This is a genomic window from Bradyrhizobium sp. USDA 4516 (assembly GCF_054055915.1).
In genome coordinates this window covers 7790085-8011607 of sequence record NZ_JBSRXT010000001.1, presented here as the reverse complement: position 1 = coordinate 8011607, position 221523 = coordinate 7790085, and the positions used below count along the sequence as shown (strand labels likewise).

214 protein-coding genes, 5 tRNA genes and 4 pseudogenes (2 of these 223 running past the window's edge) are annotated in these 221523 nt (G+C 64.6%); 135 read left to right on the top strand and 88 right to left on the bottom strand.

From position 1 onward, the window contains the following. Window positions 1–224 carry the final stretch of a GNAT family N-acetyltransferase gene (locus tag ACVI1L_RS37020; protein ID WP_456785105.1) on the top strand. Its footprint begins 571 nt before the window's first position, so 224 of the gene's 795 nt are visible here — the last part of the coding sequence; its start codon lies off the left edge, out of view; the stop codon is at window positions 222–224. 44 nt (window positions 225–268) lie between these two features. On the opposite strand, the gene ACVI1L_RS37015 is transcribed toward ACVI1L_RS37020, so the two are convergent. The 3 genes from ACVI1L_RS37015 to ACVI1L_RS37005 form a co-directional block, all read right to left on the bottom strand. After that, the gene (locus ACVI1L_RS37015) at window positions 269–1195 is read right to left on the bottom strand and encodes an AEC family transporter (protein ID WP_168858155.1); all 927 of its coding nucleotides are present in this window, start codon (window positions 1193–1195) and stop codon (window positions 269–271) included. Window positions 1196–1197: 2 nt separating this feature from the next. Further along, complete coding sequence (ruvX, locus tag ACVI1L_RS37010; protein WP_456785104.1) at window positions 1198–1680, bottom strand: Holliday junction resolvase RuvX; 483 nt, start codon at window positions 1678–1680, stop codon at window positions 1198–1200. Between the two features lie 76 nt (window positions 1681–1756). Continuing rightward, entirely contained in the window at window positions 1757–2647 is an 891-nt protein-coding gene (locus ACVI1L_RS37005; protein WP_456785103.1) for a LysR substrate-binding domain-containing protein, read from the bottom strand. On the opposite strand from ACVI1L_RS37005, the gene ACVI1L_RS37000 reads away from it, so the two are divergent. The 9 genes from ACVI1L_RS37000 (at window position 2616) to ACVI1L_RS36960 (ending at window position 12636) form a co-directional block, all read left to right on the top strand. After that, complete coding sequence (locus ACVI1L_RS37000; protein ID WP_456785102.1) at window positions 2616–3752, top strand: NAD(P)H-dependent flavin oxidoreductase; 1137 nt, start codon at window positions 2616–2618, stop codon at window positions 3750–3752. The genes ACVI1L_RS37005 and ACVI1L_RS37000 overlap by 32 nt on opposite strands. Window positions 3753–3904: 152 nt before the next feature. After that, entirely contained in the window at window positions 3905–4984 is a 1080-nt protein-coding gene (locus tag ACVI1L_RS36995) for an NAD(P)H-dependent flavin oxidoreductase (protein WP_456785101.1), read from the top strand. A 360-nt stretch (window positions 4985–5344) separates the two neighbouring features. Next, the gene (gatC, locus tag ACVI1L_RS36990) at window positions 5345–5632 is read left to right on the top strand and encodes an Asp-tRNA(Asn)/Glu-tRNA(Gln) amidotransferase subunit GatC (protein ID WP_168858153.1); all 288 of its coding nucleotides are present in this window, start codon (window positions 5345–5347) and stop codon (window positions 5630–5632) included. Between the two features lie 78 nt (window positions 5633–5710). After that, a complete protein-coding gene (locus ACVI1L_RS36985) occupies window positions 5711–5941 on the top strand; it encodes a hypothetical protein (RefSeq protein ID WP_456785100.1) in 231 nt (76 codons plus the stop codon). Next, window positions 5938–7413, top strand: a complete 1476-nt coding sequence (gene gatA, locus ACVI1L_RS36980) for an Asp-tRNA(Asn)/Glu-tRNA(Gln) amidotransferase subunit GatA (RefSeq protein ID WP_253623789.1) — start codon at window positions 5938–5940, stop codon at window positions 7411–7413. The genes ACVI1L_RS36985 and gatA overlap by 4 nt, the downstream gene beginning before the upstream one ends. Window positions 7414–7416: 3 nt before the next feature. After that, window positions 7417–7707, top strand: a complete 291-nt coding sequence (locus tag ACVI1L_RS36975) for a hypothetical protein (protein ID WP_456785099.1) — start codon at window positions 7417–7419, stop codon at window positions 7705–7707. Window positions 7708–7863: 156 nt separating this feature from the next. After that, window positions 7864–9225: a patatin-like phospholipase family protein gene (locus ACVI1L_RS36970; protein WP_168858152.1), complete on the top strand. Its 1362-nt coding sequence runs from the start codon at window positions 7864–7866 to the stop codon at window positions 9223–9225. 117 nt (window positions 9226–9342) lie between these two features. After that, on the top strand, window positions 9343–10830 hold the full coding sequence (gene gatB / locus ACVI1L_RS36965; protein ID WP_456785098.1) for an Asp-tRNA(Asn)/Glu-tRNA(Gln) amidotransferase subunit GatB: 1488 nt from the start codon (window positions 9343–9345) through the stop codon (window positions 10828–10830). Window positions 10831–12369: 1539 nt separating this feature from the next. Further along, entirely contained in the window at window positions 12370–12636 is a 267-nt protein-coding gene (locus tag ACVI1L_RS36960) for a hypothetical protein (protein ID WP_057020768.1), read from the top strand. Window positions 12637–12676: 40 nt separating this feature from the next. Here ACVI1L_RS36960 and ACVI1L_RS36955 read toward each other — a convergent pair whose 3' ends face one another. The 4 genes from ACVI1L_RS36955 to ACVI1L_RS36940 form a co-directional block, all read right to left on the bottom strand. Beyond that, window positions 12677–13441, bottom strand: coding sequence for a sulfite exporter TauE/SafE family protein (locus ACVI1L_RS36955; protein WP_456785097.1), 765 nt, complete (start codon window positions 13439–13441; stop codon window positions 12677–12679). Between the two features lie 72 nt (window positions 13442–13513). Beyond that, a complete protein-coding gene (locus ACVI1L_RS36950) occupies window positions 13514–14236 on the bottom strand; it encodes a helix-turn-helix domain-containing protein (RefSeq protein ID WP_456785096.1) in 723 nt (240 codons plus the stop codon). A gap of 69 nt (window positions 14237–14305) precedes the next feature. Continuing rightward, window positions 14306–15568 (bottom strand): MFS transporter, encoded by a 1263-nt coding sequence (locus tag ACVI1L_RS36945; protein WP_456785095.1) that lies wholly within the window; start codon window positions 15566–15568, stop codon window positions 14306–14308. Beyond that, on the bottom strand, window positions 15565–16023 hold the full coding sequence (locus ACVI1L_RS36940) for a PaaI family thioesterase (protein ID WP_456785094.1): 459 nt from the start codon (window positions 16021–16023) through the stop codon (window positions 15565–15567). Before ACVI1L_RS36940 ends, ACVI1L_RS36945 begins: the two co-directional genes overlap by 4 nt. A gap of 186 nt (window positions 16024–16209) precedes the next feature. Here ACVI1L_RS36940 and gcvA point away from each other — a divergent pair, with 186 nt between their 5' ends. Further along, window positions 16210–17109 carry a transcriptional regulator GcvA gene (gene gcvA / locus ACVI1L_RS36935; RefSeq protein WP_057020764.1) on the top strand — a complete coding sequence of 300 codons (900 nt, stop codon included), beginning with the start codon at window positions 16210–16212 and terminating at the stop codon, window positions 17107–17109. A 213-nt stretch (window positions 17110–17322) separates the two neighbouring features. Here gcvA and ACVI1L_RS36930 read toward each other — a convergent pair whose 3' ends face one another. Next, on the bottom strand, window positions 17323–18111 hold the full coding sequence (locus ACVI1L_RS36930; protein ID WP_456785093.1) for an AraC family transcriptional regulator: 789 nt from the start codon (window positions 18109–18111) through the stop codon (window positions 17323–17325). Between the two features lie 96 nt (window positions 18112–18207). Here ACVI1L_RS36930 and ACVI1L_RS36925 point away from each other — a divergent pair, with 96 nt between their 5' ends. Continuing rightward, window positions 18208–19116, top strand: a complete 909-nt coding sequence (locus ACVI1L_RS36925) for a DMT family transporter (protein WP_456785092.1) — start codon at window positions 18208–18210, stop codon at window positions 19114–19116. A 423-nt stretch (window positions 19117–19539) separates the two neighbouring features. Here ACVI1L_RS36925 and ACVI1L_RS36920 read toward each other — a convergent pair whose 3' ends face one another. Together ACVI1L_RS36920 and ACVI1L_RS36915 are read right to left on the bottom strand one after the other, a co-directional pair. Next, on the bottom strand, window positions 19540–19821 hold the full coding sequence (locus ACVI1L_RS36920) for a hypothetical protein (protein WP_057020761.1): 282 nt from the start codon (window positions 19819–19821) through the stop codon (window positions 19540–19542). Window positions 19822–19984: 163 nt separating this feature from the next. Further along, window positions 19985–20551: a hypothetical protein gene (locus ACVI1L_RS36915; RefSeq protein ID WP_245311818.1), complete on the bottom strand. Its 567-nt coding sequence runs from the start codon at window positions 20549–20551 to the stop codon at window positions 19985–19987. An 857-nt stretch (window positions 20552–21408) separates the two neighbouring features. On the opposite strand from ACVI1L_RS36915, the gene ACVI1L_RS36910 reads away from it, so the two are divergent. Together ACVI1L_RS36910 and ACVI1L_RS36905 are read left to right on the top strand one after the other, a co-directional pair. Further along, window positions 21409–21669, top strand: coding sequence for a hypothetical protein (locus ACVI1L_RS36910; RefSeq protein ID WP_141341846.1), 261 nt, complete (start codon window positions 21409–21411; stop codon window positions 21667–21669). 239 nt (window positions 21670–21908) lie between these two features. Next, window positions 21909–22217 (top strand): hypothetical protein, encoded by a 309-nt coding sequence (locus ACVI1L_RS36905; RefSeq protein WP_210262909.1) that lies wholly within the window; start codon window positions 21909–21911, stop codon window positions 22215–22217. A 241-nt stretch (window positions 22218–22458) separates the two neighbouring features. Here the strand turns inward: ACVI1L_RS36905 and ACVI1L_RS36900 are convergent. Both ACVI1L_RS36900 and ACVI1L_RS36895 read right to left on the bottom strand, forming a co-directional pair. After that, window positions 22459–22552 (bottom strand) — tRNA-Ser (locus ACVI1L_RS36900). A gap of 239 nt (window positions 22553–22791) precedes the next feature. Then, window positions 22792–25257, bottom strand: a complete 2466-nt coding sequence (locus ACVI1L_RS36895) for a transglycosylase SLT domain-containing protein (protein WP_456785655.1) — start codon at window positions 25255–25257, stop codon at window positions 22792–22794. Between the two features lie 331 nt (window positions 25258–25588). Between ACVI1L_RS36895 and dapA the strand changes: the two genes are divergently transcribed. From dapA to ACVI1L_RS36875, 4 genes are all read left to right on the top strand, one after another. Beyond that, window positions 25589–26479 (top strand): 4-hydroxy-tetrahydrodipicolinate synthase, encoded by an 891-nt coding sequence (dapA, locus tag ACVI1L_RS36890; RefSeq protein ID WP_076834417.1) that lies wholly within the window; start codon window positions 25589–25591, stop codon window positions 26477–26479. Between the two features lie 59 nt (window positions 26480–26538). Next, window positions 26539–26955, top strand: coding sequence for a large conductance mechanosensitive channel protein MscL (mscL, locus tag ACVI1L_RS36885; RefSeq protein ID WP_057020874.1), 417 nt, complete (start codon window positions 26539–26541; stop codon window positions 26953–26955). Between the two features lies 1 nt (window position 26956). Beyond that, a complete protein-coding gene (smpB, locus tag ACVI1L_RS36880; protein ID WP_076834415.1) occupies window positions 26957–27430 on the top strand; it encodes an SsrA-binding protein SmpB in 474 nt (157 codons plus the stop codon). Window positions 27431–27543: 113 nt separating this feature from the next. Next, the gene (locus ACVI1L_RS36875) at window positions 27544–28125 is read left to right on the top strand and encodes a peroxiredoxin (protein ID WP_229192535.1); all 582 of its coding nucleotides are present in this window, start codon (window positions 27544–27546) and stop codon (window positions 28123–28125) included. A 214-nt stretch (window positions 28126–28339) separates the two neighbouring features. Here ACVI1L_RS36875 and ACVI1L_RS36870 read toward each other — a convergent pair whose 3' ends face one another. Then, a complete protein-coding gene (locus ACVI1L_RS36870; protein ID WP_057020755.1) occupies window positions 28340–28999 on the bottom strand; it encodes a uracil-DNA glycosylase in 660 nt (219 codons plus the stop codon). Next, complete coding sequence (locus tag ACVI1L_RS36865) at window positions 28980–29612, bottom strand: LabA-like NYN domain-containing protein (protein WP_016844002.1); 633 nt, start codon at window positions 29610–29612, stop codon at window positions 28980–28982. The genes ACVI1L_RS36870 and ACVI1L_RS36865 overlap by 20 nt, the downstream gene beginning before the upstream one ends. 361 nt (window positions 29613–29973) lie before the next feature. Here ACVI1L_RS36865 and rpoZ point away from each other — a divergent pair, with 361 nt between their 5' ends. The 12 genes and pseudogenes from rpoZ (at window position 29974) to ACVI1L_RS36805 (ending at window position 42550) form a co-directional block, all read left to right on the top strand. After that, window positions 29974–30366, top strand: a complete 393-nt coding sequence (rpoZ, locus tag ACVI1L_RS36860) for a DNA-directed RNA polymerase subunit omega (RefSeq protein ID WP_016844003.1) — start codon at window positions 29974–29976, stop codon at window positions 30364–30366. Window positions 30367–30576: 210 nt separating this feature from the next. Continuing rightward, window positions 30577–32868 (top strand): RelA/SpoT family protein, encoded by a 2292-nt coding sequence (locus tag ACVI1L_RS36855; protein WP_057020754.1) that lies wholly within the window; start codon window positions 30577–30579, stop codon window positions 32866–32868. Window positions 32869–32969: 101 nt separating this feature from the next. Further along, window positions 32970–33743, top strand: a complete 774-nt coding sequence (locus ACVI1L_RS36850) for a pyridoxine 5'-phosphate synthase (protein ID WP_456785091.1) — start codon at window positions 32970–32972, stop codon at window positions 33741–33743. Continuing rightward, on the top strand, window positions 33740–34156 hold the full coding sequence (acpS, locus tag ACVI1L_RS36845) for a holo-ACP synthase (protein WP_021078359.1): 417 nt from the start codon (window positions 33740–33742) through the stop codon (window positions 34154–34156). Before ACVI1L_RS36850 ends, acpS begins: the two co-directional genes overlap by 4 nt. 283 nt (window positions 34157–34439) lie before the next feature. Continuing rightward, window positions 34440–35201 (top strand): signal peptidase I, encoded by a 762-nt coding sequence (lepB, locus tag ACVI1L_RS36840; protein WP_028333840.1) that lies wholly within the window; start codon window positions 34440–34442, stop codon window positions 35199–35201. Then, window positions 35198–36019: a ribonuclease III gene (rnc, locus tag ACVI1L_RS36835; protein ID WP_456785090.1), complete on the top strand. Its 822-nt coding sequence runs from the start codon at window positions 35198–35200 to the stop codon at window positions 36017–36019. Before lepB ends, rnc begins: the two co-directional genes overlap by 4 nt. Then, window positions 36012–36935, top strand: coding sequence for a GTPase Era (gene era / locus ACVI1L_RS36830; protein WP_057020751.1), 924 nt, complete (start codon window positions 36012–36014; stop codon window positions 36933–36935). Before rnc ends, era begins: the two co-directional genes overlap by 8 nt. A gap of 14 nt (window positions 36936–36949) precedes the next feature. After that, window positions 36950–37330 (top strand): hypothetical protein, encoded by a 381-nt coding sequence (locus tag ACVI1L_RS36825; protein ID WP_057020750.1) that lies wholly within the window; start codon window positions 36950–36952, stop codon window positions 37328–37330. A 56-nt stretch (window positions 37331–37386) separates the two neighbouring features. Beyond that, window positions 37387–38136, top strand: a complete 750-nt coding sequence (gene recO, locus ACVI1L_RS36820; RefSeq protein WP_057020749.1) for a DNA repair protein RecO — start codon at window positions 37387–37389, stop codon at window positions 38134–38136. Between the two features lie 72 nt (window positions 38137–38208). Then, window positions 38209–40466, top strand: a pseudogene (gene parC, locus ACVI1L_RS36815) (DNA topoisomerase IV subunit A). 173 nt (window positions 40467–40639) lie between these two features. Beyond that, complete coding sequence (locus tag ACVI1L_RS36810) at window positions 40640–41590, top strand: cation diffusion facilitator family transporter (protein ID WP_456785089.1); 951 nt, start codon at window positions 40640–40642, stop codon at window positions 41588–41590. A gap of 132 nt (window positions 41591–41722) precedes the next feature. Continuing rightward, a complete protein-coding gene (locus ACVI1L_RS36805) occupies window positions 41723–42550 on the top strand; it encodes an N-acyl homoserine lactonase family protein (RefSeq protein WP_456785088.1) in 828 nt (275 codons plus the stop codon). Here ACVI1L_RS36805 and ACVI1L_RS36800 read toward each other — a convergent pair. Further along, window positions 42541–43359 (bottom strand): helix-turn-helix domain-containing protein, encoded by an 819-nt coding sequence (locus tag ACVI1L_RS36800; protein ID WP_456785087.1) that lies wholly within the window; start codon window positions 43357–43359, stop codon window positions 42541–42543. The two genes, ACVI1L_RS36805 and ACVI1L_RS36800, sit on opposite strands and share 10 nt — an antisense overlap. 79 nt (window positions 43360–43438) lie before the next feature. Here ACVI1L_RS36800 and ACVI1L_RS36795 point away from each other — a divergent pair, with 79 nt between their 5' ends. Further along, window positions 43439–44317, top strand: coding sequence for a DMT family transporter (locus ACVI1L_RS36795; RefSeq protein ID WP_456785086.1), 879 nt, complete (start codon window positions 43439–43441; stop codon window positions 44315–44317). Here ACVI1L_RS36795 and ACVI1L_RS36790 read toward each other — a convergent pair whose 3' ends face one another. Further along, the gene (locus ACVI1L_RS36790; protein ID WP_168855952.1) at window positions 44318–44509 is read right to left on the bottom strand and encodes a hypothetical protein; all 192 of its coding nucleotides are present in this window, start codon (window positions 44507–44509) and stop codon (window positions 44318–44320) included. It abuts the gene before it with no gap. A gap of 174 nt (window positions 44510–44683) precedes the next feature. Between ACVI1L_RS36790 and ACVI1L_RS36785 the strand changes: the two genes are divergently transcribed. After that, complete coding sequence (locus tag ACVI1L_RS36785) at window positions 44684–45940, top strand: adenylate/guanylate cyclase domain-containing protein (protein WP_050384941.1); 1257 nt, start codon at window positions 44684–44686, stop codon at window positions 45938–45940. 136 nt (window positions 45941–46076) lie between these two features. On the opposite strand, the gene ACVI1L_RS36780 is transcribed toward ACVI1L_RS36785, so the two are convergent. From ACVI1L_RS36780 to ACVI1L_RS36765, 4 genes are all read right to left on the bottom strand, one after another. Then, window positions 46077–47318 (bottom strand): MFS transporter, encoded by a 1242-nt coding sequence (locus tag ACVI1L_RS36780; RefSeq protein ID WP_456785085.1) that lies wholly within the window; start codon window positions 47316–47318, stop codon window positions 46077–46079. A gap of 143 nt (window positions 47319–47461) precedes the next feature. Continuing rightward, on the bottom strand, window positions 47462–49216 hold the full coding sequence (locus tag ACVI1L_RS36775) for a flotillin family protein (protein WP_168855951.1): 1755 nt from the start codon (window positions 49214–49216) through the stop codon (window positions 47462–47464). Between the two features lie 3 nt (window positions 49217–49219). Then, a complete protein-coding gene (locus ACVI1L_RS36770; protein WP_092078044.1) occupies window positions 49220–49882 on the bottom strand; it encodes an OB-fold-containig protein in 663 nt (220 codons plus the stop codon). Next, a complete protein-coding gene (locus ACVI1L_RS36765) occupies window positions 49879–51009 on the bottom strand; it encodes a PspA/IM30 family protein (RefSeq protein WP_253590074.1) in 1131 nt (376 codons plus the stop codon). Before ACVI1L_RS36765 ends, ACVI1L_RS36770 begins: the two co-directional genes overlap by 4 nt. Window positions 51010–51129: 120 nt before the next feature. On the opposite strand from ACVI1L_RS36765, the gene ACVI1L_RS36760 reads away from it, so the two are divergent. Next, a complete protein-coding gene (locus ACVI1L_RS36760) occupies window positions 51130–52503 on the top strand; it encodes an Nramp family divalent metal transporter (protein WP_057020740.1) in 1374 nt (457 codons plus the stop codon). 10 nt (window positions 52504–52513) lie between these two features. Here the strand turns inward: ACVI1L_RS36760 and ACVI1L_RS36755 are convergent, their stop codons facing one another. The 3 genes from ACVI1L_RS36755 to hemB all read right to left on the bottom strand — a co-directional run bounded on the left by ACVI1L_RS36755 (window position 52514) and on the right by hemB (window position 55185). Then, complete coding sequence (locus ACVI1L_RS36755) at window positions 52514–53290, bottom strand: arginyltransferase (RefSeq protein ID WP_026192842.1); 777 nt, start codon at window positions 53288–53290, stop codon at window positions 52514–52516. Between the two features lie 86 nt (window positions 53291–53376). Next, the gene (locus ACVI1L_RS36750) at window positions 53377–53934 is read right to left on the bottom strand and encodes an RDD family protein (protein WP_229192345.1); all 558 of its coding nucleotides are present in this window, start codon (window positions 53932–53934) and stop codon (window positions 53377–53379) included. A gap of 186 nt (window positions 53935–54120) precedes the next feature. After that, the gene (gene hemB, locus ACVI1L_RS36745) at window positions 54121–55185 is read right to left on the bottom strand and encodes a porphobilinogen synthase (RefSeq protein ID WP_456785084.1); all 1065 of its coding nucleotides are present in this window, start codon (window positions 55183–55185) and stop codon (window positions 54121–54123) included. Window positions 55186–55398: 213 nt separating this feature from the next. Here hemB and ACVI1L_RS36740 point away from each other — a divergent pair, with 213 nt between their 5' ends. From ACVI1L_RS36740 to ACVI1L_RS36725, 4 genes are all read left to right on the top strand, one after another. Beyond that, the gene (locus ACVI1L_RS36740; RefSeq protein ID WP_057020737.1) at window positions 55399–55860 is read left to right on the top strand and encodes a DUF6163 family protein; all 462 of its coding nucleotides are present in this window, start codon (window positions 55399–55401) and stop codon (window positions 55858–55860) included. Between the two features lie 663 nt (window positions 55861–56523). Continuing rightward, a complete protein-coding gene (ldtR, locus tag ACVI1L_RS36735) occupies window positions 56524–57042 on the top strand; it encodes a transcriptional regulator LdtR (RefSeq protein ID WP_018271925.1) in 519 nt (172 codons plus the stop codon). Window positions 57043–57261: 219 nt separating this feature from the next. Next, the gene (locus tag ACVI1L_RS36730) at window positions 57262–57492 is read left to right on the top strand and encodes a hypothetical protein (protein WP_016845011.1); all 231 of its coding nucleotides are present in this window, start codon (window positions 57262–57264) and stop codon (window positions 57490–57492) included. Between the two features lie 20 nt (window positions 57493–57512). Further along, on the top strand, window positions 57513–57734 hold the full coding sequence (locus ACVI1L_RS36725) for a hypothetical protein (protein ID WP_050384934.1): 222 nt from the start codon (window positions 57513–57515) through the stop codon (window positions 57732–57734). A 245-nt stretch (window positions 57735–57979) separates the two neighbouring features. Here ACVI1L_RS36725 and ACVI1L_RS36720 read toward each other — a convergent pair whose 3' ends face one another. After that, a complete protein-coding gene (locus ACVI1L_RS36720) occupies window positions 57980–58360 on the bottom strand; it encodes a hypothetical protein (RefSeq protein ID WP_141341081.1) in 381 nt (126 codons plus the stop codon). 185 nt (window positions 58361–58545) lie between these two features. On the opposite strand from ACVI1L_RS36720, the gene ACVI1L_RS36715 reads away from it, so the two are divergent. Further along, window positions 58546–58803: a DUF3551 domain-containing protein gene (locus ACVI1L_RS36715; protein ID WP_456785083.1), complete on the top strand. Its 258-nt coding sequence runs from the start codon at window positions 58546–58548 to the stop codon at window positions 58801–58803. Window positions 58804–59133: 330 nt separating this feature from the next. On the opposite strand, the gene ACVI1L_RS36710 is transcribed toward ACVI1L_RS36715, so the two are convergent. From ACVI1L_RS36710 to ACVI1L_RS36680, 7 genes are all read right to left on the bottom strand, one after another. Then, window positions 59134–59307, bottom strand: coding sequence for a hypothetical protein (locus ACVI1L_RS36710; protein WP_225158918.1), 174 nt, complete (start codon window positions 59305–59307; stop codon window positions 59134–59136). Window positions 59308–60074: 767 nt separating this feature from the next. After that, entirely contained in the window at window positions 60075–60257 is a 183-nt protein-coding gene (locus tag ACVI1L_RS36705) for a hypothetical protein (RefSeq protein WP_057020734.1), read from the bottom strand. Then, window positions 60254–60559 carry a hypothetical protein gene (locus tag ACVI1L_RS36700; RefSeq protein ID WP_456785082.1) on the bottom strand — a complete coding sequence of 102 codons (306 nt, stop codon included), beginning with the start codon at window positions 60557–60559 and terminating at the stop codon, window positions 60254–60256. Before ACVI1L_RS36700 ends, ACVI1L_RS36705 begins: the two co-directional genes overlap by 4 nt. Window positions 60560–60568: 9 nt before the next feature. Beyond that, window positions 60569–60892, bottom strand: a complete 324-nt coding sequence (locus tag ACVI1L_RS36695; protein WP_092078022.1) for a hypothetical protein — start codon at window positions 60890–60892, stop codon at window positions 60569–60571. A gap of 88 nt (window positions 60893–60980) precedes the next feature. Then, window positions 60981–61436 (bottom strand): Hsp20 family protein, encoded by a 456-nt coding sequence (locus ACVI1L_RS36690; protein WP_057020733.1) that lies wholly within the window; start codon window positions 61434–61436, stop codon window positions 60981–60983. Between the two features lie 510 nt (window positions 61437–61946). Further along, window positions 61947–62336 carry a PRC-barrel domain-containing protein gene (locus ACVI1L_RS36685; protein ID WP_057020732.1) on the bottom strand — a complete coding sequence of 130 codons (390 nt, stop codon included), beginning with the start codon at window positions 62334–62336 and terminating at the stop codon, window positions 61947–61949. A gap of 110 nt (window positions 62337–62446) precedes the next feature. Then, window positions 62447–62680 carry a hypothetical protein gene (locus ACVI1L_RS36680; protein ID WP_057020731.1) on the bottom strand — a complete coding sequence of 78 codons (234 nt, stop codon included), beginning with the start codon at window positions 62678–62680 and terminating at the stop codon, window positions 62447–62449. A gap of 331 nt (window positions 62681–63011) precedes the next feature. Between ACVI1L_RS36680 and ACVI1L_RS36675 the strand changes: the two genes are divergently transcribed. The 3 genes from ACVI1L_RS36675 to ACVI1L_RS36665 are packed head-to-tail and all read left to right on the top strand — an operon-like array spanning window position 63012 to window position 65976. Beyond that, window positions 63012–63980, top strand: coding sequence for a Bug family tripartite tricarboxylate transporter substrate binding protein (locus ACVI1L_RS36675; protein ID WP_253590078.1), 969 nt, complete (start codon window positions 63012–63014; stop codon window positions 63978–63980). After that, on the top strand, window positions 63977–64477 hold the full coding sequence (locus ACVI1L_RS36670; RefSeq protein ID WP_141341078.1) for a tripartite tricarboxylate transporter TctB family protein: 501 nt from the start codon (window positions 63977–63979) through the stop codon (window positions 64475–64477). Before ACVI1L_RS36675 ends, ACVI1L_RS36670 begins: the two co-directional genes overlap by 4 nt. Beyond that, the gene (locus ACVI1L_RS36665) at window positions 64477–65976 is read left to right on the top strand and encodes a tripartite tricarboxylate transporter permease (RefSeq protein WP_057020728.1); all 1500 of its coding nucleotides are present in this window, start codon (window positions 64477–64479) and stop codon (window positions 65974–65976) included. Before ACVI1L_RS36670 ends, ACVI1L_RS36665 begins: the two co-directional genes overlap by 1 nt. 191 nt (window positions 65977–66167) lie before the next feature. On the opposite strand, the gene ACVI1L_RS36660 is transcribed toward ACVI1L_RS36665, so the two are convergent. Next, window positions 66168–68444 (bottom strand): TonB-dependent siderophore receptor, encoded by a 2277-nt coding sequence (locus ACVI1L_RS36660; protein ID WP_456785081.1) that lies wholly within the window; start codon window positions 68442–68444, stop codon window positions 66168–66170. A gap of 607 nt (window positions 68445–69051) precedes the next feature. Here ACVI1L_RS36660 and glyA point away from each other — a divergent pair. From glyA to ACVI1L_RS36615, 9 genes are all read left to right on the top strand, one after another. Further along, complete coding sequence (gene glyA / locus ACVI1L_RS36655; RefSeq protein ID WP_456785080.1) at window positions 69052–70353, top strand: serine hydroxymethyltransferase; 1302 nt, start codon at window positions 69052–69054, stop codon at window positions 70351–70353. Between the two features lie 26 nt (window positions 70354–70379). Beyond that, window positions 70380–70862, top strand: a complete 483-nt coding sequence (gene nrdR / locus ACVI1L_RS36650) for a transcriptional regulator NrdR (RefSeq protein ID WP_016844999.1) — start codon at window positions 70380–70382, stop codon at window positions 70860–70862. Continuing rightward, on the top strand, window positions 70859–72019 hold the full coding sequence (gene ribD / locus ACVI1L_RS36645) for a bifunctional diaminohydroxyphosphoribosylaminopyrimidine deaminase/5-amino-6-(5-phosphoribosylamino)uracil reductase RibD (RefSeq protein ID WP_456785079.1): 1161 nt from the start codon (window positions 70859–70861) through the stop codon (window positions 72017–72019). The genes nrdR and ribD overlap by 4 nt, the downstream gene beginning before the upstream one ends. 110 nt (window positions 72020–72129) lie before the next feature. Continuing rightward, window positions 72130–72738, top strand: a complete 609-nt coding sequence (locus ACVI1L_RS36640) for a riboflavin synthase (protein ID WP_168855964.1) — start codon at window positions 72130–72132, stop codon at window positions 72736–72738. 234 nt (window positions 72739–72972) lie between these two features. Then, window positions 72973–73464: a 6,7-dimethyl-8-ribityllumazine synthase gene (gene ribH, locus ACVI1L_RS36635; protein WP_076834363.1), complete on the top strand. Its 492-nt coding sequence runs from the start codon at window positions 72973–72975 to the stop codon at window positions 73462–73464. A 2-nt stretch (window positions 73465–73466) separates the two neighbouring features. Then, the gene (gene nusB, locus ACVI1L_RS36630) at window positions 73467–73961 is read left to right on the top strand and encodes a transcription antitermination factor NusB (RefSeq protein ID WP_016844994.1); all 495 of its coding nucleotides are present in this window, start codon (window positions 73467–73469) and stop codon (window positions 73959–73961) included. Between the two features lie 150 nt (window positions 73962–74111). Then, entirely contained in the window at window positions 74112–75113 is a 1002-nt protein-coding gene (gene thiL / locus ACVI1L_RS36625; protein WP_456785078.1) for a thiamine-phosphate kinase, read from the top strand. 285 nt (window positions 75114–75398) lie between these two features. Then, on the top strand, window positions 75399–77519 hold the full coding sequence (locus ACVI1L_RS36620) for a sodium-translocating pyrophosphatase (RefSeq protein WP_028333872.1): 2121 nt from the start codon (window positions 75399–75401) through the stop codon (window positions 77517–77519). A gap of 88 nt (window positions 77520–77607) precedes the next feature. Next, window positions 77608–77763, top strand: a complete 156-nt coding sequence (locus ACVI1L_RS36615) for a hypothetical protein (protein WP_167350400.1) — start codon at window positions 77608–77610, stop codon at window positions 77761–77763. Between the two features lie 42 nt (window positions 77764–77805). Here ACVI1L_RS36615 and ACVI1L_RS36610 read toward each other — a convergent pair whose 3' ends face one another. Continuing rightward, on the bottom strand, window positions 77806–78813 hold the full coding sequence (locus ACVI1L_RS36610) for a Bug family tripartite tricarboxylate transporter substrate binding protein (RefSeq protein WP_456785077.1): 1008 nt from the start codon (window positions 78811–78813) through the stop codon (window positions 77806–77808). 154 nt (window positions 78814–78967) lie between these two features. After that, a complete protein-coding gene (locus ACVI1L_RS36605) occupies window positions 78968–79444 on the bottom strand; it encodes an outer membrane protein assembly factor BamE (RefSeq protein ID WP_076834359.1) in 477 nt (158 codons plus the stop codon). 137 nt (window positions 79445–79581) lie between these two features. Between ACVI1L_RS36605 and ACVI1L_RS36600 the strand changes: the two genes are divergently transcribed. The 7 genes from ACVI1L_RS36600 to ACVI1L_RS36570 all read left to right on the top strand — a co-directional run bounded on the left by ACVI1L_RS36600 (window position 79582) and on the right by ACVI1L_RS36570 (window position 84444). Beyond that, window positions 79582–80133, top strand: coding sequence for a ubiquinol-cytochrome C chaperone family protein (locus ACVI1L_RS36600; RefSeq protein WP_456785076.1), 552 nt, complete (start codon window positions 79582–79584; stop codon window positions 80131–80133). Then, window positions 80130–80723, top strand: a complete 594-nt coding sequence (locus ACVI1L_RS36595) for a YceD family protein (protein ID WP_456785075.1) — start codon at window positions 80130–80132, stop codon at window positions 80721–80723. Before ACVI1L_RS36600 ends, ACVI1L_RS36595 begins: the two co-directional genes overlap by 4 nt. A 309-nt stretch (window positions 80724–81032) precedes the next feature. Next, window positions 81033–82094, top strand: coding sequence for a phosphate acyltransferase PlsX (plsX, locus tag ACVI1L_RS36590; RefSeq protein ID WP_076834353.1), 1062 nt, complete (start codon window positions 81033–81035; stop codon window positions 82092–82094). Beyond that, window positions 82091–83068, top strand: coding sequence for a beta-ketoacyl-ACP synthase III (locus ACVI1L_RS36585; RefSeq protein WP_057020717.1), 978 nt, complete (start codon window positions 82091–82093; stop codon window positions 83066–83068). The genes plsX and ACVI1L_RS36585 overlap by 4 nt, the downstream gene beginning before the upstream one ends. 130 nt (window positions 83069–83198) lie before the next feature. Next, on the top strand, window positions 83199–83534 hold the full coding sequence (locus ACVI1L_RS36580; RefSeq protein ID WP_035631661.1) for an integration host factor subunit alpha: 336 nt from the start codon (window positions 83199–83201) through the stop codon (window positions 83532–83534). 127 nt (window positions 83535–83661) lie between these two features. After that, on the top strand, window positions 83662–84255 hold the full coding sequence (locus tag ACVI1L_RS36575; protein ID WP_018271909.1) for a MerR family transcriptional regulator: 594 nt from the start codon (window positions 83662–83664) through the stop codon (window positions 84253–84255). 111 nt (window positions 84256–84366) lie between these two features. Further along, window positions 84367–84444: transfer RNA gene (locus ACVI1L_RS36570), tRNA-Pro, on the top strand. Window positions 84445–85281: 837 nt separating this feature from the next. Here ACVI1L_RS36570 and ACVI1L_RS36565 read toward each other — a convergent pair. Beyond that, window positions 85282–85794, bottom strand: a complete 513-nt coding sequence (locus ACVI1L_RS36565) for a MarR family winged helix-turn-helix transcriptional regulator (protein ID WP_050384924.1) — start codon at window positions 85792–85794, stop codon at window positions 85282–85284. A 454-nt stretch (window positions 85795–86248) separates the two neighbouring features. Here ACVI1L_RS36565 and ACVI1L_RS36560 point away from each other — a divergent pair, with 454 nt between their 5' ends. Together ACVI1L_RS36560 and ACVI1L_RS36555 are read left to right on the top strand one after the other, a co-directional pair. Next, window positions 86249–87781 (top strand): porin, encoded by a 1533-nt coding sequence (locus ACVI1L_RS36560; protein ID WP_057020678.1) that lies wholly within the window; start codon window positions 86249–86251, stop codon window positions 87779–87781. Window positions 87782–88071: 290 nt separating this feature from the next. Next, window positions 88072–88368 carry a hypothetical protein gene (locus ACVI1L_RS36555; RefSeq protein WP_141341069.1) on the top strand — a complete coding sequence of 99 codons (297 nt, stop codon included), beginning with the start codon at window positions 88072–88074 and terminating at the stop codon, window positions 88366–88368. A gap of 180 nt (window positions 88369–88548) precedes the next feature. On the opposite strand, the gene ACVI1L_RS36550 is transcribed toward ACVI1L_RS36555, so the two are convergent. After that, the gene (locus ACVI1L_RS36550; protein WP_456785074.1) at window positions 88549–88686 is read right to left on the bottom strand and encodes a hypothetical protein; all 138 of its coding nucleotides are present in this window, start codon (window positions 88684–88686) and stop codon (window positions 88549–88551) included. Window positions 88687–88914: 228 nt separating this feature from the next. On the opposite strand from ACVI1L_RS36550, the gene ACVI1L_RS36545 reads away from it, so the two are divergent. Further along, window positions 88915–89877: an SDR family oxidoreductase gene (locus tag ACVI1L_RS36545; RefSeq protein WP_456785073.1), complete on the top strand. Its 963-nt coding sequence runs from the start codon at window positions 88915–88917 to the stop codon at window positions 89875–89877. Between the two features lie 42 nt (window positions 89878–89919). Here ACVI1L_RS36545 and ACVI1L_RS36540 read toward each other — a convergent pair whose 3' ends face one another. The 4 genes from ACVI1L_RS36540 to ACVI1L_RS36525 all read right to left on the bottom strand — a co-directional run bounded on the left by ACVI1L_RS36540 (window position 89920) and on the right by ACVI1L_RS36525 (window position 93833). Further along, entirely contained in the window at window positions 89920–90387 is a 468-nt protein-coding gene (locus ACVI1L_RS36540) for a GcrA family cell cycle regulator (RefSeq protein WP_456785654.1), read from the bottom strand. Between the two features lie 107 nt (window positions 90388–90494). Continuing rightward, window positions 90495–90695: a hypothetical protein gene (locus ACVI1L_RS36535; protein WP_016844973.1), complete on the bottom strand. Its 201-nt coding sequence runs from the start codon at window positions 90693–90695 to the stop codon at window positions 90495–90497. A gap of 174 nt (window positions 90696–90869) precedes the next feature. Then, window positions 90870–92696: an AMP-binding protein gene (locus tag ACVI1L_RS36530; protein WP_168855930.1), complete on the bottom strand. Its 1827-nt coding sequence runs from the start codon at window positions 92694–92696 to the stop codon at window positions 90870–90872. Between the two features lie 195 nt (window positions 92697–92891). Then, window positions 92892–93833, bottom strand: a complete 942-nt coding sequence (locus tag ACVI1L_RS36525; protein ID WP_057020673.1) for an acetamidase/formamidase family protein — start codon at window positions 93831–93833, stop codon at window positions 92892–92894. Between the two features lie 66 nt (window positions 93834–93899). Here ACVI1L_RS36525 and ACVI1L_RS36520 point away from each other — a divergent pair, with 66 nt between their 5' ends. The 3 genes from ACVI1L_RS36520 to ACVI1L_RS36510 all read left to right on the top strand — a co-directional run bounded on the left by ACVI1L_RS36520 (window position 93900) and on the right by ACVI1L_RS36510 (window position 96896). Continuing rightward, window positions 93900–94694, top strand: coding sequence for a YdcF family protein (locus ACVI1L_RS36520; protein ID WP_456785072.1), 795 nt, complete (start codon window positions 93900–93902; stop codon window positions 94692–94694). A gap of 178 nt (window positions 94695–94872) precedes the next feature. Further along, the gene (locus tag ACVI1L_RS36515; RefSeq protein WP_146985629.1) at window positions 94873–95655 is read left to right on the top strand and encodes a DUF169 domain-containing protein; all 783 of its coding nucleotides are present in this window, start codon (window positions 94873–94875) and stop codon (window positions 95653–95655) included. A gap of 65 nt (window positions 95656–95720) precedes the next feature. Continuing rightward, the gene (locus ACVI1L_RS36510) at window positions 95721–96896 is read left to right on the top strand and encodes a saccharopine dehydrogenase family protein (RefSeq protein WP_229190292.1); all 1176 of its coding nucleotides are present in this window, start codon (window positions 95721–95723) and stop codon (window positions 96894–96896) included. Window positions 96897–97075: 179 nt separating this feature from the next. Here ACVI1L_RS36510 and ACVI1L_RS36505 read toward each other — a convergent pair whose 3' ends face one another. Then, entirely contained in the window at window positions 97076–98275 is a 1200-nt protein-coding gene (locus ACVI1L_RS36505) for an FAD-dependent oxidoreductase (protein WP_456785071.1), read from the bottom strand. A 123-nt stretch (window positions 98276–98398) separates the two neighbouring features. Here ACVI1L_RS36505 and ACVI1L_RS36500 point away from each other — a divergent pair, with 123 nt between their 5' ends. Further along, on the top strand, window positions 98399–98893 hold the full coding sequence (locus ACVI1L_RS36500; protein ID WP_141341084.1) for a MarR family transcriptional regulator: 495 nt from the start codon (window positions 98399–98401) through the stop codon (window positions 98891–98893). On the opposite strand, the gene ACVI1L_RS36495 is transcribed toward ACVI1L_RS36500, so the two are convergent. The 4 genes from ACVI1L_RS36495 to ACVI1L_RS36480 all read right to left on the bottom strand — a co-directional run bounded on the left by ACVI1L_RS36495 (window position 98865) and on the right by ACVI1L_RS36480 (window position 103682). Further along, window positions 98865–100133 carry an O-antigen ligase family protein gene (locus ACVI1L_RS36495; RefSeq protein ID WP_253608418.1) on the bottom strand — a complete coding sequence of 423 codons (1269 nt, stop codon included), beginning with the start codon at window positions 100131–100133 and terminating at the stop codon, window positions 98865–98867. The two genes, ACVI1L_RS36500 and ACVI1L_RS36495, sit on opposite strands and share 29 nt — an antisense overlap. 146 nt (window positions 100134–100279) lie before the next feature. Continuing rightward, window positions 100280–101824, bottom strand: a complete 1545-nt coding sequence (locus tag ACVI1L_RS36490; protein WP_456785070.1) for an undecaprenyl-phosphate glucose phosphotransferase — start codon at window positions 101822–101824, stop codon at window positions 100280–100282. Between the two features lie 115 nt (window positions 101825–101939). Further along, window positions 101940–103079 carry a glycosyltransferase family 4 protein gene (locus ACVI1L_RS36485; RefSeq protein ID WP_229190295.1) on the bottom strand — a complete coding sequence of 380 codons (1140 nt, stop codon included), beginning with the start codon at window positions 103077–103079 and terminating at the stop codon, window positions 101940–101942. A gap of 3 nt (window positions 103080–103082) precedes the next feature. Then, on the bottom strand, window positions 103083–103682 hold the full coding sequence (locus ACVI1L_RS36480) for a polysaccharide biosynthesis/export family protein (RefSeq protein ID WP_456785069.1): 600 nt from the start codon (window positions 103680–103682) through the stop codon (window positions 103083–103085). Window positions 103683–103857: 175 nt separating this feature from the next. Here ACVI1L_RS36480 and ACVI1L_RS36475 point away from each other — a divergent pair, with 175 nt between their 5' ends. Further along, on the top strand, window positions 103858–106215 hold the full coding sequence (locus ACVI1L_RS36475) for a GumC family protein (protein WP_456785068.1): 2358 nt from the start codon (window positions 103858–103860) through the stop codon (window positions 106213–106215). Window positions 106216–106224: 9 nt separating this feature from the next. Here ACVI1L_RS36475 and ACVI1L_RS36470 read toward each other — a convergent pair whose 3' ends face one another. Further along, window positions 106225–107205, bottom strand: a complete 981-nt coding sequence (locus tag ACVI1L_RS36470; RefSeq protein ID WP_456785067.1) for a Bug family tripartite tricarboxylate transporter substrate binding protein — start codon at window positions 107203–107205, stop codon at window positions 106225–106227. 139 nt (window positions 107206–107344) lie between these two features. Between ACVI1L_RS36470 and ACVI1L_RS36465 the strand changes: the two genes are divergently transcribed. Continuing rightward, entirely contained in the window at window positions 107345–108304 is a 960-nt protein-coding gene (locus ACVI1L_RS36465) for a LysR family transcriptional regulator (protein ID WP_456785066.1), read from the top strand. A gap of 50 nt (window positions 108305–108354) precedes the next feature. Here the strand turns inward: ACVI1L_RS36465 and ACVI1L_RS36460 are convergent, their stop codons facing one another. Next, a complete protein-coding gene (locus tag ACVI1L_RS36460; protein ID WP_425249171.1) occupies window positions 108355–109692 on the bottom strand; it encodes an MFS transporter in 1338 nt (445 codons plus the stop codon). Window positions 109693–110014: 322 nt separating this feature from the next. Between ACVI1L_RS36460 and ACVI1L_RS36455 the strand changes: the two genes are divergently transcribed. Continuing rightward, window positions 110015–110953 carry a LysR family transcriptional regulator gene (locus tag ACVI1L_RS36455; RefSeq protein ID WP_229190299.1) on the top strand — a complete coding sequence of 313 codons (939 nt, stop codon included), beginning with the start codon at window positions 110015–110017 and terminating at the stop codon, window positions 110951–110953. Between the two features lie 4 nt (window positions 110954–110957). Here ACVI1L_RS36455 and ACVI1L_RS36450 read toward each other — a convergent pair whose 3' ends face one another. Beyond that, on the bottom strand, window positions 110958–112151 hold the full coding sequence (locus tag ACVI1L_RS36450; RefSeq protein WP_456785065.1) for a GNAT family N-acetyltransferase: 1194 nt from the start codon (window positions 112149–112151) through the stop codon (window positions 110958–110960). A gap of 167 nt (window positions 112152–112318) precedes the next feature. Between ACVI1L_RS36450 and ACVI1L_RS36445 the strand changes: the two genes are divergently transcribed. Beyond that, window positions 112319–113347 carry a polysaccharide deacetylase family protein gene (locus tag ACVI1L_RS36445; RefSeq protein WP_456785064.1) on the top strand — a complete coding sequence of 343 codons (1029 nt, stop codon included), beginning with the start codon at window positions 112319–112321 and terminating at the stop codon, window positions 113345–113347. Here the strand turns inward: ACVI1L_RS36445 and ACVI1L_RS36440 are convergent. Continuing rightward, entirely contained in the window at window positions 113344–113553 is a 210-nt protein-coding gene (locus ACVI1L_RS36440; RefSeq protein WP_016844954.1) for a DUF2842 domain-containing protein, read from the bottom strand. The two genes, ACVI1L_RS36445 and ACVI1L_RS36440, sit on opposite strands and share 4 nt — an antisense overlap. Window positions 113554–113744: 191 nt before the next feature. Between ACVI1L_RS36440 and ACVI1L_RS36435 the strand changes: the two genes are divergently transcribed. After that, entirely contained in the window at window positions 113745–114830 is a 1086-nt protein-coding gene (locus tag ACVI1L_RS36435) for a COX15/CtaA family protein (RefSeq protein WP_076825297.1), read from the top strand. Between the two features lie 21 nt (window positions 114831–114851). Here ACVI1L_RS36435 and nadC read toward each other — a convergent pair whose 3' ends face one another. From nadC to ACVI1L_RS36395, 8 genes are all read right to left on the bottom strand, one after another. Further along, window positions 114852–115703, bottom strand: coding sequence for a carboxylating nicotinate-nucleotide diphosphorylase (gene nadC / locus ACVI1L_RS36430; protein ID WP_456785063.1), 852 nt, complete (start codon window positions 115701–115703; stop codon window positions 114852–114854). Beyond that, window positions 115700–117250 carry an L-aspartate oxidase gene (locus tag ACVI1L_RS36425; RefSeq protein WP_456785062.1) on the bottom strand — a complete coding sequence of 517 codons (1551 nt, stop codon included), beginning with the start codon at window positions 117248–117250 and terminating at the stop codon, window positions 115700–115702. The genes nadC and ACVI1L_RS36425 overlap by 4 nt, the downstream gene beginning before the upstream one ends. Further along, window positions 117247–118233 carry a quinolinate synthase NadA gene (nadA, locus tag ACVI1L_RS36420; RefSeq protein WP_057020659.1) on the bottom strand — a complete coding sequence of 329 codons (987 nt, stop codon included), beginning with the start codon at window positions 118231–118233 and terminating at the stop codon, window positions 117247–117249. The genes ACVI1L_RS36425 and nadA overlap by 4 nt, the downstream gene beginning before the upstream one ends. A 54-nt stretch (window positions 118234–118287) precedes the next feature. After that, the gene (locus ACVI1L_RS36415; protein WP_425249198.1) at window positions 118288–119139 is read right to left on the bottom strand and encodes an NUDIX hydrolase; all 852 of its coding nucleotides are present in this window, start codon (window positions 119137–119139) and stop codon (window positions 118288–118290) included. Between the two features lie 119 nt (window positions 119140–119258). Further along, window positions 119259–119666, bottom strand: a complete 408-nt coding sequence (locus ACVI1L_RS36410) for a hypothetical protein (RefSeq protein ID WP_141342883.1) — start codon at window positions 119664–119666, stop codon at window positions 119259–119261. Between the two features lie 157 nt (window positions 119667–119823). Next, window positions 119824–121104: an O-acetylhomoserine aminocarboxypropyltransferase gene (locus tag ACVI1L_RS36405; protein WP_141342882.1), complete on the bottom strand. Its 1281-nt coding sequence runs from the start codon at window positions 121102–121104 to the stop codon at window positions 119824–119826. 148 nt (window positions 121105–121252) lie between these two features. Beyond that, window positions 121253–121837, bottom strand: coding sequence for a CoA-binding protein (locus tag ACVI1L_RS36400; RefSeq protein ID WP_057020656.1), 585 nt, complete (start codon window positions 121835–121837; stop codon window positions 121253–121255). A 107-nt stretch (window positions 121838–121944) separates the two neighbouring features. Next, on the bottom strand, window positions 121945–122772 hold the full coding sequence (locus tag ACVI1L_RS36395) for an enoyl-CoA hydratase (RefSeq protein WP_456785061.1): 828 nt from the start codon (window positions 122770–122772) through the stop codon (window positions 121945–121947). 70 nt (window positions 122773–122842) lie between these two features. Between ACVI1L_RS36395 and ACVI1L_RS36390 the strand changes: the two genes are divergently transcribed. From ACVI1L_RS36390 to ACVI1L_RS36370, 5 genes are all read left to right on the top strand, one after another. Next, window positions 122843–123271, top strand: a complete 429-nt coding sequence (locus ACVI1L_RS36390) for a PaaI family thioesterase (protein WP_057020654.1) — start codon at window positions 122843–122845, stop codon at window positions 123269–123271. 152 nt (window positions 123272–123423) lie between these two features. Beyond that, window positions 123424–123888, top strand: a complete 465-nt coding sequence (gene rplM / locus ACVI1L_RS36385) for a 50S ribosomal protein L13 (protein ID WP_016840522.1) — start codon at window positions 123424–123426, stop codon at window positions 123886–123888. Next, entirely contained in the window at window positions 123888–124364 is a 477-nt protein-coding gene (rpsI, locus tag ACVI1L_RS36380; protein WP_028333930.1) for a 30S ribosomal protein S9, read from the top strand. Before rplM ends, rpsI begins: the two co-directional genes overlap by 1 nt. Window positions 124365–124613: 249 nt before the next feature. Continuing rightward, a complete protein-coding gene (locus ACVI1L_RS36375; protein WP_057020653.1) occupies window positions 124614–125831 on the top strand; it encodes a GGDEF domain-containing protein in 1218 nt (405 codons plus the stop codon). A 44-nt stretch (window positions 125832–125875) separates the two neighbouring features. Continuing rightward, window positions 125876–126112, top strand: coding sequence for a hypothetical protein (locus tag ACVI1L_RS36370; RefSeq protein ID WP_028333932.1), 237 nt, complete (start codon window positions 125876–125878; stop codon window positions 126110–126112). A 7-nt stretch (window positions 126113–126119) separates the two neighbouring features. On the opposite strand, the gene ACVI1L_RS36365 is transcribed toward ACVI1L_RS36370, so the two are convergent. Next, a complete protein-coding gene (locus ACVI1L_RS36365; protein WP_076825310.1) occupies window positions 126120–127256 on the bottom strand; it encodes an AI-2E family transporter in 1137 nt (378 codons plus the stop codon). 278 nt (window positions 127257–127534) lie between these two features. On the opposite strand from ACVI1L_RS36365, the gene ACVI1L_RS36360 reads away from it, so the two are divergent. After that, on the top strand, window positions 127535–128305 hold the full coding sequence (locus ACVI1L_RS36360) for a gamma-glutamyl-gamma-aminobutyrate hydrolase family protein (protein WP_057020651.1): 771 nt from the start codon (window positions 127535–127537) through the stop codon (window positions 128303–128305). A gap of 285 nt (window positions 128306–128590) precedes the next feature. Here ACVI1L_RS36360 and ACVI1L_RS36355 read toward each other — a convergent pair. Both ACVI1L_RS36355 and ACVI1L_RS36350 read right to left on the bottom strand, forming a co-directional pair. Next, window positions 128591–129351 (bottom strand): annotated as a pseudogene (locus ACVI1L_RS36355) (IS5 family transposase). A 591-nt stretch (window positions 129352–129942) separates the two neighbouring features. Then, window positions 129943–130752 (bottom strand): hypothetical protein, encoded by an 810-nt coding sequence (locus ACVI1L_RS36350; protein ID WP_229192711.1) that lies wholly within the window; start codon window positions 130750–130752, stop codon window positions 129943–129945. Window positions 130753–131511: 759 nt separating this feature from the next. Between ACVI1L_RS36350 and ACVI1L_RS36345 the strand changes: the two genes are divergently transcribed. Together ACVI1L_RS36345 and ACVI1L_RS36340 are read left to right on the top strand one after the other, a co-directional pair. Beyond that, window positions 131512–133785: a PAS domain S-box protein gene (locus ACVI1L_RS36345; RefSeq protein ID WP_456785060.1), complete on the top strand. Its 2274-nt coding sequence runs from the start codon at window positions 131512–131514 to the stop codon at window positions 133783–133785. Window positions 133786–133968: 183 nt separating this feature from the next. Beyond that, window positions 133969–135036: an ABC transporter substrate-binding protein gene (locus ACVI1L_RS36340; protein WP_076825313.1), complete on the top strand. Its 1068-nt coding sequence runs from the start codon at window positions 133969–133971 to the stop codon at window positions 135034–135036. A gap of 274 nt (window positions 135037–135310) precedes the next feature. Here ACVI1L_RS36340 and ACVI1L_RS36335 read toward each other — a convergent pair whose 3' ends face one another. Then, window positions 135311–136540, bottom strand: coding sequence for an ABC transporter substrate-binding protein (locus tag ACVI1L_RS36335; RefSeq protein ID WP_168855917.1), 1230 nt, complete (start codon window positions 136538–136540; stop codon window positions 135311–135313). Between the two features lie 185 nt (window positions 136541–136725). Then, entirely contained in the window at window positions 136726–137703 is a 978-nt protein-coding gene (locus ACVI1L_RS36330) for a GlxA family transcriptional regulator (RefSeq protein ID WP_168855916.1), read from the bottom strand. A 152-nt stretch (window positions 137704–137855) separates the two neighbouring features. Between ACVI1L_RS36330 and ACVI1L_RS36325 the strand changes: the two genes are divergently transcribed. After that, window positions 137856–138119, top strand: coding sequence for a tautomerase family protein (locus ACVI1L_RS36325; protein ID WP_076825319.1), 264 nt, complete (start codon window positions 137856–137858; stop codon window positions 138117–138119). A 166-nt stretch (window positions 138120–138285) separates the two neighbouring features. Here ACVI1L_RS36325 and glnA read toward each other — a convergent pair whose 3' ends face one another. Both glnA and ACVI1L_RS36315 read right to left on the bottom strand, forming a co-directional pair. After that, complete coding sequence (gene glnA, locus ACVI1L_RS36320; protein WP_028333940.1) at window positions 138286–139695, bottom strand: type I glutamate--ammonia ligase; 1410 nt, start codon at window positions 139693–139695, stop codon at window positions 138286–138288. Window positions 139696–139846: 151 nt separating this feature from the next. After that, a complete protein-coding gene (locus ACVI1L_RS36315) occupies window positions 139847–140185 on the bottom strand; it encodes a P-II family nitrogen regulator (protein WP_011441447.1) in 339 nt (112 codons plus the stop codon). A gap of 354 nt (window positions 140186–140539) precedes the next feature. Here ACVI1L_RS36315 and ACVI1L_RS36310 point away from each other — a divergent pair, with 354 nt between their 5' ends. The 3 genes from ACVI1L_RS36310 to ACVI1L_RS36300 all read left to right on the top strand — a co-directional run bounded on the left by ACVI1L_RS36310 (window position 140540) and on the right by ACVI1L_RS36300 (window position 142798). Then, on the top strand, window positions 140540–142039 hold the full coding sequence (locus ACVI1L_RS36310) for an NAD(P)H-hydrate dehydratase (protein ID WP_456785059.1): 1500 nt from the start codon (window positions 140540–140542) through the stop codon (window positions 142037–142039). Then, window positions 142029–142154 (top strand): hypothetical protein, encoded by a 126-nt coding sequence (locus ACVI1L_RS36305; RefSeq protein WP_309145028.1) that lies wholly within the window; start codon window positions 142029–142031, stop codon window positions 142152–142154. The genes ACVI1L_RS36310 and ACVI1L_RS36305 overlap by 11 nt, the downstream gene beginning before the upstream one ends. Before the next feature lie 86 nt (window positions 142155–142240). Continuing rightward, a complete protein-coding gene (locus ACVI1L_RS36300) occupies window positions 142241–142798 on the top strand; it encodes a flavin reductase family protein (RefSeq protein WP_456785058.1) in 558 nt (185 codons plus the stop codon). Here the strand turns inward: ACVI1L_RS36300 and ACVI1L_RS36295 are convergent. Next, on the bottom strand, window positions 142795–143694 hold the full coding sequence (locus ACVI1L_RS36295; RefSeq protein WP_057016444.1) for a LysR family transcriptional regulator: 900 nt from the start codon (window positions 143692–143694) through the stop codon (window positions 142795–142797). The genes ACVI1L_RS36300 and ACVI1L_RS36295 overlap by 4 nt on opposite strands. 157 nt (window positions 143695–143851) lie before the next feature. On the opposite strand from ACVI1L_RS36295, the gene ACVI1L_RS36290 reads away from it, so the two are divergent. From ACVI1L_RS36290 to ACVI1L_RS36275, 4 genes are all read left to right on the top strand, one after another. After that, window positions 143852–144853 carry an HpcH/HpaI aldolase/citrate lyase family protein gene (locus tag ACVI1L_RS36290; RefSeq protein WP_076825325.1) on the top strand — a complete coding sequence of 334 codons (1002 nt, stop codon included), beginning with the start codon at window positions 143852–143854 and terminating at the stop codon, window positions 144851–144853. Continuing rightward, complete coding sequence (locus tag ACVI1L_RS36285) at window positions 144843–146042, top strand: CaiB/BaiF CoA transferase family protein (RefSeq protein WP_456785057.1); 1200 nt, start codon at window positions 144843–144845, stop codon at window positions 146040–146042. The genes ACVI1L_RS36290 and ACVI1L_RS36285 overlap by 11 nt, the downstream gene beginning before the upstream one ends. 39 nt (window positions 146043–146081) lie before the next feature. Beyond that, window positions 146082–147452 carry an LLM class flavin-dependent oxidoreductase gene (locus ACVI1L_RS36280; RefSeq protein ID WP_456785056.1) on the top strand — a complete coding sequence of 457 codons (1371 nt, stop codon included), beginning with the start codon at window positions 146082–146084 and terminating at the stop codon, window positions 147450–147452. A gap of 61 nt (window positions 147453–147513) precedes the next feature. Continuing rightward, complete coding sequence (locus ACVI1L_RS36275) at window positions 147514–148932, top strand: MFS transporter (RefSeq protein WP_456785055.1); 1419 nt, start codon at window positions 147514–147516, stop codon at window positions 148930–148932. Between the two features lie 93 nt (window positions 148933–149025). Here ACVI1L_RS36275 and ACVI1L_RS36270 read toward each other — a convergent pair whose 3' ends face one another. Continuing rightward, window positions 149026–149367, bottom strand: a complete 342-nt coding sequence (locus ACVI1L_RS36270) for a hypothetical protein (RefSeq protein ID WP_063790074.1) — start codon at window positions 149365–149367, stop codon at window positions 149026–149028. Between the two features lie 349 nt (window positions 149368–149716). Here ACVI1L_RS36270 and ACVI1L_RS36265 point away from each other — a divergent pair, with 349 nt between their 5' ends. Further along, a complete protein-coding gene (locus ACVI1L_RS36265) occupies window positions 149717–150493 on the top strand; it encodes a tetratricopeptide repeat protein (RefSeq protein ID WP_456785054.1) in 777 nt (258 codons plus the stop codon). Window positions 150494–150526: 33 nt separating this feature from the next. On the opposite strand, the gene ACVI1L_RS36260 is transcribed toward ACVI1L_RS36265, so the two are convergent. From ACVI1L_RS36260 to ACVI1L_RS36250, 3 genes are all read right to left on the bottom strand, one after another. After that, on the bottom strand, window positions 150527–151237 hold the full coding sequence (locus ACVI1L_RS36260) for a hypothetical protein (RefSeq protein WP_438071815.1): 711 nt from the start codon (window positions 151235–151237) through the stop codon (window positions 150527–150529). A 77-nt stretch (window positions 151238–151314) separates the two neighbouring features. Next, on the bottom strand, window positions 151315–152400 hold the full coding sequence (locus ACVI1L_RS36255) for an enolase C-terminal domain-like protein (RefSeq protein WP_456785053.1): 1086 nt from the start codon (window positions 152398–152400) through the stop codon (window positions 151315–151317). Window positions 152401–152418: 18 nt separating this feature from the next. Continuing rightward, the gene (locus ACVI1L_RS36250) at window positions 152419–153768 is read right to left on the bottom strand and encodes a multicopper oxidase domain-containing protein (RefSeq protein ID WP_456785653.1); all 1350 of its coding nucleotides are present in this window, start codon (window positions 153766–153768) and stop codon (window positions 152419–152421) included. Between the two features lie 136 nt (window positions 153769–153904). On the opposite strand from ACVI1L_RS36250, the gene ACVI1L_RS36245 reads away from it, so the two are divergent. From ACVI1L_RS36245 to lon, 5 genes are all read left to right on the top strand, one after another. Then, window positions 153905–153989: transfer RNA gene (locus tag ACVI1L_RS36245), tRNA-Leu, on the top strand. A 164-nt stretch (window positions 153990–154153) separates the two neighbouring features. Next, the gene (gene tig, locus ACVI1L_RS36240) at window positions 154154–155512 is read left to right on the top strand and encodes a trigger factor (RefSeq protein WP_057016451.1); all 1359 of its coding nucleotides are present in this window, start codon (window positions 154154–154156) and stop codon (window positions 155510–155512) included. A gap of 240 nt (window positions 155513–155752) precedes the next feature. Then, complete coding sequence (locus ACVI1L_RS36235; protein WP_016847729.1) at window positions 155753–156388, top strand: ATP-dependent Clp protease proteolytic subunit; 636 nt, start codon at window positions 155753–155755, stop codon at window positions 156386–156388. A gap of 442 nt (window positions 156389–156830) precedes the next feature. Continuing rightward, on the top strand, window positions 156831–158105 hold the full coding sequence (gene clpX / locus ACVI1L_RS36230; protein ID WP_018271869.1) for an ATP-dependent Clp protease ATP-binding subunit ClpX: 1275 nt from the start codon (window positions 156831–156833) through the stop codon (window positions 158103–158105). A gap of 322 nt (window positions 158106–158427) precedes the next feature. Further along, on the top strand, window positions 158428–160857 hold the full coding sequence (gene lon, locus ACVI1L_RS36225) for an endopeptidase La (RefSeq protein WP_028333951.1): 2430 nt from the start codon (window positions 158428–158430) through the stop codon (window positions 160855–160857). A 65-nt stretch (window positions 160858–160922) separates the two neighbouring features. Here the strand turns inward: lon and ACVI1L_RS36220 are convergent, their stop codons facing one another. The 3 genes from ACVI1L_RS36220 to ACVI1L_RS36210 all read right to left on the bottom strand — a co-directional run bounded on the left by ACVI1L_RS36220 (window position 160923) and on the right by ACVI1L_RS36210 (window position 163597). Then, window positions 160923–161582: a glutathione S-transferase family protein gene (locus ACVI1L_RS36220; RefSeq protein ID WP_456785052.1), complete on the bottom strand. Its 660-nt coding sequence runs from the start codon at window positions 161580–161582 to the stop codon at window positions 160923–160925. A gap of 133 nt (window positions 161583–161715) precedes the next feature. Beyond that, complete coding sequence (locus tag ACVI1L_RS36215) at window positions 161716–162927, bottom strand: MFS transporter (protein ID WP_168855909.1); 1212 nt, start codon at window positions 162925–162927, stop codon at window positions 161716–161718. 1 nt (window position 162928) lies between these two features. Next, the gene (locus ACVI1L_RS36210) at window positions 162929–163597 is read right to left on the bottom strand and encodes a GntR family transcriptional regulator (RefSeq protein WP_168855908.1); all 669 of its coding nucleotides are present in this window, start codon (window positions 163595–163597) and stop codon (window positions 162929–162931) included. A 199-nt stretch (window positions 163598–163796) separates the two neighbouring features. Between ACVI1L_RS36210 and ACVI1L_RS36205 the strand changes: the two genes are divergently transcribed. After that, a complete protein-coding gene (locus ACVI1L_RS36205) occupies window positions 163797–164216 on the top strand; it encodes a GFA family protein (RefSeq protein ID WP_168855907.1) in 420 nt (139 codons plus the stop codon). Between the two features lie 55 nt (window positions 164217–164271). After that, window positions 164272–164348, top strand: a tRNA-Val gene (locus tag ACVI1L_RS36200). Between the two features lie 163 nt (window positions 164349–164511). Here the strand turns inward: ACVI1L_RS36200 and ACVI1L_RS36195 are convergent. Then, entirely contained in the window at window positions 164512–164721 is a 210-nt protein-coding gene (locus tag ACVI1L_RS36195; RefSeq protein WP_168855906.1) for a PRC-barrel domain containing protein, read from the bottom strand. 248 nt (window positions 164722–164969) lie between these two features. Between ACVI1L_RS36195 and ACVI1L_RS36190 the strand changes: the two genes are divergently transcribed. From ACVI1L_RS36190 to ACVI1L_RS36180, 3 genes are all read left to right on the top strand, one after another. Then, the gene (locus ACVI1L_RS36190; protein ID WP_057016456.1) at window positions 164970–165251 is read left to right on the top strand and encodes a hypothetical protein; all 282 of its coding nucleotides are present in this window, start codon (window positions 164970–164972) and stop codon (window positions 165249–165251) included. A gap of 23 nt (window positions 165252–165274) precedes the next feature. Then, a complete protein-coding gene (locus ACVI1L_RS36185) occupies window positions 165275–165574 on the top strand; it encodes a YciI family protein (protein WP_168855905.1) in 300 nt (99 codons plus the stop codon). A 92-nt stretch (window positions 165575–165666) separates the two neighbouring features. After that, complete coding sequence (locus ACVI1L_RS36180) at window positions 165667–166518, top strand: class I SAM-dependent methyltransferase (RefSeq protein ID WP_168855904.1); 852 nt, start codon at window positions 165667–165669, stop codon at window positions 166516–166518. On the opposite strand, the gene pepT is transcribed toward ACVI1L_RS36180, so the two are convergent. After that, window positions 166519–167775: a peptidase T gene (pepT, locus tag ACVI1L_RS36175; RefSeq protein WP_456785051.1), complete on the bottom strand. Its 1257-nt coding sequence runs from the start codon at window positions 167773–167775 to the stop codon at window positions 166519–166521. 172 nt (window positions 167776–167947) lie between these two features. Further along, window positions 167948–168271 (bottom strand): HU family DNA-binding protein, encoded by a 324-nt coding sequence (locus ACVI1L_RS36170; RefSeq protein ID WP_259171327.1) that lies wholly within the window; start codon window positions 168269–168271, stop codon window positions 167948–167950. Between the two features lie 308 nt (window positions 168272–168579). On the opposite strand from ACVI1L_RS36170, the gene ACVI1L_RS36165 reads away from it, so the two are divergent. After that, window positions 168580–168656, top strand: a tRNA-Asp gene (locus ACVI1L_RS36165). 116 nt (window positions 168657–168772) lie between these two features. Here the strand turns inward: ACVI1L_RS36165 and ACVI1L_RS36160 are convergent. The 5 genes from ACVI1L_RS36160 to ACVI1L_RS36140 form a co-directional block, all read right to left on the bottom strand. Further along, window positions 168773–170077, bottom strand: coding sequence for a hypothetical protein (locus ACVI1L_RS36160; RefSeq protein WP_456785050.1), 1305 nt, complete (start codon window positions 170075–170077; stop codon window positions 168773–168775). A gap of 156 nt (window positions 170078–170233) precedes the next feature. Further along, complete coding sequence (locus ACVI1L_RS36155; RefSeq protein ID WP_076825345.1) at window positions 170234–170425, bottom strand: hypothetical protein; 192 nt, start codon at window positions 170423–170425, stop codon at window positions 170234–170236. Window positions 170426–170439: 14 nt separating this feature from the next. Next, window positions 170440–170640 (bottom strand): hypothetical protein, encoded by a 201-nt coding sequence (locus ACVI1L_RS36150; RefSeq protein WP_028333962.1) that lies wholly within the window; start codon window positions 170638–170640, stop codon window positions 170440–170442. 98 nt (window positions 170641–170738) lie between these two features. Continuing rightward, window positions 170739–171383: a haloacid dehalogenase-like hydrolase gene (locus ACVI1L_RS36145; protein WP_076825346.1), complete on the bottom strand. Its 645-nt coding sequence runs from the start codon at window positions 171381–171383 to the stop codon at window positions 170739–170741. Between the two features lie 191 nt (window positions 171384–171574). Continuing rightward, window positions 171575–171778: a hypothetical protein gene (locus tag ACVI1L_RS36140; RefSeq protein WP_057016463.1), complete on the bottom strand. Its 204-nt coding sequence runs from the start codon at window positions 171776–171778 to the stop codon at window positions 171575–171577. Between the two features lie 199 nt (window positions 171779–171977). On the opposite strand from ACVI1L_RS36140, the gene ACVI1L_RS36135 reads away from it, so the two are divergent. Continuing rightward, entirely contained in the window at window positions 171978–172991 is a 1014-nt protein-coding gene (locus tag ACVI1L_RS36135) for a TRAP transporter substrate-binding protein (RefSeq protein WP_456785652.1), read from the top strand. Window positions 172992–173032: 41 nt separating this feature from the next. Here the strand turns inward: ACVI1L_RS36135 and ACVI1L_RS36130 are convergent, their stop codons facing one another. Beyond that, complete coding sequence (locus ACVI1L_RS36130; protein ID WP_456785049.1) at window positions 173033–174325, bottom strand: spinster family MFS transporter; 1293 nt, start codon at window positions 174323–174325, stop codon at window positions 173033–173035. A gap of 47 nt (window positions 174326–174372) precedes the next feature. After that, window positions 174373–175556, bottom strand: a pseudogene (locus ACVI1L_RS36125) (Rieske 2Fe-2S domain-containing protein). Window positions 175557–175686: 130 nt separating this feature from the next. Here ACVI1L_RS36125 and ACVI1L_RS36120 point away from each other — a divergent pair. From ACVI1L_RS36120 to mtnK, 22 genes are all read left to right on the top strand, one after another. Then, window positions 175687–176202 (top strand): MarR family winged helix-turn-helix transcriptional regulator, encoded by a 516-nt coding sequence (locus ACVI1L_RS36120; protein ID WP_057016467.1) that lies wholly within the window; start codon window positions 175687–175689, stop codon window positions 176200–176202. Window positions 176203–176416: 214 nt separating this feature from the next. After that, window positions 176417–176782: an NADH-quinone oxidoreductase subunit A gene (locus ACVI1L_RS36115; protein ID WP_018271860.1), complete on the top strand. Its 366-nt coding sequence runs from the start codon at window positions 176417–176419 to the stop codon at window positions 176780–176782. Between the two features lie 50 nt (window positions 176783–176832). Beyond that, window positions 176833–177378, top strand: coding sequence for a NuoB/complex I 20 kDa subunit family protein (locus ACVI1L_RS36110; protein ID WP_176936700.1), 546 nt, complete (start codon window positions 176833–176835; stop codon window positions 177376–177378). Window positions 177379–177388: 10 nt separating this feature from the next. Further along, window positions 177389–178006 carry an NADH-quinone oxidoreductase subunit C gene (locus tag ACVI1L_RS36105; protein ID WP_253639752.1) on the top strand — a complete coding sequence of 206 codons (618 nt, stop codon included), beginning with the start codon at window positions 177389–177391 and terminating at the stop codon, window positions 178004–178006. Continuing rightward, window positions 178003–179199: an NADH-quinone oxidoreductase subunit D gene (locus ACVI1L_RS36100; RefSeq protein WP_076825356.1), complete on the top strand. Its 1197-nt coding sequence runs from the start codon at window positions 178003–178005 to the stop codon at window positions 179197–179199. The genes ACVI1L_RS36105 and ACVI1L_RS36100 overlap by 4 nt, the downstream gene beginning before the upstream one ends. 41 nt (window positions 179200–179240) lie before the next feature. Next, the gene (nuoE, locus tag ACVI1L_RS36095) at window positions 179241–179852 is read left to right on the top strand and encodes an NADH-quinone oxidoreductase subunit NuoE (protein WP_029080758.1); all 612 of its coding nucleotides are present in this window, start codon (window positions 179241–179243) and stop codon (window positions 179850–179852) included. After that, the gene (locus ACVI1L_RS36090) at window positions 179852–180064 is read left to right on the top strand and encodes a hypothetical protein (RefSeq protein ID WP_035631350.1); all 213 of its coding nucleotides are present in this window, start codon (window positions 179852–179854) and stop codon (window positions 180062–180064) included. The genes nuoE and ACVI1L_RS36090 overlap by 1 nt, the downstream gene beginning before the upstream one ends. Before the next feature lie 19 nt (window positions 180065–180083). Next, the gene (gene nuoF, locus ACVI1L_RS36085) at window positions 180084–181409 is read left to right on the top strand and encodes an NADH-quinone oxidoreductase subunit NuoF (protein WP_057016471.1); all 1326 of its coding nucleotides are present in this window, start codon (window positions 180084–180086) and stop codon (window positions 181407–181409) included. Window positions 181410–181417: 8 nt separating this feature from the next. Next, window positions 181418–181906, top strand: a complete 489-nt coding sequence (locus tag ACVI1L_RS36080) for a hypothetical protein (RefSeq protein ID WP_158074164.1) — start codon at window positions 181418–181420, stop codon at window positions 181904–181906. Window positions 181907–181913: 7 nt separating this feature from the next. Then, window positions 181914–183989 (top strand): NADH-quinone oxidoreductase subunit NuoG, encoded by a 2076-nt coding sequence (gene nuoG, locus ACVI1L_RS36075; protein ID WP_456785048.1) that lies wholly within the window; start codon window positions 181914–181916, stop codon window positions 183987–183989. 10 nt (window positions 183990–183999) lie between these two features. Further along, window positions 184000–185070, top strand: coding sequence for an NADH-quinone oxidoreductase subunit NuoH (gene nuoH / locus ACVI1L_RS36070; RefSeq protein WP_018271855.1), 1071 nt, complete (start codon window positions 184000–184002; stop codon window positions 185068–185070). Window positions 185071–185077: 7 nt separating this feature from the next. After that, window positions 185078–185572, top strand: a complete 495-nt coding sequence (gene nuoI / locus ACVI1L_RS36065; protein ID WP_018271854.1) for an NADH-quinone oxidoreductase subunit NuoI — start codon at window positions 185078–185080, stop codon at window positions 185570–185572. A gap of 9 nt (window positions 185573–185581) precedes the next feature. Then, entirely contained in the window at window positions 185582–186220 is a 639-nt protein-coding gene (locus ACVI1L_RS36060; RefSeq protein ID WP_028333975.1) for an NADH-quinone oxidoreductase subunit J, read from the top strand. Next, window positions 186217–186525 (top strand): NADH-quinone oxidoreductase subunit NuoK, encoded by a 309-nt coding sequence (gene nuoK / locus ACVI1L_RS36055; protein ID WP_016841823.1) that lies wholly within the window; start codon window positions 186217–186219, stop codon window positions 186523–186525. Before ACVI1L_RS36060 ends, nuoK begins: the two co-directional genes overlap by 4 nt. Window positions 186526–186533: 8 nt before the next feature. Next, entirely contained in the window at window positions 186534–188606 is a 2073-nt protein-coding gene (nuoL, locus tag ACVI1L_RS36050; RefSeq protein WP_456785047.1) for an NADH-quinone oxidoreductase subunit L, read from the top strand. Beyond that, a complete protein-coding gene (locus ACVI1L_RS36045; protein ID WP_456785046.1) occupies window positions 188607–190121 on the top strand; it encodes an NADH-quinone oxidoreductase subunit M in 1515 nt (504 codons plus the stop codon). Between the two features lie 10 nt (window positions 190122–190131). Beyond that, window positions 190132–191568 carry an NADH-quinone oxidoreductase subunit NuoN gene (nuoN, locus tag ACVI1L_RS36040; protein WP_057016475.1) on the top strand — a complete coding sequence of 479 codons (1437 nt, stop codon included), beginning with the start codon at window positions 190132–190134 and terminating at the stop codon, window positions 191566–191568. Between the two features lie 61 nt (window positions 191569–191629). After that, window positions 191630–192436 (top strand): biotin--[acetyl-CoA-carboxylase] ligase, encoded by an 807-nt coding sequence (locus ACVI1L_RS36035; RefSeq protein ID WP_456785651.1) that lies wholly within the window; start codon window positions 191630–191632, stop codon window positions 192434–192436. Next, window positions 192436–194106 (top strand): ribonuclease J, encoded by a 1671-nt coding sequence (locus ACVI1L_RS36030; protein ID WP_141340991.1) that lies wholly within the window; start codon window positions 192436–192438, stop codon window positions 194104–194106. Before ACVI1L_RS36035 ends, ACVI1L_RS36030 begins: the two co-directional genes overlap by 1 nt. 71 nt (window positions 194107–194177) lie before the next feature. Continuing rightward, window positions 194178–194582, top strand: a complete 405-nt coding sequence (mce, locus tag ACVI1L_RS36025; RefSeq protein ID WP_057016476.1) for a methylmalonyl-CoA epimerase — start codon at window positions 194178–194180, stop codon at window positions 194580–194582. Window positions 194583–194588: 6 nt separating this feature from the next. Continuing rightward, window positions 194589–194864, top strand: coding sequence for a DUF1467 family protein (locus ACVI1L_RS36020; protein ID WP_057016477.1), 276 nt, complete (start codon window positions 194589–194591; stop codon window positions 194862–194864). 212 nt (window positions 194865–195076) lie between these two features. After that, the gene (mtnK, locus tag ACVI1L_RS36015) at window positions 195077–196381 is read left to right on the top strand and encodes an S-methyl-5-thioribose kinase (protein WP_141340990.1); all 1305 of its coding nucleotides are present in this window, start codon (window positions 195077–195079) and stop codon (window positions 196379–196381) included. A gap of 365 nt (window positions 196382–196746) precedes the next feature. Here mtnK and ACVI1L_RS36010 read toward each other — a convergent pair whose 3' ends face one another. The 4 genes from ACVI1L_RS36010 to ACVI1L_RS35995 all read right to left on the bottom strand — a co-directional run bounded on the left by ACVI1L_RS36010 (window position 196747) and on the right by ACVI1L_RS35995 (window position 200939). Next, window positions 196747–197781, bottom strand: coding sequence for an ABC transporter permease (locus ACVI1L_RS36010; protein WP_057016587.1), 1035 nt, complete (start codon window positions 197779–197781; stop codon window positions 196747–196749). 94 nt (window positions 197782–197875) lie between these two features. Next, window positions 197876–199378 carry a sugar ABC transporter ATP-binding protein gene (locus tag ACVI1L_RS36005; RefSeq protein ID WP_057016479.1) on the bottom strand — a complete coding sequence of 501 codons (1503 nt, stop codon included), beginning with the start codon at window positions 199376–199378 and terminating at the stop codon, window positions 197876–197878. A gap of 9 nt (window positions 199379–199387) precedes the next feature. Beyond that, complete coding sequence (locus tag ACVI1L_RS36000; protein WP_057016480.1) at window positions 199388–200425, bottom strand: sugar ABC transporter substrate-binding protein; 1038 nt, start codon at window positions 200423–200425, stop codon at window positions 199388–199390. A gap of 88 nt (window positions 200426–200513) precedes the next feature. Then, window positions 200514–200939 carry a globin gene (locus tag ACVI1L_RS35995; RefSeq protein ID WP_057016481.1) on the bottom strand — a complete coding sequence of 142 codons (426 nt, stop codon included), beginning with the start codon at window positions 200937–200939 and terminating at the stop codon, window positions 200514–200516. A gap of 457 nt (window positions 200940–201396) precedes the next feature. On the opposite strand from ACVI1L_RS35995, the gene ACVI1L_RS35990 reads away from it, so the two are divergent. From ACVI1L_RS35990 to ACVI1L_RS35945, 10 genes are all read left to right on the top strand, one after another. Continuing rightward, on the top strand, window positions 201397–201768 hold the full coding sequence (locus ACVI1L_RS35990) for a DUF2946 domain-containing protein (RefSeq protein WP_076825366.1): 372 nt from the start codon (window positions 201397–201399) through the stop codon (window positions 201766–201768). A gap of 82 nt (window positions 201769–201850) precedes the next feature. Then, a complete protein-coding gene (locus ACVI1L_RS35985) occupies window positions 201851–204259 on the top strand; it encodes a TonB-dependent receptor family protein (protein WP_456785045.1) in 2409 nt (802 codons plus the stop codon). Between the two features lie 11 nt (window positions 204260–204270). Then, entirely contained in the window at window positions 204271–205497 is a 1227-nt protein-coding gene (locus ACVI1L_RS35980) for a sialidase family protein (RefSeq protein WP_057016484.1), read from the top strand. Further along, window positions 205494–205991, top strand: a complete 498-nt coding sequence (locus ACVI1L_RS35975) for a TlpA family protein disulfide reductase (protein ID WP_057016485.1) — start codon at window positions 205494–205496, stop codon at window positions 205989–205991. The genes ACVI1L_RS35980 and ACVI1L_RS35975 overlap by 4 nt, the downstream gene beginning before the upstream one ends. A 35-nt stretch (window positions 205992–206026) precedes the next feature. Then, entirely contained in the window at window positions 206027–206551 is a 525-nt protein-coding gene (locus ACVI1L_RS35970; RefSeq protein ID WP_057016486.1) for a copper chaperone PCu(A)C, read from the top strand. Between the two features lie 7 nt (window positions 206552–206558). After that, window positions 206559–207086, top strand: coding sequence for a YcnI family copper-binding membrane protein (locus tag ACVI1L_RS35965; protein ID WP_057016487.1), 528 nt, complete (start codon window positions 206559–206561; stop codon window positions 207084–207086). 3 nt (window positions 207087–207089) lie between these two features. Next, on the top strand, window positions 207090–208652 hold the full coding sequence (locus ACVI1L_RS35960; RefSeq protein ID WP_456785044.1) for a copper resistance CopC/CopD family protein: 1563 nt from the start codon (window positions 207090–207092) through the stop codon (window positions 208650–208652). Window positions 208653–208816: 164 nt separating this feature from the next. Beyond that, window positions 208817–210136 (top strand): proline--tRNA ligase, encoded by a 1320-nt coding sequence (gene proS, locus ACVI1L_RS35955; protein ID WP_038380332.1) that lies wholly within the window; start codon window positions 208817–208819, stop codon window positions 210134–210136. Between the two features lie 72 nt (window positions 210137–210208). Continuing rightward, on the top strand, window positions 210209–211489 hold the full coding sequence (locus ACVI1L_RS35950) for a lipoprotein-releasing ABC transporter permease subunit (RefSeq protein WP_028339647.1): 1281 nt from the start codon (window positions 210209–210211) through the stop codon (window positions 211487–211489). 9 nt (window positions 211490–211498) lie between these two features. Beyond that, window positions 211499–212197: an ABC transporter ATP-binding protein gene (locus tag ACVI1L_RS35945; protein ID WP_016840545.1), complete on the top strand. Its 699-nt coding sequence runs from the start codon at window positions 211499–211501 to the stop codon at window positions 212195–212197. A gap of 111 nt (window positions 212198–212308) precedes the next feature. Here ACVI1L_RS35945 and ACVI1L_RS35940 read toward each other — a convergent pair whose 3' ends face one another. Together ACVI1L_RS35940 and ACVI1L_RS35935 are read right to left on the bottom strand one after the other, a co-directional pair. Further along, window positions 212309–212596, bottom strand: a complete 288-nt coding sequence (locus ACVI1L_RS35940) for a DUF3551 domain-containing protein (RefSeq protein WP_456785043.1) — start codon at window positions 212594–212596, stop codon at window positions 212309–212311. A 100-nt stretch (window positions 212597–212696) separates the two neighbouring features. Then, window positions 212697–212993 (bottom strand): DUF3551 domain-containing protein, encoded by a 297-nt coding sequence (locus ACVI1L_RS35935; RefSeq protein WP_246786911.1) that lies wholly within the window; start codon window positions 212991–212993, stop codon window positions 212697–212699. 291 nt (window positions 212994–213284) lie between these two features. Here ACVI1L_RS35935 and ACVI1L_RS35930 point away from each other — a divergent pair, with 291 nt between their 5' ends. The 5 genes and pseudogenes from ACVI1L_RS35930 to ACVI1L_RS35910 form a co-directional block, all read left to right on the top strand. Beyond that, entirely contained in the window at window positions 213285–214019 is a 735-nt protein-coding gene (locus tag ACVI1L_RS35930) for an outer membrane protein (protein ID WP_028333998.1), read from the top strand. Between the two features lie 192 nt (window positions 214020–214211). Then, window positions 214212–214415, top strand: coding sequence for a GDCCVxC domain-containing (seleno)protein (locus ACVI1L_RS35925; RefSeq protein WP_253625991.1), 204 nt, complete (start codon window positions 214212–214214; stop codon window positions 214413–214415). 1127 nt (window positions 214416–215542) lie between these two features. Then, window positions 215543–216148, top strand: a pseudogene (locus ACVI1L_RS35920) (IS1 family transposase); the annotation flags it as partial. A gap of 924 nt (window positions 216149–217072) precedes the next feature. Continuing rightward, window positions 217073–220597 carry a DNA polymerase III subunit alpha gene (gene dnaE / locus ACVI1L_RS35915; RefSeq protein ID WP_456785042.1) on the top strand — a complete coding sequence of 1175 codons (3525 nt, stop codon included), beginning with the start codon at window positions 217073–217075 and terminating at the stop codon, window positions 220595–220597. 218 nt (window positions 220598–220815) lie between these two features. Further along, window positions 220816–221523 carry the 5' portion of a 30S ribosomal protein S2 gene (locus ACVI1L_RS35910; RefSeq protein WP_057016493.1) on the top strand. Its footprint extends 285 nt past the window's final position, so only the first 708 of its 993 coding nucleotides appear in the window; its start codon is at window positions 220816–220818; the stop codon falls past the right edge of the window.

Genomic DNA, 221523 nt, shown 5'->3' with positions numbered 1-221523 from the left:
TGATGAATTGGGCGATCGCCAACGGTTACAGGTGGCTTCGAAGCACGGGTCTCAGCTACGAACCGAAATTCCGGATGCGGCATGACCTCGATCCGCTCGACCTCTATGTGCGGCTTCGCTCTCCGCTTCCGAACGCGATCTTCAGGCTCCTGTTGCCCTGGATCGTACCGGCCCGCTATGACAAGACCCTGCGCAAGTTCGCGAACTATCGCGAAGTCTGGTAGCGACCGATCGCGCGGCGCTATTCAAGGCCGATTGGGTACGCCCTCTAAAGCCCCACTGCGGCGATCACGACCGGCATCGTGATCGCGGCCAAAATCGTCTGCAGCGTGATGATCTGGGCGAGCAGCGGCGCGTCGCCGCCCATCTGGCGCGCCAGCACATAGGCTGACGGCGAGGTCGGCACCGCGGCGCAGGCCGCGACGATGGCGAGATTGGAGCCGGTGACGCCGAACCACACCGCGAGCGCGACGGTCAGCGCCGGCATCAGCACGAGTTTCAGCACCAATGCCGCGCTGGCGGCGAGGCTGGGCCGGAAGATGCCTTCCAGATGCAGCCCGGCCCCGGTGACGAGCAGGCCGATCGCCAGCGACGAGCCGCCGAGCGCGTCGGCGACGTCATACCAGATCTGTGGCAGCGGGATGTGCGCGACATTGATGACGAGCCCGATGACGCAGGCCCAGATCAGCGGGTTCTGCACGACAGTCATCACGATGGCGCCGGTCGAACGCTTCTCGGACGAGGCATATTTCGCCAGCACGGCGACGCTGAAGACATTGACCAGCGGGATGATCGCGACCATCGCGACCGAAGCCAGGGCAAGGCCTGTGCTGCCATAGAGGTTGCGCGACACCGAAAGCGCGACATAGGTCTGCCAACGGGTCGCGCCCTGGAAGATCGAGGTGAAGGCGGGGCCGTCGACGCCAGCGCGCGCCAGCGGGCCGCGCAGCGCGAGGCAGAACAGCGACATCACCAGCGCCGCGAGCAGCAGCGCGCCGCCGACGCCCGCGACCGGCACCGTGGTCAGGTCGGCCTTCACCAGGGTCTGCACCAGGAGCACCGGGAACAGCACGTAATAGGTCAGCCGCTCCAGCCCGTGCCATTGCGTATCGAGCGGCATCAGCGTGCGCTTGAGGACGAAGCCGAGCACGATCAAGAGGAACACCGGCAGCAGCGCCGCGATCACCACGGCCATGGTCAGCGCTCCCCGCGCAGCTTCGCGAGCCGGTCCAGCGCACCCTGCAGGATGAAGATCGCGGCGTGCTCGTCGATCACCTCGGCGCGCCGGGCGCGGCTGACGTCCATCCCGATCAGCTCGCGCTCGACCGCCGCGGTCGAGAGCCGCTCGTCCCACAGCCCGATCGCAAGGGGGGTGAGGCCGGCGAAGTTGCGGGCGAATGCCCGGGTCGACTGCGCGCGCGGCCCCTCGCTGCCGTCCATGTTGATCGGCAGCCCGAGCACGAAGCCTACGGCGTTGCGCTCGGCCGCGATCGCGAGCAGCCGTGCCGCGTCGAGCTTGAACTGCTTGCGCTGGATGGTCTCGACGCCGGTCGCCAGCCGCCGGTCCGGATCGGAGACGGCAACGCCGATGGTCTTGGTCCCGAGGTCGAGGCCGACAAGCGCGCCGCGCTCGGGCCAGTGCGGCGCAGCTTCGATCAGGGGAAGGATGGGGGCGGGCATGGCGCTAGCGCTTAGCACGCGCCCGCGCGCCGAGGCAAAGCCCGGCACTGCCGTGGCGTCCATGCGAAAAAGCCGGTCAGGCGGCGATCACCCGCTCGTCGCCACCGAGGCACGCGGCCAACCTCTGCAACGCGCTGTACTGATGCGCGGTGCGGCGCTGGATGAACAGCGTCTCGACATGCGCATGCTGCGGATTGAGCTTGTGGATGTTGATGTCGCGCTGGACATGGTCGCGCTCGACGACGGCGCGCGGCAGCAGGGTGACGCCCATGTCGGCGGCGACGCAGCCGACCATGCCGTCGAGCGTGCCGAACTCGAACCGGACGGCCGACGGCCAGCCGAACTCGGTAAACACCTGTTCGAGACGCTGCCGGTAAGTGCAGCCGGTGCGGAACACCAGCGCGGTCGGGCCCGACTCCGGCGTGCCGGCGCGCAAGGCGGCCAGCGATTTCCAGCGCTGCGCGGTGACGAGCACCAGTTCCTCGGTGAAGGCTGATGTTGCTGACAGTTCGGCATGCTCGATCGGGCCGGCAACAAAGGCGCCGTCGAGCGAGCCATCGAGCACGGCGGCAACGAGGTCGGCGGTCGGCGCGGTGCGCAAGGTCAGGCGCACCGCCGGATAGCGGCGATGAAACTCGGCGAGTAGCGTCGGCAGCCGCACCGCGGCGGTGGTTTCCATCGAGCCGATCGACAGCGGACCCTTCGGCTCGCCATCGTCGCGCGCGGCGAGCACGGCTTCGCGCGACAGCGCCGCCATGCGCTGCGCATAGGGCAACAGGCGGCGGCCGGCGCCGGTCAGCGACATGCCGCGGCTGTGGCGCTCGAACAGCGCGGTGCCGATCTCGGCCTCCAGCGCCTTGATGCGCTGGGTGACGTTCGACTGCACCGTGTTCAGCTCGTCGGCGGCCCGGGTGATGCCGCCGAGCCGCGCGACCGTGGAAAAGGTGAGGAGGTCGGTCAATTCCATCTGGGATCACCGTTCTGATTTAGAGATGGTAGCGTTCTCTAGTATTCATTTTCACAGAATGTTAGCCCGACCTAGTCTGGTTGTCCACAAACCCCGGAGGAACGCCATGTCGATCGACACGCCGCTGACAGCGCTTTTGGGAATCCGACAACCGATCTTGCTCGCACCGATGGATGTGGTCGCGGGCGCGAGGCTCGTGACTGCGGTCAGCGCCGCCGGCGGCCTTGGCATTCTCGGCGGGGGCTATGGCGACCGGCCTTGGCTCGAGCAGGAGACGGCGAAGCTCCGGAAATCGACGACCCCGTTCGGCATCGGCTTCATCACCTGGTGCATGGCGAAGCAGCCGGAGGTGTTGGACGTCGCGCTTGCAGCACAACCGCGCGCGATCATGCTGTCGTTCGGTGATCCGAAGCCGTTCGGACCGCGGATCAAGCAAGCCGGTGCGCGCCTCATTTGCCAGGTGCAGGACGAAGAGATGGCGCAGGACGCACTGGATGCCGGCGCCGACGTCCTCGTCGCGCAGGGGACCGAGGCCGGCGGTCATGGCGCGTCGCGAACCACTCTTGATGTCGTGCCGGCGATCGTTGATCTCGCCGCGGGGCGTGTCCCGGTGGTTGCCGCCGGCGGCATCGCGGACGGCCGCGGTCTTGCCGCCATGCTGATGCTCGGCGCCTCCGGTGTGCTGCTCGGCACACGATTCTACGCGAGCCAGGAAGCCGAGATCGCTGACGAAGCGAAGCGGCGGGTCTGTGCCGCCAAGAGCGGTGAGACGGTGCGTGGCATCGTCTTCGATCTGTCACGCAACAATGTCTGGCCGGCTCCGTTCAACGGGCGCTGTCTCGTCAACGATCATGTCCAGCGCTGGACGGGACGTGAGGTCGAATTGCTCCAGAATGTGAAGAAGGTTGCCGCCGACTATGCGGAGGCCAAGGCGCGCGGCGATTTCGACGTCGCCGCCGTCATCGCGGGCGAAGCGGTTGGGCTGATCCACGACGTTCCGCCGGCGGCCGAGATTGTCGACAGGATCACGTTGGAGGCCGAACAGATTCTGCGTGGACGTCGCAACTCCGTGCTCAACCCTGCGCAGGCGCCGGCTCCTGCCTGAAAAGGCGTGAATCGGAACGCGCATCGCATAAGAGACTTGAATCCGTAGCGATCGGTGATAGTTCCGCTCGCTGGCTTTCGTATCGAACCGACCCTCTCCCTTTTTGCGGAGAGGGTTCAAAACCAACAACAACCAGTTCAAGAGCAAGAAGAATGTGGCCTGATCGACGTCTAACTGATCTCTTCAAAACCGAATTCCCGATCGTACTGGCGCCGATGGCGGGCGTGATGGATGCGGAGCTTGTCATCGCAGCCGCAGAGGGTGGCGCACTCGGCTCATTGCCATGCGCGATGCTATCGGCCGAGAAGACACGCGAGCAGGTCAATATCATCCGTCAGCGCATTTCGGCGCCCGTCAACATGAACTTCTTCTGCCACACGCCGGTCGAGACCGATCGCGCGCATGAAGCGACATGGCGGCAGCTGCTCGCGCCTTACTATCACGAGCTCGGCCTCGATCCGGATGCGCCGATCAACGCGGCGAACCGCGCGCCGTTCGACGCGGCGTTTTGCGCCGTGGTCGAGGAGCTGAAGCCCGAGGTGGTCAGCTTCCATTTCGGCCTGCCGGAGCCGAAGCTGTTGCAGCGGGTGAAGGCGGCCGGCGCGATCGTGATGTCGTCGGCGACCACGGTGAAGGAGGCGATCTGGCTGGAAGAGAACGGCGCCGATGTCGTCATCGCGCAGGGCGCCGACGCCGGCGGCCATCGCGCCATGTTCCTGACCGAGAATATTTCCGAGCAGCCCGGGACGTTCTCGCTGTTGCCGCAGGTGGTCGATGCGGTGAAGGTGCCGGTGGTCGCGGCCGGCGGTATCGCTGACGGGCGCGGGATCGCGGCGGCATTCGCGCTCGGCGCCGCGGCCGTTCAGATCGGCTCGGCCTATCTGCGCTGCCCGGAATCCAAGGTAACCCCGCAGGGCCGTGTCGCGCTGGCGCAAGCGAGCGACGAATCGACCGTCATCACCAATGTGATGACCGGACGCCCGGCGCGCGGCGTCGCCAACCGCGTGATGCGCGAGGTCGGGCCGATCTCGCCGGATGCGCCGGCGTTTCCACACGCCGCGACCGCGCTCGGACCACTGAAGGCGGCTGCCGAGAAACAGGGCAAGGTCGATTTCACCAATCTATGGGCCGGGCAGGCAGTGCGGATGGGCAAGGAGGTGCCGGCGGCCGAATTGACCCGCGCGCTCGCCGGCGCCGCGCTGGCGCGGATGGCGGCTCTGTCTCAGGCCTGACGCGCGGCCTCGTTCAGACCAGGCAGGCCACGTAGAGGATCGCGACCCCCAGCGCCGTGCCGATCGACCAGAGGGCGGGGTCCCAGCCCTCCGGGCGGGGGCTGCCGTTGAGCATTGACATGACGCGCTCCGAACTTTTCTGTTTGGTGGAGTAGGCGCCGTGAATGTTTCGGGACGACGTCGCGGTGGCCGCGAACTGGTTTCGTCGTGCGTTTCGCAGCCGGAATGCGTGGCAGGGTGTCTTGCCCGGTCGCCGGATGGGCGCAAAGCCCCGTTGGGCGGGCAAATTCGCGCGGTTGCGGCGCAAAACCGGCCTCTGCTATACGGCAGGCTGACCTTTCAGCCCCGAGGCCCTATATAATGTCCGTAGACGCCACGACCGTCCGCCGCATCGCGCATCTGGCGCGGATCGCGGTCAGCGACGCCGAAGTTCCCCATCTCCAGGGCGAGCTGAACGCGATGCTGGCCTTTGTGGAGCAGCTGTCGGAAGTGAATATCGACGGCGTCGAGCCGATGACCTCGGTGACGCCGATGGAGATGAAGAAGCGCGCCGACGTGGTCAATGACGGCGAGATCGCCGACGTCATTGTCCGCAACGCGCCCGACAGCGTGAACGACTTCTTCCTGGTGCCGAAGGTGGTCGAGTAACGCAAACATCGCGTTTTCGAGCGAAGTGGATACCGGTTCGCGTGAAGAAAACGCGTCAAACAAAAGCGACAAAGTTCAATGTGTCTGCTGTGCGACGATGAGAAGGCCTACAAGGCCTATATGGACTTCCTCGATGCCATGGAGCGCAAGGGGAAGGTCGCCGATCCCAACGCGGCGATGGACGCCGTGCTCGACCATCTCGAGGCGCTTGACGCCGCCCGCGCCAACGAAAATGCCAAAGCCCGGCATGACGACCCCGCCAACGACAAGACCCTGTCTCCGTTCTTCTGCAGCCCGATCAATAAATGACTGATTTGACATCGCTGACGATCGCCGAGGCCCGTGAGGGCCTGGCGAGCAAGTCTTTCACCGCCCGCGAACTGACCGATGCGCATCTCGCCGCGATCGAAGCCGCGCGCGTGCTCAACGCCTATGTGCTCGAGACGCCCGACCGTGCCCGCGAGATGGCCAAGGCCGCCGACGCGAAAATTGCAAAAGGCGAGGGCGGACCGCTCGCCGGCATCCCGCTCGGCATCAAGGACCTGTTCGCGACCCGCGACATCAGGACCACTGCGTGCTCGAATATCCTCGGCAATTTCATTCCGCCCTACGAGTCGACGGTGACCTCGCAGTTGTGGCGCGACGGTGCAGTGCTGCTCGGCAAACTCAACAATGACGAATTCGCGATGGGCTCGTCGAACGAGACCTCGTGCTTCGGCCCGGTCACCAACCCGTGGCGGCGCGAGGGCTCCAACACCACGCTGGTGCCGGGCGGCTCGTCCGGCGGCTCGGCTTCGGCGGTGGCGGCTGCTCTCTGCATGGGCGCGACCGCGACCGACACCGGCGGCTCGATCCGCCAGCCCGCCGCGTTCACCGCAACCGTCGGCATCAAGCCGACCTATGGCCGCTGCTCGCGCTGGGGCATCGTCGCGTTTGCATCCTCGCTCGACCAGGCCGGCCCGATCGCGCGCTCGACGCGCGATGCCGCGATCCTGATGCGCTCGATGGCGGGACACGATCCCAAGGACACCACGTCGGTCGACATCGCCGTGCCGGACTACGAGGCCGCGATCGGCAAGTCCGTGAAGGGCATGAAGATCGGCATCCCCAGGGAATATCGGCTCGACGGCATGCCGGCCGAGATCGAAAAGCTCTGGAGCGAGGGCGCGCAGTGGCTGAAGGCCGCCGGCGCCGAACTCGTCGAGGTGTCGCTGCCGCACACCAAATATGCGCTGCCGGCCTATTACATCGTGGCGCCGGCGGAGGCCTCGTCGAACCTTGCGCGCTACGACGGCGTGCGCTACGGGCTGCGCGAACCGGGCAGGAACATCATCGAGATGTACGAGAACACCCGCGCCGATGGTTTTGGCGACGAGGTGCGCCGCCGCGTGCTGATCGGCACCTATGTGCTGTCGGCCGGTTACTACGATGCCTATTATCTGCGTGCGCAAAAGGTGCGGACGCTGATCAAGAAGGATTTCGAGGACTGCTTCGCCAAGGGTGTCAACGCGATCCTGACGCCGGCGACGCCGTCGGCAGCGTTCGGCATCGGCGAGAAGGGCGGCGCCGATCCGGTCGAAATGTATCTCAACGACATCTTCACGGTGACCGTGAACATGGCGGGCCTGCCGGGCATCGCCGTGCCCGCGGGCAAGGACACGCAAGGTCTGCCGCTCGGCCTGCAGTTGATCGGCCGTCCGTTCGACGAAGAGACGCTGTTCTCGCTCGGCGAGGTGATCGAGCAGGCGGCCGGCCGGTTCACGGCGCCTAGATGGTGGTGAGCGATGGCGGATTTCCGCGCCAGTCTCGCTAACACCGCGCCCGATGCGGCGCTGTCGCCGCCGCTCGCCGCGTTGTGGTGGGCAAAGAAGGGCGATTGGGACCAGGCGCACCGCATCGTGCAGGATGAGGGCGACGCCAATTCGGCCTGGGTGCATGCCTATCTGCATCGCGTCGAAGGCGATCTCGGCAATGCCGGCTATTGGTATCGCCGAGCCGGCCAGCCGGTCGCAAAGGACACGCTCGAGGCCGAGTGGGAGCGGATCGTAGCCACGCTGCTGGCGCAGCGCGGCTAAAGGGCGCCGGTGCGGAGGCACCGCGAGCATTAACCTTGTTTCGGCCGCCATGCCGCCGCCCAGATTGGCCGTGATAGGCTAATGGAACCGGGCGGGGGCCAGCGGCAAAAGAGAGTATTCGTGCGTGGGTCGGGCATAGGGGGATGGCTGTCAGCAATGCTGGTGGCCGTGGTTGCGGCGGGCCTTGCCGGCTGCGCCTCCGTCTACAATCTGCCCGGCAATGTGCCGCTCGGCGCCGCGCTCGCCGACAACAGCAGCGCTCGCGACATTCCGGCCTACGAAGATGATCTGCTGCTCGCGCTGTCGTTCTCCGGCGGCGGCACCCGCGCGGCGGCGTTTTCCTTCGGCGTGCTGGAGGAGCTTGACCACACGCGTTCGAGTGCGGCGGGCACCAAGACGCTGCTCGACCGCGTCGACTTCGTCTCCGGCGTCTCCGGCGGATCGGTCACCGCCGCCTATTTCGGATTGAAGCGCCGCGCGGCGCTCGACGATTTTCGCCAGCGCTTCCTGCTGCGCAACGCCGAGGAGGGACTGAAGACCCGGATCTCGCTCGGCAATATCGGGCGCGCGCTCGGCGGCGGCGTCAACGACAGCCAGTTCACCGACTGGCTCGATCAGAATTTGTTCGACGGCGCGCGGTTCGACGCACTGGCCGACGATCGCCGGCCGCGGGTCTGGATCAACGCGTCTGATATCTATAACCGCACGCCGTTCGTGTTCGGCAAGACGTCGTTCGATGCCTTGTGCAGCGACATCAGATCGTATCGTGTCGCCGAAGCGGTGGCGGCATCCGCCGCGGTGCCGCTGGCATTCGCCCCGATCGTGCTGCAAACCTATCCCGGTGGATGCGCCGCGCCGCTGCCGGCCTGGCTCGAGCGGGTGCGCAACGATCCGAACGCACAGCCGTTGCTGCGCGCCTACGCCGAGGCCCAGGCGCATTACCGCGACGGCTCGATGCGCTACGTCAAGCTGCTCGATGGCGGCCTTGTCGACAATTACGGCCTGTCGGGGCTGAGCATCGGCTTGCTCGCCGCGCAGCGTCCCTACGAGCCGCTGAACGAGCGGCAGGCAGCCAAGCTGAAGCGCATCCTGTTCCTGGTGGTCGACGCCGGCCGCGGCATCTCAGGCGACTTCGTGCAGACGCTCGAAGGGCCGAGCGGCGTCGAACTGGTGTCCGCGGCCGCCGACACCGCGATCGATGCCAGCGTGCGCTCCAGCTACGCCGCCTTCACGGCGCTCGCCGAGGACTGGTCCGGCAAGCTGAAGCGCTGGCGCTGCGGGCTGTCGGCGGCGGAGCGCAGCCGGCTCGGCGTCGGCGCCGGCTGGAAATGCGGCGACGTCGCGATCTATGTCGAGCGGCTCGGCTTCGACCGGCTTGGACCGGACCGCGCCGGCATCCTGAACGCCATCCCCACGCGGCTGTCGCTGCCGCCCGAGCAGGTCGACCAGCTGATCGCGGGCGGCGCCGACGCGTTGCGCTCGAGCAAGGCCTACCAGCAGTTCCGGCGCGGGCTCTGACCCCGCCTCAGGCGACGGCAGCGGGCTGCAAGGGGACTGTAAGGCGGCTTGACTGGCGCGATTGGTTGCGCGAAGCCCAATCCATCCCAGATATCCTTTATCCGGAAACCGAGATCCATGACCGCATCTGCCGCCCCGCACAAACTGATCAAGAGCGCCACCGGCGATTGGGAGGTCGTGATCGGCATGGAGATCCATGCCCAGGTCACCTCGAACGCGAAGCTGTTCTCCGGCGCATCGACCGCGTTCGGCGGCGAGCCCAATTCACATGTCTCGCTCGTCGATGCCGCGATGCCGGGCATGTTGCCCGTGATCAATGAGGAATGCGTCCGCCAGGCGGTGCGCACCGGTCTCGGGCTGAATGCGAAGATCAACCTGCGTTCGGTGTTCGACCGCAAGAACTATTTCTATCCGGACTCGCCGCAGGGCTACCAGATCAGCCAGTACAAGTCGCCGATCGTGGGCGAGGGCGAGGTGTCGCTCGAGCTCGACGGCGGCCGCAGCGTCACGATCGGGATCGAGCGGCTGCACCTGGAGCAGGACGCCGGCAAGTTGCTGCACGATCAGTCGCCGACGATGTCCTATGTCGACCTCAACCGTTGCGGCGTTGCGCTGATGGAGATCGTCTCCAAGCCCGACATCCGCGACGCCGAGCAGGCCAAGGCCTACGTCACCAAGCTGCGCTCGATCCTGCGCTACCTCGGCACCTGCGACGGCGACATGGAGAAGGGCAATCTGCGCGCCGACGTCAACGTCTCGGTGCGCCGTTACGGCGAGACCGCGTTCGGCACCCGCTGCGAAATCAAGAACATGAACTCGGTCAACTTCATCGGCCAGGCGATCGAGTACGAGGCGCGGCGTCAGATCGAGATCATCGAGGACGGCGGCTCGATCGACCAGGAAACCCGGCTGTTCGACCCGAACAAGGGCGAGACCCGCTCGATGCGCTCCAAGGAAGAGGCGCACGACTACCGGTACTTCCCCGATCCCGATCTGTTGCCGCTCGAGTTCAGCCAGGCCATCGTCGACGATCTCAAGGCGCAGCTGCCGGAACTGCCGGACGAGAAGAAGTCCCGTTTTATTACGGGCTTCGGCCTGTCGCCCTATGATGCGAGCGTGCTGGTCGCCGAGCGCGAGAGCGCGGAGTTCTACGAGACGGTGCTGTCGGGTCTTGCCGACAAGGCACGCGACGGCAAGCTCGCCGCCAACTGGGTGATCAACGAATTGTTCGGTCGTCTCAACAAGGAAGGCGTCGAGATCGCAGCCTCGCCGGTGTCGGCGGAGCAGCTCGCCGCGATCGTCGACCTGATCGGCGAGGGAACGATTTCCGGCAAGATCGCCAAGGACTTGTTCGAGATCGTCTGGCAGGAAGGCGGCGATCCGCGCGCGCTTGTCGAGGCGCGCGGCATGAAGCAGGTCACCGACCTCGGCGCGATCGAGAAGGTGGTCGACGACATCATCGCGGCCAATCCCGACAAGGTCGAGCAAGCGAAGGCGAAGCCGCAATTGGTCGGCTGGTTCGTCGGTCAGGTGATGAAGTCGTCGGGCGGCAAGGCGAACCCGCAGGCGGTCAACGACCTCTTGAAGTCGAAGCTCGGCATCTGAACAACAGGACAATGATGTTGTCCTTGGAGCATGATCCAGCCGGATCATGCTCCCTTGCATGCTCCTTTGCCGTCACCTTCGGTGTCGTCGCGCGCGCGTGAACGTGGCGTGATCCTGCCTCACACCCTCCGTTCGTGGCGCCGGCGCCACCGGCGCCGAATCGCAGAAGCCGCGATTCGTTCGCAAATCCGGTTCGGATGACCTCAAACGAGGCAAAAGCCGTCTTTCCCACGAAAATTTTTTCGTTGCCAAAAATTACGACTCGGCGTCGGCGACGTGCCGCTTTTCGTCTTCGCTCGCGACTCAGCGCAACGACGATCTCGCGTCGATCGCTTCAATGCGAATTCAAGAAAAGCCTACAACAGAAGGCATTTCCTGCAACGTTGACAAATGCCGATGTCGGCGGCTGTTGCACTTCTTGCATCGTCGCGTGAATGAAGTGTCGATTTGAACGGCGGCGCGCGCGGTGCGCGTTGCCACCGCTGCGTCAACACTTCCTTAAGCGGGACACTGTTTTTTTCGGTCTGTTGGTGTATTCGGGAAGTAGTGCATATCGATTCCCGAGTGCACGCAGCGAAGTAGAGCCATCTCACATACTGGAGGGCAACATGGCTAAGAAGGCAAAGAAGGCGAAGAAGGCGAAGAAGGCGAAGAGCGCAGTGAAGAAGACTGCGAAGAAGACCCGCAAGGTCGCCAAGAAGAAGTAAGCCTCTCGCCTCGAGAGGATTGCCGGCGGCTTGACGCCGGCACGTCGCGAGAGCCAGCGGACGGACTGCTGAGAGGCACATCCCACCCCCAAGGCTCTGGCTGACGAAAGAGGGTGTCGGCGAGACATCAGGTCAAACGGCTGGATCGAATTTCGGAGAGGGCAACCTTCCCAAAACCGGTCCGGCAGAAGAAACAGAGATTTCTTCGTTCGGTGCGGAGCCCGCTTGGTTCCGCAATTTCACCGGCGAGAATGCCGAGCTGAAATCTGGTCCTGACGTGTTCGCCGACCCCCTCGTTCCGGCGGCCCGCGCAGTCCGCGCCCGGCAGCCACTTTCCCCATCCATCCCCGTTTCGGATCGACGCTGGGCCTGACGGCCTCGCGTTGCTTTTGTCTGTGCACCCGACCGCACGCCGCTCCGCGGCTCGTCCATGGTCGCGCCGCCCCTCCGTCAATTTCGAAACTGATTGCCTGGTGGGACCCGCCGGCGCCGCGGCCAATGTCCGCCATGGTTATCGTTGTCCCAAACACCAGGGTAAACCGGCGTTCACGAATGCAAGGAAGTGCCTGCGGCACAGGCACTTCTGCGATTCCTCGATGCGCCCTCGGCGACGCCGATTTACATCCCGTTCATCGCGATACTTAAACCGCTCTTCAAATTTGATGGGCCATGATCATCCCAACAAGCCGGCAAACGGCACGCGGTGATCCCGAGGATCAAGAGATCAGCCCGGGCATGATCAAAGATCAGCCAGGGAATGACAGGGTAGTTTCAACAGTGGACGGGGGCCGCGCTCGGGGGAGGGCGGCCAGCAACAAAAAGGGGAATGAGAATGTTTCAGGGGGTCATCGATCAGGAAAGCGCTGTCCCGGTTGCCGCAACGGCGATCCAGGACGTGCTGTTCGAACGTGGTATGTATTGGGCGAGCGGCCGCTCCGGTGTGGTCAACCTCGTCGCGGCGCACAAATGGTTCAACCTGGCGGCGCTCAAGGGACGTACTGACGCGATCGCGCACCGCCGCGAAGTCGCCGAGCAGATGTCCGATGTCGAGATCGCGGTCGCCCAGCGTGAAGCCCGCGCCTGGATGACGACGCACTAAGCCAACCGATATCGATGGAGCCTCGGCTCCCTCGCTCCACCTAGAACCAGTATCGCGCCGCGTAGACCACCGTCATCAGCGCTCCGGCCACGATGACGAACTGCCGGACGATGTGGCCGGGAAGGATCCGGATCAGGAAACCGCCGGCATAGCCGCCGACCATGGCGCCGAGCAGCATCGCCAGGGTCTCCGGCCATCGCACTGCTCCCTGCAAGACAAAGATCAATGTGGCAGCGAGCGACACGCAGGTCGCGAGCAGGTTCTTCAACGCCTTGATCGCCCTGATGTCGCCGGGCTCGGTGATCGACAGCACCGCGGTCAGGATGACGCCGAGACCGGCGCCGAAGAAGCCTCCATAGATGCACGACAATCCCAGGACAGCACCGCTCGCGCTGGTCGAGGGCAAGGCCGCGGCCTTGTGGCGCTCGACGGTCCATCCCTGGATCTGCGGCGCGAAGCCGAACAACAGCGTTGCAAATGCGATCAAGGCCGGCACCGGCAGCAGGAACAGCCGCTCGGAAAGCAGCGACAGCACGCCGGCGCCGACCGCGCCGCCCACCGTGGCGATCACGACGAAGCTGATCGTGCGCCGCGTCGGCGGCGGCAGCTTGCCGCGATCGGCGAGCGCCGCGATCAAATGCCCCGGCGAGATCGCCACCGCATTCGACGCGTTGGCGATGACGGCCGGCAGGCCCGCAGCGAGCATCGCCGGAAAGGTGATGAGTGTGGCGCCGCCCGCCAGTGCATTGATGATCCCTCCGGCGACCCCGGCCGCCAGCAGCAGAAGACTTGTCTGGGTATCCATCCTTCACCCTCTTCAGGGTGAGCAGGCTAGCGGGCGATGCGGCAATCGGTCTGGAACGTCTGTGACGTCACTTCAGCCGCGCCAGTAGACGCCCGGCGTCGTGCCAAAGGTGCGGCGAAACAGCCGGGTGAGGTGGCTCTGGTCGGAAAAGCCCGCATCGGCCGCGACTGCCGCAATCGGCGCGCCGGCGCGCAGCAATTGCCGGGCAAGATTGAGCCGGGCCAGCAGACGGAAGGTATGCGGCGGGATGCCGAGCTCGCGGCTGACCATGCGGCTGAAGCCTTCGCGGCTTCGCCCGAAGCCGGCGGCAATCGCTCCGATCGGCGCGACGCTCTCGGTCAGCGTGATGCCGATCTTCGTCTTGTCGGTGCACCCGGCGGGGTGGGACGGCGCGCACGACAGGATGTCGTCGGCGATCTCGCTGACGTGCCCAGGCGAGATCTCGTCGACGTTCCGCCAACGCTGCCCGAAACGGATGATCCGCACCGATGAGCAGACGCGGCCGGCAGGAACGTAGGCGTTCAGGCAGACCGTTTCCTCGTCCGACATCGTCATCGGCGCATGCAGCATTCCGGCCGGAATCAGCGCGGCATGGCCGGCGGGCACGGTGACGGTCGCGCCGCCGATGCGAAAGGCGCGCGACCCTGACAGCACCAGCACGATCTGGTTCTCGTCATGGAAGTGCGGCTTGAGGCCAAGCGAGCCGGCGCCGCGCCACGATGCCAGCTCAACGATGTCTTCCCTGTCGGCTCGCCGATAAGTCCAGGCATTGGTCATGGCGAGGCGAGCGATCACGGAGGTCTCGAAACGATGGGGCGGTGATCTCCGAGCGTAGCACGGGGGTCACCGACCGTCATGAGGGCCTCACGCCTGCTCAACCGAGGCGATCGGCGAGGCCGTTCGCATGGTCGCCATTGCAATGAGGGCGGCGACGAGGTTGGCGGCCGCGCTGATCGCCACCGGAATGAAGTAGCTGTGGCTGATGTCGTAGGCGAAGCCGGCGGCGCTCGGGCCCAGCAGCGTGCCAACCGCGACGCTGGTGTAGAGGATGCCGATGATGCCGCCGACATTGCGGCCGCCGAAATGGTCGGTGACGACAGCGGGCAGGATCGCGACCCAGCCGCCATAGAACAGGCCGAACAGCAGCGCGAAGGCCGTGAGCGACCAGAAGGTGCCGGCGATCGCCCAGATTGCCAGCGAGACGGCCATGCCGAGATACATCGCGACCAGGAATGCATCGCGGCCGACCCGGTCGGCGATGCCGCCGAGGAGGAACCGGCCGGCCGTGCTTCCGACCCCGATCATCCCGAGCAGCAGCACGGCAAGCGTCGGCGCCACCCGATGATCGACTGCAAAGGGCACGAGGTGAACGAAGGGCACGAATACGCCGAACGCGCTGATCAGGCAGGCGGCATAGAGCCCAGCGAAGCGCGCGGTCCTCACCGCGCCGCGGATCGAGACGCCCTGGCGGAGCGGCGCGCCCGAAACCGCCTCAAGCGGATCGCCGTCCGGTCCGGTGCCGTAGCGGCGCGGATCGTCCGCGATCAGCAGCGATGCACCGATCCCGGCGACGGCGGCGACAACGCCCAGCACGACATAGGCATCGCGCCAGCCGAGGCTCGTGATCAGCCAGGTCGCGAGCGGCGGCATCACCAGTGTGCCGACGCCGATCCCGCTGACGGCGAGGCCCGACGCAAAACCGCGCCGCCTGACGAACCAGCGTTGCACCGCGCCCAAGGTCGGGACGTAAGCGCAACCGACGCCGGCGCCGATCCCGATGCTATAGGCGGCATAGACTTGGAGGATGGTCTGGGCCTGTCCCGCCAGCACCATGCCGAGACCGACCAGCGCCATTCCGAGGCCAGCGAGCCTGCGTGCGCCCCAGCGATCGGCAAGCGGACCGGAGATCATCCCCAGGCCGAAATACAGGAAGCCAGCGAAGGAGAACACCAGCGACACCGAGCCGCGCGAGGCGCCGAACTCCCGCTGCAGGGACTCGACGAAGGACGAGAATGTGTAGGCGCTGCCGAAGCCGATCAGCGTCACGACGAAGGCTGCTGCGACGACGTACCAGCCGTAGAACGGCTTGGCGCGTTGATAACCGGCGTGCATGACGGCATTCCTCATGATCGTTCTCCCTGTGCCGCATGACCACCGGCCTTGCTCGGCGGGTAGAGCAGCATCTGTGTGCAGCGAAACAGCGCGATGGTCTTGCCCGTCGCCTCGGTGCGGATCTCGGCGTCCCACACCTGGGTGGAGCGCCCGGCGTGAAGGAGGCGCGCCTCGCAGCTCATGCCGCCTTCGCGCGCGGCGCCGATGAAGTTGGTCTTCAACTCTCCGGTGGCGAAGCCGATGGCGCCGTCCGGCAACGACGCGAGGCAGCCGAACCCGCATGCGGTATCGGCCAATGCGACGATGCTTGCGCCGTGCAGCAGCCCGTGCGGCGAGAAGTGTTTTGCGGCAATCTCGAAGCGGCCGCGGATGTGGCCGCGTCCGGCTTCGAGCCACTGAAAGTCCAGCAGGCCGGTCTGGCCGCCGGCAGCGATCTCGCGGAGGCCGAGCTTGCTTGCGACCTCAGTCATGGCTTGGCTCCATCAAGAAAACGGAGCCGTCGGGAGCGGCAAAGAAGGTTAGAAAATCTAAGTTCCATGATTTCGACTTTCTCTGCATTGACGCGGCTTTCAGCATCGGATTAAGCTGATAAGGCGCCCGGGACGCCGAGTTGGCAAACCAGATTTGCTGGGCAATTCAGATTAGAAAATCTAAATATGGAAAGCCGGCTTCCACCCCTGAACGCGCTCAAGGCGTTTGAATCCGCTGCTCGCCATCTCTCGGTGAAGCTCGCGGCCGAGGAGCTATGCGTGACGCCGGGCGCGGTCAGTCAGATGCTCAAGACGCTCGAAGCCGATCTCGGCGTGAAGCTGTTCGAGCGGGTTCCGCGCGGCATCTATCTCACCGACGCCGGCCGCGACTATCTGCCGTCGATCCGCAACGCGTTTCGCCAGATCGCGGATGCCTCGCGCCGCGTCGCGGCATCGGTCGATGTCGGTACGCTCACGGTGAGCGTCACGCCGTTCTTTGCGTCGGCCTGGCTGGTGCCCCGCATGGCCTCGTTCCAGGATGCGCATCCCGAGATCGATCTGCAGATCGTCACCAGCAACACAGTGGTCGATTTCTCGCGCAGCGGCGTGGACGTCGCGGTGCGCCACGGCCTTGGCCGCTATCCGGGGCTGCGCAGCGACCGCGTCGTCACCGTGGAGATGGTGGCGGTGGCATCGCCGTCGCTGGTTGAGCGACTTGGCCGGCCGGCATCTCCGGGCGAACTCGCGGGCTGGCCGCAGGTGCATGACGCCGATCGCAAGGGCTGGAGCCTGTGGTTTCAGGCCAACGGCATCGCGGAGGTTCGCACGCCGCGCGGACCCTCGTTCGATGACAGCGGCCTTCTGCTGAAGGCCGTGCTGACAGGGCAAGGCGCGGGCCTGCTGCCGGCCGCGATGGTGGCAAATGAGATCGCGAGCGGTGAACTGGTCCAGCTGCTCGAGACTGCGCATCTGGAGGAGTTCGCCTACTATCTCGTCTGTCCCGACAACCGGCAGTCGCTTCCGAAGATCGCGGCGTTCAGGGAATGGATCCTGGGACCGGAGGCTCAGTCGGCGGCGGAGCACTAAACGCGACGAGATTATGCCAGGTCGAGCAACGGACTCTGCTTCACCTCGCCCCGTGTGCGGGGAGAGGCCGGATCGCATGGAGCGAAGCGCAATGTGATCCGGGTGAGGGGGAATCTCCGCGAGTCTAACTCGAAGTTATTTTGCGGATGCAGCCCTCACCCCAACCCTCTTCCCGTAAGAACGGGCAGAGGGAGCACAGCGGCAGTGGACGGCTTACCGATAGAACGCGTTGGGCGGCAGGCCAAAATGCTTGCGGAACATCGCGCTGAAGGCGCTCTGGCTGGCATAGCCGGCATCGAGCGCGACATCGATCACGCGGGCGCCGCGCGCGAGGCGTTCGAGCGCGAACAGCAGGCGGGCCTGCTGACGCCATTCGCCGAACGTCATGCCGGTTTCCCTGGCGAACAGACGATGGATGGTCTTCGACGTCAGCTTCAGCCGGCGCGCCCATTGCTCCGCCGTGGAGCCATCGTCCGGGTGGGCCACCAGCGCGGCGCAGATCCGCGCGAGCCTTTCGTCGCGCGGCATCGGCAAGTGCAGCGGCAGCACATCGACTTCGCGCAGCTGGTCGAGCAGCACGCGCATCAGGCGCTCATCGGAGGTCGCGGGCGCATAGTCCAGCGGGACGCGCATCGCGGCGACGAACAATTCGCGCAGCAGCGGCGAGACCGCGAACACGCAGCTGGCCCCCGGCAGATCGGGAGCCGCGTCGGCGTCCACGAACACGGTGCGGATCTTGACCGCGCCGCACATCCGGACCTCGTGCGCGAGATCGGCCACCAACCACACCGCCCGGTTGGGCGGCACCACCCAGGTGCCTTCAGCGCAGCGCACGACCATCACGCCTTCGATCGCATAGAGCAGCTGGCCGCGCGGATGCGCGTGCAGGCCGGTCGACGCGCCGCTCGGATAGTCGATCTCCATCGCCGCCATCGGCCGCGCCGTGGCGTGATAGTCGAGGTGCCGTGTGGTCAGCTCGTCCAACACGTCTTCATCTCGCATGTCCCAATCTCACTAGGTGAGGTCATTCTAGCGTGAGACGGACGTTAGCGCGACAGGTAGTTGCCGGAGCGTCCTTCACCAACGCGCTGCCGGGTCATGTTCAAGCAGAAAGTCGCACTTCTCTATCCCTTCGTTGCCATCGTGCTGTGGGCGGGCAACGTCATCGTCTCTCGCCTCTCGGCGCACACGATCGGTCCGCAGGCGATCACCTTCTATCGCCTGCTGGTCGCGATGCTCTTGATGTCTCCGTTTGTGGCGCGCGGCGCCTGGCGCAATCGGCATGCGTTCTGGCCGCATCTTGGTCCGCTCGCGATCCTCGGCTTTCTTGCGATGTGCCTGTTCCAGAGCCTGTCGTATCTGGCGGCCGAGACCACCACCGCGACCAACATGGCGGTTTTCACCGCGCTGACGCCGCTGTTGACGGTCGCCCTCAGTGCCGCGCTGCTCGGCGAACCGCCGACGCTTGGCATGATCTGGGGCGCACCGCTGTCATTTGCGGGCCTCGTCTACCTCGTCAGCGGCGGCGACTTGTCGTCGCTGTTGCAGAACGGCGTGCATGCGGGCGACGCGCTGATGCTGCTGGCCGCGATCGCCTATGCGCTGTACGGCGTGCTGCTGAAACGCTGGAATCTGCCGATCACTGGATGGCAATCCACCTACATGCAGGCGCTGTGCGCGCTGGCCGTGATGTTTCCCGCGTTCCTCGCGACGCCGGCGCCGCTGCGTCAGGTCAACGCCGAGACTTTGCCGCTGATCGTGTATGCCGGTGCGCTCGCGTCGGTGGTGCTGCCGTTCCTCTGGATCCGCGGCGTCGCGCAGCTCGGCCCGAACCGCTGCGCGATCTTCATGAATCTCTTGCCGGTGCTGACCGCTGTGGCCGCGATCGTGATGCTCGGCGAGCCGGTCAGGCCATTCCACGTCATCGGCGGCGGCCTCGCGCTGCTCGGTGTCGCCTGCGCGCAGGCCTTGCCGCGGCCGCTAAAGACCGCGATCGGTGCGCGATAACGAAGTGACGGATCGCCGATCTCGCTGTTTTGATCGCATGTGAGAAGCCAGGGCAGAATACAGCGCTACGCTCGGCGATCACCTATTCGGTGAAACGGAGTGATCGTGATGCGTGTTGCCTTGCGTGTTTGCTTGCCTGTTGCCTTAGCCCTGACGTTGCCCCTTGTGGTCCTGTGGAGTGCGGATGCTGACGCCGCAAAGGCGCATCATCGTCGCGGGCGACAGCACCTCATCATCCGTCCAAGTGAACAGGTCGTGTCTCCGGACCGGTACGTATATCCGGGCTTTGGCCCGATCCCGCCCGGCGAGAACCGAAACCTCGATCCATCCACCCGCGGCAGCGGCTGACGTCGTCGCCGCCGCACTGATGCTTCATCGCATCGATCGCTCTGCCCGCGTGCAAGGAGCTGGTCAAAGACCGAGCTATGCTGCGTCGGTCACCAGCTTGTGCTGAGATCTCTCGGCGACGCGCTTTTCGAGCGTGGCAATCGTTCCCTTGAGATTGGCGTGCCGCTCATTGAGCGACCTTGCCAAAATCGGATACCTCGCGTCCGATCGGTCATAAATTCCCACGCGCGCTTCTTCGGTCGCGATGTCGGCTTCGATCTGCCGGCAGGCCAGGACGAGATCGGACAGCATCTTGCTGACCGTCGACTCGCGTCCGCCACGTCCGCCAGCTGTCTCAAAACGATGATGCATGTTCATTTGCGTGCTCCGAATGTCTGAGTTCGGCACACCGAGAACAGCTGGCGCCGAACTATTCACGGATACATCGCAAGTTCCCTGCCAGTTGGGGGTCCGTAAGAATACTGTCGGGGCGGTGCGGCGCGGCGTGTGCCGCCGGCTGGCGACAGTCTGATGGCTCGGACTATTCTCGCCGCCACGCCGGAACGCAAGCACCTAGCGTGACGCGCTTGTAGTCTCGCGCGGCGTCCTGATCTCCTGCCTGTTCGGCAAACCTGACCGCTGCTTCCATGTCTTGAGCGGCGGACGCGCTGTCGCAGAATTGGCTGCGAATTTCAGCCCGGTATCGATATGCCCTGTAGTTCATCGGGTTGTACTGAAGCGCAAGGTTGTAGCTGTTTTGCTCCTCAGTGGCGCCTCGGCGTGCTTCATCCGACTGACTGCCGAAATTGGTTTGGCGATTGAGCGCCTGGAGTGTCCCGAGCTCCGTGTAACGCAGAGACATCGCACCGAGACTGGCAGGAAGTGCGTCACCCGACGAAGAAGGTTGCCTCGCCGAGGTACGTTCAATTTCGATCTTCTTGTACTTGATTGCGTTGCCGTAGTCCCGCAAGCCTTGGAAGGTGCTCGATATTTCGCCGGTGATCGACGCAAGATAAGCGGTCGAGAGGCGTCGATCGCTCAGCAGGTTGAGACACGCCCGTATCTTTGCCTGCGCAGGCAAGACGTCGCGGCATTCCTTGTCAACCACACGCCACTCGTCCCGCGAATGCAGCGTCGGCGGCGTCTGCGCAGCAGGCAGAAGGAGAACCAGCGCGAAACAGATCGCTGACCTGAGACCGCGACTTGGGCCATCCATCTATTTCTTCGCCTTCAGCTCGAGCTCGACCGGCCGACGGATTCTTCGCGCGGGCGCCTTGATCATTTGATGCCAAATAATCAAGCCGAGGGAAAGCTGACGCGGTTCATGGATGGGCCTAAAAGTGGGGCCGTTCGTGACTGGGAAAGACCGAACGGCCCCAGCCGGCCCGTAGTGCCAAAATGGAAGAAATAGGCCGGCGCTCCAGTTACGGAGTCGCCGGACAAATGGTTTCACCAGAGCCAATTGACGTCGCTACCGTACGTCCCCAATGCGGCTGCTTGCTATGAACGGGCGGGGTCGGCTTGACGGCAGGTCGTCAGGACAAACGCTGCCTTGCTACATTGCCACTCGCTGCCAAGCGCAGCGCTCGAGACCGGCCGCGGGGCAGCAGCGATCGCCAGCACAACAACCATGCAAGCCAGCGAAGTTGCGACCACGAGCCTGCCTGCCTTGGATGAGAAGCGCTGCCGTAACCAGGGACCCAAGTCGGCGGATCGGCGAAGCTGGGCGTTACGCAGAACCTGGTCGGTATCCTGGAAGTGGATGCCACTGTCTTGCTGCATGGCTTTACCCCGGAAATGTTCAGGTGAAATAAACAATGCGGGGATGGTGGGCGCGGTTTGTTGCGTGCTCGCTTCGCGGAGCCGGGAATGATGTTTCATTCACGCGGAGGTGACAACCGGTCCAGGCCAGGGGCCGATGCCGGCATTCCTCCAGGACGACCCTCTTAGGACCGCCGCTCAAGAGTGAGTAAAGGGCTGCTTTTTCTGCGGCTTATGGACAATACCGGGCGAACAAGAGAACTGGAAAATACTTTCGAAGTCACAGTCAGCGGTCGCACGCCAATACCGTTTTGGATGTGGGCGATTGCCTCGGCGGTCCCCCATTTCGGATGGAGCAACGGCGAAGGCGCCATCAAAGGTGCGGCGCTCGCCGTGTTGTTCGCTGGCCTGCTCGATAGGCCGCTTCCGGATCGTCTGCCCGGCTGGGCAACCGACTGGATCTGATCGAATCCCCAAAAAGTACGCCGCCGGTCTCAAAAATACACGCCCGGCGGCGTTTCCTTCCTGAACTGGGACACTGAAATCCCCAGCACGGTCCAGAGTGCAGGCACTATGCCATCGCGGTTCGCGCCGGGGCAGCTAAGTACCCATGTCGCGTCGCTGGATTGCTTGACCTAGATCAAACCCCACGACCGAAAAACAGCCTCGCATGCGCTCCTCCTGTAATTTCAATGGAGGGTAGCATGGCAGTAGTCGTGCAGTACGTGGTCAAGCCGAATCCAGGCGGTGACCTCGCAGGAATACTCGAATTGGCAAAGGAGAGTGCCGCGCTTTGGCGCAAGCATGGTGGCAAACCAAGGTTCTGGTCTGTCGCCGTCGGTGAAGCCGGCAATTTCGTTTTCTCAGTAAATTTTGAGACGTTTTCGGCTTATGGCGCGGCGGTTGACAAGCTGAACGCCGATCCAGCTTTCCAGACCTGGCAAGCGAAGAGATTGAAAGCGGGCTTGACCACTCTTGTGCGCGCGAACATGGCAATCGAGATTGAACTTTAAGGGAGCGCCGTGCAGCACGCCAAAAGTACGCCGCCGGGCTCGAAATGGCATTGTCCCGGCGGCGTTTCTTTATCCAGCCTTGGTCATATTTGCAGTAACGGTCGAACTGATCGCCGTCTCAAGTTTCGGAAAATCGGCGCGATTCTGAGAGATGAATTTGACCATGCTGTCGCACGAGGTTGTCACCCATGTCTTAGGTACGACCTGTTACCCATGTCTCCGGGCTGGACAAATAGTTGGCTGGCGGAGACGGAGGGATTCGAACCCTCGATAGGCCTTTACAAGCCTATAACGGTTTAGCAAACCGCCGCCTTCAGCCACTCGGCCACGTCTCCAATGGCGCCGATATGCCCGAGAGGGCGCTGAGCCGCAAGCGGCAGATTCAGATTGCGCCAAGGTGATTTGAGGGCAGCTCGGCCGCCGGCCGTCCCCAAGCCTTTATAAACCGCGCCGATCGGCTCGTATCGGAGCGCGCGGTTGCTTAAAATGCAAGATATAACAATAGATTAGCTGGATCTTTGGTCGAGGCTGGAAGCTGCGGTCGCCCAGCCTGTTGAAAACCCGTTGCGCCGGCTCATTCCACGCTGGCGCCGCGTCGCAAATCGGCCTCGATCTGCAATTTGGTGCCGCCGCCGAACCGGGCGCGATAGACCTGCAGGTTTTCCATGATCCGCTGGACGTAGTTCCGCGTCTCCGAGAACGGAATCAGCTCGACCCAGTCGACCGCGTCGACCTTGGGATCGCGCGGATCGCCATAGCGCTCGATCCACTTCCGCACGCTGCCGCGGCCGGCATTGTAGGCGGCGAAGGTCAGGATGTAGGAGCCGCGATAGTCCTCGAGCAGGCCGCCGAGCTCGGCGGCGCCGAGCATCGCGTTGTAGACCGGATCGGTCTTCATCCGGTTGAGGTCGAAGCCGATGCCGGCGCGCTTGCAGACGTAACGTCCGGCGTCCGGCGTCACCTGCATCAGGCCGTAGGCCTGGGCCGGCGACACCACCGCAGGATTGAACGCGCTCTCCTGGCGCGCGATCGCGTAGACGACGCTTTGCTCGACCTCCGGCCCGACCTGGCGGAACGAGGGGATGCCGTTGACCGGATAGGCGTAATGGTCGAACGGCAGTCCGCGGTTGAGCGCGGCCTTGCCCATCAGCAGCATGCCGCGGGCATCGCCGTGGCGCGCGGTGAGCTCGCCGAGGCCGGCAAGGGCTTCCGGATCGCCATTGTCGCCCATGTCGCCGAAGATCGGGATCGCGAGCTCGCGCGCGTCGATTTCGTAGAGCAGCGCCACCGCGCGCACGATCTCCAGCCGCTCGGCGCCGCGGCCGCGCGGCGCGCTGTTCAGCTCGATCTGCGGCAGGCCGAGCTTGGCACGCGCGAGCTGGCCGTAATAGCTGGTGGACTGCTCGGCCGCGCGTCCGTAGGCGGCGCGCGCCTCCTGGCCGCGGCCGGCGGCCTCGGCGGCGCGGCCCTGCCAATAGCCGGCACGCGCCAGCGCGGTCGGATTGGCGCTGCCGACGCCGATCCGCGCGAAATGCTGGGCGGCGAGGGCGGGATCGTTGAGGAAGCGCAGCGCGATCCAGCCCGAGGTGAATTCCTGCTCGGTCTTGTAGATGTCGCGGGCCGGCAGCGCCGCGTCGCGCGCGATCAGATAGGCGGTACGAAACTCGTTGGTGTCGATCATCTTGCGCGCCAGCAGCCGGCGCTCGATCCACCATTCGTCGACATTGTAGAGGCGGGAAGCTTCCTTCGGTGCGCTCAGCATCAGCCGCGCGGCCTCGGAGAATTTCTCCTCGCGGCGGAGCAACTGGATCCTGGCGAACAAGTAGCCGGTGTCGCCGGAGAGTTCGCTCGGCACGGCTTCCAGCAGCGCGCGCAGGTTCGAACCCTTGCGGGTGGCGGCGATGCGTGCTTTCGCGAGCGCCACGTAGCCGGAGCCAAGGCGCTTGGCTTCGCGCATGCCGGCGGCCTCGTTGTCGGTGCCGTACAGCATGGTGTCCATGCGTGCCTTGTGGTCGCCGGCAGTCAGGAAGGAGCCGAACAGCTCAAGCGCGGTGTTTTCGGTGTCCTCGCTCATCCCGTCGTTGCGCCAGGCCTCGCGGACCAGGCGCTCGGCATTGCCGCGGTCGCCGCGTCCGATCATCACCTTGGCGAGCGCGAGCCGGCCCTTGGCCGAGACCGGCGATTCATTCTGGAACCAGGCCCAGACCGCGGAGTCGTCGCGGTGGTCGTCCCACAGCGAAGCCTCGATGCGGCGACGCAGGAAGGTCTGCGACGGCCAGCTCGGATTGGCATCGAGGAAGGCGCGGTAGCGCTCGACCGAGGCGCCGTTGTCCTCGCTGCGCAGGATCAGCCATTCGGCAAGCTTGCGCGCGACCGGATCTGAGATCGAGGCCTCGGCCTCGGTGGCGTCCGCCGGCTTGCGCTTGCGCAGCAGCTCGACGACGCTTGCAAGCGCTTCCTTGTCCGACTGCGACGTCGAGGATGTCGCGGCCACGGCCGCAGGCAGCACCGGCTTGCGCGCGATCGGCGCGGCATGCTGGCGGGTTGCCGGAACCAGTGCGGGCGCGGGCACCGACCTGTTCGATACAGTTCCCGTTGCAGCCGGAGCGGCGGGCTTGGCCGCGGTGGTCTTGGATGTGTTGGTCTTGGACGTGGTGCCCTTGGATTCCGTGGGCTTCGGAGCCGTTGCCTTGTGAGCTTCGGTCTTGGCAGGAGCGGCCTTGGCTCCGTCCGTCTTGACCGCGCCGGACATGGACGACGTTGCCTTGTGAGTGTCAGTCTTTCCAGCGCTGGTCTTGGCAGCGTCAGTCTTGGCCGCGTCAGTCTTGGCGGCGCCGGGTTTGGTTGCCGCTGGCTTTGACGCCGCCGCCTTCGGAGCCGTGGACTTCGGCGCGGTCTTGGAAGCTTGGGCAGCGGGCTTTGCGGTTGGAGCATCCTCGGCGGCCCAGGCATCTGCCGTGATGGCGGCAAGGCCGACAACGAGCGCCAGGCTCGTCGCCAGCGCCGTCGACCGCAATGTGCCTGCACGAACGGAACGGATCACAGAAGTCCTCTGCGGCCCCGAATCATCTGGTCGTTTGGGCCATGGGTTCTTATTTGATTGAAAACGTACACAAAATACTAAGAAGCCTGCCGGTGCGGCTGTTTGCGCCAGCACAACGGCAAAATCGCGGCTGGAAACGATTTCGCGCGCCGCAGATTACCGCTGGGAATAGGTACGGTACGGCCCTTTCGCCTGTCCGCCAGACCCGATATGAATTGCCTTTCATGGCGTTTCGCAACAACCGGGTGCCGGTCGCACGGACGTGAAGCGCGCCAACAACAAAGGTCCGTCGACCTAGCCTTTAGCCTGAAGCGTTTGGAGGAAGTCCATGGCAGCCAAGACAAAATTCCGGGGATCATTCACTGCCTTGGTGACGCCCTTCAAAAACGGCTCGGTGGACGAAGCCGCCTTCCGCGGCCTTGTGAACTGGCAGATCGCCGAGGGCACCCACGGCCTGGTGCCGGTCGGCACCACCGGCGAGAGCCCGACGCTGAGCCACGACGAGCACAAGCGGGTGGTCGAGTGGTGCATCGAGGAGGCCAAGGGCCGGGTGCCCGTGATCGCCGGCGCCGGCTCGAATTCGACCAAGGAGGCGATCGAGCTCGCCGAGCACGCCGAGAAGGCCGGCGCCACCGCGGTGCTGGTCGTGACGCCGTACTATAACAAGCCGACGCAGGAAGGCATGTATCAGCACTTCAAGGCGATCAACGATGCGATCGGCATTCCGATTATCATCTACAACATCCCGCCGCGCTCGGTGATCGACATGTCGGTCGACACCATGAAGCGGCTGTTCGAGCTGAAGAACATCGCCGGCGTCAAGGACGCCACCGCGAGCATGGTGCGGGTCTCGCAACAGCGCGCGGCGATGGGCGAGGATTTCAACCAGCTCTCCGGCGAGGACGCCACCATCATCGGCTACATGGCCCATGGCGGCCATGGCTGCATCTCCGTGACCTCGAACGTCGCGCCGCGGCTGTGCTCGGAGTTCCAGACCGCCTGGCAGAAGGGCGACGTCACCACGGCACTGAAGATCCATGACAAGCTGATGCCGTTGCACACCAACCTGTTCATCGAGAGCAATCCGGCGCCGGTGAAGTACGCGATGTCCCTGCTCGGCAAGCTCGACGAGAAGCTGCGCCTGCCGATGGTGCCGGTCACCGAAGCGACCCGCCAGGCGGTCCGCAGCGCCATGGTCCATGCCGGCCTGATCAACTGAGCCGGACCGCGACCGCCGTGAACAGTGCCGTGCGCAATGTCGAGCAGAAGGGGATGGGCATGCTGAAGGAATTCCGCGAATTCGCCATGAAGGGCAATGTCGTCGACCTCGCCGTCGCCGTCATCATCGGTGCAGCCTTCGGCGCGATCGTCACCTCGCTGGTCGGCGACATCATCATGCCGATCATCGGCGCGATCACGGGCGGACTCGACTTCTCCAACTATTTCACCGGGCTTTCCAAGGCCGTGAACGCGACCAACCTCGCCGACGCCAAGAAGCAGGGCGCGGTGCTGGCCTGGGGCAGCTTCCTGACGCTGACGCTCAATTTCCTGATCGTCGCTTTCGTGCTGTTCATGGTCGTCCGCTTCATGAATCAGTTCAAACGCAAGGATGAGGCCAAGCCCGCCGAACCGCCGAAGCCGTCCGACGAAGTCGTGCTGCTGACGGAAATCCGCGACCTCCTCAAGAAGAGCTAAAGTGGCCGAGAAGAACGAACGCCCGATCAAGGTTGTTGCCGAAAACCGAAAGGCCCGCTTCAACTACGCAATCGAGGACACGATCGAGGCCGGCATTTCGCTGACCGGCACCGAGGTGAAATCAATCCGCAACGGCAAGAGCACGATCGCGGAATCCTATGCGGATTCCAAGAACGGCGAGATCTGGCTGATCAACGCCAATATTCCTGAATATCTGCAGGCCAACCGCTTCAACCACGAGCCGAAGCGGCCGCGGAAGCTGCTGCTGCATCGCAAGCAGATCAACAAGCTGCTCGGCGCGGTCGACCGCGAGGGCATGACGCTCATTCCGCTGAAGCTGTATTTCAACGAGCGCGGCCGTGCCAAACTGCTGCTTGCGGTCGCCAAGGGCAAGAAGCTGCACGACAAGCGCGAGACCGAGAAGAAGCGCGACTGGAGCCGCGAGAAGGGCCGCCTGATGCGGGCGCGGGGATAGCGTTCAAGTCGTCATTGCGAGGAGCGAAGCGACGAAGCAATCCATCTGTCCAGTGCGCGTCTCTATGGATTGCTTCGCTTCGCTCGCAATGACGACCGAGGGAGATTTGGGTCATGAGCCAATCGAGCCTTACTGACGTCGACTGGAGCAAGATTCCGGCGCCGACGGATGACGGCGGCGCGGGGCATCTGACCGGCATGACGATCCCGCCGGTCAGGCTGCGCGCCACCGACGACACCGCGGTGGCGCTGTCGGCGCTCAAGGGCCGCACCGTGGTGTTCGCCTATCCGCGAACCGGCGAGCCCGGCAAGATCGGGCTGGTCGACGAATGGGACTTGATCCCCGGCGCCCGCGGCTGCACGCCGCAGACCTGCGCATTCCGCGACCTGTTCGCCGAGCTGAAGGCGGCCGGCGCCGCCCAGGTGTTCGGGCTGTCGACGCAAAGCAATGCGTACCAGGCCGAGATGGCGTCGCGCCTGCATCTGCCGTTCCCGGTGCTGTCCGACGAAGCGCTGGAACTGACGCACACGCTGAAGTTGCCGACGATGTCGGTGGCGGGGCTGATCTTGATCAAGCGGCTCGCCCTTGTGATCGACGATGCGCGCATCAGCCACGTGTTCTATCCGGTGTTCCCGCCCGACCGGAACGCCGGAGACGTGCTGGAATGGCTGAAGGCCAATCCGCGGACGGACTAGAGCAATATGAAGTCATGGGGTCGTTGCAGGGGGCGCTGCCAAAATATCGAGAACAACCCCATGCAAAGTAGCCGGCGGCGGCCGGCGTTCACCCAGGCAACTTGACACGTCGGGCAATTCAGGGGTATTTTCTATTATTCCGAAGTCGCGCGAGCGTCCTGCAGCATTTGCATGCTTTGGATAGCGGTTCGCAAAGCGGATACCGGAAGGGGCGCTAGCCGAGTTCCTTGCGCACGGTCGCGAACACCTTTCGGAACATATCGGTCGTCAACACGCCGGTGTTCGTGTTGTAGCGCGAGCAGTGGTAGCTGTCGTAGAGCTTGAATTTGCCCGCGCTATGCACGGCACCGTGCACAAAGGGCGCGGCCGCCAAGCGAACATCCAGTGCCTTGAGAGTCGATTCGTGGGCGATTCGTCCGAGCATCACGATCGCGCGCAGCTTCGGCATCGTGGCGATGGTGGCGCGGAGGAATTGCCGGCAGGTGTTGATCTCGGCCGGCAGCGGCTTGTTCTGCGGCGGCACGCAGCGCACCGCATTGCTGATCCGGGCGTCGACCAGCTTCAGGCCGTCGTCCGGCCGCGCCTGATAGACGCCGCTGGCAAAACCATATTCGAGCAAGGTCGCGTAGAGCAGATCACCGGCGTAGTCGCCGGTGAAGGGACGGCCGGTGCGGTTGGCGCCCTGCATGCCCGGCGCGAGGCCCACGATCAACAACCGCGCATTCGGATCGCCGAACGATTCCACCGGCGAGTTGAACCAGTCCGGATGCAGTGCGCGCGCCTGCGCGCGGAAGTCGGCCAGCCTGACACAAAGCTGACAGTTGCTGTCGGGGCGCGTAGCAGCAGCGACGAGATTACTCGTCGAAATCGTCATCGGCTCCCCGTGGGGCCATGGTGGTCGCGCGCTGCAGGAATTGCGGGGAGTGGTGACGCGGTTCGCGCGGGGCCGGGCGTTCGGACGGATCACGGCCAAGCTTGGATTGCAGCTCGACAAGGTCGGTGAAGACGTCGGCCTGGCGGCGCAGCTCGTCAGCGATCATCGGCGGCTGGCTGGCGATGGTGGAGATGACCGTGACGCGAACGCCGCGGCGCTGCACTGCTTCCACCAGCGAACGGAAGTCGCCATCGCCGGAAAACAGAATCATCTGGTCGATGTGCTCGGCGAGTTCCATGGCATCGACGGCGAGCTCGATGTCCATGTTGCCCTTCACCTTGCGGCGGCCGCTGGCGTCGATGAATTCCTTGGTCGCCTTGGTGACGACGGTGTAGCCGTTGTAATCGAGCCAGTCGATCAACGGGCGGATCGACGAATACTCCTGATCCTCGATGATCGCCGTGTAGTAGAACGCACGGAGCAGGGTGCCGCGACTCTGGAACTCCTTGAGGAGGCGCTTGTAGTCGATGTCGAAGCCCAGCGTCTTTGCGGTGGCGTAAAGATTCGCTCCGTCGATGAAGAGCGCGATCTTGTTGGAAACAGGTGACGACATCAAAGTGTTCTCGCGTGGTTGTTAGTGTTCTTAGCGCGGCGGTGATCAACCGCGCGCAATTTCCGGCGTTGCTGCCTAAAGTTCTGTGAATCTTTCCCCGCGACAGTCACCACCGCAATTATGGTGAGGCGAGGGCAAAAAGCCTAGACCCTTGACATTGCAATGAAGAGATTTACTCGCCTGGGACAGCAACCTGGCCATGTCGTCAGACGCTCCGGCCCTTCTGGCCCCCGTCAGACCGGGTTATCAGAGCCTGTTCGGAAGGCAAATCACAAATTTTACCTTGCGAAACCGGGGCTAGGCCTATAACTAACCCTCATAACCTACATGTTCGGTCCCTTTTACCACGGAGCGCCTCGAGATGGCTCGCGTCACCGTCGAAGATTGCATTGACAAGGTCGACAATCGTTTCGACCTCGTCCTGTTGGCCGCGCATCGCGCCCGGATGATCTCCTCGGGGTCGCAACTCACGGTTGATCGCGACAACGACAAGAATCCGGTCGTCTCGCTGCGCGAGATTGCCGATTCGACGATCTCGCCGGAAGACCTGAAAGAGGAACTCGTTCACTCCCTGCAGAAGTTCGTCGAGGTCGACGAGCCCGAGCCCGACACCGTGCCGCTGATCGGTTCCGCCGGTGCCAGCGTCGACGCCGACGACACCGAGGTGGCGGTCGAGCGGATGACCGAGGAAGAGCTGCTGAAGGGCCTCGAGGGTCTGGCGCCCCCGGAGGAGCAGCCCGAGGAAGACGAGTAAGCTCGCCGTCGTTTCGAACAGATTTGCCGAAGGCCCGGACATTGCTCCGGGCCTTTGCTTTTGTTGACAATTTTGCTGTTACGGTGCGTCCTACGCGGACGCGGGAAATTGAATGGTTCCAGGGCCCGCGCGGGGTGCTGCTTCATTGGAAAGCGCACTAGATTGAGGAAAGGTGGGACGTTCCGGTCCCGCGCGAGAGGCAGCGAGTTCATGGCGTATCGACGCCGCAGTTCCATCCAGATGCAGGCTGCAACCGAAACGGTCGCGGTGGCGCCGACGTCGTCCACGGCGGAGAGGCCGGCCAAGCCGCGGACGCGAATGATGCGACAATATGACCTTGTCGAGCGCGTCCGCTCCTACAACCCCGACACCAACGAAGACCTGCTCAACCGCGCCTATGTCTACGCCATGAAGGCGCACGGCACGCAGACCCGTGCTTCCGGCGATCCCTATTTCTCGCATCCGCTCGAGGTCGCCGCGATCCTCACCAACCTCAAGCTCGACGACGCCACGATCGTGGCGGCGTTGCTGCACGACACGATCGAGGACACCGAGGCGACGCGGGCCGAGATCGACAATGTGTTCGGCCACGAGATTGGCGCGCTGGTCGAAGGCCTGACCAAGCTGAAGCGGCTGGAACTGGTGTCGCGCGAGGCCAAGCAGGCCGAGAATTTGCGCAAGCTGCTGCTTGCGATCGCCGACGACGTCCGCGTGCTGCTGATCAAGCTCGCCGACCGGCTGCACAACATGCGCACGCTGGAATTCGTGCCGCCGGCCTCGCGCCGCCGCATCGCCGAGGAGACGCTGGATATCTATGCGCCGCTGGCCGGTCGCATGGGTATGCACGAGATGCGCGAGGAACTCGAGGACCTTTCGTTCTTCGTGCTCGATCCAGAGGCCTATGCGGTGGTCAAGCAGCGGCTCGACTCGCTGGCCGAGCGCAACCGCAATTTGATCGGCGAGATCGAAACCCAGCTCTCCAAGAACCTGCAGAAGAACGGCATCACCGCGCGGGTATTCGGCCGCCGCAAGCAGCCGTTTTCGATCTGGACCAAGATGGAGCGCAAGTCGGTCGGCTTCGAGCAGCTGTCCGATATCTACGGCTTCCGCATCATCCTCGACGATGTCGGCGCCTGCTACCGCGCGCTCGGCATCGTCCACACCACCTGGCCGGTGGTGCCGGGCCGCTTCAAGGACTACATCTCGACCCCGAAGCAGAACGACTACCGCTCGATCCACACCACGGTGATCGGGCCGGGCAAGCAGCGCGTCGAGCTGCAGATCCGCACCGAGGACATGAACCAGATCGCCGAGTTCGGTATCGCCGCGCATGCCTTCTACAAGGAGGGCGCGGGCTCGCCGCACGAGCGGCTGAAGCACGAGTCCAACGCCTTCGCCTGGCTGCGCCACACCATCGGCATCCTCTCGGAAAGCGCCAATCCGGAAGAATTCCTCGAGCACACCAAGCTCGAGCTGTTCCACGACCAGGTGTTCTGCTTCACGCCGAAGGGCAAGCTGATCGCGCTGCCGCGCAACGCCAACGTGATCGATTTCGCCTATGCCGTTCACACCGGTGTCGGCAACAGCGCGGTCGGCTGCAAGATCAACGGCAAGTTCGCGCCGCTGTCCTCCGAGCTGCAGAACGGCGACGAGGTCGAGGTGCTGACCTCGAAGGCACAGTCGGCGCCGCCGTCGGCCTGGGAGGCGCTCGCCCGCACCGGCAAGGCGCGGGCTGCGATCCGCCGTGCCACCCGCGACGCGGTGCGCGACCAGTATGCCGGCCTCGGCCGCCGCATCGTCGACCGCCTGTTTGCCCGCGCCAAGATCGAATACGCCGACGACAAGCTGAAGGGCGCGTTGCCGCGGCTCGCGCGCGGCTCGATCGAGGACGTGATGGCCTCGGTCGGGCGCGGCGAGATCAAGGCCTCCGACGTCGCGCGCGCGATGTATCCCGACTACAAGGAAGAGCGGCTGGTGCGCTACGGCGCCAAGAAGGGTCTCGCCGCCAAGCTGAAGACGCAGAACCCGCCGCATCCGGCGCGCGCCACCTCGGTGATCCCGGTGCGCGGCATCAATTCCGACCTGCCGGTGAAGTTCGCGCCGAACGGCGGTGCCGTGCCGGGCGATCGGATTGTCGGCATCGTCACGCCGGGCGAGGGGATCACGATCTATCCGATCCAGTCGCCGGCGCTGAAAGATTTCGAGGAGGAGCCGGAGCGCTGGCTCGACGTGCGCTGGGATATCGACGAGACCATGCCGCAGCGCTTCCCGGCCCGTATCCTGGTCCACAATGTCAACGAGCCCGGCAGCCTCGCCCAGATCGCGACCGTGATCGCCGAGCACGACGGCAATATCGACAACATCCACATGTCGCGCCAATCGCCCGATTTCACGGAGCTGACCATCGATCTTGAGGTCTATGACCTCAAGCATCTCAGCGCTATCATCGCCCAGTTGCGCGCCAAGGCCGTCGTCGCTCGGGTCGAGCGCGTCAATGGGTAACGTCTCGTCGTTGCCGGGCTTGACCCGGCAACCCATCTTTCCAAAAGGATGGATGCGCGGGTCAAGCCCGCGCATGACGGGCTAGATTGCAGGTCAAAGAGATGTCCAAAACTCCGCCGCTGCGTCTCGGTATCAATGTTGATCACGTCGCCACCCTTCGCAACGCCCGGGGCGGAGCGCGGCCCGATCCGGTGCGGCTGGCGCTTGCCGCGATCGCGGCCGGCGCCGACGGCATCACCGCGCATTTGCGCGAGGATCGCCGCCACATCCGCGATGAGGACATGGCGCGGCTCAAGGCCGAGATCTCCAAGCCGCTGAATTTCGAGATGGCGGCGACCGACGACATGCTGCGGATCTCGCTCGCCACCAAGCCGCACGCGGTTTGCCTGGTGCCGGAACGGCGCCAGGAGCTCACTACCGAAGGCGGCCTCGACGTCGTCCGCCAGCACAACGCGCTGGCGCCGTTCATCGCGCGGCTGGGTGACGCCGGCATCCGCGTCTCGCTGTTCATTGCCGCCGATCCCAGGCAGATCGAGATGGCCGCGAAGCTGAAGGCGCCCGTGATCGAGATCCACACCGGCGGCTGGTGCGACGCCGTCGTCGACGGCCACAAGGACAAGGCGGAGGCCGAGTGGAAGCGCATCGTCGCCGGTGCCAGGCTGGCGCAGGCGGCCGGGCTCGAGGTCCATGCCGGCCACGGGCTCGACTATGAGACCGCGGAGATGATCTCCGCGCTGCCCGAAATCCGCGAGCTCAACATCGGCTATTTCATGATAGGCGAGGCGCTGTTCGTCGGCATCGCCGAGACGGTGCGCGAGATGCGTGCGGCGATGGACCGCGGCCGCGCCAGGGCGCAGGGTGGCGTCAGCGCATGATCATCGGCATCGGCTCCGACCTGATCGACATCACCCGGGTGGCCAAGGTGATCGAGCGCCATGGCGAGCGCTTTCTCGACCGCATCTTCACCGACGCCGAGCGCGCCAAGGCGATGCGCCGCGCCAACAACGAGAAGATGGTGGTCGCAACCTACGCCAAGCGCTTTGCCGCCAAGGAAGCTTGCTCCAAGGCGCTCGGCACCGGTATCCGGCGCGGGGTGTGGTGGAAGGACATGGGCGTCGTGAACCTGCCGGGCGGGCGGCCGTCGATGCGGCTGACCGGCGGGGCCCTGGCCCGGCTGCAGGAACTGACGCCCGAGGGCATGCAGGCGCAGATCGACCTTTCGATCACCGACGATTGGCCGTTGGCCCAGGCCTTCGTCATAATTTCGGCGGTTGCCCCCGCCAGATGATCCCGCGGTGCCGGATTCTGCCGGAAAACTTCAGCAAACTAAAAAATCATTGATATTTCAATGAATTGCGAAGTTTTGAGGCGGCGATTGATTGCGCCCCTGCGAACAACCGTCTAAAACGCCGCAGGGTTATATCGAGCGAGACGCTGATTCCGGGTTTAGGCCGGAATTTGCCCTCAAGATCAGAATCAAGGCCATTTTCCTCACGCGAAGGCCGAACGCTTCGCGCGAAGAGAACGTTCTGCCACCGCGTGGACATCAGTCCACGGGAATTGAGAAAGCAATGAGCGTGACCACCGGGACCAAATCTGAAAGCGGCTTGGGCGAGACCATCCGCGTCGTCATCCATGCTCTTCTGATCGCGCTCGTCATCCGCACCTTCCTGTTCCAGCCGTTCAACATCCCCTCCGGGTCGATGAAGGCGACGCTCCTGGTCGGCGACTACCTGTTCGTCTCGAAATATTCCTATGGCTACAGCCACTATTCGATCCCGTTCTCGCCGAACATTTTCTCGGGCCGCATCTTCGGCTCGGAGCCGAACCGCGGCGACATCGTGGTGTTTCGCCTGCCGCGGGATGACTCCACCGACTACATCAAGCGCGTCATCGGGCTGCCCGGCGACCGCATCGAGGTGAAGAGCGGGCTGCTCTACATCAACGATGAGCCGATCAAGCGGGAGCGGCTGAGCGATTTCGTCGGCGAGGATCCCTGCGGCTCGGCGGATGCGACCGCCCGCGTCAAGCGCTGGAAGGAGACGCTGCCGAACGGCGTCAGCTATGAGACGCTGGACTGCACCGACAACAGCTACATGGACAACACCATCGTCTACACCGTTCCGCCCGGGCATTTCTTCATGATGGGCGACAACCGCGACAACTCCACCGACAGCCGCTTCCTGTCGCAGGTCGGCTACGTGCCGTTCGAGAACATCATCGGGCGAGCCCAGATGATCTTCTTCTCGATCGCCGAGGGCGAGCAGGCCTGGATGATCTGGCGCTGGCCGCTTGCCGTGCGGTGGAATCGCCTATTCTCTATCGTGCGATGAACGACGATACCGCATCCATCAACGATCCAGCGCCGACCGGCGAGCCGAGCCAGACGCCTGCCGCCGACGGCACAGCCGCGCCGAAGAAGCGGCGCAGCAAGGCGGTCAAGGCCGCTGAGGAGAAGGCCGCGATCGCCGGCACCGAGGCGCGGATCGGGTACACGTTCCAGGATCCCGCGCTGCTGACCACCGCGTTCACCCACGTCTCCGCGCTGAAGCCCGCCACCCGCAACCGCGCCGACAGCTACCAGCGGCTGGAGTTCCTCGGCGACCACGTGCTCGGGCTGATCGTGTCGGACATGCTGTTCCGGTCGTTCCCCAAGGCCGACGAGGGCGAATTGTCGAAGCGGCTCGCCGACCTCGTGCGCAAGGAGAGTTGCGCCGACGTCGCCAAGGCGCTCGGGCTGCTCGAGGACATCAAGCTCGGCATGGTGAAGGCGGTCGAGGGCGCCCGGCTGCGCAAGTCCGTGCTCGGCGATATCTGCGAAGCGGTGATCGGGGCGATCTTTCTCGACGGCGGCTACGAGGCCGCGCGCCAGTTCGTCGAGCGCAACTGGACCGAACGGATGCACAAGCTGCGCCGGCCGCTGCGCGATCCCAAGACCGTGTTGCAGGAATGGGCACAGGGCAAGGGGCTGCCGACGCCGGTCTATCGCGAGGTCGAACGCACCGGCCCGCATCACGATCCACAATTCCGCGTTGCGGTCGACCTGCCGGGCCTGGCCTCCGCCGAGGGCCTCGGTGGCAACAAGCGCGCGGCCGAGAAGGCGGCGGCATCCGCGATGATCGAGCGCGAAGGCGTCGGCACCAATGACTGACGAGGCCAAAGGGCAAGGGGACGCGACGCGCTGTGGCTTCGTCGCGCTGATCGGTGCGCCCAATGTCGGCAAGTCGACGCTGGTCAACGCGCTGGTGGGCTCCAAGGTCACGATCGTCTCGCGCAAGGTGCAGACCACGCGCGCGCTGATCCGCGGCATCGTGATCGAGGGCAACGCGCAGATCATTCTGGTCGACACGCCCGGCATCTTCGCGCCGCGGCGTCGGCTTGACCGCGCCATGGTGTCGACCGCCTGGAGCGGCGCGCACGACGCCGATCTCGTCTGCGTGCTGCTCGATGCGAAGTCGGGCCTCGACGAAGAGGCCAACGCGATCCTGACCAAGCTCGAAACCGTCGCGCATCCGAAGATCCTGGTGCTGAACAAGGTCGATCTCGTGCAGCGCGAGAAGCTGCTGGCGCTGGCGCAGGCCGCCAACGAGCGGATGCGCTTCGAGCACACCTTCATGATTTCGGCGCTATCCGGCGACGGCGTTGCCGATTTGCGCCAGACGCTCGCCAAGCTGGTGCCGGCGGGGCCGTTCCTCTATCCCGAGGACCAGATGTCGGATGCGCCGATGCGGCATCTGGCGGCCGAGATCACGCGCGAGAAGATCTACAGCCATCTGCATCAGGAACTGCCGTACCAGTCGACGGTCGAGACCGACAGCTGGACCGACCGCAAGGACAAGTCGATCCGCATCGAGCAGACGATTTTTGTCGAGCGCGAGAGCCAGCGCAAGATCGTGCTCGGCAAGGGCGGCGCCACCATCAAGTCGATCGGCGCGCAGGCGCGTGCCGAGATCGCCGAGATCATGGGCGTCCCCGTGCATCTGTTCCTGTTCGTCAAGGTGCGCGAGAACTGGGGTGACGATCCCGACCGCTACAAGGAAATGGGACTGGAATTCCCCAAGGAATAAGAGTCGACGCTTGCATGAACGTGCCCAGAAATGTGCTGTGGTTTGAGGTTCTGCTCTATCTGTCGCTGACGCTGGATGCGCTGTCGGTGGCGTTTCAGGACCGCACGCCGACTGTCCTGAAGACCGAGCAGGTGATCATGGGTGAGACCCTGACGGCCGGCTGCATGATCCTGCTCCTGATGTATTTCGTCCGGCTTGCCGCGCAGCACCGCAAGAACTGGCCGCGCTGGGCGCTGCTCGCGGTGCTCGTCTTGTCGTTGATGTCCCTGGTGCAGGTCATCGGCGCAAGGGGCATGGAGATCGACAGCGCCATCGAGGTGGTGTCATGCATTCTGACCACGGCCGGGCTGTATTATTCCTTCACCGGCGACGCGCGGGGCTGGTTCAACGCGTAGCGAATGACGCGTGCGGAAAGCTGCGTTCATCCGCGGAATCCTGCTAGACTCCGCACATGGAATGGACCGACGAAGGCATCGTGCTGGGCGTGCGGCGGCATGGCGAATCCTCCGCCATCGTCGAGCTGTTGACGCGCGAGCACGGCCGCCATCTCGGCCTGGTGCGCGGCGGCGCCAGCTCGCGGATGCGGCCGCTGCTGCAGCCCGGCAACAGCGTCACCGCGGTGTGGCGGGCGCGGCTCGACGAGCATCTCGGCATGTATGCGCTGGAAGGCACGCGACTGCGCGCTGCGACGCTGCTCGGCTCGTCGCATGCGGTCTATGGTGTCACGCATCTGGCGGCGCTGGCCCGGCTGCTGCCCGAGCGCGATCCGCATGAGGACATCTACGAGATGCTGGAGGGGACGCTCGACGATTTCGAGGACGCAGGCGTTGCCGCCGTGCACCTGATCCGGTTCGAGCTCGCGATGCTGACCGAGCTCGGCTTCGGGCTCGACCTGGAAAACTGCGCAGCCACCGGGGAGACCACCGACCTGATCTACGTGTCGCCGAAATCCGGCGGCGCGGTGTCGCGCGCCGCCGGCGAGCCATGGCGCGACCGGCTGTTGCCGCTGCCGGCGTTCCTGCGCGAAGGCGAGGGCGGCGCCAACAGCTGGTCGGACCAGGACCTGCTCGACGGCTTCCAGATCACCGGCCTGTTCCTGCTCCGCCACGTGCTGGAGCCCCGCGGCCAGGGCCATTCCGACGCCCGCGACGGATTTATCAACGCCGTGACGCGGCGGCGGGGCCGGAGCGCGGTTCCGTAAGGCCGATTCGGGCCTTAAATTCCCGCTGATTCGCGGCTTGCCCGATTCAGCGCCAAGGTTTAACGCCTCCCCATGGGAAAACGACAGATACCGCCGGAAGAGCCGGCCGAAATTCACGAGGTGCCGCTGCGTGATGCGCTCGAGGAGCGCTATCTCGCCTATGCGCTCTCGACCATCATGCATCGCGCGCTGCCGGACGCCCGCGACGGGTTGAAGCCGGTGCATCGGCGCATCCTCTACGGCATGGACCTGCTCGGGCTCGACCCGCGCGCCGCGTTCAAGAAGTCGGCCAAGATCGTCGGCGACGTGATGGGCTCGTTCCATCCTCACGGCGACCAGGCGATCTACGACGCCATGGTGCGCCTGGCGCAGGATTTCTCCTCGCGCTACCCGCTGGTCGACGGCCAGGGCAATTTCGGCAATATCGACGGCGACAACCCGGCCGCCTACCGCTACACCGAAGCGCGCATGACCGAGGTCGCGCGCCTCTTGCTCGAAGGCATCGACGAGGACGGCGTCGAGTTTCGTCTCAACTATGACGGCCAGTCGAAAGAGCCGGTGGTGCTGCCGGGCGGCTTCCCGAACCTGCTCGCCAACGGCGCGCAGGGCATCGCGGTCGGCATGGCGACCTCGATTCCGCCGCACAACGCCGCCGAGCTCTGCGACGCCGCGCTGCATCTGATCGAGAAGCCCGACGCCAAGTCGAAGGCGCTGCTGAAATGGGTCAAGGGCCCGGACTTCCCGACCGGCGGCATCGTGGTCGATTCCAAGGAAGCGATCGTCGAGGCCTACACCACGGGGCGCGGCTCGTTCCGCACCCGTTCGCGCTGGACCCAGGAGGAAGGCGCCCGCGGCACCTGGGTGGTCGTCGTCACCGAGATCCCGTGGCTGGTGCAGAAGTCGCGGATCGTCGAGAAGATCGCCGAGCTCATCAACGAGAGAAGAAGCTGCCACTGGTCGCCGACGTCCGCGACGAGTCGGCCGAGGACGTCCGGCTCGTGATCGAGCCGAAATCGCGCACCGTCGATCCGGCGCTGATGATGGAGTCGCTGTTCCGGCTGACCGAGCTGGAAAGCAAGATCTCGCTGAACCTCAACGTGCTGATCAAGGGCCGCATCCCCAAGGTGGTCGGCCTTGCCGAGTGCCTGCGTGAATGGCTCGACCACCTGCGCGACGTGCTGGTCCGGCGGACCAAATTCCGCAAGACCCAGATCGAGCACCGCCTGGAAGTGCTGGGCGGCCACCTCGTCGCCTATCTGAACCTCGACAAGGTGATCAAGATCATCCGGACCGAGGACGAGCCGAAGCCGGTCTTGATGAAGACCTTCAAGCTCACGGAGATCCAGGCCGATGCCATCCTCAACATGCGCCTGCGCAATCTGCGCCGCCTGGAGGAGATGGAGATCCGCACCGAGGACAAAGATCTTCGCAAGGAGCTGAAGGGCATCGAGGGCCTGCTCGGTTCCGAGACGGAGCAATGGGCCAAGGTCAGCGATCAGGTGCGCAAGGTCCGCGATATCTTCGGGCCGAAGACGCCGCTCGGCAAGCGCCGCACCACCTTCGCCGATGCGCCCGAGCATGACCTCGCCGCGATCGAGGAAGCGCTGGTCGAGCGCGAGCCGTGCACCGTCGTGATCTCAGAGAAGGGCTGGGTACGGACGCTGAAGGGCCATGTCGAGGATCTCTCCGGCCTTGCCTTCAAGACCGACGACAAGCTCGAGCACTCGTTCTTCGCCGAGACCACCTCGAAGCTGTTGCTGTTTGCGACCAACGGCAAGTTCTATTCGCTCGACGTGGCAAAACTGCCGGGCGGCCGCGGCCATGGCGAGCCGATCCGCATGTTCATCGACCTCGAGCAGGACGCCGCGATCATCTCGCTGTTCGTCAACAAGGGCGAGCGCAAGTTCCTGATCGCGAGCAGCGAGGGGCAGGGTTTTGTCGTCAAGGAAGAGGACTGCGTCGGCAACACCCGCAAGGGCAAGCAGGTGCTCAATGTCGAGATGCCGAACGAGGCCCGCGCGATCACGACCGTGAACGGCGACACCGTTGCGGTGATCGGCACCAACCACAAGATGGTGCTCTTCGGCCTCGACCAGGTGCCGGAGATGGCGCGCGGCCGCGGCGTGCGCCTGCAGAAATACACCAGCGCGTCGCTGTCTGACGTTGCGGTGTTCGACGCCAAGGCCGGCTTGAGCTGGAAGGATTCCGCCGGCCGCGAGCACAGCATGACCATGAAGGAACTGGCCGACTGGCGCGGCAACCGCGCCGACGCCGGCCGGCTCGCCCACGGCCTGCCGAAGTCGAACAAGTTCAATCGCGGCGTGGAGTAACGGTGTTGTAGCCCGGATGAAGCGAAGCGAAATCCGGGAGCTCGCGCCGGATCACCAGTGATCCCGGATTGCGCTGCGCTCCATCCGAGCTACGGGGGCTCAGTGCGCGGTGTGATAGTATCCACATTTCACCGCGCTATAACCGTCGCCGACGACATCGGGCGACGGTTGCCATGGCGCACAATCACGACCACGACCACAGCGGTCATTCTCACGGACATGCCGGGCATTCCCATGCCGGGCACAGCCACGCGCCCGACAGTTTCGGCACGGCCTTTGCGGTCGGCGCGTCGCTGAACACCGCTTTCGTCGTCGCGGAGCTGATCTTCGGCTATTCCGCCAACTCGTTGGCGCTGGTCTCCGACGCGGTTCACAATCTCTCCGACGTCATCGCGCTGCTGTTGGCCTGGGGCGGGGCATGGCTCGCCGGCAGGCGGCCGACCGATACTCACACCTATGGCTACCGTCGCGCCTCGATCCTGGCGGCGCTGTTCAATGCCGGGTTGCTCCTGATCGCGGTCGGCGGCATCGCGGTCGAGGCGATCAACCGCTTGCGCGAGCCGGCCGAGGTCGCAAGCTGGACCGTGGTCTGGGTCGCGGCGCTCGGCATCCTGATCAATGGCGGCACCGCGCTGCTGTTCATGCGCGGCCGCGACAGCGACCTCAATGTCCGCGGCGCCTATCTGCACATGGCGGCGGATGCCGGCGTCTCGCTCGGCGTCGTGATCGCCGCGCTCTTGATCATGGCGACCGGCTGGCAGTGGCTGGATCCGGCGATCAGCCTGGTGATCGCCGTGATGGTGCTGCTGAGCGGCTGGGAGCTCGCCCGCGACAGCGTCAACCTCGCGCTCGACGCGGTGCCGAGGGGGATCGACCTCAAGCAGGTGAGGGATTATCTCGCAGCGCTCGAAGGCGTCACCGAGGTGCACGACCTGCACATCTGGGCGATGAGCACGAGCGAGACCGCGCTGACCGCGCATCTGGTGCGGCCCGGCGGACACGACGACGTCTTCCTGCATCATGTCTGCGCCGAGCTCTCGGAGCGCTTCAGCATCCACCACGCGACGCTGCAGGTCGAGATCAGCAGCGAGACCTGCCGGCTGGCGCCGGCGGAAATGGTCTAGCCGACGCAGCCGCGATCCACTCGCATTCAATTGATCGATCGATCCATGTCCACGTCTTCCACGGGCGGCGACGACACGGCACATTGCGAGCGGGCGCGTTCAAATCACCGGCGCGATCAAACGGGGGGCGACATGAAGAAGGCAATCGGTCTTGCGATGCTGCTCTGGACTGTGGGCGCGCTGCCGCATGCGGACGCCGAGCCAGCGAAACCAGGCGTCGAGAAGCTCTACATCCTCAACTGCGGTGAAGGCGTTGCAGGTGACATTTCACGCTGGTCGCCCGGCGTCAACGAAGGCAAGTCGATGGACTTCGTCGACAATTGCTACCTGATCAAGCATGCCCAGGGCTGGTTCCTGTGGGACACCGGGATTCCCGACGCGGTGGCGGCGATGCCGAACGGCCCTGCGCCGACCGATCCCAAGGCGGTCACCTGGCGGCGGCCGAAGACGCTCGCCGCGCAGCTCGACCAGCTCGGCGTCAAGCCGTCGGACATCAAGGCGATCGCCGTGTCGCACACCCATCCCGATCACATCGGCAATGTCGAGCTGTTCCCGGCCGCGATGCTGTATGTGCAGAAGGCGGAATATGAATGGCCCGGCACCAACAACGCGCCGCGCTTCAAGCCCGAGCATCCCGTGACCAAGCTGGAAGGCGACCGCGACGTATTCGGCGACGGCAGCATCACCATCCTGTCGACGCCGGGCCATACGCCCGGCCACCAGTCGCTGCTGGTGAAGCTGCCGAAGACCGGTGCGATCATGCTGACCGGCGATGCCGTTCACTTCAGGGATAATTGGGACAATCGGCGCACGCCGAGCATGAACGCCAGCAAGGAGCAGACGCTGGCGTCGATGCAGAAGATCGCCGATACGCTGACGAAAGAGAAGGCGCAGCTCTGGATCAACCACGACAAGGCGCAGCGCGACAGGCTGAAAATGTCGCCGGAGTTCTACGACTGAGCCGCCTTGGCGGTATTCGCTTTCGACCAGTTTCGAAGAATCTGCGCGGTCTTCTCGTCCATCGGAAAGAAGCTTTCGATGCGCAGCTCCTGCAGGGTGACGTCCTGCGGCGTCCCCAGCGTCGCGATCGTGGTGAACAGCTGCAGGCTGACGTCGCCCTTGCGGAACAGCATCGGCAGCACCGGTCCGGATGCGGGACTTGCCGGCGCGGCCAACGCGGCCTCGACACCGTCATAGGCCAGCAGGCGCTTGAGCAATTCCGCCGTCGCGGTGGTGCCGTCGGCGGCGGCATCGGCCTCGACGCTGCGGACGAAGTAGCCGGCCACCTCGGTCCAGTTGGTGAGATAGGGGCGCAACACACCGGGCGCGACCAGCGCATCGGCGAGGTTGACCGCCGTGCCTGGCGCCAGCGGCCCGACCAGGAATTCCACCAGTTGGCTTGCGCCTGCATTGGCGAGCAGCAGATTCCAGTGCCGGTCGACCACGACCGCCGGGAAGGGCTCCTGCTGTGCCAGGATGAAATCGAGCGCGTAGCGGATCTGGGCGAGCTCCGGCGCGGCGAGGTCGGTTTGCCGCCAGACCGGCGCGAAGCCGGCCGCGACCAAGAGCGCGTTCTGCTGGCGCAACGGCACGTCGAGCGCCGCGGCAAGCCGGATCACCATGTCGCGGCTCGGCGCGGCGCGGCCGAGCTCGAGAAAGCTGAGATGGCGCTGGGAGATATCCGCGCGCCCGGCGAGCTCGAGTTGCGAGTGCCCCTTGCGCTGCCGCCACCAGCGCAGGCTGGCCGAAAAATCGCGCTGCTGCGACATGAATACCTGTGAAGTAGTTGCCGGAATGATCTCGCTGGGCAAGATGCCACAAGCGAACCGAAAACGCATGGGGATCGGGATGGGCGAGTGGATCGGCGTTGCGATTGCACTGGTCTCGAGCTGCCTCGGCGGCACCGCCGCGGCGATCACCCGTTACCTGGCGGGCAATGCCGACCCGATCACGCTGGCGATCCTGCGCTGGGTGATCGGCTTTCTCTGTGTGCTGCCCGCCGCGGTCCTGCTCGGGGCGAAGTGGCCGCGGCGTGACGACTTGCCGGCGGTCGCGGCGCTCGGCGTCGCCTTCTTCGGCGTGTTCTTCGTGCTCTATAATCTCGCGATGTCCTACACGACGGCGGCGCGCGCCAGCCTGGCGCTGGCGACCTTGCCGCTCTCCACCATGGTGGTCGGCGCCATGCTCGGCATCGAGCCCCTGACGATGCGCAAATCGATCGGGGTCTCGATCGCGGTGCTCGGCGTGGCGGCGGCGCTGGCATCCGGGCTGGCGGCGGCGCCAGTGGGCGCATGGCGCGGCGAACTGATCATGGCCGCCGCAGTGCTCTGCATGGCCTTCTACAACGTGCTGTCGCGGCCGTTCATCCGCCGCTCCAGCGCGCTCGGCTTCCTTGCCGTCGGCATGGGCGCCGGCGCGGCCGCGCTGGTGGCGGTGGGATCGTTCACCGGCAGCCTGGCGACGCTGCGCGAGTTCGGCACGTCGCAATGGATCGCGGGGCTCTATCTCGGCATAGCCGGCGGCGCGCTGGCTTTCATCCTGTGGGTGCTGGCGCTCGAGCGGGCCTCGCCGACCCGCGTCGCCAACACCATGACGGTCAATCCGATCGCCGCCGCGCTGCTTGCGAAGCAATTGGTCGGCGAGCCGATCACGGCTAATCTGGTCGTCGGCCTGATCGCGGTCTTCGCAGGGATCTGGATCGCGACGTCGGAAATCAAATCGGTCTGATCAGCCGCGCGGCGCGGCAGGCGCGGCCGCCGGCGGGGCAGGCGAGTGCGTCGGCTTCAGCGTGCCGGCGTAGAACGACAGCACGAACACCAGGATGAGGCCGACAAGATAGACCCCATAGGATTGCGGCGGGGTGATCGCCCATTGCATGAGGCGTCGGATCGGGTTTGGCAGGCCAGCGTCGTTGTCCATGCGCTGTTGTGCGCGAGCGGCCGAACAAAAGGAAGCGGAATCGGCGCCATTCGGCGGCCGTGTTCCGCGCGAAATGGTGAGGCGGGCGGCCTTGCAATGCCGCATTGGCGTTCGCATCTGTCACGCGACGACCAGCCCTTCCTCCCGCACCAATTGCCCGGCATAATCCAGCTTATGGAACTGACGCCCCGTTTGCGCCTCATGAATTGGCTGGTCCGTCAGGGTCTGACGGGCCTGCCGGAAAACGACCTGCTGCGCGGTTTCTGCGAGCGCTGCCGGGCGGCCGGCATGCCGCTGTCGCGGGCGATCGTCTTCATCGATACACTGCATCCGATCTTCGAAGGACGCGGTTTCCGCTGGAACGACGGCGAGAGCAACGAGGCCGACATCTTCGAATATGGCTCGACCAGCACCGGCGAGGCCAGCCAGACCTGGCGGCGGTCGGCCTTCTATCACATGCTCGAAAACGGCCATGACGAGATAGTGATCGATCTCGCCGACACCTCGCACGATTTCTCCATGATCGGCGAGTTGGCCGAGAAGGGCCACAAGCATTTCGCCGCCTTCGTGCATCGCTTCGGCGAGGCCGGCACGATCGGCGAGATGGACTGCTTCTACTCCTACTACACCACCCGCCATTCGGATGGGTTCGACGAGAACCACATGGCGGCGCTGCGCGACCTGGTGCCGGTGCTCGGGCTCGCGATCAAGTCGGCCGCGCAGGTCGAGATCGCCCGCACGCTCGGACGGGTCTATCTCGGCCGTGACACCGCGGAGCAGGTGCTGCGCGGACGCATGCAGCGCGGCATCACCGAGAAGATCAAGGCCGTGCTGTGGTACTCCGACGTGCGCGGCTCCACCGCGATCAGCGAGCGGATCGGCCCGGACGAGATCATTCCGTTCCTCAACGACTATGCGCAGGCATCGATCGACGCGATCCATGACGCCGGCGGCGAGGTGCTGAAGCTGATCGGCGACGGCGTGCTGGCGATGTTCACCGGAGAGAACGTGGCAGGCGCCAAGCGAGCGGCGCTGCGGGCCGAGCACAGGTTCCGGCATAACATCCGCGTGCTGAACGATCGCCGCGAGAACGAGGGCCGGCCGACCACCACGGCCTATGTCGGGCTCCATGTCGGCCAGGTGTTCTACGGCAATATCGGCAGCGAGGACCGGCTGGATTTCACGGTGGTCGGGCCCGCCGTCAACGAGGTCAGCCGGATCGCATCGATGTGCGCCTCGGTCGACCGCGAACTATTGACCTCGACCGATTTCCGCACCGGGCTCGACGCCGCCGGCCGCAACTATCTGGTCTCCACCGGCCGTTTCGTGCTGCGCGGCATCGGCCATGCACAGGATCTATACACGCTGGATCCGGCGATTGCCGCCGACGAGGTCGTCGGCGGCAAATACGAGCGGTACCTGGCGAGCTAGACCTTCCCGTCATTGCGAGGAGCTCGCGACAAAATTGCAGAGCAATTTTGCGCTGAAGCGACGAAGCAATCCATCCCTCCGCAAGTGGAGACATGGATTGCTTCGCTTCGCTCGCAATGATGGGTGGAGAGTCCGTTCAGCACCGCGCGGGTTCGCCGACCATGTCGGGCTGCCGCGTCAGCGACACCGCGGGCGACATCAGGATCACCAGCGCCTGGGCGGCGAAGATCGCGGCCGCGAGATAGAGGCAGGCTTCGGCGCCGTAGAGGCCGCCGACGACCGCGCCGAGCGCGGAGCCGAGCGGGCGCGCGCCGTAGCTCATGATGTTGATCGCCGAGACGCGCCCGAGCAGCGAGGGCGGCGTCACCGACTGCCGCAGCGTGGTGGTCGAGATCACCCACAGGATTGGGCCGACGCCGAGCAGGAAGAAGCTGAGGCCCGCGAGCAGCGGCGTCGCAATCCAGGTCGTCAGCGCCATCACGGCCGCGGCGACGAAGCCGGTGACCGGGCCGAGCCCGATCACGGTGCCGAACGCCAGCCGCTTCATCACGCGGGTCGCGAACAGCGCACCGACCACCATGCCGACGCCGTACATCGCAAGCGTGGTGCCGACGCCGGTGGCGCTGAGCCCGAGATGGCGCACCGCATAGGGCACGAACACGGCGAGCAGCAGGAACGACGCGGTGTTGAAGATGAACTGGGTGATGAACACCGGCCGCAGCAAGGCGTGGTGCATCACGAAGGCCGCGCCTTCCTTTATGTCCTGCAACGGATGGCGCCGCGGGGCAGGCTGGCGCGCTGGCTCGTAGATGCCGGCGAGCAGCACGACCGCGATCGCCGACAATGCCGCGGCGAAGCCGAATGCGGGCGCGGCCCCGACCCAGCCGACCAGCACGCCGCCGAGCGCGGGGCCGCTGGCGAACGCGACGGTACGCGCGAGCTCGATGCGGGCGTTCGCCGCCGGCAATTGCTGTGACGTCACCAGCGAGGGGACCAGCGCCGGCGCAGCGACGCTATAGGCGACCGTGCCGCAGACCGCGATGAAGCCGAGCAAAGCGAGCAGCGGCAGCGTCATCGCGCCGAGCCACAGCAACAGCAGGATCGCGGCAAGCGCGGCCGCGCGCAGCGCTTCGGAGCCCGCCATCACCCAGCGCCGCGACACGCGGTCGGCGAGCAGGCCGGCGGGAATCGCAAACAGGATGAAGGGCAGCGTCAGTGCGGTCTGCAACAGGCCGGTCTGGCCTTCGCCGACGCCGAGCAGCAGCACGGCGACGATGGGCGCAGCCGCAAGCGCAATCTGTTCGGCGGATTGCGCGGCGAGATTGGACCAGGCCAGGCGGTTGAAGGTGGCCGGCAGGCGAGGCGTATCGGCGGACATGACGGAATCCTTGATCATTCGACTGCCCGGTAGTGTGTGGTTGGAAGAGGCCCGATCCCACCCGTTTCCCGATAACGCCAAAAGCAGAAGCCCGCCGAAGGGGATCGGCGGGCTCTTCCAGAGTCAGACTTGGCTGAAAGCTGTCACTGCGGTTTGGGAGCAGGCGCCAGTTGGCCCGTAATGGTGCCGACCAGCGCGGTTGGCGCGCTTTCGATGCCCACCGTCGGTGTTTCGGCGACCTCGGCCTTGCGCTGCGCCAGCGCGCTGGTCAGGCTGGTGAGTGCGTCGGAGCCGGCGGGGAAGCCGGCCTCCGAGAGGATCTTGTCGATCATCGGCTTGAATGCGGAGACCGACAGCAGCTGCGCGGCGAGCCCGTCGCCGAGCCCGAGGCCGCCATTGCCGTTGGCGTGGCCGTTGGCGCCGCCGCGACCGAGCATGCTGCCGGTGTCGAAGATCCGGATGTCGGAAATCTTCTCGATCGGCTTCACCGCCTCGGCGAGCGCGCTCGGGATCACGTTGATCCGCGCGAGGTTGAGATCGTAGGCGATCATGTCGGCGCTCAGTCTGTTGCGCGCCTCCGCCTTCATCGTCGCGACCTCGGCTTCGGCCTGGCCGAGCGCCTTGACGCCGGCAGCGCGGGTGGTGGCAGCCGCCGCATCGGCCTTGGCGAGCACGTTGGTGGCTTCCGCCTTGTTGGCGGCGGCCTGGCGTTCCGCCTCGGCCATCACCGTGATCGGCATCGCGTCGGTCTCGGCCGCCTTGCGCGCCGCGATCACGTTGATGATCTTGTCGCGCTCGGCGATCTCGGTGGCGCGGGCGGTGGTGACCTTTTCCTCGGCGGCGATCGCGACGGCACGCGCGGTCTCGGCGATGGTCTGGGCTTCCGACTGCTCCTTGCTCTTGGCCGCGACCGCGATCGCGCTTTCCTGCGCCACGATCTGAAGGTCGCGCTCCATCTCGGTGTTGCGGCGCTTGACCGCGAGATCGGCCTCGATCTTGCGGGTGTCGCGGGCCTGGTTGGCCTCGGTCTGCTTGTTGGCGACCGCGAGCTCCTGCTGGATGCGGTATTCGGCCTCGTTCTGCAGCGCGGTCTGTTCGACCTGCGCCGTCTGCGCGCGCATCGCGGCGGTCTTGTTGGCGATGTCGCGCTGCTGGGCGAGCTCGGCCTCGCGCTTGGTGCTTTCGATCGTCAGCGTGGTCTGCCGCGCCACCAGATCCTGCTGGGCGATGTTGACCTCGGTGGTGCGGACGATCTGGTTGCGCTCCTGCTCACGCTCCTTGGTGATCTTGGTCAGCGTGGTGAGACCATGCGCATCGAAGAAATTGCTCGGGTTGAAGTGCTTGATGTCGCTCTGGTCGAGCTTCGTCAGCGACACCGATTCAAGCTCGAGACCGTTGTTCTGGATGTCGGCGCCGACCGCGTCCTGCACCGCCTTGACGAAGGTGGCGCGCTGCTCCTGCAATTCCTCGAGGTTCATGGTCGCGGCGACCGAGCGCAGGCCGTCGACGAACTTGGCCTCGACCAGCTCGCGCAGCTCGGCCGCGTCATTGGTGCGGTTGCCGAGGGTCTGCGCCGCGAGCGCGATCGACGACGCGTCGGGTTTGACGCGCAGATAGAACTCGGCGCCGATGTCGACGCGCATGCGGTCCTTGGTGATCAGCGAGTCCGGGCCGCCGCGCGCGACCTCGAGCCGTAGCGTTTTCAGGTTCACCGCGGCGGTGGAGTGGAAGATCGGCAGCACGAGCGAGCCGCCGTCGAGCACCACCTTCTGGCCGCCGAGGCCGGTGCGGACGTAGGCCTCATCGCGCGTCGAGCGCTTGTAGAGCTTTGCGAACAGGAGACCGATAACGAGGATGACGATGACGCCAATAACGACGGGTACAGCAAGTTCCCACATGTGTTATGCCCTGTTAGAAGATCGTTGTTGTTCGACGAGGTCGGCTGGAGCGGCAATCGCGATGAAGCCCTTGGCATCGCGATCGACCAGCAGCACGCTGGCGCCGACCGGCAATGCCTCGGACTCCGCGCTGGCACGCGCCGACACGGTGTGCCAGTTGCCGAAGACATCCTTGAGACGGACCCGGCCGGGCAGGCCCTGATCGAGCGGGCCGACCGACACGGTTGCGACCTTGCCGACAAAGTCGCTGTCGTTGACCGCATAGCTCTCGTCGCGCGGAATGATGCGGGCGAGGCCGCGGCTGGTATTTCTGATCACGGGGATGCTGCCTGCGGCAGCAACCACCGCGGCAAGCGAGACCGGGATGGCGGTGCCTGCGGCATGCGCCAGTCCCTGAAGCAGGAAGCCTCCGATCGAGAAAATGCCGAGGATCAGGATGATCAGGATCAGGAGGGGAAGCCGTCCGGCGTTGATCCAGAGAAACAGGCCACTGAGAGCATTGTGGCTCTCGGCCTCGACCGCGAAATCCTTGCCGATCAATTCGCTGATCGAAAGTCCGACCATGGTGCTGAGCAGTTCGATACCGCCAAGTGCAACCATGATCGCAGCCGCGACCGCGAAGGGCCGCACGTCGGGGGCGAGCAGAATGTCGCCAACTGCACTCATTTTTCTGACTTGATCCTTTCAAGCCGCGCCGCGATTTCCTTTTCGCGATGCAGGCGATCGAGTTCGTCAAGCTCCTTGTCGCCGAGCACGCTGGAGGCGGGAACGCCGGTGACCCGGGCGATCGCCGCCATGGCGCGCTCAGCACTCAATGTATTGGTCGTCGATGGGCCCCGGCTGGTTTCGTCCTGGGCCTCGCGGATCAGGCTTTGTTCGAGATCGGCCAAGCGCGTCTCCGCCTCGCGGCGCGCGCCGAGCATGGCCTGCAGCGCCTTGGTCTGCTCGTCGATTTCGAGCTCGATGAAATCCATCGCGCGCTCCAGCGCGATCACCTGCGACTCCAGATCAATTTGCCGTGCGACGCCGGCGCGCGCGAGATCCTCGCGATTTTCCGCAAGTGCGAGACGAATCTTCTCGTTCAGATTGGTCGTTTCGGTATCCAGTTCTTCGCGCCGCTTCTTCAGGCGGAATTCTTCGGCGCGCGACTTGCCGAGCGCGTAGCGCGCTTCGTCGGCGCCGGCGTCGATCTCGCGGATCGCCTGTTTGACCAGCGCGACCTTGTTGTTGTTCTCGACATTGTCGATGGTCTGGCTCGCGATGGCGGCAAGAAGCCGGCCCATGCGCGCAAGGATGCCTTCGTGAAGCATGGTCTTCTCCTCCGGTTGTGCTGATTTCGATTTGACGGCGATGTGGATTTCGTAGCCGCGTCCATCCGAGATCAAATGCGCCGGGAAGGGGCTTTCCCAGCCCGAGACATATCCCGGCACATCGAACGGCACCAAGACGCGTCCGCTGACAGTGCTAATGGTCAGTGAAGTTGGGCCCTTGATCGCAAACAACTTGTCGTCGAGCGGTATCCGGCGGACGGCGGCGCCTGCGATGTAATTGGCACGGTCGCGCAGGCCGAGCGTCACCAGCCGTGCGGGGAGGCCGGTCTCCTTGCGGATCTTCTCGTAGGCCTGGGCGTGCAGCGAGACGAGGTTGGCGCCGACGGGGGCGACCTCGGCGAGGATCGCCATCATCCGGTCATAGGCCGCAAAGGTCGCCTCGATCGCCTCGATGCCTGAAGGGTCAGGGGCGAGGGCGTAACGCAGGGTTGCGGTGGGCGTCTCGACGGGCAGCTTGATCATGCATCTAACGTAAAGCACTTCCTCAGTGCTTTACAAGGAGGGGGTTGGTATCATTTTCGTGAGCCTAGATGCAGTTGCAAATGAGTTGCAATAACGGGAGAGATCGGCCATCCTTGTCGGATGGATGCTCGGACCCCTGAACTGTCTTCCGTTTCGGTTCCCAATGCCGTGCCAGGTGGCTGGCGGGGCGATGCCGGACATGTGCGCAGCCTGCCTGAGGTGAACGCGACCGTCGCGGTGCCGTCAGGCGGCCTGTGGTGGCGGCGGCTGCTGGCCTTCGCCGGGCCGGGCTATCTGGTTTCGGTCGGCTATATGGACCCCGGCAACTGGGCCACCGACCTCGCGGGCGGATCGAAGTTTGGCTACACGTTGCTGTCGGTCATCCTGCTCTCCAACCTGATGGCGATCCTGCTGCAGGCGCTCGCCGCGCGGCTTGGCATCGCCACCGACCGCGACCTGGCGCAGGCCTGCCGCGCGACCTACTCGCGCCCGGTGAATTTGCTGCTGTGGCTCGCCTGCGAGGCCGCGATCATCGCCTGCGACCTCGCCGAGGTGATCGGCACCGCGATCGCGCTCAAGCTGCTGTTCGGCATTCCCCTGATCGGCGGCGCGCTGCTGGCGGCGCTGGATGCGTTCCTGCTGCTGCTCCTGATGAATCGCGGCTTCCGCTTCCTCGAGGCCTTCGTCATCGCGCTCTTGATCGTCATCGCGGTCTGCTTCGTCGTCCAGATCGCGGCCGCCGCGCCGCCGGTGGCCGCCGTGCTCGGCGGCTTCATCCCGTCGCGCGAGATCGTCACCAATCCGGAGATGCTGTACATCGCGATCGGCATCATCGGCGCCACCGTGATGCCGCATAATCTCTATCTGCACTCCTCGATCGTGCAGACCCGTGCCTATCCGCGCACCGAGGAGGGACGGCGCGACGCGATCAAATGGGCGACCACCGATTCCACCATCGCGCTGATGCTGGCGCTGTTCGTCAATGCCGCGATCCTGGTGCTGGCGGCCGCGACCTTCCACAAGAGCGGCCATTCCGATGTCGCCGAGATCGACCAGGCGTTCGAACTGCTGTCGCCGCTGCTCGGCCTCGGCATCGCCTCGACGCTGTTTGCCGTGGCGCTGCTCGCCTCCGGCCTCAACTCGACGGTGACGGCGACGCTGGCCGGCCAGATCGTGATGCAGGGCTTCCTCGACCTCAAGCTGCCCGACTGGCTGCAGCGGCTGGTGACCCGCGGCATCGCGATCGTCCCTGTCATCGTGGTCGCCGCGCTCTATGGCGAGAGCGGCACGGCGCAGCTGCTGGTGTTCAGCCAGGTCGTGCTGTCGATGCAGCTGCCGTTCGCGGTGATCCCGCTGGTGCGGTTCGTGTCCGACAAACGCAAGATGGGCGCGTTCGCGATCTCACGCCCCGTCGCGGTGGCGGCGTGGATCGTCGCCGGGTTGATCGTGGTCCTGAACGTGAAGCTGCTGATCGATACGTTCTTCGGCAGCTAGTCTTCGGCAGCTAGTCCTGCGGCTCGGCGAGCACCTCGCCTGATGCGTCGACGCGCAGCCAGCCCGACGGCGCGAGCCGCTGTTGCGGCAGGAAACGGCCCTTGTAGTCCATCTTCTTGGAGCCCTCGATCCAGTACCCGAGATAGACGTAAGGAAGGCCCTGCCGGCGGGCTCGGGCGATATGGTCGAGGATCATGAAGGTGCCGAGCGAGCGCGCCTCCAGCCCGGGCTCGAAGAACGAATAGACCATCGACAGCCCGTCGCTGAGCACGTCGGTCAGCGCCACCGCCATCAGCTCGTCGCCGCGACCGGTGATGGCGCTGTCGGCATTGCGCTTGCGGTACTCGATGATCCGGGTCTCGACATGGCTGTCCTCGACCATCATCGCGTAGTCGAGCACGGTCATGTCGGCCATCCCGCCGTTGCGGTGGCGGCGGTCGAGATAGGCCCGGAACACCGAATATTGCTCCGAGGTCGGCACCGCGGTGCGCTGCTCGCCGATGATGTCGGCGTTGCGGGCCAGCACCTTGCGGAAGTTGCGGGAGGGGCGGAATTCGTTGGCGATCACACGGACCGAGACGCAGGCCCGGCACTGGTCGCAGGCCGGGCGGTAGGCGATCGACTGGCTGCGGCGGAAGCCGCCATGGGTCAGCAAGTCGTTGAGATCGCCCGCTTTGTCGCCGACCAGGTGCGTGAAAACCTTCCGCTCATGTCGGCCCGGCAAATACGGGCAAGGCGAGGGCGCCGTCAAATAGAACTGGGGAGTATCACGCGAATGCTGGGTCACGTCAGATCGTCGGGCTCCACAAACAATACAGGCAGCCGAGTGAGCATCGCCCCCCTGAGGCTAACGGTCAATTGGTTTAGGCGGGCCTAATAGGAGGCCCGCGCGGCCGGGGCGACCGGGGTCCGGACCGAGCTGTTGATAATGACGGTTCCGAGGATGATGTCGTGCAGCAGCCGGCGGCGGCCGTTGAACAGCCCGATCAGGAGCACAAGCGGCGACAGGAACGAGATCGTCACCCAGAACAGCACCGCATGGGTGGCGCCGAGCACGAAATAGCCGCGCGCGCCGTACCAGGTCCGCAGTTCCAGATCCATCATGCGCATGCCGATGGTGGCCGAGTGCGGCCCGCCGATCGAGGCGCCGTAATAGACGATCGCCCAGACGATCGAGGCCGGCGAGACCAGCCAGAACAACGCCCAGCCGAGACCGAGCGTGACGAGGCCGAACACCGCGATGAAAATCACCGCCAGGATCACCGGCACCGACAGCACGAACAGGTCGATCAGGAACGCAAAGACACGGCGCGTCAGTACGCCGCGGAACAGGTCCGGCTGCATCATTGGGTCGAACGCATGCGGAGGAACGCCGCCGTCGTTGCGCCAGGCCTCATTGCGCCAGGTGCCGCCGTCATTGCCGTAAGACATGACCAACCTCCGATGAAAGTCCCGCGCAGGACATGGGAACAGGAGGCGCGTTCGCCAAGCCTGCGCGAACATTAACTAGCCGAAATATTCCGGCGATTCGGGGGCTGGATTGAGCGGTCCTACCTTCACGCCGTCATTGCGAGCGGAGCGAAGCGATCCACTCGTCGCAATAACGGGCGGCGGCCTTCAGCTCTCCGCCTTGATCCTTTCGGCGGCCTTCGGCGCGAAATAGGTGAGGATGCCGTCAGCGCCGGCGCGCTTGAAGCCGACCAGGCTCTCCATCATCGCGCGCTCGCCGTCGATCCAGCCATTGGCGGCGGCGCCCGCGATCATCGCGTACTCGCCGGACACCTGGTACACGAAGGTCGGCATCGCGAAATGGTCCTTCACGCGGCGGACGATGTCGAGATAGGGCATGCCCGGCTTCACCATCACCATGTCGGCGCCCTCGGCGATGTCGAGCTCGACCTCGCGCAGCGCCTCGTCGGAATTGGCGCTGTCCATCTGGTAGGTGCGCTTGTCGCCGGTCAGCGTCTTGGCCGAGCCGATCGCGTCGCGGAACGGGCCGTAGAAGGCGGAGGCGTATTTCGCCGCATAGGACATGATCTGCACGTCGCCGAAGCCGTTGTCGTCGAGCGCCTCGCGGATCGCGCCGATCCGGCCGTCCATCATGTCCGACGGCGCGATCACGTCGCAGCCGGCCTCGGCCTGGGTCAGCGCCTGCTTCACCAGCACCGCGACGGTCTCGTCGTTGAGGATCTTGCCGTCCTCGATCAGCCCGTCATGGCCGTGGCTGGTGAAGGGATCGAGCGCGACGTCGCACAGCACGCCGATGTCGGGAAACTCCTGCTTGATCGCGCGCACCGCCTGGCAGACCAGATTGTCGGGGTTGAGCGCCTCCGAGCCCTGCTCGTCGCGCAGCGACGGCTCGGTGAACGGGAACAGCGCGATGCAGGGGATGTTGAGCTTTGCCGCGCGCTCGGCGTCGCGGACGATCTGGTCGACGGTGAGCCGGTCGACGCCGGGCATCGAGGCCACCGGCGTGCGGGTGTTGTTGCCATCGACCACGAACATCGGCCAGATCAGGTCATTGGTGGTCAGCACGTTCTCCCGCACCAGGCGGCGGGCCCATTCCGACTTGCGATTGCGTCGCATCCGGATCGAGAGGTCGAGCGAGGGGGAGGCGAGGGCATCGCTCTGCCGCCGCGGCGCATCGCGCAGTTCGATCGGGCGCCCGAATTTGATCGCCATGTTGTCTTCTCCTCGACGGACGGCAGTTCTGGACCTGATAAGGTCTGGACCTGATATAAGTCCGGTTCTAGCACCTGTCAGGGCCGCCGTCATTGCGCCGCTATTGCATCCGTGGCGCCCTTGATTTGCCGCAACGGCAATTGATTTTGCGTCCCCGGCGGGCCAAGACTGCGCCCATGAACCCCATTTTGCAGCCGCTCTGCGGCGATTCGGATGTCTGACACCTCTGCACGCGATCAGGCGCGGGACAATGCCATCTCGGTGAGCGCGATCTCGTCCGACCGGATCGAGCCGGACGACAATGCGTGGACGCGGCGCCTTGTCATCTTCCTGCGCATCATGGCTGTCGTCTCGGTCGCCAAGGGCCTCTATCATTGGGCCCAGGTGACCGGCTTCGTCGGTGGCGAGGAGGAGGCCTTCGAGAACCAGTCGATGGCCTGGCAGACCGCCACGATCTATTTCGCCGTCATCGAGCTCGTCGCCGCCGTCGGGCTCTGGCTCGCGACGCCCTGGGGCGCCGTGGTGTGGCTGACCACCGTGGTGTCGATGGCGGTCATCGAGCTGATGTTTCCCGGCATCTATGGCGGCAGTCTCACCGTGGTCGGGCTCGAGGCGATGATGCTCGCCGCCTATCTCGCGCTGGCCTGGATGTCGGCGCGCGAACGCCCGCCATAGGTCGACGTGGAGCGATGGCCTGATGCACTGTTGCCCCGTGGCGACAGCGCCACGAATAGCCGGCCGCGGCCGGCAATATTTGCCAGCCGTGCGCGCAACGAGAAGACAGCTCTGCTGGTTCTGATAGGTGGGTGCCGACAGATCGCATCCGTTTGAGACACTCCCTTGCGGGACCGTCTCTACGGGACCTGCCGTCGGGGCCCATTTCACCGGACCTCGGCGCGTGTGCCGGCCGGCTTTGCGCGGGCCGACGGCGGAACCGGTCTGGCCCCCACAACAGATCGGCACCGCTTGCGCGCATCGCGTGCACGTCCCGCCGCTGCACTCCGGTAAAATTTTCAAAGAATTTTCCGGTAACCGATCGGTCACCGTAAAGGGTTCCCTCATACCCGTTACGCCACCGTTTCGAATTCAGACGATGCTGTTTCCGAATGTGACAGGGCAGGCAGACGAAGCGTGAACAAGGGTCCGCCACCGTCAATGAAAAGTTGCGAAAAGCCTTTGATCCATGGGCTTAATCCACGATTCACTGTCTTAAATTCATGATCTCTTTATTCTCTTATTTAAGCGGATATTCAAACGGCCCCCTTACGTTGGACCTATCAGGCGGGACACAAGTTTCGTCGAATAAAGTCGATAAAAACGACAAACAGGGGAAGTGTCATGATGAAAGCCGTTGCGACAACGGCGGCGGATGCCGCTGATCGCGCTACCGGTCAAGCTCCGGTGCAGCCGCTCTATCTCGAAGCCCTGACTTTGGTGGAGCGGCTGCATCGCCGGCTCCTCGACGTCATCAAGGACGAATTCGATCGTCGTGGCCGCGCCGACATCAACTCGGTGCAGGCGCTGCTCCTGTACAACATCGGCGACAAGGAGTTGACCGCCGGCGAGCTGCGCACCCGCGGCTACTATCTCGGCTCCAACGTCTCCTACAATCTGAAGAAGCTCGTCGAGCTCGGCTTCCTCGATCATCAGCGCTCGCGCGTCGATCGCCGCTCGGTTCGTATCCGTCTGACCCCGCAGGGCCAGGAAGTCCGCAAGATCGTCGATGCGCTCTATCAGAAGCACGTCAAGACGGTGGAGCAGGTCGGCGGCATCTCGAACGAGGAGTTCGCGAGCCTCAACAAGTCGCTGCATCGCCTCGAGCGTTTCTGGACCGACCAGATCCTGTATCGCCTCTGAGCCTTCCTGTTTTCGCCTGATGGCCAAGCCGGCCGCGCGAGAAGACCGGCAGCCTTCCTTCAGTCCAGCCTTGCTCCAGTCCAACCTTGCTCCAGTCAACGCATCGGTCATGCCCGGCCGATGCGTTTTTCATGCTGCACCTGCGAAAATAAATGGGCCCCGGCGAGGAACCAAGGCGTTCCCTGCGGCTTATCCGTTAGCCAACGGAGAGGCAGGGATATGTTGCTCGAACGCGGGATTGAGGTGCTGAATGTCGAGGTCGTCGGTGACGCCTACGCGATCGCCTCGAACTATCTGCGCAAATCCGGCGCCATCCCCGACAATTTCGCCACCAATGAGCGCCTGCTCGGCATCATCGTGAAGCTGTTCCAGCGTGGTGAGATGAATCGCCTCCGCCTCGCCAACAAGGCGATCGCGAAGTTCGAGGCCGAGACGCTGGTGGTCGCCTGAGCGTCAACCCGGAGACTTCAATGGAAGCCGCTATCGATCGGATCATGCAGACGTATGATCTGCTGCTCAACCGCACGCCCGCTGCGAGCGAGGAAGCGCGGGCGAAGGTGACAGAGTACGTGCAGACGCTGTTCGACGCCGGCGAGCGCGATCCGCATCGCTTGACGGTGTGCGGGCTGACCTATCTGCGCCAGCTCGACGGTAGTACCGACCACGTGAAGGCCGGCTATACCGGGCTGTAGCGGCGCGCCTGGCTTCGCGGTCTGATTCCGCGTCGTCGGCAAGGCTTCCTCGGCGGCGATTTGCTTTGCTCGCAACGACGCGATGACGGTGCAGGTTCCTCGCGCACGATCGTCGTCCTGAAAGCAGGACCTATAACCACCGCGTTTGGCGATGAGCGGGATCGCGGCCCCAGCGTCGCGCAACAATAGTGATTTGGGGTAATGGGTCCTGGCTTTCGCCAGGACGACACTGAGTTTGTCGCAACTCAAAACTGAAATGGAGCAACCGAAACCGCCAACTTTCCGTCGCTCGATTTCTGCACGGTGAATTCGACTTCCTTGGAAGCCTTGATGTCGCCCACGGAAACCGAGATGCCGCCGCTGCATTGCAATGTTCGCTTGTCCTCACTTGCCGAGGTCGTGACGATCTTTTCACCGAGGAGGTATTGTGGATTTGCGTTTTCCGCAGTGGGCTTCGCCGTCGATTCCCTGGCGGCGAAATTGACGAGCGGATTGCGGTGATCGTTGGAGATGGTCTGGAGCACGGCCTTCCGGGTTTCGATTGAATCGCACTCGAGTTGATCGCCGCAACCACCCAGAACAACCAGAACCGGAAACCCTAAAAACCAAAGCAGTCGTGACGGCATGCCGATTGACTTGTGTGGGATGGATGGTTTCCGACAACCGACCCAACGGAGCATGGTTCCTGCGCTCGCGCTCGGCGCGGCCGCTCCGGCTGCGGCTTGCGATCTTGCTAACCGGCCGGCCACTATCGAAGGGAACGCTAATCTTGCCGCTCCGTTGGTCCTCGATTGCTTGCGAGGACCCGATCATGCGCGCAACCGTCCTGTTCGCTGTCCTGGCGTTCGTCCTGGCGTTCGGCGTTGCAGGACTGGCAAGTGTGAGCCCAGCCAGCGACCGGGATTATCGCTGGTGCGTGCAGGGGCGCGGCGTCGGCTATCCCGGCGATTGCATGTACCAAACCCGCGCCCAGTGTCTCGCGTCAGCTTCCGGAAGGAACGTGACCTGCGGGATCAATCCTCGTGCCGCATATGGGCAGCAGCGGCGGGGATATCGCGACCGCTATTGATTGTCGCGCCTATGGCGCGCGCGAGGCGGTTGGGGAAGGGCGCACCCTAAGGGTGATGCGGTTAGCCGGGGCCGCTTTTTGAGCCTGCCGTTTTGAAACCTCTCCTGCCCTATGGAATCTCTCCTGCCCTATGGATAGGTGTGGCCTTTCTGAGCAACGCGCACAGCCAGTGGCGTGCGGGGAAGATCCCCAAACTCGGACGAGTCGTAGTCTCGGCCTTCAGGTGTCACGATGTGGATGTCGTAACACTGCGACCGTGAAAGCTCTTTTGCCTTGCGTAGAGCTGCTTCGGCCGTGCCACGACGGTGCACGATCTCTCCAAACTTGCACCTAGCTTTTACGGTGAAGCTCATCTTTCTTCTTTTTCTTGTTTCGTTTGACGACCTCGGCCTGAGCCCGGAACGCTTGGGCGAGGCTCTTCATTTGCTCGGCCGCGAATTCGTCAGCCGTCCGCACCGCCGCCTGCTCGGCGGTCTTGGCCTGTTTCTTCAGGTCCTTGGCCATGCCCATGCCCTGTAACGTCCATGCCGTTTCGCCAGTTCCATCCGTCTGATCTCATTGACGCGAAGCTGGCAGGAACTTTTTAGGCTTCCCGGGCTTTTTGATTTTGCTTTTGGGGCAGCCAAACGTCAGCGTTGGAGAGAGGAGCCATGAAGCGACGACGCCGGGTTAGGCAGATTTTCCCTCTTGAAAAACGCCTCGCCCAAGAAGCCGAACGGCTACGTCAACGGGCCAAGAACCTTCCTCCCTGTCGAGAGCGAGAGACCCTGTTGAGGCAGGCGCGGCATGACGAAACCACCGCCAATTTGGCGGCGTGGCTACTGTCTCAAGGTCCGCGGGCACCCATCTAGGAGGACGCTCAATGCATACAAACCACCACCATATCGACGGTGTGGAGATTGCCTTTGTCAGCGCTGCGACCGTGTCGCTTGTGGCTCTCATCGCCTCCATGGCCTGGCTTTTGCTAGGGTGAAATTCCGAACCAGGGCTCCGATCCGAGACCTTCGATCGGGATCGTTAGGCGGAGCCCATGGAATGAAAGATCTTCTCCAGCGTGACCAATGAGCCAAAGACTGCGCCGGTCACAGCGAGGAAGACAGCGAAATAATAGATCAGATACATAAGGCAACGTCTCCCGGATGCGTACCAAGCCTCCGGATAACGGACGCGTCCTTTGATGGTTCGAAGGCACGCGGGTGGCTTTGCGGCCTTCGCGCGAGGCGAGCGGCGGGCATCACGAGCGGATTTGCTCTCCCGCCGCCATGAATCGCTCACGCCGCGCGTGACGACCGATCGGAATCGTCGAGCAACCGGCCTAGTATCCGGCGTTCTTCCTCGATCCTCCGTCGATAGCGTTCGCGCTCTTGTTCCGAGGTCGCGCTATCCAGCAGGAATTGATAGTGACCGATGACTTTTTCGCTGCCTCTTATGAGCAGTTGTTGCAGCCCATTCATGGCGTGATCTCCTCGCAAGCTGCGCGATCGAACGAGGAGGGAAGGGATGGAATGTCGGCCGCGAGGCCTTGCATTGCCGTGGTTTCTTCGGACAGCCGTCTTTCGATGAATTCGCGCTCGAGGTCGGAGAGCTGGGTCTGCAGCAATCGCCGATACCAATGAATATTGTTGCGATGAGCGCGCAACTGTTCAAGCCGGTGGTCGAACAGTTCTGAGCTCCGGCGCCTTGCCTGTCCAAATCTTGACCGCCAGCGTCCCTCGAGGCGGTCGATGACCTGCTTCGGTAGCCTGATGTCTGTCATCTCGCGCTCCTATGCAGCCAGGCAGCGGTCGACGGAGCGCAGGCGGGCAGGCCGGCCGCCTGGCGGATGGTGCGGATCGCTGTCGAGCGCGCGAAGCGCTTCGAGGATGTCGCTGACAGGAACGGGCGCTTTGAGCCCCTTGGGTGCGCGCAAAGCGGGATTGGACGCTACAGCGCTGGCGTCCGAGGCCCAGGATGCCAGGAGAGCGCGTTTCTCGGCCAGGCTCAGGCGAGAATCCCGCACCACATCGTGCGGGACCTCATATTGGTGGTGATCGCCAATCGGCAGATGAAAGCCAATAACGTTATGAGCAGGCGCGGTCGTCGGCCGCATGGATACCTCCGTTCGAAAGACGAGTTGCTGAGAAGAGTGAGAAGACGAAGCCGCGACCTGTTCGTCGGACGCGGCTTCGCCGGTTCAATCAGGCGGCGACGTTTTCGAGCTGTCGGGGCGCCGTGTTCGATGCCGCGTTGATCGCGATGCGTCGCGGCTTCATCGCCTCCGGCACTTCGCGCGCCAGCTCGATCCTGAGAAGCCCGTTGTCGAACGCCGCGCTCTTGACCTCGACGTAGTCGGCCAGGCTGAACTGGCGCTTGAATCTGCGCGTCGAGATGCCCTGATAGATGTATTCGCGCTCGGCCTTCTCGACCTTGACGCCTTCGACAGTCAGAACGTTCTGCTCTGCCGTGACGGAAATCTCATCCGGCGCAAAACCGGCGATCGCGAGCACGATCTGATAGCTGTCTTCGGACAGCCGTTCGATGTTGTAGGGCGGGTAGTGATCTTCGCCGGCCCGGTGGGCTGCTTCGGCAAGATCAAAGAGCCGGTCGAATCCGATGGTCGACCGGAACAGGGGAGAGAAGTCGTATGTGCGCATAGCCAAATCCTCCATAGAGCAAGATGGATATGAACGGCACCGGACACGACCGGTGCCCGTCTCGCCTGGCCCCGAGGGGCGACCAGGCCCCAGCCTCCGCGTTGGGGGCTGGCGCGAAAGAAAATAAAAACCGGAGATATCGTGTCAAGAACCCGGCCGAAAAATTTTTGCGGTTGATTCTCCGCGTCAGAACCGCGGCTGAAGCGGCGGCGGATCAGCGCCGCTCGAGGGAGGCCTGTTGCAGACAAGACATGCCGGTGGAAAATTAGGTCGCCGATTTACATAGGCTAATGCCGGAACCGCGGGGGCGTTGATCGATTGGACTGCCTGGCTCCAACAGCTCGGCCCCGGATCAGGCAACCGGCCCCAGCACCGGCCTCCAGGCCCCCAAAGGTGCTGGGGCCGTTTCGTTGCGCGACCCTGGTCCGTTCCGGCGAGCTTGGATGGGGCCGCCATCACTTGCGTGAATAGCGCCCCGTCTGCTCTGAGCGAGCAGACGGGGCGTCGATGCTACTTATTCTCCGGCTTCCAAGTCGTGCTGGCGCGATCGTATTTGAAACCAGGTGCGGCCTTCAGGCTGTCCTTGGTCTCGTCGAGCGTAAGCCACCACTTGTCGTCTTTCTTTTGAGACTTGACGGCGGTGAACGGCACGATCACGTCCTTTTCGCCGGCGCCGAGGAAGCCGCCGACACCGACGACGAGACCGGTCACCTTGCCGGACTTGTCGACAAGCACGTCGTCGATCGTCCCGATCTTGGATTCCTTCGGGTCGTAGACATTCTGCTTGTAGTAATTGGTGATGGTCGAACTGTCCGCCGGAGCGGCGGGCATGGTGGTTGCGGCATGCGCGGCGGTAGCGAACGCTGCGGCCATGATGCAGCCGATAGCTAAGTACTTCATAAGTGAAACTCCTCGCCTTCAGTGAAGATGGCCGAACAGGTAGATACCGCCGCCGATGACGATGATCGCCGGCACGGCCCAAAGAATGATGACTGGCATGCGATCGCCTCCTAGTCCGAGGTACAGACCTTGACGCTCTTCATGCCGGTCTCGGCCTCGGAGCGCGTCTTGTAGACAGTGCCTGACGGGCTGACGACGGTGGTCGTCGTGTCGACGGGCTTCTTGTCGACGATCGTGCACTTCTTCGTCTTCACATCCTGGACGACGTAGAATTCATCCGCTGCGAATGCCGGCGAGACGAAAGCGGCAAGCAAAGATGCCGCGACAATGGTCTTAAACTTCATGTTCTCTCCTCCAATAGCCGTACCAATCGGCGGAGGTGGAACGGGAGAAAATGGCGAAGGTTCCTAGAACCGAACTTGCGTTGGCGAGCCGTGCCGAATCAAAGCAAGCGAAAAATGACCGGAGATGGTGCGGCGATTTGCAGCACTGGCTAGCTGCGCCCTCCGGCTTGCCGAAGGCTGTGGCGAATGGTCGCTAGGGACACGCAGACGCGAGATCGGCGAGCGATTCCTGACCCGAAGGGACCGCGCTGTCCGAGTGGCGATGCGATCACGTGACCGGATGCAGCCGGCGATCCGCAGGCTGCTTTCCGAAAATTCAGGAGGAAGCCCCATGATCTCGTCCCACATGCGCCTGTTCGGCGCGGTCGTCGCGCTGTTGCTCGGGGCGAGCGGTCCGGCGCCCGCGCAGCAGCTCGAGCTCAAGCTGATGGCGCCGGCGGCGCCGGGCGGCGGCTGGGATCAGACCGCGCGTTCGATGCAGCAGGCGCTGGTCGCGGCCGGCATCGCGCGCAGCGTCCAGGTCACCAACGTTCCTGGCGCCGGCGGCAGCGTCGGCATCGCGCAGTTCGTCAACGGCGCCAAGGGCGACGGCAACCAGATGATGGTGAACGGCTTCGTCATGGTGGGCGCACTCGCCATGAACAAGTCGCCGGTGACGCTGGATCAGGTGACGCCGATTGCGCGCCTCACCGAGGAGACCCAGGTCATCGTGGTGCCGGCGAACTCGCCGATCAAGACGGCGCAGGATCTTGCCGCCGCGGTGAAGGCCGATATCGCCAAGGTGACCTTTGCCGGCGGCTCGGCCGGCGGTGTCGACCATGTGATGGCGGCGCTGTTCGCGGGCACGGTCGGCGCCGACGCCAAGAAGATCAACTACATTCCGTTCTCGGGCGGCGGCGAGTCGCTTGCAGCCATTCTCGGCGGCAAGGTCACGGCCGGCATTTCCGGCCTCAGCGAATATGAAGGCCAGATCAAGGCCGGCAAGTTGCGCGCGCTCGGCGTGACGTCGGCGCAGCGTCTGCCCGGCGTCGACATCCCGACCTTCAAAGAGCAGGGCATCGATCTCGTGCTGGCCAATTGGCGCTCGGTGGTCGCTCCGCCCGGCATCACGCCGGAGCAGCGCAAGGTGCTGAGCGATGCGGTCGAGAAGATGGTGAAGTCCGATTCCTGGAAGGAGATCCTGAAGCAGAAGGGCTGGGATGACGCCTATCTCGGCGGCGACGCCTTCGCGGATTTCCTGAAGAAGGAGATCACGCGCGTGACCGAGGTGCTGAAGTCCGTCGGCCTCGTGAAGTCATGACGCCGGACGCGGCGTCTGAAAACCTCCGGCCGGCGCCGGCGCGCCGCGTCGATCGCGCCGGCGTGGTCATCGCGGCCGCGCTTGCCGGGCTTGCTGCGGTGCTGGTGTGGGACGCCAGCAAGCTGCCGTCGACAACGATGTACGGCATGGGGCCGGAGGCGATGCCGGTCGTCATCGCGATCGGCCTTGTCATCCTCGCGGTCGGCAATCTGATCGACGCGCTGCGCGGCAAGCTGCCGCCGCGCGAGAGCATGGATCCGAAACCGGTGTGGCTGATCATCGGGGGCCTGGCGCTCCTGATCGCCATCATCGGCTTTGGCGGCGGCTTCATCCTCGCCACCTCGGCGCTGTTCGTCACCACGTCGGCGGCGTTCGGCCGCCGCGCCGTCCTGGCCGACACCGCCATCGCGCTCGTGATCACGACGCTGATTTATCTCGCGTTCGACAAGCTGTTGACGCTGAGCCTTCCCGCCGGCCCGCTGGAGCGACTGCTGTGATGGACACTTTCGCCGCGCTGGCGCACGGCATGGCGGTCGCCATGCAGCCGATGAACCTGCTCTACGCCCTGATCGGCGTGTTCCTGGGCACCGCGGTCGGCGTGTTGCCGGGCATCGGACCGGCGCTGACGGTCGCGCTGCTGCTGCCGGTGACCTACAAGCTCGATCCCGGCGGCTCGCTGATCATGTTCGCCGGCATCTATTATGGCGGCATGTATGGCGGATCGACCACCGCGATCCTGATCAATACGCCGGGCGAGAGCGCGTCGATGGCGACCGCGCTCGAGGGCAACAAGATGGCCAAGGCCGGCCGCGGCGGCCCGGCGCTGGCGACCTCGGCGATCGGCTCGTTCGTGGCCGGCACCATCGCCACCATCGGCCTCGCATTCCTCGCGCCATGGCTGGTCGATTTCGCCGTGCGCTTCGGGCCGGAGGATTACTTCGCGCTGATGTGCGTCGCCTTCGTCACGGTGTCGGCGACCTTCGGCGACTCGCCGGTCCGCGGCCTCACGAGCCTGTTCATCGGCCTCACGCTCGGGCTGGTCGGCATCGACAAGCTGACCGGTCAGGCGCGGCTTGCCTTCGGCATCCCCGAACTGCTCGACGGCGTCGAGGTGACGACGCTCGCGGTCGGCCTGTTCGCGGTCGGCGAGGCGCTCTATGTCGCCTCGCGCCGGCATCACGCCGAGGAGAAGCTCGAGCCGGTGCGCGGCTCGCTGTGGATGACGCGGGAGGACTGGCGGCGGTCGTGGAAGCCGTGGCTGCGTGGCACGCTGTTCGGTTTTCCGATCGGGGCGCTGCCGGCCGGCGGGGCGGAGATCCCGACATTCCTGTCCTATTCCACCGAGCGGCGGCTGACCAAACATCCGGAGGAGTTCGGCAAGGGCGCGATCGAAGGCGTCGCAGGGCCGGAAGCGGCGAACAACGCGTCCGCCGCCGGCACGCTGGTGCCACTTTTGACGCTCGGGCTGCCGACCTCGGCAACGGCTGCAATGATGCTGGCGGGCTTCCAGCAATACGGCCTCAACCCGGGGCCGCTGTTGTTCGCGGAGCGGCCCGACCTGGTGTGGGGCCTGATCGCGAGCCTGTTCATCGCCAACGGCATGCTGCTGGTGCTCAATCTGCCGCTGGTCGGCCTTTGGGTGCGGCTGCTGGCGATCCCGCAGCCCTGGCTCTATGCCGGCATCCTGGTGTTCGCCACCATGGGCACGATCGCGGCGAAGCCGTCGGTCGTCGAGCTGTCGATGCTGGCGGCGTTCGGCGTCATGGGCTTTCTGATGCGCCGGTTCGACTTCCCGATCGCGCCCGTCGTGATCGGGCTGATCCTCGGGCCGATCGCCGAAAGCCAGTTGCGCCGCGCGCTGGCGATCAGCCTCGGCGATCCCATGGTGCTGCTGCAAAGCCCGATGTCGGCGACGCTGCTCGGCATCGCGCTGATCGCGCTGCTGGCGCCGTTCGTGCTCAAGGGATTGGGGCGATTCAAGGCGAACGAGGATTAGGACGCGACCAGACCGTAAAAGGCCCGCTCCGGGGCTCGCATTTCGGAGCGGGCCAGTCTGGGCACGGCAAATATCGCCGCGACGCAAAACCTAGCGTGACAAGCTGACACCACCCTGACGACAGCGAAAAAAGAGAGGCGGCCGAATGCCGCCTCTCGGTCACATGATTTTCCGTGAACTGAAAGTTCAGCTCACCATTTGTAGGCGAGGCTCGCCGTGATGCGGCGGCGATCGCCGTAGTAGCAGGAGCTGATGGTCGCGCAGCTCGCGACATAAATCTTGTCAGTGACGTTCACGACGTTGAGCGCCGCGCGCCAGTTGTTGTCCCATTCGTAATGCAAGGCGAGATCGCCCAGCACGACCCCCGGGACGCGTGCGGTGTTCGCGGTGTCGGCAAAGGACGAGCCGACATAGCGCACGCCGCCGCCGAAGCCGAAGCCCGTGAGCGGCCCGTCGCGGAAGGTGTAGTCGGTCCACGCCGATGCGAGCTGACGCGGCGCGTTGGTCGGCACGGTGCCGATCAGCGCGGGATTGAGGTCCTTGCTGACGAACAGCTCGTAATTGGTGTAGCTCGCCACCAGCTTGAAATCGCGCGTGATGTTCGCGACCGCCTCGAGCTCGACGCCGCGCGAGGTGACTTCGCCGTTCTGGGTCTGGAACAGCGGGTTGTTCGGATCTGTTGTCAGCGCGTTCTTGCGCTTGAGGTCGAAATACGCGACGCCGAACCGTGCGTTGAGCCCGACCGGCTCGTACTTGACGCCGACCTCGGTCTGCTCGGAGGTTTCCGGCAGCAGCAATTGGCCGGACGCGGTGGTGCCGATGACCGGATTGTAGCCCGTCATGTAGGAGACGTAGGGCGCAACGCCGCTGTCGAAATTGTAGATCGCGCCGACACGGCCGGAGAACTTGCTGTCGTCGCGGCCCTGGGAGGCGCCGATCCGGTTGTTGTTGGTGAGATCGACCCAGTCCTGGCGGCCGGACAGCACCACAGTCAGGCGGTCGAGCTTGATCTGATCCTGCAGGTAGAGCCCGGCCATGCCCTGGGCGAGATAGCCGTTCTGATAGAGCGGGCCGCTATACGGCAGGTTGGTGCCATAAACCGGATTGAGCACGTTGAGATTGGTGCCCATGCCAAAACCCTGGCGATCGTCGATGCCGTAATATTTCAGATCGACGCCGACCAGTGCGGTGTGCTGCAGCGCGCCGGTGGTGAAGCGGTATTCGAGCTGATTGTCGAGGTTGAGCTGGGTGGCGATGCCGCGGGTGTAGAAATTGCCGCGGGTGATGTCGGCGGCGGCCGGCGTCGTCGCATAGCCGAGCCCGTAGAGGCCGGCATAATAGACGTCGACATGCGCCATGCGCGCGTTCTGGCGGAAATCGACGCTGTCGGTCACGCTCTTCTGGAACTGGTAGCCGACCATCTGCTGGTCGCGGCGGAACTGGTCGGCGCTGGGATCGCCGACAAACAGGCTGGTCGGAATCCGGCCGAACGGCGCGTTGGTGACGGTGCCGACATAGGGCAGGAAGTTCAGCGCGCGGGTGTTGCTGTGCGAGGCCATGCCGAACACGGTGAGGCTGGTGTCGGCATCGGGCCGCCAGGTCACCGACGGGGCGAAGAAGAAATTGTTGTCGTAGACATAGTCGGTCTGGGTGCCGCCGCCCTGGGCCTGGCCGACGAGGCGGTACTGCACCTGGCCGTTGCCGGGCTGCGCCGTCGCGCCGCCGATGTCGAACTGGGTATAGGCGTTGCCGAAATTGTTGACGCCGGTCTCGATGTAGCGAATGGGCTCGGCCTGCGGCAGCTTGCTCACCGCGTTGACGAGGCCGCCCGGCGCCGAGCCGCCATACAGGATGCCGGACGGACCGCGCAGCACCTCGACGCGCTCGAGATTGAAGGGCTGCAGCTTCCAGCTCGCATAGGAAGTGTAGAACAGCTGCAGGCCGTCGAGGAACAGCGACTCGTTCTGCGCGGGGAAGCCGCGGATCATGAACCAGTCGTTGCGGAAATCGGCGCCATAAGTGCCGCCGATGACGCCCGGCGTGTAGCGCAGCACCTCGTCGAACTTGCTGACGATCTTCTGGTCGCGGATCTGCTCGGCGCTGATGACCGACACCGATTGCGGCGTCTGGATGATCGGCGTGCTGGTCTTGGTGCCGCTGGCGCTCAGCCGCGCCAGATAGCCGGTGACCGGGCCGTTGGCGCGTTCGTGCCCGCCGCTGGCGCCCGCGGGCTGCTGAGCGGTCTGTGGCTGCGCGCCCACCGGGGCGGCCGTCGCGCGGCGTGAGGCGCTGCGTGCGCGCGTGGTCCGTTGCGAAGGCTGCTGCGATCGCGCCGCTTGCCGCTGCGGCGCCTCGACTGTCACGGACGGCAATTGCGTCTGGGCGAAGACATCGTCCGCACCAACAACCGAAAACACAACGACAGCCGAAGCAGCAAACCGCTGCGGCCGAATCCACCTGCACGACATTTATTCCACGCTCCGTAAAAAAATCTTGAGCGAGTCGTTATCACGGTGATTTTCGCGAGCAGCCTGCACGGGGTTAGAAGCTGTCGAAGTTGCACGCAAAGCTTGGCTTAGTGACCGGGAGACAACGGCGTATGACGCGCAATTGCACGCATCGCGTGAGAGCCTTGAATCGATCCAGTGTTGAACGATTCAAAAATCGAACGATTCAAAAATTGTCTCGTCATCTCGTGAGTCGATACATCGCGATCGCGCGCGACATGATCAAGCCAGTCCGATGTCGCGCGGTTGCGCGAGCAACGCGTTGAAACCTCGAGGCGATAGTTGTCTCGTCCGCGGTCCCGCGCGGTCGGGAAGGGGGAGTCACGTTCCACTCGGCGGCTGCCACAGCCGTGCTGGCCGCGCGGCGGGAACCGGGCGGCGGGGGCGGCCGTCCGGCCGGCTGGCAATCCCCGCCATCCCCACCATATCTGGCATAATTGACCGGCAGGGACCGCAACCGCTTGGCCATTTTGGGGCGATGTGATAACGCTCTGAAACCAGCTTCGACCGCCACTCGTGACCGTCCGCATCCTGCCTAAAGGCTTGCGGCGGTGGAGATATTTCGCCGATGACCTCGTCCAGCAAGACCGCTTCCGCGCCCGATTCCTTCTTCACCGCGACCCTCGCCGAGGCCGATCCCGAAATCGCCGCCGCGATCAGGGGCGAACTCGGCCGGCAGCGTCACGAGATCGAGCTCATCGCCTCGGAAAACATCGTCAGCCGCGCCGTGCTGGAGGCGCAGGGCTCGGTGATGACCAACAAATACGCGGAAGGTTATCCGGGCGCGCGCTACTACGGCGGTTGCGAGTGGGTCGATGTCGCCGAGACGCTGGCGATCGAACGCGCCAAGAAGCTGTTCGGCGCCGGCTTCGCCAACGTCCAGCCGAACTCCGGCAGCCAGATGAACCAGGCGGCGTTTCTGGCGCTGCTGCAACCCGGCGACACCTTCATGGGCCTCGACCTCGCGGCCGGCGGCCATCTCACCCATGGTTCGCCGGTCAACATGTCCGGCAAGTGGTTCAAGGCCGCGCACTACACCGTGCGCCGCGAGGACCAGATCATCGACATGGACGCGGTGCAGAAGCAGGCCGAGCAGGTCAAGCCGAAGCTGATCATCGCCGGCGGCTCGGCCTATTCGCGCGCCTGGGACTTCAAGCGCTTCCGCGAGATCGCGGATTCCGTCGGCGCGTATCTGCTGGTCGACATGGCGCATTTCGCGGGCCTCGTCGCCGGCGGCGTGCATGCCTCGCCGGTGCCGCACGCCCACGTCACCACCACCACGACGCACAAGTCGCTGCGCGGCCCGCGCGGCGGCCTGATCCTCACCAATGACGAGACGCTGGCCAAGAAGCTGAACTCGGCGATCTTCCCGGGCCTGCAGGGCGGTCCGCTGATGCACGTCATCGCCGCCAAGGCGGTGGCGTTCGCAGAAGCGCTGCGGCCGGACTTCAAGGTCTACGCCAAGAACGTGGTCGAGAACGCCAAGGCGCTGGCGGAGACGCTGCGCGGCCATGGCCTCGACATCGTCTCGGGCGGCACCGACAACCATCTGATGCTGGTCGACCTCAGGCCGAAGGGCCTGAAGGGCAACATCTCCGAGAAGGCGCTGGTGCGCGCCGCCATCACCTGCAACAAGAACGGTATCCCGTTCGATCCCGAAAAGCCGTTCGTCACCTCCGGCCTGCGGCTCGGTACGCCGGCGGCGACCACGCGCGGCTTCGGCGTCGCCGAGTTCAAGCAGGTCGGCGGCATGATCGCGGAAGTGCTGAACGCGCTGGCGCAGTCGCCGGATGGCAAGGCGCCGCTGGTCGAGGCCGCGATCAAGGAGCGCGTCAAGGCGCTGACCGATCGCTTCCCGATCTATCAGTAAAAGGTCGTTGCTAGAGGTCCCGTCGGATGCGCTGCCCGAGCTGCAATTCTCTCGACACGCAGGTCAAGGACTCGCGTCCGACCGAGGACTCCGCGGTCATTCGCAGGCGTCGCGTCTGCATGGCCTGCAACTTCCGTTTCACGACCTTCGAGCGGGTGCAGCTGCGCGAACTGACCGTCATCAAGCGCAACGGCCGCCGCGTGCCGTTCGACCGCGACAAGCTGGTGCGCTCGCTGCAGATCTCCTTGCGCAAGCGCCCGGTGGAATCCGAGCGGGTGGAGAAGATGGTGTCCACCATCGTGCGCGAGCTCGAAAGCGGCGGCGAGGCCGAGGTCTCCTCTGAGGCGATCGGCGAGATCGTGATGGAGCATCTGCGCCAGCTCGACGACGTCGCCTATGTGCGCTTCGCCTCGGTCTACCGCAATTTCCGCGAGGCCAAGGACTTCGAGGCCGTGCTCGACGAATTGACCGGCGAAGAGGACCCGCGGCTCGCGACGCTACGCAAATGATCTTCCGCATTCTGGAAGACCAGTTCGCGCAGAAGGCCAGAGAGGCCAAGGAAGCGGCAAAGGCGGCCGATCTGCGCTTCATGCAGCTGGCGCTGGCGCTTGGCCGGCGCGGGCTCGGGTGCACCTGGCCCAATCCGGCGGTCGGCGCCGTCATCGTCAAGGACGGCGTGATCGTCGGCCGCGGCTGGACGCAAGCAGGCGGCCGGCCGCATGCCGAGGTCGAGGCACTCAGGCGCGCCGGCGATGCCGCGCGCGGCGCCACGCTCTACGTGACGCTCGAACCCTGCTCGCATTTCGGCCGCTCGCCGCCCTGTGCGGACGCCGTTGTGGCGGCCGGGCTCGCCCGCGTCGTCTCGGCGATCGAGGATCCCAATCCGGAAGTCGCGGGGCAGGGGCACGCCAGGCTGCGTGCCGCAGGCATCGCGGTCGATGTCGGGCTGTGCGCGGAAGAGGCCGCGCGCGACCATGCCGGGCACTTCCGCCGTATCCGCGACAAGCGCCCGCATGTGATCCTCAAGCTCGCGGTGTCCGCCGACGACAAGATCGCTGCCAGCGGCCATAAGCCGGTTACGATCACCGGAGAGGCCGCGCGGACCCGGGTGCATCTGCTGCGCGCGCAGAGCGATGCAATCCTGGTCGGCATCGGCACGGTCAAGGCCGACGATCCGCTCTTGACCTGCCGGCTGCCCGGCATGGCGGCGCGCTCGCCAGTGCGCCTGGTGCTGGACCGCGCGCTGCGGATTTCTGGCGACAGCCGCCTGGTGCATTCGGCGCGCGAGACGCCGCTCTGGGTGATGACCTCCGACATGGCGGAGGCGCCTGCCGCGGTGAAGCTCGGCGCCGCCGGCGCGCAGGTGATCCGCATCGCCGCCAGCGCGCCTGATGGTCTCGATCTGCCGTCCGTCCTGCATGCGCTGGCGGAGAGGGGGATTTCGCGGCTGCTGGTCGAGGGCGGATCGCGCGTGGCAAATTCTTTCGTGGCAGCCGGCCTTGTCGACGAGATCTGGCTGTTGCGCGGACCCGATGCGATCGGTGCCGGTGGTGTTCCCGCGCTGGACGCAATGCCGCTCGACGCAATCACGCAGTCGCCCGCCTTCCGGCTTCGTGCTAGCGAAGCCTTGGCCAAAGATGTTTTGACTATCTACGATCGATCCTAAGTCGTCATGCCCGGGCTTGACCCGGGCATCCACGTCTTGGTCGCCAGCAGTGAAGTAAGTCGTGGATGGCCGGGTGAAGCCCGGCCATGACGAAGAGTAAGAGGTTTGTTGTGTTCACGGGAATTGTCACCGATATCGGTGAGATCACCAGCCTGAAGCAGGTGGCGCAGGGGCAACTGCATCGCATGCGGATTGCCTGCGACTACGACCAGACCACGATCGCCAACGGCGCCTCGATCGCCTGCAACGGCGTCTGCCTCACCGTCGTCGCCTCCGGCACCGCCGATGGCAAGACCTGGTTCGATGTCGATGCGGCGGCCGAGACGCTCGGCATGACCACCGCCAAGCATTGGGCGCAGGGCGGCCGGCTCAATCTCGAGCGCGCGCTCAAGATCGGCGACGAACTCGGCGGTCACATCGTGGCCGGGCATGCCGATGGCATCGCCACCATCGTCAAGCGCGACGACCTGCCCGACATGGCGCGCTTCGAGCTGCGAACCAGCCGCGAACTGGCGCGTTTCATCGCGGCGAAGGGATCGGTCACGCTGGACGGCGTGTCGCTGACCGTGAATACGGTCGGCGACGTCAGCTTTTCGGTGCTGATCATCCCGCACACGCTTTCCGTGACGACCCTGAGCGCCTGGAAGGCCGGCAGCGAGGTCAATATCGAGGTCGATCTGATGGCCCGCTACGCGGCGCGGCTGTCGGAGATGAAATGACGGCATAGCCGTCAAGCGGCAGTCATTCCGGGGCGATGCGAAGCATCGAACCCGGAATCTCGAGATTCCCCGGTGCACTATTGTGCACCTGCGGTCTGGTCCTTCGGACCATCCCGGAATGACAGTGCCTGAGGCATTCGTGCTTGGCTTCAGTCGTCGGGGCGACTACAAACTCGCGAAACGTTGACATCCAACGTTATCGGTAAATGTCAACAATATGAAATGGATACGTAGATGGCTGACGCGCGGCGCGCACCCCTGAAGGACCAGACCGACATTACCGGCGCACGCGTGCTGATCGTCGAGGCGCGGTTCTATGACGACATCCAGGACGCGCTGCTGGAAGGCGCGTTGGCCGAGATCAAGGCCGCGGGTGCGACGCACGACGTGATCACGGTGCCGGGCGCGCTGGAGATCCCGGCGGCGATTGCGATCGCGATCGATGCGGCTGAAGCGAACGGCAAGCCGTATGACGCGGCGATCGCGCTCGGCTGCGTGGTGCGCGGCGACACCATCCATTTCGAGATCGTCTCGCAGGAGTCCTCGCGCGGATTGATGGATTTGGCCATCAGCCGGAAATTCCCGCTCGGCAACGGCATCCTCACCGTCAACACCGAGGCGCAGGCCTGGGCGCGGGCGCGCGCCAGCGAACTCAACAAGGGCGGCGACGCGGCGCGTGCGGCGCTGGCGATGCTGCGGATCAAACGCCGCCTGGCAAAGGCCTGACCATGGCAGACAACAAGAAGCCCGCGAAAGCCCCCGACAGAAAAGCCAACCGCCGCGGCGCGGCACGGCTCGCGGCGGTGCAGGCGCTCTATCAGATGGACATCGGCGGCGCCGGCATCAACGACATCTTCGCCGAGTTCGAGAGTCACTGGCTCGGCAACGAGGTCGAGGGCGAGAAATATTTGCCGGCGGAAGCCGCGTTCTTCCGCGACGTGGTCTCCGGCGTGGTGCGCGACCAGGCCAGGCTCGATCCTTTGATCGACGAGGCGCTGTCGAAGGGCTGGCCGCTGAAGCGGATCGACGCCATCCTGCGCGCGGTGCTGCGGGCAGGCTCCTACGAGCTCGAGCACCGCAAGGACGTGCCGGGCCGCGTGGTGGTCTCCGAATATGTCGACGTCGCGCATGCCTTCGTCGAGAAGGACGAAACCGGCATGGTCAACGCCGTGCTCGACCAGATCGCGCGCCAGTTCCGCGGCGACGAGTTTGTGCGGAGCTAGGTGCCGCGATGCCGCCCCCCTCCGTAGCCGTCACCCTGAGGTGCCGTAGCGAAGCGGAGGCCTCGAAGGGCGACGGCGTGGCGCTACGGTCGCATCGGGGCCGTGCATCCTTCGAGGCTCGCTTCGCTCGCACCTCAGGATGACGGGTTGATGACCCAAGCAAGCAAACATACCTCCGGCGAAGACTCCCTGATCGCGCGCTATTTCAAGCCGCTCGCGACCGAACCGGGGGCGTTCGGGCTCGACGATGACGCCGCCGCGCTGAGGGCGGCCGGCGAGGACATCGTGGTCACCACGGACGCCATCGTCGAGGGCGTGCATTTCCTCGGCGATGATCCGCCCGACATGCTGGCGCGCAAGGCGCTGCGGGTGAACCTCTCCGACATCGCCGCCAAGGGCGCGGTGCCGGCGGGCTTCGTGCTGACGCTGGCGCTGCGCAGCGCCGAGGAGGCCTGGCTGCAGCCGTTTGCCCGGGCGCTCGGCGAGGACGCCGCACATTTCGGCTGCCCGCTGCTCGGCGGCGACACGGTCTCGACGCCGGGGCCGCTGATGATTTCGATCACTGCGTTCGGCCGGGTGCCGCAGGGCACGATGGTGCATCGCGCGGGAGCACAGGCGGGCGACCGTGTGTTCGTCACCGGCACGATCGGAGACGCCGCGCTCGGCCTCGATGTGCTCCGGGGTGGCCCGGTCGCCGCGGCTCTGGCGGACGATGTCGTCGGGCGGGATTTTCTTGCCGCCCGTTACCGTGTTCCGCAGCCGCGCAACGCCTTAGCCACGGCCGTCCGCACCCACGCCAGCGCCGCGATGGATGTGTCCGACGGTCTTGCCGGCGATCTGACCAAGCTTTGCGCAGCCAGTGGTGTGGCGGGCGTGATCAACGTGCCGAGCATCCCGTTGTCGTCTGCAGCCGCAGGGCTGCTCGCGCGCAAGGCGATCGGTATCGAGACCTTGGTGGCCGGCGGTGATGATTACGAGCTCTTGTGCGCGGTCCCGAGCGATCATGTCGACGCGTTTCTGCGCGACGCACGGCAGGCCAAGGTCGCGGTGACCGCAATCGGCGGCCTGATCGCAGGCTTGTCGCCACCAAGCTTCCTTGACGGGCAGGGGCGGGAACTGAAGTTGAAGCGGCTGTCCTACAGCCATTTCTAGAGCGTTTTCGAGCGAAGCGGGCACCGGTTCGCGTTAAGAAAACGCGTCGGAACGGAAGCAGCTCTGGACTTCCCGCGCCTGATCGCGCCGATTTTCCTTCTAAATAGCTGCCGATATCGGCGTTTTCGGCCACGGGTGGCGTTGCACAGCGGTAACGATTTTGGCAAGGTCGCGCCCGATTTGAGGCAATCCGTTTTTGGGGAGGATTGTTCTCGCAAAATAAGCGCCTGCCGCCCCCTAGCGGCACAAGAAGGCGCGGGGGTTACATCAAGGATCTGAGGCAACATGACAGCTTTATGGTTGATTGTGCTCTGCGGGGCGCTTTCCATCGTCTACGCGATCTGGGCGACGCAGTCGGTCTTGAACGCGGATGCGGGTAATCCGCGCATGCAGGAAATCGCGGCCGCGGTGCGCGAGGGCGCACAGGCCTATCTGCGGCGGCAGTACACCACGATCGGCATGGTCGGTATCGTGATCTTCGTGGTGCTGGCCTACTTCCTGGGCCTGCCGGTGGCGATCGGCTTTGCGATCGGCGCCATCCTGTCGGGGGCTGCCGGCTTCATCGGCATGAACGTCTCGGTGCGCGCCAACGTCCGCACCGCGCAGGCGGCAACCACCTCGCTCGCCGGCGGCCTCGAGCTCGCCTTCAAAGCGGGCGCGATCACCGGCATGCTGGTTGCCGGTCTCGCGCTGCTCGGCGTCACCATCTACTTCATGGTGCTGGTCAAGTTCATGGGTCTGGAAGCGGGCAGCCGCACCGTGGTCGACGCCATGGTGGCGCTCGGCTTCGGCGCCTCGCTGATCTCGATCTTCGCCCGTCTCGGCGGCGGCATCTTCACCAAGGGTGCGGACGTCGGCGGCGACCTTGTCGGCAAGGTCGAGGCCGGCATCCCCGAGGACGATCCGCGTAACCCGGCCACCATCGCCGACAACGTCGGCGACAATGTCGGCGACTGCGCCGGCATGGCGGCGGACCTGTTCGAGACCTACGCGGTGACCGCGGTCGCCACCATGGTGCTCGCGGCGATCTTCTTCGCCAAAACGCCGATCCTGGTGAACATGATGACGCTGCCGCTCGCGATCGGCGGCATCTGCATCATCACCTCGATCATCGGCACCTTCTTCGTCAAGCTCGGTGCCAGCCAGTCCATCATGGGCGCCCTCTACAAGGGCCTGATCGCCACCGGCATCCTGTCGCTGGTCGGCGTCGCGCTCGTGATCAATTGGCTGGTCGGCTTCGGCAAGCTCGACGGCGTCGACTACACCGGCATGGCGCTGTTCTGGTGCGGCGTGGTCGGTCTCGTCGTCACCGGCCTGATCATCTGGATCACCGAATACTACACCGGCACCGACTATCGGCCGGTGAAGTCGATCGCCTCGGCCTCGGTTACCGGTCACGGCACCAACGTGATCCAGGGCCTCGCGGTCTCGATGGAAGCGACCGCGCTGCCCGCGATCGTGATCATCGCCGGCATCCTCGTCACCTACAGCCTTGCCGGCCTGTTCGGCATCGCGATCGCGACCGCCACCATGCTGGCGCTGGCCGGCATGATCGTCGCGCTCGACGCCTTCGGCCCGGTCACTGACAACGCCGGCGGCATCGCCGAGATGGCGGGGCTGCCCAAGGAGGTGCGCAAGTCGACCGACGCGCTCGACGCGGTCGGCAACACCACCAAGGCGGTGACCAAGGGCTACGCGATCGGCTCGGCCGGTCTCGGTGCGCTGGTGCTGTTTGCGGCCTATAATCAGGACCTCAAATTCTTCATCAGCGACGCCAACGCCCATGCCTACTTCAAGGGCGTCAACCCGGACTTCTCCCTGAACAATCCTTACGTCGTGGTCGGCCTGCTGTTCGGCGGCCTGCTGCCATATCTGTTCGGTGCGATGGGCATGACCGCGGTCGGTCGCGCCGCCGGTGCGATCGTCGAGGAAGTGCGTCGTCAGTTCCGCGAGAAGCCCGGCATCATGCAGGGCACCGACAAGCCGGACTACGGCAAGGCGGTCGACCTGCTGACCCGGGCGGCGATCAAGGAGATGATCATCCCGTCGCTGCTGCCGGTGCTGTCGCCGATCGTGGTCTACTTCCTGATCTACGCGATCGCGGGCGGCGGCGCAGCCGGTAAGTCGGCGGCTTTCTCCGCGGTCGGCGCCATGTTGCTCGGCGTCATCGTCACCGGCCTGTTCGTCGCGATCTCGATGACCTCGGGCGGCGGCGCGTGGGACAACGCAAAGAAGTACATCGAGGACGGCCACTACGGCGGCAAGGGCTCTGACGCCCACAAGTCCGCGGTGACCGGCGATACCGTCGGCGATCCCTACAAGGATACGGCGGGCCCGGCGGTGAACCCGATGATCAAGATCACCAACATCGTGGCGCTGCTGCTGCTGGCGATCCTGGCGCACTGAGCGGCGGACACGACTGAAACGAGGCCCCGCGGTGAAAGCCGCGGGGTTTTATTTTTGAACCAGACGCGAACAACACGGAGATCAATCGATGTCGCTCTCATCCGCACGGAACTACGCGCTCCGCGCCTCCAAATCGCAGGATCAGAAGGAGGCCATCGAGCTGCTCTCGAAGGCGATCATGGAACTGGCGATGTCGATTGAAGCGACCGACGCCAAGGTCAAGAAGATCAACAAGTCTTCGTAGCGTTGGCCGCAACGTGGTCAGGAAACGTCGTGACGGCGGCTGCTACTTGACCTCCATCTGCAACCCTTCCTTCTCGATGATCGCCGCGAACTTCTTCGTCTCGGCATCGACGAAATCGGAGAATTGCTGGGGCGTGCCGTAGTCGGCGCGCGCGCCCATGCCGGCGATGTTCTTCTTGACGTCGTCGCGCTCCAGCATCGCCTTGACCTGGCGGTTCAACTCGTCGAGCACCGGGGCAGGCGCGGTCTTCGGCAGGAACACGCCGAACCAGGACGAGACGTCGAACTTTGCCAGTTCCGGCGCACCCTCGCGCATCGTCGGCAGGTTCGGTGCGGAATCGCTACGCTCCGGCGTGGTGACACAGAGGCCGTTGAGCTTGCCGTCCTGCACCTGCGGCAGCGACGGATAGAGATTGTCGAACAGGATCTGGATGTCGCCGGCGAGCCCGGCCTGCAATGCGGGACCGGCGCCGCGGAACGGCACGTGCGTCATCTTCAACCCGGTGAGCTGCAGGAACCAGGCACCGGTGAGGTGAGGGCTTTGTCCGGTGCCGGACGAGCCGAAGGTGAGCTTGTCCGGATTCTTCTTCAGGAAGGCGATCAATTCGGGGATCGACTTGAGACCGGTCGACGGATGCGCCGACACGATGTTCGGAATCCGGATCATGTTGGAGACCGGCTGCAACTGGTCGGCCTTGTAGGTCAGGTTGCGGAAGATGCTGTAGGCGATCGCGTTGGGGCCGGGATTGCCTATCAGGATGGTGTGGCCGTCGCCCTTGGCGCGTGTGACCTCGGATGTGCCGATGGTGCCGCCGGCGCCGGAGCGATTCTCCACCACCACCGACTGGCCCCACAGCGGCTGCAAATGCGCCGCGAGCAGCCGCCCCATCACGTCGGTCGAGCCGCCGGCCGCCGCCGGCACGATGATGCGGACGGTCTCGGTCGGCCGCCAGTCACCGGCGCCGAGGCTCGCGCGCGGCAGGATCGCCGCGGCCGTCAATGCGGCCGTGCCCGACAATACCGTACGACGGGAAAATCTCTTGGCTGTCATGCGTTTACCCCCTGCTCAGGCTCTTGTTTGCGAGCAAACTAGGGGACCGCTTGCCCCTCGGGCAAGCGACAACTTGGCGCAGCGGCTTATGCTCTGGACTCCGGTTTGACGCGTTGTCTCACGCGAACCGGAGCCCACTTCGCTCGAAAACGCTCTAGTTGAAGCTCAGCAGCTTGAAGAGCGGTGTCAGGTAGGACATTTCCTGGCCCGACGTCGGCGTGGACCGGCTGACGAAGTCGAAGATCTTGCCGTCCTTCAGGCCGTAATTGGCCAGTCGGCGCACCTGCCGGTTCTTGTCGAAATAGACCGCGATCACGCGCTGGTCGATCACCCGCTGATTCATGAAGGCGACCGGGCGGGAGGTCCGTTGCGAGATGTAATAAAACACCTCGCCGTCCAGCGTTGCGACCGTCGAGGGCGTGCCGAGCACGATGAGCACCTGGTCCTGGCTCGCGCCGATCGGGATCTGCTCGAGCGCCCCCTCGGGCAGGATGTAGCCCTTCTGGAATTGTTCCCCGGCGCAGCCGCCGAGTGCGGCGCAGACGAGGCCAATCGCCGCGACGGCGCGGAGACGCGAAAAGAACCCGCGCGCGGAAGCGGCGCGAGACTGTCGTGAAAGAATGTGGTTCATCGGCGGAACTGATCCGTCCCCTTGCATCGGCCGAGGCATTGACGTACCGGGCAGCTCAATGGATTGCAATCATGCCGAGCTCCAATGGGCGACCTCTCAACAGGCGACCCTTTGGGGACCGGCAGCCGGAACCCGTCATGCTTTGGCCGTTCAATCACTTCAGAAGACCCCGGGTGCCCGCGCGCAGCACCATTGAGACCATCTATGGCATGATCGTGACGCAGGCGCGAGAACCGTTGTTTTACCGTGACTTGGGCGTTCCGGACACGGTTAATGGCCGTTTTGACCTGCTTCTGATGCATCTGTGGCTGGTGCTGCGGCGACTGAAATCCGTCGAGGGCGGCGTCGCGCTGTCCCAGGCCCTGTTCGATCATTTCTGCATCGATATGGACGACAATCTGCGCGAAATGGGCGTCGGCGACCTCACGGTGCCGAAGCGCATGCAGGCGTTCGGTGAAGCCTTCTACGGCCGCACCGCGGCCTATGATCTGGCGCTGACCGACAGCGAGGCAGCCTTGGCCGAGTCGTTCTGCAAGAACATCCTCAACGGTCAGAACATCGACAAGGCCCGCGAGCTCGCTGCCTACGCCAGGGAGGCGATCAAAGAGCTGGCGAGCGCCGACCTCGCGGCGCTGGCCAAGGGTACTTGGCGCTTTCCGGCACCACAGCCTGCGGGGACGGCGGCATGAGCGGCGGCGGCACAGGGCAGCCCGATGCACGGCGCGACCGCGACCCCTGGCGGGTCCTGGTCAACATCGCGCAGATTCCGGAGACCGGCCTGCATCGCGAGATCGCGGCCGACGAGGCGGCGCGCAAGGCGATGGCCGAAGTTGCCGAGTTGCGGGAAGTCGTCTCCGCGCGTGCAGAGTTCGACCTGCAGCCCAAGCGCGACGGCAGCTACCACGTCACCGGCAGAGTTAAGGCCAGGATCGGGCAGACCTGCGTGGTGACGCTCGATCCGATCGAGAACGAGATCGATGAGCCGATCGATGTGGTGTTCGCGCCGCCCGAGCAGATCCCGCAAATGGCCGACCTGGTCGACGACGCCGGCGACAGCGATGAGGAAACGCCGGACCCGCCGGAGCCGATCGTCGGCGGCTTCATCGATATCGGCCGGCTTGCCACCGATGCGCTGTTTCTCGGCATAGACCCGTATCCGCGCAAGGTGGATGCGGTCTTTGAACAGAAGGCTGAAGCGCCTGACCCGGAAAATCATCCTTTCGCGGCGCTGAAGGCGCTGACCGAAAAGCCGGACGGCAAGAAGCCCAAGGGAAGTTGAGGGCGCCTGGCGCCACATTTGCGGGGATGGCTTGCCTGCAAGCTTGCGCGAGCGGTGTTCCTAGTTACTTCAAATACGTGTCACAATACATTGAAATACAATGTATTTCTGGTATGTTCCGATGTGTTGCGTGACGGTTCGGCAGCTGCCTCATTTGCGGTCAAGAGGTTGTGTCGGACCGAGGACACGCTATTGTCGCGGCCCGGCCGGGACGCGAGTTGGTGTTTCGCCGCGCGCCGTTGACGGCGGTGACTTCAAGCTCGCGGTCTTCGTCTGAAGGCTGCGGGAAAGCAGGCTTCCGGGACGTTCATGCCTCAAAAGGTTCGAATAGCGCTTGACGCCATGGGGGGCGATGTCGGCGCTTCCGTCGTCATTCCCGGCGCCGCGATCTCGTTAAGCCGTCATCCCGACAGCGAATTCCTGCTGGTCGGGGACCGGGCCCAGATCGAGCCGGAGCTCGCCAAGCATCCGGCACTGAAGGCGGTATCGAAAGTGATCCATACCGACGTCGCCGTGAAGAACGATGAGAAGCCGAGCCAGGCGCTGCGGCGGACCCGAAGGGCGTCCTCGATGTGGCTCGCGATCGACGCCGTGAAGCATGGCGAGGCCGACGTTGCGGTCTCCGCCGGCAACAGCGGCGCGCTGATGGCGATGGGCAGCCTCAATCTGCGGACGCTCCCCGGTGTCGACCGCCCGGCGCTTGCGGCGGTGTGGCCGACGCTGCGCGGCGACTCTGTCGTGCTCGACCTCGGCGCCACGATCGGCGGCGACGCCCGCCATCTGGCGACGCTGGCGGTGATGGGCAGCGCCATGGCGAGCGTGCTGTTCAACCTCGAACGGCCGACCGTCGGCCTGCTCAATATCGGGTCCGAGGAGATGAAGGGGCACGGGGAAATCCGCGAGGCGGCGGAGATGCTGCGCGCGATGAACTCGACGCAGTTCAACTATATCGGCTTCGTCGAGGGCGACGCGATCGGCAAGGGCCTCGCCGACGTCATCGTGTCGGAAGGTTTCAGCGGCAACATTGCGCTCAAGGCCGCCGAAGGAACCGCGCGCCAGATGTTCACGCTGCTGCGCGAGGCCATGTCATCTAGCTGGCTAGCGCGGATCGGCTATTTGCTGGCCCGCGGCGCGTTCCAGAAGCTGCGCGACAAGCTCGATCCCAACAAGTCGAATGGCGGCCTGCTGCTCGGCCTGAAGGGCGTCGTGGTCAAGAGCCATGGCGGCACCAACGCGGAAGGCTTTGCCTATGCGGTGGATGTTGGCTATGAGATGGCCCACTTCGATCTCCTCACCAAGATCAATCAGATGCTTAATCGCGACGGCAGTGCGCTGGTGCAGGCGCAGACCGCGCAGGAGGCTGTCTCGTGACTGCTATACGTTCGGTAGTGCTCGGCTGCGGCTCATATTTGCCGGAGCGGGTTTTGACCAATGCCGAACTGGCCACCCGGATCGACACGTCGGATGACTGGATCGTGCAGCGCACCGGCATCAGCGAGCGCCACATCGCGGCCGACGACGAATTCACCTCGCATCTGGCGATCAAGGCGGCGCAGGCCGCGCTCGCCCACGCGCAAGTCGATGCGCAGTCGATCGACCTGATCGTGCTCGCGACCTCGACGCCCGACAACACCTTTCCCGCCACCGCGGTCGCCGTCCAGCACGGGCTCGGCATCAACCATGGCGTCGCCTTCGACCTGCAAGCGGTCTGCTCCGGCTTCGTCTTCGCGCTGGCCACCGCCGATAATTTCCTGCGCGCCGGCACCCACAAGCGGGCGCTGGTGATCGGTGCCGAGACCTTCTCACGCATCCTCGACTGGAACGACCGCGGCACCTGCGTGCTGTTCGGCGACGGCGCCGGCGCGGTCGTGCTGGAGGCGCAGCAGCATTCCGGCACCACCAGCGACCCCGGCGTGTTGACGACGCATCTGCGCTCCGACGGCCGCCACAAGGCGAAGCTGTTCGTCGATGGCGGGCCCGGCTCGACCAGGACGGTCGGGTATCTCCGGATGGAGGGCCGCGAGGTGTTCAAGCACGCCGTCGGCATGATCACCGACGTGATCGTCGACGCCTTCAACGCCACCGGCTTTACCGCCGAGGACATCACCTGGTTCATCCCGCACCAGGCCAACAAGCGAATCATCGATGCGTCGGCGCACAAGCTCCATATTGCGCCGCAGAAGGTGGTCCTGACGGTCGACAAGCACGGCAACACGTCGGCGGCCTCGATCCCGCTCGCGCTGTCGGTCGCCGTGAAGGACGGGCGCGTCAAGAAGGGCGATCTGGTGCTGTTCGAGGCGATGGGCGGCGGCTTCACCTGGGGCTCGGCGCTCGTGCGCTGGTAGCGTATCGCCAAACAGTACCGACAGGTTGCCGGTATCTTTCCTGCGCCTGGGCGCTGGTCACTGTTGACCATTGCGCGCTAAGCTTTTAATTTCAGTCAAGAAATTGTTCGCCGAGAGTGCGGGGCAGGCGATGACCACGGGAACCGGAAAAACAGTTACGCGCGTCGATTTGTGTGAGGCGGTCTACCAAAAGGTAGGTCTGTCGCGCACGGAATCGTCGGCATTTGTCGAGTTGGTGCTGAAGGAGATCACCGATTGCCTGGAAAAGGGCGAGACAGTGAAGCTGTCCTCATTCGGCTCCTTCATGGTGCGCAAGAAGGGCCAGCGTATCGGCCGTAATCCGAAGACCGGCACCGAGGTGCCGATTTCGCCGCGGCGGGTGATGGTGTTCAAGCCGTCGGCGATCCTGAAGCAGCGGATCAATGGCCACGTCGTCACCAATGGCGACGGCAGCAAGGCCGACTAGAGCGTTTTCAAGCGAAGTGGATACCCGGTTCGCGTGAAGAAAGCGCGGCAAACCTAGAATCCGGAGCCCCGTTCCGATTCAATCGGAACGGAAAGGCTCCAGGCATTGAGCTCAAAGGAGCGGGCATTTGGACAAGGCGCCGGATGCGTTCCGTACCATCAGCGAGGTCGCTGATGAACTCGATATTCCCCAGCATGTGCTGAGATTCTGGGAAACGCGCTTCGCGCAGATCAAGCCGATGAAGCGCAGCGGCGGACGCCGCTATTATCGCCCCGACGACGTCGACCTGCTCAAGGGCATCCGCCGGCTGCTGTACGGCGAGGGCTACACCATCCGCGGTGTGCAGCGGATCCTGAAGGAGCACGGCATCAAATCGGTGCAGGGCATCGCCGACCAGACCGCGGCGGTCTCGTTCGGCGCGGTCGAGGAAGCCGTCGGCAACAGCATGGCCGAGCCCGACGACCTCGAGAGCAGCGACGGCCTCGATTTCGACGGCGAGGAGGGTGATGGCGACGAGAAGGGGATCGACTACCGATTCGTCGATCCCGACGAGGATCCGATCCTGTCGACCTACAAGGCGCACGCCCAGCCGGGCAAGGCGCCCGCCGCGCCGCCGGTTCGTCCCTCCGTTCCGTCAGTCGATCGGGAGCGGCTCGAACGCGTGCTGCAGGAGCTGGTCGCCTGCCGACAGATGATCGACGCGGCGATGAAGGACGGCTGAGGCAAGGAAGCCTGCCAAGGAAGCCTGCCAAGGGAACCGGCCTCGGAATACAGTCTTTGAGAGCCTGCCCCGCCTTGCGCGAACGCAGGATCGCAGCTAATGGAACGGCATCGGAGCGTGGCGCAGCCCGGTTAGCGCACTAGTCTGGGAGACTAGGGGTCGGAGGTTCAAATCCTCTCGCTCCGACCATTTTTCTCAAAATTCGTTCGGTGTGGTTTGAAGCGGGCGCGCATCGCTCGCCGTCGGCTTGCGATTGGTTGCCAATGCTGTTCGCCAGTCGCGGAAAGCTGTGCGCGGAAGCCAACACGCTGTCGTTAATATCGAGCAAACGCTCGTTGAAGAGGCAGCACCAAGCCGATCGCATCGGCGGCTGTCGTTGTCGATGAACAATCGTTCATGGAACGCCACTGATTTCAGGCGGTTAGTTGCGGGGCGCATTTTGGAGGACAAAATGAAGCACGCAATCATCGTCCTTTCCGCGGCATGCCTGATGGCTTCCACCCCGGTTGCCTTTGCACAGGGCGTTTCGAGCAAATCACCTGGACACGAGATGCAAAAGAAGGGCTCCAAGAAAGGCAGTCACGGCGCTTCGGGCTATGCACCCGGGCACGAGATGCAGGCACGAGGATCGAAAGCCGGGAGCCCAGGGGCCTCTGGCTACGCCCCTGGTCAGACGACGGGGTCGGGCAGCGGGATGACCGGAGGCAGCTCGACCAGGTCCAGATAGTTACACTGTAAGTTTTTCGGGGCCCCGGCCGTCAGCGCCGGGGCTCCTTTTCCATAGCCCGTTCACGGATCGACCGCGGCTTGGCCCGTTTCATGCTTTCCATTGAGGGGCAAATGGGGGGCCAACATGATTGCTGAACACTTTCTGGTCTGGGCTGCGCTGCTGAGCGTTCTCGCCTTCCTGGCGTTCCAGTCGCCGGGGCGCGGACACCGATAAGTCTCCGCTGCCAACGCTTCGCGAGGTGAGCGGCGCGATCGTGCCGGTTGCCAGTCGTCCCGTCCGCTGCAGAGCCGGTCGCCTCAGGCCTCGGCTTCCATCGCAACAATCAGGCAGGCCTTTTCGAGGCGGTTGGTGAGCATCGAAAGCTTGGCCGTGAACTCGGCCAGCTCAGGCTCGCTGAACTCCTCGAACACGGTTTTCTTGAACGCCTTGTGCTGTTCGGCGAGGCCCGCGAGGTGCTTTTTGGTCTTGTCGGTCAGCGACAGCCGGACCACTCGCGCATCGGCCGGGGAGGGCGCGCGCCGCAGCAGCTCCTTCTGCTCGAGCAGCTTGGACTGCGTGGTCACGAACGACGGATCGACGTGCAGCAGCTTCGACACCACGTTGATCGGTACGCCGTCATCCTTGTCGAGATCCGAGATCGCGATGAGAATCATCCATTGCGGACCGCTGACGCCAAGCGACTTGCCCCAGAACTGACGGACGCGCTCCAGATGCGAGTTGATGGCCGAAATCTCGAGCGTGAACCGCTTGATGATGTCGAGATGTTCGATGGCGCGCTGGCGCGTCGAATCCTTCCTTGTCACTGACACAGCTTCCTCTTCCCTCGGGCGCCGACTCAGCTTTGTGCTGATTTATTTCTTGTTTTCCGCGCTGCAGTAGGTTTTTTCCCGCAAGCCGCCAACGAACGCAAGTGAACGTAAAGTAATTATGATGGTCGTGTGACGGTTGGACTATTTGGGATGTGACAAGTTTTCTCAGGTAGGCAAAGGGCTTACAGGCAGCGTTGCCGGCGAGACACAGTGTGGCCGCATTCGCATTCCTGACTTTATAAACTATTTTGATTGGCGAACTCGCCAATGCATATTGAACCCGGCGGTAGGGGAATCTCGATCGTCCCGTTGCGGTGATCGTTCAAGTCCGTCGCACACCACAGATTGATCTGAGGGTGCGGGGTTTGGGGAAAACGGTCTTGGACAATGCGGGAGGATCACGGGGCGCTCGCGGCCTCGGACTCTCCGCATATGAGCAACTTGGAGGTTTAATATGAATTTGAAGAGCCTTATCCTGGGCTCGACGGCTGCGCTGGTCGCGGTCGGCGGGGCACAGGCGGCCGATCTTCCCGTCAAGGCCAAAGCGGTCGAGTACGTGAAGGTTTGCTCGCTTTACGGTCCGGGCTTCTACTACATCCCCGGCACCGACACCTGCATCAAGCTGGGCGGCTATGTGCGTGCTGACGTCGTGGTGAACGGCAACAGCGTGTACGGCGCGAACTACAACGGCGCCAGCGGTGCCAACAACCGTTTCACGAACGGCTACACCTGGCGTTCGCGTGAAGACTTCAACATCGATACGCGCACCGCGACCGAATACGGCGTGGTCCGCACCTATTTCGATGCGGTGTTCACCTGGACCTCCGACACCTATGCCGGCCAGGGCAACGGCTCGACCGTGTACTCGGCGATCGGCTCGTCTTCTGCGCCGAACAACGCAGGTTCGGGCAACGTGGCTGCCGGTACGGTCGGCGTCTACTACGCCTTCATCCAGTTCGCCGGCTTCACGATGGGTAAGGCGGTTTCGCAGTTCGCTGCCCCCTGGAACGGTTATCCGGGCAACAACTACGACGCACTCGTCGGTGGCGTGAACACCACCAACGGCATCAACCAGTTCACCTACACCGCGCAGTTCGGCAACGGCGTATCGCTGGCTCTGTCGGCGCAGGACCAGGTTGCCTACATGCAGGCTGGCGTGAACAACCTCGGCGTCGGTGGTGCTTACGGCTCCAGCGACTACGCCGGCACGATCGCTCCGGACTTCGTCGCTTCGCTCAAGGTCGACCAGGCTTGGGGTATCTTCCAGGCGTCGGTCGCCGCGCATGACAACCATGCTGCCTACTATGGCGGCACCGAGTTGACCGGTCATCCCGACGACAAGTGGGGTTGGGCTGGTGCGTTGGCCCTGTCGATCAAGAACATCCCGACCGGACCCGGTGACACCATCAACATCCAGGGCGTCTACACCGACGGTGCGACCCGTTACAACATCCAGGAACTGGCCAGCCAGGCCGGCGCGATCGCCATCTTCGGCGGTTCGAGCCTGCCGGGCGTCTATGGCAGCGTTGGCTTCGGTACGGCACCCGACACGGTGTTCGGCCCCGGCGGTCAGCAGCAGTCCATCAAGACCTGGGGTATGCGCGGTGCGTACACCCACAACTGGGATCCCTACTGGAACACCAGCTTGTACGGTGCGTTCGCCGCTGTTTCGTACAACGACGCGGCTAAGTCGCTCATCTGCGGCGTTGGTGGCGTCGGTGGTTCGTTCCGTGCCGCATTCGCTGGCGGCGCTGGCGTGACCGCCTGCAACCCCGACTACAACATCGCGCAGATCGGCGTGATCACCCGTTGGACCCCGGTCAAGAACCTGACCTTCTCGGCCGACGTGACCTACTCGCACCTCGATCAGAAGTATGCCGGTATCATCACGACGTCGTCGACTGCTATCGGCAAGCCGACCGCGACCTACGAGCTGAAGGATCAGGACACTGTCCAGATGCTCTTCCGCGCTCAGCGCAACTGGTAATTCCGGTTGATCTGATCACGATCCAACAGAACCCCGGCAGGCAACTGCCGGGGTTTTTCTTTGCGAAAGATTCTAAGGAGAGCTGCGCTGCGTCAATTCGGTCCACGCGAACGACGAAGACGAGCCATGCGATTCATTCGCCGCAGACTTATTTACTTACCTGATCTACTAAACTATATACGCCACGGCCAACACATTGAATGATGGCTCTTAGCTAGCTGCTAAGCCTCCCAAACCTCCGGCAATGCCCTGCCGGAGGTTTTTGATTCAAGGCCCAGCCGGCGGCGACGATGGTGGCGCGGGTTGCCGTCGCCTTGCCGATTCGATGCCGTCAAGATTTGACGGAATCGATCCGCAGTGCATTCTCGCCATTGATGGGACGCTTCAAGAACAGCCGCCTGGCGCGCATGAGCAGCGGCCACTATTGCCTGATCCGGGATCTCGGGCTGGTGAAGGGCGGCAAGGGATTGCGGCACCATGAGGTAATCATCGATTTCTCCTGGCGCGGCCTGCTCAAGCTGGCCCTGAGCGCGGGTGCCGGCGTCCTGCGGCGGCGCGCGTCCGTGCGCATCGAGACAGCCGAATAGCACGGGGCCGCGTCATGACGCGGCTTGGCCTGCGGCCAGGATGCGCGCGATCATCGCGTGAGTCTCACGCTTCGTGAACAAGCATTCGAATTCGAGCGACGTGATCGCAGCATTGTCAGAGCTTCGCCCATGACGATCGCACGCTGCCACGCCGCGCGCTGCGCTGTGCGCCGATTGCGATCAACGTAGTTCATCTGTGCAGGTGCTGTCGCGCTGCTTCGCTGGTTTTACCTCGGCAGCTGCGGCCGCGGTGGAAATTCCGGCCGCGATCGCCATCAGCGTTGTCGCGACCAATCTGTTCAGGATGTGCACGATCATGGTCTCCGATTGTCGATGTCGGATTGTTCGCAACGCGGAATGATTTCGTTACGCGGCCACCGTCTCAACCCGCTGCAGGCGGCTCACTTGCGCGTGAGGCGGCGCCGTTGCTGGGCGACAATTCGGTGATGTAAGGTGCCGCAGCCAAGCGGTTGGGGCTGCGATCCGCGCTCCGGCCGAAACAAAGAAGAACAGGGCAAGAAAAATAAGGGAAGGAACGGATCTCACATGAAGGATTTCGCCGGAAAGATTGCCGTCATCACCGGTGGCGGCACGGGCATGGGGCGCGAGCTGGCACGGCAGCTCGTTGCCGAGGGCTGCAATGTCGCGATGTGCGACGTCTCGGCCGAGGCGATGGCCGAGACCAAGCGGCTCTGCGAGGTCGAGAAGCTGCCGCAGGGCCTGCGCATCACGACGCACGTTGCCGACGTCTCGATCGAGGATCACTACAAGCGCTTCCGCGACGAGCTGATCGAGCAGCAGGCGACCGACAAGATCCACCTGCTGTTCAACAACGCCGGAATCGGTGGCGGCGGCAGCCTGTTCTCCAACACGCGCGAGCAGTGGGAGCGCACCTTCAACATCTGCTGGGGCGGCGTCTATCTCGGCGTCCGCACCTTCCTGCCGCTGTTGGTGAAGGCCGACGAGGCGCACATCGTCAACACCTCGAGCGTCAACGGCTTCTGGGCCTCGGTCGGCATGGGCGTGTCCCACACCGCCTACAGCGCGGCGAAATTTGCCGTGAAGGGATTCACCGAGGCGATGATCAATGATCTCCGGCTCAACGCGCCGCATGTGAAGTGCTCGGTCGTGATGCCCGGTCACATCGGCACCTCGATCGTGTCGAACTCGCGCAAGGTGCAGAACGGCTCCGACCAGCTCAACGCCGACGAGCTCAAGCAGGCCCGTCAGCGTCTGCAGGGGCAGGGGATCGACGTCGCCAAGATGTCGGACGCCGACATCCAGCAGCTCGCGCTCGACCGTGCCCGCATCTTCCTCGATGAAGCGCCGACCTCGGCGGCGGCCGCCGCCAAGGTCATCCTCGACGGTGTGAAGGCCGAACGCTGGCGCATCCTGGTCGGCGACGACGCGCATCTTCTCGACGAGCGCGTGCGCAAGGCGCCGGAACAGGCCTACTCGCCGGAGTTTTATCAGGACCTCGTGGCAGCGACCGGGTGGAAGGTCGGCTGAACGGCCGTCCCGCATCGCGTGCGGGACGGATTCACTCAAGCGCTATCCGCGCATCGCGCGTTGGCGCGATCCCGCTTGATAGGCGAGGCGGTAATGCCCTGAGCAATAGGGCATGCCGCCGAGCGGTGTGTTGCCGCAGAAGCAGAAATCATCGGCGCCTGGGGTGCTGATCGGCCAGCGGCAGCGCTGCTCGCTCAGTTCGAACAGCGAGCAGCTGTTGGCGCTGACGATCGGTGCGTCGTTGGCCTCTCGTTCGTAGACCGCCTGGAGCAACCGGAGCTGCTGTTTCGCGGTCGCCCGTTGCGCGGCGTGGGCGGCGGATTTCTTGCGCCGCGCCCGACGTTCGTCCGGCGTCGTGCGTGTGAGGTTCAGCCGCGACAGCTTGCCGATCACCGCATTGCGGCTGACGCCGATATTGACGGCGATGTCGCGGCAGGAGAGGCCGGCTTCAAAGTAGATCTTGAGTTGGTCGACGCGCTCCGGCGTCCAGGTCTCTTGGATGGCAATCATCTGACGGTTCCACGTTCTGTGTTGAACCGCCGCGCCGGCACACGCGCCCTTAGTTCTTGAGCATGATCTTTTCGGAAAACCGGTTTCCACTTTTCCGGATCATGCTCTCAGGGCGTGCGGCCGTTGTCGCGGATTGCAAGCAACCCGTCCTTGATGGCGAGCCGAATGCCTTCCTCGATCAATGTCCGTGCGACGCCCGGGACGCTCGTGCCGTGGGTGCCCTGTCTCACCAGCTTCTCGAGGTATCCGATGGTCGAGAGCGCCAGCGTGACCGGGACGCGGTCGGTTTCGGCCTTTTCCGTAGCCATGGTGAAACGCTTAACCCCGAACGCCTGTACTGAAAAGTATCTATTTAGAGTCTATTTAGGAATGAGGCGGTTCGTCAAGCCGTGGGCGGCAAGAAACAGCCAGCCGCGCCCAAGCGCGCTGGAAGCGAGTTCCAGCGCGCGGGTGTCATCGAATTATTGAGGTAGATGAAGGTGTTAGGGCCGTAACTCGACCTTGACCGGGAACTTCTTGAGAAGCCGCTCAGCCTTCTCGGCCTTGTCCGGAGGCGCGCTCACCCTCAGGTACAGTCCGCGCGACGGGTCGGTGATCGCGTCGACAGTGACCTCGCCGGACAATCCTTCCAGCGCCAGCAACTCGCGCGCGGCCTCGCCGGCGGCGATCTCGCGCAGCTTCGGCTTGAAGATCTTGCCGACCGGAGTCACCGGCATCTCCGGAATCACCGACACCACGCGCGGGCGCGCCGGCGGCTCCAGGATGTTGTCCTGCACGAAGGCGGCGAGCGCGTTCGGATCGATATGGGTGCCGGGCTGCGCCGAGACGAACAGCATCGGCACTTCGCCGGCGTAGGTGTCGGGACGTCCGACGGCCGCGGCAAGCGCCACGCCCGGAAACGCCAGCGCGGCGTCCTCGATCGCGCGCGGATCGATGTTGTGGCCGCCGCGGATGATGACGTCCTTGGCGCGGCCCATGATGTAGACGAAGCCGTCGGCATCGATCCGGCAGATGTCGCCGGTGCGCAGCCAACCGTCGCGGAACGCCTCCTCGGTCTGCTTCTTGTCGACATAGCCGGCGAACACCTGCGGGCCCCTGGTCAGCAGTTCGCCGACCGGCGAAGGCCACGGTCCCGTGTGGAGCTTGCCGCCGTCGAGGATCGCGAGTTCGACCAGCGGATTGCGGGTGCCGACGCTCTCGGCGCGCGGCTTCACACCGTGCACATCGTGAGTGATGGCACCGGCGAGCTCGGTCATGCCGTAGAGCTGCTGGATGCAGGGGCCGCCCCAGGTCGCAAGATAACGCCGCTCGATCTCCGGCGGGCAGATCGAGGCGCCGGTGGCGGTGACGCGCAGGGTCGAGATGTCGCTGTCCGCGACCGGGATATCGGCGAGGGCGCCAAGTATCGTCGGCACGTTGCCGGCGATGTTGATGCGGTACTGCTCGATGATCTGCCAGAAGTGCCGGACCAGCGCCGGATCGCGCGCGCCGGCGGGACCGGGGATGACCATCGTCGTGCCGGCCGCCAGGGAATTGGCCGTGGTGCAGAAAAGGCCGCCGACATGGAACAGCGGCATCGTGATCATCGCGCGCTCGCCGCGATGGAAATCGAGCGCCATCCGCGAGGATACGGTGGAGGCGACCATCGCGCGGTTGGTGAGCCGCGCCACCTTGGGATGGCCGGTAGTGCCGCCGGTCGGGAGCATCACGGCGACGCGGTCGGCCTCGCTCATGTCCTTGGACTTGCCGTAGTCGTCGCGCCAGGCGGGATCAGGCCGCAGCACCTCACCGTCGAAGGCGATGCTGCCGTCGAGCGGCACGATCACAATGTGCTTCAGGGAAGGTACCTCGCGCTGCAGGCCCTCGACCCTCTCATAGAGCCCGCCTGGCATGCCCGGCGGCGGCGCCAGCAACAGCTTCGCGTGGATCGCATTGAGCTGGGCGACGATCGCTTCGCGCGTGAACAGCAAATTGAGCGGCTCGGCGACGCCGCAGGCGGCTGCGCCGAAGATCGCGACGACGGTCGCGGGGCACGCCGGGAGCAGGACAGCCACCGCGTCGTCCTTGCCGATGCCGTGCTTACGGAAATAGGTTTCAGCGGCCTTGATGCAGCCCATCAAGTGATCGTTCGAGATCACGACCGGGTTGGGATCGAGCGGCGAGCGCAGATAGATCGCGGCTTCAGCGTCCGGAGCGCCCTGCGGGCCGCGGGCAATGAGGTCGAGGATGCGCGGGCATGCCGCGAGCGTCTCCTGCATTTCCCTGTCGCGCGCAGCCTCGTCGGCCGGCGAAAGCCTGTCCTTCAGCATATCCGTCCCCGTCCATTCTTGTTCGTTGGGACGGGGATTGTATCGAGCCGTGCTCGCGGAACACAAGTGCGGCCATAGCACTCAGTCATTCCGGGGCGGCTCGCCGAGCCGAACCTCAGGTGCGCGAATTGCGCACCGGGGAGTCTCGAGATTCCGGATTCGATGCTGCGCATCGCTCCGGAATGACGTGCGTGGTTACCCGTGGACCACCGATTTGGCGATCATGCAGTGGATGCCCTTGGAGCCGTTGACCGTCTGCGTCACGCGCAGGTCGGCGGCCAGGCTGCACAGCGTGTAGGCGTCCTCGCGCGACAGATTGCGCTTCTCGCCGAGCAGCACGATCATGTCGCGCAGCGCCCGCACCACGCACTGGTCGAGATCGGGATCCATCGCCATGGTCATGTAATGATCCGCGGTCTCTGCGCGCGGATAGGCGAGCTTGATATCCTTGCGCAATGTGAGGCGGAAGCGGCCGGTCAGCGCGGTCTCGATCGCGGTGACGCAGACCTCGCCGTCGCCCTGCACGCCATGGCCGTCGCCGCAGGAGAACAGCGCGCCCGGAACGAACACCGGCAGATAGAGCTTGGCGCCGGCGCCGAGCTCCTTGTTGTCGAGATTGCCGCCCATCGCGCGCGGGATCAGCGAGGAGATCCGGCCCCAGGCCGGCGGCGGCGACACGCCCATCACGCCGAAGAACGGCTTGAGCGGCAGATCGAGCCCCCAGGGCATACGGCCGACCATGCGCCCGCGATCGAGCGGGATGTTGAGGACGCGTGTTTCGTGGAAATCGTCGGGCAGGGTGCCGGACAATGGCTTGATCAGATTGTAACCCCAGTCCTGTCGCAGCTGAACGTCGAGAATATCGACCTCGAGCACGTCGCCGGGTTCGGCGCCGGCAACCGCGATCGGGCCGGTCAGAATGTGTCCGGGTACCATCCGCTCGCACTTCGCATGGATCTCGTCGAGCTCCGGCGGAACGAAGAATTTGCCGCGGTCGGGCACCACGTCCGGGCCGCCGCTGACGGTTTCGATCGTGATCTCGTCGCCGCTCGCAACGGTCAGAACCGGTTTCAGCTTGGCTTCAAAGAAGCCCCAATGGCAGGTTTCAGGGCTCGACTTCAGATGGTGATGGGTCATGTGACGGCTTTTGATTGGTTTCCCAGCAGCGTATGACGCTGTAGCAGAACTTCGCAGGGGCTTCTCTTGTTTTTTGTGCTCTCCAAGACGCTCGGCATCGTGCTGCTGCCGATCAACTTCCTGATCGGTATCGGCGTGATCGGCACCGTGCTGCTGTTGACGCGGTTTGCGCGCCTCGGCCGCAGGTTGATGGTGACCGCGCTGCTGCTGCTCGCGATCTGTGGCTTCTCGCCGCTCGGCGATGTCCTGATCTCCATTTTGGAGCAGCGCTTCCCGCCATGGGACGCCTCGCGCGGCGTGCCGGACGGCATCATCGTGCTCGGCGGCTCGATCGATGCCGATCTGTCGGTTGCGCATGGCACGCCGGTGGTGCGCAGCGCGGCCGATCGCGTCATCGCGGCGGCGGCTCTCGCGCGCAGATATCCGAACGCGCGCCTCGTGTTCACCGGCGGCAGCGCGAACCTGATCTCGAACGATGCGCGCGAAGCCGACTATGCCGCCGAGATGTTCGAGGAGCTCGGCATTGCCAGGTCGCGATTGATCATCGAGCGCCGCTCCCGCAACACGGTGGAGAACGCCGAGTTCTCCAGGGCACTGGTCGATCCCAAGCCGGGCGAGCGCTGGCTGCTCGTCACATCGGCCTACCACATGCCGCGCTCGGTCGGGCTGTTCCGCAAGGCGGGATTCAATGTCGAGGCCTATCCGGTCGACTGGCGCGTCGGCAATGTCTTCAGCTTCGCGACGCTTGCGATCGAGGGCCTGTCACGCACTGATCTCGGCGCGCGGGAGTGGATCGGGCTTTTGGCCTATCATCTGGCCGGCAAGACCGACGATTTGTTGCCGGGACCGGCTGCACGTTGAGGCTTGTCGCCTTCACCGGCCAATCCGGCCAGAGCCCCGTTCCGATTGAATCGGAACGGGGCTCTGGATTCTTGTTTGACGCATTTTCTTCGCGCGAACCGGTACCCACTTCGCTTGAAAATGCTCTAACATCAAATCAACAGGCGGCGCCAAGCCGCCGATCACGGGAGTTTTCGCCATGCAACAGCAGACACCGCCGGAACAGTTCGACCTCGGCGCAATCGTCGCCGACCTGAACAACCTGCTGCGGCTGAAGACCACGGTCATCGGCATCAAGATGTTCGCGCGGGTCGAGGAGATGGAGGCGATCCCGAAGATCCGCCGTCCATCGGCGGTCCACACCACGGACCAGATCGTCAGCATGGCCTCGCGGCTCGGCTGGACCGTCGGCATTACCGGCGACGATCTGGTCGGCGCGCAATGCCGCGCCGTGATCGGGCTCGCACCGCAGGACGAGAAGTGGCTTGCCGGCGAGAACTATGTCGGCGTCTGGCATGGCACCGCCGAAGACGCGCGCAAGCGCCAGGAGGCGCTCGACGTGGTGCCTTACGGCCAGTACCAGGCGATGGCGGTGAGCCCGCTGACCAGCGGACGGCTCAACCCGCCCGACATCTGCCTCGTCTATGCGACGCCGGGACAGATGATCATCCTGATCAACGGGCTTCAGTATACCGGCTACAAGAAGTTCGAGTGGGGCGTGGTCGGCGAAACCGCCTGCGCGGATTCGTGGGGGCGGGCGCTGAAGACGGGCGAGCCGAGCCTGTCGCTGCCATGCTTCGCCGAGCGCCGCTATGGCGGCGTGCCCGACGAGGAGATGCTGATGGCGCTGCCGCCGGCCTATCTGGTGAAGGCGATCGCCGGCATGAAGCAGCTCGCCAAGAACGGTTTGCGCTACCCGATCGCGCCCTATGGCATCCAGGCCGACGTGCGCGCCGGCATGGGCGTCTCGTACAAGAAATAGCGCATTGCGTTGCCGCGCCCGCGATGACAAAAGGGCGCCCATTCGCTGCGCAGGGAGCCTGATGCATGTCCTCGTCGAAACTCGACATCGTCGTCTATGGTGCGACCGGCTTCACCGGCCAGCTCGTCGCCGAATATCTCGCGGCGCATTATCGCAACAGTAGCCTGACATGGGCGATGGCCGGGCGCAGCAAGGACAAGCTCGCCTCGGTACGCGACGCGATCGGCGCGCCCGCCGACACGCCGCTGATCGTCGCCGATGCCGGCGATGCCGCCTCGCTGAAGGCGATGCTTGCGCAAACCAGGTCTGTCATCTCGACGGTCGGACCGTATCAGCTCTATGGCAACGAGCTGATCGCGGCCTGCGTGGAAAGCGGCACCGACTATTTCGATCTCTGCGGCGAGCCGATCTGGATGCGGCAGATGATCGACAAATACGAAGCCGCCGCGAAGGCCAGCGGCGCGCGCATCGTGTTCTCCTGCGGTTTCGACTCGGTGCCGTTCGAACTGGGCGCGTTCTTCGTGCAGGAGGAAGCGAGGCGCGTGTTCGGCGCGCCGGCACCGCGCGTCAAGGGGCGCGTGCGCGACATGCGCGGCACGCTGTCCGGCGGCACCGCGGCGAGCGCCAAGGCGACCTTCGATGCGGTCGCCAAGGACCTCAGCCTGGTTGCGATCCTCAACAACCCGTTCGCGCTGACGCCGGGCTTCGAGGGCCCGAAGCAGCCACGCGGCAGCAAGCCGGCCTATGAGGAGGATCTGCACTCCTGGACCGCGCCGTTCATGATGGCGCTGATCAACACGCGCAACGTGCACCGCTCCAACATGCTGATGGGCTTCCCCTACGGACGGGACTTCGTTTACGACGAGATGGTCCTGACCGGCCCGGGCGAGAAGGGCGAGGCCAACGCCAAGAAGGTGATGGCGTTGAATTCCGAGAAGACCGGCCCAAGCGCGCCGAAGCCGGGCGAGGGGCCGTCAAAGGAGGAGCGCGAGAACGGCCGCTACGATCTGCTTTATCTCGCGGTCGCGCCCGACGGCCGCATGGTCCGCGCCGGCATCAAGGGCGATCGCGATCCCGGCTACGGCTCGACCTCGAAGATGATCTCGGAATGCGCGATCTGCCTGCTGCGCGATACACCCGACGTCGCCGCCGGCTTCTGGACGCCGGGAGCGGCGATGCAGCACAAGCTGATCAAGCGCCTGATCGATCACGCCGGGCTGACCTTCGAGGTCGAGAAGTAGCTTCGCTTACCTCGCCCCGCTTGCGGGGAGAGGTCGGATCGCATCGTCAGATGCGATCCGGGTGAGGGGGTACAGGTCCGTCCGATCGCATTGCTCGTGGAGAGAGCCCCTCACCCCAACCCTCTAAGAGCGAGCTTCGCTCGTCTCGACCCCGTGAAGGACGGGGAGAGGGAGAGGCGCTACGCCGCCGCGCGCGGATTATAAGCGTACATGAAGTCCATGCCCTTGGACGACACCGGCAGCAGCAGCTTCAACATGTGATCGCGGAGCCAGGCGCCGGTCGGGCTGAACTCGCGCTTGCTGTTGCCGTTGCGGCGGGCGATCGCCACGATCTTCTCGGCGCGCGGGCGCCGCTCGTGCTCGAAAGCCTGGAACGTCATGCCGAGCTCCTGGCCGTCGCGCATCAGGATGCCGAGCCGCAGCGCGTCTTCCAGCGCCAGCGATGCGCCCTGGCCGGCATGCGGGCTCGTCGCGTGCGCGGCGTCGCCGATCAACAGCGTGCGCTTGCGCGACCAAGTCGGCAGCGTCGCGACGTCGAGCGTGTCGGTGACCACGATATTCTCGGCGGCTTCGATGATCTCGGGGATCGGCGCGTGCCAGCCGGCGTGGAAATCGCGCAGATGCTGCCTGATCGCGGCCTGGCTCTGCAACCGGTAGGCCGCCGCGGTCATGCCGTGCGACGGCTGCGTGCTCCACCACATCGCGCCCGTGTCCGGATCGGGGCTGCACATCCCATAGCCGAAGAAGCCGCTCTGCCCGAACGTGGTCGCCACCCTCTGGCCGATCGGCAGCTTCTCGATCACCGCGCGGGGCACGAATCCGCCGAAGCCGATCAGCCCGGTGTCGAACGGCGTTGGGCCGTCAGGGATCACGTGGCGCCGCACCGCAGAGTGCACGCCGTCGGCACCGATCACGAAATCGCCCTCGGCGGTGGTGCCGTCGTTGAAATAGGCGATCACGGGCTGGTCGCCGCGGTCTTCGATCTTCACAAGTTTCTTCTCGAAGAACACCGAGACGTTGGAGGCCCAGGCCTTGTCGATCAGCGTCTCGTTCAACGTCGCGCGGCACATGTTCACCGCGGGCTGGCCGAAGCGCTGCTGCATGTTCTGGTTGAGCGAGCCGAGCTTCTTGCCGCCCTGCGAATAGAAGTCGAAGGACTCCGCGATCGAGCCGTTGCGGATCAGTTCGTCGGCGAGGCCGAGCTCGGCCAGCACATGCATGCCGTTCGGCGCGATCTGAAGCCCGCCGCCGATCCCGGTGGAGTAGGGCCAGGCTTCATAGAGCTCGGTCTCGATGCCGGCGCGGGTCAGGAACATCGCGGTGACAGGACCTGCGATGCCGGCGCCGATGATCAGAGCTTTACGGGGACGTGAGGTCATGCCTTGCTCCATGCATCCGTGTGGGATAGGAAAGGTCAGTTGCTAATTATCTTAGTATATAAGATATTAGGCGAGTAAGATATAGGAGCCGATTTGTCAAGCACGACGTCGCGCGAAACGCTGATGCAGGAACTCGAGGAGGCGATGCGCCGGTCATCCGCGCAGGGCGTGATGTACGGCCAAGCAGTTGCAAACATGGCCGGAATCTCCAATTCCGACATGGAATGCATGGATATCCTGCATCTGGAGGGGCGGGTGACCGCGGGGCGTCTCGCCGAGGTCACCGGGCTGACCACCGGCGCGATCACCGGCGTGGTCGATCGTCTGGAGAAAGCGGGTTACGTGCGCCGCGAGCGGGACGAGAGCGACCGCCGCAAGGTCTTCATCTCGGTGGTGGAGGAAAAAGCGGCGGAGATCGGCAAGTTCTACGTGCCGATGCAGGAGGCGATGCTCAAGCTGTGGAGCAGCTACACCGACGACGAGCTGCGCTTGCTGCTGCGTTTCGCCAATGACGGCTACAAGGGCGTGCTGGAAGCGACCGGAGCATTGAAGGCGGTGATCGACATGCCGCCGGAGCAGCGCGCCAGCCTCAAGATGCCGCCGAAGACTCGTCGATGATCCGTGCCGACGTCGCGCGGTAGTGCTCGGCTGCCGCATACATGCCCCACATCGTGCCCAGCATCATCCAGAAGTGCCGCCAGTGGTCGGTATCGATGATGAAGCTCTCGCCGACGAAGCCGAGGAACGCCGAGAAGACCGCGAGATAGCCGCGCTGCCACGGCACCCGCATGTAGATGTAGCGGAAGCCGATGATCGCGGTGACGAACACCAGCGCCGGATAGCAGATCCCCGAGATCCAGCCGCCCGACATGAAGGCGTTGAGATAGGAATTGTGGGTGTCCTCGGGGAAGTAGGTGTGGAATTGCAGCGGCCCGATGCCGAACGGCAGCTCCAGCGCCATCTGGGCGCCGAGGATGTGGCGGCCGAACCGGCCGAAGCGGCCTTCGTCATAGCTCTGGTCGAAGCTCGCGCGCTGCTTGAACATGTCGGCGACCGAGCCGATCGAGAGCAGCACCGCGATCAGCGCCACGGCCAGGATCGCGGCGATCAAGGTCATCACGATGATGCGCGAGCGCTGCGCCTGCGAGCGGCTGGTGAACACCATCAGCGCCAGCATGAAGGCCGCGGTGATCACGAGGCCGCCCCAGGCGGCGCGCGAGAACGACAGCAGGATCGCGAGCGAGATGATGCCGAAGGCGATGGCGTTGCGGAGCGCCTTGCCGAAGCGGTCGGAGACCACGCTCTGCAGTGTGAACAGCGCCGGCAGGATCAGGAAGGCGCCGAGCACGTTCGGGTCCTTGAAGGTTCCGCGGGCGCGGTCATACAGCGTCAGCAGGTCGTAGCCGCCGGGCACCAGACGGAAGTAGCCGGCGATGCCGGCGAGCGAAGCGATCATCGCGCCGACGATCAGGCCGCGGCGCAGCATGTCGAGGCGGGCTTCGGTATCCTCCGACATCACCATCGCGAAGAAGATGACGGTGATGGCCATGTACCAGGAGGTCAGGATCCAGTTCACCACCTCCGGCTTGTCGAGGAACGGCACCGCACCGATGCTGTAGCCGACATTGAGCACGATCAATGTGAACAGCAGCGGCATGAACACGAGCCGCATGCGCAGGCCCGTGGCGAAGAACAGCACGCAGGCAGTCAGCGTGACGAGCTCATACGGGCTCGGCTCGATGAACACGATGGCGCCGGACGCACCGGCCAGCCACACCAGCGCCCGCTGCAGCGCCAGCACGCCCGTTGGTGCTGATGTCAGCGAATGGGACGTCCCGGCTGTCGCCGCATAGGCCATCGGATACTCACGCAACGCAACGGACACAGAACCTGACACCCGTTATTGCGAGGAGCGTCAGCGACGACGCAATCCACCTATCCCCTAGCGGCAGCGTGGATTGCTTCGCTGCGCTCGCAATGACGTGCGGTTTGAACCCGCCTCGATCAGTACGCGTTCTCGCTTTTGGTCAGCAGCGAGAACGGGGTCTTGAGCAGGATGTAGAGGTCGAACAGCACCGACCAGTTCTCGATGTAATAAAGGTCGTATTCGACGCGCTTCTGGATCTTCTCGTCGGTGTCGACCTCGCCGCGCCAGCCGTTGATCTGCGCCCAGCCGGTGATGCCCGGCTTGACGCGGTGGCGGGCGAAGTAGCCGTCGACCGCCTCGTCGAACAGGCGGTTCTCCAGCTTGCTCTGCACGGCGTGCGGCCGCGGGCCGACCAGCGACAGATTGCCCTTCAGCACGACGTTGAACAGTTGCGGCAATTCGTCGAGCGAGGTCTTGCGGATGAAGCGGCCGACGCGGGTCACGCGCGGATCGTTCTTGGTCACCACCTTGGAAGCGGTGGGGTCGGCCTGGTGGTGGTAGAGCGAGCGGAATTTGTAGACGTCGATCCGCTCGTTGTTGAAGCCGAAGCGCTTCTGGCGAAACAGCACCGGGCCGGGGCTGTCGAGTTTCACCGCGAGCGCCACCAATCCCAACACTGGCAGCGCCGCAAGCAAGGCCAGACCGCCGACCACGCGGTCGAACAGCCATTTCAGCACCAGATCCCAGTCGGTGATCGGCGCCTCGAACATATCGAGCGTCGGCACCTTGCCGATATAGGAATAGGAACGGGGGTGGAAGCGCAGCTTGTTGGTATGGGCCGACAGGCGGATGTCGACCGGCAGCACCCACAGCTTCTTCAGCATTTCCAGGATGCGGGTCTCCGCCGAGATTGGCAGCGCGAACAGCACGAGGTCGACGCGGGTGCGGCGAGCGAATTCGACGATGTCATCGATCTTGCCGAGTTTCGGTGCGCCGGCGCAGGTGTTGGTGGCGCGATCGTCATTGCGGTCGTCGAACACGCCGAGCAGATGGATGTCGGAATCATCCTCGGCGTTCAGCGCCTCGATCAGCTGCTCGCCATTGTGGTCTGCTCCGACGATGATGGTGCGGCGGTCGAGCCGGCCGTCATGCGCCCAGGCGCGCACCATCGATCGCAGCAGCAGCCGTTCGGCGATCAGCACCGCAAGGCCGACGCAGAAGAACGACGACAGCCAGACCCGCGAGACCTCGCCGCCGAGCTTGACCAGGAAGGAGATGCCGATGAACAGCAGGAACACGACGGCCCACGACGAGATCATGCGCGTCATCTGGCGAAGCTGGCCGCGGAAGATCTGCACCTGGTAGATATCGGCGGCCTGGAAGCAAACCACGGCGGCAGCCGACATGCCGAGGATCGATGCGATGTACCCCCAGTGAATACTGCCGCCGGCGAGCGGCCTGACATAGGCGAGATAAAGCCCGACGCCGACCAGGCTGAGCAGCACGAAGTCGGCGAGGCGAACCACGCCGGCGATCACAACCGGCGAGTAGGCGCCGCGAACCTTCTGGTTGGTAACGGCGAGCGCGGCCGGCGAGAGGCGCCGGCGCCGTTCGATCTGCCGCTGAGCGGCCGTCGCAGACGCAGCGGCATCCAGCATCGAGCGTGCGTTAAACGGTTCCACGAGTCCACGTCCATTCCTGCGCATGCAGATGGGCATCCGCGCGCGGCACGAAAATTCCCCCGGACGTGACTTAAGGGGACAAATCGGAAGAAACGGTTACGTGTGCAAGAAGTGGTTAACGTTTGGCAAAGGCGTCGCGATAGCCGGCCAGTACACCCTCGACCATCGCGCTTTGCGAGAAATGTTCCGAAATCCGCTCGCGCAATCGCTCGGCGCGCGCCGCGGTCGCGGCGGGATCGTCGAGCGCGGCCTTGATCGCGTCGGCCATCGCTCCAGCATTGCTCGGCGCGAACAGGGCGTCGGTGTGGGTATCGAAGATCTCCGGGATGCCGCCGACATCGGCGGCGATCATCGGAACGCCGGCCGCGCCCGCCTCGATCACTACATAGGGCATCGAATCGCCGCGCGAGGGCACCACGAGCAGGCTGCCCTTCGAAAAGCCATAGCGCGCCTTGACGTGACCGATGAAGCGGACGGCCTCGCCGAGCGACAGCCGCTTCACCTGCTCCTTGAGGCGCTCGAATTCCTCGCCGTCGCCGCCGAGCGTCAACGTCACCGGCTTGCCCTCGGCGCGCAGCTTCGCCACCGCGTCGATCAGGAGATCGGCGCCCTTGATGCGCCGGAACTCGCCGACATAGGCCACATCGGTGGCATCGTCGGCGCGGGGGACCGGTTCGAACTCCTCCGCGGTGACGCCGTTGAACACGCAGCGCACGAGGCCTGCCGGCTTGCCGACGGTGCGCTGATAGGTGTCGCGGGCAAACGCGCTCTCGAACAGGAACAGGTCGGTGCTGTTCATCAGGGTGCGCTCGAGCTGGCTGTAGAAGCGGCCCTTCCAGGTGTCGAGCGGGTAGTGCAGCGAGCCGCCATGCGGCGTGTAGACCCGGATCACCTTGCCCGACCGCCGCCGCAGCCGGACATAGGCGCCGGCCTTGGCGCCATGCCCGTGGACGACATCGGGTTTCAGCTTCCGGATCAGGCCGGCGATGTGGGCCCAGACCATGAAGTCGGCGAAGCGCGGCTCACGGCGTATCGCGACGCGGTGGACGCCGAGCTTGAGCCGCGGCTCGATCTCGGCAAGCGCCGCGTCGGCCCGCGCGCCGCCGGTCAAACTGTCGGCGACGATGCCGACATGATGGCCGCGTTCGATCTGGCCGTTGGCGACGTCGAGGATGTGACGAATGATGCCGCCGACCGGGGCACGCACCACGTGCAGGATGCGGAGGGGCGGTTGCTGATTTTGATCCTGCGCCATCGATCAGAACCAGCGCTCGCCGACGAACACGGTGTCGCCGGGGCCGATCGGCGTGCCCAGGGGAGCGACGAAGCGGCCGGCGCCGGATGCATTGGTGTGGGTGACGGTAACCTCGTCGCGCCTGGCGCGCGGCGAGAAGCCGCCGGCGATCGCGATCGCGCTTTCGACCGTCATGTTGGGCACATAGGGATATTGGCCGGGGGCCTGGACTTCGCCGAGGATGAAGAACGGCCGGTAGGCCTCGATCTCGACTGCGACCGACGGCTCGCGGATGAAGCCGTTGCGCAGCCGCGCGGTGATCTCGGCGGCAAGCCCGGCGGGCGTCCGGCCGCGCGCCGGCACCGAGCCGATCAGCGGCATGGTGATCGCGCCCGCGGCGTCGATCGCATAGGCGTTGGTCAGCCCTTCCACAACGCGGAGCTTGTCGCCGGGGCCGAGATTATAGCCCTCGCGCGTCGGTGCGGGATCGGCATAGGCCACGGGCGCAGCATACGCCATCGGTTCGAGACCGGGGTCACCGGCAAGCGGCGACGTTCGGCCCATGCAGCCCGACAGCGCGAGCGCAGCGACCAGACAAATAAGGGGAGCGCGCAGATCGCGCATGCAAGGAATCCCGCGACAATATCGGCTCCGATTAACGGCACCCATGGTTAACAAAGAATGACGGGGCGGGTGGTGGCGGCCATGCCCGTCAACCCCACCGATTAACCCAGCGGCAACCTTAATGGACTGTAATCGCCCCATTGAGAGGGAGTCGCGGTGTCCGCGGGGGTTCGTTATGCGTTTTGCATTCTGGCGTAGAGGCAAGGATAAGGCCGTCGTGCAACGGGCGTTGCCGAAGTCTGCGCCCGTTGCCGACGAAGCTGTCGTGAAGCCGGCTGCGCCCAAGCCTGATCCCGACAAGCCTGCTCCCGACAAGCCTGCTCCTGACAAGCCGGCCCGTCCGGCGGAGGCGGCCGATCTTGACCTGCACGTGCTCGGCCGCGCGCTGGCGCGCAAGCGCGGCTGGATCATCGTGCCGACGGTGCTGGTGTTCGCGTTGTCGCTTGCCGCGGTCAACGTCGTGACGCCGCGCTACAAGTCGGAAGCGCGAATCCTGATCGACAATCGCGAGAACGCCTTCCTGCGTCCGAACGGCGAGCGCGACCTGGAGCGCACCTCGCTCGACGCCGAGGCGGTGACGAGCCAGGTGCAGCTGTTGCTGTCGCGCGATCTCGCGCGCGACATCATCAAGAAGAACAAGCTGGCCGAACGTCCGGAGTTCGATCCGGTGCTGCGGGGCTTTTCGCCGCTGAAGTCGCTGCTGGCGCTGTTCGGCATCGGCCGTGACCCGTTCAGCCTGACGCCTGAAGAGCGGGTGCTTGATTCTTATTACGAGCGCTTCCAGGCTTTTGCGGTCGACAAGTCGCGCGTCATGGTGATCGAGTTCCAGTCCGAGGATCCCGAGCTTGCGGCGCGCGTCGCCAACTCGATTGCAGACGGCTATCTCGTGCTGCAGCAGGCCGCGCGGCAGGACCAGGCCAAATCCGCCAGCACATGGCTGCTCGGCGAGATCGACAAGCTGCGCACCAAGGTCGCGGACGCGGATTCGCGCGTCGAGGAATTCCGCTCGAAGTCGAGCCTGTTCGTCGGCACCAACAACATCCCGCTGTCGAACCAGCAGATGGGTGAGCTGAACACGCAGCTCAACAATGCCCGCGCGCTGAAGGCGGATGCCGAGACCAAGGCACGGCTGATCCGGGAGATGCTTCAGGGCGGCAAGCCGATCGAGGCGTCGGAGGTGCTCAATTCCGAGCTGATCCGCCGGCTGGCCGAACAGCGCGGCACGCTGCGCGCGCAGCTTGCCGAGCAGTCGTCGACGCTGCTCGACAACCATCCGCGCATCAAGGAATTGAAGGCGCAGATCGCCGATCTCGACCGGCAATTGCGCGAAGAAGCCGGCAAGGTTTCGCGCTCGCTGGACAATGACGCCCGCGTCGCCGATGGCCGAGTCATGGCGTTGCAGGCGAGCCTGGACCAGTCGAAGAGGCAGGCGTCGTCTAGCAATAGCCAGGACGTGCAACTGCGCGGGCTGGAGCGCGAAGCCAAGGCGCAGCGCGACCTGCTGGAGGCCTATCTCGCCAAGTACCGCGAGGCGACGGCGCGCGAGAACATCGAGGCCGCGCCGACCGACGGTCGCATCATCTCGCGCGCCTCGGTTTCGAATACGCCGGCCTATCCGAAGAAGCTGCCGATCGTGCTGATCGCGACGCTGGCGACGCTGCTGCTGTCGTCCGGCATCATCATCACCGGCGAGCTGCTGCGCATCTCCGCGCCCGGTGCGGTTGGCCGTGCCTTCGCGCCGGCGGCTGCCGTGATCAGGCGCCGCGAGCCGGTCATGGACGCCGCAACCGTGGACCAGCCCGCGCCGGCGCTGCCCCCTGAACCCGCGCTCGCATCGCCGGTCGCGCCGAAGCCGGCCGTGGAGCCCGAACTGCCGCTGGAGCCTGCGGCTGCCTATGAACCTCCGCCGCAGCCTGAGTCCGCCCAGACTGCCGACGAGATCGATGAGCTCGCCGAGCGCCTTGTCGCCGCCGGTCTCGCCGCCCACAAGGTCACCGTGCTCGGCCCGGCCGCGGCTGATAGCGTTACGTTGACCGCCCTGACGCTGGCGCGTCTGATGGCGCGCCAGGCCAAGGTTGTCGTCGTCGATCTCGTCGCGTCCTCGCCGGTGCTGACGTCCGCGACCGTCGATCCGGCGGCGCCCGGCCTTGCCGAGCTGATGCAGGGCGAGGCGACCTTCGCGCAGATCATCACCAAGGACCGGCAGTCGCGTGTGCAGATCGTCAGCGCCGGGCGTCCGGGCTTCGATCGCTCGCATCTGCAATCGCCGCGGCTCGCCCTTGCGATCGACGCGCTGCTCAGGGTCTACGACCACGTGCTGCTCGACGCCGGTTCGGCCGTCGACCTGCCGGCCGAACTGCTGACCGCGAAGGCGCAGGCGGTCGTCGTGCCCGACGCCGCCATGGCGCAGGATGCCCGCCACTCGATGGTCGAGCAACTCAGGGCGGTCGGCTTCGCCGAAGTGACGATGCTGAGCAAGCCCTGCGCGGCGTCGGAAGCGGCTGTGAGGAGCCCGCGGGTGGTGGCTGCCTGAGCGCCGCCGTCAGCCCGTCGGGGTAAATCCTGTCGCCCGCACGATCCCTTTCCAGCGATCGGATTCGGTGGCGAGCAGTTGCGCAAAGTCATTCATCGCGATTGCGTCGACGTCGACCGACAGTTTGGCCATGCCGGATTTGACCTCGTCGCTGCGCAATGACGCCTGGATCGCGCCGTTGAGTTGCGCGACGATTGCCGCGGGCGTCTTCGCCGGCAGGAAGATGCCGAACCAGGTCACGTCCTGAAGCCCGGGGTAGCCGGCTTCCGCCACCGTCGGCACATCGGGGAGGGATTTGAGACGGCTGGGACCGGTCGTCGCCAGAGCGCGAAGCTGTCCGGACTGGACCTGACCCAGCAGGCTGTCGATCGGCATCACCGCCGACGCGATCTCGCCCTTCAGGAGATCCTGGACCGCCCCTCTGCCTTGATAGGGCACGTGGAGATAGTCGAAGCCCGCGGTTCGGCCGAGCATCGCACCGATGAAATGCAGGGTGGTGCCAACGCCCGGCGTGCCGTAGGTCGCCTGTGTCGGGTTGGCGCGGCACCAGGCGACGAAGTCGGCGAGGCTCCTGACATCGTTCGGGACTTTCGGGCCGATCGCCAGCAGCGTCGCGAATGAGCCGACGGTCGATACCGGCGTGAAGTCCTGCAGTGCGTATGTCAGCGACTTGTAGGTGTGCGGAAACAGCGCGATGAAGCCAAGCGGCGCGAGCAGCATGACCGATCCATCGGCCTCGGCGTTCTTTACCGCCTCGATCGCAATCCGGCCGCTCGCGCCGGGCCGGGTCTCAACGACGATGGAGTCGGCATAGTCCTTCATCTGCCCGGCAACGAGCCTTGCGACGGCGTCGGGCAATCCGGGCGTGTAGCCGGTCAGGATATGGGCGGTCTTCAGGCGGGGCTGCGCGCCGACTGGCCGGACCAGGCCTGCGGCGGCGAGCGCGGCACCGGCCGCTGACGCGGTCAGGACGTCGCGACGGGTCAACATGCATGCCTCCATGGTCGTCGAGCCGCGCCGTTCGGGGCGCGACGATCTGCGTCATCGCGCGCGGAAGATGCGTGAGGCGGGGATAAACGTCCAATGCTAGTGTCTGAGGCGTCCATAACCGTTTTGGTAAGGATCGCTGATGCAGGACATCGAGCGTGCCCGACGCCGGATCAAGCTGCGCGACCTGCACATCCTGCTCGTCATCGCGCAGCGCGGCAGCATGGCGAAGGCTGCCGCGGAGCTCGCGGTGTCGCAGCCGGCGATTTCGCGGGCGGTCAGCGACATGGAGCACGCGCTCGGCCTTCGGCTATTCGATCGTTGCCGTAACGGCATCGAACTGACGGCCTATGGCCACGCTCTGGTGCGACGCGGGGTCTCGATCTTCGACGAGCTTACCCAGGGCTTGCAGGAGCTCGAGTTTATGGCCGATCCGAGCATCGGAGAGTTGCGCATCGGCAGCACGGAGAGCATCGCAGCGGGCTTGCTTCCGGTGGCGATCGACCGCTTCACGCGGCAGCATCCCGGCATCCGCATCAATGTCGCGCAGACCGTTCTCAGCGATCTGCGCTACCGCGAACTGCGCGAGCGCAACATCGATCTGTTGCTTGGATGGACGCCGACGCCGTTTGACGAGACGGACCTGGCGGTCGAGCCCTTGCTCGATGATCGGCGCGTCGTGGTCGCGGGAAGGCGAAGCAAATGGGCGCGCGCGTCCAGGCTCGAATTGGCCGACCTCGCTGACGAGCGCTGGGTGCTGCCTCCGCCGGACACCTTTCCGGGCGCCGCGGTGGCGGAGACGTTTCGCGAATTCGGAATGCAGATGCCAAGCGCGCCGATCACGACGCTGTCGCTTCATTTGTGCTGCCGGCTCGCCGCGACCGGCCGCTTCATCACCGTGCTGCCGGGCTCGGTCGCGCGGTTTGCCGGCGGCGATCTCGGGCTAAAGGAGCTTCCGGTTCAGCTTCCGCGAGCGGCCGCCGTCTCGGCCGCGATCGTCACGTTGAAAGGCCGCACCTTGGGCCCGACCGCCGAGATCTTCATCGCGTGCATCCGTGAGATCGCCAAGGCGGCCGCAAGCAAGGCGGCCGCCGGCAGGTGACAGGCATTACCGGCGCCGTTCCCATCCCATCCGGTGGAGGCGCCCGATGCCTAGTGCGCCATCATCGGCTCGCGCGCGGTTCGCTCGAGCACCGGATCGATCCGCAGCCTGATCGTGACCAGCGCGCCGATCAGTCCCATCACGGCGAGCAGCAGCAGCCCTGCCGTAAAGCTGCCCGTCAGGTCCTTCAGATAGCCGACGGCGAATGGGCCGGCGAAGCCTGACAGGTTGCCGAGCGAGTTGATCGCGGCAATGCCTGCCGCCGCCGAGGCGCCGGTCAGGATACCTGCCGGCATCGGCCAGAACATCGGCGGCACCGCCGACACGCCGATCTGCGCAAGGCAGAGCAGGGCGACGATCAGCACCGGATTCGACACCAGCCCGGCAAGGCCGATACCGACGGCGGCGAGCGTCAGCGCGCCGGCGACATGGTATCGCCGCTCGCCGGTCTTGTCGGAATGGCGGCCGAGCAGCACCATGCCGACCGCGCCGAACACGAAGGGCAGGGCCGCGATCAAGCCGGTCTGGGTGTCGGTGACGCCAAACGCCTTGATGATGGTGGGCAGGAAGAATGCGACGCCGTAGCTTGCCGCGTTGAGGCAGAAATACACGAAGGCGCAGGCAAGGACCCGCGAGTCGGTGAGCGACTGCAGGACGGAAATATGCTCCACGGCCTCGGTTTGCTGCCGCTCGCGCTCAAGCGTGGTCTGAATCCACTTGACCTCGTCGGGCTGCAGCCAGCTTGCCTGGCGCGGAAAGTCCGGTAGGAAGGTCAGGACAGCGAAACCGACCAGGACCGACGGCAGTGCCTCGCAAATGAACAGCCACTGCCATCCGGTCAGGCCGGCGCCCGACAGGTTGAGCAGCAATCCCGAGATCGGCGCCCCGATGATGCTCGAGATCGGGATCGCCAGCATGAATAGGCTGATGACGCGCGCGCGGTACACCGACGGGAACCAGAGCGTCAGGTAGAAGATGATGCCGGGGAAGAAGCCGGCTTCGCAGGCGCCGAGCAGGAGGCGCAGGAAGTAGAAGATCCATTCGCTCGACAGGCCGCTCGCCGCGGACATCTGCGGGATGAAGGCAAATGCGGCCGAGACGATGCCCCAGCTGATCATGATGCGGGCGATCCACCGCCGCGCACCGAACCGCTCCAGCAGGATGTTGGAGGGCACCTCGAAGAAGAAGTAGCCGATGAAGAACAGACCGGCGCCGAGCCCGTAGGCGGCCTCGCTGAGGCCGAGCGCCGCGTTCATATGCAGCTTGGCGAAGCCGACATTGACGCGATCGAGATAGGCCACGAAGTAACACAGGATGAGGAACGGAATCAGCCGCCGCATCATCTTTCCGATCGCGCGCTTCTCGACATCGTCGCTCATCGTTCCCATCCCTTCCTGTTGTTCGATTCGGCAGACGATCACTGCGCTGTTCGGGGCGGCACCTGGCGCACCCGCAGCGGTTCGTCGCGTTGCTCTTGCAAGTCTTCTTTATTGTTGTGTAATCGACTGCCGCGTGACTAATGGCATTTGGGAATGGAGCCACGGCGAAACTGTCATGATGCACCGCGGTATAAGCGCGGGAACCCTGGAGCGTTTTCCAGCGAAGTGGCTGCTCGTTCGCGCCAAGAAAACGCCTCAAAGCAGAATCTGGAGCCCCGTTCCGGCTTAATCGGAACGGAAGGGCCCTTGCGGGGCAGGATGGTGGCGGGCCGTGATCAGTAATCTGAAACTGCGCCAGCTGCGCCTGCTGGTCGCTCTCGACAATGAGCGCAAGTTGCAGCTCGCCGCCGAGCGGTTGAACATCACCCAATCGGCGGCATCGAAGATGCTTGCCGAAATCGAGGCGCTGGCGCGGGTTCCCTTGTTCGAGCGCACGGCGCGCGGCGTCGAACCGACGGCCTATGGATCGATCCTGATCCGTGGCGGCAAGAGCGTGCTGGCCGATCTCGACCAGGTCACCGACGAGTTCGCGGGCTACAAATCCGGTGAGCTCGGCACGGTCTCCGTTGGAACAGTAGCCAAGCCGAGCATCGACCTCGTCGTCGACGTGATCCAGTATCTCGGCGAAAAGCTGAATCGGGTGAACATCTCGCTCGATGTCAGCACCAGCCCGCCGTTGATCACGCGACTGCTGGCGCTCGAGTTCGATTTCGTCGTCGCCAGGATTCCCGCCGGCATCGACCCCCGGCAATTCGACTATTACGAGATCGGCGCGGAGGAGGCGGTGCTGCTCGTTCGCGCGGAGCATCCGTTGGCCGGCCGCGAGACGGTCGAGCTGGAGGACATGGCCGACCAGCAATGGATCTGCCAGCCGCGCGAATCCTTCATGCGCCAGGCGCTCGAGAGGCTGTTCATGAGCCGCGGCGTGACGCCGCCGCGCCGGGTCATCAACACCGAGTCGTTTTTCGCCTCGGTCGGAATTGCGGCGGGCATCGACGCGATCGTGCCGGTCCCCATGCTGGTGTTCGATCTGGTCGATCCGCAGCGGTTCAAGGTGCTGCGCCTGCGCGACAGGCTGTTGTTGGAGAATTACGGCCTGATCAAGTTGCGCAAGCGTGCGCTGTCACCCGCTGCGGCACTCTTGTTCGACGCGATGAAACGGCTCGGCGTACCGAATGGCGGCGCAGAGCAGGGCGACGCGGCGCGCTGAACACTCAGCGGAACATGCTGCGCAGGTTCTGGGCAATCTCGAACAGCGCCGGATTTTGCTTCACAGCGCGCTTGGCGCGATTGATGGCCGACAGCGCGCTGGCCGCCGGCTTGCCGCGCAAGCTGAGCGGAACGAAGCTGTCGACGACGGCTTCATCGTCCTTGCAGAACAGCCGCTTGTACTCGTCCGAGCCGATGCCGAGATCCAGAGCGCGGTAGTTCAGGCCGGCATGGCGATCGATGATATCGCGCATCAGGATCAGGCCGGGGCTGAACTTGGAATTGGCCGACATCGTGTAGGTGTTGAACATCATCGAGAAGCGATGACCGTCGGACACGCCGGCGAAGATCGCGATCACTTCCTCGTCGCACTCCAGCGCGTGGATGTCGATCGCGTAGCCGTTGCCGTCGGCGCGCGGCGCGAGGCAGGCGGCACGAATGAACTGCTCGATGCCCGGCTCGGCGAACACGTTCGGCAGCTTCTGCTCGGCCATGCGCTGCGGCTTGACGCGGAAGAACCAGTCGAGCAGGCGGCAGACATCGGCGCTCTCGCTCGCGACATAATAGCGATAGCCGGGCAGCGCCTGCAGCTTGCGCTCCTTGCCCTTGAGGCGGCGGCGGAACGAGTTGCTGACCAGCGCCGCCGGTGCCGCGCCGGGCTCGATCGCCAGCACCGGGCAGTCGTTGACCGAAGCCTGATGCGGCAGCAGCGCCAGCGGATTCGGGAGGTCCTGCCAGCGCAGCGGCTGCTGGCAGAGCACGAGCGCATCGGCGCGGGAGCGTTCGGCGATCGATCCGATCAGAGCCGCGATGTCGGCTTCCGTCGCGTTGGCGGCGAAATCCTTCGCGCACAGCGCCATGTTGAAGGTCGCATGCTTGCCGCCCATGAAGCTCGCGCAGTTCGCGCCGAGGCGGGATTCGATTGCGAGCGGCAACAGCAGCAGCGGCCGGCGTTCGCTGTCATGAGCGACGACGATGAAGGGCCGCAGGCCCTCGCGCTCGCCGACCTGGCGTTGCCAGCTGGCGAGGAAATCGAACCGCTGATAGGGCGTGTAGCTGTGCTGCGATGTCTCGAAGCCGCGCCAGGTCGCTTCGGCTGCGGTGAGATCATGAAGGATGTCGACGCCGGCAACGCGGATCGCGTTCGGCCACGCCCGCGTCTCAGCCGTCTGGCCTTCGATTGCCGCCGCCATGGTCATCTCGGAACCCGAAATTTTAGGGTATTAATTTACAGTTCTCGGCTGGGGCCGACCTTCGCAGGGAAATGTCAACAAAGAGTAAGAACAATGCCGCGGCGGTGTGCGGGAACCGCCTGACAAGGACGGGGATCTTGGCGCCGGACAGCGGGATTTTACGACGGGCCCGAATGGAGTTCGCGTATTTCAGTGGCGCCTTCAAGCTGCGGGAACGCGAGAGCGGCGGCGCCGGGGTGATCCTGCGCTTCGCCCGCGTTCGTCCCGCGCGACGCGGCCGGTTTCAGCCGCTGAAGTCCCAGGAGATCACCCCGGCTTTCCTCGATCGCACGATCCGAGCGCTGAAGCGCTGGCGGTATGACATCGTCGGGATCGACGAGGCTTGCCGCCGGGCGGTGACCTTGCCGGTGCGCCGGCGTTTTGCCTGCCTGACCATTGACGGCGCCAGCAAGGACATCGTCACCCATGCCTGGCCGGTGCTCGCCAGGCACGGCGTTCCCTTCGCGCTGTATCTGCCGACGGCCTTTCCCGATGGCGTCGGCGTGGCGTGGTGGCTGGTGCTGGAGGAAATCATCGCGCGCGAAAACCGCATCAGCATGATGATCGACGGCCGGGAGCGGCACTTCGCGATTTCAAATCTCTCGGACAAATACGAGCTGTTCGATTTCCTGTCCGGCTGGCTGCGCAAGCTGCCGCCGTCGGACCTGTCCTACGCGCTGAACGATCTCGCCAGGCGCTATTCGGCCGACGCAGCCCAATTGTCACGCAATACGTCACTCGACTGGCAGGATCTGGCGAAGCTTGCCGCCGATCCGAACGTGACGTTCGGCAGCGCGACCGTGAACTATCCGGCGCTGTCGAGCCTCAGGGATGCCGACGCGCAGCGCGAGATGGCGATGGGCAAGGCGGTGGCCGAGAGCGCGCTTGGGCGGCAGGTCAGACATTTCGCATTCCCGTTCGGGGACCGCGATGCGTTCGGCCGTCCGCATGTCGTGATGGCCGAAGAGGCCGGCTTTGCCAGCGCGGTGTCGACCATACCAGGGGTCGTCGAGGCGCAGGGGCGCACCAACCTTCACGCGCTGCCGCGCATCGCATGGGACGGCCGCGTGCGCTCGCTGCGGATGATGCGGGTGCTGTTGTCGGGCGTGATGTTCGCGCCGGTGCGGCCGACGCGTAGCGCGCGCGACCAGGACGTTACTTAGGCGCGATCGGGCCGCGACATCCAGGCGACGATCGGCATCGCCGGCAGCACCCAGCCGAGGCCAGCGACGACGTAGAAGATCGCCTGCAGCAGCCCCGAATTGGCGAGCCAAGGCGTCTGCGCGACCGTCATGCCAAGCAGCGACCACACCACCACCAGGATCAGCAGGAAGATGGTACCGAGCAGTTTGCGGGTGCGTATGGCCATGGCGGATATGTACGACTCGTGATCCAGGGCGTTTTCGCGCGAAGCGGGCACCGGTTCGCGCAAAGAAAACGCGTCAAAACAACATTCTGGAGCTTCCTTCCGACTTGATCGGAACGAGGCCCCGGGCGGCGCTTGCGCCGCGGGCGCGGCGGACTATAAGGGGCCCGAAAATCCAATCAAGTCAGGGCGAAATGGCCGGTATTTCCGCAAAGACATCGCAGCTTCGCGCCGTCAGGGTATGGCTGGTCGCGGTGGCCGCCCTGATCGCCCTGATGGTCTTGGTCGGCGGCGCCACGCGGCTGACCGAGTCCGGCCTGTCGATCGTCGAATGGAAGCCGGTGACCGGTACGCTGCCGCCGCTGACCGAGGCGCAGTGGACCCAGGCCTTCGAGGGCTACAAGAGGATCCCGCAATATCGCGAGCTCAACGCCGGGATGACGCTCGAGCAATTCAAGACGATCTTCTGGTGGGAGTGGAGCCACCGGCTGCTTGGCCGCGTGATCGGCGCGGCCTATCTGCTGCCGTTCCTGTATTTCCTGTGGCGCGGCGCGGTGAGCGGCGAACTCGGCCGGCGATTGTGGGTGATTTTCGGCCTCGGCGCGCTGCAGGGCGGCGTCGGCTGGTGGATGGTCGCGTCCGGCCTCTCTGAACGCATCGAGGTATCGCAGTATCGGCTGGCGACGCATCTGGTGCTGGCGCTCCTGATCTTCGCGGCGATCGTCTGGACGCTGCGGCGCCTGACCGACCGCCCAAGCGTGATCGCGCCGCTCAGGCTGAAGATCACGAGCGCGGTGCTGCTCGTGCTGACCTTCGTGCAGCTCTATTTCGGCGCGCTGGTCGCGGGGCTGCGCGCGGGCAGGGTTTATAATACCTGGCCCGACATCGACGGCGGCTTCATTCCGTCGGCTGACCGGCTTTGGTTCGAGACACCGTGGTGGCGCAATCTGTTCGACAACACGCTGACGGTGCAGTTCGAACATCGCATGACCGCCTATCTGCTGTTCGCGCTGGCGATCGCACATGCGATCGATGCCATGCGCGCGCGCGCCGGCGGCGCTGTGATCGCGGGGGCCTGGTGGCTGGTGGCTGCGATCACGCTGCAGGCGACGCTCGGCATTCTGACGCTGCTGCATCGGGTGCCGATCGATCTGGCGCTGACGCACCAGGCCGTCGCCATCGTCGTGCTGACACTAGCGGTGCTGCAGGCCGAGCGCTTCGCCGCGCGCCGGACCGAGCGGGATCAGCCGACCCTCGTTGCGGTCGGCCAGCCCGGTTGATCGATCAACCTCTTTGATCGATCAGGACAGATAGTCGAGCCCGATATCGAGCGCGGCCGAGCTGTGGGTCACCCAGCCGACCGAGATCAGGTCGACGCCGGTTGCGGCAATCGCTGCGACCGTCGCCGCGGTGATGCGGCCGGAGGCTTCGGTGATCGCCTTGCCGCGCGCCATGTCGACCGCCTGGCTGAGCTGCTCGGTCGTCATGTTGTCGAGCAGCACCGCGTCGACGCCGAGCGTCAGCGCCTCTTCGAGCTGCGACAGCGTGTCGACCTCGACCTCGATCTTGACGAGATGGCCGGCATTGGCCTTGGCGCGCTCGATCGCGGTGCGGATGCCGCCGGCGAGCGCGATGTGGTTGTCCTTGATGAGCACGGCATCGTCGAGGCCGAAGCGATGATTGCCGCCGCCGCCGGCGCGCACCGCATATTTCTCCAGCGCACGCAGTCCCGGCGTGGTCTTGCGAGTGCAGACGATCTGCGCGCGGGTGCCCGCCACGGCCTTGACCAGCGTAGCCGTTGCGGTGGCGACACCGCTCAGATGGCAGAGGAAGTTGAGCGCGGTCCGCTCGGCGGTGAGCAGGCTGCGGGCCGGGCCGTCGATGATCGCGATGACCTGGTCGGGTTCGACCGCGTTGCCGTCGGGCCGTTCGGCGCGCAGCGTGATGGCCGGCGACACCGTCTGGAAGGCTGACTGCGCGACATCGAGCCCGGCGATCACACCGGGCTGCCGCGCCCGCATCACCAGCCGCGCCTGCTGGCCGGCCAGCACGATGGCGTCTGCGGTGATATCGCCGGCGCGGCCGAGATCCTCGCGCAAGGCGGTCTGCACGATCGGCTCATAGATCAGCGGCAGCAGGGGGGGGAGGGTCATGACAGGGCACTCCTGGCAAATGGCGTGGATTCGACGATGTCGCGCGCGGCGGCGAGTGCATCGGCGCGGGTAAGGGACGACGGAACGGCCGACGCAGCAATGTGCGGGAAATCGCTGCGGAAGTGGCCGCCGCGGCTTTCCTCACGCCGGATGGCGGCAACCGCGACCATCAATCCGACCAATGCTGCGTCGGACGCCGCACTGTGACCGCATGCGAGTGGATAGAGGCTGCGGATCGCGCGGGCGATCCCGTCGCGGTCGCGCAGGACGCCGAGGCCCTGGGTGAGGATCGGTCGCACGGCGGAGGGATCGGAAGCCTGTGGCATCGCATCGTCGCGCAGCATGGCGCGTGGGCCCGCACTCACGCTTTCGATGCTTTCGGCGACCCAGCGCGCGCAGACGATCGCTTCCATCAGCGAGTTGCTGGCGAGGCGGTTGGCACCGTGCAACCCGGTGCGCGCGGCCTCGCCGCAGGCCCACAGGCCCTGCACCGTGCAGCGGCCAAAACCGTCAACCGTGATGCCGCCCATGTGGTAGTGAACCGCCGGCCGGATCGGGATCGGATCATGGGCGGGATCGATGCCGGCCATCTTGCAGAACGCGCTGATCACGGGATAGCGCTGAGCAAACTCCGCGCCCGGATGTTGGCGCGCGTCGAGGAAGGTGCGATGCCCCGCGGCGCGGTGGCGCCAGACGGCGCGCGCGACGATGTCGCGTGGCGCAAGCTCGGCGCCGGGCTGATCGGCCATGAAGCGCTCGCCGGTCTCGTCGATCAACACCGCGCCATCGCCACGGATCGCCTCGGTCAGCAGCGGCATCGGGCGCGACGGCCCGTCGAACGCGGTCGGATGAAACTGGACGAACTCGATGTCTGACAGTTTCGCGCCGGCCTGTGCGGCAAGTGCGAGCCCCTGGCCGAAACACCCGCCGGGATTGGTGCTGTCGGCGAACAGCCCACCGATGCCGCCGGTCGCGATCACCACGCGATTGGTCGTGATCGTCAGCGCGCCGCTTGCGTTGGCTGCAAGCACGCCCCTGACCGCATTGTCCTCGACCAGCAGCCAGCGCGCCTCGACGCCTTCCAGCAGCGTGATCGATGGTGTGCGCCGGACCGCCGCGATCAGCGCGCGCATGATCTCGCGTCCGGTACCGTCGCCGGTGGCGTGCACGATGCGGTTGCGGCGGTGTGCGGCCTCGAGCCCGAGGCGCCAGCTGCCGTCGGCGTGCCGGTCGAAGGCGACGCCGAGCCTCGCCAGCTGCTCGACGGCGGCGGGCGCGGCGTGGACGATCCGGCTCGCGGCGGCCGCGTCGCAAAGGCCGGCGCCGGCCGCGAGCGTATCGGCGAGATGCAGGGCAGGGCTGTCATCTGCGCCGACCGGCGCCGCAAGGCCGCCCTGAGCCCACATGCTGGAAGCTTCCGCGCCGAGCGGCGACTTCGACAGCAGCACGACCGGCTCGGGGGCGAGCTGAAGCGCGGTCATCAGCCCGGCGGCACCGCCGCCGATGATCACCGGGCGGCCGTTGAGATCGGAGATATCGATGCTCATATCGCCAGCATCCTTTCGACGCTCTTGCGCGCGCGATCAGCGATCGCGGAGTCGATGGTGACCTCGTGCTGGTTGGTCTCCAGCGCGTGACGGATGTTCTTCAGCGTGATCCGCTTCATGTGCGGACAGAGATTGCAGGGGCGGACGAAGTCGACACCGGGATTTAGCGCGGCGATGTTGTCGCTCATCGAGCATTCCGTCAGCAGCACGACGCGCGGCGGACGTTTGGTCTCGACGAACGACTGCATCGCAGCCGTCGACCCGGCAAAGTCCGCTTCGGCGACCACCTCGGGCGGGCATTCCGGATGCGCCAGGATGGTGACATCGGGATGATCCTCGCGCAGCTGACGCACGTCATCGGCGGTGAACAACTCGTGCACCTCGCAGTGGCCCTTCCAGGCGATGATCTTCTTGCTGGTCTGCTTGGCGATGTTCTGCGCCAGATATTCATCCGGGAGCATGATGACGCGCTCGGCGCCGAGCGATTCAACCACCTTCAGCGCATTGCCCGACGTGCAGCAGATGTCGGACTCGGCCTTCACCGCGGTCGAGGTGTTGACATAGGCGACGACCGGTGCGTCCGGGTAGCGCGCGCGCATCAGCCGCACGTCCTGCGCGGTGATGGAATCCGCCAGCGAGCAACCGGCCTTGAGGTCGGGGATCAGCACGGTCTTGGCCGGATTGAGTAGCTTCGCGGTCTCGGCCATGAAGTGCACGCCCGCGAGCACGATGACATCGGCATCGACCTTGGTTGCTTCGCGCGCGAGCAACAGGCTGTCGCCGACGATATCGGCGACGCCGTGGAAGATCTCCGGCGTCTGGTAATTATGCGCCAGTACCACCGCGTTGCGGCGGCGTTTCAGCGCGAGGATCGCATCGACGTCCTCGGCGAACGTGGCCCATTCGAACGGCGGGATGACGCGTTTGACGCGCTCATAAAGCGGCGCGGTGCGGGTGAGCAGATCGGTATCGAGCGCAACCATTTATACTCTCCGTGAGCATAAGATGGCTTATACTTATCCTGAGCATAAGGCGTGTCAAGTGCGCGAAAGCGGGAGCTTGGTGCCGGCGACGGCCCGTTCGGCCAGCACGGCATGGCGGAAGCGGAATAGCTTGGCCGGCCGGCCGACGGTATCGGCGGCCATTGCGCCAGTCTCTTCAACGAGTTCCTGCTGCTCGATCAGCCGGCGGAAGTTCTGCTTGTGGACCAGCCGGCCTGCGAGCGCCTCAACACTGCGTTGCAGTTGCAGCAGGGTGAACTCGGCCGGCATCAGCTCGAATACCACCGGACGGTATTTGATCTTGGCGCGCAGCCGCGCGATCCCGGTCGCGAGAATGCGGCGATGATCCGCCGTCATCGGCTTGCCCGGCACGACCGGCGCCTCGCGGCCATGCCCGCGTCCGGCTTCCGGGATCAGCGCGGCCTCGTAGAGCAGCTCGTAGCGTTGCAGCACCAGCTCCTCGTTCCAGTCGCGATCGTCGAGACCGAAGGTGATGGCGCAGCGCTGCCAGCGCTCGCGCTGCAGCGTCGGTGACGGCGCCGCCTTCGCCCACGTTTTCAGCTTCGGCGCGATCGTCTTCGCCAGGAAGGCCGGCGCGCCGGCGCGATGATCCTCCCAGGGGAAGTAGTCGTACCAGCCGGACCAGTGCGCCTCGAAGCCTTCGCCGACCCGATCCTCGCGGGTCAGGCCGAGATAGCTGATCGAGACGCTGTGCGGCCCCTTGGCATCGCCGGAACGGCCGCGGTCGGCAAAGGTGTAGAGCTGCTCGACATAGCCGAGCGGGTGGCCGGTCTGCGCTTCGACCCAGGCCCGCAGCGCGGTCTGCAGCGAGCGATGGGTGAACTCGAACGGGCCGCTCGGCAGCGCGGAGCCGCCGGCGATGGTCATGATCTTGGGCGTGCCCTCGGTGACGGCGACCAGCACCGCGACGAGATCGGCGGTCACCGCGTTCCCCGAAGCCGGTGCGCTGGATTTCTGCGGCGATCTGGCCACCCGATCGGTCCGCGCTAGCAGTAGCCGTAGACGCCACAGGCGTAGGGCAGGCGGTCCCAATAGGTCACATAGGCACCGCCGTAGTACGGGCCGAAATAGTTGTAGGAGTGCCAGTTGCCGTAATAGCCGGGCAGCGACGACGACCCCGGCAGCAGCGGCTCGCCGGGCACGAACGGGATATACGGCTCGGAATTGAGCGGGATCACCACGGGCTGCTCGACGATCACGAGCTGGCGTCCGCGCCGCACATAGGTCGGCGATGTGATCGTGGTGCGGTAGGCGTAATGCCGGTGCGGCAGGCCCGCCGGCAGCTGGCGCGCGGCCTTGACGGTCGCGCTCTTGGCGACGGCCGGGCCGTCGGCGGCGTCAGCAGGCGGGATCGCAAACAATGCGATCGCGAGCGGCAATGTCCAGCGCAGCATCAATGGTCTCCCGAATCATCCGGAGCCTATCACTGCCACTTTAAGCCGGATTGAACGTTAACGAGAGGCCCGTCGGTATTAAGCGTTAACGGGAGGCCCGCCGCCTTGGGCAAGCTGCCGGAGCGATGCGGCGCACCGCTCCGGAACAAGTGCGGGATCAGGCGCGCAGGGCCTGGTCGAGGTCGGCGATCAGGTCTTCCTTGTCCTCGATGCCGATCGAAAGCCGCACCACCTCGGGCGCCGCGCCCGACCTCACCTTGGCGGCGTCGTCGAGCTGGCTGTGGGTGGTGGAGGCCGGATGGATCACCAGCGAGCGGGTGTCGCCGACATTGGCGAGATGCGAGAACAGCTGCAGGTTCGACACCAGATTGACGCCGGCGTCATAGCCGCCCTTAAGGCTAAACGTGAACACCGCCCCGGCTCCCTTCGGCGCATATTTGCGCTGCAAGGCGTTGTACCTGTCACCGGGCAGGCCGGCATAGTTCACCGCCGACACGGCGGGGTGGGTGGAGAGGAATTCCGCCACCGCCTTGGCGTTGTCGCAGTGCTTCTGCATGCGCAGCGGCAGCGTCTCGATGCCGGTCAGGATCATGAAGGCGTTGAACGGCGACAGCGCGGGGCCGAGGTCGCGCAGGCCGAGCACGCGGCAGGCGATCGCGAAGGCGAAGTTGCCGAAGGTCTCCTGGATCCGGATGCCGTGATATTCCGGGCGCGGCTCGCTCAGCATCGGATATTTGTTGTCCTTCGACCAGTCGAAGGTGCCGGCATCGACGATGATGCCGCCGAGTGAGTTGCCGTGACCGCCGAGGAACTTGGTTAGGGAGTGCACGACGATGTCGGCGCCGTGGTCGATCGGCTTGATCAGATAGGGCGAGGCCAGCGTGTTGTCGACGATCAGCGGCACGCCGGCCTTGCGCGCAACGGCCGCGATCGCCTCGATATCGGTGATGCTGCCGGCCGGGTTGGCGATCGACTCGATGAAGATCGCCTTGGTGTGCGGCGTCACCGCGCGCTCGAAGCTTTCGATCTCATCTGGGTCGGCCCAGGCCACGTTCCAGCCGAACGCCTTGAAGGCGTGCGTGAACTGGTTGATCGAGCCGCCATAGAGCTTGCGTGCCGCGATGATCTCATCGCCGGGCTTCAACAGCTGCTGCAGCACGACGACCTGCGCCGCGTGACCGGAAGCGACGGCGAGCGCCGCGGTGCCGCCTTCGAGGGCTGCGACACGTTCCTCGAGCACGGCATTGGTCGGGTTGCCGATGCGGGTATAGATGTTGCCGAAAGCCTGCAGGCCGAACAGCGAGGCCGCGTGGTCGGCATCGTTGAAGACGAATGACGTGGTCTGGTAAATCGGTGTCGCCCGCGCGCCGGTGGTGGGATCAGGCTGCGCGCCGGCGTGCACGGCGAGGGTGGAAAATCCCGGAAGGCGATCGGTCATTCTTTAGTATCCTGTTGTGGCCTGGTCGAAACGCGCGGCATGCTGATGGCGACGGCGCCCGCCGTCAAGCGAGTTGGGCGCATTGCCAGTTTTTGGAGGGGCATCCCGCGCTATACCGGATGATCGCAGCGATTATTCCGCCGCGATGTCAGGTCGTCTCGGTCTTGTTCTTTGCCGCGCGGTCGGACGCCGCGGTCTGTCCGCCGCCGAAGCTCGTGCGATTGAGCGACAGCCGCATGCCCTGCGTCGGGATCGGCGCACGCTTGGAACTCAGCGTGCGCGAGTTGACGCCCATCCACGAGATCTCCGACGACAGCCGGCCATACTCGATCTTCGGGCAGCGGTTCATCACCACTTTGAGGCCCGCGGCTTCCGCCTTCTCGGCCGCGGCGTCGTCGCGTGCGCCAAGCTGCATCCAGATCACCTTCGGCGGCGTCGACAATTTCAGCGCCTCCTCGACCACGGGCATGATGTGGCTTGAATTGCGGAAGATGTCGATCATGTCGATCGGCCGATCGATGTCCGCAAGCGAGGCGACGAACGGCTTGCCCATCAGCGTCTTGCCGACATGGCCGGGGTTGACCGGGATCATGTCGTAGCCGCGTTGCGCCAGATATTTGAACGCGAAATAGCTCGGCCGCACATTGACCGGCGAGGCGCCGACCATCGCGATGGTCTTGACGTTGTTCAGAATGCTGCGGATGTAATTGTCGTCGTAGGCGTCGTGATTCATTTTTCTTCCGGGTTTGTCATTCCGGGGGCTCGCGCAGCGAGAACCCGGAATCTCGAGATTCCGGGTCTGGTGCTAATGCACCATCCCGGAATGACGACCTCAGGTCGTCACTTGTCCTGCCACTTCGGATCGCGCTTCTCGATGAAGGCACCGATGCCTTCCTCGGCGTCGCGCGCCATCATGTTTTCGGTCATCACCTCGGCGGCGAAGCGATAGGCATCGGCGAGGTTCATCTCGGCCTGGCGATAGAACGCTTCCTTGCCGAGCTTGACGGTGTAGGCCGATTTCAGCGCGACCTTCTCGGCCAGCGCGATCGCGGCGTCGCGTTCGGTGCCAGCGGATACCACGCGGTTGACGAGGCCGATGCTCTGCGCCGTTGCCGCCGAGACCGGCTCTCCGGTCAGCAGCATCTCCATGGCCTGTTTGCGCGGCACGTTGCGCGACAGCGCCACCATCGGCGTCGAGCAGAACAGCCCGATGTCGACGCCCGGCGTCGCGAACGCCGCCGCTTCGGAGGCGACCGCGAGGTCGCAACTTGCGACGAGCTGGCAGCCGGCCGCGGTGGCGATGCCCTGGACGGATGCGACCACCGGCTTCGGAAGGCGCACGATGGCCTGCATCATCGCGCTGCAGGCGTTCATGATCTGCGCGAAATAGGCGCGGCCGCGGTCGGCATCGCTACGGCGCGCGGTAAGCTCCTTGAGGTCGTGGCCGGCGCAGAACGCCGGGCCGTTGGCGGCGAGCACGACGGCGCGGATGCGCTTGTCGCCGCCGACATCGTTCAGGGCGGCGTGCAGCTCGGCGATCAGGCCCTCGGAGAGGCTGTTGCGCGCTCCGGGCCGATTGAGCGTCAGTAGCGCGATACTGCCGACGGTCTCGCGCACCAGGATCGGCTGGTGTTGCGGCGCTTCGGCGCGGGCGGCTTGGGCGGACATGCTGAAATTCCACTTTGGTCTCTGTGACAACTTAATGTAACAGGCAGGCTGAAGCGAGGGCAGGGACGGCATGGCGACTGCGAAAATGAGCGTGGCTGACGTGGAGGAGTTCCTGCGGAGGGAATTCCCGCAGGCGTTCGTCTACGACGATGTCCGGATCGAAAGCGCCGACGGCGAGACGGCCCTGCTGCGCCAGCGCTTCAGCGAGCGCATGCTGCGGCCCGGCGGTACGGTGTCCGGGCCGACCCTGATGGGCCTGGCGGATTTCGCGATGTACGTGGTGCTGCTGTCGGCGATCGGGCCGGTTGGCCTTGCCGTGACCACCAACCTCAACATCAACTTCCTGCGCAAGGGTCAGCCGGGGCAGGACGTACTTGCGGTGGCGAGGCTGCTCAAGCTCGGCAAGCGGCTCGCGGTCGGCGAGGTCAACCTGCTGTCCGGCTCGTCTCCCGATCCCATCGCCCATGTCACGGCGACCTATTCCATTCCAAATCAATAGGCTTTTCTACGGTATTATTGCACCATAATTGCAAGCCATTGTTTTTTCTGATGTAATTTGAGCGCGTGGGCGTTGACGCGCGATCGCGGCTTCTCTAGAAAGCTGCCAGTTCGGCGCATACGGCGCCGATTTCTTTTTCACGGATTTCACACATGAGCACGTTCTCGGCCAAGCCCGCCGAAGTGACGAAGAAGTGGGTCGTGATCGACGCCAAGGGTCTGGTCGTCGGTCGTCTCGCCACGCTCGTCGCGATGCGCCTGCGCGGCAAACACCTGCCCACCTACACCCCGCATGTCGATTGCGGCGACAACGTCATCATCGTCAACGCCGCGCATGTGGTGCTGACCGGTCGCAAGCGCGACCAGAAGACCTACTACAAGCACACCGGCTTCATCGGTGGCATCAAGGAGCGCACCGCGAAGCAGATCCTCGAGGGTCGCTTCCCCGAGCGCGTCGTCGAGAAGGCGATCGAGCGCATGATCCCGCGCGGTCCGCTCGGCCGTATGCAGATGGGCAATCTGCGCGTCTATCCGGGTGCCGATCATCCGCATGAAGCGCAGAGCCCCGAGAAGGTCGATATCGCTTCCCTGAATCGCAAGAACACGAGGGCCGCATAATGTCCGATACGTTGCAGTCCCTCGACCAGCTCTCGCAGGTCAAGCCGGCCGCTCCCGACGCGCCGAAATACGTCAAGAAGGTCGACAAGTACAACCGCGCTTACGCCACCGGCAAGCGCAAGGACGCGGTCGCCCGCGTCTGGGTCAAGCCGGGCTCCGGCAAGATCTCGGTCAACACCCGCGAGTTCGAAGTCTACTTCGCCCGCCCGGTGCTGCGCATGATGATCCAGCAGCCGCTGGTCGCTGCCGCCCGTAATGGCCAGTACGACGTGATCTGCACCGTCGCCGGCGGCGGTCTCTCCGGCCAGGCCGGTGCTGTCCGCCACGGCATCTCGAAGGCGCTCACCAACTTCGAGCCCGAGCTGCGCGGCGTCCTCAAGAAGGGCGGCTTCCTGACCCGCGACAGCCGCTCGGTCGAGCGCAAGAAGTACGGCAAGGCGAAGGCCCGCAAGTCCTTCCAGTTCTCGAAGCGCTAATTCGAGTTCTAAAATTCGCGGCAATTGCCGCGGGCATCGAGTTGCAGAGGGCGCCGCGAGGCGCCCTTTTTGCTGCGTCCGACCGGCGATGCTTCGGCGCGAATTAGCGCAGTTTTTCATGAAAACTTGCGTGTGCGTGCAAACGAAATTGGAACTCGCACCTTCTAGCTTTGCGGGCTCGCAATGGCGCTGCATCACCGTATTTATTTGCGCCTGCGAACGTTGCATCACACCGGCTGGGGTGAGTTTATGTCGTTCGATCCATCGACACTTTATTTGTTCGCCACCATGGTCGCGGGCATGCTCGGCGCCATGCTGTGGTTGTTCGGCAGGCAGGAGAACATTTCCGCGCTGAAATGGTGGGGCACCGCCTATCTGCTCGGCGCGGCCTCGGTCGCGGTCTGGACGGTCGGTAGTTCGACGCTCGATCCGATGGTTCTGCTGGGCCTCAATGCGATCGGCTTCGCCGCCTGCGGCCTGGTCTGGAATGCCGCGCGCATTTTCCACGGCCGCAAGGCCAATTTGCTGGGCCTCGTGCTCGGCCCGATCGCATGGATCGGGGCGGTGACGACGGTTGAGGATCCCGCGATGCGCCTGACGATCGGTGCCGGGATCGTCGCGATCTACGCCGCGCTGACCGCTTCAGAACTGTGGAGCGAGCGCCGCCGCGCGATGCAACGGCGCTGGCTTGCGATCGTCATCCCGGTCGCGCACGGTTGCGTCCTGATGCTGCCGATCCTGGTCGGCGACCTGCTGCGATTGAACGGCCAGAATTTCGTCTCCAGCTTTTGGGTCACGCTGTTTTCGATCGAACTCGTGCTGTACGCGATCGGCACGGTGTTCGTGATCTTCATGATGGTGTCGGACCGCGCGGTGGCCGTGCACAAGACGGCCGCGTCGATCGACCCCCTGAGCGGCATGCTCAACCGCCGCGGCTTCACCGAGGCCTGCGCGCGGGTGATCGAGCGCGAGTCCATTGCCGGCCGGCCGGTCACCGTGATGATCTTCGACATCGATCACTTCAAGTCAATCAACGACCGCTTCGGCCATCCCGCGGGTGACGAGATCCTGAAGCTGTTCTCCGCTGTCGTGGTCAACAGCCTCAGGATCAGCGATCTGTCGGGCCGGATCGGCGGCGAGGAATTCGCAGCGCTGCTGCCGTGCTCGCTGGAGGAGGGTGTGCTGGTCGCCGAGCGCGTGCGCGAAGCCTTCGAGAACAGCAACATCACCTGCGAGGAAGGCGCGGTCGACACCACGGTCAGCATCGGCGTCGCAGGCGGTCCCGCCGGCACCGAGCTCGAGGTGCTGTTGGCCTCGGCCGACACCGCGCTCTACCAGGCCAAGCGCGGCGGCCGCAACCGCGTCGAGGCAGCGGAGGAATTGCCGCTCTCGCTGGAGAACTGGCGGCGCAAGACCGCGGGCCTGCCGGCTTCGGCGCGGCAAAAGCCGGCGAGCGTCCGGGCATGAGTGCGGTAACGAGTGGTTAACCATTCGATCCCATGCTTTCGGGCATGGAGTCGATCCGCACCCGCAATCCGCAGTCAGCCCTGATGTCGCTCGAAGCCGACGCGGTTTCGGCGCGCAGCGGTTTCGCCTGCCTGTTCTCGGACTCGCATGAATACGAGACCGCGCTGATCGCCGAACGGCGCGCGCAGGGGCGATACCAGCCGCCGAAGAGTCGCTGGCCGATGGTGATGCTGGCCGGCGTGATGCTGATGGTCGCGGGAACGGTGCTGCTGCTCTCCTGACGTGCGGTCACGCGGCCCGCGCCGGATCCTCCGTCTTGAAGTGGTCGATCATCACCTTGGCGATCGCCATCAGCGGCAGCGCCAGCGCCAGCCCCCAGATGCCGAACACGACGCCGAGCAGGATCTGGAACGCGAACAGCGTGGCCGGCGGGATGTCGAGCGCCTGGCGCTGGATGATCGGCGTCAGCACGTAGCTTTCCAGCGCGTGGACGCCGAGGAACAGGATGAAGGCCGACAGCGCCGCGATCCATCCGGTCGCAAGGCTCGCGAGCACCACGATCAGCCCGCCGAGGATCGCGCCGACCGTCGGAATGAAGGCGAGCAGGCCGGCCTGGATGCCGAGGATGAACGAGCTCGGAATGCCGATGATGGCAAGCCCGATCCAGGTGACGAGGAATACCGCCGTCATCGTGATGATCTGCGCGATCAGCCAGCGCTCTAGTGTCTCGCCGATGTGGTCGACGATGATGGTCGCCTGCGCGCGGTACTTGACCGGCGCGATGAACAACAGCCCGGCGCGGTAGATGCTGGGCTGGGCCGCGAAGGCGAGCCCGAGAAACAGCACGATGAAGAAGTTGCCGACGACGCTGACGGTGCCGAGTAGCACCTTCAGCGTCTGGCTGATGATGGCGCCGCCGCTTGAGGCCAGCGCGCCGGCGCCGGGGATGCCATGGGACTGCGACGATGGGGGCGTCGTTGTCGTCGTCGTCACGGCGGTGCCTTCGCCCTTTGCCTCGCCCGCGGCATTGGTGAAATCGAGATAGCTGGTGTCGACCCCGTGCTGTTCGAGGAAGTCCTTGACGCTGCCGAGCTGCGATTTGATCGTGTTGCTCAGCACCGTGGCCTGCTGCGCGATCGTGGTGCCGCCGAGGAACACGATGCCGGACAGCAGCCCGGCCATCGCCAGGCAGACGATCGCAAGCCGCAACGCGTGGGGCAGCTTGGTCAGCCGGCCGAGCAGGGTGGTCATGGCATTGAGGGCGACTCCGAGCAGCATGCCGGCGAACAGCAGGAACAGGGTCGCGGCAAAATGCCAGGCGAAGGTCAGCAGGGCAGCGAACAGTACCACGCCGATGCCGCCGACGGCGATCGCCCATGCCAAGTCGTTGCGGGCCTGCAGGCGATTGTCAGCCGAGTCTGTCACGGGTAATTCCCCCTTCGCGACGGTGTTTCGAGCAGTCTTTGGCGAAAACCCCGCCGGGATCAAGCTGGCGGGGCCGTGCCGGTTCGCCGCTGACGGGGTGCGGGGCCGGGCGCGATCGGTGGGCATCTGGCCGGCTTTGGGTCCCGAGGGGCGCGAATCTGTGCAGGACTGCAAGCCCCCCTGTGCAGATATAGATAGTTGATCCGGCGGGAACTCGAAGGCATGATCGTCTCCGCAACGTCGCAAACTTAGAAGAATCATTGCGCGAGACTTCAATAATGAGACGGCCCGTGGTCGGCGTGATCGGAAACGCCCATCGCATCGAAAATCGTTTCACAGTCCAGATGGTCGGGGAGCGCAACCTTCGCGCGGTTGCCGAGGTGTCGGGCGCGGTGCCGCTGATGTTCGCCGGCAGCCCCGAAATCACCGAGGTCAGTGCCTTGCTCGACGTGGTCGACGGCGTGGTGCTGACCGGGGCCCGCGCCAATGTTCATCCGACCCGCTTCAATACCGAACCTTGCGCCGCCCACGAGCCCTACGACATCCACCGCGACGACGTTGCGCTGGCGCTGTCGGAAGCCTGCGTCGCGCGCGGTGTGCCGATCTTCGGTATCTGCCGCGGCCTGCAGGAGATGAACGTCGCCTTCGGCGGCTCGCTGCATCCGGAGATCCGCGAGATTCCGGGCCGCATGAACCACCGGATGCCGCGGCTGGAGAACGGCGAGATCCATCCTGACCCGACCGTTGTGTTCGCCGACCGTCATGACGTCGCGCTGACGCCGGGCGGCGCGTTCGCAAAAATCCTCGGCCGGGAGACCATTCGAGTCAATTCGCTGCACGGCCAGGGCATCCTCGAGCCCGGCAAGCGCGTCGTGATCGAGGGCATCGCCGAGGACGGCACCATCGAGGCGATCCGCATCGCCGATGCGCCGGGTTTTGCGCTGGGTGTGCAGTGGCACGCCGAATACGATCCGCAGCGCAATCCGATCAACCGCGCCCTGTTCGAAGCCTTCGGCGACGCGCTGCGCGAACGGCGGCGGGCGGCGTAGGACGGTTTCACCGCCACCGTCCCTGCGCGTTAATCACGACGTCGTCTCCGAAAAACGCGCTGTCGTCCCTACGAAGGCAGGGACCATGCTCCGCGGCGGTTGTTGTGGAGGGGGACTCGTCGTTGCGGCACTGCTCAACAAGGACCGTCGGTGGTTATGGGTCCCTGCTTTCGCACTAGGGCATTTACACATCTCTTCGAGGCTAGAAAACCGACTCATCATCAAGGGGTTAGCTACTAGGCGAGAGCCGAAATCGGCGGGCGCAACCCTAGGACCGATCGACATTCATTGCATCCAGATCATTGCGGCAGCGAGATGGATGAAGCCGGTAAAGTTGTCAGATCGCCTGTCATAACGGGTTGCCAAGCGTCGGAAGTGTTTGAGCTGGCAAAAGCAGCGCTCGATGCGGTTGCGCTGTTTGTATGCGTCGGCGTCGTGCGGAATGATGATCCTGCGGGTGCGGTTTGACGGGATCACCGCCGTTGCGCCGATTTCCGCGATGATCGCACGCAGGGCGTTGCTGTCATAGGCCTTGTCGGCGAGCACGGCATCGCCGCTTTGGCCGTGGAGCAGTGCCGGCGCCTGGGTGATGTCATTAACTTGCCCAGCCGTGACGATGAAGCGGAGCGGACGGCCGAGCGCATCAGCCAGCATGTGGATCTTGGTGGTCAGTCCACCTCGGGAACGCCCCAGCGCCTGATCTTTGGCCCCCCTTTTCCGCTCGTCGCCTGCTGGTGGGCGCGAACGATGGTGCTGTCGATCATCAGATACTGGTTGTCGCGATCGGCGGTCAGAGCAGCGAACACGCACTCCCAGACGCCGGCATGGCACCAGCGGCTGAAGCGCTGATGCACCGTTTTCCACTTGCCGTACCGTTCCGGCAGGTCGCTCCAGTGTGCGCCCGATCGCAAAACCCACAAACATCCGTTGACGAACAGTCGATTGTCCGCAGCCGTACGTCCCGGGTCGCCAGCTTTCCCCGGCAGCAGTGGCGCAATCCTCGCCCATTGCGCCTCCGTCAGCTCATATCGTTTCGCCGCCACCATCTGCTCCGTGTCTCGAATCACGGAACTCTATGAATCAGCGATCAAACCGCTTGGGAATCCTGAATGTCGATCGGTCCTAGGGCAGATGAGTAAGCTCTCTGCGGTTTTCGGCCAACTCTTTGAGAAGACTCCGGAAAGACTGCGGAGGACATGTATATACGCTAGTGCTTTCGCAGGGACGACACCAAAGGTGTGGCGTCGCCTGTCCGTCGGGTCGGTTTGTCGAACCTCGGTTCGGGAAGCCATGAAAGACGCGGGGCTTTCCTTGGCCAATCGATGGGAGCCGAGCGGCAGGCGAGTAGATCGTTCCTAGAACTCAGGACGTCACGAAAGCAAAGTGTGTTGTCCCCGCAACGTCACAAGAGTTCCGTTGAGCATCGCACCTGTTGGGACTTCACTGTGTGGCAAATTCCCCGTTTAATAAAGGCGGACCTGAGGCAAAGATTTTACCACCAAGACGTTCATTTAAGATCAGGTTCAAGAGGCCGCTGACCAGCGCCAGCGGCCTCTTCGTGTTGCTTCATTGATCGCAAAGTGCAGGTACCGGCCGTTGCCGCGTCGACGGCACGCAGGAAGCAGCACGTCACGGCATTAGCGCACTGACCATGGCCATGCCGGCGGTTGCGGTTTGCTGGTGGCGTGCGGCCGCGTCGGGGTTGGCGCCGGTTTGCGCGCCTGGGCAACATCGGTCGACGGCCGCGGACGCGGCAGTGGTATTTCTGGGGCTACCGTTGGCTGTTCGGGGCTTACCTTTGGCTGTTCGGGGCTCACCTTCGGCTCTGCGGCGTTCGCAATGACACCGGCCAGCTGGTCCTGGCTTGCGTTGAGCCGCTCGGTGACCGTCTCGCTCTCGCGCGCCATCTGATCCTGGGTCGCCTTGATCTGGTCGATGATATCTTTGCTGCGTGCCATTTCTGCTTGGCTCGCCTCGAGTTGGCTTGCGACATTTTTATGGTCGCGGACCAATTGTTCTTGCCTCACCTCAAGCTGTTCGACCGCCTGCCTCAAGGCCGCGAGATCGCGCGCCATCGGTTGAAGCTGCTGCGCCAAGTCGGAAGAAAGTGCGGCGGCAGTCGGCGCAACGTCTTTCGGCGCGGCGTCTTTCGGCGGGGTTTGCGCAGGAGGTGAGGAGTGGCCAGGGGAGGCCACCATCGCCGTATCGCTGGGTGACGACCACCACCAAGCAGCGCCACCTATGCATGCTGCCAGCACGGAACCGACAATGGCCAGGTGGCGCCAATCCGCCAATCGATGAACCGCTTCTAGCGGCGCGTGAAACGCTTTCTTGCCGGTCGGCGGGCCGGAAGGGCTGACTCCTGCTTCGCGCGCGAGGTTCGAAAGCTGCTCTTCCAAGCTCACGAGCCGCCCTTCCGCGACCCTGTCATTCAGCATGGAATCCATTTTGTGCTCCGTAGCAAATGCAAAGTCACCCGCCTTGAGAGCAGATCCGCTCTTCGGCGCGCTAACATTCAACGGGACCCAGATCGGTATTTGCAGCTTAAGCCTACGAGGGATGAGGATGCGGCCTGCACGTCACATCGTCTCTCTTTTGTAAGCTCATCCTTCCTGAACTGTCCCGACGATTTTGGCCGAGATATTGTTCGTCCGCAATCGGGAACACCGCTTGCCACGGGGCGCTCGAGCTCGTGGATCGAGGTCCTGTTCGGCCGCCTCACGATGCGTCTCGCAGCCGAGGCACGTTACTTCGAGGTGTCGTAAGTCGGCGTTGAGAGCGTCGCCAAGCGCCGGCGAGGGCTGGGCTGGACCCAGAAACGTGGGAGTGGTCCATGTTTGGCGAGCGACCATGTCGGCATCCCGCCTGGCGCGTTCGGCCGACGGCTGACCACGGCGCCAAACATGCACTCCGGGGCCCTCCTGCAAATTCTCGGTATGTTGAGTTGTGCTGCCGGCGAGATGTACCGCTGGTCGACAGGTCGCAGCTATTCTTCCGGTATTGCGCGTGCGCCGGAATCGGCCTTCCTCCGTACTAATACGGATACGAAAGTGGCGGATTGCGGCGCCGGACTCGGCTAAGCAACAGGGATATTTGCTCCGGCGCCGACGACCCTTTCCGAATACTGCTTTTCCTTTTCCATTTTCGGGTGCAGCCGACACGAGGGGTTGGTCGGGATGAATTTGTCGGGCCGTCTGGCGATGGGGATGTTGTTTCCCGTCGCCGCGCTCCTGCTCGCGCTGGGCTTCATCCATGGCGTAACCTGGCCGGGCGTTCTGCTCGCGGGTGGCGCGGTTGCGGTGGTATTGATGACGGCTGAGGTGATTGCGAGATCGCTGTCCAGGACGCCCGCCCAGCTGGTGCGGGCGGCGGAGGCGCTGTCGCGCGGCCAGCAGGTCTCGCTCGGCTCAAGCGATGACGGCGAGACCGCTCAGCTCGCGGCGACGCTTGCCGAATTGTCGGCGCAGCTGGGCAGCAGGCAGCACCTGCTGGAGAAGACCGTCGAGAGCATCCGCGATCCGGTGGTGGTCGCCGACGAGCACGGGATGATCGTGATCGTCAACGCCGCGGCGCGACGGCTGTACAGTGTCGAACCCGGTTTTGATACCCTGACCGGCGTTCGCACCTTCCAGAACTATTATGCCGACGGCACCACCGTGATGCCGATCCCGGACACGCCGATGGCGCGTGCGCTGCGCGGCGATGACGTCGACGATTTCGAGCTGATCGTCAAACCGCAACCGCCGCAACCGGCCGTCTTCCTTGTCGTCAACGCGCGGCCGTTGCGCGACGATACCGGCAATCTGCGGGGCGCGGTCGCCGTACTGCACGACGTCACCGCGCAGCGTCGGGCACACCAGGCGCTGGTCGAGAGCGAGCAGATGGCGCAAGCCATCGTCAGGACCGCGCTCGACGCCTTCGTCCAGACCGACCAGGACGGCGTCATTCTCGACTGGAGCCCGCAGGCCGAGGTGCTGACCGGCTGGACGCGCTCCGAGGCGGTCGGTTATCGGGTGGTCGAACTGGTGTTTCCGGAGGAGCTGCGCCTCGCGCACCGGCAGCGGATCACCCGCTTCCTGCAGGAGACCGCGGCCGGCGGCATGGGCATGCGCTATGAAACGGCGTGCCTGCACCGCGACGGTCACCGGTTCTATGTCGAGGTGTCCCTCAACGCGCTGCGCCGCGGCGACGGCTGGATCATCAATTCCTTTGTCAGGGACGTCAGCCAGCGCCGTATTGCCGAGGAGCAGTTGATCCAGGCGCAGAAGTCGGAATCGCTGGGGCGGCTGACCGGCGGCATCGCGCACGACTTCAACAACATGCTGACCGTGATCACCGGCACGATCGAGATCCTCGCCGACGGCGTCAAGGACAACCCGCAACTCGCCGCAATCGCCAAGCTGATCAGCGATGCCGCCGATCGCGGCGCGCAGCTCACCTCGAGCCTCCTGGCATTCGCGCGCAAGCAACCGCTGCAGCCCGGCGAGACCGACGTCAACGACCTGGTCGGCGAGGTGGTCCGGCTGCTGTCGCAGACGCTCGGTTCGCAGACCGAGATCAGGACGGAGCTCGGCCGCAACGCCTGGCTCGCCTTCGTCGACCGCAGCCAGCTTGGTGCTGCGCTGGTCAATCTCGCCATCAATGCGCGCGATGCCATGCCTGACGGCGGCACGCTGAGCTTTGCGACCCGCAACATCCAGCTCGGGATTCCCGACGCCGTGGCGTGCGGCGTCGAGCGCGCCGGCGATCATCTCGTGATCGAGGTGACCGATACCGGCACCGGCATTTCGCCGACGCATCTGGAGAAGATCTTCGATCCGTTCTTTTCCACCAAGGAGGTCGGGCAGGGCGCCGGGCTTGGGCTCAGCATGGTGTTCGGCTTCGTCAAGCAAAGCGGCGGCGGGATCGAGGTCAAGAGCGAGCAGGGGCGCGGCACCATCTTCAGGATCTATCTGCCGAAGGCCGACGGCACCGCACAGCGCGCGGCGGAGGAGGACGATCTGCCCGTCAGGGGCGGTGACGAGACGATCCTGTGCGTCGAGGACGATCCTACGATCCGGGACTATGTCACGGGCCAGCTCGAAAGCCTCGGCTACAACGTGCTGGTCGCTGCGAACGCGGACGCCGCGCTCGAGATCGTCAAACGCGGCACCGCGTTCGACCTTCTGTTCACCGATATCGTGATGCCCGGCAGCATGAACGGCCGGCAATTGGCGGAGACGCTGATGGCCGGGCGCCCGGCACTGCGGGTGCTGTTCACCTCGGGTTACAGCGACGGCGTGCTGCCCGCACAGCAGGGGCGTGGCGGTCACGGCATTCCGCTGCTGACCAAGCCCTATCGGCGCGGCGAGCTGGCGCGGATGCTGCGGCGCTGCCTTGATCTTCAGGTCGACTTTCAGGGCGATCCGGTTCCGCAGCCTTATTCCGTGCAGCCCGATCTCGAACGCTTCCTGCGCGAGAATCCGCCCGCGAAAACGTAGACCGTGGCGTGACCTGGATGCCAACGGGTCCGCAACGCGTGGCCCGATGATAAACTGCGCGAAACCCATCATCCCTGATGTGGCCGCTATTTGATGGGTTTCGCTTCGCTCTACCCCTCCTACGCGTTAAGCTCCCGCGACAAAGGCGCGGCCGGTCAACGGCCCGATTTCAGGGAGTATGGAATGCAGGACCGCAAATGGTCGAGGCGCGACTGGCTCAAGGTGACGGCGGCCACCGCCGCCGGCATGGTATTCGCGGAGCCGCTGCGCGCGGCGGCGCCGCCGGCGGAAGCCGTGACGCCGGAGCTGATCGCAGCCGCCAAGAAGGAAGGCAAGATCTCGTTCTACAGCGCGCTGGAGCTGAACACGGCCGAGCGTCTCGCGCGTGACTTCGAGCAGAAATATCCCGGGATCAGCGTCCGCGTCGAGCGCTCGGGCGCGGAGCGTATCTTCCAGCGCATCGCACAGGAGCAGGGCAGCGGCATCAACGCCGTCGACGTCGCCAATTCCACAGATCCCGCGCATTACCTCGACTGGAAGAAGAACGACTGGCTCGCGGCCTATGTGCCGGAGGACGTCGCCAGGCATTTTCCGGCCGACCAGATCGATCCCGACGGCACCTCGGCGACATCCTGCGCCTGGTTCGAGGTAATCGGCTACAACACCGAGCAGGTGAAGCGTGAGGAGGCGCCGAAGAGCTACGCCGACCTGCTCGATCCCAAGTGGCGCGGCAAAATCGTCAAGGGCCACCCGAGCTATTCCGGCGCGATCATGACCGCGACCTTCGTGCTGGCACGCGACCTCGGCTGGCCGTATCTGGAGAAGCTGTCGCAGCAGCGCGTGATGCAGGTGCAGTCGGCGGCCGATCCGCCGAAGAAGATTCTGCTCGGCGAGCGCGCGGTGATGGCCGACGGTAACGACTACAACCTCGTGCTGGCCAAGGATCAGGGCAAGCCGGTCGAGGTGGTCTATCCGGCCGAGGGCGCGCCGCTGATCATCGTCCCGAGCGGCATCTTCAAGAACGCGCCGAACCCGAATGCGGCGCGGCTGTTCCAGAGCTACTTCTTCAGCGCCGAGACGCAGCAGATGCTGGCCGACGAATTCGCGCACCGCTCGTTCCACGCCAAGGTGAAGGAGAAGGCCGGTCACGTGCCGCTCGACAAACTGAAAATGCTCAAGGCCGATCCGGCCCAGGTGCAGGTGCAGTCGGAGGAGATCAAGGCGAGGTACGCGAAGCTGTTCCGGGTGTAGGTCAAGCTCCGTAGGATGGGTAGAGCGAAGCGAAACCCATCGCTTGTGCAGGGGGCGAGATGATGGGTTTCGCTGCGCTCTACCCATCCTACAGATCCAAGGCTACTAGCGTCGTTGCGAGCGAAGCGAAGCAATCCATCGGTCCGGATACGCGGAGAGATGAACTGCTTCGTCGCTTCAGCGCAAAATTGCTTTGCAATTTTGTCGCGAGCACCTCGCAATGACGCGGATAGTGCTCGGACAGTCCGGCGGCGCAGTGAGGGGTCGCGGTCGGCTAACCGCCCACTTCCGCGCTGAGCATCGGCCCGAACAGCTCCCATCGCTCGCCCCTGAGTCGTCTGAGCTGCATCTGCTTGATCGGCGCGAAATCGATCGGGCTGGTGTTCATCGTGATGCCGGGCAGCAGGTTGGTGGTGCGGAAGGCCTTCAGGTTGGCAGCCTGCTTCATGACGTTGGCGCGCGTGAGATCGTCGCCGCACTGCTTAAGCACCTGAACCAGCGTCTGAGCCGCATTGTACCCTGTCATAATCAGGCTGTCGGCCCGATTGCCTTCGGGGAAATATTTGGAGAGATATTCGTCGAACGCCTTCATGCCGGGATCGTCCTTCCATTGCGGATCGAGCGGATCCATCAGGTAGGCCACCGAAATGATGCCTTGTGCGTTCTCGAAGCCGGCAGGCTGGATCACGGCGCCGAGCGAGGAACCTACCGAGTTGAGGATGTGCAGCGGTTTCCAGCCGATCTCGGCCGCCTTCTTGATGGCCTGCGCCGCGAATTTCGGTGTGGCGATGTCGACGAATACGTCGGCATTCATCGATTTCATCTTGACGATGTGCGTGTCGATCGTCGGCTCGGCCACCTCATACGCATCCTCGATCACGATCATCGACGCCGCCTTGTCGCCGAGGCCGTCCTTCAGGCCCTTGAGATAGTCCTTTCCATAATCGTCGTTCTGGTAGAGGACCGCGATCCTGCCGCCCGGCTTTTCCTTCAGGATGTGCTTGGCGTAGATCCGTCCCTCGCTCTGATAACTGGGCTGCCAGCCCATGGTCCATGGGAAGCTTTGCGGATCGTTCCACTTGGTGGCACCGGTCTGAATGAACAGCTGCGGCACCTTCTTCACGTTCATGTATTTCTGAATCGCGCCGTTGGATGCCGTGCCGAGAGAGGCGAAGATCAGCAAGACCTCGTCGCCTTCGACCAGCTTGCGCGCCTGCTCGACCGTCTTCGGCGGACTGTAGCTGTCGTCGTAGGAGATGAAGTTGATCTTGCGGCCATTGATGCCGCCCTCGGCGTTGATCTTGCGGAAATAGGCCGCCTGGGCCCGGCCGCTGGTGCCGTAGGCGGATGCCGGCCCGCTATACGGCATGATGTTGCCGATCTTGATTTCGGTATCGGTTACGCCGGTGTCGTATTTCTTCTGGGCGAATGCGCTGCCAGCACAGACAGCGAGAATGGTGATGGCGGTCGAAAGCGCCGCCATTCGTCGAGCGACGAAAGACATCTCGTTTCTCCCCATGCAGAAAAATGAATGTGTGTTTTATCGGAGGCCGCTTTCGGGTCCTTGCCGGCAGTGAACACCCGAGCCCAGGCGTTGTCGATCCCGGAAACACAACCTTGTGTGCGGTTCGCATCACGTCATCAGGTTCGTCAGCGTTGCTGACCGTAGTCTTCCGGGGCTTCCCGCGATCAGGCCGCGCGCATCGATCGTTGCGCGCGATAGGCCTGCGGCGATGTCAGCGTGAGCTTGCGGAAGGCCTTTCGAAAGCTGCTCTCGTCCTCATAGCCGGTGGCGCGGGCGATCGCCTTGATCGGCTGCGCCGTTGTTTCCAATAGCGTGCGGGCGTGCTCGACGCGGCGGCGCATAATGAAGGCCTGCGGCGGCTCGTGGGTCAGTTCGCGGAAGCGGCGGTTCAGTGTGCGTTCGCTGAGGCCGAGCGCATGCGCGAGGCCGCGCACCGTGATCGGGGTCTTGCCGGTGCGGCGCACCAGCATGTCCGCCTTGATCAGCAGCGGGTCCTGGCCGAGCATGTAGCCGAGCGGCATGAAGATCGCCTGGGTGCGCTGCGCGGTGTCGATCACCGCATAGTCGGCGCAAATTTTTGCGACCTCCGCGCCTTCGACGAGCTCGATCAGCCGCAGCAACAGATCGACCCACGACATCGGGCCAGCGGCGCAGACCAGGCGATCGGCCTGCGTGATCACGGCATCACCGGCGAGATCGACCTTGGGATGGCGGCGGCGCAGCTCGCTCTGCAGCCACCACGTGATGGTGGCGCGGCGGCCGTCGAGCAGGCCGGCATTGGCGAGCAGCAGCACGCCGCTGCAGAATGCGCCGATCAGCCGGCCGCTGGCATGCTGCCGGCGCAGCCAGGCGCCAGCACGGTCATATTGCGGTTGCAGGCGCTCGGCGGTGAGATGATCGACCAGGCTGCCCGGCACGATGATCGCGTCGCACGCCGTCCGCCTGCCCACCGCACCATCGACGGCGAGCAACTTGCCGCCGCCGGCTCGCACCGCCTTGCCGTCGAGCGAGAGCGTCTGCCAGCTGAAGCGCGCCTTGCCGCCGCGCAGCTGCATCACGTGGTTGGCGAGGGTGAGGATGTCGGCGATGCCGGCGACCGCCGATTGCATGCAGCCTTCCAGCGCGAGGATCGCAAGCTTCATGGGACCTCCGGAATTTGCCGTCATGCTAGCCGATCAGCGCGATCGGGCGGTGGCAGATATTGCCCGATCTCTGTCCGATCGGCCACTGCCTGATTGTGCCGTGCCGGTCCATCTTCGCTGCGTTGTCACACCCTCAGCAATGGAGAGAGACCATGCCTTACGTCACCATTTCCACCGTCCGCGGCATCTTCGATGTCGCGCAGAAGCAGGCGCTGCTGGAGCGCGTCACCGATCTCATAGTCGAGATCGAGGGGCAGGGTAACCCGGACTTCCGCCGCAACGTCTGGGTCAAGATCGAGGAGGGCGAGCCGGCGAGCTGGTCGCTCGGCGGCATGATTCCGACGCCGGACATGATCGCCGGCACCTTCGGCGCGCTCGACGCCGGCGGACGGCGGCTCGCCAAGGCGAAGGTGTAACTGCCCTGCGTAGGATGGGTAGAGCGAAGCGAAACCCATCATCTCAAGGCTTGCACCGGTGCGATGGGTTTCGCTTCGCTCTACCCATCCTACGCACCGTTCTCACCCAAAAACAAAAGGCGCTTCCGGTGGAAGCGCCTTTCGCTTGTCGTCGGTGCCGTAAGATTTACAGCGAGTAGTACATCTCGAATTCCACCGGGTGCGGGGTCATTTCGAAACGCGCGACCTCGGTCATCTTCAGCTCGATATAGGCGTCGATGAAGTCGTCGTCGAACACGCCGCCGTTCTTGAGGAACGCGCGGTCCTTGTCGAGGCTCTCGAGCGCCTCGCGGAGCGAGCCGCAGACGGTCGGGATCTGCTTCAGCTCTTCCTTCGGCAGATCGTAGAGGTCCTTGTCCATCGCCGGACCCGGATCGATCTTGTTCTTGATGCCGTCAAGACCGGCCATCAGCATCGCGGCGAAGCCGAGATAGGGGTTGGCCATCGGGTCGGGGAAACGCACCTCGACGCGCTTGGCCTTCGGGTTCGCGGTGTAGGGGATGCGGCAGGCCGCCGAGCGGTTGCGCGCGGAATAGGCGAGCAGCACGGGGGCTTCATAGCCCGGCACCAGACGCTTGTAGGAGTTGGTCGACGGGTTGGTGAACGCGTTGATCGCCTTGGCGTGCTTGATGACGCCGCCGATGTAGTGCAGGCAGGTCTCCGACAGGTCGGCGTATTTGTTGCCGGCGAAGGTCGGCTTGCCGTCCTTCCAGATGGACTGATGCACATGCATGCCCGAGCCGTTGTCGCCGTAGACCGGCTTTGGCATGAAGGTGGCGGTCTTGCCGTAGATGTGGGCGACCTGGTGGATGCAGTACTTGTAGATCTGCATATGGTCGGCCATCAGCGTCAGCGTGTCGAACTTCATGCCGAGCTCGTGCTGAGCCGAGGCCACCTCGTGGTGATGCTTTTCGACCTTGACGCCCATCTTGGCCATCGCGCCGAGCATCTCGGAGCGCATGTCCTGCACCGAGTCCTGCGGCGGCACCGGGAAGTAGCCGGCCTTGGTGCGGATGCGGTGGCCGAGGTTGCCGCCCTCATATTCGGTCGCCGAGTTGATCGGCAGCTCGGAGGAGTCGAGGCGGAAGCCGGTGTTGTATGGTTCGGCCGAATAGCGCACGTCGTCGAACACGAAGAACTCGGCCTCGGGGCCGACGAACACGGTGTCGCCCACGCCCATCGACTTCACCATCGCCTCGGCCTTCTTGGCGATGCCGCGGGGGTCGCGGTTGTAGGGCTCGCCGGTGGTCGGCTCGAGCACGTCGCAGGTGATGACCATGGTGGTCTCGGCGAAGAACGGGTCGATCGTCGCGGTGACCGGGTCGGGCATCAGGCACATGTCGGATTCATTGATCGCCTTCCAGCCGGCGATCGACGAGCCGTCGAACATCGTTCCCTCGGCGAAGATGTCATCGTCGATCATGCTGACGTCGAAGGTGACGTGCTGCCACTTGCCGCGCGGATCGGTGAAGCGCAGGTCGACGTATTTGACGTCGTTGTCCTTGATCGATTTCAGGACGTCTTTGGCGGTCTTCATGAATACCCCTTATGGATGTGCGGGTCGGTTTCCAGCGGAGAGCGACGTTATTCCCGCTTTTGGCGAGTTCGTGTGACTACACAAACGAAATCAGGCTGCCGAAGCAGCCTTTTTTCTCTTTTGCCGTCGGAAAATCCGGATAGCACCGCCCTTAAATAGCGTCCAGCCCGGATTCGCCGGTCCGGATGCGGATGGCTTCCTCGATGTTGGAGACGAAGATCTTGCCGTCGCCGATCCTGCCAGTCTGCGCCGCGCGGCGGATCGCGTCGATCGCCTTCTCGACCAGGTCGTCGCCGATCACGATCTCGATCTTCACCTTGGGCAGGAAGTCGACGATGTATTCCGCACCGCGATAGAGTTCGGCATGGCCCTTCTGGCGGCCAAATCCCTTGGCCTCGGTGACGGTGATGCCTTGCAGTCCGACTTCCTGGAGCGCTTCTTTCACCTCGTCGAGCTTGAAGGGCTTGATGATGGCTTCAATCTTCTTCACTGAGCGCCTCCCGGGCATTGCAGATTGCAGGGTCGAGTTCGATGCGCGTGGGGCGCAGTCTGGTTGGTCTTAAGGCTTCCGGCCGGTAGCCGGAAACACGCGCAATGGTCGCATGAAGCGGCCTTGCGCGCGGCTTCCTCAAAAGCAGGGTCTATGCCAAGTTGTTAAGGTCCCCGATTTCAGAATGTTATCAGCCTTTTAACAGGCAATCGGCTGATATCGAACCACATGGGCTATGATATCCGAGCCTAACAAATAGGCAAATAGATCGATCCGTATGCAGTCGGCCAGTAGAAACCCCGCGAACGTCACAGGAATTGCCTCTCGAAAAGGCGAAGCGATTGAGGATTCGGCATGGACGTTCTGACCACGACCGAGATGGAGCGCGCTGACCGGCTGACCATCGCAGCCGGAACGCCGGGCTTCGCGCTGATGATGAGCGCGGGCCAGGCCGTCGCGGAAGCCGCGATGGACCTGGTCGAGGAGGGGCCGATCGTGGTGGTCGCCGGCCGCGGCAACAATGGCGGCGACGGCTTTGTCGCTGCCGCCGAGCTTGCCGCGCGCGGCCGCGAGGTCTCGGTGATCCTGCTCTGCGAGCGCGACAGCCTGCAGGGCGACGCGGCGCTGGCGGCGAAGGGCTGGAAATATCCGGTGCTGCCGTTCAACCCGCAGGCGCTCGGCAAGCCGGCGCTGATCGTCGACGCGCTGTTCGGTGCCGGCCTCAACCGGCCGGTAAAGGGCGATCCGCTGGAGATGATCGCGGCGATCAATGCCAACGGTACGCCGGTGCTGGCGGTCGACCTGCCGAGCGGCATCAACGGCACATTGGGCGCGGTGATGGGAGCGGCCGTGCAGGCCACCGAGACCGTCACCTTCTTCCGCAAGAAGCCCGCGCATCTGTTGCTGCCGGGCCGGATGTATTGCGGCCGGGTGCGCGTCGCCGACATCGGTATCGCCGCGCAGGTGCTCGACGAGATCAAGCCGCTGACCGCGGAGAATGCGCCGGAGGCCTGGCGATGGTCGTTTCCGGTACCGCGGATCGACGGCCACAAATACGCGCGGGGGCACGCCGTCGTGGTGTCGGGCGATCTCGCCTCGACCGGGGCGGCACGGCTCGCCGCGCGCGCCGCGCTGCGCGCCGGCGCCGGCCTCGTGACGCTGGCCTCGCCGCGCGACGCGCTTGCCGTCAACGCTGCGGCGCTGACTGCGGTGATGGTGCGCGCGGTTGACAACCCGATCCAGTTCGCCGAGTTGCTTGGCGACAAGCGCCTCAATGCCTGCGTGATCGGTCCTGGCGCCGGGGTCAGCGCGCGGACCCGTGACTTCGTCCACACCGCGCTGTCGGCGCAGCGGCATCTGGTTCTCGACGCCGACGCGCTGACCAGCTTTGCCGGCGCGCCGGACCGGCTGTTCGAGGCGATCAAGTCGAGCGCCGGTCAGCAGGTGGTGCTGACGCCGCATGAGGGCGAGTTTCCGCGGCTGTTCAGCGATATTTCCAACAAGCATCCCGGCCGCTCCAAGCTCGAGCGCGTGCGCGCGGCGGCCGAGCGCTCCGGCGCGGTGGTGCTGCTAAAAGGCGCCGACACGGTGATCGCGTCTCCCGACGGCCGCGCCACCGTCGCCGCCAACGCGCCGCCGTGGCTCGCCACCGCCGGCGCCGGCGACGTGCTGTCGGGCATCATCGCGGGTTTCCTGGCCCAGGGCGTCGCGGCCTTCGAGGCGGCCAGCATCGGCGTCTGGATGCACGGCGAGAGCGCGAGCGAGGCGGGCCCCGGCCTGATCGCGGAAGATCTCACCGAAGTGCTGCCCGCCGTGTTCCGCCGTCTCTATGACGAGTTCGGGATTGAGTATTAGGCGGCTCGTGCTGGCCGACATGGATGTTGCCGCGCGCGTGCATCGCGCGGCATTCGATCAGGCGCTGCCGCGGCTCGCCGGCCTGCACACGCCCGGCATTGATCGGATGATCTGAACAACTGGTTAGATATTTGCGTTTCTGCGATCGATCCGGCTGGCCTATACGATTCAAAACCGTCGCCTCTCGCCCGGAACAGCCAGATGAATGCACCGACCAGCCTGCTTTCGACCGCCTCACGGATCGCCGCCGCTCCGGCTCACGGGAGCGTCGACCCCGCGTCCTATCGCGCGGCGATGCGTCACCACGCCGGCGCGGTGACGATCCTGTCGGCGGGCGGGCCGGGCGACAGAACGGGGATGACGGCGACGTCGGTCTGTTCGCTGTCGGACACGCCGCCGCGGCTGATCGCCTGCGTCAACCGCTCGGCGAGCGCGCATGGCCTGATCCGGCGCACCGCTGCGTTCGGCGTCAACATGCTGCACGCCGACCAGGCCGAGCTGGCCAATGTGTTCGCCGGCCGCCGCGGCATCGAGCGGGACGATCGCTTTTCCGACGCCGACGGCTGGCTGTCGCTGGCCACGGGCGCGCCGATCCTTAAGGATGCGCTGATCGGGCTCGACTGCGAGCTGATCGACGAGCATGCGCACGACACGCATTCGATCTTCGTCGGCGCGGTCCGCGCGATGCATCTGCGTGAGGGGGAGACGCCGCTGATCTATTTTGGTGGCGCGTTCTGCGGGTTGGCCCGGCGGACCTAAGGGCGCGGCTTGAGGAATTTGTGAATCACTGATGTCAGCGCGCCGGCAGCCGGCGAGAACGATTGTCCGCGCAACGAGACGATGCAGACGGTGCGCTCCAGCGTCGGATTGACGATCGGTAGCGCCTGCATCGTCTTCCTGACCGGCCGCGGCAAGGCGACCTTCGGCAGGATGCCGACGCCGAGACCGGCGCCGGCCAGCGCGGCCAGCGTGTAGCTGTGCTCGACCTCGAACTTGATCTTCATCTGCAGATTGCGCGTGGCGAGCGCGCGCTCCAGCATCGAGCGCAGCGCCGCCGATTTTGAGTTGAGCAGGATCGGATAGGCGGACAGTTCGGTTAGGTCGACAGCGCTGCGCTTGCGAAACGGAAACGCTCTTGTCGCCAGCGCATAGATCGGGTCGTTGAACAGCGGCGCGAACTGAAACTCGGTCGAGCCGTCCGTCTCCGGCCCGATGCCGAAATCCGCCTCGCGCCGGCGCAGGCAGTCCAGCATGTCCTCGGCCGCAAGCTCGCGCAGATTGATGTTGATGCCGGGATAGCTCGCCTGGAAGGCGTGCAGGGCCTGCGGCAGAATGGTCGCGGCAATGGTCGGGACGCAGGCCAGCGACAGTGTCCCGCGCTGGATGTCGATGACCTCACGGATCTCGCGCAGGCCGTTCTCCCATTCGCCGAGCGCGCGCCGCGCATGCGTCAGCAGTTGCAGTCCCTCCGCGGTCAGCTCGACGCGCCGCGTCGTGCGATGAAACAGCGCGGCGCCGACCTGGTCCTCCAGCAGCTTGATCTGCATGCTGACCGCGGATTGCGAGCGGTTGAGCTGCTCGGAGGCCTGGCGAAAGCTCTTGTTCTCGGCGACCGCGATGAACATGTGCAGCAGCTTGAAATTGATCTGCGACATCGTTTTTGCCCTGCAGGGATTGTCCCAAAGAACTGAACAGTTCTTAAGATAATCTCGTTAGAAAGATCAGTGTCGGACATCTAGCATGATTGTTGTTGGCCCCGGGAGACGATCCTGCGGCGCGATGCAGAAAAGATGCTCCAGAAAAGACGCTCCGATGTCCTTCACCGTCACCAAGCCGCGCACGCGCCGCGTCCAGCGTTCCGAACTCGCGGTTCCCGCGACCTCGACCCATTTCTTCGAACGCGCAGCGAGTAGCGCGGCCGATTTCATCTTCCTGGATCTGGAGGACGCGGTTGCGCCGCCGCGAAAGCCCGAGGCGCGCGAGATCGCGATCGAGGCGCTGAACCGGATCGACTGGGGCAACAAGACGCTGGCGGTGCGCATCAATGGCCTCGACACCGAATGGGCGCATCGCGACATCATCGAGATCGTCAGCCGCGCGCCGCGCCTCGACCTCGTCATGGTGCCGAAGGTCGGCACCGCATTCGACGTCCGTTTCGTCGAGGCGCTGCTGACGGGGCTCGAGCGCGAGTTCCCGCGCGCAAGGCCGCTGGGCATCGAGATCCTGATCGAGACCACGCTCGGGCTCGCCAATGTCGAGGACATCGTGCAGGCGTCGGAGCGGTTGGAAGCGGTCATCTTTGGCATCGGCGATTACTCGATTGATCTACGCACCTGCGGCGAGATCATCGGCGCCTCCGATCCGCGCTATGCCGTGCTCACCGATGCGGACGAGGGCGGTGCGCGCCGGATGCACTGGAACGACCAGTGGCACTTCGCGCTCGCCCGCATCGCCAATGCCTGCCGCGCCCACGGCCTGCGTGCGATCGACGGCCCCTTTGCCAATTTCGGCGATGCCGCAGGTTTTCGCGCCAGCGCGGCGCGAGCGGCCGCGCTCGGCTTCGAGGGCAAATGGGCGATCCATCCGTCGCAGCTCGAGACCGCCAACGAGGTGTTCTCGCCGACCGCACGTGAGATCGGCTGGGCGCGCGAGATCACGGCCAAGATCCAGTCCGCCAGCGCCGGCGGCGACGGCGCTTTCGGGCAGGACGGCGTGCTGATCGATCTTGCGGTGCTCAAGCGCGCGCAGGCGATCATCGACCGCCATGACGCAATTCTGGCGGCGGGCAGGCAGGGAGCGCGCGATGTCGCATGAGCCACCGCTGGCCGGAATTCGCGTGCTCGACATCGCGACCTTCGTGGCGGCGCCGTTCTGCGGGACAGTGCTGTCCGACTTCGGCGCCGAGGTGATCAAGATCGAGCAGCCAGGCACAGGCGATCCCTTGCGCCGGTTCGGCACGCCGAGCGAATGCGGCGACACCTATGTCTGGCTCAGCGAGGCCCGCAACAAGAAGTCGGTGACGCTCGATCTGCGCAGCGAGCGTGGCGCCGCGCTGTTTCGCGAGCTGGTCCGCCAATCCGACGTGGTGCTGGAGAACTTCCGGCCTGGCACGCTGGAGAAATGGGGGCTCGGCTTCGAGGCGCTACGCGAGATCAACCCAAAACTCGTGATGCTGCGCATCAGCGCCTATGGGCAGGACGGCCCCTTGCGTGACAAGCCGGGCTTTGCCCGGATCGCGCACGGCTTCAGCGGGCTCGCTTATCTTGCCGGCGAGGCGGGACGGGCGCCGGTGATGCCGGGATCGACCTCGCTCGCCGATTACATTTCCGGGCTATGGGGCGCCCTCGGCGTGCTGCTGGCGCTGCGCCATGCCGAAGCCACCGGACACGGGCAGGTGGTCGATATCGGGCTCTATGAATCGGTGTTTCGGCTGCTCGACGAGATGGCGACTGTGTTCGCCAAGACCGGTTTCGTCCGCGAACGCCTCGGTGCCGACACCGTCAATGTCGTGCCGCACAGCCATTACCAGACCGCCGACGGCAAATGGGTGGCGCTGGCCTGTTCGAGCGACAAGATGTTCGAGCGCCTGGCGCAGGCGATGCAGCGCCCCGAACTCGCGGCCGACCCGCGCTATGCGGCCATGGCCGGCCGCCTGGCGCGGCGCGAGGAGGTTAACGGGATGGTCGCCGACTGGATCGGCTCCAAGCCGCTGGAGACGGCGCTTGCCGAGTGCGAGCGCTACGACGTGCCCTGCGGGCCGATCTACAGCATCAGTGACATCTTCGCCGACCCGCAGTACCGCGCCCGCGGCAACATCGCCGAGGTGCCCTCGCGCGCCGGGCCGATTGCGGTGCCGAGCGCGATCCCAAAAATGTCGCGCACGCCGCCGCAGTTCAAGCATGCCGGCGTCGCGCTCGGCGCGCACACCGACGAAGTCCTGACCTCACTTGCCGGCGCAACCGCGGCGGCGCTCGCCGCGCTGCGCAGCGACGGGGTGATCTGACATGCCCCAATTCTCCCGCGGCCACGAAGGAACCACGCCATGACCAGGCAGATGAAATTGATCGGCTTCCTGCAGGCCCAGAATTGCTCGAACTATCCGGCCTCCTGGCGCCATCCCGACTCGAAGCCGAACTGGTTCTCGCGCGACTATTACCAGGAGATCGGGCGCACGCTGGAGCACGGCAAGTTCCATCTTGCCTTCTTCGACGACCGGCTCGCGATCCCCGATCGCTTCGGCGACGATTTCCGCGAGACCATCCGCCACGGCGTGCGCGCGGCGAAGCTCGATCCGGTCTCGGTTGCGCTCACGATGGGATTGGCGACCGAGCGGCTTGGCATCGGCGTGACCTATTCGACCACCTATTACGAGCCGTTCCACGTCGCGCGGGTGTTCGCGACGATGGACCTGCTGCTGAACGGCCGCGCCGCCTGGAACGTGGTGACCTCGCTGAACGACTCCGAGGCGGCGAATTTCGGCGCCTCGCAGCATCTCAGCCACGATTTGCGCTACGACCGCGCGGACGAGTTCATGGAGGTCGTGCTCGGCCACTGGAACAGCTGGGAGGACGGCGCGGTCAGCTTCGACCGCGAGAGCGGGCTGTTCGCCGACCCGGCCAAGGTGCACCGGCTCGACCATCACGGGCAGTTCTTCCGCTCGCGCGGCCCGTTCACGGTGCCGCGCTCGCCGCAGGGCCATCCGGTGATCATTCAGGCCGGCCAGAGCGGCCGCGGCAAGACCTTTGCGGCGCGCTGGGGCGAATTGATCTTCGTGATCTATCCCAATCTCGACATTGCGAAGAAGCAGTATGCGGACCTCAAGGGAACGCTGGCCAAGACGGGCAGGGACATCAGCATCGCGCCGGCGGTCTATCCTGTTGTCGCCGAGACCCAGGCCGAGGCCGAGGACAAGTTCGCGGCGATCAGCCGGCTCGCCAAGCCGATCGATGCGCTGACGCTGTTGTCGGAGGTGTTGAACTACGATTTCGCGGCCAAGCCGATGGACGAGCCGTTCACATCGGATGAGCTGGCCTCGATCAGCGGGCTGCAAGCAATCCGCGACCGCGTGATGAATCTCAGCGGCAAGCCCAATCCGACACCGCGGGACTTCGTGCAGTTCAGCGGGCGCGGGACGCTCGCTGAACTACCGACCTTCGTCGGCTCGCCCAAGGCGGTCGCCGATCAGATGGAGCGCTGGTTCTGCGAAGGCGGCTGCGACGGCTTTGTCGTCGCAGCCACCCATGTGCCCGGAACCTACCAGGACTTCGTGCGCCTCGTCGTGCCCGAGCTGCAACGGCGCGGCCTGTTCCAGCGCGAGTATCAGGGCGACACGTTGCGCGAGAACCTCGGCCTGCCGCGGCCGCAAGCCATGCATGCGAGCGCAGACGAGGAGACGCGCGTCTCGACCAGATAGCGCGGGCACAAAAATCGGCGCGGACAACGATCAAAACAAAATCAAAATCAGGGAGGCTGAAGTGACCAAGGGCGTTAACGCGGGGGGCCGGCTCGACAGATTGCCGATCTCAAGGTTTCACTACCGGATCTTCGCGCTGATCGGAGCCGGGCTGTTCGTCGACGGCTTCGAGATCTTCTTCGCCGGCAGCATTCTCGGCGCACTGGTTCAGTCCGGCTATTCGGACCTCGCGCAGAATGCGCGCTTCATCTCGGCGACCTTTGTAGGGATGCTGATCGGTGCCTGGCTGGCGGGCGTCGCCGGCGACCGCTTCGGCCGCAAGTTCGCCTATCAGGCCAACCTCCTGATCTTCGGCCTCAGCGCGCTGGCGGCAACGCTCGCGCCGTCGATGAGCTGGCTGATCGGGGCCCGCTTCGTGATGGGCCTCGGGCTCGGCGCCGAGATCGTCGTCGGCTATGTCGTGCTCAGCGAATTCATCCCGCCGCAGCAGCGCGGCCGCTGGGGCGCGGCGCTCGCGACCTGCACCAATGGTGCGCTGTTCGTCGCGACGCTGGTCGGCTGGGTCGTCATTCCGCACCTCGGCTGGCGCTGGATGTTTGCGCTGTGCGGCATTGGCGCGATGATCGTCTGGTTCCTGCGGCGCTCGCTGCCGGAATCGCCACGTTGGCTCGAGACGCAGGGCAAGAGCGCCGAGGCGGAGGCGGTGCTGGCGGCGATCGAGCAGGAGGTCGGCAAGGGTAGGACCCTGCCGACCCCGGCCTATCAGCCGGCGCCGGTACAGCCGGACGTTCGCTTTACGCGCCTGTTCTCGCGCGCACTGATCGCGCGGACCATCGTCGGCTGCCTGATCCTGATCGGGCTCAACACCGCGGTCTACGGCTTCATCGCCTGGATCCCGACCTTCTTCGTCAAGCAGGGCATCAACCTGTCGTCATCGCTCGGCTACACCATGCTGATGACGCTCGGCAGCCCGCTCGGCACGCTGTCGGGCATGTGGATCGGCGAGAAGATCGACCGCAAGCCGTCGCTGATCGTGCTGTCGCTCGCCGCGGCCGGGCTCGGGCTGATCTATCCGATGTTCATCAACCCGGTCGCCTTCGTCGTGATCGGCTTCCTGCTCGTGTTCACGGTGGCGGTGATGCTGGCGCTGGCCTGGGGGCTTTACATCCCCGAACTGTTCCCGACCGAGCTCAGGATGCGCGGATCCGGCATCTGCAACACCGCCGGTCGCCTGATGTCGATCGTGACGCCGTTCATCGTGGTCGAGCTGTTCATCAGGTTCGGCGTCACCGGCGTCGTCTCTGTGGTGGCCGGGCTCCTGGTGGTGCAGGCGATCGCGGTTGCGGTGCTCGGCATCGAGACCCGCAAGCGTCCGCTGGAGGCATTGCGGCCGGAGGCGATGGACAGCGAAGCGTCATCGGCGCAGGCGCGCGGCAAGCTGCAACCGAGCCCCGGCGGGATTGCCGGAGGCGGGGAGTAGGCGTCGGGCCAAAGGCCCCGGTCGAAAACGGCCGCGTTACAGCGCCCGCACTGTGCTCAGATGCGGGCGCTCGACGCTGACCTCAGGTCGATTTCATTCCGCTGCTGAAATCAGCGCGGTTTGGCTCACCCGCGTCTCGCCCTTGAGATTGTCGACGGTGACGTGTGTGTCGTACCAGGTCAGCCGCGGCCGGACTCCGAACCGTCCGGTGAGCTCGACGATCTTGGCCTCGGTAAACCATGCCTCGGCCGCCTCTCGGCTCTCCCAGAGATAGACGCCGCCGGTACCGGCCTCTCCATTGAGATAGTCTTTGCGGATCAGCCCCTTTGTTGCGAGCTTTCGGTAAATGGGGGCGGTGCCCATGCCACCCCTGATGGCCTGTTCTTCAGTTCGTTTCGGAAGGTCGAATTGAACGACGACGATACACTGTGCCATCCCTGTTCTCCGATCTGAGCCACATGGTGCCAGATTCGCTCGGCGGCACGCCGATCAACTCCGACACTACAGGATTTATCCGACGCTTGTCCCGAATTGACGGGTTCCGTTTCGCAATTTCGATGCGAATTGATGTGATCGCCATGGGCTCGACGACATCAGGCCGTTGGGTAGGCCAGAAGGTGGGCGGGGCGCTGCTGTTGACCTCATGTCGCGTTTTAACGAGACTGTTGCTGGGCGCCCCGCGATGGCGGGGCTAGGGCCCTCAACATTCTCTCGGATCCTCCAGAAACCTCTCGTGAGTGGCAGGCAGAACAATTTCCTCGCTCAGGCGCTGCAACAAGGCGCCTTGGCGTTGCGGGCGCAGCAGTTTGCTCAGGCCGAGCAGATTGCGACGAACCTCCTGAAATCAAACCGCACGGACAGACACGCCGCGCTTCTTCTGGCGCATGCCCTGATGGGGCAGAACCGGGGCGGCGAGGCGATCGCAACGCTCGAGCGGGTTGCGCGTCGCATCGACGATGGAGAGGTCGAGACTTTGCTCGGCGCGCTGATGTGCGGCGCGGGCCGCGTCGCCGACGGCATCGCACAGCTTCGGCGCACGGCGGCACGCCGCCCGCCATATTTTCCGTCCTTTCAGGAACTCGCCGGGCAGCTTGCCAAGGCCGGTCAACACGACGAAGCGATCAGCACGATCGAGGCCGGTCTCGCGCTGGCCCCTGAGAGCGTCGACCTGCAGCTCGCTCTCGGGCGCCTGTTGCAGGAGACCAATGACGTCGCGCGGGCTGCAAGCGTCCTGACGGCGGCACGTGATGCTGCGCCGGGACGCCCCGACATTCTCAACCAGCTCGGGCGGGTCCTGATCCTCCGTGGCGACTACGCCGCAGCCGCGGATGCGTTCCGCCGCGTGCTCGCGCAATACCCGGATGATCGCTCAACCCGCGCCCACCTCGCCACCTGCCTTTTCGAGCAGGGGGAGCGCGATGCTGCCGAGGCAGCGCTGCGCTCGGTGATGCGCGGTCAGCCCCAGCTGTTTGGACGCGCGGCATTCGTCATGGCCTCGGGATCTCATGGCCGCTTCTTCTTCTCCCAGAGCGCCGCTGCGAAGTTCCTCGGCGGGGAGTGAGATTGAGCCCGGCGGGCGGCATTCCGCCGTGCCTTACGCCCTGAAGTTTCTCCGGTAGAGGTTCGGCTGCCGTCGGAGCTCGGTGCGGAGTTCGCCGACCCGCTTGGCGTCTTCCGCGGTGAACGGCGATGCCTGCGCGGTCCAGTCGTCTCGCTTGACGGGAATACATTGCGCGATCGGAGTCCCCTTGGGGAGGACGCCTCTGAAATTCCTGTCGTGCCAGTACGCCGGAAAGTGCACCCAATTGTCGGCATAGAGGTCGGAATTGACCAGGCCGCTGAGTGTGGTGAATGGCAGGTCGAAGCGGTTGACGGGATGGGTGAAGTAGATCGCGTAGCCTTCCGGGGCTTCGACGGTCCACAAATTGTGGAATTTGAGAAAGAAGCGGCCCTCTTCAAACAGCGGAGTGCCGGTGACCTGACCCGGGTCGTGGAAGCCGATCGGTGAGCGTGGGAATTCCGGCGTGCCTCCCGGCGGCAGGTCCTGGTCCCAGGTGATTTCGCCGTCCTCGACCTTGAGATCGCAAACCAGCGGCAGCAAGAACCCGCAGGTCATCGCATCCACGAACGGCGGGCAGCGCTTGATGGTGTCCTCGTCGTGCAGGTTGATCGAGGAGAACGCCGTCGCCGGCATCGCCTTGAGCCAGTCGGGAACGCCCTGCGCCGCCGGTATCGGGGCCGGTATCAGTCCATCAAGCTCCGTCGGACAACGGAATTTGAGCGTCAGCTTGCTATTGGTTGACATTGGGCGCTCCGATTTCGGATCGACCTACATGAATGCGTCGCAAAGGTGAAGCGTGCCCTCACCGGCCAGGATCGCCGCTAGCCGACGAGATACTTTGCGACGGCCGACTCGTTCCACCCGATGCCGAGCCCGGGACCGCGAGCGGTCACGGCGCCGTCGACGATTTCGGCGGGCCTTGTGAGGATCGCGCCGGCGAAGTCGAGGAACTCGAGCCAGTGCGCGGTCGGCGTCACCGCGAGCAGATGCGCGCTGACTTCCGCGAACAGATGGCTCGACATCGGGATCGAGGCGGCGTCGGCTTGTCCCGCGACTTGCATCCAGCCGATGACGCCGCCGACCTTCATCACGTCGGGCATGATGAAGTCGGATGCGCCGGCCGCGATCGCTTCGGCAAAGCCGCGCGGAAACCACCAGTTCTCGCCGGCCTGGATCGGCGTCGGCGAGGTCTCGCGGACTTTTGCGTGGCCGGACAGGCTCTCCTGCGGCACCGGCTCCTCGATCCAGTGCAAATCGTAGGGCGCAAGGCGGGCGATGCGGCGGGTCGCCTCCGCCGGATCGAGCGACTGGTTGAAGTCGATCATCAACGCGATGTCGGGGCCGAGCAGGGCGCGCACGCCCTTCACGACGCGCTCGTCATTGGCGGCATCACCGTCGCCGCCTTTGATTTTTATGCCGCGAAAACCCTGGTCAAGCGAGCAGCGCAGCGCGCGCTCATCGGCAACGGGATCGACCACGCCGTAGCTGTCATAGGCCTTGATCGGCTTCGCCGAGCCGCCAAGCAGTTCGACCAGCGGCCGGCCGGCGAGCTGGCCGAGCACATCCCAATAGGCCATGTCGAGTCCGGATACCGCCATGCCGACCAGGCCCTGCCAGCCGAGCAGCCGAAACTTGGCGTCCATTGCCTTGATCAGGTCGAACGGCGCGACCGGCTTGCCGATGAGCTCGCGGCCGATCTCCTCGATCAGATAGGCAAGAGGTTTAAGCGTGAGCTTGCTGTAGGCGAAGATGTAGGTGCGGCCGGTAACGCCTTGGTCAGTCTCGACATCGATCAGAACCAGCGGGCCGGAATCGATCACGCCGAAGGCGTTCTTCACAGGGCGCTTGAGCGGCACCACGACGCTTCGCGCCTTGACTGCGCGGATCGCTGCAACTGTCTGGCTCATGGACGTTTCCTCTTCTTGTTATTGGACACTGTACCATCGGAAGAGCCGCGGCGCGGCCCAGTCGGTCGCGACCTGCTCGATCAGATAGCGGCCCGGATATTCGGCGAGGAAGGCGATGTGCTGGGTCTGGCCCGGCTCGATCGCGAGCGTGTCGAGCCAGAACGGCTTCCAGCCGTCGTCGAGCCGGTCGAGCAGACGGAAGTGATGGCCGTGCAGATGAAAGACGCTGGCGATCGGGCCGCGGTTGGTCAGCGCCAGCACCACCGGCCGGCCGGCTTTGGCCTGAAAGGCCGGAGCGGCCGATGGCTTGAAGTCCGCCGTGCGGAACCATTCGGTCGGCGTGCCGAGGGTTAGCTCGAACCTTGCGGCGTTCTTGAGATCGAGCTGGGCGGGCATGTCGTTGCCGGGCAGCGGCGGAGCCGGCGGGAACGGCGCCGGCCGGAGCGGCGGGTCGTTCGAGACGGCCAGCTTGCCGACCGGGCGGGCCTGCGTGCCGTCGTGCAGCAGGATCGCGAAGCTGGTTCCGGCCGGTCCGGCCGCGTCGACGAAGACATCGGTGCGGCCGCCGGGAGCCAGTACCAGCGCACCGTTCCGGGCCGGAAACGGTTCGGCCGGCTGGCCGTCGATGGCCATCACACGGACATCGAGGTTCTCCAGCTTGATCGCCAGCACGCTGCGTTGGCTGCCGTTGATGAAGCGGAGTCTGAGGCGGGCATTGGCCGGTGCCGAGATGTCGTATGAGGTTTTGCCGTTAATCGTATGAATTTGCGTCGAATCTTTTGGATCATTGCCGGCCGGGATTGCGCTTCCGTCCGGTCGCAGGCGCCACTCCTCGATCAGCAAGACCTCGTCGCGGTCGACCGCGACCGGCGAGGTGCCGGTCACGATCAGCGGCCGCGGCCGTGCCGGCGCCGTGCTGCCATCGCCGATCAGCGGCTCGCACAGAAAGGTGCCGGCATGCCGAAGCGGCAGCTGGAAGCTATCCTTTGCCCCGGCGGCAAGCAGCGCCCGGGAGGCCAGTGGCTCCGCCGCTGCGACGCCGTCGAGCCCGCGGCAATCCAGCGCGGCCGCGACCGGCAGGTCATTGCCAAAGGTGACGTCAAGGACCTCGCCGCGCTTGAAGCGGAGGTCGCCGCTGCCGAGCGACCAGACCGGTATCTCCGGTCCGCCAGGACCCGGTCCGTCCGGACGAAGCGAGATGCGGTCAGGTTTGGCCTGGAGCGCGACCGCGGTCCGGCCCTGCGCCGCGCCGGTGGCCGGCAGAGCGGGGCAAAGCGCCGCGGCGCCGAGGGCGGCGATCAGGTTGCGCCGGGTGAGTGAAAATTCGGGACTTGCGGGACGACTTGCCATCCGGCCGATGCGGACCATTTTCAAGTGTACCTGTCCAGTCGCGATCGGTCGCAGGGCGGGCTCAACAGCGGCCATTTTTTTGCTGCGAACCGGTGGGCGCATGTTATAAGCCCGGCCGCCCGCGGCATCGCGGCCGGACTGGGATGCTTTTCGCGCGGGCGTGGCGGAACTGGTAGACGCGCTGGATTTAGGTTCCAGTGACGAAAGTTGTGGGGGTTCGAGTCCCTCCGCCCGCACCAAGCGCTTACAGCGTTTGCATGACGAATTCTTGGAGAACCTTTGGTCCCGATGGGGTGAGGGTTCGCCGAACCCACAGACGTTAGGCCGCAAGGCCCATCGTCGAACAGATTGAACACTGCCACGGCCGCTCGGGCCGCGGCAAAAGCGGAAGAAGATTGATACCATGCAGGTCACCGAGACCCTCAACGAGGGATTGAAGCACGAATTCAAGATCAGCGTCCCGGCATCCGATCTCGATGCCAAGGCGGACGCCAAGCTGGTCGACCTCAAGGACAAGGTCCGTCTCAACGGCTTCCGTCCCGGCAAGGTGCCGGTGGCACATCTGAAGAAGATCTACGGCCGCTCGGTGATGGCCGAGACCATCGACCAGACCATCAGCGATACCAACCGGCAGATCTTCGAGGATCGCGGCTTCCGCCTCGCCGGCGAGCCGAAGATCACGATGCCGACCGAGAAGGACCAGGTCGAGGAATTGCTGTCGGGCAAGACCGACCTGACCTACACCGTCGCGATCGAGGTCGTGCCGCCGATCCAGCTCGCCGATTTCAAGTCGTTCTCGGTCGAGAAGCCAGTCGTCGAAGTCTCCGACGCCGATGTCGACGATGCCATCAAGCGGATCGCGGAAGGCAGCCGCCCGTACAATGCCAAGACCGAGGGCGTGGCGGAGAAGGGCGACCGCGTCACCATCAGCTTCAAGGGCACCATCAACGGTGAAGCCTTCGACGGCGGCACCGGCGAGGGCATCCAGGTCGTGATCGGCGCCGGCCAGTTCATCCCGGGCTTCGAGGAGCAGCTGATCGGCATCGGCACCAATGAGACCCGCACGCTGAAGGTCTCGTTCCCGAAGAACTATCTGAACGAGAAGCTCGCCGGCCAGCCGGCCGAGTTCGAGACCACCGCGACGCTGATCGAGGCGCCCGGTGAGACCACGATCGACGACGAGTTCGCCAAGACGCTGGGCCTGGAGTCGCTCGACAAGCTGAAGGAGGCCGCCCGCGAGCGCCTGACGGCCGAGTTCGCCGGCGCCACCCGCCAGAAGGTCAAGCGCGCGCTGCTCGACCGGCTCGACGACAGCCACAAATTCGAGGCGCCGCCGTCGCTTGTCGCCGAAGAGTTCAATCTGATGTGGAACTCGATCAAGGCGGAGATGGACTCGTCCGGCAAGACCTTCGCCGACGAGAACACCACTGAGGAAGCGGCAAAGGAGGAGTACCACAAGATCGCCGACCGCCGCGTCCGCCTCGGCCTCGTGCTGTCGGAGATCGGCGAGAAGAACAAGATCACCGTGACCGACGACGAGGTGTCGCGCGCCGTGATCGAGCGCGCGCGCCAGATGCCCGGCCGCGAAAAGGAAGTTTGGGACTACTACCGCAGCAACGCCCAGGCGTTGGCCCAGCTCCGCGCCCCGATTTACGAGGACAAGGTTGTCGACTTCGTCCTGGAGCTCGCCAATGTGACCGAGAAGAAGGTCACCAAGGAGGAGCTGTTCAAGGATGAAGACGCCGAGAAAACTGCCGCTTAATTTCGGCACCTCGCGTTAATGATGAACCGCGAAAGCGCGCCTCGCGACGGGTCCCGTCGCTAGGCGCGAAGACGCGAATCAGCTTGAACTTCTGCGACCTGCCCAGGTGGCTAGTGCGGCGAGTTGACGGCCTTGTCGGCCGGAAATTGGCCCATATCTGGGTTAAGCCTTGAGGCAGTAGTCTTGAGCCAAGTAGTCTTGAGCAAAGTTCTGCATCACCCCTAACCCTTGGGTTCTTTCATGCGCGATCCCGTTGAAACCTACATGAACCTCGTGCCGATGGTCGTCGAGCAGACCAATCGCGGCGAACGCGCCTACGACATTTTCTCGCGCCTGCTGAAAGAGCGCATCATCTTCGTCACCGGTCCGGTGGAAGACGGCATGTCGACGCTGATCGTCGCGCAGTTGCTGTTCCTCGAGGCCGAGAATCCGAAGAAGGAAATCTCGATGTACATCAACTCGCCGGGTGGCGTGGTGACGTCGGGTCTTGCGATCTACGACACGATGCAGTTCATCCGTCCGCCGGTATCGACGCTGTGCACCGGGCAGGCGGCCTCGATGGGCTCGCTGCTGCTGGCTGCGGGCGAGAAGGACATGCGCTTCACGCTGCCGAATTCCCGCATCATGGTGCACCAACCCTCCGGCGGCTTCCAGGGTCAGGCCACCGACATCATGCTGCACGCGCAGGAGATCCTGAATCTCAAGAAGCGCCTCAACGAAATCTACGTGAAGCATACCGGTCAGACCTACAAGGCGATCGAGGACGCGCTGGAGCGCGACAAGTTCCTCACCGCCGAGGACGCCAAGGCGTTCGGCCTCGTCGACAAGGTCATCGACAAGCGTCCGGACGATCCGGCCGCCGCGAAGGCGGCCTGATCTGGGCAGGCATCTCGAGGCGTCGGTGTGATCTCCACATTGACGCCTCACATAACCGGCAAAAGCAGGGTGCTGGACCCGCCGGCGGGTGCATGCGCACAGCGGAAAGTTCCGCTTTCGTGCTCATATACCGACGTGGTAATCCCGCAACGTTCCGTGGATTTCGACGCGTATTCCACGTGCGATCGTTGAAAATCACGGTATTGTCACGGTCTTGAGCCGGCCATCCGATTAGCGAATTCTTGATAGTCGGGTGCCAGCATGGTTGGCTGTGATGCATCGGCTATGATCGCGGAGATTCGAATAAACCGTGATCCACACGGTCAGTATTGCGTAAGGGTCTTTTTTGGTACGGAATTTGCTCTATCTACCCAACAGCCCGGTTGTGTGCCGGATTGGGTCGATCTGGCAAACAAGATCGAACGGCGGACGGAGATAATGAATGAGTAAGGTCGGCACGAGCGACGCCAAGAACACGCTATATTGCTCGTTCTGCGGCAAGAGCCAGCATGAAGTTCGCAAGCTGATTGCCGGACCGACTGTCTTCATTTGCGACGAGTGTGTCGAACTGTGCATGGACATCATTCGCGAGGAGAACAAGTCCTCGCTGGTGAAGTCGCGCGACGGCATCCCGACGCCGAAGGAAATCTGCAAGGTCCTGGACGACTACGTGATCGGCCAGAGCCATGCCAAGAAGGTGCTGTCGGTCGCCGTCCACAACCACTACAAGCGGCTCAACCATCAGACCAAGCACAACGACGTCGAACTGGCGAAGTCGAACATCCTGCTGATCGGTCCGACCGGTTCGGGCAAGACGCTGCTCGCGCAGACGCTGGCCCGCATCCTCGACGTGCCCTTCACCATGGCTGACGCGACGACGCTGACTGAAGCCGGCTATGTCGGCGAGGACGTCGAGAACATCATCCTGAAGCTGCTACAGGCCGCCGACTACAACGTCGAGCGTGCGCAGCGCGGCATCGTCTATATCGACGAAATCGACAAGATCAGCCGCAAATCGGACAACCCCTCGATCACCCGCGATGTGTCGGGCGAGGGCGTCCAGCAGGCGCTGCTGAAGATCATGGAAGGCACTGTGGCCTCGGTCCCGCCGCAGGGCGGCCGCAAGCATCCGCAGCAGGAGTTCCTGCAGGTAGATACCACCAATATCCTGTTCATCTGCGGCGGTGCGTTCTCGGGCCTCGAGAAGATCATCTCCGCGCGCGGCCGCTCGACCTCGATCGGCTTCGCGGCGCAGGTGCTCGCGCCGGAGGACCGCCGCACCGGCGAGATCTTCCGTCACGTCGAGCCGGAAGATCTGCTGAAGTACGGCCTGATCCCGGAATTCGTCGGCCGTCTGCCCGTCGTTGCGACGCTGGAGGACCTCGACGAGACCTCGCTGAAGAAGATCCTGACCGATCCGAAGAACGCGCTGGTGAAGCAGTACCAGCGGCTGTTCGAGATGGAGAACATCGAGCTGACCTTCGCCGACGAGGCGCTTGGCGCGGTCGCCCGCAAGGCGATCGAGCGCAAGACCGGCGCGCGCGGCCTGCGGTCGATCCTGGAGAGCATCCTGCTCGAAACCATGTTCGATCTCCCGGGCCTGGAAGGCGTCGAGGAAGTCGTGATCTCGCGCGAGGTCGTCGAGGGAACGGCGCGTCCACTCTACATCTACGCGGATCGTTCCGACCGCGCCGTCGAGAGCAGCGCGAGCGCCTAAACGGCGCTCGTCTCGACCCGCCAAAAATGCACGGCTGCCGGACGCTCCGGCGGCCGCCGTGGCGCAGCAGCGGCGCCCTTACGGCGTAGCAGCAAATGCTTGTTTAGCCTATATTTCCCGACACTTCTGAGACTTGACACCCCCCCGCCTGATAGCCACCTAATGCTATCGGTGAGGGATCTCATCCGTTGAGATTCGTCGCTTCACGATGCGGAATAAGCGGCTGCCGACGGCATTCTCATTCCGCATCACCAAGGCACCTTGTGGCGGTTGCGCAAGCAGGCGGACTGCGTGCAAGGGGGCACAACAAAAGGATTAGGCCATGACGACCTCAAAACCCCGGCCAACGATCGTCCACGGCGAAAGCCACTCCTATCCGGTGCTGCCGCTCCGCGACATCGTCGTCTTCCCGCACATGATCGTGCCGCTCTTCGTCGGCCGCGAGAAATCGATCCGCGCGCTCGAAGAGGTGATGAAGAACGACGCGCTGATCATGCTCGCGACGCAGAAGAACGCGTCCGATGACGATCCGGCACCCGATTCAATTTACGAGACCGGTACGCTCGCCAGCGTCCTGCAGCTCCTGAAACTGCCCGACGGCACCGTCAAGGTGCTGGTCGAGGGCCTCGAGCGCGCGCGCGTCGAGAAGTATTCCGACCGCAGCGAATATTATGAGGCGACCGCGGTCGCGCTCGCCGACACTGACGCCAACTCGGTCGAAGCCGAGGCGCTGGCGCGGTCGGTCGTGTCCGACTTCGAAAGCTATGTGAAGCTGAACAAGAAGATCTCCGCCGAAGTCGTCGGCGTGGTTCAGGCGATCACCGATTTCGCCAAGCTCGGCGATACTGTTGCCTCGCATCTCGCGGTCAAGATTGCCGATCGGCAAGCGATCCTGGAGACGTTGTCCGTCACGCAGCGCCTGGAGAAGGTGCTGGGCCTGATGGAGAGCGAGATCTCGGTGTTGCAGGTCGAGAAGCGCATCCGCTCGCGCGTCAAGCGCCAGATGGAGAAGACCCAGCGCGAGTATTACCTGAACGAGCAGATGAAGGCGATCCAGAAGGAACTCGGCGACGACGAAGGTCGCGACGAGCTGGCCGATCTGGAGGAGAAGATCTCCAAGACCAAGCTGTCCAAGGAAGCGCGCGAGAAGGCCCAGCACGAGCTGAAGAAGCTGCGCCAGATGTCGCCGATGTCCGCGGAAGCGACCGTCGTGCGCAACTATCTGGATTGGCTGCTGTCGATCCCGTGGGGCAAGAAGTCCAAGGTCAAGAAGGACCTCGAGGCCGCGCAGGCGGTGCTGGACTCCGATCACTACGGACTCGAGAAGGTCAAGGACCGTATCGTCGAGTATCTCGCGGTGCAGTCGCGCGCCAACAAGCTGACCGGACCGATCCTGTGCCTGGTCGGGCCTCCCGGCGTCGGCAAGACCTCGCTCGGCAAGTCGATCGCGAAGGCCACGGGGCGCGAATTCGTGCGCGTGTCGCTCGGCGGCGTGCGTGACGAGGCCGAGATCCGCGGTCACCGCCGCACCTATATCGGCTCGATGCCCGGCAAGATCATCCAGTCGATGCGCAAGGCGAAGACCTCGAACCCGCTGTTCCTGCTGGACGAGATCGACAAGATGGGCGCCGATTTCCGCGGCGATCCGTCGTCGGCGCTGCTTGAGGTTTTGGACCCCGAGCAGAATTCGACCTTCAACGACCACTACCTGGAGGTCGACTACGACCTGTCCAACGTGATGTTCATCACGACCGCGAATACGCTGAATATTCCGGGCCCGCTGATGGACCGCATGGAGATCATCCGGATCGCCGGCTACACGGAGAACGAGAAGGTCGAGATCGCGCGCAAGCATCTGATCCCGAGCGCGCTCTCCAAGCACGGTCTGGACTCCAAGGAATGGTCGATCGACGACGCGGCCTTGCTCTTGATGATCCGCCGCTACACCCGCGAAGCGGGCGTGCGTAACCTGGAGCGTGAGCTCTCCACACTCGCCCGCAAGGCGGTGAAGGAGCTGATGATCTCCAAGAAAAAGTCGGTGAAGGTCACCGAGGCGAACATCGAAGAGTTCCTCGGCGTTCCGAAGTATCGCTTCGGCGAGATCGACGACGAGGATCAGGTCGGTATCGTCACCGGTCTGGCCTGGACCGATGTCGGCGGCGAGTTGCTCACCATTGAAGGCGTCATGATGCCCGGCAAGGGCAAGATGACCGTCACGGGCAATCTGCGCGATGTGATGAAGGAGTCGATCTCGGCGGCGGCGTCCTACGTCCGCTCGCGTGCGATCGTCTACGGCATCGAACCGCCGATGTTCGACCGCCGCGACATCCACGTTCACGTGCCGGAGGGCGCGACGCCGAAGGACGGTCCGTCTGCCGGCGTTGCGATGGCCACCGCGATCATCTCGGTCATGACCGGCATTCCGGTCCGCCACGATGTCGCGATGACCGGCGAGATCACGCTGCGTGGTCGCGTGCTGCCGATCGGCGGTCTGAAGGAGAAGCTCCTGGCCGCCGCCCGCGGCGGCATCAAGACGGTGCTGATCCCGGAGGACAACGCCAAGGATCTCACGGAGATTTCCGATGCGATCAAGGGCGGCATGGACATCATTCCGGTCTCGCGGCTGGATGAGGTCGTCGCCAAGGCGCTGGTCCGCGTGCCCGCGCCGATCGTCTGGGAAGAGGAGACCAGCAAGGTCGACGTCAAGCCCGATGCTTCCGATGAAGCATCCGGCGGCCTGACGGCGCACTGAGCGAGCTCAGATCGACATAAGAAAACGGCGCCTTCGGGCGCCGTTTTTGTTTTCGCTGTTCGCGATCAGGTCGGGAAGGCTGCGGCTCTGTCCGCGGCGGCAAAGTGCGCCATCTGATCGGCATGCGCCTTCGCGAAAGCCGGCCTCGCCGTGGCACGCGCGACGTAGTCGCGACACGCGGGATATTCCGCCAGTCCGTCGAAGCGGTCGACCAGGCGCAGCACATCCGCCATGAGAACGTCGGCGACGGAGAATGGCCCGGCCAGCCATTTGCGGCCCGCGAGCACCGGCTCCATGTGCCTGAGCCGGGATTGCAGGAAGCCGTCGAAGCGTGTCCATGCCGACGTGCCGCCGCTCTCGCCCGAGAATACCAGGAGCGACCAGGGCAGGCTCGCCATCTCGACCGAGTTGAGCGCTGCGAACAGCCATTTCAAAGCCTCGTTGCGTTGGTACGGATCGGTCGGCAGCAGCGCGTCGCTGCGCTCGCCGAGATGCAGCAGGATCGCGCCGCTCTCGAAGATCGAGATGTCGCCGTCGGTCAGCCACGGCACCTGGCCGAACGGCTGGTGCGCGAAGTGCTCGGCGCTCCGATCGCGAAATGGCACGCTCGCAACGCGATACGGCAAGCGCGCCTCTTCCAGTGCCCAGCGCACCCGGAGGTCGCGCACAAATCCCCGCGGCATCTCCGGAACCCAATCGAAGGTGGTCAGGGTCAGGTCGGCCATTGGGTATCTCCATTTGCTGGCTTCACAGGCAAAAGGACGAACGAATGGCGCGCGTTCCGACACCCCGACGGGCTTTTTCGTCGTTGCGGTACGGAACGATCGAGTTGCCGACGTGGGTACGCCGGCGCCGGAACTAGTCTTTCCTCTCGACGACGAAATTGCCGATCGCGCCGAGTGCCATCAGCACGCTGGTGCCGAGGAACACTGCGGGCATGCCGATATGGCCGCCGATGAAGCCGCCGCCGAGCGGGCCGATAACCTGGCCGGCATATTGCGCCGAGATCGAATAGCCGAGCATGCTGCCGGTGACCGCATCAGGCACGTTGTGCCGGATCACGCTCGCGATGCAGGGCAGGAGGCCGCCGAGCGCGAGCCCCATCAGGAAGCGCAGCAGGATCAACTGCCAGCCGCTGACCACGAAGGCCTGCGGGATCAACAGCAGCGCGGAGACAGCAAGGCAGATGGTGATGATCCGCCAGTGGCCGACCCGATCGGCCAGCTTGCCGAGATGCGAGGACGACAAGAGGCTGCCGAAGGCCGCCGCCGACATCACGAGGCCGGCGACGAACGTCACCTGCGGTGCTTCGACCAGTTGCGCGACATAGACCGTGATGATCGGCTCGATCGACATGTTGGCGACCATCAGCAGCAGGCCGGTTCCCCACATCGCGACGACAGGGCGCTTGTCCGGGACCAGCGACCAGCCGCCACGCGCCTTGCCGCCTTTCGCGGTCTTCGGGCGTGCTTCCTCGCGGATCAAAAAGGTCGTGCCGAGGAAGGTGAAGAAGATGACGCCGCCGATCAGGAAGAAGGTCGCGCGGATGCCGATCAGCCCCGGCAGCACGCCGCCGATCAAGGGACCGACCAGGCTGCCGGCCATGATGCCGGCCGACAGCACGCCGATCGCCCAGCCGGATCGCGCTTTCGGCGTCTGCGCCGCGACCAGCACGGTCGAACCCGACGCGTAGCCGCCGAGCAGGCCAGTCAGCAGCCGCAGGCCGACCAGCTCATAGACGTTGTGCGCCATGCCGATCAGCGACATCGCGATCGCCATGCCGAGGCTGGCGCGGATCAGCATCAGCTTACGGCCGTAGCGATCGGCGAGCCGTCCCCACAGCGGCGCCGTCAGCGCCGCGCTGAAGAAGGTCGCGCCATAGGCGACGCCCGACCATTGCACGATCGCGGCATGATCGGTCACGCCGAGCTGCTCGACATAGAGCGGCAGGAACGGCAGCAGCAGCGTCATCCCCACGATTGTCGTGAAGGAGCCGAACACGCAGACGATCAAATTGCGTTTCCAGGGGCCCGCGTCGAGCAGGGCTTCGCGATCGACTTCGATGTTCATGTCAGCGCAGCCCGATCACGGCGAAGCCGCGCGCCCGCAGGCCGCGGCGATCCTCGTTCAGCGAACGCAGCAGGCGATCACGGGTATCGGTGATGTGGTCGGCGGCTTCGCGTGCGGCGGCCTCCGGATCGTTGGCCTTGATGAAGCCGAGGATGCGCCGGTGCTCGCGCCAGGCCTGCTCGCGCGACGGCTCGGTCCACACTTCCAGCCAGCGTGCCCGCGACAGCCTCGTCATGGCGCCGGCGATCGCCTTGACGATGAAGGGATTGCCGGAGAGCCGCGCGATCTCGACATGGAAATCGGTGCCGACCCGATGCCATTCCTCGCGCGGCGCGCCGGACTGGCAGGCATCCAGCATCTCCTCGACGCCGGCGATATCGGCTGCGCTGGCCCGCGCGCAGGCGAGGCGCACCGCCGTCGTCTCCAGCGGAATCCGGAACTCGGCCAGCGCCTCCAGCTCACCGAGGTCGATCGGTGCGACAATCCAGTTGCGGCCGTCGCGGCGCACCAGCTCTTCGCCTTCGAGCCGGACCAGCGCGGCACGGATCGGCGTGCGCGATCCCTCGAACCGGCTCTCCAGCCAGCGCTCGGTCAGCCGCTCGCCGGGGCCCAGGTCGAGCGACAGGATCATCTCCCGGAGCTCGTCATGGATCTGAAGCATCTGCGACATGGCGCCGTCCTTTGGCCGCCTTAGCGGGTACAGAATCTCGGTCTGGCGGGTTTCGTATCCCGATTTGGTATCCCAAACAAGGCGGGTACGGGATACCGGCGTTGCTCCGTCAAGGGAAGTGGGCCGAGAGCCAGGCCCCCTGGACGATGGAACCGCGCCCACGGCGGTTGCTTTGTTTGACGGAATTGGAGAGCGCCATATGCGTATCGACGGGCAATGCCATTGCGGGGCTATCACCTATCAGGCCGAGATCGACCCCGAATGCGTCTCGATCTGTCATTGCACGGACTGCCAGGCGCTGACCGGCTCGCCCTACCGCGTCACGGTGATCTGCGACGCCGAACAGGTGCGGCTGATCGGAGGTGCGCCGAAGGTCTACGGCAAGCGGGGCGATAACGGCCGAATCCGCTTCCAGCACTTTTGCGGCGATTGCGGTTCGCCGCTGTTTACGAGCGGCGAGGACGGCGGGCCCGACGACTGGGGCATCCGCTGGGGCAGCATTCGCCAGCGCGGCCAATTGAGCCCGCGACGCCAGGTCTGGTGCCGCTCCGCGGCGCCATGGATCAATGATCTCGAGGAATTGCCAGCGCACCCCAAGGACTGGGAGCTGACGGATTGAGGTTTTGCGGCCTTGCGCCTCGGGGGCAGGCGAGGCTAAAGAGGCGCGCAGGTAAGGGCGGCTAGCTCAGCTGGTTAGAGCATCTCGTTTACACCGAGAGGGTCGGGAGTTCGAATCTCTCGCCGCCTACCAGCCTTCGCACCTCACGGGCTACGGCTGGGCAAGCCAGCCTGTGAGCACGAATTCATCCGCTTGTTCGGTTCGCAGGGCGAAGGCTGTCGCACCGAAGCTCGAAGAGCGCAGCCGAACCGGCTGCCTGAATGTGCGGGCGTGCTTCCCCGTTTTGGATCCAGCCCTATGGCTGAAGTATCCTGATGGTCGCGATCGGCCACTTCCCGATGTGGCCCTTGATCGAGATGCGCAACCCGTGAGATTCGTCGAGAAACACGCCCTCGACGGTCCCTGCGGTTCCATCGGTGAGAACCGCGGCTCGTCCGACCAGCTCGGCCTCCGCTTGCACATGCTCGCGCAGGATGACGGTGGCGCGGTGTTTCACGAGCTGCAAAGCGGCCTCTGGTTGATGAGCCCTACGGAGTAAGGCCATTGCATCGCTCTCGGTGAACGCGCGGAGAGGGCGCGATCCCGGCCGTGGAGTAGTCTCATGGGGATGGCCGGGACCGCGCTTGCTCCGCGCTGGCGTGCCGAATGTCATTCGATCCCCGATGGTGCGAAAGGTGCCGAAAGTCACGCGCTCCGATTTGATGCCGACGCTGCAGCGATGCTATTCTGTCCGCCTAACCGGGAACTTGATGCATGCGCAAACTCGCCGCGATTTTTCTTCTCACCATGATTGCCGGACCCGCATTCGCACAGTCGGATCACGTTCAGCGCTATCGCGAAGAGGTCGAGAAGTCGCCGGCCGATGCGGCCAACGAGGCGCGGCAGCAGCGCGCCTATCAGCGTGCGCTAAGCGGTGTGCCGGATCAGAAGCCGACCGATCCCTGGGGCATCGCGCGCAGCGACGGGCAAGGCGCACCCAAGGCGAATGCCGCGAAGCCGAAGCCGGCCAAGCCCACGAGCGCAGCCGTCAAATAAAGCTCCGAGCGCGGATCAGGTCGATGAAATACTACGTCTGCCAACTGACCGGACCGCGCCCGACCTTTCCTCAGGATATGACGCCGCAGGAGGCCGCCATCATGCAGGCGCACGTCGCCTATTGCGGCGAACTGCTGCAGGCCGGCAAGGCGCTGGTGTTCGGACCGGTCGCCGATCCCGCCGGCGTCTGGGGCCTCGGCGTGCTGCAACTGCCCGACGATGCCGATCCGCAGGAGATCGTCGCCAACGATCCCGTCACCAAGGCGGATGCCGGATTCACCTATCAGCCGATGCTGCGCGCCGCGACGCGCGAGTGCTGCTAGGGCATGATCCGGAAAAGGTGCGAAGCTGTTTTCCGAAAAAGATCATGCCCAAACATGAGACAACAGAAGCTTCCTCACAAGGTTTCGATCGCATGAACGCTGGCCATCCGCAGAACGCCGACCAGATTGCTTATTGGAACGGGCCGGGCGGTCAGCGCTGGGCAACACGGCAGGCCGCGCAGGATATCGTGCTGCAGCCGGTGCTCGACCTCTTGATCGATCGCGCCGCGCCGAAAGCCGGCGAACGCGTCGTCGATGTCGGCTGTGGCAGCGGCGCCTCGAGCTTCGCGCTGGCGGCCAAGGTCGCGCCCACAGGTCACGTGCTCGGCGTCGATGTCTCGGAGCCGATGCTGACGCGGGCGCGGCAGAGCGCGCCGCAGGGTTTGCCGGTCGAGTTCGCGCTGGCCGACGCGACCATCTATCCGTTTGTCAGCGAGAGCTTCGATCTGTTGGCCTCGCGCTTTGGCGTGATGTTCTTTGCCGATCCCGTGACGTCGTTCGCCAATCTGCGCAAGGCGATGAAGCCGACCGGTCGTCTCGCCTTCGTCTGCTGGCAGGAGCCGCGCGAAAATCCGTTCTTCATGACGCCGCTTGCTGCCGTCTACAAGCACGTGCCGAAACTGCCGCCGCTAGGGCCCGAGGATCCCGGCCCGTTCGCGTTCGCCTCCGAGGCCCGGGTGAAGCGGATCCTGGGCGAAGCCGGCTTCTCCGGCATTGCCATGGAGCCGTGCCGGGTTGAGCTTGATGTCGCGACCGGGCGCGGCATCGATGCCGCGATCCAGGGCGCGCTCGAGATCGGGCCGGCCAGCCGCGCGCTGGAAGGGCACCCTGATGAGGTGCGCGCTGCGGCGATCGCCTCGATGCGCGAGGCGCTGGCGCCGTTTGTCAAGGGCGATGCGGTGCTGCTGCCCGGCGCGATCTGGATCGTGACCGCGCGGGCCTGATCAGGCCTTCTCTTCCCAGATTATCGCCAGGTGCACGATGGTCTGCACGGCCTTCTCCATGTCCTGCCGGCTGACCCATTCGAGCCGCGAATGGAACGCGTGCTCGCCGGCGAAGATGTTCGGGCAGGGCAGTCCCATGAAGGACAGCCGCGAGCCGTCCGTGCCGCCGCGGATCGAGGTCTTCACCGGCGTGAGACCGGCGCGCTCGATCGCCTCGATCGCATAGGCCACGATCTGCGGGTGGCGATCGATCACATCCTTCATGTTGCGGTACTGCTGCTTGACCTCCATGCGGTAGGTCGAGCGCGGATAGCCCTTCATGATGTCCTTCACGATGTCTTCCAGCAGCGATTCCTTCTGCTTCAGGCCGGCCTCGGTGAAATCGCGCACGATGAAGTCGATCCGCGCGTTCTCCAGCGCGCCGGAGATCGCGACCGGATGCAGGAAGCCTTCCTTGCCCTCGGTGGTCTCGGGCGAGCAGGTGTCCTTCGGCAGGCGATCGACGATCGCGGCGGCGATCTTGATCGCGTGCTCCATCTTGCCCTTGGCGAATCCCGGATGGGTCGCGACGCCTTCGATGATGATGCTGGCGCCGTCGGCCGAGAAGGTCTCGTCCTCGATATGGCCGGCGGTCTCGCCGTCCATGGTGTAACCGAAATCGGCCCCCAGCTTCTTGATGTCGACCTTGTCGACGCCGCGGCCGATCTCCTCGTCCGGCGTGAACAGGATCTTGATGGTGCCGTGCTTGACCTGCGGATTGGTGATCAGGAAATGCGCGGCATCCATGATCTCGGCAAGGCCCGCCTTGTTGTCGGCGCCGAGCAGGGTGGTGCCGTCGGTGGTGATGATGTCGTTGCCGATCTGGTCGGCTAGCGCTTGGTGCTCGGCGGGGCGGATCACCTGCGAGGCATCGGCGGGAAGCACGATGTCGCCGCCGCGGTAGTTGTTCACGACCTGCGGCTTGACGTTCTTGCCGGTGCAGTCGGGAGAGGTGTCCATGTGCGAGCAGAAGCAGATCACCGGCACTGTCTTGTCGGTGTTGGCCGGGATCGTCGCATAGACGTATCCGTGCGGATCAAGATGCGCGTCGGATATCCCCATCGCCTGCAGCTCGGCGACCAGCAGGCGCCCGAGATTCTTCTGCTTCTCGGTGGAAGGCGTGGTGGGTGAATCCGGATCGGACTGGGTGTCGATCACGACATAGCGCAGGAAGCGCTCGGTGACGGTGTGCTTGAAGTCGAGAGCCGGTGCCAGCATGAAAACCGCGCAAAAAACTGGAGAAAGGAACAATGCGCTTTGGCGAAGTTGGTTCGCGCGAGCAAACCGCGTCAAGGCGAGTTTCGAAGGACACTCCTATAACAGAAAAGCGCCACCCCGGGGCCGCGTCACGAGCCGGAATGGCGCTTTGCCTTAACGGAGAGAGTAGGCGCTAGACGGCTTCCTTCAGCTCCTTGGCGGCGCGGAAGGCGACCTTCTTGCTGGCCTTGATATGGATCTGTTCGCCAGTCGCGGGGTTGCGGCCCATGCGGGCGGCGCGCTTGCGGACCTGGAGGATGCCGAGGCCGACGATCCTGATGCGCTCGCCCTTCTTGAGGTGCTTGGTGATCCTGGTGACCATATCGGTCAGGATCGCCTCGGCCTGCTTCTTGGACAGCTCCTGCTCTTCGGCGATGGCCGCCGCCAAATGCTTCAGCGTGATCGTCGCCGGTGTCGCTGCTTTCTTCGCCATGTCTGGCCCTCCTCGTTGCTGAATGGCTGGATTGCTGCTTTTCACGCGAATGGCGCGCCGTTCGCGTCGGGAAAATGCGTCCGGAAAAGTCCTGAAAACCGCCGGTTCCGGGAACGGGCAGCGCCGGGCCGGCCACAGGAAACCCAGACGTATCAGGCCTTATTTGATTCGGGGCTTCGCTGACTACGCCGTTTCCCCTGAAAACAGGCGACAACCCGCGTACGCGCCGCGAAAATGCCGACGCTGTGCAGGAATCCGCAACGTCCTTGACTAACCGGATGCGGGCCTTTATGCCCTCGGTCCTGCGCGGATCAATCCGACGATCGGCATCCGCGGGAGTAGCTCAGTTGGTTAGAGCGCCGCCCTGTCACGGCGGAGGCCGCGGGTTCGAGTCCCGTCTCTCGCGCCATTTATTTCAATGACTTAGCAGCGTGTTTGGCCCGAAACCATTGGTCCCTCTGGACCGGTGCCATAACGAGTTGCCTGCCCTCCTGTTCACTGCACCTGGCGAACTGCCGCGACAGCTCAGGACGCCGCGAGGCCGACAACGCTGACGGGTTGAGCGGCCTGCTCGAGCCTGACCGATAATGCCACGCGCTGTTCGGGCGTCAGCCACCACAGCAGGAACAGCAGTGCTATCCCGTTCGACAGCAGGCCTGTCGTGAGCGGCACGTTCATGATCGCCTGAACTGCGATGCCGGACGAAACTGCGATGAAGCGCGGCGACAGGTGCTTTGAGACCATCGATCCCACCGACAGGATCAGGCCGCAGACGAAAGCCGACACCGGGGCGAGCGCAAGACCGACCGATGCGATGCCCTCGGTGGCGAGGAAGGACGCGTTGAAATTGCCGTCCTGATAAATCGCTCCGAGGGTCGGGCCGAGCTCGCCGTACGGGCAGGCGGTTATGTATCGCAGGACGGTGATCTGGCAGAACCGGGTGAGTTCGCGGTGCGCAAAGAAGTCGGCGTATTGATCGAGCGCGAGTGACGGGATCGCGACGAAGCGCAGATTGATGGTGCTGAACACGATGTAGGTCTTGTCGGACACGAGGACGGCGAAAGCCAAAAGGCCGACGATCATCGGGATCAGAAATGCGAGCACCGTGGCCAGCCGCGGGTCGAACCGGCCGTACAGCCAGAACAGAAACGGCAGCCAGATCGGCAACAGAAGGATGGTCTTGTTGTTGACGACGGGATAGAAGCAAAGCGCAAGCAGCAGCACCCCGGCCGCCGGCATCCACCGGCTGCGCGATGCGAAATGCGCGAACAAATAGGGCAGGACCGCGCCGGTCATGATTCCGGTGAGATAGTTCAACAGCGCCGGGCGCACGACGGCGGTGCGGGCTGCGCCATAGGGATTGCCAAGATTGGCCCCGTAGGAGATGTCGGCCACCAGCACGGCGAAGCACGACGCCAGCAGCAGAATCGCGATGCGCTTGACGGCCGCCTCGGACAAATCGGGCCGCCAAACCGGGATATTCTGTAACATCAGAGGGATCATCGCTGCGGCCAGCGCGGCGATCATGGCCCAGCGGGCGATGGCGTGCGGATAGTCGAAGGCGCTGAAGAAGCTGAGCCAGACGAAGCCGAACACGGCTGACAGCAGCGAGAAGCCGACCAGATAACCGAAGCTGAATCGTGCCGCGACGAACGCCGGGACGAACGCGACCATGATGGTGATGCCGAGGACGGCCTGCGCGGTGATGCCGGATCGCCAGACATGCATCGCCGGGAATGCGTGCCCACAGGCGATCATCGAGGCGACGCTGAGGACGAAGAACCCGGGGATCGTGACCCCGACAACCAGGTCACCGCGCGTCAATGTCATCGGTCCGTCCGAATCCGAAAGCTGCCAGGCAGCTAGCCGGTCGGCCCTGGACGAAGCAAGTTAAGCAATATCTCGGTCTGTGTTGTTATGTTTCTGCCTGGCCATTCGTCTCCGCGATGCCCTACGAATTCACACAACGGCAACGCCCTGCCTTGATCAGGCAAAGAATGCGGCGACCGCGTTGAGGTCGGATTGTCCCGGTGCATCGCCGCGCAAATTGGCGTCGATGATGCGGCGGCAGGCGTCAACCGTGTGGGTGTCGCCCAATTCGTTGGCGGCCTCGAGGATCGACCAGACCGTGTCCAAGGGAACGTCGCTCTGCGTGGTCGCCTTCGGGTCTGACAGCATTGGCGGGGCCGCGGTTAGAATTCGAACAGGTCACGGCCGCGCCGCGCCAAATTGTGCAGGTCCGCCACCGTGCCGCGCACCGCGTTGCAGCGGCGGCATTCGATGATGGTGTCGCCGGATGCATGCGCCGGATCGGCGACCTTGATCGCCAGGCTGCCGCAATCCGTGCAGATGATCTTGAAGCCGGTTGAAATTACTTGCTGCTGCAAATTCATTGTGGCCTGCGCCTTTGTTGACGCCGACCTTAGCCGGGCAACTTTTAAGACTGGGGTCGCGGAGCGGATTGCAATCGAACAACCGCGTTAGGGCGCGGTTAAGATTTCGCTGCGGCCGCGCGGCCCTGCAAATGCAGCGTCGGCCTGCCGAGCCCGGCCGCGGCGGCGCGCACGGCATCGCGGGCATTGACGGTGATGATGCCGGCGGCGTGGGCCCAGACCGCGAGGTCGGAGGCGCTGTCGCCGGCGTAGATGAAGCCCCCGGGAAATGTCCTTTGCAACAGGTCGGCCTTGTTGGCGCCCTTGAGATTATGTTCGCCGTCGGAGGCAAGCACCTGGTCGATCCAAGGCAGACGCGACGCCAGCTTCTGAGCGAGCAGCGCGTCGGCCGCGGTTGCCAGCACGATGCGGCGGCCGGCCGCGTTCTCGCGCTCGGCCAATGCGACGACGTCCTGGTGCAGTTCGATCCGGCTCCAGTCGATGCGCTGGCGCTGTGCGAGCCGGCGCTTCAGCGCCGCGCGGCCGCGCGTCAGCCAGGCGGCGCATGACACGACGATCAGCGGATTGCGGCGCAGGATCGAGACGAAGCTCAGATAGAGCAGGTCGCCCGTGATCAGCGTGCCGTCGAGGTCGAGCACCAGCGGCAGCGATGCCGGGAGGCCGAGCAAAGGGGGCGACCCGTCGGTGCGGGAAGCATGCTGCGGCTTCGCAATGTTGTCGCCGGCGAGGCGAGGTTCAGTCATTCGCGGCGCTCAGCCGGGTTGCGACCTTGCACACGTCGATCGCGCGCACTCCGGTCTCGGTGGTCCACAATCGCCGTAGCCGAACCTGCTCGCAAAGGCCACACCGTCCTGGTCCGAGCCTGAGACGATCAGGACCAACAAGAAAGGCCGCCCAGGGGCGGCCGTTGTGTCTGCCGAGGCTTGAAAGCGTCTTAGCGGACCGTGGAGGTGCCCGACGAGGTGATCGCCACCGGCTTGCCAGCCTTGATGACCTGCGTGGACTGGGCAGTCTGGGTGAAATCCGCGTTGTTCCGGGCCGAAATGCCGAGCGCCGCGATCCCGATCCCCGCAATAAGGGCAACCACCACAATCTTGAGATGGGTCGCGCGGTCAGCTGAATGGATCGAGTGGTTCATGGTCGCCTCCGGGCGTCTGTGCGCCGTCTATGGCAGGTACTGGTAAGGCCCATCTGTTTCCGGATCGTTTCGTGAGTTCCGGGAAATGGTTTCGTGCCACGGGCGGATTGGTTTCACCGTGCCTTGCGTCACACTGCCGGCCGGCTAAAACTGCCCCAGGCGCGGAAATGCGCTTGGGAGAAAAACAATAATGAAAACAATGAGACTAACCCGGCGCCGGGTCCTTGGAACCGCGTCCGCGGCACTCGCCGCCACGATGTTTGGTAAGCGCGCCGTTGCGGCGGCCGAGTTCGACTTCAAGCTCGGCGTCAACACTCCGGAAACCCATCCGCTAACAATCCGCCTGACTGAGGCCGCCAAGGCGGTCGGCGCGCAGTCGTCCGGCCGGGTCAACATCACGGTGTTCGCCAACAGCCAGCTCGGAGGCGATCCGGAGATGCTGTCGCAGGTCCGCGCCGGCGGGATCGAGCTGCTGGCCGCGCCCAGCATGACGCTGTCGACGCTGGTGCCGCTATCGGGGCTGCCCAGCATCGGTTTCGCCTTTCAGTCCTACGACCAGGTCTGGGCGGCGATGGACGGCGGCGTCGGCGACCTCGTGCGCGAGGCGATCACGAAGACCGGCGTCGTGCCGCTGAAGAAGGTCTGGGACAACGGCTTCCGTCAGATCACCTCGTCGTCGAGCCGGCAGCTCAACAGCGTCGACGATCTCAAGGGTTTCAAGATCCGCGTGCCGGTGACGGCATTGCTGACGTCGCTGTTCTCAGGGCTTGGCGCGCTGCCGTCGAGCATCTCCTACAGCGAACTCTATTCGGCGCTGCAGACCCACATCGTCGAAGGGCAGGAGAACCCGCTGGCGCAGGTCTCGACCGGCAAGCTCTACGAGGTGCAGAACTTCTGCGCGCTCTCGAACCATTGCTGGAGCGGTTACTGGATCCTCGGCAACCGCCGCGCGATGGCGGCCCTGCCGCCCGATCTGCTCGAGCTCATCAATGCCGCGTTCGACGCCGCGGCGGTGAAGGAGCGCACCGATCTGGTCGAGATGGACCGCTCGCTGCAGGCCGAGCTGACCGAGAAGGGCATGACCTTCAACAAGCCCGATCCCGTGCAGTTCAGGGCCGCGTTGGTGAAGGCCGGCTTCTACACGCAGTGGCAGAAGACCTACGGCGCGGACGCCTGGGCGGCGCTGGAGAAATACACCGGCAAGCTGACGTGAGCGCAGCCTGACATCACGCGCCGGCTCGGCTGAGACGGGTGCTAGCTCGCGCGCGCGATGTCGGCGCGGATCGCGCGTGCCGCCAACACGAACAGCAGGGCACCGAGCGTCGTCGTGAGCGCGGCCGACAGCAGCGAGTAGCGAACCGCATCGACGCCGTAGGTGCCTTTCAGCGCGTCATTGATCATGCCGACGGCGAGGGGGCCGACGCCCTGGCCGAAGCAGGTCGCGGTCAGCAGCACGATCGCCGAGGCCAGCGCGCGCATGCTGGGTTTTGCCACCGTCTGCGCAATCGCGAAGATCGGGCCGAGATGAAAGCCGACCATGAACGAGGTCAGCGCCAGCGTCGCGACCATCAGCGTGAAGCTTTGCGTCAGCATGCACAGCGCGAACACCGGGCCGGCGAGACCGGACATGATCGCGGGCGCCCACAGCTTCCAGCGGTCGTCGCGACGGCCGATCTGCGCCACCACGAGGCCACCGATCAGCGTGCCCGCCATGCCGGCGAGACCCTTGAAGGTGCCGGCATAGGTGCCGATCTCGGCGCTGGTGAGGTGATGGATCCGCGCCAGGAACGGCGGGATCCACACCGCGGTGGCGTAGTTGGTGTAGGTCGTCAGACAAGAGCCGATCAGCACGATGACGAAGCTCGGCTGCGATACCAGGAAACGCAGCGTCGGCCCCAGCGGCTCGGCCTTGAAGGTCTCGGCCATCGCGCCGCGCTTCGGCTCGGCGATCGTCAGCCACAAGACGGCGGCGAGCGCGATGCCGGGCAGGCCGGCGGTGAAGAACGCCATCCGCCAGCCATAGTGCTGGTTGACATAGCCGCCGATGAAATAGCCGAGGAAGACGCCGAGATAGGTGCCGATCGCGTAGATGCCGAGCGGGCGCGGTCGTTCGTTCTTGTCGAAGAGATCGGCGATCATCGATTGCGAGGCCGGCGTGCCCGCCGACTCCCCGATGCCGACGCCGACCCGGGCCAATGCCAGCGTCGTGACGCTGGAGGCGAGGCCGCAGAGATAGGTCATCGCGCTCCAGAACGCGAAGGCGACCGCGACGATGTTGCGGCGGTTGAGGCGATCGGCCATCCGCGCGATCGGAATGCCGAGCAGCGAATAGAACAGCACGAAACCGAACCCGGCGAGCAGGCCCATCGTAGTGTCGCTGAGCGTGAACTCCTTCTTGATCGGTTCGATCAGCACGTTGAAGATGGTGCGGTCGAGGAAGTTGAGGGCGTAGATGATCGTGAGCAAGGCGAGGACGTAGTAGCGGCGCGCCGAGGGCGCGGCCGCAGCTTGCGTTGGCGCGGCCGCCTGCGGTGCGACATCGACCATCACTTCCTCCCCCGATCTTCTTTGTTGTTGTTGCTTGCGCGCGGGCCTTACGCCTCGCGGATGTAATTCCCTGCCTCGAATTCGACCGGCCTCGTGTCGGCGTCGAACGACACCCCGATCGGGTCGCGGCCGGTGGCCATGGCCTCGAGCTGGTCAGCGAGCATCCGGCGGATCATCAGGATGCCGCGGTCGCTCTGGCCAAAATGCTCTTCGGAATGGATCGTCACCGCTTCCTGGCCGACCTGGGCCTCGTAGTCGCCGGGAAATTGCTGGTGCTCGGCCTCGGTCATGTCCCACCAGAACTTGCCGTTGAACTTCGAGCGCATCCGCCCGATATCGCCCGCGTTCTTGACCCGGCCGGCGACGTAGATGCGGAACGAGGTGTCGTCGATCGGCAAGGTCCAGCCGATCGATTCGACGCGCGCGAACTGCGCGACGCGCGGATTGGGCACGACGCGGAGTGTGGGGAGGGCGGCCTCGGTGACGCGATAGAACACCTTGCCGTCGTCCTGCCTGCGGATCGAACGCACCGTGATGCCGCGCGGCGACATCTCGAACTTCACGTCGGGCATCGAGGCCATCATGTTGGTTGAACTGCGGCCCTGAGAACGAGCCGTGCAGCACCTGCACATGGTAGGGGTCGGCGACGTTCTCGAAATGCTGCAGCCAGTTGCAGGGGATCACGGCAGGGCCGCCGCCGATCGAGGAATCGTCGGTCTCGACGAACTCGCCGTCGTCCATGTTTTCCAGGCACTCGTAGCGCGGCAGCACCGACCTTTTCTCGGGCGGCCCCATATAGGCGAAGATCAGGCCGTAGCGTTCCTGCACCGGATACCAGGGCTGGCGCACCTTGTCCTTGAACAGGCCGCCGTCGGGCTCGCAGGGTTGTTCGAGGCAGCGGCCCTCGGTGTCGAATTTCCAGCCGTGATAACAGCAGCGGATACCGTCTTCCTCGACCTTGCCGTAATAGAGCGTGGTGCCGCGGTGGCAGCAGCGCGCATGTAGCAGGCCGGCCCGGCCATGCCGGTCGCGGAACAGGATCAGGTCTTCGCCAAGTGCGCGGACTTTTCTGGGGATATCGGAGGCGTCACCGGTGAGGCCGACCGGGTGCCAATACCGGCGCAACAGCTCGCCCATCGGCGTGCCGCGGCCGACCGAGGTGAGTCCGGGTGCTCGACGGCTTCATCGCATAGGCCGTGCCGAGATCGCGGTCCCGCTGGGTGATCGTCATGTTGTCCTCCCCGCCGCTGGTCGGGCGCCGGCGGCTGATCTATCGTTGACCAAGTCAACGATAGATAGATGACAATGTCAACGATATCGTTGAGCTTGGCAGCGCGCGGCTTTGTTGGCAGAGGTTGGTGATGACCGAGAAGCTCAGGACTGAGAGGGCCTTGCCGCCGGAGGCCGTTGTCGATTCCGAACTGGCGCCGATCACCGCGATGATGTCGTCGCGGCTGATGGTGCTGGCGAACCTGCTCAGGCGCGGCGCGATGCTGCGCTACAAGCGCCTGACCGGCCTGTCCTCGGTCGAGTTCGGTCTGGTCGCCTCGCTCGGCCGGCGGCCGCCGATGAGTGTGGTGCGGCTCGCCGAGGCCGTCGGCATGGACAAGGGGCAGATCAGCCGGGCGCTCGCCGAGCTCGTGGCGCGCAAGCTGGTGGCGAAGGCGGCCAATCCGCGCGACAACCGGGAGACCCTGGTCTCTCTCACCAAGGCCGGCCTGGCAGCCCATGATGCCATCGTGGCCGGCGCGCAGGAGCGAAACCGGCACCTGCTGGAACAGCTTGCGCCGGGGGATCTTGAGCTGCTGCTCGGACACATCGATCGGCTCACCCTGACCGCCGCCGAGATGCTCGCTGCCGAGCGGGGGCTGGGCTGATATGGGGAGAGCGCAGGGCACCGGATGGCCGCCGCGGCGTTGCCCATGGAGGCAAGCGCATCCGCCTGATGAGGCCAAGAGCCCGCGGGAAGGACGGTAAAAGCGTCAAAATAGCTTGTCTTGCGCCCCCTGTTGCGCTGCGCTAAAGCCTCAAGAACAATTCCAATCAACGAATCTGCGGCATGTCCGAAACCGCAGCAAGAAGGCCTCGCCGATGACCGGCATCCTGCAGAATTATCTCCCACTTGTGGTCTTTATCGGAGTCGCGAGCCTGATCGGTCTGGCACTCCTGATCGCGCCGTTCCTGGTCGCGTTCCAATCGCCGGACCCGGAAAAGCTGTCCGCCTATGAATGCGGATTCAACGCTTTTGACGACGCCCGCATGAAGTTCGACGTCCGGTTCTATCTGGTGGCGATCCTCTTCATCATCTTCGACCTCGAAGTGGCGTTCCTGTTCCCCTGGGCCGTGGCGTTCGGAAAGCTCGGCGCGACCGGGTTCTGGTCGATGATGGTGTTCCTGGCCGTGCTGACGGTCGGATTTGCGTATGAATGGAAGAAAGGCGCGCTCGAATGGGATTGAGCCCCACCGCCGCAACCTCCCAGCCGGCGATTGCCAAATCTGAGATCGCCATGGCTCCGAGGGGTATCCTTGATCCGTCGACCGGTAAGCCGGTCGGCGCCAATGATCCGTTTTTCCTCGAGGTCAATCACGAGCTGTCCGACAAGGGCTTCTTCGTCGCTGCAGCCGATGACCTCATCACCTGGGCGCGCACCGGCTCCCTGATGTGGATGACCTTCGGTCTCGCCTGCTGTGCGGTCGAGATGATGCAGGTCTCGATGCCGCGCTATGACGTCGAACGCTTCGGCTTCGCACCGCGCGCCTCGCCGCGGCAGTCCGACGTGATGATCGTTGCGGGCACCCTGACCAACAAGATGGCGCCCGCGCTGCGCAAGGTCTACGACCAGATGCCGGAGCCGCGCTACGTGATCTCGATGGGCTCCTGCGCCAATGGCGGCGGCTACTATCACTACTCCTATTCGGTGGTGCGTGGCTGCGATCGCATCGTGCCGATCGACATCTACGTGCCCGGCTGCCCGCCCACGGCGGAAGCGCTGCTCTACGGTGTGCTGCTGCTGCAGAAGAAGATCCGCCGTATCGGCACTATTGAACGCTAAGGTTTCAGGTATGGACGACGGCAAGCTCGACGCCCTTGGGCAGACGATCGTGAGCGCGCTTCCGGGCGCGGCCACGGCGCACTCGGTCGCGTTCAATCAGCTCACTATCGACGTCGAGATTGGCAGAATCGTGGAGGTCGCCAGGTTTCTGCGTGACGATCCCGGCTGCCGTTTCGTCAACGTCACCGACGTGACCGCGGTCGACTATCCGAGCCGCGAGAAGCGCTTCGACGTCGTCTACCATCTGCTGTCGCCGACGCTGAACGCGCGCGTCCGTTTGCGCGGGCAGGCCGACGAGACCACGCAGGTGCCGTCGATCATCGGCGTCTTCCCGGGCGCCGACTGGTTCGAGCGCGAGACCTACGACCTCTATGGCGTGATCTTCACCGGCCATCCCGACATGCGCCGCCTGCTGACGGACTACGGCTTCGACGGCCATCCGCTGCGCAAGGATTTCCCGCTCACCGGCTTCGTCGAGGTCCGCTACGACGACCAGGAGAAGCGGGTGCTGTACGAGCCGGTCCGGCTCAACCAGGAATTCCGCAAGTTCGATTTCCTTTCGCCCTGGGAAGGCGCGGACTATCCGCTGCCCGGCGATGAGAAGGTCAAGGCGGAGCCGAAGCCATGAATGAACAACCGCAAAACCTTCGTAACTTCACCATCAACTTTGGGCCGCAGCATCCGGCGGCGCACGGCGTGCTTCGTCTTGTGTTGGAGCTTGACGGCGAAGTCGTCGAACGCGTCGATCCGCATATCGGCCTGCTTCACCGCGGCACCGAGAAGCTGATCGAGCACAAGACCTATCTGCAGGCGATTCCCTATTTCGACCGGCTCGACTATGTCGCGCCAATGAACCAGGAGCATGCGTTCTGCCTCGCGGCGGAAAAGCTGCTCGGCATTACGGTGCCGCGCCGCGGCCAGTTGATCCGCGTGCTCTATTGCGAGATCGGCCGCATCCTGTCGCATCTGCTCAACGTCACCACGCAGGCGATGGACGTCGGCGCGCTGACCCCGCCGCTGTGGGGCTTCGAAGAGCGCGAGAAGCTGATGGTGTTCTATGAGCGCGCCTCGGGCTCGCGCATGCACGCGGCGTTCTTCCGCGTCGGCGGCGTGCATCAGGACCTGCCGCCGAAGCTGATCGACGACATCGAGGCGTGGTGCGATCCGTTCCTCAAGGTCGTCGACGACCTCGATCGGCTGCTCACCGGCAACCGCATCTTCAAGCAGCGCAACGTCGATATCGGCGTGGTGCCGCTCAAGGAAGCCTGGGAGTGGGGCTTCTCCGGCGTGATGGTGCGCGGCTCGGGCGCGGCCTGGGACCTGCGCAAGTCGCAGCCCTACGAGTGCTACGCCGAGATGGATTTCGACATTCCGATCGGAAAGAACGGCGACTGCTACGACCGCTATCTGATCCGCATGGAAGAGATGCGCCAGTCGGTGCGCATCATGAAGCAGTGCATCCAGAAGCTCAAGGCACCCGACGGGCAGGGCCCGGTCGTGGTCGAGGACAACAAGATCGCGCCGCCGCGCCGCGGTGAGATGAAGCGCTCGATGGAAGCGCTGATCCATCACTTCAAGCTCTACACCGAAGGCGTGCACGTGCCGGCCGGCGAAATCTATGCCGCGGTCGAGGCGCCGAAGGGCGAGTTCGGCGTCTACCTCGTCGCCGACGGCTCCAACAAGCCCTACAAGTGCAAGATCCGCGCGCCGGGCTTCGCCCATCTGCAGGCGATGGATCACATCTGCAGGGGCCATCTGCTGGCCGACGTTTCCGCCATCCTGGGCTCGCTGGACATCGTGTTCGGCGAAGTCGACCGGTGACGATGTCCGCATCCGAACCGCGCGCAATGAGAGTTTGATCGATGTCCGTCCGCCGCCTTGCCCCGAAGGAATTGCAGCCCGCGAGCTTCACGTTCACGGACGAGAATCTTGCCTGGGCCAAGAAGCAAATCGAGAAATATCCGCCGGGACGGCAGGCTTCGGCCGCGATCGCGATCCTGTGGCGCGTGCAGGAGCAGCATGACGGCTGGGTCTCGGAAGCCGCGATCCGCGCTGTCGCCGACCTGCTCGAGATGCCGCATATCCGCATGCTCGAAATCGCGACGTTCTACACCATGTTCCAGCTCTCGCCGGTCGGCAAGAAGGCGCATGTGCAGGTGTGCGGCACCACGCCGTGCCGGCTGCGCGGCGCCGCCGACCTGATCGAGGTCTGCCAGCACCGCATCCATCACGATCCCTTCCAGCTGTCGAAGGACGGCAACTTCTCCTGGGAAGAAGTCGAGTGCTTAGGGGCCTGCGTGAACGCGCCGATGGTGCTGATCTGGAAGGACACCTATGAGGACCTGACCAAGGAAAGCTTCGGCAAGGTGCTCGACGGCTTTGCCGCCGGCAATCCGCCGAAGCCGGGCCCGCAGGTCGACCGTCAGTTCTCGGCGCCCGCGGGCGGGCCGACGACGCTGAAGGAAACGACCTGATGCGGAGCTTTCAGGTGCTAGCAGATGAGACGGGACGGGGCGCTGCGATGAAGGCTTGGCGCACGATCGCCCTGCATACCGTTGTCGCGGCGGGCTTCATGTTCCTGCTGCAACGCTACGGCCTGAGCGCCACGCTGGAATCCAGCCTGTTGTGGGCCATCGTGTTCGGCGGCTGCGCCGCCGGGCTCGCTTATTCGCAAGCCAATCGGTGATGTTCGGAAAGTTTTGAGCATGCTCGACGACAAGGACCGCATCTTCAAGAACCTCTACGGCCTGCATGATTGGGGCCTCGAGGGCGCGCGCCGCAGAGGCGCCTGGGATGGCACCAAAGGGATCATCGACAAGGGGCGCGACTGGATCATCAACGAGATGAAGGCGTCGGGTCTGCGTGGCCGCGGCGGCGCCGGCTTCCCGACCGGCATGAAGTGGTCCTTCATGCCGAAGGAATCCAAGGACGGCCGTCCGAGCTATCTCGTCGTCAACGCCGACGAGTCGGAGCCCGGCACCTGCAAGGACCGCGAGATCATGCGGCACGATCCGCATCTTTTGGTCGAGGGCTGCCTGCTCGCGAGCTTCGCGATGGGCGCGCATGCCTGCTACGTCTATATCCGCGGCGAGTTCATCCGCGAACGCGAGCGGCTGCAGGCGGCGATCGACCAGGCCTATGAGGCCAAGCTGGTCGGCAAGGACAATATCAACGGCTGGCCGTTCGACATCTATGTCGCGCACGGCGCCGGCGCCTATATCTGCGGCGAGGAGACCGCGCTGCTCGAGAGCCTCGAGGGCAAGAAGGGCCAGCCGCGGCTGAAGCCGCCGTTCCCGGCCAATGTCGGCCTCTATGGCTGCCCGACCACCGTCAACAACGTCGAGTCGATCGCGGTCGCGCCGGACATCCTGCGCCGCGGCGCCGCCTGGTTCGCCGGCATCGGCCGGCCGAACAATGTCGGCACCAAGCTGTTCTGCATCTCCGGCCACGTCGAACGGCCCTGCAACGTCGAAGAGGCGATGGGGATTCCGTTCCGCGAGCTGATCGAGAAGCATTGCGGCGGCATCCGCGGCGGCTGGGGCAATCTGAAGGCCGTGATCCCCGGCGGTTCGTCGGTGCGCATGGTGCCGGCCGAGCAGATCATCGACACGCCGATGGATTTCGACAGCCTGAGCAAGCTGCGCTCGGGCCTCGGCACCGCGGCGGTGATCGTGATGGACAAGTCGACCGACCTGATCCGGGCGATCGCGCGCATCTCCTATTTCTACAAGCATGAGAGCTGCGGCCAGTGCACGCCGTGCCGCGAGGGCACGGGGTGGATGTGGCGCGTCCTGACCCGGATGGCCGACGGCCGTGCCCACAAGCGCGAGATCGACATGCTGCTCGAGGTCACCAAGCAGGTCGAGGGCCACACTATCTGCGCGCTCGGCGACGCCGCCGCCTGGCCGATCCAGGGCCTGATCGCGCATTTCCGTCACGAGATCGAAGAGCGCATCGACCAATATTCGCACAAGGCCGATCTCGACGATCAGGGCATTCGCGATCCCATGCACATGGTAGCCGCGGAGTAATGTTGGTGATGACGCAACAGGCTGCATGGTGGCAGAAGTACGGGACGCTTGCGCAGATGGCGCAGGCGACCGTGGCGCTGCTCGGCTTTGTTGCAATCCTGCTGCAGATCAACGAAATCCGTACCTCGAACCGTGCTTCCAGCGCGCGTTCAGCGTTTCTCGGCTACACCGATCTCGCATTCCAGAATCCGAAATTCGCTCAGCCGGACTACGAGACCATCAAGGCCGCCGGTCGCGAAGAGCGGTCCCAATATGAGAGTTTTGTCTCGTATTTCCTCTATGCCTGCGAGGAGACCTTTGCCGCCTTCGCGGATAAGCGCGAATGGCAGGCATCGTGTGACTACGACCTGAAACCGCATCTGCCGTTCCTCTGCGAGAAGAACCAGGCGCAGCCTGCCTATCTCGCGACCTACGGCGCCGACACCCAGCAGTGGGTGAAGACCTCATTGAAAACCGCGAGCGTCGCACCGCCCGACTGCAAGCTCGGAAAGACTTGAGACAGACATGAGCAAGATCATCGTCGATGGCAAAGAGATCGATGTGCCGCCGGAGTACACGCTGCTGCAGGCATGCGAGGCGGCCGGCGCAGAGATTCCGCGCTTCTGCTATCACGAGCGGCTGTCGATCGCCGGCAATTGCCGGATGTGCCTGGTCGAGGTGAAGGGCGGCCCGAAGCCGGTCGCGAGCTGCGCCTGGGCCGTGCGCGACTGCCGGCCGGGCCCGAAGGGCGAGCCGCCGGAAATCTCGACCCGTTCGCCGATGGTGAAGAAGGCGCGCGAAGGCGTGATGGAGTTCCTGCTGATCAACCATCCGCTGGACTGCCCGATCTGCGACCAGGGCGGCGAGTGCGATCTGCAGGACCAGGCGATGGGCTACGGCGTCGACACCAGCCGTTTCGCCGAGAACAAGCGCGCGGTCGAGGACAAGTATCTCGGCGCGCTGGTCAAGACCTCGATGAACCGCTGCATCCAGTGCACGCGCTGCGTCCGCTTCTCCGCCGAAGTCTGCGGCGCGCCGGAAATGGGCGCGACCGGCCGCGGCGAGGACATGGAGATCACCACCTATCTCGAGCAGGCGCTGAGCTCGGAGCTGCAGGGCAACCTGGTCGATATCTGCCCGGTCGGCGCGCTGACCTCGAAGCCCTACGCCTTCGCGGCGCGGCCCTGGGAGCTCGGCAAGACCCAGTCGGTCGACGTCATGGACGGCGTGGGATCTGCGATCCGCGTCGACACCCGCGGCCGCGAGGTGATGCGCATCCTGCCGCGCATCAACGAGGCGGTGAACGAGGAGTGGATCTCCGACAAGACCCGCCACATCGTCGACGGCCTGCGTACGCAGCGCCTCGACCGGCCCTATGTGCGCGAGAACGGCCAGCTCCGGCCGGCGACCTGGCAGGAAGCCTTCGCCGCCATCGCCGCCAAGGCCAGCCGCAGCGACGGCAAGCGGATCGGCGCGATCGCCGGCGATCTGGCCGCGGTCGACGAAATGTATGCGCTGAAGGAAATGCTCGCGAAGTTCGGCTCGGTCAATCTCGCCGTGCAGGGCGGCGATGCGTTCGACGCCAAGGCCGGCCGCGGCTCCTACATCTTCAATCCGACCATTGCCGGCATCGACCAGGCCGACGCGATCCTGATCATCGGCTCGCATCCGCGCAAGGAAGCCGCGGTGCTGAACGCGCGGATCCGCAAGCGCTGGCGCACCGGCGGGCTCAAGGTCGGCATGATCGGCGCCAAGGCCGATTTCACCTATGACCATGAGTATCTCGGTGCGGGTACTGACACGCTGGCCGATCTCGTGGCGGGCAAGCACTCCTTTGCCGACGTGCTGAAGGATGCGCAGCACCCGATCATCCTGGTCGGCGCCGGCGCCTACACCAGGCATGACGGCGCTGCGGTGCTGGCGCAGGCCGCCAAGCTCGCCGTTAATGTCGGCGCGCTGAAGGACGGCTGGAACGGCTTTGCCGTGCTGCAGGATACCGCCTCGCGCGCCGGCGCACTCGATATCGGCTTCTCGCCGGCGGCCGGTGGCCTGACCGCGGCGCAGATGACGACCTTCGGCACGCTCGACGTGCTGTTCCTGCTCGGCGCCGACGAGATCAAGGTGCCGGACGGCACCTTCGTGGTCTATATCGGCACCCATGGCGACCAGGGCGCGCATCGCGCCGACGTCATCCTGCCGGGCGCGGCCTATACCGAGAAGTCCGGCATCTACGTCAACACCGAAGGCCGGGCGCAGATCGCCAACCGCGCCGCATTCCCGCCGGGCGAGGCCCGCGAGGACTGGGCGATCATCCGCGCGCTGTCCGACGTGCTCGGCAAGAAGCTGCCGTTCGATTCGCTGCAGGCGCTGCGTCAGGCTATGTTCAAGGCCTACCCGCATCTGATGCGGCTCGACCAGATCGAGGCCGGCAAGCCCGACGACGTCAAGGCGCTGGCAGGCAAGGGCGGCAGCGTCGACAAGGCGGCATTCAAGCCGACCGTCGAGGACTTCTATCTGACCAACCCGATCGCGCGGGCCTCTGCCGTGATGGCGGAGTGCTCGCGGCTGGCGTCGGGCCGAATGCTGACGGCAGCGGAGTGAGCGTGACCTGATGGCTGAATTCTTCGCAAGCTCGTTCTGGACCGGCTTCCTCTGGCCGCTGATCATCATGGTCGCGGAGAGCCTGTTGCTGCTGGTCGTGCTCCTGATCGCGATCGCCTACATCCTGCTCGCCGACCGCAAGATCTGGGCGGCGGTGCAGATCCGCCGCGGCCCCAACGTGGTCGGGCCGTTCGGATTGCTGCAATCCTTCGCCGACCTCCTGAAATTCGTGCTGAAGGAGCCGGTGATTCCGTCCGGCTCCAACAAGGGCGTGTTCCTGCTGGCGCCGCTGGTGTCGTGCATCCTGGCGCTGGCCGCCTGGGCGGTGATCCCGTTCGATCTCGGCTGGGTGATCTCCGACATCAATGTCGGCGTTCTCTACATCTTCGCGATCTCGTCGCTGTCGATCTACGGCATCATCATGGCCGGCTGGTCGTCGAACTCGAAGTATCCGTTCCTGGCCGCCCTGCGCTCGGCGGCGCAGATGGTGTCCTACGAGGTCTCGATCGGCTTCGTCATCATCACCGTGCTGCTCTGCGTCGGCTCGCTGAACCTGTCGGCTGTGGTCGAGGCGCAGAACACCCGCGGGCTTGCGCATCTGATCGGCCTGCCGCAGCTCACCATCCTGAACTGGTATGTGTGGCCGCTGTTCCCGATGTTCGTGGTGTTCTACGTCTCGGCGCTCGCGGAAACCAATCGTCCGCCGTTCGACCTGGTCGAAGCCGAGTCCGAGCTGGTCGCCGGCTTCATGACCGAATACGGCTCGACCCCGTATCTTTTGTTCATGCTCGGCGAGTATGTCGCGATCACCACGATGTGCGCGCTGGCGTCGATCCTGTTCCTGGGCGGCTGGCTGCCGCCGGTCAATCTGCCGCCGTTCACCTGGATTCCGGGCATCGTCTGGTTCGCCCTGAAGGTGTTCTTCATGTTCTTCATGTTCGCGATGGCGAAGGCGATCGTGCCGCGCTACCGCTACGATCAACTGATGCGGCTCGGCTGGAAGGTGTTCCTGCCGCTGTCGCTGGCGATGGTGGTGATCGTGGCCGGCGTGCTGCAGTTCGCCGGCATCGCGCCGAAGTGAGGCCGTCATGAGTGTCAATGTCAACGCAACAGCCCGCTCGCTTCTGCTGTCGGAATTCGTCTCGGCGTTCTTCCTGGCGATGCGCTATTTCTTCCAGCCGAAGCCGACGCTGAACTATCCCTTCGAGAAGGGCCCGATCTCGCCGCGCTTCCGCGGCGAGCACGCGCTGCGCCGCTATCCGAACGGCGAGGAACGCTGCATCGCCTGCAAGCTGTGCGAGGCGATCTGCCCGGCGCAGGCGATCACGATCGAGGCCGGCCCGCGCCGCAACGACGGCACCCGCCGCACGGTGCGTTACGACATCGACATGGTGAAGTGCATCTATTGCGGCCTGTGCCAGGAGGCATGCCCGGTGGACGCCATCGTCGAGGGACCGAATTTCGAATTCGCGACCGAGACCCGCGAGGAACTGTACTATGACAAGGCCAAGCTGCTCGCCAATGGCGACCGCTGGGAGCGCGAGATCGCGAAGTCGATCGCGCTCGACGCGCCATACCGGTGAGGTGAGGGCATGATCCTTCCGGCGCTGTTCTTCTACCTGTTTGCTGCGGCCTGCGTGGCCTCGGCGGTCATGGTGATTGTCTCGCGCAATCCCGTGCACTCCGTGCTGTTCCTGATCCTGGCCTTCGTCAACGCGGCCGGGCTGTTCATCCTGATGGGCGCCGAGTTCCTCGGGATGATGCTGATCGTGGTCTATGTCGGCGCGGTCGCGGTGCTGTTTCTGTTCGTGATCATGATGCTCGACGTCGACTTCGTCGAGCTGCGCGAGGGCTTCATCCAGTATCTGCCGATTGGCATCGTGATCGGCGGCATCTTCATGTTCGAGCTGCTGCTCGTGGTCGGCGCCTGGGTGATCAACCCGGCCGTGACCAAGACGATCACCGCGGCGATCCCGACCAATGTCAGCAACACCGAGGCGCTCGGCCTCGTGCTCTATACGAAGTACATCCATTACTTCCAGCTCGCCGGCATGGTGCTGCTGGTCGCGATGATCGGCGCCATCGTGCTGACGCTGCGCCACAAGGCCAAGGTCAAGCGGCAGAACATCAACGTGCAGAACGCGCGCACGCCCGAGATGGCGATGGCGATGCGCAAGGTGGCGTCGGGGCAGGGCCTGCAGGATGCCGACGCGGCGGAGTGGGTGAAATGACGATCGGGCTCGGACACTATCTCGCGGTCGCCGCGATCCTGTTCACGCTCGGGATCCTCGGCATCTTCCTCAACCGCAAGAACATCATCGTCATCCTGATGTCGATCGAGCTGATCCTGCTGTCGGTCAACATCAACCTGGTGGCGTTCTCGACCTTCCTCGGCGACATCGTCGGCCAGGTGTTCGCGCTCTTGGTGCTGACGGTGGCCGCCGCCGAGGCTGCGATCGGTCTCGCCGTGCTGGTGGTGTATTTCCGCAACCGCGGTTCGATCGCGGTTGAAGACGTCAATCTGATGAAGGGCTAGGCGCAGTTATGGTTCAGGCAATCGTATTCCTGCCTCTGCTGGGCGCCATCCTCGCAGGCATTATCTCGCTGGTCGGTGCCCATGCGCGCTGCCCGAGCGGCGATACCGTCGACCATCACGACGATGCGCATGGCGACGCCCATGCCTCCGCGGCCCATGACGATCATGGCCATGATGACCATGGCCATGACGATCACCATGTCTCCGAGCCGGCGGCCGCCGGCTCGCGCCTTGCCGAGCTGATCACCACGGGCCTCTTGTTCGTGTCGGCGGCGCTGTCGTGGTTCACGCTGGTCGATGTCGGCTTCATGCACCATGACGCGCGCGTCGTGCTGCTGCCCTGGATCAACTCGGGCGACCTGCAGGTGGCCTGGACGCTGCGGGTCGACACCCTGACCGCGGTGATGCTGGTCGTGGTCAACACGGTGTCCGCGCTCGTCCACCTCTATTCGATCGGCTACATGGACGAGGATCCGAACCGGCCGCGCTTCTTCGGCTATCTCTCGCTGTTCACCTTCGCGATGTTGATGCTGGTGACGTCGGACAACCTCGTTCAGCTGTTCTTCGGCTGGGAGGGCGTCGGCCTCGCGAGCTACTTGCTGATCGGGTTCTGGTACCAGAAGCCGTCGGCCAATGCCGCGGCGATCAAGGCCTTCGTGGTCAACCGCGTCGGCGACTTCGGCTTCGCGCTCGGCATCTTCGCGATCTACGCGCTGGTCGGCTCGACCGATTTCGAGACCATCTTCCATACCGCGCCCGGTCTGACCGGCAAGACCATCAACTTCTTCGGCTGGCAGGCCGACGCGCTGACCTTGACCTGCCTGTTGCTGTTCATGGGTGCGATGGGCAAGTCGGCCCAGTTCCTGCTGCACACCTGGTTGCCGGACGCGATGGAAGGTCCGACCCCGGTGTCGGCACTGATCCATGCCGCGACCATGGTCACCGCCGGCGTGTTCATGGTGGCGCGGCTGTCGCCGCTGTTCGAGCTGTCGCCGACCGCGCAGGCGGTGGTGATGTTCTTCGGCGCGACCACGGCGTTCTTCGCCGCCACGATCGGCCTCGTGCAGAACGACATCAAGCGCATCGTCGCGTATTCGACCTGTTCGCAGCTCGGCTACATGTTCGTGGCGATGGGAGCGGGGGCCTATTCGGTCGGCATGTTCCATTTGTTCACGCACGCCTTCTTCAAGGCGCTGCTGTTCTTAGGGTCAGGCTCGGTGATCTACGCGATGCACCACGAGCAGGACATCCGCAACATGGGCGGGCTGTGGCGCAAGATCCCGTACACTTTCGCGGTGATGTGCATCGGCACCCTGGCGCTGACCGGCTTCCCGCTGTTCGCCGGCTACTTCTCCAAGGACGCGATCATCGAGGCGGCCTATGCGGCGCATAACCCGTTCGCGACCTACGCCTATCTCTTGACCATCGTGGCCGCCGGCCTGACCTCGTTCTACTCCTGGCGTTTGATCTTCAAGACGTTCTTCGGCGAGCCGCACGACCAGAAGCACTACGAGGCGGCGCATGAGAGCCCGGTGTGGATGTTGGTGCCGATCGGCGTGCTCGCCGCCGGCTCGATCCTGGCGGGCCTGCCGTTCAAGGAGCTGTTCGTCAACCCGCACGGCGTGGAAGAGTTCTTCCGCGAGTCCGTGAAGATGAACCCGCACATCCTCGAGGACATGGAGCACATGCCGGGCTGGCTTGCGCCGCTGCCCACCGTGATGATGGCGCTCGGCCTGTTCATCTCGTATCTGTTCTACATCCGCAGGCCGTACCTACCGGTCGAGCTCGCGCAGCAGCAGCCGATGCTGTACCAGTTCCTGCTCAACAAATGGTACTTCGACGAGCTGTACGACTGGATCTTCGTGCGCCCGGCGAAGTGGCTCGGCTACACGCTGTGGAAGAAGGGCGACGGCTTCATCATCGACGGCTTCGGTCCCGATGGCGTCTCCGCCCGCGTGCTCGACGTCACCCGCAACGTCGTGAAATTGCAGACCGGCTACCTCTATCACTACGCATTCGCGATGCTGATCGGGGCCGCCGGATTGATCACCTGGTTCATGTTCGGCTTGGGAGGCCAGTAGATGACAACCTGGCCCATCCTTTCGGTCACGACCTTCCTGCCGGCGGTCGGTGCGATCCTGGTCTATCTGCTGGCGCGGGGCGGTGACGAGACCGCGAGCCGCACGGCGCGCTGGATCGCGCTGTGGACCACGCTGATCACCTTCGCGATCTCGCTGATCCTGGTGGCGCGCTTCGATCCGGCCTCGACCGACTTCCAGTTTGTCGAGAAGGCGTCCTGGCTCGCCACCGGCATCACCTATCACATGGGCGTCGACGGCATCTCGCTGCCGCTGATCATCCTGACCACCGCGATCATGCCGCTCTGCATCATCGCGAGCTGGAAGTCGGTGACGCAGCGGGTCGGCGAATACATGATGGCGTTCCTGATCCTGGAAACGCTGATGGTCGGCACCTTCTCGGCGCTCGACCTCGTGCTGTTCTATTTGTTCTTCGAGGGCGGCCTGATCCCGATGTTCCTGATCATCGGCGTCTGGGGCGGCCCGCGCCGGGTCTATGCGTCGTTCAAGTTCTTCCTCTACACCTTCCTCGGCTCGGTCCTGATGCTGCTCGCCATCATGGCGCTGTACTGGAACGCCGGCACGACCGACATCCCGACCCTGATGCACACCGCGGTGCCGCGGTCGATGCAGACCTGGGCATGGCTGGCCTTCTTCGCCTCGTTCGCGGTGAAGATGCCGATGTGGCCGGTGCACACCTGGCTGCCCGACGCGCACGTCGAGGCGCCGACGGCGGGCTCGGTGATCCTGGCCGCGATCCTGCTGAAGATGGGCGGCTACGGCTTCCTGCGCTTCTCGCTGCCGATGTTCCCGCTGGCCTCGCACGACTTCGCGCCGTTCGTGTTCGTGCTGTCGGTCATCGCCATCATCTACACCTCGCTGGTGGCGATGATGCAGGAGGACATGAAGAAGCTGATCGCGTATTCGTCCGTCGCGCATATGGGCTTCGTCACCATGGGCATCTTCGCGGTGACGACGCAGGGCGTCGCCGGCGGCATGTTCCAGATGGTCTCGCACGGCATCGTCTCCGGCGCGCTGTTCCTTTGCGTCGGCGTCGTCTACGACCGCATGCACACCCGCGAGATCGCGGCCTATGGCGGTCTCGTCAACCGGATGCCGCTCTACGCGCTGACCTTCATGGTCTTCACCATGGCCAATGTCGGTCTGCCGGGCACCAGCGGATTCGTCGGCGAGTTCATGACGCTGCTCGGCACCTTCAAGATCTCGCTGCCGACGGCGTTCTTCGCCACCACCGGCGTGATCCTGTCGGCCTGCTACGCGCTCTGGCTCTACCGCAAGGTGGTGTTCGGGGTGCTGGTCAAGCCGTCGCTGATGTCGATCAAGGATCTCACCTTCCGCGAATGCGTGACGCTGTTCCCGCTGATCGCACTGACCATCCTGTTCGGCGTCTATCCGAAGCCGGTGCTCGACATGTCGGCGGCCTCGGTGCAGCAGCTCGTCAACAATTACCAAACCGCCGTGACTGCCGTGAAGGCAGCCGCGCTGACCGTCCAGTAAGGCCCTCGTCATGAGCTTTTCCAGTGCAGGTTATCAGTTGCAGCCGGTGCTGCCGGAGCTGGTGCTCGCGGTCGGCGCCATGGTGCTGTTGATGATCGGAGCCTATCGCGGGCAGGGGACGACGCGGCTCGTCACGGCGCTGGCGATCTGTCTCCTGGTGCTGACCGGCGTGCTGGAACTCTGGCTGCCGGCCGGCAAGCTCGTGACCTTCGGCGGCAGCTTCATCGTCGATGATTTCGCCCGCTTCCTGAAGGTCCTCGCGCTGATCGCCTCGGCGGCAACCCTGATCCTGTCGACCGAGTACCTGTCCCAGCCGTCGAGCCGCAACTTCGAGTTCTCGATCCTGGTGCTGCTGTCGACGCTCGGCATGATGGTGCTGATCTCGGCCGGCGACCTGATCTCGCTCTATCTCGGCCTCGAGCTGATGAGCCTTGCGCTCTACGTCGTCGCCGCCAGCCAGCGCGACAACGCCAAGTCGAGCGAGGCGGGCCTGAAGTATTTCGTGCTCGGGGCGCTGTCGTCGGGCATGCTGCTCTACGGCGCCTCGCTGATCTACGGCTTCACCGGCACCGTCAGCTTCGCCGGCATCGCGGCCGCCGCGACGACCGGCAGCATCGGCATCGTGTTCGGCCTGGTGTTCCTGCTCGCCGGCCTCTGCTTCAAGGTGTCGGCGGTGCCGTTCCACATGTGGACGCCCGACGTCTATGAGGGCGCGCCGACGCCGGTGACGGCGTTCTTCGCGTCCGCCCCGAAGGTCGCGGCGCTCGCGGTGTTCACCCGCGCGACGCTGACCGCGTTCCCGGGCATCGTCACCCAGTGGCAGCAGATCCTGGTGTTCGTGGCGATCGCCTCGATGGCGCTGGGCTCATTCGCGGCGATCGGCCAGACCAACATCAAGCGGCTGATGGCCTATTCCTCGATCGGCCATATGGGCTTTGCGCTGGTCGGCCTCGCCTCCGGCACGGTCGAGGGCGCCCAGGGCGTCCTGATCTACATCACGATCTACGTCGCGATGACGCTCGGTTCCTTCAGCATCATCCTGGCGATGAAGCGCAACGGCCAGGCGCTGGAGCAGATCAGCGATTTCGCCGGCCTCTCCCGCACCAATCCGCTGCTCGCCTTCATCTTCGCGATGCTGCTGTTCTCGCTGGCCGGCGTGCCGCCGCTCGCCGGGTTCTTCGGCAAATGGTACGTGTTCGTCGCCGCGATCAAGGCCAATCTGTTCACGCTCGCCGTGATCGGCGTGCTGACCAGCGTGGTGGGCGCGTTCTACTATCTGTCGATCGTCAAGGTGATGTATTTCGACCAGCCGCTCGGCAAGCTCGACCCGGTCCGCGTCGAGCTGCGCACAGTGTTGGCGGTCGCCGGCATCTTCAACATCTTCTACTTCGCCTATCCGGGCCCGCTGGTGAGCGTGGCCACGGCGGCGGCCAAATCACTATTTTGAAGCGTGCAGTTCCGAAATCGGGATGCTGGCTTTCGGAACCAATCATGCGCATAACGCTGACATGACCTTCACGCTCGGGCCCCGGGCCATAGCGGCGGGCTACCGGCTCGCCGCCTTCGATCAGATCGGCTCGACCAATGCCGAGGCGATGCTGCGCGCCCGCGACGGCGAGCAGGGGCCGATGTGGTTCGTGACGCCGGAACAGACCGCGGGCCGCGGGCGGCGGCAGCGGATCTGGGTCGCGCCGCGCGGCAATCTCGCCAGCACGATCCTCGAGGTGACGGACGTCCAGCCGGCAGTCGCCGCTACCCTCGGCTTCGCCGCCGGGCTGTCGCTCGAAGCTGCGCTGCGGAAGGTCAGCATCGAGGCGGCGCTGCGGCTCGGGCCGGACAGCCCGAAGTTCACCCTGAAATGGCCGAACGACGTGCTGGCCAACGGCAGGAAGCTCTCGGGCATCCTGCTTGAGGCCGAAGCCATCGGGAGCCGGCTGGCGGTCGTCGTCGGCATCGGCACCAATGTCGTCGCAGCACCAGAGGGGACGCCGACGCCGGCCGTATCGCTCGCGGCGCTCGGCATCCAGATCGGGGCGGAGGAGCTGTTTGCCGCGCTGTCGGACGCCTGGGTCGAGTTTCGCGGCATCTGGGACGACGGCCGCGGCTTCCCCGAGATCCGCAGGCTGTGGCTGGAGCGCGCGGCCGGGCTCGGCGAGAAGGTCGCGGTCCAGACCGGCTCGGCGACCCTTGAGGGCACGTTCGACACCATCGATGATACCGGCTGCCTGATCGTCCGCACTGCTGATGGCGAGCGCCTGCCCGTGACCGCCGGCGAGGTCTATTTCGGCACCGCAGCCTCGGTGAGGGCGAACTGATGGCGCGTCCGGACGAGCTCACCTTTGCGCCGCTCGGCGGCGTCGGCGAGATCGGCATGAACCTGTCGATCTACGGCCTCGGCAACCGCCACCAGCGGTCCTTCCTCGCGGTCGATCTCGGCGTCTCCTTCGGCGACGAGGAGCATCTGCCGGGCATCGACCTGATCATGCCCGACGTCCGCTTCCTCGAGAAGGAGCGCAACAATCTGGTGGGCCTCGTGCTGACGCACGCCCATGAGGATCATTTCGGTGCCATTATCGATCTTTGGCCGAAGCTCGGCTGCAAGATCTACGCGACGCAATTCAGCGCGGCGCTGTTCGAGGCCAAATGCGCCGCCGAGCGCAACCCGCCAAAAATCCCGGTCACGGTGATCCCGTCGGGCGGGCGAGTCGATATCGGTCCGTTCAATGTCGAGTTCATCCCGGTCGCGCATTCGATTCCGGAATCGCACGCGCTGGCGATCAAGACCGATCTCGGCACCGTGCTGCATACCGGCGACTGGAAGATCGATCCGACCCCGATCATCGGCCAGCCGACCGACGAGCGGCGGCTGCGCGAGCTCGGCGATGAAGGCGTGCTGGCGCTGGTCGGCGATTCCACCAATGCGGTGCGCGACGGGCGCTCGCCGTCGGAGACCGAGGTCGCCGCCACAATCAAGAAGCTGGTCAAGGCGGCCAAGGGCCGGGTCGCGGTCACGACCTTCGCCTCCAATGTCGCCCGGGTGCGGGCGGTGGCGGACGCCGCCAACGCCGCCGACCGCGAGGTCGTCGTGGTCGGCCGTGCCATGGAGCGCGTGGTGCAGGTGGCGCGCGAATGCGGCTATCTCGATGGCTCGCATAAATTCCGCAGCGCCGACTATTACGGCCATTTCCCGGCCGACAAGGTGCTGGCGCTGTGCACCGGCAGCCAGGGCGAGCCGCGTGCGGCGCTGGCGCGGATCGCCAATGACGACCATCCGCAGGTCACCCTGAACAAGGGCGACACCGTGATCTTCTCCTCCCGCACCATTCCCGGCAACGAGAAGGCGGTCGGCTCGATCATCAACAACCTCGTCATGCAGGGCGTCGAGATCATCACCGACCGCGAGCATCTGGTGCACGTCTCCGGCCACCCGCGCCGCGACGAGCTGCGCGACATGATCTCCTGGGTGCGGCCGCAACTGCTGATCCCCGTCCATGGCGAGGCGCTGCATCTCGCCGAACACGCCAAGCTGGCGCGCGCCGCCGGCGTGCCCAAGGTCCTGACCTGCCGCAACGGCGACCTCGTCAAGCTCGGGCCCGGCGAGCCCGGCATCATCGGCGAGGTGCCGGCGGGGCGGCTCTACAAGGACGGAACCATCCTGGAGGACGCCAAGTCGCGCGCTGTGGTGGAGCGGCGGCGGATGGGCTTTGCCGGCTGCGCCTTCGTCGCCATCGCCATGACCGAGCAGGGCGAGCTCGTCGACGATCCCGAGGTTGATCTGGTCGGCATGCCGGAGAACAATGCGGCGGGCGAACTGCTCGACGACATCGTGTTCGATGTGGTGGTATCGACGATCGAGGGCCTGCCGAAGCCGCGGCGGCGCGATCCGGACGCGCTGGGGGAATCGGTGCGGCGCGCGGTGCGGGCGGCGCTGAACGAGCAATGGGGCAAGAAGCCGATCTGCGTCGTGCACGTTCTGACGGTTTGAGCCTAAGCATGATCCGGAAGAGTGCGAAGCGATTTTCCGAAAAGATCATGCTCAACTGAAGGGAGAGAGAGATGCTGGGCCGGCTCAATCACGTCGCGATCGCGGTCAAGGACGCCAAGCAGGCCGCGAAGATCTACGGCACTGCCTTCAATGCCGAGATTTCCGATGCGGTGCCGCTGCCGGAACACGGCGTGATTACCGTGTTCGTGACGCTGCCGAACACCAAGATCGAGTTCATCGAGCCGCTGGGCGAGACCTCGCCGATAGCGAAATTCGTCGAGCGCAATGCCGACGGCGGCATCCACCATGTCTGCTACGACGTGCCCGACATCATCGCGGCCCGTGACCGCATGATCGCCGAGGGTGCGCGGGTGCTGGGCGACGGCCAGCCGAAGATCGGCGCGCATGGCAAGCCGGTGCTGTTCTTCCACCCGAAGGACTTTTCAGGCGCCCTGGTCGAGATCGAACAGGCCTGAGGCCGCATGGCTTACCAGATCTCCACCGGACTTGCGATCTACTTCGTGCTTTGGTGGCTCGTGCTGTTCCTGACGCTGCCGTTCGGCGTGCGCAGCCAGCACGAGGACAATGTCGGCGCGCCCGGCACCGACCCCGGCGCGCCGATCCTGGCGCGGATGGGCCGCAAGCTGCTGTGGACCACGCTGATTTCCGCCGTGATCTTCGCGATCGCGATGTGGGCCTATCATTCCGGCTATCTCTCGATCGAGCGGCTGTCGAAGCTGATGGGGATGCCGTTCTGATACGCAGTTTTCGTGGGATCAGAAGTAGCCCGCATGAGCGAAGCGACATGCGGGATCACTTTCCCGGGTATCGCGGAGCCTGTCATCGGGCGCGCGTTCGCGCGACCCGTTGGCTCACCCGGGCTACGAACCGATGGGGATGCTGTTTTAGAAACTGATGCCAATGGAGTGGGGATCAACCTCGCCCTGGCAATGCGGAGGAGGCGACCACGATGAACCTGCAGTCCCAGCCGGGCTCCGGGCCGAGCGCATATCGAATCCTGCGGGAAGCCGATCTGCGGGATTATCTCGCGGGGCTGCCCGCCATCGTCGCGCAGCTCGGCGGCGCGCCGGCGGACTGGTCGATCAGCGAGGTCGGCGACGGCAATCTCAATCTCGTCTTCATCGTCAAGGGCGGAAGCGGCGGCCTCGCGGTCAAGCAGGCGCTGCCGTATGTGCGCCTCGTCGGCGAGAGCTGGCCGCTGCCGCTGTCGCGGGCGCATTACGAGCACATGGCGCTGGTGCATCAGGCGCGGCTGGCGCCGATGCTCGTGCCGGCGGTGCTGCATCATGATGCGCCGCTCGCGCTCACCGCGATGGAGCTACTCGAGCCGCACATCATCATGCGCAAGGGCCTGATCGAGGCCACGTGGTACCCGCGCTTTGTCGAGGATATCTCAACCTTCCTGGCGCAAACGCTGTTCTTCACGTCCGACCTTGCGTTGTCGGCCGCGGAGAAGAAGCAGGGCATCGCCGATTTCGCCGGCAACCACGCGCTCTGCAAGATCACAGAAGACCTGATCTTCACCGATCCCTACCGCATCGCCGAGCAGAACCGCTGGACCGCGCCGTATCTCGACGCCACGGCGGCGGCGTTCCGCGAGGACCTCGACCTGCATGTCGCGATCTCCAGGCTGAAGCTGAAATTCATGGCGAGCCCGCAGGCGCTGCTGCACGGCGATCTGCATACCGGCTCGATCATGGTTACAGACAGCGAGACCAGGGTAATCGATCCCGAGTTCGCCTTCTACGGCCCGATGGGCTTCGACATCGGCGCCGTCATCGGCAACCTCCTGATGGCCTATCTCGCCTCCGCCGGCCACGAGCGCGCGCCGGGCGAGCGCGCCTCGTTCGAGGCCTGGCTACTCGCGACCATGGAGGGCGTCTGGAGCGAGTTTTCCCGAAAGTTCCTGGCGCTGTGGCGCAGCGAGGCGAACGGCGACGGCTATCCGGTGTCGCTGTTTACCGGCGAGGCAGGTGCCGCGCGGTTGGAGGCAGAACGGCAGGCGTACATGGCGCGGCTGTTCGAGGACACCGTCGGCTTCGCCGCGGCCAAGACCATCCGGCGCATCCTTGGTCTCGCGCACAACATCGACTTCGAGTGGATCGCCGACGAGAAGCAGCGCGCGATCTGCGAGGCGCGGGCCCTCAAGCTCGCCCGCAATATGATGCTGGAGGCGCCGTCCTACACGACGATCGGCGCGGTCACCTACGCCGCCCGCGAGCTGCGCCACTGGCAGCCGGATTTTGCGAGGTAGCCGGGAAGCGTAGGATGGGTGGAGCGAAGCGGTACCCATCATTCTGACAGCGCGATAAGAGTTGATGGGTTTCGCTTCGCTCTACTCGTCCTACGCAGCGCGGCTTTCCCTGCGCCCTCTTCAACGCGAGGGCGGAACGAACAGCAAGCTCGGACAAATCATGTCGCGAGAATGCGGATGTTTGACTCACAAGCGATACACACTCGGCGTCGTCCCGGCGAAGGCCGGGACCCATAACCACCAACGATCATTGTTAAGCGACGCTGGAATGACGAGTTCCTTCAACAATACCCGCCGCGGCGTATGGGTCCCCGCTTTCGCAGGGACGACGAATGGAGAGAGCTGTGTGCTCAGCTCCTTCATCCTTAATCCGCCGCCTGTTCCCGCAGCCGCTGCGCGTACACGTTGATGATCAGCGCCGCGAGCAGGATCAACCCGCGGATCAGGATCTTCAGGAAGCTGTCGATATTGACGTGGTCGAGGCCGTTGTTGAGAACGCCGAGCACGAACAGGCCGACGATGGTGTTGCCGATGCCGCCGCGGCCGCCGAACAGGCTGGTGCCGCCGACCACCACGGCCGCGATCGAATCCAGCAGATAGGTATCGAACTCGTTCTGCTGGGCGCTGCCGAAATGGGCGACGCCGAGCATGCCGCCGATCCCCGAGCACACCGCCGAGATCACCATCACACTGCCGAGGATGAGCTTGACGTTGAGGCCGGCAAATTCCGCGGCCTCGCGGTTGCCGCCGACCATGTAGACGTAGCGGCCGAACCGTGTGTAGGTCAGCACCAGGTGGCCGCCGAGCAGCATCACCGCGGCGACGATCACAATCCAGGGGATGCCGCCGATCGAGCCGGAGCCGAGCGTCGTGATCAGGTCCGGCACCTTGTAGGCGATCTGGCCGCGCACCAGCAGCGCCGAGACGCCGGCCGCAATCTGCATCATGGCGAGCGTCATGATGAAGGAGGGGATGCCGATCATGGTCAACCCCAGCGCGTTGACGAGGCCGAGCAGCGCGCACAGCGCAAGCGCCAGCAGGATCGCGACGATGCCCGGCATCGGGACATTGGCGATGTTGACGTAGGATTCCTGCAGCGTGAAGTACGCCACCGCAATGCCGGTGACGTTGGCGATGCTGGCGATCGACAGGTCGATCTCGGCGCACAGGATCACGAAGGTGAGGCCGACGGCGATGATGCCGGTGACCGACACTTGCGTGAGGATGTTGCCGACATTGTCGATGGTGGCAAACGACGGGCTCGCGATCGCGAAGAAGGCGCTGAGGAAGATCAGCGTCAGGAACGGCGCAATGTTGCGCATCTGCGAGCGCACGAAGGGCGCCAGCCCGCGCGACCGCTGGTGATCCGCTCGCGCCGTGGCGCCGTCACTGCTTGCCATCATGTCTCTCCATCAAGCGCGATGAGGTGGTCATCGCGCTTTCTCTGTTTGTTTGAGCATCGGAAAACCGCTTCGCACTTTTCCGGATCATGCTCTAGGCCGCCTCCAGCAGCCGGTCCTTGCTGACCGCTTCGCCCGCGAATTCGCGCACCACCGCGCCGCGCTTCAGCACCAGGATCCGGTCGGCCAGCGACAGCACCGTCTCCGGCTCGGTCGACAGCACGATGATCGCCAGCCCCTTGGCGCGGAGATCGCGCACGATGTTGATCACGTCGTTCTTGGCGCCGACATCCATGCCGCGGGTCGGCTCGCACAGCACCAGGACGCGCGGCGGATAGGCTAGCCATTTCGCCAGCGCCACCTTCTGCTGATTGCCGCCGGACAGCATGCCGAGATCGAGGCCGACCACCGGCGGCCGGATCTGCAGTTGCTCGACCTGGCGCTGGGCGATCGCACGCTCGCGCACCGGCTTGAGCAGCAGCGCCGAGATCCGTTCGAGGATGCTGATCGAGATGTTCTTGTAGACCGGTTCCTGGTGGAACAGCATGGCGCGCCGGCTTTCCGGCACCAGGGCGACGCCGGCCCGTCGCGCCGCCGCGGTGCTGCGAAACGTCTTCGTGGCGCCGTCGACCGCAAGCGTTCCGCCGTCGGGTCGCAGCTTGCCGAACAGGATGCGCGACAGCTCCAGCTGCCCGCAGCCCATGAAGCCGTAGATACCGAGCACTTCGCCGGAGCGGGCCTCGAACGAGACGTCCCGCAGGCTGCGGCGCAGCGAGAGCTGATCCACCTTCAGCACCGCCGCGCCTCCGCTCGATTGCGGGAGCATCAGGTCATCGGTGTAGCTGTGTTCCAGCGCCTCGCCGCCGCGGCCGATCATGGCCTCGATCAGGGCGCCCTTGGTGGTGTCCGCGGACGCGGTCTCCGCGATCTTCCGCCCGTTGCGGAACACCGTCACCACGTCGGAGACCCGCAAAATGTCCTCGATGAAGTGCGAGATGAAGACGATGCTGGTGCCTTCGTCGCGCAGCCTGTGCAGCGTCGCAAAGAGGCGTTCGACCTCGGGCGGAGAGAGGGCGGAGGTCGGCTCGTCCAGGATGATGATGCGTGCGCCGGAAAACAGCACGCGAGCGATCTCGATCAGCTGCTGCAGGCCGATCGGCAAATCGCCGAGCCGCGTCATCGGGTTGACGTCGATGCCAAACCGGGCCAGCTGCTCGCCGGCCTCGCGCGCCATCCGCCGCCATTGCACGAAGCCGAGGCGGTTGGTCGGCTGGTTGCCGAGGAACACATTCTCAGCGACCGTGAGATCAGGCGCGACGCTGAGCTCCTGATGCACCATGCCGATGCCGGCGGCGTGCGCGTCACGGGTGGAGCGGAAGCGGGTCTCCTTGCCGTCCAGCATGAAGCGGCCGGAGAACTCCGGATGCACGCCGGCGATGATCTTCATCAGCGTACTTTTTCCGGCGCCGTTCTCGCCGACGAGACCATGGATCTCGCCGGCGTGCAGCGCGAAGTCGATCCCACGAAGGGCTTCGACGCCGCCGAAGGCCTTCGTGATCTGGTGCAATTCGAGGATCGCCGAGCGTCCCTGCGTCATGAGGCCCGCTCAGATCAGGAAATGATCCTCCATCCATTGCATGCCGGCGGCGTTGGCCTTGGTCACGACGGGACCGTCGGTCACGACATTCTTCGGAATGCCCTGGCCGCTCTTTTCGCCGCCGACCACGGCGGCGACGCCCGCGACGATCGCGCCGCCATGGATGCGGCAGGACGGATTGCGGACGGTCGCGAACATGCGGCCTTCGCTGACCGCCTGAATCGCCGGCGGCATGGCGTCGACACCGCCAATCAGGATGTTGGTGCGGTTGCGCGCCTTCATGATGTTGTAGGCGGCGAGCGCCATGTCGTCATTGTGGAAGAAGGCGGCGTCGATCTGCGAGTATTTGGTCAGATAGGTTTCCCAGAGCCGGGCGGTCTTCGAGACGTCCCAGTCGGCGGGCTGGGTATCCAGCACCTCGATGTTCGGGAACTGCTTGATGACCGAGTTGAAGCCCTTGGCGCGGCCCTGCGCGCCGGTATGGCCGAGCGCGCCCTGGGTCATGATGACCTTGCCCTTGCCGCCGATCGCGTTGCACAGCGCCTGCGTTACGGAGGCGCCCATGAACTCGTTGTCAGGTGCGAGGAACGAGTGGACGTTAATTTGATCGAGAGGAGCAATAAGCGTGTCCATGTCGATCACGGGGGTCCCGGCGTCGATCATCTTCTGCACCGGCTGGGTCAGCGTGCCGATGCCGAACGCCTGGATCGCGACGAAGTCCCATTTCTGCGACGCCATGTTGTCGATCGCGGCGCGCTGCTTGACGGCATCGAGCTGGCCGTCGAACCAGGTCACCTCGACGTTGAACAGCTTGCCCCAGAACTCGGCGGCCTGCTTGCCTTGCGCGCACCACGTCGCCTGCAGTCCGGCATTGGAGAACGCCGCCTTCAGCGGCTTTTCCGAGCGTCCCGTTTCGGCGGCGAGCGCCGACGTCGTCATGCCCATTCCGCCGAACAGGCCGGCCGCAGCTCCACCTGCCGCCGCCATCTGCAGAAGGTCGCGCCGCGTCGTCGACGCCTTGTCCATCCCCTTGTCGGTCCCTGGCATTGCTTGCTCCCTCTTCGTTTTTCTGACCGTCGGCGTCAGTTGCACGCGCCGCGGATAAAGCGAGTGTGTCACAATCGGAACGGTGACGCTACGGCCTCTCGTCCACGAGATGTTTCTGCTGCAGCACGATGGCTTCGATGTCGCCGAGCAGCTTGTGCCACGCAGCATCGATCTCCGCAGACCATTGCTCGCCGAGAATGTCGCGCAGCGTATCGGCGATCACCGCGAAGAACGCGACGAACAGTTCGCGCGGCGTGCCGTAGGCGTCGTGCGAGAACACTTCCGATTCGATCAGGCGAAAATGTCCGCGGCGCTCGCCCGCGAAATCGAGGATGGCTTCGATCGTCAGCTGCAGCATCGAGCCTTTCACCGGCTCGCTGCCTTCGGTGCGAAACATCGCCTGCGTCTCGGGATGTTCGCGAAATAGGCGGCGATAGACTGACGGTGTCAGATCATCGCAAGCCGCTGCTGCGAGTTCAAAGCTGCGTTCGATCGGATTCAATGATGGAGCCATAGCGGATTGCGATCATCACATAAAAAAAGAGCAGGGCTCAAAGCCCTGCTCCAAAAATTGTGTCGACCCTATTTGCCCCAAAAATTCGATTTGATCTTGATTGATGGGGTGACGCTGCTTGTGCGCGTCGGGCTCCTCCCGAGACTTGGACCACCAGGACACACCTCGCGGCTGGCCTGAGCCCGAATTGGTAGACTATCTTTCCAGGCTTGTCATCATTTTCGGCAACGATTGTTCAATTTTCGAGCAATTTGCGAAATGATTGGGATGGCGCCACCGGCGGTTGTGACGGGAGATATAAAACACGTGGCAGGGTAAGGGGATACGACTGATTTCGGAGTTGCCGTGACGCAAGTGCCACGCTCGGTTATTTCCGTCGGCTGGAAGAAACCGGACGCATCGGCGATCTCGACTTCCGGCGCCCATGGTGGTTAGTTCCGTGGCGGATGGATTTGCGATGCGCCGGCGGCTGAAGAATTTTCTGCCCATCGTCTTGGTTGCCCTGCTTGTGCAGATTCTTGCACCGATCGGGGCCTGCTGGGCGGCGAGCCTTGCCGCGTCCGATCCGCTCGCGGCCGCCACCATCTGCCACGGCGATGCCGGCTCCGGAGCGGGGCAGGGTGACCAGACCAGTCACGACGCCCATGACGGCTGCTGCTCGGCCTGCAGCGTGCTGCAGACCGGTGCGCCGGTTGATAGCCCGCAAGTTGTGGCCCAGGCCGTCGAACGCCTGCCGAACCCGATCGCCTGGCTTGATTTCGCCTCCGAGCTCGATCGTTCGCGCGCCGGCCTCTCGGCGCAAGCCCGCGCGCCGCCGCTGTTTTCCTGACGACCTTGTCGCTGCCGGTGCGTCCCGCGCCAGCAAGTGCCCTTGAGCAAGCCGGCCGGAGCGCCGGTGTCAGGATTCATCCATGTTTCGCTATCATCCGCTGGAGGCGGCAAGCGTGCTCGCGCTGGGCGCGACGCTTTGCTCATTGCCGTCCGCTGCCGAAGCCCAGGCGCCCAGCACAGAGCTACCCTCCGTCACCGTCGAGGCGCCCCGGACGGCGGTGCGCGCCAAGCCGGCGGCGCAGAAGCCGCGCGTTCGTGCCGCGTCCGTGCGGCGGCCGCCGAAGCCGGCGACAGCGCCAGCCGTGACGGCGGCCCCAGCGGACGGCGCGAGGCCGGGGGAGACGCTTGCCGCGACCCGCGACGGTTTGAACCGGGCGCCGACAGGCCAAACGCAGACGACCATCGACCGCAGCCAGTTCGACAACCGACCGGCGTTCTCCGTCGCCGATGTGCTGCGCGACAGTCCGGGCATCTCGATCAAGCAGGGCAACGGCCCGCGTGATTTCGGCATCTCGATCCGCGGGTCGAATGCGCGGAACGGCTTCGGCATCCGCAACCTCGTCATCTTCGACGACGGTTTCCCGGTGACCCAGCCGGACGGCCTGTCGCGCAGCGACCTGATCGATCCGCATGCCTATGGCGCCATCGACGTGGTCCGCGGGCCGTCATCGGCGCTCTACGGCAATTATGCGACCGGCGGCGCGCTGAATTTCAGGACCCGGCCGGGCGGCAAGATCGACGGCGTCGAGTATGGCGTCGACGGCGGCAGCTTCGGTTACCTCAACAACTATCTCGCGGCGGGCAAGAAGGTCGGCAATTTCGAGGCCTCGCTGTTCGCGAGCGACGCGCGCGGCGACGGCTACATCGGCAACAGCTGGTTCAACACACAGACCGTTAATTTCCTCGGCACGCTGCAGGTCACGCCGGACGACCGCTTCACGGTGAAGCTGATCAACAACGACCTGACGACGCGCCTGCCGATCCGCTCCTCGCTTAACCAGTTCTACCAGAACCCGTTCCAGCAGGGCTGCACGACCGGCGCGACGGCCGCGCCGGGATGCGCCACCGTGACGTTGTTCAACAACGGATTCAACGCGGCGGCCGGGACCGACAGGGAGACCGCGGTTCAGGCCGGTCTCGGGCGCGACGACCGCCGTACCATCGTCGGCGGCCGCTGGGAGCACGACTTCGACAACCAGACCACCTGGCGCAACCAGTTCGTCTTCGACGACCGCAATATCAATCAACCGACGGGATCGACGAGCGCGATCGGCGACTTCCCGTCCTACAACTACATGAGCGACGTCGTCAGACGCGGCGATATTTTTGGGCTGGATTCGACGACCTATTTCGGCGGCTTCTACAATACGCTCACCGCGTCGAGCGACACGCGCAATGTAATGCCGGGCGGAAATGCGACGCTCGGAAGCCTGTCGAGCAATTTGTTCAGCACGACGACAAATTACGGTGTTCGCGCACGCGAGGAATTGAAGCTCACGTCTGCGCTGACGGCCGTTGCCGGCATTGGCTGGGAGGCCACCAGTCTGACGGGCCGGAACACCGCCTACAGCTACGCCGGCGCGGCCGGAACCACGACCACGGCGATCACGACGGCGGACCGGCAATTCCAGAATACCGCGCCCGAGCTCGCATTGCTGTACCGGCTGAGCAGCGAGTGGCAAGTCCGTGGACGAGTGGCAACCGGATACGGCACGCCGCAGGTCAGCAATTTGTTCGTCCTGCCGAGTGGCGCCTCGGGCAACAACACCCAGCTGCGGACGCAAAAGAATCTCGGTTACGATGTCGGTGCCGACTGGACACCGAACAACGCGCTCAAGCTCAGCGTCACGGGCTTCTACGAGTTCTTCAAGGACGAGCTCGTTTCTCAGGCCACGCCGCTTGCGGGCATCTCCTACACGTTCAACGCGCCGCGATCGGAGCATCGCGGCGTCGAGCTGGCCGCCGACTGGAAATTCCTGCCGGGCTGGCGGTTCTCGGCGGCCTACACTTATCTCGACGAGGTCTACACGGAATACGTCGAGAACATCACGAACGGCGCGGTGTTCAGCTTCAATCGCGCCGGCAACAAGATTCCCGGCATTTCGCCGAACGAGCTCACGGCGCGGTTGGGCTACGACCAGCTGTCGGGTCAGTTTCAGGGATTTGGCGGGTTCGTCGAAGTGCAGTGGAAGGACAGCTTCTACATGGACAACGCCAACCTCTTGAAGGCGCCAGGCTATGAGCTGGTCAACCTCAATCTGCACTACAAGACCGATCTCGTCTCCGATTATTTCAAGGCGCTGAACCTCTACATCGAGGTGAGGAACGTCTTCGACCGGACGTACGTGGCGTCGGCGAACAACATCTCAAATTCGGTGACCGCGGCAGGCATTCAAAATCCCGCGAGCGTACTGGCGAACTCGACCAACTCGATCTATGCCGGATCGCCGCGCGCCGTCGTGGCGGGCATGAAGATTGCGTTCAAATGAGGAGCGCATCGATGACCTATCGCAAACCGGTCGCCCTGACGCTGCTTGCATCGCTCATGCTCGCGGCCTTGCCGAGCCTTGCCGTCGCACAGATGAGCCATCAGCACGCCTCCGAAGCGGCCTGCGAAGAGACGGCCCTGCGCTGCGCGACCAAGGTCACGCCCGCCTTTGGGCGGGATGGGACATTGTGGCTGGTGTGGATGGCCGGCGGCCAGATCTCCGTCGCGAGCTCAAAAGACCAGGGCAAGAGCTTTTCCACACCGGTGCAGGTCACACGGGAGCGGCTCAGTCTCGATTGGGGACCGGATGCGCGGCCGAAGCTTGCGATCGATGCCAAGGGCAACATCGCTGTGGCCTTCTCGATCTTCCGCGATCAGAATTTCAACGGCCAGGTGCTGACCACGCGATCGACCGATGGCGGGCGCAGCTTCGATGCGCCGAAGCCGATCACCACGAACAATGAGAGCCAACGGTTCGAGGCGATAGGTTTCGATCCTGCGGGGGCGATGTTTGCCGCGTGGCTCGACAAGCGCAACCGCGTGCCGGCGCAGCAGCGCGGCCAGAAATATGACGGTGCCGGATTGTTTTTCGCGTCATCGGGAGATGGCGGAGCAACCTATTCCGACGCGCGGCTCGTCGCCGACAACACCTGCGAGTGCTGCCGCCTCGCGCTGGCGTTCGATGGTGCGGGCCATCCTGTGGTCGTGTTCCGGAACATCTTTGAAGGCGGCGTGCGCGACCATGCGGTCGTGACGTTCTCCGACCTGGCTACGCCCGGCGAGATACATCGGGTGAGCCGCGACGACTGGCAGATCGCGGCCTGTCCGCATCACGGTCCGAGCCTGACCATATCGCCCGAAGGAACCTACAATGTGACGTGGTACACCAACGGCAAGGCGCGCAAGGGATTGTTCTATGCGCGCTCGCGCGACGGCGGCAAAACCTTCTCCGATCCGCTTCCGGTCGGTCAGCCGAACCGCAGCCCATCCCGGCCGCAGATTATCGCGGGGCCGCAGGGGCTTGTCATGGCCTGGAAGGAATTCGACGGGCAGAAGACGACAATCGACCTCATGACGTCGCACGACGATGGGGCGACATGGTCGAAGCCGACGGTGATCGCGGACACCGCCGACAGTTCCGACCATCCGCTGCTCGTCTCGGACAGTCGGCAGACCTATCTGTCGTGGATGACGAAGGCCGACGGCTACCATTTTCAAGCGATCGAGGGCGAACCATGAAGCGTCATCTGCTGGCTGCGCTGATCCTGCTCGCGACGCTGCCGTCCGCACTGGCGGCGGGAGAGGGCGCGCCAAAGCCGTTCGAACGCGGCAGCTGGCAAAAGCTGCTGCATGCGCATGCCGGTCATCCGACCCTGGTGCATTTCTGGGGAGTGACCTGCGGACCATGCAAGGTCGAGCTGCCGGAGCTCGGCCAGTTCATGAAGGATCATCCCGGAATCGATATCGTCACGATCAGCGCGGATCTGGTTCCCAACCTTCCGGAAGCGACGCGATCGATGCTGGATCGCGCCGGCCTCGGCGCGGCCGAAAACTGGATCTTCGACGACGGCTTTGCCGAGCGGTTGAGATTTGAGATCGATCCGGCCTGGCAAGGCGATATCCCGCGAACCATGCTGATTTCCCGGGATGGAACGATCACGACGATCGAAGGGTCGGCCGAAATCGCCGATCTGAACAAATGGTCCATCGCCCAGTCGGCAGCAACCCGATGACACTTGAATTTCAACTTGAAAGGAAATCCGTCGCCATGAAGACGCTCTCCCGCATCCTTGCCCTCGCAGCGCTGACCGCTGCACTCGCGTCGACGTCCGCGCGCGCGGAGGACGTCAAGGCCGGCGATCTCGTGATCACGCAGGCCTGGACGCGCGCAACGCCGAACGGTGCCAAGATCGGCGGCGGCTACCTGACGATCGAGAACAAGGGGACGACGCCCGACCGGCTGGTGTCAGGCACCGGCGATGTTGCCGGCAAGATCGAAGTCCACGAGATGTCGATGGACAATGGCGTGATGAAGATGCGTGCGCTCGACAAGGGCCTCACCATCGAGCCCGGCAAGACCGTGAAGCTCGCGCCGGGCGGCTATCACCTGATGATGTTCGACCTGAAGAATCCGCTGAAGCAGGGCGACAAGGTGCCGGTCACGCTCGAGTTCGAAAAGGCCGGCAAGGTCTCGGTCTCGCTGGACGTGCAGGCCGTCGGCGCGCAGGGGCCGGGCGGCGGTCATTCCGGTCATGGCGACCATTCCGGTCACATGGACATGAAGAAGATGTGAGGCAGCCATGCGATCACAGACGTTCGTCGTTGCCACGGCGGCGCTGCTCGCAGCGCAGCCGGCGATCGCGCATATCACACTCGAAGGAAAGCAGGCGGCGGTCGGATCGTATTACAAGGCGGTGTTCGCCGTGCCGCATGGCTGCGCGGGCTCGGCGACAATCAAGATCCGGGTGCAGATTCCGGAGGGCGTGATCGGAGTTAAGCCGATGCCGAAGGCGGGCTGGACTCTCGATGCGGTCACCGGCAAATACGCCGCCCAATACGACTATCACGGCGCCAAGCTTTCCGAGGGCGTCAAGGAAGTCGCCTGGAGCGGTGGCAAGCTTGCGGACCAGAACTACGACGAGTTCGTGATGCAGACGTTTCTCACCGATACCTTGAAGCCCAACACCACGTTGTACTTTCCGGTCGTGCAGGAGTGCGAGCAGGGCGTCAGCCGCTGGATCGATACCCCAGCCGACGGGCAGGGCGGCGGGCACGACCATGGCAGCAAGACACCGGCGCCCGGCGTCAATCTGCTGCCGAAGTCGTAAGTGATGCGGTTGGTCGCAAACCTCGCAGCGCTGCTCGTGGCGCTGTGTCTTGCGACCTCAGCCCATGCGCATGCCGTCCTGATCGGCGCCGAACCGGCCGACGGCAGTGTGGTGGCTGAAGCACCCAAGACGTTGGTGCTCCGCTTCAACGAAGCGGTGGCGCCGACGGCGGTCAGCCTGCTCGACGCTGCGGGCAAGCCGCGCGACGTCGCGATCCGCGCCGTCGACCAGTCGGTGATGGTGACACTGCCGGCGGGCCTGCCGCAGGGCACGCAGGTGGTCAGCTATCGCGTGGTGTCGCAGGATGGCCATCCGGTCGCGGGCTCGCTGCTGTTTTCGATCGGCGTCGTCACCGGCTCGGCGGCGCCGTCAAGCGACGGCGTGCTCGATGTGTTGATCTGGCTGGCGCGGCTCGGGCTCTATCTGGGCCTGTTTGCCGGCGTCGGCGGCGTGTTCTTTGCGGCCTGGATCGGGCAGGGCCCGGCCGGCGAACGGCTGATCATGTGGTCGCTGAAGATCGGCCTTGTCGGCGCGATCGCGTCGCTTGGCTTGCAGGGTGTCGACCTCTTGAACCTGCCGCTCTCGGGCATCGTGACGTGGGCGGCATGGGCCAGCGCCGCCGCTACCAGCCTGTTTCCCGCGCTGCTGCTCGCGATCGCCGCGATGCTAATCGCGGCGATCGCCTGGCGCAGCCCGTCGTTCGGTGCAGCTTTCACCCGCACCGCGATCGCAATGATCTGTGTCGGGCTGTCGTTTGCGGTCAGCGGCCACGCCGCCACCGCTTCGCCGCAATGGCTGACGCGAGCCGCGCTGTTCATCCATGGCGTGGGCGTGGCGTTCTGGATGGGCGCGCTCGCGCCGCTGGCGGTGCTTGCCTGGCAGCGCAAGGATTCGCTGCTGCGGGTGCTGCGGCATTTTTCGACGATCGCGGTGCCGGTCGTCGCGTTGATCGCCTTGTCGGGCCTGGCGCTCGCGATCGTCCAGCTCGACAGTTTTCACGCGCTGATCGACACCGGGTACGGCAACATCCTGGTTGCGAAACTGGTGCTGGTGGTGTTGTTGCTCGGGCTCGCTGCGCTGAACCGGTTGGTGTTCACGCCGGCCATCGCGCGCGAGTTTCATCGGACACGGCCGCTGCAGCGCTCGATCGCGCTGGAATTCGTGCTGATGATCGCCATTCTCGGCCTCGTTGCACTCTGGCGCTTCACGCCGCCGCCGCGCGTGCTGGCGATGTCGGCCGATGTTCCGCTCGCGGTCCACATTCACACCGATGCCGCGATGTTCCAGGTGCTGATCGCGCCGGGCAAGGTCGGGCAAAATGACTTCGTGCTGCAGCTGATGAACGGCGATGCCAGCCCGTTCACGGCCAAGGAGGCGACGCTGACGCTGAGCTTGCCCGAGCGCGGCATCGAACCGATGGAACGCGCCGCCGCGCGCGGTGCCGATGGCTATTGGCACGTGCGCAAGGTGCCGTTGCCGGTGCCGGGCCGCTGGCACATGCAGATCGACGCCTTGGTGACCGATTTCAAGAAAGTGACGCTGGAAGACGATTTCGAGGTCAGGTAAAGCCGCGGTCGGCGCGCTGGGCACTTCGATGGTACGCAATTCGTTCAAATGGCCGAAAATCGCCTGATTTGAAGGGTTTTTCTTATTTGGCGGCCTTGTGTTTTCACAGCCGATCCGGTTTCACTGCAGCTCTTCCCACGCTTTCCTGATTCCCGAGTAACGCCATGCGATTGTCGCGGTTTTTCCTGCCCATCCTGAAAGAAAACCCGAAAGAGGCGGAGATCGTCTCGCATCGGCTGATGCTGCGCGCGGGTATGATGCGGCAGGAGGCTGCCGGCATTTATGCCTGGCTGCCGCTCGGTTTCCGGGTGCTGAAGAAGATCGAGCAGATCGTTCGCGAGGAACAGGACCGCGCCGGCGCGCTCGAGCTCTTGATGCCGACGCTGCAGCTCGCCGATCTCTGGCGCGAAAGCGGCCGCTACGACGCCTATGGCCCGGAGATGCTGCGCATCCTCGATCGTCACAAGCGCGAGCTGTTGTACGGGCCGACCAACGAGGAAATGATCACGGAGATTTTCCGCTCCTACATCAAGTCCTACAAGAACCTGCCGCTCAACCTCTACCACATCCAGTGGAAATTCCGCGATGAGCAGCGTCCGCGCTTCGGCGTGATGCGCGGCCGCGAGTTCCTGATGAAGGACGCCTATTCGTTCGACCTCGACGAGGCCGGCGCGCGGCGCTCCTACAACAAGATGTTCGTGGCCTATTTGCGCACCTTTGCGCGGATGGGCCTCAAGGCGATCCCGATGCGGGCCGAGACCGGCCCGATCGGCGGCGACCTCAGCCACGAATTCATCGTGCTCGCGGAGACCGGCGAGTCCGGCGTCTACATCAACCGCGATGTGCTGGACCTGCCGGTGCCGGGCGCGGACGTCGATTATGACGGTGATCTGACGCCGATCATCAAGCAGTGGACTTCGGTCTACGCCGCGACCGAGGACGTCCACGAGGCTGCGCGCTTCGAACAGGAAGTGCCTGAGGCAAAGCGGCTGAACACGCGCGGCATCGAGGTCGGCCAGATCTTCTATTTCGGCACCAAATATTCCGAGACCATGAAGGCGATGGTGGCCGGTCCCGACGGCGTCGACGTGCCGATCCATGGCGGCTCCTACGGCGTCGGCGTGTCGCGTCTGGTCGGCGCGATCATCGAAGCGTGTCACGATGACGCCGGCATCAAATGGCCCGAGGCCGTCGCGCCGTTCCGCGCCGCGATCCTCAATCTCAAGCAGGGCGATGCCGCGGTCGATGGCGCCTGCGAGCAGCTTTATCGCGAGCTCTCGGCGAAGGGCGTCGACGTGCTCTACGACGACACCGACCAGCGTGCCGGCGCCAAGTTCGCCGCGGCCGATCTGATCGGCATCCCGTGGCAGATTCTGGTCGGACCCAAGGGGCTTGCGGACGGCAAGGTCGAAGTGAAGCGTCGCAGCGACGGCTCACGCGACAACATGAGCCCCGCCGACGTGGTCGCGAAGCTCGCGGGTTAAAGTTTATTCACGCCGCGCTGATCGGCGGGGTAATCCGGCCACATTTGGCCCGAATCATGGGATTATCGACAGATGGATGAGACCATGAGCGAGCCAGTCCGTACCCCGCCCTTTGCGCCATTCGAATGGCTGCTGTCCGGACGCTATCTGCGCGCGCGCCGCAAGGAAGGGTTCATTTCGGTCATCGCCGGCTTTTCGTTCCTCGGCATCATGCTCGGCGTCGCCACGCTGATCGTGGTGATGGCGGTCATGAACGGCTTCCGCAAGGAGTTGCTGGACAAGATCCTCGGCCTCAACGGACATATTCTGGTGCAGCCGCTGGAATCGCCGCTGACCGACTGGAAGGATGTCGCCGACCGCATCAGTCAGGTGCAGGGCATCCGCCTCGCCGCGCCGGTGGTCGACGGGCAGGGGCTCGGCTCATCGCCGTTCAACGCCGCCGGCGTCTTCATCCGCGGCATCCGCGCCGACGATCTCAACAACCTCACCTCGATCGCCAAGAACATCAAACAAGGCTCGCTCGAGGGCTTTGATGAGGGGCAGGGCGTCGCGATCGGTCGCCGCCTCGCCGACCAGCTTTCGCTGCATGCCGGCGACATGATCACGCTGGTCTCGCCGAAGGGCGCGGTGACGCCGATGGGCACCACGCCGCGCATCAAGCCCTACAAGATCACTGCGGTGTTCGAGATCGGCATGTCGGAATATGATTCGACCTTCGTGTTCATGCCGCTGACCGAGGCGCAGGCCTATTTCAACCGCAACAACGACGTGTCCTCGATCGAGGTGTTCACCACCAATCCAGACAAGATCGAAACCTATCGCAAGTTGGTGACCGAGGCGGCCGGCCGGCCGGTGTTTCTGGTCGACTGGCGGCAGCGCAATTCGACCTTCTTCAACGCGCTTCAGGTCGAACGCAACGTGATGTTCCTGATCCTGACCATGATCGTGCTGGTCGCGGCGCTCAACATCGTCTCGGGACTGATCATGCTGGTGAAGGACAAGGGCCAGGACATCGCGATCCTGCGGACCATGGGCGCCTCGCAGGGTTCGATCATGCGGATATTCCTGATCACCGGCGCATCGATCGGCGTCGTCGGCACGCTGGTCGGTCTGCTGGTCGGCTTGCTGATCTGCTTCAACATCGAAACCATCAGGCAGTTCCTGTCGTGGCTCACCAACACGGAATTGTTCGATCCCACACTGTATTTCCTGTCGAAGCTGCCTGCTGAAATCGATTTTGGCGAGACGCTCGCCGTCGTGATCATGGCGCTGACGCTGTCCTTCCTTGCGACGCTCTACCCGTCGTGGCGCGCCGCGCGCCTCGATCCGGTCGACGCGCTCCGGTACGAATAAGGAGCGCACATGGCGGAGGGGGCGGAAGACACACCGGTCGTCTATCTTCATGACATCAAGCGGGAATACCGGCAGGGCGAAGCGACGCTGACCGTCCTGAACGGCGCCAATCTCGCGCTGTGGCCCGGTCAATCGGTGGCGCTGGTGGCGCCGTCGGGATCCGGCAAGTCGACATTGCTGCACATCGCGGGCCTGCTGGAGACCCCCGATGACGGCGAAGTCTATGTCGCGGGCACGCCGACCTCGCAGATGTCCGACGTCGACCGCACCCAGATTCGCCGTTCCGATATCGGCTTCGTCTATCAATCGCACCGGCTGCTGCCGGAGTTCTCGGCGCTCGAGAACGTCATGCTGCCGCAGATGATTCGCGGCCTCAAACGCTCCGAAACCGTGAAACGGTCGACCGAGATTCTCTCCTATCTCGGGCTCGGCGATCGCATCACCCATCGCCCAGCCGAGCTCTCGGGCGGCGAGCAGCAGCGTGTCGCGATCGCGCGCGCGGTTGCCAACGCGCCCCGGGTACTGTTCGCGGACGAGCCGACCGGCAATCTCGATCCCGGCACGGCCGACCACGTCTTCAACGCGCTGATGCAACTCGTGAAGGCGACCCGGGTCGCGATGCTGATCGCGACTCACAATCTGGATCTCGCCGCGCGAATGGATCGCCGGGTGTCGCTGTCGAACGGACAGGTTGTCGAGCTCGAATAGTGCGCCGTCGCGTGAACTGGCTAGCGGTGCGCGTGAAGAAGCCGCGCTAAGACGAGAGAATCCGGAGCCTTTTTCCGTGTCGCTTCGATCGGAACGAAATACTTCTGGCTCTCAATAAGCGGGGCGAGGCCGTCTGCCTGATGCTCTCGGCTGCCTGTCGATCGGCGGCCCGGCATAGTAGGGGTTGTTGATGCAGATCGCCGCGAGGCCGGACGCCGAAGCCTGGCACTGCGCGATCGACGTGTAGCCGCAGTCGGTATCCTCACCGCCCCATCGGTAGTTGGTTTTGCAGACCGGCGAGGTCGAATCGTATTTCTGGGCGCTGGCCGGCGCGGCTGCCAAGGCCAGGAGTGTCGGCAAGAGTGCCAGAATCAGACTGCGCATCAGAAATCTCCTCATCGGCGCCGGCAATGCTGATGCCGAGCGCGCGCGAATAGGCACCTGTGCGCAGCGCCGGATCAACTCACATTCCCGCGCCGGGGTTGCCGGACCGAGCGTATCAGTGGATGAACAGGTCGAAGAAATTGCCCTCACGGCGGTCCCGCGGGGACACGTGAAGATACGAGCGCGGGTCGTTGTCGCCGGCATAATAGGGGTTGGCGATGCAGTTCTGCCCGATGCCCGAAGCGGTGGCCAGGCACGCCTCATACGACGGATAGGAGCAGTTGCTCAGGCCGGGATAGCGGTCGCCTTGAATGCAGAACGGGTAACGCACGCCGACGGCATGCGCGGGCGCAGTCCCCAGCGTTGCGAATGCGGCCACAGACGCCGCAGCAGCAAGAATCATCGTGCGCATGTGCATTCCTTTTGCTGCGAAGATGCGACCTTGGCGACGATCCAAATCGGACAAGCCGGTTCCGGTCAACTATCTTGCGCGCAGCTATGCACGCAGATCCGAATTGTGAAGTTTGTGCGGCAACTATGTGGCAAAAGTTCCAGGAATCGCCCGTAATACAGTATTAACTTCAAATTTGAGGGAAGTCGTTTGGCCCTGCCTGTTGCCGCGAAGTTACAGCAATTCCGCCGGGGGCTGCTATGACGGTGTCTCGCGGCCTTGGGGGCCTGTAGAAAAAGTTGGAACGGGAAAATGAAAAAGATTTTGCTTGTCACCGCCAGCATGCTCGCGCTCAGCGCGACTGCTGCTTCCGCGGCTGACCTCGCGGCTCGCCCTTACACCAAGGCTCCGCCGCCCATGGTTGCCGCTGTTTATGATTGGACTGGCTTCTACATTGGTATCAACGGTGGTTGGGGCCAGAGCCACGACAACCGTTCGGTCGACGGCTTCGGCGGCGTCGGAAGCTTCGACGCCAACGGCGGCACCGTCGGTGGCCAGATCGGCTACCGCTGGCAGGCCGGCGGCTGGGTGTTCGGTCTGGAAGCTCAGGGCAACTGGGCTGACTTCTCCGGCAGCACCGGCAACCTGGTCGTCCCGGGCGGCATCGTTCGCTCGAAGACCGATGCGTTCGGCCTGTTCACCGGTCAGATCGGCTACGCCTGGAATAACGTCCTGCTGTACGCCAAGGGCGGTGCTGCGGTCACCGATCGCAACTTCCAGTTCCTCAACGCGGCCGGCAATCTGGCGTCCGAGACCGGCTTCGACACCCGTTGGAGCCCGACGGTCGGTGTTGGCCTCGAATTCGCCTTCTCGCAGGGCTGGTCGCTCGGCGTCGAGTACAACCACATCTTCGAAGACACCCATGGCGCGACCTTCGTGACCCCGGCTGGTGTTGCCGTGACCGGCTTCCACACCGGTGGCGACACCGACATGGTCCTCGGCCGTCTGAACTACAAGTTCGGTGGCCCGGTCATCGCGAAGTACTGATCGCTCGCTTAATTCAAGCGGCATCGAAAACCCCGGGCTTCGGCCCGGGGTTTTTTGTTGGCCTGGCGGCGCCGCCGATCGGCCAGGAGCAGGGGACAGGCTTTGCCGTCCGCTCCGGGATTCGGGTCGGGTTTGATTGGGCGGGGCTTTCCAACCGAACAGTTAACGCCGCATATTCGCGGCATGACGGACCTGCAGCTGACTTCCCAACTGACGTGCCCGTCCTGCGGCCATGTCTCCATCGAGACGATGCCGACCGACGCCTGCCGGTTCTTCTATGATTGCAAGGGCTGCGGCACTCGCCTGAAACCGAAAGCAGGAGATTGCTGCGTTTTTTGCTCATACGGAACGGTCCCTTGCCCTCCCAGGCAGGCTGGGAATTGCTGCGGTAACTAGCTCCCCGGAGGCTCAAGACGAGTTCGCCATCCGGATCACTGTCGGCGGCGAGACGTCGGCCGCTCAGGAATTAACCACAGGGGTCACTTCTCGAACTGGGGTCGCCGGCATTGCTTGGGTAGTGGGTCAGTTTGATTGTGGCGGGGTTCCCCACTGGTATGTTGACGGTCAACGTCGCATATTCGGGCCATGGTACAGACATGGAAATCCGGTCCGGGAGAGGACTTTACCTGTCCTCATTGCGGTGCCGTCTACGCAGTCACAATCCGCCGATTCCCGGCTCGGGATCACGACAGGGCGAATTGCGAGGAATGCCACAAGGTCATGGCCGAGTGGAACGATACGGCCTCGCCGACCTTCACTCTGAAAACCCGCAAGGATGGGTCGCCAGCATGACCCCAAAGCGCCCCAGAGACCCCAACCAGCTCGCCAAGCGGATCATTGATATCGCGACCGGCGAAACGCCCGACCGCGATCCTACGCCAGAGGAAGAGGGCAAAGACCCGGCTGCGGTTGAGTTAGGGAAGAAGGGCGGGAAGGCGCGGGCGGATTCTATGAGTCCCGAGCGTCGCGCCGAGATTGCTAGGAAGGCGGCGGCTAAGCGGTGGAATCAGCGTTAGAATCACGAACGAAGTTTATGCTGCCACATATCGATTCCTCGTCGTCGATACTGACCCGCAGAAGGATTCTTCCGTAGTTCGGGACGCTAACCGGGGCGATCGTGGCCCGGAAGATGAATCCGATTTGCGGTGCTTCAATTGCGGCTGCGGATGCCCTCTCTTGCTTGATCGCCTCCTCATCAAAGAGCCCCAACTCCTGTCGTCGGTTTCCATTGAAGAAATCGACCCGAGCGGAAATTCTTTTCACATCGAAGCTAAGCAAGCTTTCCCACGGGGATTGGCTCACCCTTGGAAATTTCAGACAGAAAAGACGTTTGAGATGTCTGCGAAGTAGTCATCGATGCTCGTCCCGTTGATGGGCTGGTAGGTGTTGAATAGCTTCCGCCAATTTGCCTTGCAGATTTCTCTTTCTCGATCGAACTCCTTTTCGTGTGGCCCACCAAGCTTTTCGCGATACTCCCAATTCAGAGCGATATAGGTGTCTTTATCGGCGAAGCGCCCAAGCGCGTCCAGATGGATGAAATCTGGTCGTTCGTTTACGCGAAGGCCGCGAACGTGGAGAAGGCCAAGGCCGCTCCGGAGGCCGCTGGCGACGTTTGGACGTGGACGGCAATCTGCGCCGATACCAAGCTGATTGTGAGCTGGTTGCTTGGCGCTCGCGATCAGGACGCCGCTCTGACGTTCGTCCACGATCTGGAGAGCCGCCTAGCCAATCGCGTCCAGCTCACCAGCGACGGCCATAGGCCGTACCTGTACGCTGTTGAGGCCGCGTTCGCCGATCAGGTGGACTACGCCATGCTCATCAAGATTTATGGCTCCGATCCGCAGGCGGAAGTCCGCTATAGCCCGGCCAAGTGCCTTGGCGCAGATAAGAAGCCGAAGATCGGCAATCCCGACCCGAAGCACATCAGCACGTCCTATGCTGAGCGCAGCAATCTCACCATGCGCATGCACATGCGCCGGTTCACGCGACTGACGAACGCGTTTTCAAAGAAGGTCGAGAACCACGCCGCAGCGATTGCGCTGCATACGATGTACTACAACTTCGTTCGCATCCATCAGACCCTCAAGGTGACGCCGGCAATGGCCGCTGTCCTTCATCCAGATATCTAGATGATCGTTAGTGTAGCTCCATCGCCACTCATTGTGATTTCGGCCGTCGCCAATTGTGCCGTCTTCATTGAATGAGATGCTCTTGCGTCCCTTGGGATTTGTTGGGTTGTAGACCAGAACCCATTGCTTCGTGTACAGCCCGGAAGGGACCGGCGGCGAGTATTGTGTGAGGGTGTGCCTGCCTGGTTTTCCATCTGGTTTGGGCGCGACGGTTTTATGCTTCTTCCTGTAGAGGAAGTAATCGGCGGTCCCCCAAGCGATTATCGAGATGACTGCGACGAGGCCCCACCTAAACCAATCAAGCTGTAGGATGTCGGGGGATGCCATTACCAGCCCCGCCAGCTGTCGATCTGGGTACCAGCCGAGATCGTGAGCAACTATGAGGGCCGCGTGCGTGCAGACGAGGCAAACGAAGCCCAGTAGAATTTGCAGCATGAATTTCGCCATGCCGCGAATGTAGGCGACGGTTCCCGCGTGGGGCGAGTCATAGCTGGACGTTCTCCGAATTAACCAAGAGATTTCTTTCGGGGTCAGTTTTCAAACTGACCCACTACCATTGCTTGACTCCTAGAACAAAAAAGGAACAATGTTCTGCATACGTTCCGGTTCAGGGAGAGCGGCCATGTTGAAGATTTTCGTGCAAGAAGCTGCAGCGCTGGCATCGATCACGCTGTTCGTCGGGATGATCGCGGTGTGGGCCCAGCTGATCACCCAATTCTGAAAATACGCCCGCGGGGACAGGGGCATCGCCGGCGGCATGGTCTGCCCCTGGGGAAAAGCAGGAGGACTTGCCGCCACGCCGCGTTCGGCGTGGACTTGGCAGGGGTCAGGCCCCACCATGGGATTGCGAGTCGGGTCTGAGACTTTCGAGTTCCGGCCCTGGCGCTCGCTCCATCCCTGACTCAAGAGCTTCCGTAAGCAGTCATGCCGAATGCCGGATTCGTTCACCTTCACGTTCATTCCGCCTATTCGCTGCTGAAGGGCTCGATCAAGATCGCCAAGCTGGGCGAGCTCGCGAAGGCCGACCGCCAGCCGGCGCTGGCGCTGACCGATACCGACAACATGTTCGGCGCGCTGGAATTCTCCGACAAGATGGCCGGCTACGGCATCCAGCCGATCGTCGGCTGCGAGCTGGCGCTGGATTTCGGCGACGTCGATCCGAATACCCGCAGCATCCTTGCGACGACGGGCCCGGCGCGAATCGTGCTGCTGGCGGCGCGCGAGCGCGGCTACCGCAGCCTGATGCGGCTGAACTCGCGGGCGTTCCTGGAGACGCCGGTCAACCAGACCCCGCACATCAAGTTCGATTGGCTCACCGACGACGCCGAAGACCTGATCGCGCTGACCGGCGGCCCGGACGGGCCGATCGCGCTGGCGCTGCGGGCAGAACAGGCGGCGCTGGCGACCACCCGCTGCGAGCGCCTCGCCAGTCTGTTCGGCGATCGCCTCTACATCGAATTGCAGCGCCACGGGGCCGACAAGGAACGCCGCACCGAGGGCGGCCTGATCGATCTCGCCTACAGCAAGGGCCTGCCGCTGGTCGCGACCAACGAGCCGTATTTCGCCAGCAATGACGACTACGAATCGCATGACGCACTGCTCTGCATCGCCGGCGGCCATCTGATTGCCGAGACCAACCGCGAGCAACTGACCCCGGATCACCGCTTCAAGACCCGCGCGGAAATGGCGGTGCTGTTCGCCGACATCCCGGAGGCGCTGGCCTCGACGGTGGAGATCGCCGAGCGCTGCTCGTTCCGGCCGAAGACCCGCAAGCCGATCCTGCCGTTCTTCACGGTGGGTGCCGCCGCCAGCGCCGATGCCGCCGCCGACGAGGCCGCCGAGCTGAAGCGCCAGGCCGAGGAGGGGCTCGCGAATCGCCTGCGGGTGCACGGTCTCTCGCCGGGAATGACCGAAGAGGACTACAGCAAGCGGCTTGCCTTCGAACTCGACGTCATCACCCGCATGAAATACGCGGGCTACTTCCTGATCGTCTCCGACTTCATCAAATGGGCGAAGGCGCAGGGCATTCCGGTCGGGCCGGGCCGCGGCTCCGGCGCCGGCTCGCTGGTCGCCTGGGTGCTCACCATCACCGACCTCGATCCGATGCGGTTTGCGCTGCTGTTCGAGCGCTTCCTCAATCCCGAACGCGTCTCGATGCCGGACTTCGACATCGACTTCTGCCAGGACCGCCGCGGCGAGGTGATTCAGTACGTGCAGGAGCGCTACGGCCGCGACCAGGTGGCGCAGATCATCACCTTCGGTACGCTGCAGGCGCGCGGCGTGCTGCGCGACGTCGGGCGCGTGCTGCAGATGCCCTATGGGCAGGTGGACAAGCTGACCAAGCTGGTGCCGCAGAATCCCGCAGCGCCGGTGACGCTGGCGCAGGCGATCGAGGGCGAGCCGAAGCTGCAGGCGTTCCGCGACGAGGATCCGGTGGTCGCGCGTGCGTTCGACATCGCGCAGCGTCTCGAAGGCCTGACGCGCCATGCCTCGACGCATGCCGCCGGCATCGTGATCGGCGACCGGCCGCTGAGCGAGCTGGTGCCGCTCTACCGCGATCCGAAATCCGACATGCCGGTCACCCAGTTCAACATGAAATGGGTCGAGCCAGCGGGCCTCGTGAAATTCGACTTCCTCGGCCTGAAGACGCTGACCGTGCTGGACGTCGCGGTGAAGCTGCTCAAGCAGCGCAACGTCCATGTCGATCTCGCGACGCTGCCGATCGACGATGCGCCGAGCTATCAGATGCTGGCGCGGGGCGATGTCGTCGGCGTATTCCAGGTGGAAAGCCAGGGCATGCGGCGCGCGCTGATCGACATGCGGCCGGACCGCTTCGAGGACATCATCGCGCTGGTGGCGCTGTATCGCCCGGGCCCGATGGCGAACATCCCGACCTATTGCGCGCGCAAGCACGGCGACGAGGAATCGGAATATCTGCATCCGATCCTGGAGCCGATTCTGAAGGAGACCTTCGGCGTCATCATCTATCAGGAACAGGTGATGCAGATCGCGCAGCAGATGGCGGGCTACTCGCTCGGCCAGGCCGACCTGCTGCGCCGCGCGATGGGCAAGAAGATCCGCGCCGAGATGGACAAGCAGCGCGACATCTTCGTCGCCGGTGCGATGAAGAACGGCGTGGCGAAGGGCCAGGCCGAGACGATCTTCGAGCTGCTCGCCAAGTTCGCCGACTACGGCTTCAACAAGAGCCACGCGGCCGCCTATGCGCTGGTGTCCTACCACACCGCCTATATGAAGGCGCATTACCCGGTTGAGTTTTTGGCGGCGTCGATGACGCTCGAACTCAACAACACCGACAAGCTGTCCGAATTCCGTTCCGAGGCGCAACGGCTCGGCATCAAGGTCGAGGCGCCCAACATCAATCGCTCCGGCGCGACCTTCGAGGTCAGCGAGAACACGATCTACTACGCGCTCGCGGCGCTGAAGGGCGTCGGCATCCAGGCGGTCGAGCAGATCATCGAGGAGCGCAACAAGAAGGGGGCCTTCACCTCGCTCGCCGATTTCGCCGCGCGGGTGAGCCCGCGCGCCGTCAACAAGCGGATCATCGAGAGCCTTGCGGCGGCCGGCGCCTTCGACACGCTGGAGCCGAACCGCGCGCGCGTCTTCGCCGGCGCCGATGCGATCCTCGCCGCCTGCCAGCGCAGCCATGAGGCGGCGACCTCGGGCCAGAACGACATGTTCGGCGGCGCGGCGGACGCGCCGAGCATCATGCTGCCGCAGATCGAGCCGTGGCTGCCCGCCGACCGGCTGCGGCGCGAATATGATGCGATCGGCTTCTTCCTGTCGGGCCATCCGCTCGACGACTACGCGACCGCGCTGAAGCGGCTGCGCGTGCAGTCCTGGGCGGAATTCTCCCGCGCGGTGAAGACCGGCGCCACGGCGGGCAAGGTCGCGGCAACCGTGGTGTCGCGCATGGAGCGGCGCACCAAGACCGGCAACAAGATGGGCATCATGGGCCTGTCGGACCCGACCGGCCATTTCGAGGCGGTGCTGTTCTCGGAGGGCCTTGCGCAATACCGCGACGTGCTCGAGCCGGGCGCGGCCGTGCTGTTGCAGCTCGGCGCCGAATTGCAGGGCGAGGACGTGCGGGCGAGGGTGCTGCACGCCGAGCCGCTGGATCACGCCGCGGCCAAGACGCAGAAGGGCCTGCGCATCTTCGTCCGCGACACCAAGCCGCTGGAGTCGATCGCCCGCCGCCTCAACATGCCGGAAGCCGCGCCCGCCCCGGGCGGCGCAGCAAGGGCACCGGCCGTGAAGCCGGCCGCCGCGCCGCCACCGGCGGCGGGGGCCGATGGCGACGTCTCGCTGGTGATGATGCTGGACCTCGAAACCGAGGTGGAGATGAAGCTGCCCGGCCGCTACAAGGTCTCGCCGCAGATCGCCGGCGCAATCAAGGCGGTGGCGGGCGTGGTCGACGTGCAGACCCTGTAAACTGGGGACTCCGGACGCCAAACAGGGCCGTTTCGGCACGAATTGGGCCCGGCCGGCCGGTGTAACCGGCCGTATTTCCTTGCTTCTGGCGCAAATCGCGCTATATAGCGCGCCATCTCACACGGAAACATGGCTCTCAAGGCCGTCCGGTGGCAACCGGGCCATTCAGGCGCGTTTGCTCACACGTTTCCGGAGGAACCAACCGGAGAATTATCACTATGTCGCTACCCGATTTTTCTATGCGTCAGTTGCTTGAAGCTGGCGTTCACTTTGGCCACCAGGCCCACCGCTGGAATCCGAAGATGCAGGATTACATCTTCGGCGCCCGCAACAACATCCACATCATCGACCTCGCGCAGACCGTGCCGATGCTGCACCGTGCCCTGCAGGCGGTCAGCGATACCGTCGCCAAGGGCGGCCGCATCCTGTTCGTCGGCACCAAGCGCTCGGCCCAGGACGGCGTTGCCGACGCTGCCAAGCGTTCGGCGCAGTACTTCGTCAACTCGCGCTGGCTCGGCGGCACGCTGACCAACTGGAAGACGATCTCGGCCTCGATCAAGCGCCTGCGTCATCTCGACGACGTGCTGTCGTCGGGCGAAGCCAACTCCTACACCAAGAAGGAGCGGCTGACGCTGCAGCGCGAGCGCGACAAGCTCGACCGTTCGCTCGGCGGCATCAAGGACATGGGCGGCCTTCCCGACATGATCTTCGTGATCGACACCAACAAGGAAGACATCGCGATCCAGGAAGCCCAGCGGCTCAACATCCCGGTCGCGGCGATCGTCGACACCAATTCGGACCCGAAGGGCATCACCTATGTGGTGCCGGGCAATGACGACGCCGGCCGCGCGATCTCGCTGTATTGCGATCTCGTGGCGCGCGCCGCCATCGACGGCATCTCGCGCGCTCAGGGCGATTCCGGAATC

Excerpts from the sequence above, each read along its gene's own strand:
- ACVI1L_RS37015 (WP_168858155.1), bottom strand. The coding sequence starts at position 1,195 with ATGGCCGTGGTGATCGCGGCGCTGCTGCCGGTGTTCCTCTTGATCGTG.
- ruvX (WP_456785104.1), bottom strand. The coding sequence starts at position 1,680 with ATGCCCGCCCCCATCCTTCCCCTGATCGAAGCTGCGCCGCACTGGCCC.
- ACVI1L_RS37005 (WP_456785103.1), bottom strand. The coding sequence starts at position 2,647 with ATGGAATTGACCGACCTCCTCACCTTTTCCACGGTCGCGCGGCTCGGC.
- ACVI1L_RS36995 (WP_456785101.1), top strand. The coding sequence starts at position 3,905 with ATGTGGCCTGATCGACGTCTAACTGATCTCTTCAAAACCGAATTCCCG.
- gatC (WP_168858153.1), top strand. The coding sequence starts at position 5,345 with ATGTCCGTAGACGCCACGACCGTCCGCCGCATCGCGCATCTGGCGCGG.
- ACVI1L_RS36985 (WP_456785100.1), top strand. The coding sequence starts at position 5,711 with ATGTGTCTGCTGTGCGACGATGAGAAGGCCTACAAGGCCTATATGGAC.
- gatA (WP_253623789.1), top strand. The coding sequence starts at position 5,938 with ATGACTGATTTGACATCGCTGACGATCGCCGAGGCCCGTGAGGGCCTG.
- ACVI1L_RS36975 (WP_456785099.1), top strand. The coding sequence starts at position 7,417 with ATGGCGGATTTCCGCGCCAGTCTCGCTAACACCGCGCCCGATGCGGCG.
- ACVI1L_RS36970 (WP_168858152.1), top strand. The coding sequence starts at position 7,864 with ATGCTGGTGGCCGTGGTTGCGGCGGGCCTTGCCGGCTGCGCCTCCGTC.
- gatB (WP_456785098.1), top strand. The coding sequence starts at position 9,343 with ATGACCGCATCTGCCGCCCCGCACAAACTGATCAAGAGCGCCACCGGC.
- ACVI1L_RS36960 (WP_057020768.1), top strand. The coding sequence starts at position 12,370 with ATGTTTCAGGGGGTCATCGATCAGGAAAGCGCTGTCCCGGTTGCCGCA.
- ACVI1L_RS36955 (WP_456785097.1), bottom strand. The coding sequence starts at position 13,441 with ATGGATACCCAGACAAGTCTTCTGCTGCTGGCGGCCGGGGTCGCCGGA.
- ACVI1L_RS36945 (WP_456785095.1), bottom strand. The coding sequence starts at position 15,568 with ATGAGGAATGCCGTCATGCACGCCGGTTATCAACGCGCCAAGCCGTTC.
- ACVI1L_RS36940 (WP_456785094.1), bottom strand. The coding sequence starts at position 16,023 with ATGACTGAGGTCGCAAGCAAGCTCGGCCTCCGCGAGATCGCTGCCGGC.
- gcvA (WP_057020764.1), top strand. The coding sequence starts at position 16,210 with ATGGAAAGCCGGCTTCCACCCCTGAACGCGCTCAAGGCGTTTGAATCC.
- ACVI1L_RS36930 (WP_456785093.1), bottom strand. The coding sequence starts at position 18,111 with ATGCGAGATGAAGACGTGTTGGACGAGCTGACCACACGGCACCTCGAC.
- ACVI1L_RS36925 (WP_456785092.1), top strand. The coding sequence starts at position 18,208 with ATGTTCAAGCAGAAAGTCGCACTTCTCTATCCCTTCGTTGCCATCGTG.
- ACVI1L_RS36920 (WP_057020761.1), bottom strand. The coding sequence starts at position 19,821 with ATGAACATGCATCATCGTTTTGAGACAGCTGGCGGACGTGGCGGACGC.
- ACVI1L_RS36905 (WP_210262909.1), top strand. The coding sequence starts at position 21,909 with ATGGCAGTAGTCGTGCAGTACGTGGTCAAGCCGAATCCAGGCGGTGAC.
- dapA (WP_076834417.1), top strand. The coding sequence starts at position 25,589 with ATGGCAGCCAAGACAAAATTCCGGGGATCATTCACTGCCTTGGTGACG.
- mscL (WP_057020874.1), top strand. The coding sequence starts at position 26,539 with ATGCTGAAGGAATTCCGCGAATTCGCCATGAAGGGCAATGTCGTCGAC.
- ACVI1L_RS36875 (WP_229192535.1), top strand. The coding sequence starts at position 27,544 with ATGAGCCAATCGAGCCTTACTGACGTCGACTGGAGCAAGATTCCGGCG.
- ACVI1L_RS36870 (WP_057020755.1), bottom strand. The coding sequence starts at position 28,999 with ATGACGATTTCGACGAGTAATCTCGTCGCTGCTGCTACGCGCCCCGAC.
- ACVI1L_RS36865 (WP_016844002.1), bottom strand. The coding sequence starts at position 29,612 with ATGTCGTCACCTGTTTCCAACAAGATCGCGCTCTTCATCGACGGAGCG.
- rpoZ (WP_016844003.1), top strand. The coding sequence starts at position 29,974 with ATGGCTCGCGTCACCGTCGAAGATTGCATTGACAAGGTCGACAATCGT.
- ACVI1L_RS36855 (WP_057020754.1), top strand. The coding sequence starts at position 30,577 with ATGGCGTATCGACGCCGCAGTTCCATCCAGATGCAGGCTGCAACCGAA.
- ACVI1L_RS36850 (WP_456785091.1), top strand. The coding sequence starts at position 32,970 with ATGTCCAAAACTCCGCCGCTGCGTCTCGGTATCAATGTTGATCACGTC.
- acpS (WP_021078359.1), top strand. The coding sequence starts at position 33,740 with ATGATCATCGGCATCGGCTCCGACCTGATCGACATCACCCGGGTGGCC.
- lepB (WP_028333840.1), top strand. The coding sequence starts at position 34,440 with ATGAGCGTGACCACCGGGACCAAATCTGAAAGCGGCTTGGGCGAGACC.
- rnc (WP_456785090.1), top strand. The coding sequence starts at position 35,198 with ATGAACGACGATACCGCATCCATCAACGATCCAGCGCCGACCGGCGAG.
- era (WP_057020751.1), top strand. The coding sequence starts at position 36,012 with ATGACTGACGAGGCCAAAGGGCAAGGGGACGCGACGCGCTGTGGCTTC.
- ACVI1L_RS36825 (WP_057020750.1), top strand. The coding sequence starts at position 36,950 with ATGAACGTGCCCAGAAATGTGCTGTGGTTTGAGGTTCTGCTCTATCTG.
- recO (WP_057020749.1), top strand. The coding sequence starts at position 37,387 with ATGGAATGGACCGACGAAGGCATCGTGCTGGGCGTGCGGCGGCATGGC.
- ACVI1L_RS36810 (WP_456785089.1), top strand. The coding sequence starts at position 40,640 with ATGGCGCACAATCACGACCACGACCACAGCGGTCATTCTCACGGACAT.
- ACVI1L_RS36805 (WP_456785088.1), top strand. The coding sequence starts at position 41,723 with ATGAAGAAGGCAATCGGTCTTGCGATGCTGCTCTGGACTGTGGGCGCG.
- ACVI1L_RS36800 (WP_456785087.1), bottom strand. The coding sequence starts at position 43,359 with ATGTCGCAGCAGCGCGATTTTTCGGCCAGCCTGCGCTGGTGGCGGCAG.
- ACVI1L_RS36795 (WP_456785086.1), top strand. The coding sequence starts at position 43,439 with ATGGGCGAGTGGATCGGCGTTGCGATTGCACTGGTCTCGAGCTGCCTC.
- ACVI1L_RS36790 (WP_168855952.1), bottom strand. The coding sequence starts at position 44,509 with ATGGACAACGACGCTGGCCTGCCAAACCCGATCCGACGCCTCATGCAA.
- ACVI1L_RS36785 (WP_050384941.1), top strand. The coding sequence starts at position 44,684 with ATGGAACTGACGCCCCGTTTGCGCCTCATGAATTGGCTGGTCCGTCAG.
- ACVI1L_RS36780 (WP_456785085.1), bottom strand. The coding sequence starts at position 47,318 with ATGTCCGCCGATACGCCTCGCCTGCCGGCCACCTTCAACCGCCTGGCC.
- ACVI1L_RS36775 (WP_168855951.1), bottom strand. The coding sequence starts at position 49,216 with ATGTGGGAACTTGCTGTACCCGTCGTTATTGGCGTCATCGTCATCCTC.
- ACVI1L_RS36770 (WP_092078044.1), bottom strand. The coding sequence starts at position 49,882 with ATGAGTGCAGTTGGCGACATTCTGCTCGCCCCCGACGTGCGGCCCTTC.
- ACVI1L_RS36765 (WP_253590074.1), bottom strand. The coding sequence starts at position 51,009 with ATGATCAAGCTGCCCGTCGAGACGCCCACCGCAACCCTGCGTTACGCC.
- ACVI1L_RS36760 (WP_057020740.1), top strand. The coding sequence starts at position 51,130 with ATGGATGCTCGGACCCCTGAACTGTCTTCCGTTTCGGTTCCCAATGCC.
- ACVI1L_RS36750 (WP_229192345.1), bottom strand. The coding sequence starts at position 53,934 with ATGTCTTACGGCAATGACGGCGGCACCTGGCGCAATGAGGCCTGGCGC.
- hemB (WP_456785084.1), bottom strand. The coding sequence starts at position 55,185 with ATGGCGATCAAATTCGGGCGCCCGATCGAACTGCGCGATGCGCCGCGG.
- ACVI1L_RS36740 (WP_057020737.1), top strand. The coding sequence starts at position 55,399 with ATGTCTGACACCTCTGCACGCGATCAGGCGCGGGACAATGCCATCTCG.
- ldtR (WP_018271925.1), top strand. The coding sequence starts at position 56,524 with ATGATGAAAGCCGTTGCGACAACGGCGGCGGATGCCGCTGATCGCGCT.
- ACVI1L_RS36730 (WP_016845011.1), top strand. The coding sequence starts at position 57,262 with ATGTTGCTCGAACGCGGGATTGAGGTGCTGAATGTCGAGGTCGTCGGT.
- ACVI1L_RS36725 (WP_050384934.1), top strand. The coding sequence starts at position 57,513 with ATGGAAGCCGCTATCGATCGGATCATGCAGACGTATGATCTGCTGCTC.
- ACVI1L_RS36720 (WP_141341081.1), bottom strand. The coding sequence starts at position 58,360 with ATGCCGTCACGACTGCTTTGGTTTTTAGGGTTTCCGGTTCTGGTTGTT.
- ACVI1L_RS36715 (WP_456785083.1), top strand. The coding sequence starts at position 58,546 with ATGCGCGCAACCGTCCTGTTCGCTGTCCTGGCGTTCGTCCTGGCGTTC.
- ACVI1L_RS36710 (WP_225158918.1), bottom strand. The coding sequence starts at position 59,307 with ATGGCCAAGGACCTGAAGAAACAGGCCAAGACCGCCGAGCAGGCGGCG.
- ACVI1L_RS36705 (WP_057020734.1), bottom strand. The coding sequence starts at position 60,257 with ATGAATGGGCTGCAACAACTGCTCATAAGAGGCAGCGAAAAAGTCATC.
- ACVI1L_RS36700 (WP_456785082.1), bottom strand. The coding sequence starts at position 60,559 with ATGACAGACATCAGGCTACCGAAGCAGGTCATCGACCGCCTCGAGGGA.
- ACVI1L_RS36695 (WP_092078022.1), bottom strand. The coding sequence starts at position 60,892 with ATGCGGCCGACGACCGCGCCTGCTCATAACGTTATTGGCTTTCATCTG.
- ACVI1L_RS36690 (WP_057020733.1), bottom strand. The coding sequence starts at position 61,436 with ATGCGCACATACGACTTCTCTCCCCTGTTCCGGTCGACCATCGGATTC.
- ACVI1L_RS36685 (WP_057020732.1), bottom strand. The coding sequence starts at position 62,336 with ATGAAGTACTTAGCTATCGGCTGCATCATGGCCGCAGCGTTCGCTACC.
- ACVI1L_RS36680 (WP_057020731.1), bottom strand. The coding sequence starts at position 62,680 with ATGAAGTTTAAGACCATTGTCGCGGCATCTTTGCTTGCCGCTTTCGTC.
- ACVI1L_RS36675 (WP_253590078.1), top strand. The coding sequence starts at position 63,012 with ATGATCTCGTCCCACATGCGCCTGTTCGGCGCGGTCGTCGCGCTGTTG.
- ACVI1L_RS36670 (WP_141341078.1), top strand. The coding sequence starts at position 63,977 with ATGACGCCGGACGCGGCGTCTGAAAACCTCCGGCCGGCGCCGGCGCGC.
- ACVI1L_RS36665 (WP_057020728.1), top strand. The coding sequence starts at position 64,477 with ATGGACACTTTCGCCGCGCTGGCGCACGGCATGGCGGTCGCCATGCAG.
- ACVI1L_RS36660 (WP_456785081.1), bottom strand. The coding sequence starts at position 68,444 with ATGTCGTGCAGGTGGATTCGGCCGCAGCGGTTTGCTGCTTCGGCTGTC.
- glyA (WP_456785080.1), top strand. The coding sequence starts at position 69,052 with ATGACCTCGTCCAGCAAGACCGCTTCCGCGCCCGATTCCTTCTTCACC.
- nrdR (WP_016844999.1), top strand. The coding sequence starts at position 70,380 with ATGCGCTGCCCGAGCTGCAATTCTCTCGACACGCAGGTCAAGGACTCG.
- ribD (WP_456785079.1), top strand. The coding sequence starts at position 70,859 with ATGATCTTCCGCATTCTGGAAGACCAGTTCGCGCAGAAGGCCAGAGAG.
- ribH (WP_076834363.1), top strand. The coding sequence starts at position 72,973 with ATGGCTGACGCGCGGCGCGCACCCCTGAAGGACCAGACCGACATTACC.
- nusB (WP_016844994.1), top strand. The coding sequence starts at position 73,467 with ATGGCAGACAACAAGAAGCCCGCGAAAGCCCCCGACAGAAAAGCCAAC.
- thiL (WP_456785078.1), top strand. The coding sequence starts at position 74,112 with ATGACCCAAGCAAGCAAACATACCTCCGGCGAAGACTCCCTGATCGCG.
- ACVI1L_RS36620 (WP_028333872.1), top strand. The coding sequence starts at position 75,399 with ATGACAGCTTTATGGTTGATTGTGCTCTGCGGGGCGCTTTCCATCGTC.
- ACVI1L_RS36615 (WP_167350400.1), top strand. The coding sequence starts at position 77,608 with ATGTCGCTCTCATCCGCACGGAACTACGCGCTCCGCGCCTCCAAATCG.
- ACVI1L_RS36610 (WP_456785077.1), bottom strand. The coding sequence starts at position 78,813 with ATGACAGCCAAGAGATTTTCCCGTCGTACGGTATTGTCGGGCACGGCC.
- ACVI1L_RS36605 (WP_076834359.1), bottom strand. The coding sequence starts at position 79,444 with ATGAACCACATTCTTTCACGACAGTCTCGCGCCGCTTCCGCGCGCGGG.
- ACVI1L_RS36600 (WP_456785076.1), top strand. The coding sequence starts at position 79,582 with ATGCTTTGGCCGTTCAATCACTTCAGAAGACCCCGGGTGCCCGCGCGC.
- ACVI1L_RS36595 (WP_456785075.1), top strand. The coding sequence starts at position 80,130 with ATGAGCGGCGGCGGCACAGGGCAGCCCGATGCACGGCGCGACCGCGAC.
- plsX (WP_076834353.1), top strand. The coding sequence starts at position 81,033 with ATGCCTCAAAAGGTTCGAATAGCGCTTGACGCCATGGGGGGCGATGTC.
- ACVI1L_RS36580 (WP_035631661.1), top strand. The coding sequence starts at position 83,199 with ATGACCACGGGAACCGGAAAAACAGTTACGCGCGTCGATTTGTGTGAG.
- ACVI1L_RS36560 (WP_057020678.1), top strand. The coding sequence starts at position 86,249 with ATGAATTTGAAGAGCCTTATCCTGGGCTCGACGGCTGCGCTGGTCGCG.
- ACVI1L_RS36555 (WP_141341069.1), top strand. The coding sequence starts at position 88,072 with ATGGTGGCGCGGGTTGCCGTCGCCTTGCCGATTCGATGCCGTCAAGAT.
- ACVI1L_RS36550 (WP_456785074.1), bottom strand. The coding sequence starts at position 88,686 with ATGATCGTGCACATCCTGAACAGATTGGTCGCGACAACGCTGATGGCG.
- ACVI1L_RS36545 (WP_456785073.1), top strand. The coding sequence starts at position 88,915 with ATGAAGGATTTCGCCGGAAAGATTGCCGTCATCACCGGTGGCGGCACG.
- ACVI1L_RS36540 (WP_456785654.1), bottom strand. The coding sequence starts at position 90,387 with ATGATTGCCATCCAAGAGACCTGGACGCCGGAGCGCGTCGACCAACTC.
- ACVI1L_RS36535 (WP_016844973.1), bottom strand. The coding sequence starts at position 90,695 with ATGGCTACGGAAAAGGCCGAAACCGACCGCGTCCCGGTCACGCTGGCG.
- ACVI1L_RS36530 (WP_168855930.1), bottom strand. The coding sequence starts at position 92,696 with ATGCTGAAGGACAGGCTTTCGCCGGCCGACGAGGCTGCGCGCGACAGG.
- ACVI1L_RS36525 (WP_057020673.1), bottom strand. The coding sequence starts at position 93,833 with ATGACCCATCACCATCTGAAGTCGAGCCCTGAAACCTGCCATTGGGGC.
- ACVI1L_RS36515 (WP_146985629.1), top strand. The coding sequence starts at position 94,873 with ATGCAACAGCAGACACCGCCGGAACAGTTCGACCTCGGCGCAATCGTC.
- ACVI1L_RS36510 (WP_229190292.1), top strand. The coding sequence starts at position 95,721 with ATGTCCTCGTCGAAACTCGACATCGTCGTCTATGGTGCGACCGGCTTC.
- ACVI1L_RS36505 (WP_456785071.1), bottom strand. The coding sequence starts at position 98,275 with ATGACCTCACGTCCCCGTAAAGCTCTGATCATCGGCGCCGGCATCGCA.
- ACVI1L_RS36500 (WP_141341084.1), top strand. The coding sequence starts at position 98,399 with ATGCAGGAACTCGAGGAGGCGATGCGCCGGTCATCCGCGCAGGGCGTG.
- ACVI1L_RS36495 (WP_253608418.1), bottom strand. The coding sequence starts at position 100,133 with ATGGCCTATGCGGCGACAGCCGGGACGTCCCATTCGCTGACATCAGCA.
- ACVI1L_RS36485 (WP_229190295.1), bottom strand. The coding sequence starts at position 103,079 with ATGGCGCAGGATCAAAATCAGCAACCGCCCCTCCGCATCCTGCACGTG.
- ACVI1L_RS36480 (WP_456785069.1), bottom strand. The coding sequence starts at position 103,682 with ATGCGCGATCTGCGCGCTCCCCTTATTTGTCTGGTCGCTGCGCTCGCG.
- ACVI1L_RS36475 (WP_456785068.1), top strand. The coding sequence starts at position 103,858 with ATGCGTTTTGCATTCTGGCGTAGAGGCAAGGATAAGGCCGTCGTGCAA.
- ACVI1L_RS36470 (WP_456785067.1), bottom strand. The coding sequence starts at position 107,205 with ATGTTGACCCGTCGCGACGTCCTGACCGCGTCAGCGGCCGGTGCCGCG.
- ACVI1L_RS36465 (WP_456785066.1), top strand. The coding sequence starts at position 107,345 with ATGCAGGACATCGAGCGTGCCCGACGCCGGATCAAGCTGCGCGACCTG.
- ACVI1L_RS36460 (WP_425249171.1), bottom strand. The coding sequence starts at position 109,692 with ATGGGAACGATGAGCGACGATGTCGAGAAGCGCGCGATCGGAAAGATG.
- ACVI1L_RS36450 (WP_456785065.1), bottom strand. The coding sequence starts at position 112,151 with ATGACCATGGCGGCGGCAATCGAAGGCCAGACGGCTGAGACGCGGGCG.
- ACVI1L_RS36445 (WP_456785064.1), top strand. The coding sequence starts at position 112,319 with ATGGAGTTCGCGTATTTCAGTGGCGCCTTCAAGCTGCGGGAACGCGAG.
- ACVI1L_RS36440 (WP_016844954.1), bottom strand. The coding sequence starts at position 113,553 with ATGGCCATACGCACCCGCAAACTGCTCGGTACCATCTTCCTGCTGATC.
- ACVI1L_RS36435 (WP_076825297.1), top strand. The coding sequence starts at position 113,745 with ATGGCCGGTATTTCCGCAAAGACATCGCAGCTTCGCGCCGTCAGGGTA.
- nadC (WP_456785063.1), bottom strand. The coding sequence starts at position 115,703 with ATGACCCTCCCCCCCCTGCTGCCGCTGATCTATGAGCCGATCGTGCAG.
- ACVI1L_RS36425 (WP_456785062.1), bottom strand. The coding sequence starts at position 117,250 with ATGAGCATCGATATCTCCGATCTCAACGGCCGCCCGGTGATCATCGGC.
- nadA (WP_057020659.1), bottom strand. The coding sequence starts at position 118,233 with ATGGTTGCGCTCGATACCGATCTGCTCACCCGCACCGCGCCGCTTTAT.
- ACVI1L_RS36415 (WP_425249198.1), bottom strand. The coding sequence starts at position 119,139 with ATGACCATCGCCGGCGGCTCCGCGCTGCCGAGCGGCCCGTTCGAGTTC.
- ACVI1L_RS36410 (WP_141342883.1), bottom strand. The coding sequence starts at position 119,666 with ATGCTGCGCTGGACATTGCCGCTCGCGATCGCATTGTTTGCGATCCCG.
- ACVI1L_RS36405 (WP_141342882.1), bottom strand. The coding sequence starts at position 121,104 with ATGACCGATCGCCTTCCGGGATTTTCCACCCTCGCCGTGCACGCCGGC.
- ACVI1L_RS36400 (WP_057020656.1), bottom strand. The coding sequence starts at position 121,837 with ATGAATCACGACGCCTACGACGACAATTACATCCGCAGCATTCTGAAC.
- ACVI1L_RS36395 (WP_456785061.1), bottom strand. The coding sequence starts at position 122,772 with ATGTCCGCCCAAGCCGCCCGCGCCGAAGCGCCGCAACACCAGCCGATC.
- ACVI1L_RS36390 (WP_057020654.1), top strand. The coding sequence starts at position 122,843 with ATGGCGACTGCGAAAATGAGCGTGGCTGACGTGGAGGAGTTCCTGCGG.
- rplM (WP_016840522.1), top strand. The coding sequence starts at position 123,424 with ATGAGCACGTTCTCGGCCAAGCCCGCCGAAGTGACGAAGAAGTGGGTC.
- rpsI (WP_028333930.1), top strand. The coding sequence starts at position 123,888 with ATGTCCGATACGTTGCAGTCCCTCGACCAGCTCTCGCAGGTCAAGCCG.
- ACVI1L_RS36375 (WP_057020653.1), top strand. The coding sequence starts at position 124,614 with ATGTCGTTCGATCCATCGACACTTTATTTGTTCGCCACCATGGTCGCG.
- ACVI1L_RS36370 (WP_028333932.1), top strand. The coding sequence starts at position 125,876 with ATGGAGTCGATCCGCACCCGCAATCCGCAGTCAGCCCTGATGTCGCTC.
- ACVI1L_RS36360 (WP_057020651.1), top strand. The coding sequence starts at position 127,535 with ATGAGACGGCCCGTGGTCGGCGTGATCGGAAACGCCCATCGCATCGAA.
- ACVI1L_RS36350 (WP_229192711.1), bottom strand. The coding sequence starts at position 130,752 with ATGGATTCCATGCTGAATGACAGGGTCGCGGAAGGGCGGCTCGTGAGC.
- ACVI1L_RS36345 (WP_456785060.1), top strand. The coding sequence starts at position 131,512 with ATGTTGTTTCCCGTCGCCGCGCTCCTGCTCGCGCTGGGCTTCATCCAT.
- ACVI1L_RS36340 (WP_076825313.1), top strand. The coding sequence starts at position 133,969 with ATGCAGGACCGCAAATGGTCGAGGCGCGACTGGCTCAAGGTGACGGCG.
- ACVI1L_RS36335 (WP_168855917.1), bottom strand. The coding sequence starts at position 136,540 with ATGTCTTTCGTCGCTCGACGAATGGCGGCGCTTTCGACCGCCATCACC.
- ACVI1L_RS36330 (WP_168855916.1), bottom strand. The coding sequence starts at position 137,703 with ATGAAGCTTGCGATCCTCGCGCTGGAAGGCTGCATGCAATCGGCGGTC.
- ACVI1L_RS36325 (WP_076825319.1), top strand. The coding sequence starts at position 137,856 with ATGCCTTACGTCACCATTTCCACCGTCCGCGGCATCTTCGATGTCGCG.
- glnA (WP_028333940.1), bottom strand. The coding sequence starts at position 139,695 with ATGAAGACCGCCAAAGACGTCCTGAAATCGATCAAGGACAACGACGTC.
- ACVI1L_RS36310 (WP_456785059.1), top strand. The coding sequence starts at position 140,540 with ATGGACGTTCTGACCACGACCGAGATGGAGCGCGCTGACCGGCTGACC.
- ACVI1L_RS36300 (WP_456785058.1), top strand. The coding sequence starts at position 142,241 with ATGAATGCACCGACCAGCCTGCTTTCGACCGCCTCACGGATCGCCGCC.
- ACVI1L_RS36295 (WP_057016444.1), bottom strand. The coding sequence starts at position 143,694 with ATGTCGCAGATCAATTTCAAGCTGCTGCACATGTTCATCGCGGTCGCC.
- ACVI1L_RS36290 (WP_076825325.1), top strand. The coding sequence starts at position 143,852 with ATGTCCTTCACCGTCACCAAGCCGCGCACGCGCCGCGTCCAGCGTTCC.
- ACVI1L_RS36285 (WP_456785057.1), top strand. The coding sequence starts at position 144,843 with ATGTCGCATGAGCCACCGCTGGCCGGAATTCGCGTGCTCGACATCGCG.
- ACVI1L_RS36280 (WP_456785056.1), top strand. The coding sequence starts at position 146,082 with ATGACCAGGCAGATGAAATTGATCGGCTTCCTGCAGGCCCAGAATTGC.
- ACVI1L_RS36270 (WP_063790074.1), bottom strand. The coding sequence starts at position 149,367 with ATGGCACAGTGTATCGTCGTCGTTCAATTCGACCTTCCGAAACGAACT.
- ACVI1L_RS36260 (WP_438071815.1), bottom strand. The coding sequence starts at position 151,237 with ATGTCAACCAATAGCAAGCTGACGCTCAAATTCCGTTGTCCGACGGAG.
- ACVI1L_RS36255 (WP_456785053.1), bottom strand. The coding sequence starts at position 152,400 with ATGAGCCAGACAGTTGCAGCGATCCGCGCAGTCAAGGCGCGAAGCGTC.
- ACVI1L_RS36250 (WP_456785653.1), bottom strand. The coding sequence starts at position 153,768 with ATGGTCCGCATCGGCCGGATGGCAAGTCGTCCCGCAAGTCCCGAATTT.
- tig (WP_057016451.1), top strand. The coding sequence starts at position 154,154 with ATGCAGGTCACCGAGACCCTCAACGAGGGATTGAAGCACGAATTCAAG.
- ACVI1L_RS36235 (WP_016847729.1), top strand. The coding sequence starts at position 155,753 with ATGCGCGATCCCGTTGAAACCTACATGAACCTCGTGCCGATGGTCGTC.
- clpX (WP_018271869.1), top strand. The coding sequence starts at position 156,831 with ATGAGTAAGGTCGGCACGAGCGACGCCAAGAACACGCTATATTGCTCG.
- lon (WP_028333951.1), top strand. The coding sequence starts at position 158,428 with ATGACGACCTCAAAACCCCGGCCAACGATCGTCCACGGCGAAAGCCAC.
- ACVI1L_RS36220 (WP_456785052.1), bottom strand. The coding sequence starts at position 161,582 with ATGGCCGACCTGACCCTGACCACCTTCGATTGGGTTCCGGAGATGCCG.
- ACVI1L_RS36215 (WP_168855909.1), bottom strand. The coding sequence starts at position 162,927 with ATGAACATCGAAGTCGATCGCGAAGCCCTGCTCGACGCGGGCCCCTGG.
- ACVI1L_RS36210 (WP_168855908.1), bottom strand. The coding sequence starts at position 163,597 with ATGTCGCAGATGCTTCAGATCCATGACGAGCTCCGGGAGATGATCCTG.
- ACVI1L_RS36205 (WP_168855907.1), top strand. The coding sequence starts at position 163,797 with ATGCGTATCGACGGGCAATGCCATTGCGGGGCTATCACCTATCAGGCC.
- ACVI1L_RS36190 (WP_057016456.1), top strand. The coding sequence starts at position 164,970 with ATGCGCAAACTCGCCGCGATTTTTCTTCTCACCATGATTGCCGGACCC.
- ACVI1L_RS36185 (WP_168855905.1), top strand. The coding sequence starts at position 165,275 with ATGAAATACTACGTCTGCCAACTGACCGGACCGCGCCCGACCTTTCCT.
- ACVI1L_RS36180 (WP_168855904.1), top strand. The coding sequence starts at position 165,667 with ATGAACGCTGGCCATCCGCAGAACGCCGACCAGATTGCTTATTGGAAC.
- pepT (WP_456785051.1), bottom strand. The coding sequence starts at position 167,775 with ATGCTGGCACCGGCTCTCGACTTCAAGCACACCGTCACCGAGCGCTTC.
- ACVI1L_RS36160 (WP_456785050.1), bottom strand. The coding sequence starts at position 170,077 with ATGACATTGACGCGCGGTGACCTGGTTGTCGGGGTCACGATCCCCGGG.
- ACVI1L_RS36155 (WP_076825345.1), bottom strand. The coding sequence starts at position 170,425 with ATGCTGTCAGACCCGAAGGCGACCACGCAGAGCGACGTTCCCTTGGAC.
- ACVI1L_RS36150 (WP_028333962.1), bottom strand. The coding sequence starts at position 170,640 with ATGAATTTGCAGCAGCAAGTAATTTCAACCGGCTTCAAGATCATCTGC.
- ACVI1L_RS36145 (WP_076825346.1), bottom strand. The coding sequence starts at position 171,383 with ATGACTGAACCTCGCCTCGCCGGCGACAACATTGCGAAGCCGCAGCAT.
- ACVI1L_RS36140 (WP_057016463.1), bottom strand. The coding sequence starts at position 171,778 with ATGAACCACTCGATCCATTCAGCTGACCGCGCGACCCATCTCAAGATT.
- ACVI1L_RS36135 (WP_456785652.1), top strand. The coding sequence starts at position 171,978 with ATGAGACTAACCCGGCGCCGGGTCCTTGGAACCGCGTCCGCGGCACTC.
- ACVI1L_RS36130 (WP_456785049.1), bottom strand. The coding sequence starts at position 174,325 with ATGGTCGATGTCGCACCGCAGGCGGCCGCGCCAACGCAAGCTGCGGCC.
- ACVI1L_RS36120 (WP_057016467.1), top strand. The coding sequence starts at position 175,687 with ATGACCGAGAAGCTCAGGACTGAGAGGGCCTTGCCGCCGGAGGCCGTT.
- ACVI1L_RS36115 (WP_018271860.1), top strand. The coding sequence starts at position 176,417 with ATGACCGGCATCCTGCAGAATTATCTCCCACTTGTGGTCTTTATCGGA.
- ACVI1L_RS36110 (WP_176936700.1), top strand. The coding sequence starts at position 176,833 with ATGGCTCCGAGGGGTATCCTTGATCCGTCGACCGGTAAGCCGGTCGGC.
- ACVI1L_RS36105 (WP_253639752.1), top strand. The coding sequence starts at position 177,389 with ATGGACGACGGCAAGCTCGACGCCCTTGGGCAGACGATCGTGAGCGCG.
- ACVI1L_RS36100 (WP_076825356.1), top strand. The coding sequence starts at position 178,003 with ATGAATGAACAACCGCAAAACCTTCGTAACTTCACCATCAACTTTGGG.
- nuoE (WP_029080758.1), top strand. The coding sequence starts at position 179,241 with ATGTCCGTCCGCCGCCTTGCCCCGAAGGAATTGCAGCCCGCGAGCTTC.
- ACVI1L_RS36090 (WP_035631350.1), top strand. The coding sequence starts at position 179,852 with ATGCGGAGCTTTCAGGTGCTAGCAGATGAGACGGGACGGGGCGCTGCG.
- nuoF (WP_057016471.1), top strand. The coding sequence starts at position 180,084 with ATGCTCGACGACAAGGACCGCATCTTCAAGAACCTCTACGGCCTGCAT.
- ACVI1L_RS36080 (WP_158074164.1), top strand. The coding sequence starts at position 181,418 with ATGACGCAACAGGCTGCATGGTGGCAGAAGTACGGGACGCTTGCGCAG.
- nuoG (WP_456785048.1), top strand. The coding sequence starts at position 181,914 with ATGAGCAAGATCATCGTCGATGGCAAAGAGATCGATGTGCCGCCGGAG.
- nuoH (WP_018271855.1), top strand. The coding sequence starts at position 184,000 with ATGGCTGAATTCTTCGCAAGCTCGTTCTGGACCGGCTTCCTCTGGCCG.
- nuoI (WP_018271854.1), top strand. The coding sequence starts at position 185,078 with ATGAGTGTCAATGTCAACGCAACAGCCCGCTCGCTTCTGCTGTCGGAA.
- ACVI1L_RS36060 (WP_028333975.1), top strand. The coding sequence starts at position 185,582 with ATGATCCTTCCGGCGCTGTTCTTCTACCTGTTTGCTGCGGCCTGCGTG.
- nuoK (WP_016841823.1), top strand. The coding sequence starts at position 186,217 with ATGACGATCGGGCTCGGACACTATCTCGCGGTCGCCGCGATCCTGTTC.
- nuoL (WP_456785047.1), top strand. The coding sequence starts at position 186,534 with ATGGTTCAGGCAATCGTATTCCTGCCTCTGCTGGGCGCCATCCTCGCA.
- ACVI1L_RS36045 (WP_456785046.1), top strand. The coding sequence starts at position 188,607 with ATGACAACCTGGCCCATCCTTTCGGTCACGACCTTCCTGCCGGCGGTC.
- nuoN (WP_057016475.1), top strand. The coding sequence starts at position 190,132 with ATGAGCTTTTCCAGTGCAGGTTATCAGTTGCAGCCGGTGCTGCCGGAG.
- ACVI1L_RS36035 (WP_456785651.1), top strand. The coding sequence starts at position 191,630 with ATGACCTTCACGCTCGGGCCCCGGGCCATAGCGGCGGGCTACCGGCTC.
- ACVI1L_RS36030 (WP_141340991.1), top strand. The coding sequence starts at position 192,436 with ATGGCGCGTCCGGACGAGCTCACCTTTGCGCCGCTCGGCGGCGTCGGC.
- mce (WP_057016476.1), top strand. The coding sequence starts at position 194,178 with ATGCTGGGCCGGCTCAATCACGTCGCGATCGCGGTCAAGGACGCCAAG.
- ACVI1L_RS36020 (WP_057016477.1), top strand. The coding sequence starts at position 194,589 with ATGGCTTACCAGATCTCCACCGGACTTGCGATCTACTTCGTGCTTTGG.
- mtnK (WP_141340990.1), top strand. The coding sequence starts at position 195,077 with ATGAACCTGCAGTCCCAGCCGGGCTCCGGGCCGAGCGCATATCGAATC.
- ACVI1L_RS36010 (WP_057016587.1), bottom strand. The coding sequence starts at position 197,781 with ATGGCAAGCAGTGACGGCGCCACGGCGCGAGCGGATCACCAGCGGTCG.
- ACVI1L_RS36005 (WP_057016479.1), bottom strand. The coding sequence starts at position 199,378 with ATGACGCAGGGACGCTCGGCGATCCTCGAATTGCACCAGATCACGAAG.
- ACVI1L_RS36000 (WP_057016480.1), bottom strand. The coding sequence starts at position 200,425 with ATGCCAGGGACCGACAAGGGGATGGACAAGGCGTCGACGACGCGGCGC.
- ACVI1L_RS35995 (WP_057016481.1), bottom strand. The coding sequence starts at position 200,939 with ATGGCTCCATCATTGAATCCGATCGAACGCAGCTTTGAACTCGCAGCA.
- ACVI1L_RS35990 (WP_076825366.1), top strand. The coding sequence starts at position 201,397 with ATGCGCCGGCGGCTGAAGAATTTTCTGCCCATCGTCTTGGTTGCCCTG.
- ACVI1L_RS35985 (WP_456785045.1), top strand. The coding sequence starts at position 201,851 with ATGTTTCGCTATCATCCGCTGGAGGCGGCAAGCGTGCTCGCGCTGGGC.
- ACVI1L_RS35980 (WP_057016484.1), top strand. The coding sequence starts at position 204,271 with ATGACCTATCGCAAACCGGTCGCCCTGACGCTGCTTGCATCGCTCATG.
- ACVI1L_RS35975 (WP_057016485.1), top strand. The coding sequence starts at position 205,494 with ATGAAGCGTCATCTGCTGGCTGCGCTGATCCTGCTCGCGACGCTGCCG.
- ACVI1L_RS35970 (WP_057016486.1), top strand. The coding sequence starts at position 206,027 with ATGAAGACGCTCTCCCGCATCCTTGCCCTCGCAGCGCTGACCGCTGCA.
- ACVI1L_RS35965 (WP_057016487.1), top strand. The coding sequence starts at position 206,559 with ATGCGATCACAGACGTTCGTCGTTGCCACGGCGGCGCTGCTCGCAGCG.
- ACVI1L_RS35960 (WP_456785044.1), top strand. The coding sequence starts at position 207,090 with ATGCGGTTGGTCGCAAACCTCGCAGCGCTGCTCGTGGCGCTGTGTCTT.
- proS (WP_038380332.1), top strand. The coding sequence starts at position 208,817 with ATGCGATTGTCGCGGTTTTTCCTGCCCATCCTGAAAGAAAACCCGAAA.
- ACVI1L_RS35950 (WP_028339647.1), top strand. The coding sequence starts at position 210,209 with ATGGATGAGACCATGAGCGAGCCAGTCCGTACCCCGCCCTTTGCGCCA.
- ACVI1L_RS35945 (WP_016840545.1), top strand. The coding sequence starts at position 211,499 with ATGGCGGAGGGGGCGGAAGACACACCGGTCGTCTATCTTCATGACATC.
- ACVI1L_RS35940 (WP_456785043.1), bottom strand. The coding sequence starts at position 212,596 with ATGAGGAGATTTCTGATGCGCAGTCTGATTCTGGCACTCTTGCCGACA.
- ACVI1L_RS35935 (WP_246786911.1), bottom strand. The coding sequence starts at position 212,993 with ATGCGCACGATGATTCTTGCTGCTGCGGCGTCTGTGGCCGCATTCGCA.
- ACVI1L_RS35930 (WP_028333998.1), top strand. The coding sequence starts at position 213,285 with ATGAAAAAGATTTTGCTTGTCACCGCCAGCATGCTCGCGCTCAGCGCG.
- dnaE (WP_456785042.1), top strand. The coding sequence starts at position 217,073 with ATGCCGAATGCCGGATTCGTTCACCTTCACGTTCATTCCGCCTATTCG.